This window comes from Pseudomonas sp. 382 (genome assembly GCF_002759075.1).
Lineage (GTDB): Bacteria > Pseudomonadota > Gammaproteobacteria > Pseudomonadales > Pseudomonadaceae > Aquipseudomonas > Aquipseudomonas vlassakiae.
In genome coordinates this window covers 56,467-279,278 of record NZ_PEMX01000002.1, presented here as the reverse complement: position 1 = coordinate 279,278, position 222,812 = coordinate 56,467, and the positions used below count along the sequence as shown (strand labels likewise).

Annotated in this window: 213 protein-coding genes, 3 tRNA genes and 2 pseudogenes (2 of these 218 only partly in view); 80 read left to right on the top strand and 138 right to left on the bottom strand. The window is 62.8% G+C overall.

Features of this window, described 5'->3' with window-relative positions; all coding sequences use genetic code 11:
• From CQW31_RS04325 to tcyJ, 5 genes are all read right to left on the bottom strand, one after another.
• Positions 1 to 338, bottom strand: the 5' portion of a protein-coding gene (locus CQW31_RS04325; RefSeq protein WP_099813859.1) for an SfnB family sulfur acquisition oxidoreductase. 844 nt of this gene lie to the left of the window's left edge; the window shows 338 of its 1,182 coding nt (coding positions 1–338); its start codon is at positions 336 to 338; its stop codon lies beyond the left edge, outside the window.
• A gap of 142 nt (positions 339 to 480) precedes the next feature.
• A complete protein-coding gene (locus tag CQW31_RS04320) occupies positions 481 to 1,722 on the bottom strand; it encodes an SfnB family sulfur acquisition oxidoreductase (protein WP_099813858.1) in 1,242 nt (413 codons plus the stop codon).
• A 252-nt stretch (positions 1,723 to 1,974) separates the two neighbouring features.
• A complete protein-coding gene (gene tcyN, locus CQW31_RS04315; protein WP_054885932.1) occupies positions 1,975 to 2,736 on the bottom strand; it encodes an L-cystine ABC transporter ATP-binding protein TcyN in 762 nt (253 codons plus the stop codon).
• A 1-nt stretch (position 2,737) separates the two neighbouring features.
• The gene (gene tcyL, locus CQW31_RS04310) at positions 2,738 to 3,406 is read right to left on the bottom strand and encodes a cystine ABC transporter permease (protein ID WP_099813857.1); all 669 of its coding nucleotides are present in this window, start codon (positions 3,404 to 3,406) and stop codon (positions 2,738 to 2,740) included.
• The gene (tcyJ, locus tag CQW31_RS04305) at positions 3,403 to 4,197 is read right to left on the bottom strand and encodes a cystine ABC transporter substrate-binding protein (protein ID WP_099813856.1); all 795 of its coding nucleotides are present in this window, start codon (positions 4,195 to 4,197) and stop codon (positions 3,403 to 3,405) included. Before tcyJ ends, tcyL begins: the two co-directional genes overlap by 4 nt.
• A gap of 273 nt (positions 4,198 to 4,470) precedes the next feature.
• On the opposite strand from tcyJ, the gene epsC reads away from it, so the two are divergent.
• Positions 4,471 to 5,403: a serine O-acetyltransferase EpsC gene (gene epsC, locus CQW31_RS04300; RefSeq protein ID WP_054885929.1), complete on the top strand. Its 933-nt coding sequence runs from the start codon at positions 4,471 to 4,473 to the stop codon at positions 5,401 to 5,403.
• Between the two features lie 331 nt (positions 5,404 to 5,734).
• On the top strand, positions 5,735 to 7,696 hold the full coding sequence (gene betT, locus CQW31_RS04295; protein ID WP_178075555.1) for a choline transporter BetT: 1,962 nt from the start codon (positions 5,735 to 5,737) through the stop codon (positions 7,694 to 7,696).
• A gap of 118 nt (positions 7,697 to 7,814) precedes the next feature.
• On the opposite strand, the gene tauD is transcribed toward betT, so the two are convergent.
• From tauD to tauA, 4 genes are read right to left on the bottom strand one after another with little or no spacing between them, the layout of a single operon-like run.
• A complete protein-coding gene (gene tauD / locus CQW31_RS04290; protein ID WP_099813854.1) occupies positions 7,815 to 8,648 on the bottom strand; it encodes a taurine dioxygenase in 834 nt (277 codons plus the stop codon).
• Positions 8,649 to 8,697: 49 nt separating this feature from the next.
• On the bottom strand, positions 8,698 to 9,537 hold the full coding sequence (gene tauC, locus CQW31_RS04285; RefSeq protein ID WP_099813853.1) for a taurine ABC transporter permease TauC: 840 nt from the start codon (positions 9,535 to 9,537) through the stop codon (positions 8,698 to 8,700).
• Positions 9,534 to 10,322: a taurine ABC transporter ATP-binding subunit gene (gene tauB / locus CQW31_RS04280; protein WP_099813852.1), complete on the bottom strand. Its 789-nt coding sequence runs from the start codon at positions 10,320 to 10,322 to the stop codon at positions 9,534 to 9,536. The genes tauC and tauB overlap by 4 nt, the downstream gene beginning before the upstream one ends.
• A gap of 13 nt (positions 10,323 to 10,335) precedes the next feature.
• Positions 10,336 to 11,307 carry a taurine ABC transporter substrate-binding protein gene (gene tauA, locus CQW31_RS04275; RefSeq protein WP_099813851.1) on the bottom strand — a complete coding sequence of 324 codons (972 nt, stop codon included), beginning with the start codon at positions 11,305 to 11,307 and terminating at the stop codon, positions 10,336 to 10,338.
• 501 nt (positions 11,308 to 11,808) lie between these two features.
• Between tauA and CQW31_RS04270 the strand changes: the two genes are divergently transcribed.
• From CQW31_RS04270 to CQW31_RS04240, 7 genes are all read left to right on the top strand, one after another.
• Entirely contained in the window at positions 11,809 to 13,140 is a 1,332-nt protein-coding gene (locus CQW31_RS04270; RefSeq protein WP_054885923.1) for an OprD family porin, read from the top strand.
• A 164-nt stretch (positions 13,141 to 13,304) separates the two neighbouring features.
• Positions 13,305 to 13,943: a peroxiredoxin gene (locus CQW31_RS04265; protein ID WP_054885922.1), complete on the top strand. Its 639-nt coding sequence runs from the start codon at positions 13,305 to 13,307 to the stop codon at positions 13,941 to 13,943.
• Positions 13,944 to 14,242: 299 nt separating this feature from the next.
• Positions 14,243 to 15,208, top strand: coding sequence for a sulfonate ABC transporter substrate-binding protein (locus CQW31_RS04260; protein ID WP_099813850.1), 966 nt, complete (start codon positions 14,243 to 14,245; stop codon positions 15,206 to 15,208).
• Positions 15,209 to 15,268: 60 nt separating this feature from the next.
• Positions 15,269 to 16,417, top strand: coding sequence for an FMNH2-dependent alkanesulfonate monooxygenase (gene ssuD / locus CQW31_RS04255; RefSeq protein ID WP_054885920.1), 1,149 nt, complete (start codon positions 15,269 to 15,271; stop codon positions 16,415 to 16,417).
• A gap of 10 nt (positions 16,418 to 16,427) precedes the next feature.
• Positions 16,428 to 17,225 (top strand): aliphatic sulfonate ABC transporter permease SsuC, encoded by a 798-nt coding sequence (gene ssuC / locus CQW31_RS04250; RefSeq protein WP_054885919.1) that lies wholly within the window; start codon positions 16,428 to 16,430, stop codon positions 17,223 to 17,225.
• Positions 17,222 to 18,034, top strand: coding sequence for an aliphatic sulfonates ABC transporter ATP-binding protein (gene ssuB, locus CQW31_RS04245; RefSeq protein WP_099813849.1), 813 nt, complete (start codon positions 17,222 to 17,224; stop codon positions 18,032 to 18,034). The genes ssuC and ssuB overlap by 4 nt, the downstream gene beginning before the upstream one ends.
• 23 nt (positions 18,035 to 18,057) lie before the next feature.
• Positions 18,058 to 18,273 (top strand): molybdopterin-binding protein, encoded by a 216-nt coding sequence (locus CQW31_RS04240; RefSeq protein ID WP_008095172.1) that lies wholly within the window; start codon positions 18,058 to 18,060, stop codon positions 18,271 to 18,273.
• A 122-nt stretch (positions 18,274 to 18,395) separates the two neighbouring features.
• Here CQW31_RS04240 and CQW31_RS04235 read toward each other — a convergent pair whose 3' ends face one another.
• The 4 genes from CQW31_RS04235 to CQW31_RS04220 form a co-directional block, all read right to left on the bottom strand.
• On the bottom strand, positions 18,396 to 19,028 hold the full coding sequence (locus CQW31_RS04235) for a TetR/AcrR family transcriptional regulator (RefSeq protein ID WP_099813848.1): 633 nt from the start codon (positions 19,026 to 19,028) through the stop codon (positions 18,396 to 18,398).
• Complete coding sequence (gshA, locus tag CQW31_RS04230) at positions 19,028 to 20,605, bottom strand: glutamate--cysteine ligase (protein WP_177332397.1); 1,578 nt, start codon at positions 20,603 to 20,605, stop codon at positions 19,028 to 19,030. The genes CQW31_RS04235 and gshA overlap by 1 nt, the downstream gene beginning before the upstream one ends.
• Positions 20,606 to 20,759: 154 nt before the next feature.
• Positions 20,760 to 21,143: a PaaI family thioesterase gene (locus tag CQW31_RS04225; RefSeq protein ID WP_054885915.1), complete on the bottom strand. Its 384-nt coding sequence runs from the start codon at positions 21,141 to 21,143 to the stop codon at positions 20,760 to 20,762.
• A complete protein-coding gene (locus CQW31_RS04220) occupies positions 21,143 to 23,467 on the bottom strand; it encodes a Tex family protein (RefSeq protein ID WP_099813847.1) in 2,325 nt (774 codons plus the stop codon). The genes CQW31_RS04225 and CQW31_RS04220 overlap by 1 nt, the downstream gene beginning before the upstream one ends.
• 217 nt (positions 23,468 to 23,684) lie before the next feature.
• Here CQW31_RS04220 and ompR point away from each other — a divergent pair, with 217 nt between their 5' ends.
• Both ompR and CQW31_RS04210 read left to right on the top strand, forming a co-directional pair.
• Positions 23,685 to 24,425 (top strand): two-component system response regulator OmpR, encoded by a 741-nt coding sequence (ompR, locus tag CQW31_RS04215; RefSeq protein ID WP_054885913.1) that lies wholly within the window; start codon positions 23,685 to 23,687, stop codon positions 24,423 to 24,425.
• Positions 24,426 to 24,438: 13 nt separating this feature from the next.
• On the top strand, positions 24,439 to 25,752 hold the full coding sequence (locus CQW31_RS04210; RefSeq protein WP_099813846.1) for an ATP-binding protein: 1,314 nt from the start codon (positions 24,439 to 24,441) through the stop codon (positions 25,750 to 25,752).
• 115 nt (positions 25,753 to 25,867) lie between these two features.
• On the opposite strand, the gene rimK is transcribed toward CQW31_RS04210, so the two are convergent.
• Together rimK and CQW31_RS04200 are read right to left on the bottom strand one after the other, a co-directional pair.
• The gene (gene rimK / locus CQW31_RS04205) at positions 25,868 to 26,773 is read right to left on the bottom strand and encodes a 30S ribosomal protein S6--L-glutamate ligase (protein WP_013970455.1); all 906 of its coding nucleotides are present in this window, start codon (positions 26,771 to 26,773) and stop codon (positions 25,868 to 25,870) included.
• Positions 26,770 to 27,252, bottom strand: a complete 483-nt coding sequence (locus CQW31_RS04200; RefSeq protein ID WP_054885911.1) for an ATP-dependent zinc protease — start codon at positions 27,250 to 27,252, stop codon at positions 26,770 to 26,772. Before CQW31_RS04200 ends, rimK begins: the two co-directional genes overlap by 4 nt.
• A gap of 109 nt (positions 27,253 to 27,361) precedes the next feature.
• On the opposite strand from CQW31_RS04200, the gene CQW31_RS04195 reads away from it, so the two are divergent.
• On the top strand, positions 27,362 to 27,763 hold the full coding sequence (locus CQW31_RS04195) for an RNA-binding S4 domain-containing protein (protein WP_054885910.1): 402 nt from the start codon (positions 27,362 to 27,364) through the stop codon (positions 27,761 to 27,763).
• 27 nt (positions 27,764 to 27,790) lie between these two features.
• On the opposite strand, the gene CQW31_RS04190 is transcribed toward CQW31_RS04195, so the two are convergent.
• Positions 27,791 to 28,585: a phosphatase PAP2 family protein gene (locus CQW31_RS04190; RefSeq protein WP_099813845.1), complete on the bottom strand. Its 795-nt coding sequence runs from the start codon at positions 28,583 to 28,585 to the stop codon at positions 27,791 to 27,793.
• A gap of 120 nt (positions 28,586 to 28,705) precedes the next feature.
• Between CQW31_RS04190 and hslO the strand changes: the two genes are divergently transcribed.
• The 3 genes from hslO to CQW31_RS04175 all read left to right on the top strand — a co-directional run bounded on the left by hslO (position 28,706) and on the right by CQW31_RS04175 (position 32,025).
• Positions 28,706 to 29,605 carry an Hsp33 family molecular chaperone HslO gene (gene hslO, locus CQW31_RS04185; protein WP_054885908.1) on the top strand — a complete coding sequence of 300 codons (900 nt, stop codon included), beginning with the start codon at positions 28,706 to 28,708 and terminating at the stop codon, positions 29,603 to 29,605.
• Positions 29,606 to 29,784: 179 nt separating this feature from the next.
• Positions 29,785 to 31,326, top strand: a complete 1,542-nt coding sequence (locus tag CQW31_RS04180; protein WP_054885907.1) for a phosphoenolpyruvate carboxykinase — start codon at positions 29,785 to 29,787, stop codon at positions 31,324 to 31,326.
• 258 nt (positions 31,327 to 31,584) lie between these two features.
• Complete coding sequence (locus CQW31_RS04175; protein ID WP_099813844.1) at positions 31,585 to 32,025, top strand: thioesterase family protein; 441 nt, start codon at positions 31,585 to 31,587, stop codon at positions 32,023 to 32,025.
• Positions 32,026 to 32,081: 56 nt separating this feature from the next.
• Here the strand turns inward: CQW31_RS04175 and CQW31_RS04170 are convergent, their stop codons facing one another.
• From CQW31_RS04170 to fdhD, 3 genes are all read right to left on the bottom strand, one after another.
• The gene (locus CQW31_RS04170; protein WP_054885905.1) at positions 32,082 to 32,561 is read right to left on the bottom strand and encodes a glycine zipper domain-containing protein; all 480 of its coding nucleotides are present in this window, start codon (positions 32,559 to 32,561) and stop codon (positions 32,082 to 32,084) included.
• A 205-nt stretch (positions 32,562 to 32,766) separates the two neighbouring features.
• Entirely contained in the window at positions 32,767 to 35,112 is a 2,346-nt protein-coding gene (locus tag CQW31_RS04165) for an FdhF/YdeP family oxidoreductase (RefSeq protein ID WP_099813843.1), read from the bottom strand.
• A gap of 5 nt (positions 35,113 to 35,117) precedes the next feature.
• Positions 35,118 to 35,948, bottom strand: a complete 831-nt coding sequence (gene fdhD / locus CQW31_RS04160; protein ID WP_054885903.1) for a formate dehydrogenase accessory sulfurtransferase FdhD — start codon at positions 35,946 to 35,948, stop codon at positions 35,118 to 35,120.
• A 177-nt stretch (positions 35,949 to 36,125) separates the two neighbouring features.
• On the opposite strand from fdhD, the gene lysM reads away from it, so the two are divergent.
• Positions 36,126 to 36,563 (top strand): peptidoglycan-binding protein LysM, encoded by a 438-nt coding sequence (gene lysM, locus CQW31_RS04155; RefSeq protein WP_099813842.1) that lies wholly within the window; start codon positions 36,126 to 36,128, stop codon positions 36,561 to 36,563.
• 131 nt (positions 36,564 to 36,694) lie between these two features.
• Here lysM and yrfG read toward each other — a convergent pair whose 3' ends face one another.
• Complete coding sequence (yrfG, locus tag CQW31_RS04150; protein ID WP_054885901.1) at positions 36,695 to 37,357, bottom strand: GMP/IMP nucleotidase; 663 nt, start codon at positions 37,355 to 37,357, stop codon at positions 36,695 to 36,697.
• 64 nt (positions 37,358 to 37,421) lie between these two features.
• Here yrfG and nudE point away from each other — a divergent pair, with 64 nt between their 5' ends.
• Positions 37,422 to 37,988, top strand: a complete 567-nt coding sequence (gene nudE, locus CQW31_RS04145; protein WP_015268611.1) for an ADP compounds hydrolase NudE — start codon at positions 37,422 to 37,424, stop codon at positions 37,986 to 37,988.
• Positions 37,985 to 38,803: a 3'(2'),5'-bisphosphate nucleotidase CysQ gene (gene cysQ / locus CQW31_RS04140; protein ID WP_099813841.1), complete on the top strand. Its 819-nt coding sequence runs from the start codon at positions 37,985 to 37,987 to the stop codon at positions 38,801 to 38,803. Before nudE ends, cysQ begins: the two co-directional genes overlap by 4 nt.
• Before the next feature lie 181 nt (positions 38,804 to 38,984).
• Here cysQ and CQW31_RS04130 read toward each other — a convergent pair whose 3' ends face one another.
• Genes CQW31_RS04130 through rfbC form a run of 5 tightly spaced genes read right to left on the bottom strand, consistent with a single transcriptional unit; the run spans position 38,985 to position 44,095 of the window.
• Positions 38,985 to 39,440: a YiiD C-terminal domain-containing protein gene (locus CQW31_RS04130; RefSeq protein WP_099813840.1), complete on the bottom strand. Its 456-nt coding sequence runs from the start codon at positions 39,438 to 39,440 to the stop codon at positions 38,985 to 38,987.
• Positions 39,437 to 40,846 (bottom strand): sigma-54 dependent transcriptional regulator, encoded by a 1,410-nt coding sequence (locus CQW31_RS04125; RefSeq protein ID WP_099813839.1) that lies wholly within the window; start codon positions 40,844 to 40,846, stop codon positions 39,437 to 39,439. The genes CQW31_RS04130 and CQW31_RS04125 overlap by 4 nt, the downstream gene beginning before the upstream one ends.
• Entirely contained in the window at positions 40,843 to 42,657 is a 1,815-nt protein-coding gene (locus CQW31_RS04120) for an ATP-binding protein (protein ID WP_099813838.1), read from the bottom strand. Before CQW31_RS04120 ends, CQW31_RS04125 begins: the two co-directional genes overlap by 4 nt.
• 38 nt (positions 42,658 to 42,695) lie before the next feature.
• On the bottom strand, positions 42,696 to 43,556 hold the full coding sequence (gene rfbD, locus CQW31_RS04115) for a dTDP-4-dehydrorhamnose reductase (RefSeq protein ID WP_099813837.1): 861 nt from the start codon (positions 43,554 to 43,556) through the stop codon (positions 42,696 to 42,698).
• The gene (gene rfbC, locus CQW31_RS04110) at positions 43,553 to 44,095 is read right to left on the bottom strand and encodes a dTDP-4-dehydrorhamnose 3,5-epimerase (protein ID WP_054885895.1); all 543 of its coding nucleotides are present in this window, start codon (positions 44,093 to 44,095) and stop codon (positions 43,553 to 43,555) included. The genes rfbD and rfbC overlap by 4 nt, the downstream gene beginning before the upstream one ends.
• A gap of 444 nt (positions 44,096 to 44,539) precedes the next feature.
• Here rfbC and aguA point away from each other — a divergent pair, with 444 nt between their 5' ends.
• The 3 genes from aguA (at position 44,540) to CQW31_RS04095 (ending at position 47,736) form a co-directional block, all read left to right on the top strand.
• A complete protein-coding gene (aguA, locus tag CQW31_RS04105; protein ID WP_099813836.1) occupies positions 44,540 to 45,646 on the top strand; it encodes an agmatine deiminase in 1,107 nt (368 codons plus the stop codon).
• Between the two features lie 401 nt (positions 45,647 to 46,047).
• A complete protein-coding gene (locus CQW31_RS31125; RefSeq protein ID WP_158238174.1) occupies positions 46,048 to 46,191 on the top strand; it encodes a hypothetical protein in 144 nt (47 codons plus the stop codon).
• Between the two features lie 255 nt (positions 46,192 to 46,446).
• Entirely contained in the window at positions 46,447 to 47,736 is a 1,290-nt protein-coding gene (locus CQW31_RS04095) for an OprD family porin (RefSeq protein ID WP_099813835.1), read from the top strand.
• 30 nt (positions 47,737 to 47,766) lie between these two features.
• Here the strand turns inward: CQW31_RS04095 and CQW31_RS04090 are convergent, their stop codons facing one another.
• The 3 genes from CQW31_RS04090 to CQW31_RS04080 form a co-directional block, all read right to left on the bottom strand.
• Entirely contained in the window at positions 47,767 to 49,437 is a 1,671-nt protein-coding gene (locus tag CQW31_RS04090) for an FMN-binding glutamate synthase family protein (RefSeq protein ID WP_054885891.1), read from the bottom strand.
• A gap of 104 nt (positions 49,438 to 49,541) precedes the next feature.
• Complete coding sequence (locus CQW31_RS04085) at positions 49,542 to 50,909, bottom strand: ATP-binding protein (protein WP_099813834.1); 1,368 nt, start codon at positions 50,907 to 50,909, stop codon at positions 49,542 to 49,544.
• Position 50,910: 1 nt separating this feature from the next.
• Entirely contained in the window at positions 50,911 to 51,630 is a 720-nt protein-coding gene (locus CQW31_RS04080; protein ID WP_099813833.1) for a response regulator, read from the bottom strand.
• A 156-nt stretch (positions 51,631 to 51,786) separates the two neighbouring features.
• On the opposite strand from CQW31_RS04080, the gene CQW31_RS04075 reads away from it, so the two are divergent.
• Positions 51,787 to 54,066, top strand: coding sequence for a TonB-dependent siderophore receptor (locus CQW31_RS04075; protein ID WP_371858357.1), 2,280 nt, complete (start codon positions 51,787 to 51,789; stop codon positions 54,064 to 54,066).
• Between the two features lie 175 nt (positions 54,067 to 54,241).
• Here CQW31_RS04075 and CQW31_RS04070 read toward each other — a convergent pair whose 3' ends face one another.
• Together CQW31_RS04070 and CQW31_RS31580 are read right to left on the bottom strand one after the other, a co-directional pair.
• Entirely contained in the window at positions 54,242 to 54,433 is a 192-nt protein-coding gene (locus tag CQW31_RS04070; protein ID WP_054885888.1) for a hypothetical protein, read from the bottom strand.
• 29 nt (positions 54,434 to 54,462) lie between these two features.
• Positions 54,463 to 54,714, bottom strand: a complete 252-nt coding sequence (locus CQW31_RS31580; protein WP_249342212.1) for a DUF3079 domain-containing protein — start codon at positions 54,712 to 54,714, stop codon at positions 54,463 to 54,465.
• A 135-nt stretch (positions 54,715 to 54,849) separates the two neighbouring features.
• Here CQW31_RS31580 and CQW31_RS04060 point away from each other — a divergent pair, with 135 nt between their 5' ends.
• Positions 54,850 to 55,293 (top strand): DUF2442 domain-containing protein, encoded by a 444-nt coding sequence (locus CQW31_RS04060; protein ID WP_099813916.1) that lies wholly within the window; start codon positions 54,850 to 54,852, stop codon positions 55,291 to 55,293.
• A 315-nt stretch (positions 55,294 to 55,608) separates the two neighbouring features.
• On the opposite strand, the gene xerC is transcribed toward CQW31_RS04060, so the two are convergent.
• The 12 genes from xerC to CQW31_RS04000 all read right to left on the bottom strand — a co-directional run bounded on the left by xerC (position 55,609) and on the right by CQW31_RS04000 (position 63,632).
• Positions 55,609 to 56,784, bottom strand: coding sequence for a tyrosine recombinase XerC (xerC, locus tag CQW31_RS04055; RefSeq protein WP_099813831.1), 1,176 nt, complete (start codon positions 56,782 to 56,784; stop codon positions 55,609 to 55,611).
• On the bottom strand, positions 56,781 to 56,993 hold the full coding sequence (locus CQW31_RS31575; RefSeq protein WP_099813830.1) for a DUF4224 domain-containing protein: 213 nt from the start codon (positions 56,991 to 56,993) through the stop codon (positions 56,781 to 56,783). The genes xerC and CQW31_RS31575 overlap by 4 nt, the downstream gene beginning before the upstream one ends.
• 213 nt (positions 56,994 to 57,206) lie before the next feature.
• On the bottom strand, positions 57,207 to 57,689 hold the full coding sequence (locus CQW31_RS31290; RefSeq protein ID WP_178075551.1) for a hypothetical protein: 483 nt from the start codon (positions 57,687 to 57,689) through the stop codon (positions 57,207 to 57,209).
• A 202-nt stretch (positions 57,690 to 57,891) separates the two neighbouring features.
• Complete coding sequence (locus CQW31_RS04040) at positions 57,892 to 58,305, bottom strand: DUF2528 family protein (protein WP_099813829.1); 414 nt, start codon at positions 58,303 to 58,305, stop codon at positions 57,892 to 57,894.
• The gene (locus CQW31_RS04035; protein WP_099813828.1) at positions 58,302 to 58,754 is read right to left on the bottom strand and encodes a hypothetical protein; all 453 of its coding nucleotides are present in this window, start codon (positions 58,752 to 58,754) and stop codon (positions 58,302 to 58,304) included. The genes CQW31_RS04040 and CQW31_RS04035 overlap by 4 nt, the downstream gene beginning before the upstream one ends.
• A 62-nt stretch (positions 58,755 to 58,816) precedes the next feature.
• Complete coding sequence (locus tag CQW31_RS04030; protein WP_099813827.1) at positions 58,817 to 59,110, bottom strand: hypothetical protein; 294 nt, start codon at positions 59,108 to 59,110, stop codon at positions 58,817 to 58,819.
• Between the two features lie 13 nt (positions 59,111 to 59,123).
• The gene (locus tag CQW31_RS04025; RefSeq protein WP_178075554.1) at positions 59,124 to 61,922 is read right to left on the bottom strand and encodes a toprim domain-containing protein; all 2,799 of its coding nucleotides are present in this window, start codon (positions 61,920 to 61,922) and stop codon (positions 59,124 to 59,126) included.
• A gap of 11 nt (positions 61,923 to 61,933) precedes the next feature.
• Positions 61,934 to 62,179, bottom strand: a complete 246-nt coding sequence (locus CQW31_RS04020; protein ID WP_054888407.1) for a hypothetical protein — start codon at positions 62,177 to 62,179, stop codon at positions 61,934 to 61,936.
• 76 nt (positions 62,180 to 62,255) lie between these two features.
• On the bottom strand, positions 62,256 to 62,624 hold the full coding sequence (locus CQW31_RS04015; protein ID WP_099813825.1) for a hypothetical protein: 369 nt from the start codon (positions 62,622 to 62,624) through the stop codon (positions 62,256 to 62,258).
• Positions 62,621 to 62,923, bottom strand: a complete 303-nt coding sequence (locus CQW31_RS04010; protein WP_082423650.1) for an ogr/Delta-like zinc finger family protein — start codon at positions 62,921 to 62,923, stop codon at positions 62,621 to 62,623. Before CQW31_RS04010 ends, CQW31_RS04015 begins: the two co-directional genes overlap by 4 nt.
• On the bottom strand, positions 62,920 to 63,402 hold the full coding sequence (locus CQW31_RS04005; RefSeq protein ID WP_099813824.1) for a YmfL family putative regulatory protein: 483 nt from the start codon (positions 63,400 to 63,402) through the stop codon (positions 62,920 to 62,922). Before CQW31_RS04005 ends, CQW31_RS04010 begins: the two co-directional genes overlap by 4 nt.
• A 29-nt stretch (positions 63,403 to 63,431) precedes the next feature.
• Positions 63,432 to 63,632, bottom strand: coding sequence for a DNA-binding protein (locus CQW31_RS04000; RefSeq protein WP_054888410.1), 201 nt, complete (start codon positions 63,630 to 63,632; stop codon positions 63,432 to 63,434).
• Positions 63,633 to 63,717: 85 nt separating this feature from the next.
• Between CQW31_RS04000 and CQW31_RS03995 the strand changes: the two genes are divergently transcribed.
• Both CQW31_RS03995 and CQW31_RS03990 read left to right on the top strand, forming a co-directional pair.
• A complete protein-coding gene (locus tag CQW31_RS03995) occupies positions 63,718 to 64,041 on the top strand; it encodes a helix-turn-helix domain-containing protein (protein ID WP_099813823.1) in 324 nt (107 codons plus the stop codon).
• A gap of 80 nt (positions 64,042 to 64,121) precedes the next feature.
• Positions 64,122 to 64,586 carry a hypothetical protein gene (locus tag CQW31_RS03990; protein WP_099813822.1) on the top strand — a complete coding sequence of 155 codons (465 nt, stop codon included), beginning with the start codon at positions 64,122 to 64,124 and terminating at the stop codon, positions 64,584 to 64,586.
• 285 nt (positions 64,587 to 64,871) lie between these two features.
• Here CQW31_RS03990 and CQW31_RS03985 read toward each other — a convergent pair whose 3' ends face one another.
• The 24 genes and pseudogenes from CQW31_RS03985 to CQW31_RS03875 form a co-directional block, all read right to left on the bottom strand.
• A complete protein-coding gene (locus tag CQW31_RS03985) occupies positions 64,872 to 66,107 on the bottom strand; it encodes a phage late control D family protein (protein WP_099813915.1) in 1,236 nt (411 codons plus the stop codon).
• 29 nt (positions 66,108 to 66,136) lie between these two features.
• Positions 66,137 to 66,577 (bottom strand): phage tail protein, encoded by a 441-nt coding sequence (locus CQW31_RS03980; RefSeq protein WP_099813821.1) that lies wholly within the window; start codon positions 66,575 to 66,577, stop codon positions 66,137 to 66,139.
• A 5-nt stretch (positions 66,578 to 66,582) separates the two neighbouring features.
• A complete protein-coding gene (locus tag CQW31_RS03975; RefSeq protein ID WP_099813820.1) occupies positions 66,583 to 69,492 on the bottom strand; it encodes a phage tail tape measure protein in 2,910 nt (969 codons plus the stop codon).
• The gene (locus CQW31_RS03970) at positions 69,482 to 69,601 is read right to left on the bottom strand and encodes a GpE family phage tail protein (RefSeq protein WP_099813819.1); all 120 of its coding nucleotides are present in this window, start codon (positions 69,599 to 69,601) and stop codon (positions 69,482 to 69,484) included. The genes CQW31_RS03975 and CQW31_RS03970 overlap by 11 nt, the downstream gene beginning before the upstream one ends.
• 8 nt (positions 69,602 to 69,609) lie before the next feature.
• Entirely contained in the window at positions 69,610 to 69,945 is a 336-nt protein-coding gene (locus CQW31_RS03965) for a phage tail assembly protein (RefSeq protein ID WP_099813818.1), read from the bottom strand.
• Positions 69,946 to 69,972: 27 nt separating this feature from the next.
• Positions 69,973 to 70,488, bottom strand: a complete 516-nt coding sequence (locus tag CQW31_RS03960) for a phage major tail tube protein (RefSeq protein WP_099813817.1) — start codon at positions 70,486 to 70,488, stop codon at positions 69,973 to 69,975.
• A 14-nt stretch (positions 70,489 to 70,502) separates the two neighbouring features.
• Positions 70,503 to 71,675: a phage tail sheath protein gene (locus CQW31_RS03955; RefSeq protein WP_099813816.1), complete on the bottom strand. Its 1,173-nt coding sequence runs from the start codon at positions 71,673 to 71,675 to the stop codon at positions 70,503 to 70,505.
• A gap of 87 nt (positions 71,676 to 71,762) precedes the next feature.
• Positions 71,763 to 72,194, bottom strand: coding sequence for a phage tail assembly chaperone (locus CQW31_RS03950; RefSeq protein ID WP_099813815.1), 432 nt, complete (start codon positions 72,192 to 72,194; stop codon positions 71,763 to 71,765).
• A 10-nt stretch (positions 72,195 to 72,204) separates the two neighbouring features.
• Positions 72,205 to 74,148 (bottom strand): phage tail protein, encoded by a 1,944-nt coding sequence (locus CQW31_RS03945; protein WP_099813814.1) that lies wholly within the window; start codon positions 74,146 to 74,148, stop codon positions 72,205 to 72,207.
• Positions 74,141 to 74,752: a phage tail protein I gene (locus tag CQW31_RS03940; protein WP_099813813.1), complete on the bottom strand. Its 612-nt coding sequence runs from the start codon at positions 74,750 to 74,752 to the stop codon at positions 74,141 to 74,143. Before CQW31_RS03940 ends, CQW31_RS03945 begins: the two co-directional genes overlap by 8 nt.
• Entirely contained in the window at positions 74,752 to 75,663 is a 912-nt protein-coding gene (locus CQW31_RS03935) for a baseplate assembly protein (RefSeq protein WP_099813812.1), read from the bottom strand. The genes CQW31_RS03940 and CQW31_RS03935 overlap by 1 nt, the downstream gene beginning before the upstream one ends.
• Positions 75,660 to 76,004: a GPW/gp25 family protein gene (locus tag CQW31_RS03930; RefSeq protein WP_099813811.1), complete on the bottom strand. Its 345-nt coding sequence runs from the start codon at positions 76,002 to 76,004 to the stop codon at positions 75,660 to 75,662. Before CQW31_RS03930 ends, CQW31_RS03935 begins: the two co-directional genes overlap by 4 nt.
• Positions 76,001 to 76,576 carry a phage baseplate assembly protein V gene (locus CQW31_RS03925; RefSeq protein ID WP_099813810.1) on the bottom strand — a complete coding sequence of 192 codons (576 nt, stop codon included), beginning with the start codon at positions 76,574 to 76,576 and terminating at the stop codon, positions 76,001 to 76,003. Before CQW31_RS03925 ends, CQW31_RS03930 begins: the two co-directional genes overlap by 4 nt.
• A gap of 61 nt (positions 76,577 to 76,637) precedes the next feature.
• Entirely contained in the window at positions 76,638 to 77,093 is a 456-nt protein-coding gene (locus tag CQW31_RS03920) for a phage virion morphogenesis protein (protein WP_099813809.1), read from the bottom strand.
• Complete coding sequence (locus CQW31_RS03915) at positions 77,086 to 77,619, bottom strand: phage tail protein (RefSeq protein WP_099813808.1); 534 nt, start codon at positions 77,617 to 77,619, stop codon at positions 77,086 to 77,088. Before CQW31_RS03915 ends, CQW31_RS03920 begins: the two co-directional genes overlap by 8 nt.
• The gene (gene lysC / locus CQW31_RS31430) at positions 77,603 to 77,869 is read right to left on the bottom strand and encodes an Rz1-like lysis system protein LysC (RefSeq protein ID WP_218254718.1); all 267 of its coding nucleotides are present in this window, start codon (positions 77,867 to 77,869) and stop codon (positions 77,603 to 77,605) included. The genes CQW31_RS03915 and lysC overlap by 17 nt, the downstream gene beginning before the upstream one ends.
• Positions 77,793 to 78,152 (bottom strand): annotated as a pseudogene (locus CQW31_RS31570) (LysB family phage lysis regulatory protein); the annotation flags it as partial. The gene lysC and the pseudogene CQW31_RS31570, both read right to left, overlap by 77 nt.
• A complete protein-coding gene (locus tag CQW31_RS03905; protein ID WP_099813806.1) occupies positions 78,152 to 78,985 on the bottom strand; it encodes an N-acetylmuramidase family protein in 834 nt (277 codons plus the stop codon). The pseudogene CQW31_RS31570 and the gene CQW31_RS03905, both read right to left, overlap by 1 nt.
• Positions 78,982 to 79,296: a phage holin, lambda family gene (locus tag CQW31_RS03900; protein ID WP_099813805.1), complete on the bottom strand. Its 315-nt coding sequence runs from the start codon at positions 79,294 to 79,296 to the stop codon at positions 78,982 to 78,984. The genes CQW31_RS03905 and CQW31_RS03900 overlap by 4 nt, the downstream gene beginning before the upstream one ends.
• Positions 79,297 to 79,332: 36 nt before the next feature.
• The gene (locus CQW31_RS03895; protein WP_099813804.1) at positions 79,333 to 79,545 is read right to left on the bottom strand and encodes a tail protein X; all 213 of its coding nucleotides are present in this window, start codon (positions 79,543 to 79,545) and stop codon (positions 79,333 to 79,335) included.
• Complete coding sequence (locus CQW31_RS03890; RefSeq protein ID WP_099813803.1) at positions 79,545 to 80,021, bottom strand: head completion/stabilization protein; 477 nt, start codon at positions 80,019 to 80,021, stop codon at positions 79,545 to 79,547. The genes CQW31_RS03895 and CQW31_RS03890 overlap by 1 nt, the downstream gene beginning before the upstream one ends.
• Before the next feature lie 97 nt (positions 80,022 to 80,118).
• Entirely contained in the window at positions 80,119 to 80,820 is a 702-nt protein-coding gene (gene gpM / locus CQW31_RS03885; RefSeq protein ID WP_099813802.1) for a phage terminase small subunit, read from the bottom strand.
• A 3-nt stretch (positions 80,821 to 80,823) separates the two neighbouring features.
• Positions 80,824 to 81,834, bottom strand: a complete 1,011-nt coding sequence (locus CQW31_RS03880) for a phage major capsid protein, P2 family (protein WP_099813801.1) — start codon at positions 81,832 to 81,834, stop codon at positions 80,824 to 80,826.
• A 39-nt stretch (positions 81,835 to 81,873) separates the two neighbouring features.
• A complete protein-coding gene (locus CQW31_RS03875; protein ID WP_099813800.1) occupies positions 81,874 to 82,728 on the bottom strand; it encodes a GPO family capsid scaffolding protein in 855 nt (284 codons plus the stop codon).
• 152 nt (positions 82,729 to 82,880) lie between these two features.
• On the opposite strand from CQW31_RS03875, the gene CQW31_RS03870 reads away from it, so the two are divergent.
• The gene (locus tag CQW31_RS03870; RefSeq protein WP_099813799.1) at positions 82,881 to 84,632 is read left to right on the top strand and encodes a terminase ATPase subunit family protein; all 1,752 of its coding nucleotides are present in this window, start codon (positions 82,881 to 82,883) and stop codon (positions 84,630 to 84,632) included.
• On the top strand, positions 84,632 to 85,675 hold the full coding sequence (locus tag CQW31_RS03865; protein WP_099813798.1) for a phage portal protein: 1,044 nt from the start codon (positions 84,632 to 84,634) through the stop codon (positions 85,673 to 85,675). The genes CQW31_RS03870 and CQW31_RS03865 overlap by 1 nt, the downstream gene beginning before the upstream one ends.
• Positions 85,676 to 85,834: 159 nt before the next feature.
• On the opposite strand, the gene CQW31_RS03860 is transcribed toward CQW31_RS03865, so the two are convergent.
• The 11 genes from CQW31_RS03860 to CQW31_RS03810 all read right to left on the bottom strand — a co-directional run bounded on the left by CQW31_RS03860 (position 85,835) and on the right by CQW31_RS03810 (position 93,696).
• Complete coding sequence (locus CQW31_RS03860) at positions 85,835 to 86,155, bottom strand: hypothetical protein (RefSeq protein ID WP_178075550.1); 321 nt, start codon at positions 86,153 to 86,155, stop codon at positions 85,835 to 85,837.
• A 725-nt stretch (positions 86,156 to 86,880) separates the two neighbouring features.
• Positions 86,881 to 86,956: transfer RNA gene (locus tag CQW31_RS03855), tRNA-Thr, on the bottom strand.
• Between the two features lie 97 nt (positions 86,957 to 87,053).
• Positions 87,054 to 87,275 (bottom strand): hypothetical protein, encoded by a 222-nt coding sequence (locus tag CQW31_RS03850; RefSeq protein WP_371858361.1) that lies wholly within the window; start codon positions 87,273 to 87,275, stop codon positions 87,054 to 87,056.
• Positions 87,276 to 87,385: 110 nt separating this feature from the next.
• Positions 87,386 to 87,592, bottom strand: coding sequence for a helix-turn-helix transcriptional regulator (locus tag CQW31_RS03845; protein ID WP_054886720.1), 207 nt, complete (start codon positions 87,590 to 87,592; stop codon positions 87,386 to 87,388).
• A gap of 395 nt (positions 87,593 to 87,987) precedes the next feature.
• Positions 87,988 to 88,413: a hypothetical protein gene (locus tag CQW31_RS03840; RefSeq protein ID WP_099813796.1), complete on the bottom strand. Its 426-nt coding sequence runs from the start codon at positions 88,411 to 88,413 to the stop codon at positions 87,988 to 87,990.
• The gene (locus tag CQW31_RS03835) at positions 88,406 to 88,849 is read right to left on the bottom strand and encodes a DUF2975 domain-containing protein (protein WP_099813795.1); all 444 of its coding nucleotides are present in this window, start codon (positions 88,847 to 88,849) and stop codon (positions 88,406 to 88,408) included. Before CQW31_RS03835 ends, CQW31_RS03840 begins: the two co-directional genes overlap by 8 nt.
• 531 nt (positions 88,850 to 89,380) lie before the next feature.
• Positions 89,381 to 90,586: a methyltransferase gene (locus CQW31_RS03830; RefSeq protein WP_099813794.1), complete on the bottom strand. Its 1,206-nt coding sequence runs from the start codon at positions 90,584 to 90,586 to the stop codon at positions 89,381 to 89,383.
• Between the two features lie 137 nt (positions 90,587 to 90,723).
• Positions 90,724 to 91,413 carry an ABC transporter permease gene (locus tag CQW31_RS03825; RefSeq protein WP_015268628.1) on the bottom strand — a complete coding sequence of 230 codons (690 nt, stop codon included), beginning with the start codon at positions 91,411 to 91,413 and terminating at the stop codon, positions 90,724 to 90,726.
• The gene (locus CQW31_RS03820; protein ID WP_054886715.1) at positions 91,413 to 92,105 is read right to left on the bottom strand and encodes an ABC transporter permease; all 693 of its coding nucleotides are present in this window, start codon (positions 92,103 to 92,105) and stop codon (positions 91,413 to 91,415) included. The genes CQW31_RS03825 and CQW31_RS03820 overlap by 1 nt, the downstream gene beginning before the upstream one ends.
• A 53-nt stretch (positions 92,106 to 92,158) precedes the next feature.
• On the bottom strand, positions 92,159 to 92,911 hold the full coding sequence (locus tag CQW31_RS03815; protein ID WP_099813793.1) for an ABC transporter substrate-binding protein: 753 nt from the start codon (positions 92,909 to 92,911) through the stop codon (positions 92,159 to 92,161).
• A gap of 11 nt (positions 92,912 to 92,922) precedes the next feature.
• On the bottom strand, positions 92,923 to 93,696 hold the full coding sequence (locus CQW31_RS03810; protein WP_054886713.1) for an ABC transporter ATP-binding protein: 774 nt from the start codon (positions 93,694 to 93,696) through the stop codon (positions 92,923 to 92,925).
• A 632-nt stretch (positions 93,697 to 94,328) separates the two neighbouring features.
• On the opposite strand from CQW31_RS03810, the gene gabP reads away from it, so the two are divergent.
• The gene (gene gabP / locus CQW31_RS03800; protein ID WP_099813792.1) at positions 94,329 to 95,714 is read left to right on the top strand and encodes a GABA permease; all 1,386 of its coding nucleotides are present in this window, start codon (positions 94,329 to 94,331) and stop codon (positions 95,712 to 95,714) included.
• Between the two features lie 181 nt (positions 95,715 to 95,895).
• On the opposite strand, the gene CQW31_RS03790 is transcribed toward gabP, so the two are convergent.
• The 9 genes from CQW31_RS03790 to CQW31_RS03760 all read right to left on the bottom strand — a co-directional run bounded on the left by CQW31_RS03790 (position 95,896) and on the right by CQW31_RS03760 (position 102,457).
• Positions 95,896 to 96,339, bottom strand: a complete 444-nt coding sequence (locus CQW31_RS03790) for a hypothetical protein (RefSeq protein ID WP_054886711.1) — start codon at positions 96,337 to 96,339, stop codon at positions 95,896 to 95,898.
• 58 nt (positions 96,340 to 96,397) lie between these two features.
• Positions 96,398 to 97,387, bottom strand: coding sequence for a polyphosphate kinase 2 (gene ppk2 / locus CQW31_RS03785; protein ID WP_054886710.1), 990 nt, complete (start codon positions 97,385 to 97,387; stop codon positions 96,398 to 96,400).
• Positions 97,388 to 97,615: 228 nt separating this feature from the next.
• The gene (locus tag CQW31_RS31285; protein ID WP_177332426.1) at positions 97,616 to 97,780 is read right to left on the bottom strand and encodes a hypothetical protein; all 165 of its coding nucleotides are present in this window, start codon (positions 97,778 to 97,780) and stop codon (positions 97,616 to 97,618) included.
• The gene (locus tag CQW31_RS32020) at positions 97,777 to 98,163 is read right to left on the bottom strand and encodes a zeta toxin family protein (protein WP_349306190.1); all 387 of its coding nucleotides are present in this window, start codon (positions 98,161 to 98,163) and stop codon (positions 97,777 to 97,779) included. The genes CQW31_RS31285 and CQW31_RS32020 overlap by 4 nt, the downstream gene beginning before the upstream one ends.
• A 41-nt stretch (positions 98,164 to 98,204) precedes the next feature.
• A complete protein-coding gene (locus CQW31_RS32015; protein WP_349681614.1) occupies positions 98,205 to 98,579 on the bottom strand; it encodes a zeta toxin family protein in 375 nt (124 codons plus the stop codon).
• 141 nt (positions 98,580 to 98,720) lie between these two features.
• Positions 98,721 to 98,796: transfer RNA gene (locus CQW31_RS03775), tRNA-Phe, on the bottom strand.
• 90 nt (positions 98,797 to 98,886) lie between these two features.
• The gene (locus CQW31_RS03770; protein WP_027917574.1) at positions 98,887 to 99,159 is read right to left on the bottom strand and encodes an oxidative damage protection protein; all 273 of its coding nucleotides are present in this window, start codon (positions 99,157 to 99,159) and stop codon (positions 98,887 to 98,889) included.
• A complete protein-coding gene (gene mutY / locus CQW31_RS03765; protein WP_099813791.1) occupies positions 99,156 to 100,223 on the bottom strand; it encodes an A/G-specific adenine glycosylase in 1,068 nt (355 codons plus the stop codon). Before mutY ends, CQW31_RS03770 begins: the two co-directional genes overlap by 4 nt.
• The gene (locus CQW31_RS03760) at positions 100,220 to 102,457 is read right to left on the bottom strand and encodes an AsmA family protein (RefSeq protein ID WP_054886707.1); all 2,238 of its coding nucleotides are present in this window, start codon (positions 102,455 to 102,457) and stop codon (positions 100,220 to 100,222) included. Before CQW31_RS03760 ends, mutY begins: the two co-directional genes overlap by 4 nt.
• A 464-nt stretch (positions 102,458 to 102,921) precedes the next feature.
• Between CQW31_RS03760 and CQW31_RS03750 the strand changes: the two genes are divergently transcribed.
• The 6 genes from CQW31_RS03750 (at position 102,922) to hisF (ending at position 107,862) form a co-directional block, all read left to right on the top strand.
• Positions 102,922 to 104,583: an OFA family MFS transporter gene (locus tag CQW31_RS03750; RefSeq protein ID WP_054886706.1), complete on the top strand. Its 1,662-nt coding sequence runs from the start codon at positions 102,922 to 102,924 to the stop codon at positions 104,581 to 104,583.
• Between the two features lie 239 nt (positions 104,584 to 104,822).
• Positions 104,823 to 105,416, top strand: coding sequence for an imidazoleglycerol-phosphate dehydratase HisB (gene hisB / locus CQW31_RS03745; protein ID WP_027917570.1), 594 nt, complete (start codon positions 104,823 to 104,825; stop codon positions 105,414 to 105,416).
• On the top strand, positions 105,417 to 106,055 hold the full coding sequence (hisH, locus tag CQW31_RS03740; RefSeq protein ID WP_054886705.1) for an imidazole glycerol phosphate synthase subunit HisH: 639 nt from the start codon (positions 105,417 to 105,419) through the stop codon (positions 106,053 to 106,055).
• Positions 106,056 to 106,316 (top strand): DUF2164 domain-containing protein, encoded by a 261-nt coding sequence (locus CQW31_RS03735; protein WP_099813790.1) that lies wholly within the window; start codon positions 106,056 to 106,058, stop codon positions 106,314 to 106,316.
• A 27-nt stretch (positions 106,317 to 106,343) separates the two neighbouring features.
• Entirely contained in the window at positions 106,344 to 107,081 is a 738-nt protein-coding gene (gene hisA, locus CQW31_RS03730) for a 1-(5-phosphoribosyl)-5-[(5-phosphoribosylamino)methylideneamino]imidazole-4-carboxamide isomerase (protein WP_023382794.1), read from the top strand.
• Between the two features lie 10 nt (positions 107,082 to 107,091).
• Positions 107,092 to 107,862 carry an imidazole glycerol phosphate synthase subunit HisF gene (gene hisF / locus CQW31_RS03725; protein WP_011536177.1) on the top strand — a complete coding sequence of 257 codons (771 nt, stop codon included), beginning with the start codon at positions 107,092 to 107,094 and terminating at the stop codon, positions 107,860 to 107,862.
• A 120-nt stretch (positions 107,863 to 107,982) separates the two neighbouring features.
• Here hisF and choV read toward each other — a convergent pair whose 3' ends face one another.
• The 3 genes from choV to CQW31_RS03710 all read right to left on the bottom strand — a co-directional run bounded on the left by choV (position 107,983) and on the right by CQW31_RS03710 (position 111,035).
• The gene (gene choV / locus CQW31_RS03720) at positions 107,983 to 109,161 is read right to left on the bottom strand and encodes a choline ABC transporter ATP-binding protein (RefSeq protein WP_054886704.1); all 1,179 of its coding nucleotides are present in this window, start codon (positions 109,159 to 109,161) and stop codon (positions 107,983 to 107,985) included.
• Entirely contained in the window at positions 109,158 to 110,006 is an 849-nt protein-coding gene (gene choW, locus CQW31_RS03715) for a choline ABC transporter permease subunit (protein ID WP_176509202.1), read from the bottom strand. The genes choV and choW overlap by 4 nt, the downstream gene beginning before the upstream one ends.
• An 81-nt stretch (positions 110,007 to 110,087) precedes the next feature.
• Entirely contained in the window at positions 110,088 to 111,035 is a 948-nt protein-coding gene (locus tag CQW31_RS03710) for a choline ABC transporter substrate-binding protein (RefSeq protein WP_099813789.1), read from the bottom strand.
• Between the two features lie 442 nt (positions 111,036 to 111,477).
• Between CQW31_RS03710 and CQW31_RS03705 the strand changes: the two genes are divergently transcribed.
• Together CQW31_RS03705 and CQW31_RS03700 are read left to right on the top strand one after the other, a co-directional pair.
• Entirely contained in the window at positions 111,478 to 112,854 is a 1,377-nt protein-coding gene (locus CQW31_RS03705) for an L-serine ammonia-lyase (protein ID WP_099813788.1), read from the top strand.
• Between the two features lie 467 nt (positions 112,855 to 113,321).
• Entirely contained in the window at positions 113,322 to 114,428 is a 1,107-nt protein-coding gene (locus CQW31_RS03700) for a GlxA family transcriptional regulator (protein WP_054886700.1), read from the top strand.
• 120 nt (positions 114,429 to 114,548) lie between these two features.
• Here CQW31_RS03700 and CQW31_RS03690 read toward each other — a convergent pair whose 3' ends face one another.
• The 5 genes from CQW31_RS03690 to choX all read right to left on the bottom strand — a co-directional run bounded on the left by CQW31_RS03690 (position 114,549) and on the right by choX (position 118,640).
• Positions 114,549 to 114,806 carry a hypothetical protein gene (locus tag CQW31_RS03690; protein WP_003255717.1) on the bottom strand — a complete coding sequence of 86 codons (258 nt, stop codon included), beginning with the start codon at positions 114,804 to 114,806 and terminating at the stop codon, positions 114,549 to 114,551.
• A gap of 270 nt (positions 114,807 to 115,076) precedes the next feature.
• A complete protein-coding gene (locus CQW31_RS03685) occupies positions 115,077 to 115,547 on the bottom strand; it encodes a thioesterase family protein (RefSeq protein ID WP_099813787.1) in 471 nt (156 codons plus the stop codon).
• 10 nt (positions 115,548 to 115,557) lie between these two features.
• The gene (locus CQW31_RS03680) at positions 115,558 to 116,523 is read right to left on the bottom strand and encodes an L-carnitine dehydrogenase (protein ID WP_099813786.1); all 966 of its coding nucleotides are present in this window, start codon (positions 116,521 to 116,523) and stop codon (positions 115,558 to 115,560) included.
• Between the two features lie 166 nt (positions 116,524 to 116,689).
• A complete protein-coding gene (locus tag CQW31_RS03675) occupies positions 116,690 to 117,574 on the bottom strand; it encodes a 3-keto-5-aminohexanoate cleavage protein (protein ID WP_054886697.1) in 885 nt (294 codons plus the stop codon).
• Positions 117,575 to 117,695: 121 nt separating this feature from the next.
• Positions 117,696 to 118,640 carry a choline ABC transporter substrate-binding protein gene (gene choX / locus CQW31_RS03670; protein ID WP_099813785.1) on the bottom strand — a complete coding sequence of 315 codons (945 nt, stop codon included), beginning with the start codon at positions 118,638 to 118,640 and terminating at the stop codon, positions 117,696 to 117,698.
• Between the two features lie 146 nt (positions 118,641 to 118,786).
• Here choX and CQW31_RS03665 point away from each other — a divergent pair, with 146 nt between their 5' ends.
• Positions 118,787 to 119,731 (top strand): GlxA family transcriptional regulator, encoded by a 945-nt coding sequence (locus CQW31_RS03665; RefSeq protein ID WP_054886695.1) that lies wholly within the window; start codon positions 118,787 to 118,789, stop codon positions 119,729 to 119,731.
• Between the two features lie 181 nt (positions 119,732 to 119,912).
• Here the strand turns inward: CQW31_RS03665 and CQW31_RS03660 are convergent, their stop codons facing one another.
• A complete protein-coding gene (locus CQW31_RS03660; protein ID WP_054886694.1) occupies positions 119,913 to 120,314 on the bottom strand; it encodes a lysozyme inhibitor LprI family protein in 402 nt (133 codons plus the stop codon).
• A gap of 284 nt (positions 120,315 to 120,598) precedes the next feature.
• On the opposite strand from CQW31_RS03660, the gene CQW31_RS03655 reads away from it, so the two are divergent.
• From CQW31_RS03655 to CQW31_RS03630, 6 genes are all read left to right on the top strand, one after another.
• On the top strand, positions 120,599 to 121,576 hold the full coding sequence (locus CQW31_RS03655) for a dipeptidase (protein WP_016392223.1): 978 nt from the start codon (positions 120,599 to 120,601) through the stop codon (positions 121,574 to 121,576).
• A 76-nt stretch (positions 121,577 to 121,652) separates the two neighbouring features.
• A complete protein-coding gene (locus tag CQW31_RS03650) occupies positions 121,653 to 122,183 on the top strand; it encodes a DUF5943 domain-containing protein (RefSeq protein WP_054886693.1) in 531 nt (176 codons plus the stop codon).
• Positions 122,184 to 122,198: 15 nt separating this feature from the next.
• Entirely contained in the window at positions 122,199 to 124,259 is a 2,061-nt protein-coding gene (gene dgcA, locus CQW31_RS03645) for a dimethylglycine demethylation protein DgcA (protein WP_054886692.1), read from the top strand.
• A gap of 173 nt (positions 124,260 to 124,432) precedes the next feature.
• Complete coding sequence (dgcB, locus tag CQW31_RS03640) at positions 124,433 to 126,385, top strand: dimethylglycine demethylation protein DgcB (protein ID WP_054886045.1); 1,953 nt, start codon at positions 124,433 to 124,435, stop codon at positions 126,383 to 126,385.
• Positions 126,385 to 127,617, top strand: coding sequence for an electron transfer flavoprotein subunit alpha/FixB family protein (locus CQW31_RS03635; protein WP_054886044.1), 1,233 nt, complete (start codon positions 126,385 to 126,387; stop codon positions 127,615 to 127,617). Before dgcB ends, CQW31_RS03635 begins: the two co-directional genes overlap by 1 nt.
• A gap of 10 nt (positions 127,618 to 127,627) precedes the next feature.
• Positions 127,628 to 128,398: an electron transfer flavoprotein subunit beta gene (locus CQW31_RS03630; protein ID WP_099813784.1), complete on the top strand. Its 771-nt coding sequence runs from the start codon at positions 127,628 to 127,630 to the stop codon at positions 128,396 to 128,398.
• A gap of 144 nt (positions 128,399 to 128,542) precedes the next feature.
• On the opposite strand, the gene CQW31_RS03625 is transcribed toward CQW31_RS03630, so the two are convergent.
• Positions 128,543 to 128,746: a hypothetical protein gene (locus CQW31_RS03625; protein ID WP_054886042.1), complete on the bottom strand. Its 204-nt coding sequence runs from the start codon at positions 128,744 to 128,746 to the stop codon at positions 128,543 to 128,545.
• Between the two features lie 454 nt (positions 128,747 to 129,200).
• On the opposite strand from CQW31_RS03625, the gene CQW31_RS03620 reads away from it, so the two are divergent.
• Positions 129,201 to 130,067: an RHS repeat-associated core domain-containing protein gene (locus CQW31_RS03620; RefSeq protein ID WP_099813783.1), complete on the top strand. Its 867-nt coding sequence runs from the start codon at positions 129,201 to 129,203 to the stop codon at positions 130,065 to 130,067.
• Positions 130,068 to 130,073: 6 nt separating this feature from the next.
• The gene (locus CQW31_RS03615; protein ID WP_082433618.1) at positions 130,074 to 130,793 is read left to right on the top strand and encodes an RHS repeat-associated core domain-containing protein; all 720 of its coding nucleotides are present in this window, start codon (positions 130,074 to 130,076) and stop codon (positions 130,791 to 130,793) included.
• A 47-nt stretch (positions 130,794 to 130,840) separates the two neighbouring features.
• On the opposite strand, the gene gbcA is transcribed toward CQW31_RS03615, so the two are convergent.
• Entirely contained in the window at positions 130,841 to 132,133 is a 1,293-nt protein-coding gene (gbcA, locus tag CQW31_RS03610; protein ID WP_099813782.1) for a glycine-betaine demethylase subunit GbcA, read from the bottom strand.
• 298 nt (positions 132,134 to 132,431) lie between these two features.
• On the opposite strand from gbcA, the gene gbcB reads away from it, so the two are divergent.
• Complete coding sequence (gbcB, locus tag CQW31_RS03605; RefSeq protein WP_054886038.1) at positions 132,432 to 133,532, top strand: glycine-betaine demethylase subunit GbcB; 1,101 nt, start codon at positions 132,432 to 132,434, stop codon at positions 133,530 to 133,532.
• A gap of 145 nt (positions 133,533 to 133,677) precedes the next feature.
• On the opposite strand, the gene CQW31_RS32010 is transcribed toward gbcB, so the two are convergent.
• Positions 133,678 to 134,541 (bottom strand): methyl-accepting chemotaxis protein, encoded by an 864-nt coding sequence (locus CQW31_RS32010; RefSeq protein ID WP_371263254.1) that lies wholly within the window; start codon positions 134,539 to 134,541, stop codon positions 133,678 to 133,680.
• Positions 134,533 to 135,288 (bottom strand): annotated as a pseudogene (locus CQW31_RS32005) (MCP four helix bundle domain-containing protein); the annotation flags it as partial. The pseudogene CQW31_RS32005 and the gene CQW31_RS32010, both read right to left, overlap by 9 nt.
• A gap of 289 nt (positions 135,289 to 135,577) precedes the next feature.
• On the opposite strand from CQW31_RS32005, the gene CQW31_RS03595 reads away from it, so the two are divergent.
• From CQW31_RS03595 to CQW31_RS03585, 3 genes are all read left to right on the top strand, one after another.
• Entirely contained in the window at positions 135,578 to 135,808 is a 231-nt protein-coding gene (locus CQW31_RS03595; RefSeq protein WP_054886036.1) for a hypothetical protein, read from the top strand.
• The gene (locus tag CQW31_RS03590; RefSeq protein ID WP_054886035.1) at positions 135,805 to 136,107 is read left to right on the top strand and encodes a cell division protein ZapA; all 303 of its coding nucleotides are present in this window, start codon (positions 135,805 to 135,807) and stop codon (positions 136,105 to 136,107) included. Before CQW31_RS03595 ends, CQW31_RS03590 begins: the two co-directional genes overlap by 4 nt.
• A gap of 209 nt (positions 136,108 to 136,316) precedes the next feature.
• Positions 136,317 to 138,254, top strand: a complete 1,938-nt coding sequence (locus CQW31_RS03585) for a methyl-accepting chemotaxis protein (RefSeq protein ID WP_099813781.1) — start codon at positions 136,317 to 136,319, stop codon at positions 138,252 to 138,254.
• A gap of 118 nt (positions 138,255 to 138,372) precedes the next feature.
• Here the strand turns inward: CQW31_RS03585 and CQW31_RS03580 are convergent, their stop codons facing one another.
• Entirely contained in the window at positions 138,373 to 139,413 is a 1,041-nt protein-coding gene (locus tag CQW31_RS03580) for a low specificity L-threonine aldolase (RefSeq protein WP_099813780.1), read from the bottom strand.
• A 324-nt stretch (positions 139,414 to 139,737) separates the two neighbouring features.
• Between CQW31_RS03580 and CQW31_RS03575 the strand changes: the two genes are divergently transcribed.
• The 7 genes from CQW31_RS03575 (at position 139,738) to fdhA (ending at position 148,765) form a co-directional block, all read left to right on the top strand.
• Positions 139,738 to 140,991 (top strand): serine hydroxymethyltransferase, encoded by a 1,254-nt coding sequence (locus tag CQW31_RS03575; RefSeq protein ID WP_054886032.1) that lies wholly within the window; start codon positions 139,738 to 139,740, stop codon positions 140,989 to 140,991.
• Positions 140,992 to 141,006: 15 nt separating this feature from the next.
• Positions 141,007 to 142,257 (top strand): sarcosine oxidase subunit beta family protein, encoded by a 1,251-nt coding sequence (locus CQW31_RS03570; protein WP_003255680.1) that lies wholly within the window; start codon positions 141,007 to 141,009, stop codon positions 142,255 to 142,257.
• Between the two features lie 14 nt (positions 142,258 to 142,271).
• On the top strand, positions 142,272 to 142,607 hold the full coding sequence (locus CQW31_RS03565) for a sarcosine oxidase subunit delta (protein ID WP_054886031.1): 336 nt from the start codon (positions 142,272 to 142,274) through the stop codon (positions 142,605 to 142,607).
• On the top strand, positions 142,604 to 145,621 hold the full coding sequence (locus CQW31_RS03560) for a sarcosine oxidase subunit alpha (RefSeq protein ID WP_099813779.1): 3,018 nt from the start codon (positions 142,604 to 142,606) through the stop codon (positions 145,619 to 145,621). Before CQW31_RS03565 ends, CQW31_RS03560 begins: the two co-directional genes overlap by 4 nt.
• A gap of 170 nt (positions 145,622 to 145,791) precedes the next feature.
• A complete protein-coding gene (locus tag CQW31_RS03555; RefSeq protein WP_099813778.1) occupies positions 145,792 to 146,424 on the top strand; it encodes a sarcosine oxidase subunit gamma in 633 nt (210 codons plus the stop codon).
• 11 nt (positions 146,425 to 146,435) lie between these two features.
• Positions 146,436 to 147,293, top strand: coding sequence for a formyltetrahydrofolate deformylase (purU, locus tag CQW31_RS03550; protein ID WP_099813777.1), 858 nt, complete (start codon positions 146,436 to 146,438; stop codon positions 147,291 to 147,293).
• 272 nt (positions 147,294 to 147,565) lie between these two features.
• A complete protein-coding gene (gene fdhA, locus CQW31_RS03545; RefSeq protein ID WP_051095434.1) occupies positions 147,566 to 148,765 on the top strand; it encodes a formaldehyde dehydrogenase, glutathione-independent in 1,200 nt (399 codons plus the stop codon).
• A gap of 42 nt (positions 148,766 to 148,807) precedes the next feature.
• On the opposite strand, the gene CQW31_RS03540 is transcribed toward fdhA, so the two are convergent.
• From CQW31_RS03540 to CQW31_RS03520, 5 genes are all read right to left on the bottom strand, one after another.
• Positions 148,808 to 149,017 carry a hypothetical protein gene (locus CQW31_RS03540; RefSeq protein WP_099813776.1) on the bottom strand — a complete coding sequence of 70 codons (210 nt, stop codon included), beginning with the start codon at positions 149,015 to 149,017 and terminating at the stop codon, positions 148,808 to 148,810.
• 161 nt (positions 149,018 to 149,178) lie between these two features.
• Positions 149,179 to 149,442 carry a DUF3077 domain-containing protein gene (locus tag CQW31_RS03535; RefSeq protein WP_099813775.1) on the bottom strand — a complete coding sequence of 88 codons (264 nt, stop codon included), beginning with the start codon at positions 149,440 to 149,442 and terminating at the stop codon, positions 149,179 to 149,181.
• 140 nt (positions 149,443 to 149,582) lie between these two features.
• The gene (locus CQW31_RS03530; protein WP_099813774.1) at positions 149,583 to 149,825 is read right to left on the bottom strand and encodes a hypothetical protein; all 243 of its coding nucleotides are present in this window, start codon (positions 149,823 to 149,825) and stop codon (positions 149,583 to 149,585) included.
• Between the two features lie 356 nt (positions 149,826 to 150,181).
• Positions 150,182 to 151,054 (bottom strand): RHS repeat-associated core domain-containing protein, encoded by an 873-nt coding sequence (locus CQW31_RS03525; RefSeq protein WP_099813773.1) that lies wholly within the window; start codon positions 151,052 to 151,054, stop codon positions 150,182 to 150,184.
• Positions 151,055 to 151,189: 135 nt separating this feature from the next.
• Positions 151,190 to 152,101 carry an RHS repeat-associated core domain-containing protein gene (locus CQW31_RS03520; RefSeq protein WP_099813772.1) on the bottom strand — a complete coding sequence of 304 codons (912 nt, stop codon included), beginning with the start codon at positions 152,099 to 152,101 and terminating at the stop codon, positions 151,190 to 151,192.
• 321 nt (positions 152,102 to 152,422) lie between these two features.
• Here CQW31_RS03520 and CQW31_RS03515 point away from each other — a divergent pair, with 321 nt between their 5' ends.
• Positions 152,423 to 152,998, top strand: coding sequence for a DUF2780 domain-containing protein (locus tag CQW31_RS03515; protein ID WP_099813771.1), 576 nt, complete (start codon positions 152,423 to 152,425; stop codon positions 152,996 to 152,998).
• A gap of 199 nt (positions 152,999 to 153,197) precedes the next feature.
• Here the strand turns inward: CQW31_RS03515 and CQW31_RS03505 are convergent, their stop codons facing one another.
• The gene (locus tag CQW31_RS03505) at positions 153,198 to 154,547 is read right to left on the bottom strand and encodes an APC family permease (protein ID WP_099813769.1); all 1,350 of its coding nucleotides are present in this window, start codon (positions 154,545 to 154,547) and stop codon (positions 153,198 to 153,200) included.
• 242 nt (positions 154,548 to 154,789) lie between these two features.
• Positions 154,790 to 155,677: an acyltransferase gene (locus CQW31_RS03500; RefSeq protein ID WP_099813768.1), complete on the bottom strand. Its 888-nt coding sequence runs from the start codon at positions 155,675 to 155,677 to the stop codon at positions 154,790 to 154,792.
• Between the two features lie 182 nt (positions 155,678 to 155,859).
• Here CQW31_RS03500 and CQW31_RS03495 point away from each other — a divergent pair, with 182 nt between their 5' ends.
• A complete protein-coding gene (locus CQW31_RS03495; protein ID WP_099813767.1) occupies positions 155,860 to 156,360 on the top strand; it encodes an ATP-dependent zinc protease in 501 nt (166 codons plus the stop codon).
• Positions 156,361 to 156,473: 113 nt separating this feature from the next.
• Here the strand turns inward: CQW31_RS03495 and CQW31_RS03485 are convergent, their stop codons facing one another.
• The 5 genes from CQW31_RS03485 to aceE all read right to left on the bottom strand — a co-directional run bounded on the left by CQW31_RS03485 (position 156,474) and on the right by aceE (position 165,188).
• Positions 156,474 to 157,097 carry a glutathione S-transferase gene (locus tag CQW31_RS03485; RefSeq protein ID WP_099813765.1) on the bottom strand — a complete coding sequence of 208 codons (624 nt, stop codon included), beginning with the start codon at positions 157,095 to 157,097 and terminating at the stop codon, positions 156,474 to 156,476.
• Between the two features lie 3 nt (positions 157,098 to 157,100).
• Positions 157,101 to 157,769: a peptide-methionine (S)-S-oxide reductase MsrA gene (gene msrA / locus CQW31_RS03480; RefSeq protein ID WP_099813764.1), complete on the bottom strand. Its 669-nt coding sequence runs from the start codon at positions 157,767 to 157,769 to the stop codon at positions 157,101 to 157,103.
• Between the two features lie 165 nt (positions 157,770 to 157,934).
• Complete coding sequence (locus CQW31_RS03470) at positions 157,935 to 160,616, bottom strand: bifunctional diguanylate cyclase/phosphodiesterase (protein ID WP_099813763.1); 2,682 nt, start codon at positions 160,614 to 160,616, stop codon at positions 157,935 to 157,937.
• Between the two features lie 275 nt (positions 160,617 to 160,891).
• On the bottom strand, positions 160,892 to 162,529 hold the full coding sequence (aceF, locus tag CQW31_RS03465) for a dihydrolipoyllysine-residue acetyltransferase (RefSeq protein WP_099813762.1): 1,638 nt from the start codon (positions 162,527 to 162,529) through the stop codon (positions 160,892 to 160,894).
• A 13-nt stretch (positions 162,530 to 162,542) separates the two neighbouring features.
• On the bottom strand, positions 162,543 to 165,188 hold the full coding sequence (aceE, locus tag CQW31_RS03460) for a pyruvate dehydrogenase (acetyl-transferring), homodimeric type (RefSeq protein WP_054886018.1): 2,646 nt from the start codon (positions 165,186 to 165,188) through the stop codon (positions 162,543 to 162,545).
• A 383-nt stretch (positions 165,189 to 165,571) separates the two neighbouring features.
• Between aceE and glnE the strand changes: the two genes are divergently transcribed.
• The 8 genes from glnE (at position 165,572) to CQW31_RS03420 (ending at position 175,681) form a co-directional block, all read left to right on the top strand.
• Positions 165,572 to 168,505 (top strand): bifunctional [glutamate--ammonia ligase]-adenylyl-L-tyrosine phosphorylase/[glutamate--ammonia-ligase] adenylyltransferase, encoded by a 2,934-nt coding sequence (gene glnE / locus CQW31_RS03455; protein WP_099813761.1) that lies wholly within the window; start codon positions 165,572 to 165,574, stop codon positions 168,503 to 168,505.
• Positions 168,506 to 168,720: 215 nt separating this feature from the next.
• Positions 168,721 to 169,770 (top strand): lipopolysaccharide heptosyltransferase II, encoded by a 1,050-nt coding sequence (gene waaF / locus CQW31_RS03450; protein WP_099813760.1) that lies wholly within the window; start codon positions 168,721 to 168,723, stop codon positions 169,768 to 169,770.
• A complete protein-coding gene (gene waaC / locus CQW31_RS03445) occupies positions 169,771 to 170,829 on the top strand; it encodes a lipopolysaccharide heptosyltransferase I (protein ID WP_099813759.1) in 1,059 nt (352 codons plus the stop codon). It begins immediately after the preceding gene.
• Positions 170,829 to 171,953: a glycosyltransferase family 4 protein gene (locus CQW31_RS03440; RefSeq protein ID WP_054886014.1), complete on the top strand. Its 1,125-nt coding sequence runs from the start codon at positions 170,829 to 170,831 to the stop codon at positions 171,951 to 171,953. Before waaC ends, CQW31_RS03440 begins: the two co-directional genes overlap by 1 nt.
• Positions 171,950 to 172,756 carry a lipopolysaccharide core heptose(I) kinase RfaP gene (gene rfaP, locus CQW31_RS03435; protein ID WP_099813758.1) on the top strand — a complete coding sequence of 269 codons (807 nt, stop codon included), beginning with the start codon at positions 171,950 to 171,952 and terminating at the stop codon, positions 172,754 to 172,756. Before CQW31_RS03440 ends, rfaP begins: the two co-directional genes overlap by 4 nt.
• Positions 172,756 to 173,490, top strand: coding sequence for a lipopolysaccharide kinase InaA family protein (locus tag CQW31_RS03430; protein WP_054886012.1), 735 nt, complete (start codon positions 172,756 to 172,758; stop codon positions 173,488 to 173,490). Before rfaP ends, CQW31_RS03430 begins: the two co-directional genes overlap by 1 nt.
• On the top strand, positions 173,487 to 174,239 hold the full coding sequence (locus CQW31_RS03425) for a lipopolysaccharide kinase InaA family protein (protein ID WP_099813757.1): 753 nt from the start codon (positions 173,487 to 173,489) through the stop codon (positions 174,237 to 174,239). The genes CQW31_RS03430 and CQW31_RS03425 overlap by 4 nt, the downstream gene beginning before the upstream one ends.
• A complete protein-coding gene (locus CQW31_RS03420) occupies positions 174,239 to 175,681 on the top strand; it encodes a lipopolysaccharide kinase InaA family protein (protein WP_099813756.1) in 1,443 nt (480 codons plus the stop codon). Before CQW31_RS03425 ends, CQW31_RS03420 begins: the two co-directional genes overlap by 1 nt.
• On the opposite strand, the gene CQW31_RS03415 is transcribed toward CQW31_RS03420, so the two are convergent.
• From CQW31_RS03415 to CQW31_RS03385, 8 genes are all read right to left on the bottom strand, one after another.
• Positions 175,642 to 178,440, bottom strand: a complete 2,799-nt coding sequence (locus tag CQW31_RS03415; protein ID WP_099813755.1) for a dermonecrotic toxin domain-containing protein — start codon at positions 178,438 to 178,440, stop codon at positions 175,642 to 175,644. The genes CQW31_RS03420 and CQW31_RS03415 overlap by 40 nt on opposite strands.
• A gap of 66 nt (positions 178,441 to 178,506) precedes the next feature.
• Positions 178,507 to 178,683, bottom strand: a complete 177-nt coding sequence (locus tag CQW31_RS31280) for a hypothetical protein (RefSeq protein ID WP_177332403.1) — start codon at positions 178,681 to 178,683, stop codon at positions 178,507 to 178,509.
• A complete protein-coding gene (locus CQW31_RS03410) occupies positions 178,680 to 179,792 on the bottom strand; it encodes a PepSY domain-containing protein (RefSeq protein ID WP_099813754.1) in 1,113 nt (370 codons plus the stop codon). The genes CQW31_RS31280 and CQW31_RS03410 overlap by 4 nt, the downstream gene beginning before the upstream one ends.
• Before the next feature lie 142 nt (positions 179,793 to 179,934).
• Positions 179,935 to 182,364, bottom strand: coding sequence for a TonB-dependent siderophore receptor (locus tag CQW31_RS03405; protein ID WP_099813753.1), 2,430 nt, complete (start codon positions 182,362 to 182,364; stop codon positions 179,935 to 179,937).
• A 214-nt stretch (positions 182,365 to 182,578) separates the two neighbouring features.
• The gene (locus CQW31_RS03400; RefSeq protein ID WP_099813752.1) at positions 182,579 to 183,535 is read right to left on the bottom strand and encodes a FecR domain-containing protein; all 957 of its coding nucleotides are present in this window, start codon (positions 183,533 to 183,535) and stop codon (positions 182,579 to 182,581) included.
• Positions 183,532 to 184,050, bottom strand: coding sequence for an RNA polymerase sigma factor (locus CQW31_RS03395; protein ID WP_054886005.1), 519 nt, complete (start codon positions 184,048 to 184,050; stop codon positions 183,532 to 183,534). Before CQW31_RS03395 ends, CQW31_RS03400 begins: the two co-directional genes overlap by 4 nt.
• A 235-nt stretch (positions 184,051 to 184,285) precedes the next feature.
• A complete protein-coding gene (locus CQW31_RS03390) occupies positions 184,286 to 184,996 on the bottom strand; it encodes a PolC-type DNA polymerase III (RefSeq protein ID WP_054886004.1) in 711 nt (236 codons plus the stop codon).
• On the bottom strand, positions 184,993 to 186,930 hold the full coding sequence (locus tag CQW31_RS03385; RefSeq protein WP_099813751.1) for a putative nucleotidyltransferase substrate binding domain-containing protein: 1,938 nt from the start codon (positions 186,928 to 186,930) through the stop codon (positions 184,993 to 184,995). Before CQW31_RS03385 ends, CQW31_RS03390 begins: the two co-directional genes overlap by 4 nt.
• A gap of 214 nt (positions 186,931 to 187,144) precedes the next feature.
• On the opposite strand from CQW31_RS03385, the gene CQW31_RS03380 reads away from it, so the two are divergent.
• The gene (locus CQW31_RS03380) at positions 187,145 to 187,588 is read left to right on the top strand and encodes a response regulator (RefSeq protein ID WP_249342210.1); all 444 of its coding nucleotides are present in this window, start codon (positions 187,145 to 187,147) and stop codon (positions 187,586 to 187,588) included.
• 148 nt (positions 187,589 to 187,736) lie between these two features.
• On the opposite strand, the gene CQW31_RS03375 is transcribed toward CQW31_RS03380, so the two are convergent.
• Entirely contained in the window at positions 187,737 to 189,914 is a 2,178-nt protein-coding gene (locus CQW31_RS03375; protein WP_099813749.1) for a malate synthase G, read from the bottom strand.
• A 451-nt stretch (positions 189,915 to 190,365) separates the two neighbouring features.
• Here CQW31_RS03375 and CQW31_RS03370 point away from each other — a divergent pair, with 451 nt between their 5' ends.
• On the top strand, positions 190,366 to 190,884 hold the full coding sequence (locus CQW31_RS03370) for a glycine cleavage system protein R (protein WP_054885257.1): 519 nt from the start codon (positions 190,366 to 190,368) through the stop codon (positions 190,882 to 190,884).
• 216 nt (positions 190,885 to 191,100) lie between these two features.
• On the opposite strand, the gene rarD is transcribed toward CQW31_RS03370, so the two are convergent.
• The 4 genes from rarD to CQW31_RS03350 all read right to left on the bottom strand — a co-directional run bounded on the left by rarD (position 191,101) and on the right by CQW31_RS03350 (position 194,724).
• Positions 191,101 to 191,988 (bottom strand): EamA family transporter RarD, encoded by an 888-nt coding sequence (gene rarD / locus CQW31_RS03365; protein ID WP_099813748.1) that lies wholly within the window; start codon positions 191,986 to 191,988, stop codon positions 191,101 to 191,103.
• Between the two features lie 55 nt (positions 191,989 to 192,043).
• Complete coding sequence (locus CQW31_RS03360; protein ID WP_099813747.1) at positions 192,044 to 193,018, bottom strand: serine/threonine protein kinase; 975 nt, start codon at positions 193,016 to 193,018, stop codon at positions 192,044 to 192,046.
• A 177-nt stretch (positions 193,019 to 193,195) separates the two neighbouring features.
• Positions 193,196 to 193,960: a TOBE domain-containing protein gene (locus tag CQW31_RS03355; RefSeq protein ID WP_054885254.1), complete on the bottom strand. Its 765-nt coding sequence runs from the start codon at positions 193,958 to 193,960 to the stop codon at positions 193,196 to 193,198.
• Between the two features lie 26 nt (positions 193,961 to 193,986).
• Positions 193,987 to 194,724 carry a ComF family protein gene (locus CQW31_RS03350; RefSeq protein ID WP_099813746.1) on the bottom strand — a complete coding sequence of 246 codons (738 nt, stop codon included), beginning with the start codon at positions 194,722 to 194,724 and terminating at the stop codon, positions 193,987 to 193,989.
• Positions 194,725 to 194,813: 89 nt separating this feature from the next.
• Here CQW31_RS03350 and bioB point away from each other — a divergent pair, with 89 nt between their 5' ends.
• The 10 genes from bioB (at position 194,814) to CQW31_RS03300 (ending at position 207,880) form a co-directional block, all read left to right on the top strand.
• Complete coding sequence (gene bioB, locus CQW31_RS03345; protein WP_054885252.1) at positions 194,814 to 195,872, top strand: biotin synthase BioB; 1,059 nt, start codon at positions 194,814 to 194,816, stop codon at positions 195,870 to 195,872.
• A 1-nt stretch (position 195,873) separates the two neighbouring features.
• Positions 195,874 to 197,046, top strand: a complete 1,173-nt coding sequence (bioF, locus tag CQW31_RS03340) for an 8-amino-7-oxononanoate synthase (protein WP_099813745.1) — start codon at positions 195,874 to 195,876, stop codon at positions 197,044 to 197,046.
• Positions 197,039 to 197,770, top strand: a complete 732-nt coding sequence (locus tag CQW31_RS03335) for an alpha/beta fold hydrolase (RefSeq protein WP_099813744.1) — start codon at positions 197,039 to 197,041, stop codon at positions 197,768 to 197,770. The genes bioF and CQW31_RS03335 overlap by 8 nt, the downstream gene beginning before the upstream one ends.
• Positions 197,763 to 198,581: a malonyl-ACP O-methyltransferase BioC gene (bioC, locus tag CQW31_RS03330; protein WP_099813743.1), complete on the top strand. Its 819-nt coding sequence runs from the start codon at positions 197,763 to 197,765 to the stop codon at positions 198,579 to 198,581. The genes CQW31_RS03335 and bioC overlap by 8 nt, the downstream gene beginning before the upstream one ends.
• A gap of 10 nt (positions 198,582 to 198,591) precedes the next feature.
• Complete coding sequence (gene bioD, locus CQW31_RS03325) at positions 198,592 to 199,272, top strand: dethiobiotin synthase (RefSeq protein ID WP_099813742.1); 681 nt, start codon at positions 198,592 to 198,594, stop codon at positions 199,270 to 199,272.
• A 124-nt stretch (positions 199,273 to 199,396) separates the two neighbouring features.
• On the top strand, positions 199,397 to 199,693 hold the full coding sequence (locus CQW31_RS03320; protein ID WP_099813741.1) for a pyrroloquinoline quinone biosynthesis protein PqqE: 297 nt from the start codon (positions 199,397 to 199,399) through the stop codon (positions 199,691 to 199,693).
• A gap of 302 nt (positions 199,694 to 199,995) precedes the next feature.
• Complete coding sequence (locus tag CQW31_RS03315; protein WP_099813740.1) at positions 199,996 to 201,801, top strand: phenylacyl-CoA dehydrogenase; 1,806 nt, start codon at positions 199,996 to 199,998, stop codon at positions 201,799 to 201,801.
• Between the two features lie 529 nt (positions 201,802 to 202,330).
• Positions 202,331 to 204,469, top strand: coding sequence for a cytochrome-c peroxidase (locus CQW31_RS03310; protein ID WP_099813739.1), 2,139 nt, complete (start codon positions 202,331 to 202,333; stop codon positions 204,467 to 204,469).
• Positions 204,470 to 204,672: 203 nt separating this feature from the next.
• A complete protein-coding gene (locus CQW31_RS03305; RefSeq protein ID WP_054885244.1) occupies positions 204,673 to 205,956 on the top strand; it encodes a diguanylate cyclase in 1,284 nt (427 codons plus the stop codon).
• 145 nt (positions 205,957 to 206,101) lie between these two features.
• The gene (locus CQW31_RS03300) at positions 206,102 to 207,880 is read left to right on the top strand and encodes an acyl-CoA dehydrogenase C-terminal domain-containing protein (protein WP_099813738.1); all 1,779 of its coding nucleotides are present in this window, start codon (positions 206,102 to 206,104) and stop codon (positions 207,878 to 207,880) included.
• A gap of 246 nt (positions 207,881 to 208,126) precedes the next feature.
• On the opposite strand, the gene CQW31_RS03295 is transcribed toward CQW31_RS03300, so the two are convergent.
• Positions 208,127 to 209,050 carry a LysR family transcriptional regulator gene (locus CQW31_RS03295; RefSeq protein WP_099813737.1) on the bottom strand — a complete coding sequence of 308 codons (924 nt, stop codon included), beginning with the start codon at positions 209,048 to 209,050 and terminating at the stop codon, positions 208,127 to 208,129.
• Positions 209,051 to 209,260: 210 nt separating this feature from the next.
• Here CQW31_RS03295 and CQW31_RS03290 point away from each other — a divergent pair, with 210 nt between their 5' ends.
• A complete protein-coding gene (locus CQW31_RS03290) occupies positions 209,261 to 210,538 on the top strand; it encodes an aspartate aminotransferase family protein (RefSeq protein ID WP_054885241.1) in 1,278 nt (425 codons plus the stop codon).
• Between the two features lie 140 nt (positions 210,539 to 210,678).
• Positions 210,679 to 210,837, top strand: a complete 159-nt coding sequence (locus tag CQW31_RS03285; RefSeq protein ID WP_009681539.1) for a YqaE/Pmp3 family membrane protein — start codon at positions 210,679 to 210,681, stop codon at positions 210,835 to 210,837.
• A gap of 32 nt (positions 210,838 to 210,869) precedes the next feature.
• Here the strand turns inward: CQW31_RS03285 and CQW31_RS03280 are convergent, their stop codons facing one another.
• The 12 genes from CQW31_RS03280 to CQW31_RS03225 all read right to left on the bottom strand — a co-directional run.
• The gene (locus CQW31_RS03280) at positions 210,870 to 212,693 is read right to left on the bottom strand and encodes a S9 family peptidase (protein WP_099813736.1); all 1,824 of its coding nucleotides are present in this window, start codon (positions 212,691 to 212,693) and stop codon (positions 210,870 to 210,872) included.
• A complete protein-coding gene (gene pqqE, locus CQW31_RS03275) occupies positions 212,659 to 213,807 on the bottom strand; it encodes a pyrroloquinoline quinone biosynthesis protein PqqE (RefSeq protein ID WP_099813735.1) in 1,149 nt (382 codons plus the stop codon). The genes CQW31_RS03280 and pqqE overlap by 35 nt, the downstream gene beginning before the upstream one ends.
• A complete protein-coding gene (gene pqqD / locus CQW31_RS03270) occupies positions 213,779 to 214,054 on the bottom strand; it encodes a pyrroloquinoline quinone biosynthesis peptide chaperone PqqD (RefSeq protein WP_054885238.1) in 276 nt (91 codons plus the stop codon). The genes pqqE and pqqD overlap by 29 nt, the downstream gene beginning before the upstream one ends.
• Complete coding sequence (pqqC, locus tag CQW31_RS03265; RefSeq protein WP_178075553.1) at positions 214,051 to 214,788, bottom strand: pyrroloquinoline-quinone synthase PqqC; 738 nt, start codon at positions 214,786 to 214,788, stop codon at positions 214,051 to 214,053. Before pqqC ends, pqqD begins: the two co-directional genes overlap by 4 nt.
• A 27-nt stretch (positions 214,789 to 214,815) precedes the next feature.
• A complete protein-coding gene (gene pqqB / locus CQW31_RS03260; RefSeq protein ID WP_099813733.1) occupies positions 214,816 to 215,727 on the bottom strand; it encodes a pyrroloquinoline quinone biosynthesis protein PqqB in 912 nt (303 codons plus the stop codon).
• A gap of 80 nt (positions 215,728 to 215,807) precedes the next feature.
• A complete protein-coding gene (pqqA, locus tag CQW31_RS03255; RefSeq protein WP_003243383.1) occupies positions 215,808 to 215,879 on the bottom strand; it encodes a pyrroloquinoline quinone precursor peptide PqqA in 72 nt (23 codons plus the stop codon).
• 169 nt (positions 215,880 to 216,048) lie between these two features.
• Positions 216,049 to 218,328 carry a pyrroloquinoline quinone biosynthesis protein PqqF gene (gene pqqF / locus CQW31_RS03250; RefSeq protein WP_099813732.1) on the bottom strand — a complete coding sequence of 760 codons (2,280 nt, stop codon included), beginning with the start codon at positions 218,326 to 218,328 and terminating at the stop codon, positions 216,049 to 216,051.
• A 157-nt stretch (positions 218,329 to 218,485) separates the two neighbouring features.
• Positions 218,486 to 219,280 carry a carbon-nitrogen hydrolase family protein gene (locus CQW31_RS03245; protein WP_099813731.1) on the bottom strand — a complete coding sequence of 265 codons (795 nt, stop codon included), beginning with the start codon at positions 219,278 to 219,280 and terminating at the stop codon, positions 218,486 to 218,488.
• 15 nt (positions 219,281 to 219,295) lie between these two features.
• Positions 219,296 to 220,978: an NAD(P)/FAD-dependent oxidoreductase gene (locus CQW31_RS03240; RefSeq protein ID WP_099813730.1), complete on the bottom strand. Its 1,683-nt coding sequence runs from the start codon at positions 220,976 to 220,978 to the stop codon at positions 219,296 to 219,298.
• A 187-nt stretch (positions 220,979 to 221,165) separates the two neighbouring features.
• A complete protein-coding gene (locus tag CQW31_RS03235) occupies positions 221,166 to 221,627 on the bottom strand; it encodes an Lrp/AsnC family transcriptional regulator (protein WP_099813729.1) in 462 nt (153 codons plus the stop codon).
• Positions 221,628 to 221,745: 118 nt separating this feature from the next.
• Positions 221,746 to 221,822 (bottom strand) — tRNA-Ile (locus CQW31_RS03230).
• Positions 221,823 to 221,838: 16 nt separating this feature from the next.
• Positions 221,839 to 222,812, bottom strand: the 3' portion of a protein-coding gene (locus CQW31_RS03225; RefSeq protein ID WP_054885231.1) for a bifunctional diguanylate cyclase/phosphodiesterase. It continues 2,770 nt past the right edge of the window; the window shows 974 of its 3,744 coding nt (coding positions 2,771–3,744); its start codon lies beyond the right edge, outside the window; it ends in the stop codon at positions 221,839 to 221,841.

Here is a 222,812-nt window from a genome sequence, read left to right as displayed (position 1 = left end):
AGTACTTCGGCGTACAGGCGCTGCTGCTGCTCGGGGCTGCCATTGACCCGCAGCACTTCGAGGGCATAGAAGTGGTTCTGCGGAATCTGGCCAAGGGAGGCATCAGCCTGGGCGATGCGGGCGATGACCTGGGCCAGGGTGACATTGGACACGCCTGCGCCGCCGAAGGCTTTGGGGACGCTGATGGCCCACAGGCCGGAGCGGGTGAACAGCTCCAGTTCGGCGTGGGGCAGGCGGCGTTCGCGGTCGCGCAGGGCGCTGTCGCGTTTGAGTTGCTGGGCGATATGTTCGGCGGCGGCCAGGGCTTGGCTGTCGCTGGTAATAAGCGATGTTGTCATGGTGTTCTCCGGGGGCCGCAGTGCGGCCCTTCGCGGGCATGCCCGCTCCCACAGGTACAGTGTTGATCTCAGGTTCTATGCAGTTCTTGTGGGAGCGGGCGTGCCCGCGAAGGGCTGCGCAGCGGCCCCAATGGCCACAAATTCAGATCCAGGAATGCCGGGCGGGCAGGGTGCCGTTGAGGTGATAAGCGCCGACTGCGTGGTACTTCCAGCGCACCGGGTCGTGCAGGGTGTGCACCCGTGCATTGCGCCAGTGCCGGTCGAGGTTGAACTCGGCCAGGGTGGCGCGGCTGCCGGCCAGTTCGAACAGCTTCTCGCTGGCCTGCAGCGAGATTTCTGTGGTCAGTACCTTGGCCTCGGCCACGGCAATCGATGCCCGCGCTGCGGCAGCAGCATCGATCGGCCCGGCATTGACCTCGTCGAGCACCCGTGCGGCCTTGCGCAGCAGCGCCTCGGCGGCATGCAGTTCAAGTTTCAGGCGGCCGATGTCGGCGATTACATAGGGGTCGTCGCTGGCACGCTCGACCTTGGCCTCGATCCATGGCCGGGATTTTTCGCGGACGAAGGTGATGGCGTCGTCGATGGCTGCCTCGGCGATGCCGGCATCGATGGCGGCCTGAATCAGCTGCGAGGCCGCGCCCTGGATATTGGGGATATCGCGCTGGCGCCAGTTGTCGATGACCAGTTCGGCATCGACCGGGACCTGATCGAGCAGCACGGTACCGCTGGCGGTGGTGCGCTGGCCGAAGCCGGACCAGTCGTCGACGATGCGCAGCCCCGGGCTGCCACGGCGGACAAAGGCCAGGCGCTGGCGGCCTTCGTCGTCCAGTGCCTTGACCGCCACCCAGTGGGCGAACAGCGCGCCGGTGGAGTAGAACTTCTCACCACTGATGCGATAGCCGTCACCGCTGCGGGTGATCCTCGCCTTGAGCGTCAGGGTGTCCTTGGTGCCGCGCTCGGGGCCGGCGTTGCCGATGCGCCAGCCGTCCAGAACGCTGCGGAAGATCAGCGCCTGCTGGGCCTCGGTAGCGGTCAGGCGTAGCAGTTGCAGCATGCCGAACTGGTTCTGCGGGATCTGCCCGAGGGCCGGGTCGGCGGCGCTGATCAGGCGGAACACTTCTGCCACCGTCTCGAACGAGACGTCGGGGCCGCCATAGGCCTTGGGCACGCTGATGCTGCCCAGGCCGCTACGGGTGAACTGTTCGATTTCTGCCCAGGGCAGCTTGCGTTGCTGGTCGCGGCGGGCGGCCTGCTCGCGGGCGCTCTCGGCCAGCTCACGGGCGGCTTGCAGGGCTTCGGCGTCGTTACGCAGTACCTTGGCCGGCAGCAGCAGGGGCGAGCTGTCGAGATCACTGTGGAATGGGGTATTTGGCTGGGTGGTCATCAGAACCGAACCTCACAAAGTGGATGCGTCGCTTCAGCTGATGGCGACAGACTTTTGCTGGTCCGGTGGTCCGGTTCATATACCCTAATGGCTTATTAATGGTTTATGAACTAACTCTTTGGAATATACATAGAAGAGTGGATTTGCTGTGGATGTGCCGGCCTCTTCGCGGGCTCGCCCGCTCCCACAGGGAGCTGCGTACACCGATCAATGTGGGAGCGGGCGTGCCCGCGAAGAATACAACCGAGGTTTTCAGTCGTGCGCAGCAGTAGTCCCGAGGAACTTGCGCAGGAATTGCCGGGTACGCTCTTCCTTGGGATTGGCAAACAGCGCCTTGGCCTCACCTTGTTCCACGATCACGCCCTTGTCGAAGAAGATCACCCGGTTCGCCACATCCCGGGCAAAGCTCATCTCGTGGGTGACGATGATCATTGTGCGCTTCTCCTCGGCCAGGCCGCGGATGGTCGCCAGCACCTCGCCGACCAGTTCCGGGTCGAGGGCCGAGGTGGGCTCGTCGAACAGGATCACTTCAGGCTCCATGGCCAGCGCGCGAGCAATTGCCACGCGCTGCTGCTGGCCACCGGAAAGGCGCCTTGGATAGGCGTCTTCCTTGCCCGCCAGGCCGACCTTGGCCAGCAGCCGTCGACCCAGGTCGATGGCCTGTTGGCGAGGGGTCTTCTTGACGATCACCGGGCCTTCGATGACGTTCTCCAGCGCGGTACGGTGGGGGAACAGGTTGAAGTTCTGGAAGACGAAGCCAGCTTGCTGGCGCAGGCGGCGGATCGCACTCTGCTGGCCGCCGAGTGGGCGGTTGGCATCGATGCTGATGTCACCGATCTGAATCTGCCCGGCATCCGGGGTTTCCAGCAGGTTGAGGCAACGCAGGAAGGTGGTCTTGCCCGAGCCGCTGGGGCCGATGATGGCCACTACTTCACCGGGTTGCACGGTCAGGTCGATACCGTTGAGCACGGTCTGGCCCTTGAACTGCTTGGTCAGGCCTTTGGCGACGATCATCTCATTGCTCCTGGTCGTGCTGGTTGGCCCGCGCTTCCATGCGGTTCTGGAAGTGCGCGAGGATGCTGCAGAGGACCCAGTAGATCACTGCAACGGCCAGGTACATGGTGAATACTTCGAAGGTGCGCGCGGTAATCAGCTGGGCCTGGCGGAACAGCTCGGGCACCTGGATGGTCGCGGCCAGCGCGGTGTCCTTGACCAGCGAGATGAAGCTGTTGCCCAGTGGTGGCAGCGCGGTGCGCAGTGCCTGAGGCAGGATCGCCCGGCGCATGGCCTGGGTGCGGGTCATGCCGATGCTGGCCGCAGCTTCCCACTGGCCACGGTCGATCGAGGAGATCGCCGCCCGCAGGATTTCGCAGATGTAAGCCGCCATGTTCAGTGACAAGCCGATCAGCGAGGCCGGGATCGGGTCGAGCTCGATGCCGATCTGTGGCATGCCGAAGTAGATCACGAACAGCTGCACCAGCAGCGGCGTGCCACGGAAGAACGACACGTAGATGCGTGCCAGCCAGTTCAGCGGCAATATCTTCGACAGCCGCATCAGCGCAAGGGCAAAGCCCAGCACCAGGCCGAAGAACATGCCGCCCACACTGAGCAGCACCGTGTAACCCGCGCCCTTCAGCAGGAAGGGCGTGGAGTCGGCGACGAGTTGCAGGCTTTCAGCGATCATTTGGTGACATCGGCACCGAAGTATTTCTCGGACAGCTTGGCCAGCGTGCCGTCGGCCTTGAGTTTTTCGATGGCCTTGTTGATCGCCTCCAGCAGCTCAGGCTCGCCCTTGCGCAGCGCTACGCCGCTTTCCAGACGCGAGAAGGCGTCGCCAGCCAGTTCGGTGTCCTTGGCCTTCTGGGCGTACTCCAGCGCTGCCAGGCGGTCGATGAGGATGGCGTCGATGCGGCCGTTGCGCAGGTCGGCGAATTTGCTCGGGTCGTCTTCATAGGTGCGCACGTCTGCCTTTGGCACGTCCTGCTTCACCCATTGCTCGTAGTTGGTACCCAGGCCGACACCGACTTTCTTGCCGGCCAGGTCCTGCGCGCTCTTGATGTTCAGCTGCTCGGCCTTCTTCTTCAGCACCAGCGCCTGGATGCCGGAGATGGTGTAGGGCTCGGAGAAGTCGTATTTCTTCTTGCGCTCCTCGGAAATGGTCACCTGGTTGACCACCACGTCCAGGCGCTTGGATTCCAGCGCGGCGAGGATGCCGTCCCACTTGGTCGGCTGGATCTTGGCCTTGACCCCCAGCTCCTTGGCCAGCAGCTCGGACAGCTCGACCTCGAAGCCGGTCAGCTTGCCGTTTTCATCCTGGAAGCTGAACGGTGGATAGGTACCTTCGAGACCGACGTTGATCACGCCCTTGTCCTTGATGGTCTTCAATTGCTCGCCGGCGAAGGCATGGCTGAGCAGGCCGGCGCCCAGCAGGATGGCCAGGCTGGCGTTGAGAAGCGGTTTGGCAAATTTAGACATGGCATGGCCCCGCGCTTGTTGTGGAAGTAGTGGGTGGCGACTATAGAGTTGGCTTTATAGGTCAGGAAATAATAAAAACTTATTTTGTTATATCGATTTTGAGCCGTTCCGGGTTTTGGCTGCTTTGAGGGTAGGCCAGGATGCTGGCAACGTCATCGCGGCTTATGCCTGACTTAGCGCAGGATGGAATAAAGCGTTGTTTTTTCCAAGAGGCGGATTGCCGTAGAGTGGATTGCATAACGACAGATTGGCCACCCTGGGCAGGAGAACACCGTGAGCGAACAACCATCATCTGGGCAATGGCAACTGCACAGCATCGTCAGTGGCTTGCGCGGCGCCCGCGAACAATGGCGCAGCCGCAACGGCCGCAGCAGCGGCGAGCAGGGCGGGCGCGAGCTGCCGTCGCGCGAGGCCATGCGGCAGATTCTGGAACAGCTGTGCGGGGCGCTGTTCCCGATGCGCCTGGGCCCGGTCGACCTGCGCGAAGAGAGCGAGGATTTCTATGTTGGCCATACCCTCGACGCGGCGCTGACCGCGTTGCTGGCCCAGGCGCGGCTGGAACTGCGTTACGCCGCCCGCCAGAGCAAGACGGAACTGGAGGGCGTCGATGCCCGGGCCCTGCGCCTGATCCAGGATTTCGCGGCGGCCTTGCCGGGGCTGCGCGTGCTGCTCGATACCGATGTGCTGGCGGCTTATCACGGCGACCCGGCCGCGCGTAGTGTGGACGAGGTACTGCTGTGCTATCCGGGGATCCTGGCGATCATCCATCACCGTCTGGCCCACCACCTTTACCAGGCCGGTTTGCCGCTGCTGGCGCGGATCAGTTCGGAACTGGCGCATTCGGCCACCGGCATCGACATTCACCCCGGTGCGCAGATCGGCCAGAGCTTCTTCATCGACCACGGTACCGGTGTGGTGATTGGCGAGACCGCGATCATTGGTGAGCGGGTGCGCATCTATCAGGCGGTAACCCTGGGTGCCAAGCGTTTCCCCAGCGATGAATCGGGGACGCTGCACAAGGGGCTGGCTCGCCATCCGATCGTCGAGGACGATGTGGTGATCTATGCCGGGGCGACGATCCTGGGGCGCATCACCATCGGCAAGGGCTCGACCATTGGCGGCAACGTCTGGCTGACGCGCAGCGTGCCGGCCGAAAGCAACATTACCCAGGCTAACTTGCAGCTGGATTGCCAGGACAAGAACTGATCCGGGAAATTCATGGCTGTGCCGGCCCTTTCGCGGCTGAAGCCGCTCCCACAGAGATCGCGTAACGCTTAGTGTGGTGCGGTCCCTGTGGGAGCGGCTTCAGCCGCGAAAGGGCCATGACAGGAGGGCACCAATCGGCGCCCCGGTTCGCATTGAAATCCGATCCATGTTTAACTTGAACGCTTGTTCAATGAAAAAACGCTGGTCCGCTGCCGGTGTTCAACAGGAGGATTCCTTTGCTGAACCCGTTCATTCCGAACCTCACGTCGATCGACGAGGTGCCTGTCTCATGAGTGCACCGTCCCCATCCCTTGCCTCTGGCAAGATCCGCATGAACCCGCCGGTGTTCTACTTCGCGGCAACATTCATTCTCCTCTTCGGGCTGGTGGTCATCGCCTTCCCGCAGGCGGCCGGCGAGTGGTTGCTGGCGGCGCAGAACTGGGCGGCCAACACGGTCGGCTGGTACTACATGCTGGCCATGACCCTGTACCTGGTGTTCGTGGTGGTCACCGCCTTGTCTGGCTACGGCAAGATCAAGCTCGGTGCCGACCATGACGAACCCGAGTTCAGTTACCTGTCCTGGGCCGGCATGCTGTTCGCCGCCGGCATCAGCATCACGCTGTTCTTCTTCTGCGTATCCGAACCGCTGACCCACATGCTCACCCCGCCCCAGGGCGAAGGCGGCACGGCCGAGGCCGGGCGTCAGGCGATGGAAATCCTGTTCCTGCACTGGGGCCTGCATGGCTGGGGCGTGTTCGCCTTCGTCGGCATGGCGCTGGCCTACTTCGCCTACCGGCACAACCTGCCACTGGCGTTGCGTTCGGCCCTGTATCCGTTGATCGGCAAGCGCATCAACGGCCCGATCGGCTATGCCGTGGATGGGTTTGGCATCATCGCCACGGTATTCGGCCTGGGCGCCGACATGGGGTTTGGTGTGCTGCACCTGAACGCCGGCCTCGACTACCTGTTCGGCATCAGCCATAGCCAATGGGTGCAGGTGATCCTCATCGCGCTGATGATGGGCGCGGCAGTCGCGGTCGCCGTGGCGGGGGTGGAAAAGGGCGTGCGGGTGATGAGCGACATCAACCTGTTCCTGGCCTGCGCGCTGCTGCTGTTCGTGCTGTTCGCCGGGCCTACCCAGCACCTGTTCAATACCCTGATCCAGAACCTGGGCGATTACCTCGGCGCCTTGCCGCGCAAGAGCTTCGATGTGTATGCCTACGGTGAGCAACGTGACTGGCTGGGTGGCTGGACGGTGTTCTACTGGGCCTGGTGGATTGCCTGGGCACCGTTCGTGGGCTTGTTCATTGCGCGCATCTCGCGTGGCCGCACCATCCGTGAATTCGTCTTCGGCGTGTTGCTGATTCCGCTGGGCTTCACCCTGGCGTGGATGTCGATCTTCGGCAACAGCGCGCTGGACCAAGTGATCAACCATGGCATGACCGCGCTCGGCCAGTCGGCATTGGACAACCCGTCGATGAGCCTGTACCTGCTCCTGGAAACCTACCCGTGGAGCAAGGTAGTCATCGCCGTGACGGTGTTCATCAGTTTCGTGTTCTTCGTCACCTCGGCTGATTCCGGCACGGTGGTGCTGTCGACCCTGTCGGCCAAGGGCGGCGGTGCTGACGAAGACGGGCCGAACTGGCTGCGTATCTTCTGGGGCGCGATGACGGCGCTGATCACCAGCGGCCTGCTGTTCGCCGGCAGCATCGATTCGCTGAAGTCGGCAGTGGTGCTGACCTCGCTGCCGTTCTCGCTGATCCTGCTGTGCATGATGTGGGGGCTGCACAAGGCCTTCTACCTGGAGGGCCAGCGGCAGATCGCACAGATGCATTCGCTGGCACCCTTCGCCCAGTCACGCCGTGGCCGCGGTGGCTGGCGCCAACGCCTGAGCCAGGCCGTGCACTTCCCGTCGCGCGACGAGGTGTATCGCTTCATGGACGACGTGGTGCGTCCGGCGATTGCCGATGTGCGTGAGGTGTTCGAGCAGAAGGGCCTGGTGCTGGTGACCCAGGACGACCCGAGCCATGACAACGTCAGCCTGAAGGTAGGCCATGGCGAGGAGCAGCCGTTCATCTACCAGGTGCAGATGCGTGGCTACTTCACACCGTCGTTCGCGCTGGGTGGGCTGGGCACGCAGGAGTTGAAGAACCGCCGTTACTACCGGGCCGAAGTGCACCTGAGCGAAGGTAGCCAGAACTACGACCTGGTTGGCTACAGCAAGGAGCAGATCATCAACGACATCCTCGACCAGTACGAACGGCACATGCAGTTCCTGCATCTGGTTCGTTGATACCTGTACCGGCCTCTTCGCGGGCTTGCCCGCTCCCACAGGTTCAGCACAGTTTCTGAGATCTGTGCCGGACCTGTGGGAGCGGGCAAGCCCGCGAAGAGGCCGGTACAGGCAACAACTAGAAGGGTGCATCTCCAAGGATGGTCGCCCGATGCATCACCCGCCGGTTCGGCCGGTAATCATCAACCGCAAAATGCTGGGTCACGCGGTTGTCCCAGAACGCCACGTCATTTTCCTGCCAACGCCAGCGAATGCTGAACTCCGGCCGCGTGGCATGGGCGAACAGCAGCTTGAGCAGCGCCTCGCTTTCCAGCTCGCTCAGCTCATTGATGCGTGTGGTGAAGCCTTCATTGACGAACAATGCCTTGCGACCGCTTACCGGATGCGTGCGCACCACCGGGTGCGACAGCGGCGGGTTGTTGCGCCGGGTCGCCTCCCAGCGCGCCAGGTCGTCGGCCGTGGTGCCAAAGCGCTCCAGGGGGAACGACTTGGTGAAGTCATGGGTGGCGGTCAGGCCATCGAGCATTTCGCGCAGCGGCGCCGACAAGGCATCGAAGGCCGCGATACCGCTGGCCCACAAGGTGTCGCCGCCATAGGCCGGCAACTGCTTGGCGCTGAGCACCGCGCCCAGCGCCGGGGTCGGCAGGAAGGTCACGTCGGTGTGCCACACGGCGTTGTCACGCACGTCGGTGACGGCCGTGTCGAGGATCAGCACCTGCGGCGTCTCTGGCACATTGGGGTAGATCGGGTGGATATGCAGGTCGCCGAAGCGGGCGGCGAAACGCGCCTGTTGCTCCGGGTTGAGCGGCTGGTTGCGGAAGAACAGCACCTGATGCTGGAGCAGCGCCTGCTCGATGGCATCGCGTTGTTCGGCGCTGATGTCGCGGCTGATGTCCACGCCGCTGATCTGTGCGCCGAGCGCCGGGCTGAGGGGGGTAATGGTCAGGCTCATGTCGGTCTCTTCAATCGGGCGCCAGGGTGCTGGCGTGGTCAACAGGAATTCAGTGGCTCTGCCCGTGCCAGGGCACCAGCTTGCGTTGCAGGGCGCGCAGGCCCATCTCCAGGGCGAAGGCGATCAGGGCGATGAGCAGGATGCCCAGCACTACCACGTCGGTGACCAGGAACTGCGCCGCCGACTGCACCATGAAACCCAGGCCGCTGGTGGCGGCGATCAGTTCAGCGGCGACCAGGGTCGACCAGCCAACCCCTAAACCGATGCGGATCCCGGTCAGGATGTCGGGCAGGGCGCTGGGCAGGATCACGTGGCGGATCAGCTGCGCCCGGCTCGCGCCCAGCGACTGCGCCGCCCGCAGCTTGGCCGGGTCGACGGTACGCACCCCAGTGGCGGTGGCGATGGCGATCGGGGCGAAGATCGCCAGGTAGATCAGCAGCACCTTGGACAGCTCACCGATGCCGCACCAGATGACGATCAGCGGCAGGTAGGCCAGCGGCGGGATTGGCCGGTAGAACTCGATCAGCGGGTCGAGGACGCCACGGGCCACACGGTTGTAGCCGATGGCAATGCCGACCGGGATCGCGGTCAGGGTCGCGGCGATCAGGGCCAGGCCGATACGGCCCAGGCTGGCGCCCAGGTGCTGCCACAGGCTGGCGTCCATGTAACCTTGGGTGAGCAGGAGCCAGGCCTTGGCCAGGATGTCGCCGGGCGAGGGCAGGAACAGCGGCTCGATCCAGCCAGCGGCCGTCACCAGCCACCAGGCGAACAGCAAGCTGACCAGGGTCAGGGTGCTGATCCAGCGAGTGGACAATGGGCGGCGCGCCTGGCGGGCGGGCCGGGTTTGAGTGTCGCGTTTGCCGGCGACCGGCAGATCCAGGCTGCTCATGCGCGCTCCTGCAGGCTTTGGCGTTGGGAGAACACGCGGGCCAGGACATGCTCGCGGGTTTCGATGAAGCGTGGGTCGGACTTGATCGTCCGGGCCGACTCGCCAGCTGCGTAGCGCTGGCCAAAGTCCAGTTGCAGGCGCTCGACCACGCGGCCGGGGTTGGGCGCCAGCAGCACCAGTTCGCTGGCCAGGAACACCGCTTCCTCGATGTCATGGGTGATCAGGAACACCGGTTTGGCGGTGCGCTGCCAGACTTGCAGCAGCAGTTCCTGCATCTGTTCGCGGGTGAAGGCGTCGAGGGCGCCGAACGGTTCGTCCATCAGCAGTACCCGCGGGTCGGCGGCCAGCGCCCGGGCCAGGCCCACGCGCTGTTTCTGGCCACCGGACAGCTGCCAGATGCGCCGTTCGCCGAAGCCGTCGAGGTCGACCAACGCCAGCATCTCGCGGGCCTTGGCCTCACGCTGGGCGCGCGGCACACCGGCCAGTTCCAGGCCGAAAGCGACGTTGCCCAGCACGTTCTGCCATGGCAGCAGGGCATCATCCTGGAACACCACGCCACGCTCGGCCCCCGGGCCTTGCACGGGCACGCCGTCGAGGCTGATGCGCCCGCCGCTCGGGGCAACGAAGCCGGCGATCAGGTTGAGCAGCGAGGTCTTGCCACTGCCGGATGGCCCCAGGGCCACCAGCAGCTGGCGTGGCCCAAGGCTCAGGTTGATGTCGGCCAGCACCGGGGCGGTGGTGCCGGGGTACTGTGCGCTGATGCGCTCCAGTTCGAGCAAGGCCATGGCAGGCTCCGGATCAGTTTGGAAGGAATTTGTCGCTGACGTACGGCGAATAGTCCGGCAACACGGCTTCGACTTTGCCTTGTTGCTTGAGGAAGGTGGCGGTATCGGTCAGTGCCTTGGTGGTCGGCGCACCCAGGGCGCTGGCCTGGTCAGCGGCCAATGGGTAGACGTTGCCTTGCAGCAGCACCGGAATGTCGCTGGGCTTGGCACCGGACAGCTTGGCCAGCTTGTCGATGTTGCCCTTGTCGGCCAGCCAGGCTTTCGGGTCCTTGCGGTAGTCGGCGTAGGCGTCGAGGGTGACCTTGGCGAACGCCTTGACCACGTCAGGGTGCTTGTCGGCAAAGTCCTTGCGCACGATCCAGGCATCGAAGGTCGGTGCGCCTTTTTCGGCCAGTTCGCCCGAGGTGATCAGCACCTTGCCGTTTTCCTTGGCTACACCGAGTGCCGGGTCCCAGACGTAGGTAGCGTCGATGTCGCCGCGCTTCCAGGCGGCGATGATCGCCGGTGGCGCAAGGTTGAGGATCTGCACCTTGGACGGGTCGATGTTCCAGCTTTTCAGCGCGGCCAGCAGGCTGTAGTGGCCGGTAGAAACGAACGGCACGACGACTTTCTTGCCGATCAGGTCTTGTGGGGTCTTGATGCTGTCACGGGCGACGAGGGCCTCGCCGGCACCGATCTGGGTGGCAATGAGGAAGGTCTCGACCGGTAGCTTGCGAGTGGCGGCGGCAGCCAGAGGGCTTGAGCCGAGGTAGCCGATCTGGACGTCGCCACTGGCCACGGCGGTAATCACGTCCGCGCCGTTATCAAACTTGCGCCAGTCGATGCTGGCCTTGCTGGCTTTTTCATAATTGCCATCGACCTGGGCCACTTTGGCCGGGTCGACGGTGGTCTGGTAGGCAACGGTGAGGTCGGCGGCCTGGGCCAACCAGCTGGTGCTGGCGAGGGTCAGGGCGGCGAACAGGCGCAGCGGAGCGTGCGGGATCATGGTGAACCTCTCGTCAGGCAATGGATGTATTGGATGGCGAGAAGACTAGATGATCTAAGAAATCAAAAATAAATAACTTTTTAGAATTAGCTTAGGAGCCAAACGCTTTAACACTGGCCACAGCTGAGAAAGGGAGGCTGGCGAAACAGTGATCCGCTGCTAACCTCTGTTCCCTTCGTGAGGGTGAGGAATTGGCTACTGGTCGGCAAACGTTTGCAAATAACCTAAAGGTATGATTGACATCGCCGATACAACTTTTCGTAGTAAAGGTTCCTACGATATTCCTTAAAAATCTTACAAATTCATAAAACGGTCATTTTGGATTTATAGGATTGTCATTATCCTGTAGCGCAGGGGGCGTCTTAGACCAAAGTCGAGAAATGTTTAGAAACGATTGACTAAATGGTCACGCTTTGGGGCTAATCGCCCATCCACGGTAGAGCAGGGCAACAGATCCTGCCGCCAGAGATACACAAGAATTAGAACGTAGAGGAGCAAAACATGTACAAGTCCAGCCTGGCTCTGGCCGTGGCAGTGGGGGTTTTCGCCCAAGCAGCAGGTGCCGCCGGTTTCGTCGAAGACAGCAAACTGTCGCTCAGCTCGCGCACCATGTACTTCAACAACGACAACCGTGATGGCGGCGCTGACAACCGTGAGTCGGGTCAGGGCTTCAAGCTCGACTACATCTCCGGCTTCACGCCAGGCACCGTTGGTTTCGGTGTAGACGCCCAGGCCCTGTGGGGTATTCACCTGGATGGCGGCAAAGGCCACCACCCTGACGTCGGCACTTTCTTCCCAAGCGATAGCGACGGTTCGGCCGTAGACCAGTGGGCACGATTCGGCGCCAATGCCAAGGCCCGCTTCTCGAAGACCGAGGTTCACTTCGGTAGCGCCCTGGCGCCAAACCTGCCGATCCTGGTCTCCAACGACGGTCGCCTGCTGCCGCAGACCTTCGAGGGTGGCACCATCCAGTCGAAGGAAATCGACAACCTGACCGTCAACGCCGGCCAGCTGACCCACGCCATGGGCCGTGCTTCGAGCAACCGCACCGGCCTGTCGGTTGCGGGCGCTACTGCCGACAGCAACAAGTTCCGCTTCGGTGGCCTGGACTACAAACTCACTCCAGACCTGACCCTGCAGTACTACTACTCGAACCTGGAAGACTTCTACAAGCAGCACTTCCTGGGCGCGACTCACGTCTTCAAGATTGCTGACGACCAGTCGTTCAAGACCGACCTGCGCTACTTCGACAGCAGCAGCGACGGCAACAACGGTCACGGCGGAGGCTACAACTTCAACAACAACGGCGGCTACGCCAAGAACACTGGCAAGATCGACAACAAGACCTGGTCTGCCATGTTCACCTACACCCTCGGTGGCCACGCGCTCATGCTGGGTCGTCAGCAAGTCAGCGACGACGGCGGTTTCGTCTGGCTGAACCAGGGCAACGTGGTCGATGGCAACAACCGTCCTGAAGGTGCCGGTGGTTCCAGCTTCTACCTGTTCACCGACAGCATGATCAACCAGTTCGCCCGTGCTGGTGAGAACACCAACTTCGGCCAGTACTCCTACGACTTCGCCTCGCTGGGCGTTCCGGGCCTGAAGGCTTCGATTGCCTATCTGCGCGGTGATGACATTCGTTACAAGAGCGGCCATGGCACCTACAACGAGTGGGAACGTGACGCACGCGTCGACTACACCATTCAGCAAGGTACCCTCAAAGGCCTGGGCTTCAGCCTGCGTCAGGGCGTCTACCGTGGCGGTAGCAACGAAGCCAGCGCCGACCAGGATCAGACTCGCTTCATCGTGAACTACACTTACAGCTTCCTGTAAGCCGTAGCCACACAGAAAGCCTCGCCTAGTGCGAGGCTTTTTTATGTCCGCGCGTTCATGTGTCCAAAAGTTATAAATAAATCATTATTTATTCTTTTTATTTCTCATCGAATGCAGGCACATTGAACCCACAACGCCAGAACACAGCACAGGAGCCGCACCCCATGAGCCTCAAACTCGGCGACATCGCCCCGGACTTCGAGCAGGAGTCCAGTGAAGGCAAGATCCGCTTCCACGAATGGCTGGGCAACAGCTGGGGTGTGCTGTTCTCCCACCCGGCGGACTTCACCCCGGTGTGCACCACCGAGCTGGGCCTGACCGCCAAGCTCAAGGACGACTTCGCCAAGCGCGGCGTGAAGGCCATCGCCCTGTCGGTCGACCCGGTCGAGTCGCACCACAAGTGGATCGAGGATATCAACGAGACCCAGAACACCGTGGTCAATTTCCCGATCATCGCTGACGCCGACCGCAAGGTCTCCGACCTGTACGACCTGATCCACCCCAACGCCAGCGACACCCTCACCGTGCGCTCGCTGTTCGTCATCGACCCGAACAAGAAGGTGCGCCTGACCATTACCTATCCGGCCAGTACCGGGCGCAACTTCAACGAAATCCTGCGGGTGATCGACTCGCTGCAGCTCACCGACAACCACAAGGTCGCCACGCCAGGTAACTGGCAGGACGGCGACGAGGTGGTGATCGTGCCCTCGCTGAAGGACGAAGACGAAATCAAGCAGCGCTTCCCGAAAGGTTATCGGGCGGTGAAACCCTATCTGCGGCTGACCCCGCAACCCAATCGCTGATGAATTCCTCGTTGCATTGCTCTTAGCCATAGCAGGGATTTTCGGGCCGTTTCGACGGCCCTTTTTTATGCCTGTGAGAAAAGTACTGGCTTCTTCGCGGTTAAACCCGCTCCCACAGGTAAAGCGCTGGCTCTTGGGTCAAAGGGTCAAAATGGAATAAACAAATGAAAAAATATGATTTCTAGATATATAAACTGACTGGTAATGTCACCTCAACAGCACACAAGCTCCACCACCTTACTCGCCCGCCAACGAGGCAAGCAGGTGCAACCCGAACCCAACTCGCACAGGAGAGCGCCATGCGCACAGTCTTCTTGCGTCGTGGTCTGGTCGCCCTGTTTGCGGCGGCTGTGTCCTTCGGCGCCATCACCCAAGCCCAGGCCGAGAGCCTGCGCATCGGTTACCAGAAATACGGCACCCTGGTGCTGCTCAAGGCCAAGGGCACGCTGGAGAAGCGCCTGGCCGAGCAGGGCGTACAAGTGCAGTGGACCGAGTTCCCCGGTGGCCCGCAGCTGCTCGAAGGGCTGAACGTCGGTTCCATCGACTTCGGCGTCACTGGCGAGACGCCGCCGGTATTCGCTCAGGCCGCTGGCGCCGATCTGCTCTACGTGGCCTACGAGCCACCAGCGCCGCACAGCGAAGCCATCCTCGTGCCGAAGGGCTCGCCGATCCAGTCGGTGAAGGACCTCAAAGGCAAGAAAGTCGCCCTCAACAAAGGCTCCAACGTTCACTACCTGTTGGTCCGTGCCCTGCAGGATGCAGGCCTCACTTACAGCGACATCCAGCCCGTCTACCTGCCGCCTGCCGATGCCCGCGCCGCTTTCGAACGCGGCAGCGTCGATGCCTGGGTGATCTGGGACCCCTACCAGGCGGCCGCCGAGCAACAGTTGCAGGCCCGTACCCTGCGTGACGGCAAGGGCCTGGTCGACAACCACCAGTTCTACCTGGCTACCCGCACCTACGCCACCCAGCACCCGGCGGTGATCAGCACCCTGATCGACGAGGTACGCGCAGTGGGCCAATGGTCCCAGGCCAACCCGCAGGAAGTCACCGATCAAGTCGCGCCGCTGCTTGGCCTGCCCGCCGATATTACCCTGACCTCGGTTAAACGCCAGGGCTACGGTGCTCAGCCGCTCACCCCGCAAGTGGTGGCCGCACAACAGAAGATTGCCGACACCTTCCAGGCGCTCAAGCTGATTCCCAAGCCGCTGAGCATCAAGGACGTGATCTGGACACCCCCGGCCAAGGTCGCCACCGCGCCTTGATTGATCCGCCTGCGCCGGGGCGCCGCCCTGGCCTGCGCCACCCTTGAGGAGACAACTCCAATGAGCCTTAACATTTTCTGGTTCCTCCCTACCCACGGTGACGGCAAGTACCTGGGCACCTCCGACGGCGCCCGCGCAGTCGATCACGGCTACCTGCAACAGATCGCCCAAGCCGCCGACCGCCTCGGTTTTGGTGGGGTGCTGATCCCTACCGGGCGGTCCTGCGAGGACTCCTGGCTGGTGGCAGCGTCGCTGATTCCGGTGACCCAGCGCCTGAAGTTTCTCGTGGCCCTGCGCCCAGGCATCATTTCGCCGACCGTGGCCGCACGCCAGGCCGCTACCCTCGATCGGCTTTCCAACGGCCGTGCGCTGTTCAACCTGGTGACCGGCGGCGACCCTGATGAACTGGCCGGCGATGGCCTGCACCTGAACCACCAGGAGCGCTACGAAGCCTCGGTCGAGTTCACCCGCATCTGGCGCAAGGTGCTGGAAGGCGAAACCGTCGACTACGACGGCAAGCACATCCAGGTGAAGGGCGCCAAACTGCTCTATCCGCCGATTCAGCAGCCGCGCCCGCCACTGTACTTCGGCGGCTCTTCGGAGGCTGCCCAGGACCTCGCCGCCGAGCAGGTCGAGCTGTACCTGACCTGGGGCGAGCCGCCAAGCGCCGTTGCCGAGAAAATCGCCCAGGTGCGTGAGAAGGCCGCTGCGCAGGGCCGCGAAGTCCGCTTCGGCATTCGCCTGCATGTGATCGTGCGTGAAACCAACGAAGAAGCCTGGGCTGCCGCAGACAAGCTGATCTCGCACCTGGACGACGATACCATCGCCCGTGCCCAGGCCTCGCTGGCCCGTTTCGACTCGGTCGGCCAGCAGCGCATGGCGGCCTTGCACAAGGGCAACCGCGACAATCTCGAGGTCAGCCCCAACCTCTGGGCCGGTGTCGGCCTGGTGCGTGGCGGTGCCGGTACAGCGCTGGTCGGTGATGGCCCGACCGTGGCGGCACGGGTCAAGGAGTACGCCGAGCTGGGTATCGATACCTTCATCTTCTCCGGCTACCCCCACCTGGAAGAGTCGTATCGGGTTGCCGAACTGCTGTTCCCGCACCTCGATGTGCAACGCCCGGAACAGGCCAAGGCGGGCGGTTACGTGAGCCCGTTCGGTGAAATGGTCGCCAACGACATCCTGCCCAAGTCCGTCGCGCAGAGCTGAGGGCCGGGCCATGAGTCGCAAAACTTCCACCACCCTGAGCCAGCGCCTGGCCCCGTGGGCACTGCCGGTGCTGCTGCTGGCAGCCTGGCAGCTGGCGGTCAGCGCCGGCTGGCTGTCGACCCGTATCCTGCCTGCGCCGAGCGCGGTGGTCAGTGCGGGTGTCGAGCTGGTGCGCAGCGGTGAAATCTGGACCCACCTGGCGATCAGCGGCTGGCGGGCCGGGCTGGGCTTCTTGATTGGCGGCAGCATCGGGCTGGTGCTGGGCTTCATCACCGGCCTGTCGAACTGGGGCGAACGCCTGCTCGACAGCTCGGTGCAGATGATCCGCAACGTGCCGCACCTGGCGCTGATCCCCTTGGTGATCCTGTGGTTCGGTATCGATGAGTCGGCGAAGATCTTCCTGGTCGCGCTGGGCACGCTGTTCCCGATCTACCTGAACACCTACCACGGCATCCGCAATGTCGACCCGGCACTGGTGGAAATGGCCCGCAGCTATGGCTTGTCCGGCTTCGGCCTGTTCCGCCAGGTGATCCTGCCCGGTGCGCTGCCCTCGATCCTGGTCGGTGTGCGCTTCGCCCTGGGCTTCATGTGGCTGACGCTGATCGTCGCCGAGACCATTTCGGCCAGCTCCGGCATCGGTTACCTGGCCATGAATGCCCGTGAATTCCTGCAGACCGACGTGGTGGTGCTGGCCATCGTCCTGTACGCCGTGCTCGGCAAGCTCGCCGACCTTGCTGCCCGCGGCCTGGAGCGGGTGTGGCTGCGCTGGCACCCGGCTTACCAGGTGGCGAAGAAGGAGGGCGCATGACCGTGCTCAAGGAACAGCCGCCACGCCTGCTGCGTGGTATCCCGCTGGCCGCCAACGGCCTGCGCAAGGCCTTCGGCCAGCGGGAAGTATTGAAAGGTATCGACCTGCATATCCCGGCCGGGCAGTTCGTGGCCATCGTCGGTCGCAGCGGTTGCGGCAAGAGCACCTTGCTGCGCTTGTTGGCCGGTCTCGACCAGCCGACTTCCGGACAGTTGCTGGCCGGAGCCGCCCAGCTGAGCGAAGCCCGCGAGGAAACCCGGCTGATGTTCCAGGAGGCGCGCCTGCTGCCTTGGAAAAAGGTGATCGACAACGTCGGCCTGGGGCTCAGCGGCAACTGGCGCCAGCGCGCTCTGGATGCGCTGGAGGCGGTCGGCCTGGCTGATCGTGCCAACGAATGGCCGGCGGCGTTGTCCGGTGGCCAGAAGCAGCGTGTGGCCCTGGCCCGGGCCTTGATCCACCAACCGCGCCTGCTGCTGCTGGATGAGCCGCTGGGCGCGCTGGATGCCCTGACCCGCATCGAGATGCAGCAACTGATCGAACGCCTGTGGCGTCAGCACGGCTTTACCGTGCTGCTGGTGACCCACGACGTCAATGAGGCGGTGGCTGTCGCGGATCGGGTAATCCTGATCGAAGACGGCGAAGTCGGCCTCGACCTTACCGTTGACCTGGCCAGGCCAAGGGCGCGTGGTTCGCACCGCCTGGCCGCGCTGGAAAGCGAAGTGCTCAACCGTGTTCTGTCGGCTCCGGGTACTCCGCCCGAGCCGGACCCTGTAGCCCCTTTGCCCACGCAACTGCGTTGGGCGCACTGAAGCCAAAGAGAAGGAATCAAGCCATGACCATCAAAGCGATCAACGTCCGTAACCAGTTCAAAGGCACCGTGAAAGAAATCCTCGAAGGCCCGGTACTGTCTGAAATCGACGTGCAGACTGCCTCGGGAATCGTCACTTCGGTGATTACAACCCGCTCGGTGAAAGAGCTGGAACTGCAAGTGGGCAGCGAAGTGATCGCCTTCGTGAAATCGACTGAAGTGTCCATTGCCAAACTGTGATGTTGGCATTTGGGACTGCTTTGCAGTCCTTTCGCGACACAAGGCCGCTCCTACAGAAATCACTCGATCCCTGTAGGAGCGGCCTTGTGTCGCGAAAGGGCCGCACAGCGGCCCCAATAATGTCAGCCCTGACGCTTGGCCAGGAAAGGTGGCAGGTAAAGGCCCAGATACGCCTCGAACACCCGCTTGCCTTCTTCGGCCATGCGCGGCGTGATCGCCTCATGCAACTGCACTGACCGCGCATACACCCGGTCACTCAATTCCATCGCCAAGGCAAACACATCCACATCCGTCGGCACCCTCGGCAAGTGGAAGTGCTGGTCGAACAGTTTGTGCATCAGGTCGCCCAGCTCCATGTCGTGCTGCCGGTCGGCCTGCACCACTTCACTGAGCCCATGCTGGGCCAGAATCAACTGCCGTGCCGCCGCATCTTCGTTGTAGATGTCGAGCATGCGCTGCTCGATCAGCCGTGAAAGCTCATGCCAGGTGGTGAACGCGCCGCTGTCGATTGGTGCGCGCAAGGCCTCGCGAAACGCCCGATGCACATCAGCGGTCAGCGCCTCCAGCAAGGCCGGGACGCTGGCGAAGAAGTGGTACACCGACGACGGCGGAATCTGCGCCCGCTCGGCCACGCTGTAGATCGAAAGCGCCGCCACCCCTTGTTCGGCCAACAGCTCACGTGCACAGGCCAGGATCGCTTCGATCCTGGCCTGGCTGCTGGCGCGTGGCTTGCGTGGGGTGGCGGTGCGGTTCATCAGTTGCTGATTGCCAGGATGCTGGCCTGGTAGGCGCCGACGAACAGGTCGAAGTCACCGACTTCTTCCTGCTCCAGCTCGGACTGCTTGGCGAGCGACTCGCGGGCCAAGGTCTCGAAGGCCTGTTGCTGCTCGACCGACAGCGGTTGCTCGCGGAAGGTCTCGGCATGCAGGCGGCTCTGGCGCAGGGAGAACTGGACGAAGGATTCGTCGTGCTCGGTCATGCGCGCCAGCACCTGGGCCGACGGGGTCAGCGAGGCGTCATCGACCTTGGCCTGCTGGGCAGCCAGGGCCCTGGCGTGTTCGTCGCCACCCTGGGCGCTGTCGAGCAACGCCGCCAGCTGGCCGATGCGGCTGATCAGCTCGGTAGCCCATTCGCGCAGCGCGACTGGCTGGCCGTTGCGCTGCAGTTTCAGCTCCGGGCGACGGCCTTCCTTGACCACGGTAAGGAAGTTGCTGGTGCACTGGCCGCACTCGCCGTTGTCCAGCTGCGGGCTTTCTTCAAGGGCGCAGAACAACAGGAAGGCGTCGAGGAAGCGCGCTTCGGTCAGGTCGATGCCCACCGGCAGGAACGGGTTGATGTCCAGGCAGCGCACTTCGACGTACTGCACGCCGCGCGAGGTCAGCGCCTGGATCGGCCGCTCGCCGGTGTAGGTGACGCGTTTCGGGCGGATGTTCGAGTAGTACTCGTTCTCGATCTGCAGGATGTTGGTGTTCAACTGCACCCATTCGCCATTCACATGCGTACCGACCTCGACATAAGGCGGGTAGGGCGTGCCCACCGCCTTGCGCAGGCTGTCGGTATAGCTGGCGAGGTTGTTGTAGCAGGGCGTGAGGCCGGCCTGGGCGTTGCTCTGGTAGCCCAGGTCACTCATGCGCAGGCTGGTGGCATAAGGCAGGTACAGGGTTTCGGCGTCGAGTTCTTCGAGCTGGTGCGGGCGGCCGCGCAGGAAGCCCTTGTCCAGTGCTGGCGAGGCGCCGAACAGGTACATCAGCAGCCAACTGTAGCGGCGGAAGTTGCGGATCAGCGCAATGTACGCCGAGGACTGGTAGTCGCGATCGCTTTCCTCGCCACCTTCGGCATCGCGCAGCAGCGGCCACAGCGCTTCCGGCAGAGAGAAATTGTAATGAATGCCGGCGATGCACTGCATGGTGCGGCCGTAGCGCAAGGCCAGGCCCTTGCGGTAGACGTGCTTGAGCTTGCCGATGTTCGAAGTGCCGTACTCGGCGATCGGGATATCTTCCTCGGCCGGCAACGTGCAAGGCATCGACGGACTCCACAAATACTCGTCGCGAAGCTTGCTGTAGACGAAGCGGTGGGTCTGTTCGAGGCTTTCGAGCACCTCGGCCGGGTCGGCCAGCGCCGGCGTGATGAACTCCAGCAGCGACTCGGAATAGTCTGTGGTGATCTGCTCGTTGGTCAGCGCCGAGCCCAGTGCCTCGGGGTGCGGGGTCTGGGCCAGGCGACCTTCGTCGGTCACGCGCAGGCATTCGCGCTCAATACCGTGCAGGCACTGCTTGAGCAGGGGGAGATTGGCGCCGAGCAAGCTCAGGCGGCGGTTGAGGAGGTCGCTCAAGATGTATTCCTTCACGCGTCAGTCGCCCCAATATGGGGGTAGAGCTGACGGTCTACAAGGGTAGGAAGAAAGGAACTGGCGTTGTCGCCTGGTTTACGCGGTTCCGGCAGTGCCAGCGCACTGCCGAAAAATACCGCAGATACCCCTTGGTGAGCTAGAGAACCGCGAAGGTTCCTTGCGCTTTCGCCACCAGTTTGTCGCCTTGAACTACGTCGGCGTCGACCACCAGGGTACGGCGCCCGGCGTGCAGCACACGGGCGGTGCACAGCACTTCACCATCGCTGACCGCGCGCAGGTAGTTGATCTTGCATTCGATGGTCACACTCTGCTGGTCGAAACCGTGGCTGGCCGAGCAGGCCAGGCCCATGGCGATGTCAACCAGGCTGAAGATCGCCCCGCCGTGCAGCTTCTGGCCACGGTTGCGCAGGTGCGGCTCGAGCGCCAGGGCCACCTCGGCAACGCCTGTCTCCAGACGTTGCACGCGGCAGCCAAGGAGCTGGCTGTAAGCGCTTTGGACCACTTCCTTGGGGATGTCCATCACTTCTTCTTCAGTTGCTTGGCGTTGGCGAACAGGGCGGCCATGGCGTTGTTGGCCGGGGCTGCGGTGGCGGTTTCACGCTGGCGTGGCGCCTGCTGCTGGCGGTTGCCGCCATTGCCCCGGTTGCCGCCACGGTTGCCGTCGACTTTCTCGCCCGGGGTGTCGCTCATGCGCATGGACAGGCCGACGCGCTTGCGCGGGATGTCGACCTCCATGACCTTGACCTTGACCACGTCACCGGCCTTGACCGCTTCACGCGGGTCCTTGACGAACTTCTCCGACAGCGCCGAGATATGCACCAGGCCGTCCTGGTGCACGCCGATGTCGACGAAGGCACCGAAGTTGGTGACGTTGGTCACCACGCCTTCGAGGATCATGCCCGGCTCCAGGTCCTTGAGCTCCTCGACACCGTCCTGGAAGGTGGCGGTCTTGAACTCTGGGCGTGGGTCGCGGCCGGGTTTGTCCAGTTCCTGGAGGATGTCGGTGACGGTCGGCAGGCCGAAGGTCTCGTCGGTGAATTGCTTTGGGTCCAGGCGCTTGAGGAAGGCGCTGTCGCCAATCAGCGAGCGGATGTCACGGTCGGTGCCGGCGGCGATGCGCTGCACCAGCGGGTAGGCCTCAGGGTGCACGGCGGAGGCGTCGAGCGGGTTGTCGCCGTTCATCACGCGCAGGAAGCCTGCGGCCTGTTCGAAGGTCTTCTCGCCCAGGCGGCTGACCTTTTTCAGTGCCGCTCGGGTGGCGAACGGGCCGTTGGCGTCGCGGTGGGCGACGATATTCTGGGCCAGGGTCGCGTTCAGGCCCGAAATCCGGGTAAGCAGCGCGACCGAAGCGGTGTTGACGTCGACGCCCACGGCGTTCACGCAGTCCTCGACCACAGCGTCCAGGCCGCGGGCCAGTTTGATTTGCGAGACGTCGTGCTGGTACTGGCCGACACCGATGGATTTCGGGTCGATCTTTACCAATTCGGCCAGCGGGTCCTGCAGGCGGCGGGCGATCGACACGGCGCCACGGATCGACACGTCCAGGTCCGGGAATTCGCGGGCGGCCAGTTCAGACGCCGAATACACCGAAGCACCCGCTTCAGAGACCATGACCTTGGTGATTTTCAGGGCTGGGTACTTCTTGACCAGTTCGGCCACCAGCTTGTCGCTCTCGCGGCTGGCGGTGCCGTTGCCGATGGCGATCAGCTCCACCGAGTGCTTGGCGCACAAGGCGGCCATGATGGCAATGGTGCGGTCCCAGTCGTTCTTCGGTGCATGCGGGTAGACCGTGGTGTGGTCGAGCAATTTGCCTGTGGCATCGACCACCGCGATCTTGCAGCCGGTGCGCAGGCCCGGGTCGAAGCCCAGGGTGGCGCGCGGGCCGGCCGGGGCGGCCAGCAGCAGGTCGTGCAGGTTGTGGGCGAAGACGTTGATCGCCTCGCTCTCGGCATTGTCGCGCAGCTCGCCGAACAGGTCGGTTTCCAGGTGAGTGTAGAGCTTGACCTTCCAGGTCCAGCGGACCACTTCGGCCAACCATTTGTCGGCCGGGCGGTTGCGGTTTTCGATGCCGACGTGGTTGCCGATCATCAGTTCGCACGGGTGCAAGGTCCCGGGCAATTCTTCGCCGACCTTGAGCGAGGCGCTCAGCACGCCTTCGTTGCGCCCGCGGAAAATCGCCAGGGCGCGGTGCGAAGGGGCGGTGCGCAGCAGCTCGTCATGGGCGAAGTAGTCGCGGAACTTCGCGCCCTCTTCTTCCTTGCCCGCCACCACGCGGGCGCTGAGCACCGCTTCCTGCTTGAGGAAATTGCGCAGCTTGTCGAGCAGGGCAGCGTCTTCGGCGAAACGCTCCATGAGGATGTACTTGGCGCCTTCCAGCGCGGCCTTGGCATCGGCCACGCCTTTTTCGGCGTCGACGAAGCGCGCGGCTTCGCTTTCCGGCGCCAGGCCGGGGTCGTTGAACAGGCCGTCGGCCAGCTCGCCGAGGCCGGCTTCCAGGGCGATCTGGCCCTTGGTGCGGCGCTTCTGCTTGTACGGCAGGTAGAGGTCTTCAAGACGCGTCTTGGTGTCGGCCAGCTTGATCTCGCGGGCCAGTTCCGGAGTCAGCTTGCCCTGTTCCTCGATGCTGGACAGGATGCTGGCACGGCGCTCGTCGAGCTCGCGCAGATAGCGCAGGCGCTCTTCCAGATGGCGCAGCTGGGTGTCGTCGAGGCTACCGGTCACTTCCTTGCGGTAACGGGCGATGAAAGGCACGGTCGAGCCTTCGTCCAACAGGCCCACGGCCGCCTCGACCTGCTGGGGGCGTACGCCCAGTTCCTCGGCGATACGGCTGTTGATGCTGTCCATGTAAACCACCTGACATTTGTGAATACGGGGGTCGCCGGTGGGCCTTGGGCCCGGTGGCGCTGGATGAAAGCCGCGCATTATACCCATCGCAAACGGCTTGCGGTGATGGCGCCCGGCCAGCCGGAACTGGCGCCCGGGGAAAAATCTGCTAACAATGCTCACGCAACGTGCAGCAGTGGCTACGCCATAATGCGCGGCGATATCAGAGGAGTTATTCATGACCGGCACCGCAAACACCGCTGAAGGTGACAAGATTCTCATCGTCGACGACGACCCGGGGCTCAGCAGCCTGCTGGAACGTTTCTTCACCAGCAAGGGCTACCGCGCCCGTGCGGTGCCCAACACCGAACAGATGGACCGCCTGTTGGCGCGCGAGGTGTTCAACCTGGTGGTGCTCGACCTGATGCTGCCAGGCGAAGACGGCCTGTCCGCCTGCAAGCGCCTGCGCCAGTCGAACAACCAGATTCCGATCATCATGCTCACCGCCAAAGGTGACGAGCTCAGCCGCATCAAGGGCCTTGAACTCGGTGCAGACGACTACCTGGGAAAGCCGTTCAACCCGGACGAGCTGATGGCACGGGTCAAGGCCGTGTTGCGCCGCCAGGCGCCGAGCGTGCCGGGCGCCCCGGGCACCGAGGACGAGTCGGTCACCTTCGGCGACTACGAGCTGTCGCTGGCTACCCGCGAGCTCAAGCGTGGCGACGAAGTGCACATGCTCACCACCGGCGAATTCGCCGTGCTCAAGGCGCTGGTGATGCATGCGCGCGAGCCGCTGACCCGTGACAAGCTGATGAACCTGGCCCGTGGCCGCGAGTGGGATGCCCTCGAGCGCTCCATCGACGTGCAGATCTCGCGCCTGCGCCGCATGATCGAGCCGGATCCGTCCAAACCGCGCTACATCCAGACGGTCTGGGGCGTCGGCTATGTGTTCGTGCCAGACGGAAACGCTGGCAAATGATGCTTCGCCGTCGATGAAAACGCCGCTCTGGTTCCCGCAAAGCTTCTTTGCCCGCACCCTGTGGCTGGTGTTGATCGTTGTCCTGTTCTCCAAGGCACTGACGCTGGTCTATCTGCTGATGAACGAGGACGTACTGGTCGATCGGCAGTACAGCCATGGCGTTGCGCTGACCCTTCGCGCCTATTGGGCGGCTGATGAAGAAAACCGCGACAAGATCGCCGAAGCCGCCGGGCTGATCCGGGTTACCGGTTCCGGTGTGCCGGAGGGTGAACAGCACTGGCCTTACAGCGAGATCTACCAGCGGCAGATGCAGGCCGAGCTGGGCGAAGATACCGAAGTGCGCCTGCGCATCCATGCGCCGCCCGCCTTGTGGGTGAACGCACCGAGCCTGGGCCCGGGCTGGCTGAAGGTGCCCTTGTACCCGCATCCACTGCGTGGGCAGAAGATCTGGAACGTGCTGGGCTGGTTCCTGGCCATTGGCCTGTTGTCCACTGCCTCGGCGTGGATCTTCGTGCGCCAGCTCAACCAGCCGTTGAAACGCCTGGTGTTCGCCGCCCGGCAGCTAGGTCAGGGGCGCAGCGTGCGCCTGCCGATCAGCGACACGCCCAGCGAGATGACCGAGGTCTACCGGGCCTTCAACCAAATGGCTGAAGATGTCGAGCAGGCGGGTCGTGAGCGGGAACTCATGCTGGCGGGGGTTTCACATGACTTGCGGACCCCGCTCACGCGCCTGCGCCTGTCGTTGTCGTTGTTGAACAGTGACAACGAGCTGAGTGACGACATGGTCCGCGATATCGAGGACATGGACGCGATTCTGGATCAGTTCCTCGCGTTCATCCGCGATGGTCGGGACGAGCCGGTGGAGGAGGTCGACCTGGCCGACCTGGTGCGCGAGGTGGTGGCGCCCTATAACCAGCCTGAGGAGCGCGTGCGCCTGTGTCTGGAGCCTATTCCCCCATTCCCGCTGCGTCGGGTTTCGCTCAAGCGCATGCTTGGCAACCTGATCGGCAATGCCCTGCATCACGCTGGCAAGGGCGTCGAGGTGGCGGCCTATGTGTCGGGGGACGAGAGCGCACCGTATGTGGTGCTCAGCGTGCTGGACCGGGGTACCGGGATCGACGAATCCGAGCTGGAAACCATCTTCAACCCGTTCATTCGTGGGGACCGTGCCCGCGGCGGCAAGGGGACCGGGCTGGGCTTGGCCATCGTCAAGCGGATCGCTGCGCAGCATGGCGGGAATGTCGAGTTGCGCAACCGCTCCGGTGGCGGTATCGAGGCACGGGTGCGACTGCCTCTAGGCTTGCTGCTGCCGCGTAACGCGGTGTGAGCTTGACTGGCCTCTTCGCGGCTAAAGCCGCTCCCACCGGTCCGGCACAGGCCCGAAGGCTGCGGTGATTCTGTGGGAGCGGCTTTAGCCACGAAGGGGCCGGTGCAGGCCTGAGTCAGCCTTTACCTTTGGTCCGGGTCTGGTTCGGCCCGCCATTCTTCTCCAGGTGCTCGATGATCATCGCGGCCACATTCTTGCCGGTGGTCACTTCGATCCCTTCCAGCCCAGGCGACGAGTTCACTTCCATCACCAGTGGCCCATGGTTCGAGCGCAGGATATCCACACCCGCCACGCTCAGCCCCATCACCTTGGCGGCACGAATGGCGGTCATACGCTCTTCAGGGGTGATCTTGATCAGGCTGGCCACCCCGCCGCGGTGCAGGTTGGAGCGGAACTCCCCCGGCTTGGCCTGGCGCTTCATCGAGGCGATCACCTTGTCGCCCACCACGAAGCAGCGGATATCCGCACCACCAGCCTCCTTGATGTACTCCTGAACCATGATGTTCTGCTTCAGCCCCATGAATGCCTCAATCACCGACTCGGCTGCCTTGGTGGTCTCGCACAGCACTACGCCGATGCCTTGGGTGCCTTCCAGCACCTTGATCACCAGCGGTGCGCCATTGACCATCTGGATCAGGTCGGGGATGTCATCCGGCGAGTGGGCGAAACCGGTGATCGGCAGGCCGATACCCCGGCGCGACAGCAGCTGCAGCGAGCGCAGCTTGTCACGCGAGCGGGCGATGGCCACCGATTCGTTGAGCGGGTATACGCCCATCATCTCGAACTGGCGCAGCACCGCGCAGCCGTAGAAGGTCACTGAGGCGCCGATGCGCGGGATCACTGCATCGAAGCCTTCCAGCGGTTTGCCGCGGTAGTGGATCTGCGGCTTGTGGCTGGCGATGTTCATGTAGGCCCTCAGGGTGTCGATCACCACCATTTCATGGCCCCGCTGGGTACCGGCTTCGACCAGACGGCGGGTGGAATACAGACGCGGATTGCGCGACAGCACAGCGATCTTCATGCAGCACCTGTGACAGGGGAGAGGGTGGCCGGATAGGCCGGTTTGTCTTGTACATACTTCAAGCCGGGGTTGACCACCAGCTGGCCATGTATCAGCGCCTTGGAGCCCAGCAGCAGGCGATAGCGCATGTTCTTGCGGCAGGCCAGGGTGAATTCGACTTCCCAGACCGCATCGCCCAGTGCCAGCGTGGTGCGGATCACGTAACGGGTCTGTGCCTGGCCGTTGGAGCTCTTGATGGTCTTCATGGTTACCAGCGGAGCCTCACAGCGGCGGTGGCGCAGTTGCACCACCGAACCAAGGTGGGCGGTGAAGCGTACCCAGCGCTGGCCGTCACGCTCGAACGGTTCGACCTCGGTGGCATGCAGGCTGGAGGTGCTGGCACCGGTGTCGATCTTGGCGCGCAGGCCTGCCACGCCAAGGTCGGGCAGGGCCACCCACTCGCGCAGGCCGATGACTGTCAGATGGTCAAATTTCTTCACGAAGCACACCCTGCGGATAAGGTGGTGAACTGTAAGCACGGCGGGGACTTTTTGCATCCGTCAGTTACGGTAGTACAGTTCGATGAAAGACAGAATTCGAGGAAATGAGATGGCACAAAAAGCCGAGGATGACGACAAGGTCCGCCTGGACAAGTGGCTGTGGGCGGCGCGCTTCTACAAGACCCGTGCACTGGCCAAGGCGGCCATCGAAAGCGGCAAGGTGCACTGCCGGGGTGAGCGCTGCAAACCGGGCAAGGAGCCGCGGGTAGGCGATGAGTTCGTACTGCGTACCGGGTTCGACGAGCGCACGGTCGTGGTCAAGGCGTTGTCGGTGGTGCGGCGTGGGGCGCCAGAAGCGCAGACGTTGTATGAAGAGACCGAGGACAGCGTGCGCCGCCGCGAGCAGGCGGCCGAAATGCGCAAGGCGGGGGCGATGGGCGTTACTTCGGATGGCCGCCCGAACAAGAAGCAGCGGCGGCAGATTCACCAGTTACACGGGAGCTTTGAATAGCTGGGGCTGCAAGGCAGCCCCAGTGGCCTAGCGGATTACTGCCAATCGCCCGACCAACGGTAACTTTCTGGCAAGGGCAAACAGCGGAGCGGTCCAGCGCAGCAGCAAGGCACTGCCCTTGGCTGCCAACGGCGTATGGCAGCTCCAGCCCAGCGCCAGCACTGCCATCAGCAGGCCACCGATGTAGTCGTCCTGTCCCCAATGTGCTCCGGCCACCAGCCGCGGCATCATGAACAGGAACGCCAGGCCCCAGACCACCAGATGCTGCACGAGCCGGCGGCTGAACAGGCTCATGAACAAGGCCCAGATCAACAGCACCGAGGCATGATCGCCTGGGAAGCTGTTGCTCGAACGGTCTTTCAGCTCCCAGGCTTTTTCCAGGTTCGGGTAGTAGCTGCTGAGGTGTACCACGTTGTCGAACACCATCGATGGGCTGTCGTGTTGCCAACCCATTGCATCCACCCACTTGGAAAACAGCGCGCGAATCACCACTAATAGGAGCAGCGTGACCATAAAGCCAAAGAAGGCTTCGCGAACCTGGCTGGCCTTGAACACCCAGTTGCCGCGGATCAGCACGGCCAGAAGGATCAGGCCGACGACGATGTCGAAGGGGCGCAGGCTGCCGACGGTCCAGATGTAGCGCCAGGCCGTGTGGTCGGCCAGTGGTGCGTTCAGGCTGTGGAACAGCCACTCGTCGAAAGTCAGGCACAGGATCTGGCCAATAGGCCATAACCAGAAACACAGTAGAGCGATGGGAAGCAGCGTACAGGCTGCCAATGGCCCCCAGGACCACCTTGCTTGGAACAGTGGTCGATTGTCCATAAAATACCTCTATTGCCAACGGGAATCAGAGCGCCTTGTGAGCGTTCTACCACGGGATTGCGCAGTAGTTCGAAATCCCGTGTAACCATTTTGTCATCATTTTTCAGATAGCCAAAACCTATGAGCGATTTGCCTGATACCGATTTCACCCAACGTTTCATCTTCGACGAGCGCGATGTGCGCGGCGAGTGGGTGTCTCTCGATGACAGCTACGCCGCGGTGCTGGCGCGTCATGATTACCCACAGCCGGTGCAGGCACTGCTTGGCGAACTGATGGCCGCCACCGCCTTGCTGGTGGGCGCGCTGAAGTTCGACGGCCTGCTGATTCTGCAGGCGCGCTCCGAAGGGCCGATCCCGCTGCTGATGGTCGAATGCTCGGGCGAGCGCGACATCCGTGGCATGGCCCGCTACGAAGCGGAGCAGATCCCGGCCGACGCTACCCTTGAGCAGTTGATGCCCGGTGGCCACCTGACCCTGACCATCGACCCGATCAAAGGCCAGCGCTACCAGGGCACCGTCGACCTGGACGGTGCCAACCTGTCGGAATGCTTCACCAACTACTTCGTGCAGTCGCAGCAGCTCAACACCCGCTTCTGGCTCAATGCCGAAGGCGGCAAGGCCCGTGGCCTGCTGCTGCAGCAGCTGCCACGCGATCGCCAGCCGGACGATGAGGAACGTGAAGACAGCTGGCAGCATGTAATTGCCCTGGCCAAGACGCTCAAGCCCGAGGAATGGTCGGAAGACAACGAAACCCTGCTGCACCGTCTTTACCACGAGGACGCGGTACGCCTGTTCGACATCCAGCCGCTGCGCTTCAAGTGCAGTTGCTCGCGCGAACGTTCCGGCAATGCGCTGGTCAGTTTGGGCGAACAGGATGCCAAGGCGCTGGTCGAGGAGTGCGGCGGAACGGTAGAGATCGATTGCCAGTTCTGTAACGAGCGCTATTTCTTCGATGCCAGCGATGTTGCGCAACTGTTTGCCGGTGGCGGCACGGAAGCGGCGTCAGAAACTCGCCACTGAAACGTTTAATTTCAGGGAAATCTCCTGTCGAATTGCGCAAAAGAGCGGTTCTGACAGGAGGGGCCTACTTTTTTTGGGCGTTTCTGGCATAATCCGGCCACTTTTTTCGCTGTAGTAGTTTTTTCGAGACAACTACAAAACGTTTGGAGCACTCGGCCTCGGGCCGGATGGGGTATCTTATGACGCAAGCCAACAACACCGTGTACACCGACCTGAGCGTCGATGAGCTGGTTAAAGAAGCGCTGTCCCGCGGTGAAGGCGTGCTGGCCGATACTGGCGCACTGGTAGTCGAAACTGGCCACCGTACTGGTCGCTCGCCGGCTGACCGTTTCATCGTCGAAGAACCTTCCACCCAGGCCGCCATCGCCTGGGGCCCGATCAACCGCAAGTTCCCGGCCGACAAGTTCGATGCCCTGTGGGACCGCGTCGAGGCGTTCAACAACGCCCAGGATCACTTCGTTTCCTACGTCCACGTAGGCGCTGCTGCCGAGCACTACCTGCCGGTGAAAATGACCACCCAGACTGCCTGGCAGAACCTGTTCGGTCGTTGCCTGTTCATCAACCCGGAGCAGTTCAACCCGGCTGGTCGCGACCAGTGGCAGATCCTCAACGTCGCCAACTTCGTTTGCGAACCTGAGCGTGACGGTACCAACTCCGACGGTTGCGTGATCATCAACTTCGCCCAGAAGAAAGTGCTGATCGCTGGCATGCGCTACGCCGGCGAAATGAAGAAAGCCATGTTCTCGGTGCAGAACTTCCTGCTGCCGGCCGCTGACGTGCTGCCGATGCACTGCGCTGCCAACATTGGCGAGGAAGGTGATGTCACCCTGTTCTTCGGCCTGTCCGGCACTGGCAAGACCACCCTGTCGGCCGACGAAAGCCGTTACCTGATCGGTGACGACGAGCACGGTTGGGGCGAAGGCGTTGTCTTCAACATGGAAGGTGGCTGCTACGCCAAGTGCATCGACCTGTCCGAGAAGAACGAGCCAGTCATCTGGAAAGCCATCAAGCATGGCGCCGTGCTGGAAAACGTCGTTCTCGACGCCAACAAGCACGCCGATTACGCTGACGTCAGCCTGACCCAGAACAGCCGCGCTGCCTACCCGCTGGAGCACGTCGCCAAGCGCGCCGAAGCCAACCTGGGTGGCGAGCCGAACGCAGTCATCTTCCTGACCTGCGACCTGACCGGTGTTCTGCCTCCGGTTTCGATCCTGAACAACGAGCAGGCGGCCTACCACTTCCTGTCCGGCTACACCGCGCTGGTCGGTTCGACCGAAATGGGTTCGGGCGGCGGCATCAAGTCGACCTTCTCCACCTGCTTCGGCGCGCCGTTCTTCCCGCGCCCGGCGGGTGAATACGCCGAGCTGCTGATCAAGCGTATCAACGCTTTCGGCTCCAAGGTCTACCTGGTCAACACCGGCTGGACCGGTGGTGGCTACGGCGTTGGCAAGCGCTTCAGCATCCCGACCACCCGTGGCGTGATCGCCGCTATCCAGAGCGGTGCTCTGGTCGGCGCCGAAACCGAGCACCTGGACATCATCAACCTGGACGTGCCAAAGGCCGTGCCGGGTGTGGAAACCGAGCTGCTCAACCCACGCAACACCTGGGCTGACAAAGCTGCCTACGACGAGGCCGCCAAAGGCCTGGCCAAACTGTTCATCGAGAACTTCAAGAAATTCGAAGTTTCCGATGCAATCAAGGCAGCTGGTCCAAAGCTGTAAGCTGAACCCCAGTCGTAACAAGAAAGCCGCCCTCCGGGGCGGCTTTTTTGTTTTTTGTAGGAGCGGCCTTGTGTCGCGAAAGGGCCGCAAAGCGGCCCCCTTGGCTAGCAGCGGCGCTGCTGAAACTGCTGAAACTGCTGGGGCTGCTTCGCAGCCCTTTCGCGACACAAGGCCGCTCCTAGCTGGGATCGCGGGCACCCAAGGTCTGGAATTTCTGTTTCACTGTCAGCATCCACAGCCAAGATACGAGCCAGCCAGATGACCGAATCCCCCAACCGCACGGCCTTCTCCCACTTCCACCCAGTCCTCACCCGCCCCCAGGACAACGATGTCAACGGCCACATCGCTGGCGCCACTGTGCATGGCTTCTTCGAAACCTCCATCCAGGCCTTCCTTGTCGAACAGGCCGACCTGGACTTGCGCGATGGCGAGTTGGCGGCCTTCGTGGTGAGTTCAGCGGCAGACTTCTTCGCCTTGCCGGGCTTCCCGGATGTGCTGGAGGTGGGGCTGGGGGTGACGCGGCTGGTGGGCAGTACCGTGGAGTACCGCCTGGCGCTCTATCGCCCTGGGGAGACCGATGCGTGCGCGGCGGGGACGGTGGTGCAGGTATTTATCGAGCGTGCCAGCGGCCGTCCGGTGCCGCTGCCCGAGCCGCTGCAGGTGATACTGGCCGGCCTGCAACTCGGCTCGCAGGCATGAAAAAGCCCTGCCGGTGAGGGCAGGGCTCTTTTTACCCGCAGGCTGAGCCTCAGGTATCAGTCGCGCCAGTGGCGCTTGTGCTTGCGGTGGCCGTAGTGGTGGCCACGGTCGTAATGACGACGGTCGTCGTAGTCACGACGGTAGCGACGCTCGTCATGGCGCTCGTCTTCATCGGCCTTGTTGCCCATGTAGTTACCCAGCGCACCACCAGCACCGCCGCCCGCGGCCGCACCGATGTAACTACCGGTGGTGCCGCCCATCGAGCGACCTACCACGTTACCGCCTGCAGCGCCCAGGGCGCCGCCGATGGCGGCCTCGCCACGCTGGCGCTTGTCGGCACCAAGGGCACCGCCGGCCGCACCGCCCAGGCCGGCACCAATTGCACCGCCCGTGCTACCACCGATGGAGTTGCCCACTACGGAGCCGAGTACCCCACCCAATGCGCCGCCAATGCCAGCCTCGGTATTGCCGCCTGCCATGGCAACGCCGCTGAGCAAGCTGAAAGACAACAACAGAATCGAGGAGTACTTCTTCATCGAGAAAGCCTCATAGGGATGACGATGGCGAATTTGAGGCTAAGGCGAGCGGCTGGCAACGAAAATCCGACGGAGTTGTACACAATTCTCTAAGTTACTGTATTTGCTGTGAAACTTTATCGTTTTTCGCTTGTCAGAGGTATTTGTGACAAAGCCCTGGACCTCGCGGTTCAGGGCTTTTTTGGTTTTTGCCGAGGCGCTTGCGTTACAGGATACGGCCGTCGTCCCGCGCGTGTTCCAGTTTGATGGCAACGAATTTGGAGGTCGGCGTATGGCTGCCGTCGCCGATGCTCTCCAGCGGAATCAGCGGGTTCACCTCCGGATAGTACGCCGCCGCCTGCCCGGCCGGGATGTCGAAGGCCAGCAATGTGAAGCCGTGCACACGGCGCACATGTTCATCACCCCACAACGAGACAATGTCAACCTTCTGCCCAGGCTGGAAGCCCAGGCGGATGATGTCGGCCTCGTTGGCAAAAAGTACCTCGCGCTGCCCGTGCACGCCCCGGTAGCGGTCGTCCAGGCCGTAGATGGTGGTGTTGTACTGATCGTGGGAACGCATCGATTGCATGATCAGGTCCGGCACCTGGCCGCTGGCACGAACGCGCTCGTCGATCAGGGTGTCGGGCAGCAGGTTGGCCTTGAAGTTGGCGCGGCCAGTGCTGGTCTTCCACTGACGGCTGCCGGCGCTGTTGCCGAGGTAAAAGCCGCCCGGGTGGGCAAGGCGCTGATTGAAACCGGCAAATCCGGCAATGGTGTCGCCAATCAGGTCGCGAATGCGCGCGTAGTCGGCCACCAGCCAGTGCCAGTCCACCGGGTGTTTGCCAAGGGTGGCGGCCGCGATACCGGCGACCACGGCAGGCTCGGAGCGCATCTGGTGTGAAAGCGGCTTGAGCTGGCCATTCGAGGCGTGAACCATGCTGAACGAGTCTTCCACGGTGACAGCCTGAGGCCCGTCGGCCTGCAGGTCGATGTCAGTGCGGCCCAGGCACGGCAGGATCAGTGCTTGCTTGCCGTGGATCAGGTGGCTGCGGTTGAGCTTGGTGCTGATCTGCACGGTGAGTTCGCAGTTGCGCAGTGCCTTGGCGGTACGCTCGGTGTCTGGGGTGGCCTGGGCGAAGTTGCCGCCAAGGCCGATGAACACTTTCGAACGGCCATCGAGCATGGCGTGGATCGCCTCCACGGTGTTGTGGCCGTGATGTCGCGGCACCGGGAAGTTGAAGCGTTTTTCGATGGCATCGAGCAGCGCCACTGGCGGCCGCTCGTTGATACCCATGGTGCGATCGCCTTGCACGTTGCTGTGCCCACGTACCGGGCACAGGCCGGCACCCGGCACGCCGATGTTGCCGCGCAGCATCTGCAGGTTGACGATTTCCTGGATGGTCGGCACCGAGTGGCGGTGCTGGGTGATACCCATCGCCCAGCACATGATCACGCGCTTGCCACGGCAATACATGCGTGCAGCCAGCTCGATGTCGGTCAGCGTCAGGCCGGATTGTGCCTGGATGTGCTCCCAGGAGGTGGCGTCCACCGCTGCCAGGTATTCGTCCACGCCATGGCCGTGTTCGGCGATGAACACATGGTCGAAGATGGCGGGCTCGCCGTTGGCCTGGGCTTCGCGCTCCCACTGCAAGACAAACTTGGCCATGCCGCGCAGCAAGGCCATGTCACCGCCCAGTGCCGGGCGGAAGAAAGCGGTGTTGGTCGGCCGGTCGCTGTTGGTCAGCATCTCCAGCGGGTTCTGCGGGTGCTGGAAGCGCTCCAGCCCACGCTCCTTGAGCGGGTTGACGCAGACCACCTGGGCACCACGTTTCACCGCATCGCGCAGTGGGTCGAGCATGCGTGGGTGGTTGGTGCCCGGGTTCTGGCCCCAGACGAAGATCGCATCGGCGTGCTCGAAATCGTCGTAGGTGACTGTGCCCTTGCCGACCCCGACGCTCTGGCTCAGGGCCACGCCGCTGGCCTCGTGGCACATGTTCGAGCAATCGGGGAAGTTGTTGGTGCCATAGGCCCGCACGAACAGCTGATACAGATAAGCCGCTTCGTTGCTGGCCCGGCCGGAGGTGTAGAACTCGGCCTGGTCGGGCGTGGCCAGCTTGTTCAGTTCCCGGGCGATCAGGGCGTAGGCGGCATCCCAGCTGATCGGCTGGTAGCGATCGGTTTGTGCGTCGTAGACCATTGGCTCGGTCAGGCGGCCCTGGTACTCAAGCCAGTAGTCACTTTGCTGAAGCAATGCGCTGACGCTGTAGCGAGCGAAAAACGCCGCGTCGACACGGCGTTTGGTCGCTTCCCAGTTGACCGCCTTGGCACCGTTCTCGCAGAACTTGACCATGCCGCTCTCGGGCGAGTCGCCCCACGCGCAGCCGGGGCAGTCGAAGCCGCCGTTCTGGTTGGTCTTGAGCAGGGCGCGAATGTTCTTCAGCGCGTTGTCGCTGCCGACCCAGGCCTTGGCTACGCTGCGCAGCGCGCCCCAACCACCGGCGGGGCCGTGGTAGGGCTGGTAACGAGGGGTGGAGGCAGGGGCGTTATCAGGGAGTTGCTGGTACGAGGTCACGACTGTTACGACTCCGCCGCAGGGCTGTAGACCCGCGGTGCACTGTGTTTGGGCAGATGAATAAGGTTGAGGTTGTGCTTGCGCGCCCATTGCAGGGCCAGGCCAGTGGGCGCCGAGAGGCTGACCAGGGTCTGGATGCCGGCGCGCAGCACTTTCTGGATCAGCTCCAGGCTGCAGCGGCTGGTGACGATGGCCAGGCCGCCGGCAGTGCTGATGCCTTGGCGCAGCAGGGCGCCGATCAGCTTGTCGAGGGCGTTGTGCCGGCCAATGTCTTCGCGGCCCATCAGCAGTTCGCCCTGAGCGTTCATGAACAGCGCAGCGTGCACGGCACCGCAGTGCTGGCCCAGCGGCGTGAACCCATCGATCCGCTCGCGCAGGCCTGCCAGCCATTGCGCCGGCGGCAACGGCGCGCCAGGCAGAGCGGTCAGCTCTGGCAGCGCCTGTTCCAGGGCTTCCACCCCGCACAGGCCGCAGCCGCTGGTACCGGCCAGCTGGCGGCGCTGGTTCTTCAGGTTCCAGAACGCACGGCTGGAAATCTCCAGGTCGGCATACATCGCCGAGCCGCTGCCGGAAAGCTTCAGGTCATAGATTTCTGCAGTGCCTTCGACGATGCCGCTGCCAACGCTGAAACCGACCGCAAAGTCTTCCAGGTCGGTGGGACTGACCAGCATGACCGCCTGGTTCAGGCCGTTGTAGGCAATGGCCAGGGCGACTTCTTCGGCCAGTGGCGTGCAGGCGCGTTCGCCGTCGCTGAGCTGGACATAGTCGTAGGTGTTGCTGGCGGCGGGCAGGGCCAGAGGCATGGAGGCTGCGCAGACCGGAGGTTTGCTTTGCATCGGGAAACTGACTGTTGGCGGCTGTTTGATAGCACCAGCCTAGGCCGCTGTGTCGAGCGCGTCTAATCGCTAGGGTCTATGCCTTGATAGACCGCGTCGATTGGTCGCAGTGGGGCGGGCAGGGCAATCCTGGCCTAGACTCCTGGCTCCGAGGTTTACGTCAACAAGGAGCGCGTCATGAGCCTGTTCAGTTTCGTGAAGGAAGCCGGCGAGAAGTTGATCGACCTGCTGACTCCCGGCAATGCCAATGCCGAGCAACAGCTGAAGAAACACGTGGAAAGTGTCGGCCTGGGCAACCCGAACATCTCGGCCACTGTAGAGGGTGACAAGGTCATTCTCAAGGGCGAGGTGGCCAGCCAGGAGGAGAAAGAGAAGATCATTCTTGCTGCCGGCAACATCGCCGGGGTGGCCAGCGTCGATGATCAGATCACCGTGACCGGGCCGGTCGTGGCGGCGGCAAGGTTCGTTACCGTGAAAAAGGGTGACACGCTGTCAGCGATTGCAGTGGTGGCGTATGGCAAGGCCGATTACAACAAGATTTTCGAGGCCAACAAGCCGATGCTCAAGCACCCGGACAAGATCTACCCAGGGCAGGTGCTGCGCATTCCTGACTGATCTGTGTGGCAGTTTCGCGGGCACGCCCGCTCCCACAGGAATGGCGCCAGCTTTTAACATGTGGGCAAGACAGTTGCTCCCACAGGATTTCCACTGGTCCTGTGGGGGCGGGCGTGCCCGCGAAGAGGCCCTTACAGGCCAACCAGCAAATCCCGGTAATCTTCGACCGCCGCGAATTCCTCGGTATCGCGCGGCTGCGCCTTGCTGTCCGGCTGGCGCACCGCCAACAGGTGCCCCACGCCAAACCGCCGCGCACTGCGCAGGATGGCCAAGGTGTCATCGATGAACAGGCTGCGCTGCGGATCAAAGCCGATATCCGCCTTCAAGGCGTCCCAGAACTGCGGGTTTTCCTTCGGATAGCCGTAATCGTGCGAACTGATCAGCCGCTCGAAGTACGGCGCCAACTCCACCCGCTCGAGCTTCAGCGACAGTGAATCGCGGTGGGCATTGGTGATCATCACCACGCGTTTGCCGGCCTTGCGGATAGCAGCCAGGAAGGTATCGGCATCGGGCCGCAGGGCGATCAGGTCGGCGATTTCGCGTTTGAGCTCGCGAATCGGCAAATTCAGCTCGCGGCTCCAGAAGTCCAGGCAGTACCAGTTGAGCGTGCCGGCATTGCGTTCGAACAGCGGTTGCAGCTCCATTTCCGCCATGGCCCGGCTGACCCCGTGCAGCTCGGCGTAGCGCTGGGGCAGGTGGTCGAGCCAGAAGCGGTTGTCGTAGTGCAAGTCGAGCAGGGTGCCGTCCATGTCCAGCAGGACGGTATCGATGGCAGACCAGGGAAGAACAGGCATGGGAAACTCTCGATCAGTCGGCAAGCCACGGTATAGTAACGCGTTCATGCCAAGGAGCTGCCCCATGCGCCAGAAACCCACCGTCCTCAGTCGCGAGATCGTCGCCAGCAGTCGCCTGTTCAGGGTCGAGGCCGTGCAGCTGCGCTTCAGCAATGGCAACGAGCGTACCTATGAGCGCCTGGTTGGCCGAGGCAACGGCTATGGCGCGGTGATGATCGTCGCCATGCTCGATGCCGAGCACGCGGTGCTGGTGGAGGAATACTGCGGCGGCACCGACGAATATGAGCTGTCGCTGCCCAAAGGCCTGATCGAGCCGGGTGAGGACGTGCTGGCCGCAGCTGACCGTGAGCTCAAGGAAGAAGCCGGCTTTGGCGCTCGCCAGCTGGAGCATCTGACCGAGCTGTCGCTGTCCCCAGGCTACATGAGCCAGAAGATCCAGGTGGTGCTGGCCAGTGACCTCTACGAGGAGCGCCTGGAGGGCGACGAGCCGGAGCCGATGCGGGTCGACAAGGTCAACCTGCGCGAACTCTCGGCCCTGGCCATGCACCCGCAGTTCACCGAAGGACGGGCGTTGGCGGCGCTGTACCTGGCCCGTGACCTGCTGATCCAGCGGGGGCTGCTCGAAGCATGAACGACCTGCAACTGATGCACGAAGTGGTCAAGCTCGCCCAGCAGGCCGGCGAGGCCATCCTGCCGTTCTGGCGCGCCGACGTGGCAGTGACCAACAAGGCCGACGACTCGCCGGTGACGGCTGCCGACCTCGCGGCGCATCGGGTCATCGCCGATGGCTTGCTGGCGCTGGCGCCGCAGATTCCGGTGCTGTCCGAAGAGGACTGTAATATCCCGCTGGCCGAGCGCCAGGGCTGGAGCCGCTGGTGGCTGGTCGATCCGCTCGACGGCACCAAGGAGTTCATCGCCGGCAGTGAGGAATTCACCGTCAACATCGCGCTGGTCGAGACCGGCGAGGTGGTGTTTGGCGTGGTGGCCATGCCGACCAACGGTCGCTGCTATTTCGGTGGCCGCAGCTTCGGTGCCTGGCGCTGCGAAGGGGCTGCCCAGGCGCAGCCGGTTCAAGTGCGCAATGCGCCGCCTGCCGGTGGCCGCTTCACCGTGGTGGCCAGCCGTCGTCATTCCAGCCCGCAGCAGGAAGCGCTGCTGGCTGGCCTGAGTGCTGCTGTGGGTGAACTGGAACTGGCGAATATCGGCAGTTCGCTGAAATTCTGCCTGCTGGCTGAAGGCAGCGCCGATTGCTACCCACGCCTGGCGCCGACCTCGCAATGGGACACGGCGGCGGCGCAGGGTGTGCTGGAAGGCGCCGGGGGCGAGGTGATCGAGGTCGATGGCCAGCCATTCCGCTACCCGGCGCGTGAGTCCCTGCTCAATCCGTTCTTCCTGGCGCTGCCTGCCAACGCTAGCTGGCGCCAGGCGTTCCTGAGCCTGATCTGACGCTCCATTGTGTGGGGTTCACCCGCGAACACCGGCGAAGCCGGTGCCATGCACCACGTTGGATTCTTCGCGGCTAAAGCCGCTCCCACAGGGTATGCGGACCGCTTGCGAACTCATTTCTCTGCGCGACAGCGCAGCCTGAAGGGCTGGGTGATCTCCCACTGGGATCGCGCCAGCCTTGTCAGCGGTGCAGGACGTACTGGCCGCTGAAGGTGACGGCCGGCTCGTCGCTGCCAGCGTTGCTGACCGTGGTCGCCAGCGTCAGCCGCGCCCGGCCACGGCGCTGGTACATCGTCAGGAACCGCTCCCAGATCTTTTCGTCTGGTGCCGCGCAACGCGCCTGCGCCGTACCGGTCACTGGCAACGGATAGCTGATCTGGCCCTCCTGGATGACGATATGCCCGTCATCGATGCCCAGTTCGCGCAGGCGCATGTGCAGCCAGCCCCAACCCACCAGTACCGCGGCGCAGTACAGGCTGCCGCCGAACATGGTGCTCTTGTGGTTGACGTTGGCGGCCAGCGGCAGTTGCAGGCGCAGGGTCTGGGCTTGCCAATCGATGACTTCCAGGCCCATCTCCCGGGTCAGGGGAATGTCGCCGTGCAGCACGGACTGCAGGTATTGGCTATCGGCACTCATGAACGGTTTTCCTCGTGGTCGTCGCTGCCGCTGCTACCGCCTTCGAAATGCAGGCCGTGCTTGCGTAGCTTGTCGTGCAGGGTCTTGCGCGGAATGCCGAGGGCTTCGGCGAGGCTGCGCATGGAGCTGTGGGGTTGGGCCAGTTCGGCGGCGATCAGCGAGCGTTCGAACTGCTCGACCTGTTCGCTGAGGTTGCCCAGCAGGATTGGCGCCGCCGTCGGGGCAGTAGCAGGTGCCTGGCCATCCAGGGCCAGCTCCAGGCCCAGGGCAAAGCGTTCGGCGGCGTTCTGCAGTTCGCGCACGTTGCCTGGCCAGTCATGGCGCAGCAGCATGGCCCGCTGGGCCGGTTGCAGGCTGTGGGGCGGCAGGCCATGCCGCTGGCTGGCGGCATCGGCGAAGTGCTGGAACAGCACCAGGATGTCGTCCCCACGCTCGCGCAACGGGGGGATGCGCAGTGGCGCCACGTTGAGGCGATAGTAGAGGTCGGCGCGGAAGCGGCCCTGGTCGGCGGAGGTGCGCAGGTCCTCCTTGGTGGCCGCGATGATACGGATGTCCAGCGGGATGAGTTGGTTGCCACCGAGCCTCTCGACCACTCGCTCCTGTAGCAGGCGCAGCAGCTTTACCTGCACGTCCAGGCTCATGCTCTCGATTTCATCGAGGAACAGCGTGCCGCCATTGGCGAACTCGAACTTGCCGATGCGGCGCTTCTGAGCACCGGTGAAGGCGCCCGGCTCGTGGCCGAACAGCTCGCTTTCGACCACCGACTCGGCCAGTGCGCCGGCGTTGATGGCCACGAACGGACCTTCGCGGCGGCTTGACAGGTCGTGCAGGGCGCGGGCGACCACCTCTTTGCCGGCACCGGTCTCACCAAGAATCAGGACATCGGCACGGGTACCCGCCAGGGCGCCGATCTGTTCACGCAGGCGTTGCATCGACGGTGAATGGCCGACCAGGCGCGTGGCCAGTTGCTGGCGGTCGCTCAGGGCCAGGCGCAGGCTGCGGTTGTCCAGCACCAGGCGGCGCACGGCCAGGGCGCGGCGGACGCTGTCGAGCAGGGCGTCGCTGGCGAAGGGTTTTTCCAGAAAGTCGTAGGCGCCCGCGCGCATGGCCTGCACCGCCAGCGGCACATCGCCATGGCCGGTAATCAGCAACACCGGTAGTTCGCTGTCGCCGCCGTGCAGCTGCTCCAGCAACTGCAGGCCGTCGATGCCTGGCATGCGAATATCGCTGACCACCACGCCTGGCCAATCAGGCTCGATGCGCTCGGCCAGGCCTTGGGCGTCAGCCAGCGTGACAACCTTGAGCCCGGCCAGGTCGAGGGTCTGGCTCAGGGCCTGGCGCAGGTGCGGGTCGTCATCCACCAGGATCACCTGGGCCTGGCTGTCGATGTTAGGCTCGGTCGTCATGCCGAGGAGTCCTCCGAAGTGGGCAAGGTAGCGCCGGGTGCGGCCACGCGCAGTTGCAGGGTGAGCAGGGCACCACCTTCAGGGTGATTGGCCAGCAGCAGTTCACCGCCCAACGTGCGCATCAGGCTTTCGCAGATGGCCAGGCCCAGGCCCAGGCCCTGGGTGCGGGTCTTGGTGGTGAAGAACGGCTCCTTGGCGTGCTCCAGGGCCTGGCGGCTGAAGCCTGGGCCGTTGTCGCGAATGTACAGGTAGACGCAGTCCTCGTGCTTCTCGGCACTCAGCCACAGGCGGCGCGGGTTGGCCTTTTCGGTCAGGGCATCGAGGGCGTTGGCCAGCAGATTGCCCAGCACCTGGCGCAGGCGGGTTTCGCCGGCCTGCACCCACAGGGTGGCCTCGGGCAGGTCGCGGATCAGCTCCACGGCCATCGCCCGGCGGCGCTTGGCCAGCAGCGCCAAGGCATCATCCAGTGCCGGTTGCAGGGCCACGCTTTCCGGGGCGTGGCGGTCGCGACGGGCAAAGGCGCGCAGGTGGGCGATGATCGAGGCCATGCGCCCGGTCAGCTCGCCAATCAGCTTGAGATTGCCGCGGGCGTCCTCGGTGCGCTGATGGTCGAGCAGGATCTCGGCGTTTTCGGCGTAGCTGCGGATTGCCGCCAGGGGTTGGTTAAGCTCGTGGCTGATGCTCGCCGACATGGTACCGAGTACCGACAGCTTGCCGGCCTGGACCAGTTCATCCTGGGCGCGCACCAGCTCCTGCTGGGCGTTTTCGCGCTCCAGCACCGCGCTTTTGAGCCGGGCATTGAGGCCTTCGAGGGCCGCAGTACGCTCGGCCACGCGTGACTCCAGCTCTTGGCGGCCACGGGCTTCAAAGTCGATACGGTCGATGTAGTGGCGCCGCCGCTGCATCACCAGGCCGGTAAACAGCATCAGTACCAGCAGAGCGCCAGCGCCAATCGCCATCACTGTCTGCACCGAGCGATCAACCAACTGGCGCGGGGCGAGGATGCTCACCTGCCAGCCGGTTTCCTTGATGTCGCGGGTCTGGATGAGCCAGGCGTCATGGTTGAGCACCAGCGGCTGCGGGGCCTGGGTCGGGTAGGGCTGGATAGCGATGATCGCCTGGCGCTCGGCGTCGGTCAGCTCACGGGTGGCGCGAAAACGCCATTCGGGGCGTGAGGTGAGGATCACCACGCCGTTGTGGTCGGTCAGCAACAGCTGTTCGGGGGTACGGCCCCAGAGGGTTTCGGTGTGGTCCAGATCGACCTTGACCACCAGCACACCCACGATACGCTCGCGGTCGCGCACGGCGGCAGCGAAGAAGTAGCCGCGTTTGGCCGAGGTCGTGCCTTGGCCGAAAAAGCGCCCCAAATGGCCGGCCATGGCTTCGATGAAGTACGGACGGAAAGAGAAGTTACGGCCGACGAAGCTGTCCGGTTTGTCCCAATTGGAGGCGGCCAGGGTATTGCCACTGACGTCCATCAGGTACATCACTTCGGCGCCGGTCTGGTGGACGATGTCCTTGAGCAGGCGGTTGGCATTGGTGACGGCTTCGAGGCGGAACGGGTCGGCCAGCACGCCGCGCAGCGCCGGGAGGTCGCCGAGGATCTGCGGCAGGGTTTCGTAGCGGTGCAGGGTGCCGAGCAGGTTGGCGACGTACAGGTCGAGGGTCTGGCGGTTCTGTGAAGCCAGCTCATCCTGGTAGTAGCGCTCGGCCAGATGGTGCAGTGGCCACAACAGGGGCGCCAGGCACAGGGCCAGCAGGGCTAGGCTGCGCCAGCGGGGTCGGCGTGGGGGCGTGGGTTTTGCAATCATCGGGTCAATGCGCCAGAAGGGTCTGGCGCAATTATGCGCTACTTGAGGCAGTCGATCAGTGCCTGCTGCCAGTGCGGCAGGTGTACATCCCACTCACCGGCCAGGCGCGAGCAGTCCAGGCGTGAGTTGGTCGGGCGACGCGCTGGGGTCGGGTATTCGCTGGAAGCGATCGGCACCAGCTCGGCGCAGGGCAGGCCGCGTGCCCTGAGCTGTTCGCCGATAGCCTGGGCGAAGCCGAACCAGGACGTCTCGCCTTGTGCGGTCAGGTGATAGGTGCCCCAGGCGCCGCGTTGCCCGGCTTGCCAACGGGCGATCAGTTGCCGGGTGGCGACGGCGATGGTCGTGGCCCAGGTGGGGGCGCCGATCTGGTCGTCGACCACGCGCAGTTGCGGTTTTTCCTGCAGCAGGCGTTGCATGGTCAGCAGGAAATTGCGCCCGTGCAGCGAATAGACCCAGCTGGTGCGCAAAATCAGGTGTTCGCCATCCACAGCGGTGATGGCTTGCTCCCCGGCCAGTTTGCTGCGGCCGTAGACGCCTAGCGGGTTGGGGCGGTCGAGCTCGGTGTAGGGCAGGGCCTTTTCACCATCGAAGACATAGTCGGTGGAGTAGTGAATCAGCGGCGCACCCAGGCGTACCGCTTCTTCGGCCAAGACCCGCGGGCCTTCTGCGTTGATTGCGAAGGCCAGGTCCGGTTCGCTTTCGGCCTGGTCCACTGCGGTGTGGGCGGCGGCGTTGATGATCAGTTGCGGGGCCAAGCGCCGCAGTGGTTCGCGCAGGGACTCGGGCCTGGCCATGTCCAATTGGTCGCGGCCAAGCAGGTGCACCTCGCCGAGCCCGCGCAACTGCACTTGCAGGGCCTGGGCGACCTGGCCATGGTGGCCACAGACGAGCATTCTCATGGGAACAGGTCCGCGTCTTTCAAAAACACTGCCGCCTGGTCCTTGGCCGACAGGGTCGGCTGCTGCACGCCCCAGTCGATGGCCAGATCAGGGTCGTCCCAGCGGATCGAGCGCTCGGCGGCGGGATTGTAGTAGTCGGTGGTCTTGTACAGGAAGTCGGCGGTTTCGCTCAGCACCAGGAAGCCATGGGCGAACCCTGGTGGAATCCAGAACTGCAGGTGGTCAGTGGCCGTGAGGCGCCGCGCCACCCAACGGCCAAAGGTCGGTGAACTCCGGCGGATGTCCACGGCAACGTCCAGCACCTCGCCCTGGACCACGCGCACCAGTTTCCCCTGAGGGTTGTCGATCTGGTAATGCAGGCCCCGCAGCACACCGCGCTGTGAGCGCGAATGGTTGTCCTGCACAAAATGGCCGTCGAACCCGGTCTGTAACTTGAATTCGCGCGCGTTGAAGCTTTCGAAGAAGAAGCCACGGCTGTCGCCGAAGATCTTCGGTTCGATGATGACTACGTCAGGTATCTCGGTCGCTATGATGTTCATGGAGGTTTCTTCGGTCAGTGTGCTGATGGTCCGACCTTGAAAGGTCCGCTCTAGGTCCGCCGCCCTGCAACCTGAGCCTAGATCGGCTGGCGGCGAGCCAGCATGAGACTACCTGCGGATTTCATCTTTACATTGGGTTATCGGCCACAAGCCCGGCTTCCCGAGCAGAAAGATGAAACAGATTTCATCTTGAGGCCTTTTGGCATCCTGGTGCAGCCTGCGCCAAGCGATTATATCGAAGGTAAGAGCCTCAACGGCTCTGGCGAGCCTTTTATCGATCTATATCGGTAAAATTTGCGTTTCTATCGGGGCAAAATGAATTTTGAGGCTTCTAAAGTCGATATGTATCGGTTATAAATTAGCCAGTCGCGGCGAGCATCCTGCACCGTCGGAAATGCCACATTCATTTGCCATCCATCGCCCAGTGCCTTGCAGAGGTCAACCATGAAAACCCTCAACTCCACCCCCCGCGCCGACGGCTTCCACATGCCCGCCGAATGGGCGCCGCAAAGCCAGGTCTGGATGGTCTGGCCGGAGCGCTCGGACAACTGGCGCCTGGGCGGTAAGCCAGCCCAGGCGGCCCATGTCACCCTGGCCAAGGCCATTGCCCGCTTCGAGCCGGTAACCGTGGCCGTTTCCGCCGGGCAGTACGAAAACGCCCGTCGTCAGCTCGACCTGCCGAACATTCGCGTGGTGGAAATCAGCAACGACGACGCCTGGGTGCGCGACACCGGCCCGACCTTCGTCATCAATGACCACGGTGAAGTGCGTGGTGTGGATTGGGGCTTCAACGCCTGGGGCGGCTTCGACGGTGGCCTCTATGCGCCGTGGAACCGCGATGAGGAACTGGCGGCCAAGGTGCTGGAAATGGAGCGGTGCCAGCGCTACCACACCGAAGGCTTCGTGCTGGAAGGCGGCTCGATCCATGTCGATGGCGAAGGCACCCTGATCACCACCGAAGAGTGCCTGCTCAACCGCAACCGCAACCCGCACCTGAGCCGCGAGCAGATCGAAGAGATCCTGCGCGAGCACTTGGCAGTGGAAACCATCGTGTGGCTGCCTGATGGCCTTTACAACGACGAAACCGACGGCCACGTCGACAATTTCTGCTGTTACGTAAGCCCAGGCGAAGTGTTACTGGCCTGGACCGATGATTCCAACGACCCCAACTACGCCCGTTGCCACGCCGCCTACGAGGTGCTGAAAAACACCCGTGACGCCAAGGGCCGCGAGTTTGTGGTGCACAAAATGCCAATCCCTGGCCCGCTGTTCGCCACGGAGGAAGAATGCGCCGGTGTCGACCAGGTGGCCGGTAGCCAGGAGCGTGACCCGTCGGTGCGCCTGGCGGGTTCGTACGTGAACTTCCTGATCGTCAACGGCGGCATCATTGCGCCGAGCTTCAACGATCCGGCAGATGCTCAGGCCAGAGCGATTCTTGCCAAGGTCTTCCCGGATCATGAGGTGGTGATGATCCCAGGCCGCGAACTGTTGCTCGGCGGTGGCAACATTCATTGCCTGACCCAGCAACAGCCGGCACCGCTCAAGCGCTGATCGACTGCCACACGAAAAAGCCCGTCAGATGACGGGTTTTTTTTGCCCTGCCGATATGCGGAGGGTCCGGTGGCATACGTTTTGTATTGTTTTTCAGGGGGTTACCCACGCAGACCGGGCACACCGTTCTGTAACAATCAAGACGTAAATTAGCCGCTCACGGGCCAGGGAGTACGTGTGGACATGAACGCAGCAAGTGAGACGGCTTTGCGCCCATCGGCAGTCAATCACCAATCGCTCAGGGTTGTGGCGCAGTGGTTGAAACACCATGGAGGCAAACGGGTCAGGACGACCGACCCACGACGTCTGCTTGACGGCCGCTACCCTCAAGGGCTGATAAGCGACGCTGAGCTGGAAGCGCTGCTGGGGGTCTGGCACTGACCAGGGCAGGAGCCCGACCCATGAATAACGCCACCGCAATTGCGGTGGCGTTTTCGTTTGCGGGCTCGCAAAGGCGGGACCCAATGGTTCGGACTTACCTGATCGGTCAATCCGGCAAATCATACAAAGGCGAAATTGCCTTTCGTCTTGCTAAACAGGCATGAAAATGCACCAGGCAAGCGCTCGATTTTGGTTATAACAACCTGCAATTCACGACTTTTTGACATTTGTAATCGCCCACGGCTAGGATTCGGCCAACGCTTGCTGGCCACCCATGGCCATGCTGCTGCGAAAGGCCCGCCACACCATTGTCGGCGGGCCTTTCAGTTCGGATCCGCATAGCGTCGAACCTACGAAGGGGCGTTGGTTCCTGGCGTAATAGTGCAAAGCGTTTTTGATTTAGAAATAAGGAAAACAACATGTTGAAAACCAGGATCAGCCTGGTCGCCCTGGCGATGATCGCCGCGACCCAGGCCCAGGCCAACGATCAGGCCGACAGCAAGGGCTTCCTCGAGGACAGCCACGCCAACATTCTGCTGCGCAACGCCTATATCAACCGCGACAAGAAGCACGGCAAGAACGACCAGAGCGAATGGGGCCAGGCCTTCATCGGCAAGTTCTCCTCCGGTTTCACCCAGGGCACCGTGGGCGTGGGCGTTGACGCCTTCGGCCTGTACGCACTGCGCCTGGATGGTGGCAAGGGCCGTAATGGCGGGGCCGGCGTCGACTTCTTCAAGCCCAGCGACACCGCGCCGACCAATTCGCCGCACAACCTGGCCCGTGGTGGCGCTGCCATCAAGTTCCGCGTCTCCAACACCGTGCTCAAGTACGGTGACATGATGCCTGAGCTGCCAGTGCTGCAGTACGACGACAGCCGCCTGCTGCCCGAGAGCTACACCGGTACATTCATCACCTCCAAGGAAATCGAAGGCCTGGAGCTGAATGCCGGTCACTTCACCGAGGAAGCTCGCAAGAGCGCCGAAGGGCGTGACAGCGGCCACCTGAAGTCGATCGATGTGTTCGGTGGCAGCTACAAGTTCACCAACAACTTCACCGCTTCCGCCTACACGTCGAACATCGAAGACGTGATGAAGAAGCACTACCTGGGCATGAACTACGTCTTCCCGATCGCGGTTGACCAGTCCCTGACCCTGGACTTCAACGGCTACAAGTCGGACATCAACAGCAAGTACGTCCAGAAAGCCGAGCTGACCGGTGACGAAAACACCATCTGGAGCCTGGCGGCCACCTACGCCTTTGGCCCGCACTCGGTGACCCTGGCGCACCAGCGCAGCACCGGCAGCACTGGCTACAACTACGGCTGGTACCAGAACCGCGGTGGCGTGGGTGACGGTGGTTCGACCATCTACCTGGCCAACTCCTACTGGTCCGACTTCAACGCCGAAGACGAGCGCTCCTGGCAGCTCGCCTACGGCCTGGACTTCGGCGCCTTCGGCATGCCGGGCCTGACCTACAAGATCGCCTACGTGGCGGGTGACAACATCAACACCCACGGCTTCGGCGAAGGTAAAGAGCGCGAAATCTTCAACCAGCTGCGCTACGTGGTTCAGGACGGCCCGGCCAAGGACCTGTCGGTCAAGCTGCGCGGTTCCTGGGTGCGCACCAACAACGCGGTACAACAGAACGGCTACTTCGACGACGGCAACGAAGTCCGCGTATTCGTCGAGTACCCGATCAGCATCTTCTGATCCTGACCACGCGTCACGAGCAGCCCCGGCCTATGCCGGGGCTGTTTCTTTGCGGCGTACGCTGGCGGCAGCCGGCGCGGCCGGTACATCGCCTGTCTCCGGCGCAAAGCTGTCACTGCGCGCCATCCGCCACATCCGTGCATAGAACTCGCTTTCGATCGAGCCACTGAGCAATTCGCCAGGCCTGAGGAACTGGTGCAGGTCGGAAAACAGGCTGATCTCGCTGGTGCTGATACGCCGCGCCAGGTGCTTGGGCTTGAGTTCCGAAGGGTGTTCAAGGCCTGCGGCAGCGAGCATCTCGGCCAGGGCATGCAACGTGTTGCGATGGAAGCTGGCCACGCGCTCGGCCTTGTCGGGCACCACCAGCGCACGCTGGCGCAAAGCATCCTGGGTGGCGACACCGGTTGGGCACTTGTTGGTGTGGCAGCTCTGCGACTGGATACAACCGATGGCGAACATGAAGCCACGGGCCGAGTTGACCCAGTCGGCGCCGATGGCCAGCACGCTGGCGATATCGAAGGCGCTGACGATCTTGCCCGCCGCGCCGATGCGGATACTCGAGCGCAAGTTCAGGCCGACCAGGGTGTTGTGCACGAACATCAGGCCTTCACGCATCGGCACGCCCATGTTGTCGCTGAACTCCCGAGGCGCCGCGCCAGTGCCGCCTTCCTTGCCGTCGACGACGATGAAGTCCGGGGTGATGCCGGTAACCAGCATGGCCTTGGCGATGCCCATGAACTCCCACGGGTGGCCCAGGCAGAACTTGAAGCCCACCGGCTTGCCGCCCGACAGCTCGCGCAGGCTGGCGATGAAGTGCAGCAGCTCTGTCGGGGTGCGGAACGCACTGTGCGCGGCGGGCGAGATGCAGTCTTCGCCTACGCGCACACCGCGGGTGGCTGCGATTTCCGGGCTGACCTTGTGTGCCGGCAGAATCCCGCCATGGCCGGGCTTGGCGCCCTGGCTGAGCTTCAGTTCGATCATCTTCACCTGCGGGCTGCGCGCCTGTTCGGCGAAGCGTTGCGCGTCGAAGTGGCCGTCTTCGGTGCGGCAACCGAAGTAGCCGCTGCCGATCTCCCAGATCAGGTCGCCGCCATGCTCGCGGTGGTAAGGGCTGATGCTGCCCTCGCCCGTATCATGGGCAAAGCGGCCAAGGCGTGCGCCCTGGTTGAGTGCGGCAATCGCGTTGGCACTGAGCGCGCCAAAGCTCATGGCCGAAATGTTGAAGATCGACGCGCAGTAGGGCTGGCGGCATTGCGGCCCGCCAATGGCAATGCGGAACGATGCCGGGTCGGGTGTGGCGACCGGCAGCATCGAGTGGCTGATGAATTCGAAGCCGGGCTTGTAGGCATCGTTGAGCGTGCCGAAGGCTTTCTCGGCGCTCTCGTTCTTGGCCCGGGCATACACCAGCGAGCGCTGCGAACGGGAGAACGGCAGCTTGTCGTCGTCACCTTCGATCAGGTACTGGCGGATCTCGGGGCGGATGGTCTCGATGAGGTAGCGGATGTTGCCCAGGATCGGGTAGTTGCGCCGCACCGCGTGGTGGCTCTGGCGCAGGTCGTTGAGGCCGACCAGGCTGAGCAGGGCGGTCACCACCGTCAGCGGCCAGAGCCAACTGTGCTGGGCAAGAAACGGAATGCTGGCGAAGGTGAACAGCAGGCACAGGGCCAGGCAGGCATAACGGCTGGGGAGCGAATCTTTCATGGGTCCATCGCAGGCTGGATGACGCGGCCTAGGATAGGCAAACCCCAGGTCGGGAAAACCTGGGGTTTTGGTAAAAGACTATTACCTGGGCGTGAGGGGCTGGATCATCGGGGCAGCAAGACACTGACGCGCAAACCGCCGCCTTCGCGATTGTGCAGCAGCAATTCGCCGCCATGGCTGCTGGCGATGCGCTGGGCGATGCTCAGCCCCAGCCCATAGCCCCCGGAAGCCTGATTGCGTGACCCTTCGCCACGCACGAACGGATCGGTGATGGTGGTTAGCAGGCCGGGCGCGATGCCGGGGCCGCGGTCGTCGATGTGGATGTAAACGCCAGTGATGGTGGTTTCCAGCGTCACCGAAACCTGCCTGGCGTAACGCAGGGCATTGACCACCAGATTCTGCAGGCAGCGTTGTAACAACAGGGCATCGACCCGCAGGCTACCAGCCTTGCCATCTACAGGTAGTGGTTCCGCGCTGCTGGCAAGGTCCGCGCACAGCCGCGCCACCAGGCGGTCGAGGTCGACCTGCTGAAGGTTTTGCTGCTCGCCAGCGCGTAGGTAATCCAGCACCTGGCCGATCATGTTGTCCATCTGGGTGATATTCTGCCGCAGGCGTTCGCGCTGCTCATCGTCCGGCAAGCGCTCCAGGCGCAGGCGCATGCGCGTCAGCGGGGTGCGCAGGTCGTGGGACACGGCGGCCAGGAAATGGGCCTTGTCTTTGACCATGGCGATCAGCCGTTGCTGCATGGCGTTGAAGGCCAGCGCGGCCTGGCGCACTTCCTCGGGGCCGTCCAGGGCCAGCGCTGGCTGTTCCAGGTTGCTGCCCAGCCCACGCGCCGCGTCGGCCAGGCGCCGCAACGGGCGCAGGCACAGGCGCACTGCGATCAGGCAGACCAGCAGCACGGCGACGATGCGCAGCGCATAGACCCGTAGCAGGTAGTCACTGATCAGTACCCACGCCGACTCGCCGCTCCAGCCCTGCAGCTCCTGCCCGTCGATGCTCAACCAATGGCCATCGGGCAACGGCACGGCGAACTGGATATGCGCCTGGGCGGTGCGCAGGCCGAACAGGCTGCGCCAGACGATCGGCTGACCCTGTTCGTCGGTCAGTTGCACCTTCAGCAGGCGCACTGCCTGGGCATGGCCCAGTTCGTACGTGAGCGCCTGTTGCAGCAACAGTTCGACGCGCCGGCGCCCGCGCGGCTGATCCTCCTGCTGCACAGGTTGGTTCTCGGCGCAACGCAACTGGTAGTGCGCGGGCACCTGCAGGTCTTGCGTGTGGCAATTGGCCTGGGCAATCAGTGGAGCACTGCGTGCGGCCATGAGCCGGATCGGTGCCTCGAGCACCTGGGCGAAACGCACATCGAACCAGATGCTGCTCGACATCAACTGGACCACCAGCGTGCCGCTGACCATGATCAGCAGTAGCTGGCCAAACAGCGTGCGCGGCCACAGGCGACGGAGCCAAGGCATTTCAGCCCCCGGCCTCGGCACGGCCGAGGCTTAGCAGGTAGCCTTCGTTGCGGATCGTCAGGATCTGGATATCGCCGGCCGGTGCACGGCGCAGTTGCTGGCGCAGGCGGCTGATACACATGTCCACCGAGCGATCATCGGGGTGGTGGTCGCGACCAAACGCACTGCGTGTCAGCTGATCACGCGAGACCACCCGGTTGTTGGCCTCCAGCAGTTCACGCAGCACGCGGTAATCGGAGCGGGGCAGGGTGAGGGTTTCGCCGTCGGGGCGGGTCAGCAGGCGTTTGACGTGGTCGATGCTGAAGCCTGCGAAATGCTGGGCTTCGGCCGCTGGCTCTTCGGCTGGAGTATCCAGGCGTTGCGGGCGGCGCAGCACCGCCTTGATGCGGGCGACCAGCTCGCGCGGTTCGAAAGGCTTGGCCAGGTAGTCGTCGGCACCCACTTCCAGGCCGATGATGCGGTCCAGCGTGCTGCCCTTGGCCGACAGCATGATCACTGCCAGGCCCGCCGTCGCCTGCAACTGGCGGCACAGGCTCAAGCCATCCTCGCCAGGCAGCATCAGGTCGAGCACCACCAGGTCGACCTTGCTCGCGGCCAGCTGCTCGCGCATGCCTTCACCGTCCGCTGCCGCCAGTACGGTGTAGCCGGCATCGGTAAGGTAATCGCAAAGAAGTTCGCGGATCTCGTCGTCATCGTCGACAACCAGCAAGGTCGTGCTCATCGGAAAAACACCTGTTCGGGAGGGCCGGCAGCGCTCGTTACGTTCAATTACATCCCGGTACAAGCCGGGTATGGAGCCCAAAGGGCGGATCCCTAGAATCGTAACAAAAAATCATCTGCGAATACGAAACCTTCCCAAATGAGCCTCAAGAGCGCCATGAACGACTTCACTCCTGTTGTCCGGGGCGGTAGCCGCCTGCACCCGCTTGCCTTCTTCATTGCCGTCGCCATCAGTGGCAGCGCCCTGCCTGCCGAAAGCCAGCCGCTGGAACTGGAGGCCACGCAGATCGAGGACAGTGCGCTGGTATCGGCAGACGAAACCGGCCAGCTCGGCTACACGGTGGAAAGCACCCGCAGTTCCACCGGCCTGCAGCTGACCCCACGGCAGACGCCGCAATCGGTCACCACCATCACCCGCCAGCAGATGGACGACCGCGATGTGCACTCCATCGAGCAGGCGCTGGACACCACGCCAGGCGTGAGCGCCACCAAGTCCGAAGTGGGTGGGCGCACTGACTTCCGTGCCCGTGGCTACTCGATCAGCAACTGGAAGGTCGATGGCCTGCAGTTCCAGGGTGGCTCCGACTTCAGCGGTGGTGGTAATGCGCTGAACATGGACCTGTACGAACGCATCGACATCGTACGCGGCGCCAACGGCCTGCTCGGTGGCACTGGCGACCCGTCGGCCACCGTCAACCTGATCCGCAAGGCCCCGACTAAAACCTTCGGCGGCACCGCCTACGCCACCTACGGCAGTTGGGACAAACGCCGCCTGGGTGCGGACCTCAACCTGCCGCTGTCCGAAGATGGCCGCCTGCGTTCACGTTTCGTGATGACCCAGGGCGACGCCAACTCGTTCCGCGACAACCAGTCCGAGCGTTCGCGTGCGGCGCTGGCAAACTTCGAATTCGACATCGACGATGCCACCACGATTGGCGCCGGTTACCAGTACGAATACAACAAGGTGGTCGGTGGCGGCTGGGGCGCCAACATCCCGATCTGGTACAAGGACGGCAGCAAGACCGACTTGCCACGCAGCACCAACGTGGTGCCGAGCTGGAGCTTCGGCGAATACACCACTCGCACCGCCTTTGGCTCGCTGGAGCACCGCTTCGACAACGACTGGACCCTCGACCTCAAGGCGGCCCAGAGCACGGCCGAAGTGCTCAACCACCGCGGCCTGGCCAAGGTCAATTCGGCCGGGCGTGGCAGTTACGGCGGCTACTGGGACCAGGATGGCAGCGGCGCGGTGCTCAACGGCCTGCACAGCTCCAGTGACACCACCCAGCAGTCCGCGCAGATCGACCTGTCCGGCCCGTTCCAGCTGTTTGGCCGCACCCATCAGGCGATGGTTGGCTACAACGACAGCCGTACCGTGGCCTGGTCGCCGGAATACAGCTGCAACATGGTCAGCGACGACCGCGTCAGCGCACCCTCGGTGGGCTGCCAGTTCCGCGCCAACAACGGCTTCCCGTTGACCGACTGGCACAACGGCGTGGACAGCGACTACGACATGATCGCCTCGCGCACCGGTCGCCACAGCAAGACCACCACCCGTTTGCAGGGCATGTACGCCGCCACCCGGTTGAGCATTACCGACCCGCTGTCAGTGATCGTCGGCGTGCGCACCACCGATTATTCGGCGACCACCAACAGTGTCGCCGGCGTGCGCAGTAACCAGCAGAACAACGGCATCGTCACCCCCTACCTGGGTGCGGTGTACGACCTCAACGACACTTACTCGCTGTATGCCAGCTACACCGACATCTTCAACCCGCAGACGGCCGAGACCGAAAGCGGCACCAAGGTCGAGCCGATTCGGGGCCAGAGCTACGAGACCGGCATCAAGGGCGAGTGGCTGGACGGGCGCCTGAACGCCTCGGCGGCATACTTCCGCACCAAGCAACAGAACAAGGCGGTACTCGACGACGGCTTGACCACGCCGACCGGTGGTGACGCCTACAAGGCCGGTACCGGGCAGGAAACCGACGGTATCGACCTGGAGATCGCTGGTGTGCTGACCCCGAACTGGAACGTGTATGCCGGCTATACCTACCTGCATTTCCGCCGCGTCGACAGCGACGGGCGCAGCGACCCGTCGCACCTGTTCAAGGCCTCGACCACCTATCGTCTGTCTGGCTCGCTGGATCGCCTGACCCTGGGGGCTGGGGTGAAGGCGCAGACCAACATCCGCGCCATTTCCAGCCCGGCAGGGCAGCCGGTGAACGGCGTGAGTGCCGGGGCGACCGACGTGAACTGGTCTGGTTATGCGATCTGGAATGCCATGGCCAAGTACCAGCTGACGGATGACACCACGGTGAGCCTCAATGTCGACAACGTCTTCGACAAGCACTACTACACCCAGTACGGCTTCTATGCCGGGGCGATCTACGGTGACCCGCGCAACATGTCGCTGACGGTCAGCACCGCGTTCTGATCAGTTGGGGCCACCAAGCGGCCCCACTTTGTCGGGGGCAACTGTGATGTACAGACCTTGAAGTCGACGCGATCCCTGTGGGAGCGGGCTTGCCCGCGAACACGGGCGAAGCCCGTGCCATCCACCGCAGTGCCTGCTTCGCGGCTGAAGCCGCTCCCACAAGCCATGCGCAAGGCTACTCGTCCTCTGGCATTTCATCAGTGACCATGACGCGTACATGCGAGCCGCACGGGTCTTCCATGTGCAAGCCAAAATAGCGGGAGTCGTTGGCATCCCAGAACGCCTCGACCTGCGCCATGGAGGCATTGGCAAGCAGCACTTCGGCGTTGTGTTCCAGGATGATCGAGTAACGGATTTCGGCATTCATTGCACAGGGGCTCACAACGGCGGATTGGATTAATTGCTGGCGATGCCATTATGCCAACCTGCTGATTTTCGATCTTCGCCACTCGTCGCACGGTGCCGCCCATCGTCGGCAAGCCCCAGTGTTCTGTCGAAGCTTTTCCAATCCTCGCCAAACAGCTCCGCAGGATGCATCGTCCGCTCCGCTCCATTGCCGCAGGCGAGGGCCTTGGCCGGGCAATACAGGTCACACCCCCAGCAGATTCGCTCGGGGTGGCTTGGGTTCTGTGGAAATTTCCTGGCCATGGCACGCCTCCAGCGCTAGCCGTTCGACCCCAGCCTATGCCCGCCACCCCTACCCGGTTTGATCGAGATCAACCTTTTGCTGCATCTACGAGGTCATGGATTCGCTTCTTGTTGTACCGCCAATTTGGCGATTCGATGAAACGTCCCCGCTTGCGGGCGGTTGAGCCTCGATCAGGCTCCCGTCTAGAGCTTACTTTTACCAATGGTCAACACTTCATCCTGGATATGAGCGAGGCGCTCAAGGCGTATCCGGGGCTGGCACCACTGGCCAAGCGAAAAGCGTTCGATGGGGTGGTTTTGGGTGACGGTGGATGGTCGGTGGAGTGGCCGGAGTTGGATATTCAGATCGGTGCCGACACCCTGTTGCTGGATGCGCTCGCGCAAACTGCTCCTGATGAGAACACCCGGTTATTCATTCGCTGGCGCCTACGGCATCGGATGACGCTCGACCAGGCTGCCGAAGCGCTGGGCGTGAGTGCACGTAGCATCAGCCGCTACAGTAGTGGTCGGGAAGCGGTGCCACTTACTTTGGCGCTCGCTTGTTTGGATTGGGAAACGTTGGAACAGCGAGCGGCCTGATTGGGTGTGCTGGGTCAGTTCAAGGTGTAGGTTTTAGTCAAGATTGCCGGGGCCGCGTTGCTGCCCTTCGCGACATGAGGCCGCTCACAGGGACTGCACTGACTCACGTGGGCTTTCGGGGACTGAAAACAAAAAAGGCCCACCTTTCGGTGAGCCTTTTGAGTATTGCGTATGGTGCCGGCACCAGGAATCGAACCCGGGACCTACTGATTACAAGGCACCTGCACACAACAAGGAAATCAATGAGTTACGTCACTTCCTTGTTACGCGCAGGCGCTTGAAACGCCAATGTTTTCAGGGGGATATGAGAGCTTGTTACGCGAGGGGGCGAGGCGTTTTTGGTGTATCGGAGGGGTCTACAAGCGGCAGGCTGAGGTCATAGATGTCGAGCATGGCTTCGTCGCGGTGGCCACTGGCTTCCTGCTTCTCTGCTCGGGTACCTGGTGTGTCGGTGATGCCACGGCGCTTGAGGTCGTGCAGGCCGTAACGCTCTTCCTCCTGGAGCACGCCGGCCTCGATCGCTTTCGTCATGAAGCGTTGCCAGGCGGTGTCCAGGCCAGACTTGCTCAGAGCCATGCCTTGGCTGCCAACTATCAGCGGCCGGCGCTCCGGCCGTAGGGGAGTGGGAAAACTGCGGCTGGTCCATATTTTCAGGCGGTAGGCCTTGGCCTCGTCCCATACCGCACGCAGGCGAGGTGTCCAGCGGACAATGTTGTCCCGGCTGCCTTTGCGGCGGTTGGTTTGGACACCTTCCTCCAGCTCGTTCGCATCGGTCAGGGTGACGACCTCGATGCCGCGGAGCCGGCACAGGTAAGCCAGCTCCATCGCGATGCTCAGATATACAGGGCAGCTGCCTGGCTCATTGCGGTGCAGCCGGCCGAGCGCCTTGGCCCGGTCGATCATATCTTCCATCACCGCCACGGATGGCAGGCGACGCTGCTTGCGCTCAGCCGGAGCTTCGACTCCCTGGGCAGGATTGCTGTCCACGTAGCCACGGTTCCGCCCCCATTGCAGGACGCGGCGCAGGTAGCGCAGAACATGGGCGGCTTTTGACGGAGTGCCCTCGGCGGCGATCTTGTCTACCAGCCGCTGTACAAGGGCGGGAGAGAAGCGGCGCACCGCCAGATCGCCCAGCGGCTTGCCCATCCTCGTGTCCTGGTTAACCAGGACATCGCGGCAATAGACATAGTCTTCCTTGGTGCGGGGCGAGAGCTCATCTTTGAACTTGGGGCTTTCGTGGAACTGCTGGCACAGGTAGCGCAGGGTGTCGCGATCGGTGTTGCCGAACTCGTCCATGATCCGGTGCAGCTCGGCCAAGGTGGCGTCTGCCGGTGCCACATTTCGCCGGCACTGCTTGCCGTTTTCGTCACGGTGAGAGGTGTACCAGATCCCGGAACCACGATGGTCAAAGTAGATAGCCGCGGGGAGCGCGGCTTGGTCGATGTGGCTTGGAATATGCGGATTGTGCTTCCGCTTGCGGGCCTTCTTCATAGGATGTCGGCGTCGTATCGCTCCGGTTGGCCGGGGCTCACGCCTCCGGCACGGTTGATGAGGTCAATGGTAGTCCAGGGCCCGGACTTGCCGCGAAACATGCGTATACCCTGCTGGATCAGGGTTCGCTCAACGTCCGATCGACGCTGGTAGCCGGTGATGCGTTGGAGGTCCTCAAAGCTGAGAACGTCGCCGATTCCATTCCCCATACTATGTCTCGCAAAAGCGCCCGCCGGCATTATCGTTTAGTGCCGGCGGGGTGATTATTAGAAGTGGTAAGCAGAGTTTCTAGAAACTACTCAGTCAGCCATAACAAAAACCCATCAACCCCGTAATCCACCATGTCAAGCGCTGAGCCACCTCAAACGCGAGGCCTGCGCAGAATCCCGTGAGCAGCGCTACTTTGATGATCGTCGTGCTGGTCATCGTTCACGCTCCAATTGCGAGACGCTGCCCTGGTCCTCGCCGAGGTCGATCAAGGCCGTTTTGTAGCAGGGGTACCCCATTCGTTGCGCGCTGAGCTCCAGTGCTTGGGCATGGATGACCCCGCGCTCTCGCTTGATCTTTTTCGCCAGTCGTTTCAATCCCTTCAGCGTCTGGGGCGGAGTCCAATCTGCCGCCAGCTCGTTCCCGGGTTCAGCTTCAGCCTCAGCGATCTGCTGCTGGACGGGCCGTGCCGCAAACTGAATTACCCCGTTTTCCTCACGGCGATCGCCGGCGAACAGATCCAGCTGGGCCAGCTCAAGTCCGAGCTTGGTTGCCAGCGCTTGGGCAGCCATCTCTGCACTGATCGTGCTGCTCGCGGTAGTTCTCACGCCTCGAGCGCGAGCTGTGTAAGTGCCAGCACCCAGGCGCACGGTGATGACCTGGTCTTCAGAAATGTGTGTGGTTACGTTTTTGGTCATTTGCGGTGCTTCCTACGGATTGGGGCTTGTTTATCGCGGTGCGATGCACAGTGATTGGTTTGGCGGTACTCGGTGCAGATCACGACGACATCGGCGCCGTCACGGCGATGCACAGGCATCGAGCTGAACGGCAGACCGGTGCAGTCGCCGTCTCGCTTGGCACACCCATCGCACCGCACACGCCGTGGGTAGAACTGAGGGCTCATGACGGCACCTCCGACAAGGCCACTTCCTCAAACATGGGCATTTGAACGTCGGCCGCAACGACCCGGATCCCGCACCAACCAAAGTTGTCCCAGGGGACCTCGCCTCCCCAGCCTTCGCTGTTGTGCAGCTCTTTGCTCACACTGTTGCTGAGCCACTCGTTCCCTTCGCTGAAATCCGCACCGCCATCGTTCAGCATCTGGCAGATCATTTCCTGGCCAGCCAGGCGAATTACTGTGCGGACAACGTCTTCGTGTTCCTCATCAAGACGGTCCTCGTGCCCGGTCCAGAAGCGGTTAATCAGCTGGGCGCGCTCAGCGGTCAGCCGGTTGAGATCCACTTCGAGAGTTACCTCGTAGTCCTTCCAGGTGTCCTTGACCTTGAATTTCTTGATGTTGAGAGAAAGGGTCATTGAGCATCCCCCTGTGCAGAGGTGCGGGCCGGCTCAAATGCCAGAAGCAACCCGGCCATGTAATCAATGGCTTGCATGGCGTTATCGTCTTCCTCGCCGAATACCTCGCGGGCCATCGCTTCGGCGCGGGAAACAGCCGATTGCCAGTCTGCTGGTGGTTCTTCCGCAACAACGTCGGCGTCCCAGCCTGTGGCTCGGCGCCGGCGCATCAGGTTAAGGGCATCGGCCGCGCCCTGTGCCAGTCCGTGATAGCTGCCGTCAGCCAGGTCATCTACGAACGTCTCCAGCGCATCCATGGCCGCAAGGCCGTGTCCCATGCTCCAGGCTACGACCTCGCCGCCGTCCACTTCCCGCGGGACGGTCTTGCCAGAGGCGCCGCGAATCACCAGGGTGTCGTAACGCATTGTGTTAGCCTTCTGTGCGCCGACTTCGGGGTTTTCTACTTGCATGTGGTTCTCCTTGGGTTTGGCTGGTGCCGCGGAGCTGCAACTCCTTGGCACCACTTTCGAATTCAGTTGCGGCGGGCGAGGTGGACGACCAGGTCGTCGAACCTGTCGTCGTCTTCCACACAGCTCTGCCAGGCCAGAACCTCAAGGATCTGCGCCCTGGTGCAGTCGTCGACCAGAATCTCCCGCTGCCCAGCTTGGAACCGGACTTCCAAGATCGAGAGCAGACCGTCGCCTGCATAGGCACCTGCGTTGACGATCGAGTGGTCCTTGCCGGCCTGGGCCAGGCGGTCTCGCTCCTGCTGCAGCTGGCTTTGCCCGCAGCCGCCGGCATTGCCCATCAAAACGTGAATCAGCATGGTGGCTCCTTGTTCAGGCCTGGAAGATCCAGCACTTGACGATGGGTTGTTTGGTGATCGTGTAGTTGCTGCTCTTGGCCTGGTGGGAACGCACGGCGCTGTCAACGGCCTTGTTGACCTCGATGAGCTTGTGGGAGCGGGAATCCTTGAGCCGATCGCGCAGCTCGTTGATGTCAGCCAGCTTCTGGCGATGCTCGGCCGCACATTTGACGAAGTCGTTGAGGTTGATGGCGATCACGTGGTCTTTTTTGCTGTGGTTCACCACCGGGCCGTCGGCGTCGAGGCCCTGCAGGTATTCGTAGACCTCCCAGAATTCCGCTACCACCGGGTGGTCCGAGCTGATCGAGGCTTGGCGCTCGATCGCCATCCGGACAAGCTGGGCACGGGTGTGAATTACCTGGTTCTCGCTGAGGTCAATCACCAGGCCCAGGCAGTCCAGCAGGGCCAACATCTGCGCATGGTTGTAGATGATTCGCTCAACGCGGATGTACCCGCTGAGCTTGTTGCCGCAGTGCTGGCAGTGGTTTTCCTCGCCCTGGAACGGGGTCTGGCAGACGAAGCAGTGCGAGTGCAAGGCGCGGAGCTTGGCCTCATACACCGGCAGGCGCTGGGCGAACAGCTCCAGGACCTCAGCCTCCTTGCGCACAGCTCGCAGCAGGAAGTTGCTCAGCAAGGCGCCGTCCAGGCTGTTCAGCCGATCGGCGGCGGCGCGGCTCTCGACGGTCACCTGTGGGCGCACGAAGTGCAGCTTCACGATCCTGGTCATGATCGCTTCTGACGCCACTACTGGGGCGTTCTGGCTGATCGCGATCGTCCCGCGGAACGGCGGCTCATAGGTTTCGTTGCCGGCGGTCTTCACGCCCTTGGTCGCCAGTGTGCCGCCACCGAAGTAGTCCTTCAGTTCGTCCCACTCGAAAGTTTTGGCGTGGGTTTTGTCGTCGCCGCTGCGGTCGGATTCGAGCAGCACCACCGGCATGCCGGATACCTGCCCCATCAAACGGCTACGGCCCGCTTTGGTGGACTTGGCCGGGTCGAAGCCTTCATACCCTTCGCGGCCGAACAGCTTCCACAGCAGGGTGAGCAGGGTGGTCTTGCCCGCGCCGGCCTCGCCGGTCGCCTCCAGGAAGGGGAACGACTGATATTTGTGCCGGATCTGCTCGGCGAAGAGCGAGCCGAACCAGAAGTTCAGCGCGACGATTCCCTGGGCGCCAAAGCAGGTCCACAGAAGGTCCAGCCACTCCGGGCTGTAGCGCTTGTCGTCGCGCTGCAGGGCCATTTTCACGCCCTTCTGCAAGCTCTTGAGCTTGAGCTTGCCCATCTCGAAGAACTCTTCCTCATTCACGGCGACCACCTGGCCGTCGCGTACAGCCACCTCGTTGAACACGTAGCAGCCGTATTCCCGGCTGTAGCCGATATAGTCGATCGTCTGGACGGTTTTGATGCCGAAAAGCTGGTCTTTCATGATCTTGTCCAATTGCTGTCCACTACCGGTGAACACGGCTCCGGCACCCATGCCGAGAAGTCTTTTCTTGAATTCGCTTGCGGTGGCCACCTGGCTGCCGGTGAAGGTGTTCTTCACGGCTGCACCGTCGTGCGGGAAGTCGACGCGGAAGAAGTACCAGGACTCGTCGGTGATTTCGTTTCGCTGGTAGTACAGGGCCTTCGGGTAGCAGTTCGCGATCTCGACCACGCAGCCGGACATGCGCAGAGCCTTGGCCCGGCGCGCCTTGTCGTTCAGTTGCTGGTCTTCTTGGCTCTCGCTTGAGTCCAATGCCTGCATGGCGCTGTTGAACTTGGAAATGTCGAGCCGCCACCAGTAGAGGCGGGAGTCGAAGCCGAAGTGGAATTCCTCGCGCTCTCGCCACTGGTACATCAGCAGCGCCTTCTCCACCGCGCTCTCGGCAATCAGCAGCGCGCCGTGGTGCTTGGCCTCGTCCAGCTCGCTCTTGATGCGATCAGCACGGGCTTCGTCGTCATCCATGAATGCCCAGCGCTGGTGCAGATCGTTCCAGTCCACCTTGCGGGCGTCTGGCTGCGGGATCTGGGCAGCCTCACAGGTAAAGCCGAGGGCGCGTGCCTGCTTGACCCAGGCCTTGGTGTACTTGTGCGCACCTGGTTCGTTGTCGAGCGCCCAGATCAACTTGGGCGTCTTGCCTTCGCAGGTGGTGATAAGTGCCTTGAGTGATTCCTCGGGGTAGGCATTGGAAGACAGTGCGGCTACAGCGGCGATGCCGTTATGCAGCAAAGCAATGGCGTCGAAGATGCCCTCAACGATCCACAGTTCCTTGACCTCCTGCAGGTCGAGGCATGGCGGGCACCACCAGTAGCCCTTGTAGCTCTGGCCAGGCTGGAAACGCGCCTTCTTCTTGCCGAAGCGTGCCGGCTGGTCGATGAGGCGTTCCCAGTAGCCGCCGTGATCGAGTGGAAAGCGTACCGTCGCCGATCCGATGCCCAGCTCCCGATCGAAATAGTTCTCTTGGGTGTACCAGCCCTGGATCAGGCCAGTGTTGAAGCCGCGGGCAAATGACAGGTAGGCCATGGCGCTGGCCGCTGGAGCCTTGTCGGTTGCCGGGGCGCGCTTGCTCCAGTCGTCGAACAGGTCAGGGTAGATTTCCTTGACCGGCGCCATGTATCGGCACTTTTCCTCGCGGCCGCACCGGATGAACCAGGGGTTGTCGTGACGCGAGAACAGCCGGCGTTGGTTGCACTGAGGGCAGGTGCCCTTTCGCATGTACTCGGTACCGGCCATGTGCTGCAGGCCGTAGTCACTCTCAAGGCGCTGCAGTACATCGGCGCGCAGCTGGTGTTCCATTGGCTGTCGAATCACCGCGCACGCTCCGTCGCTGCAGCATTCAACTGTGCTTCCAGGGCCTTGTGAGTGCGGCTGATGCCGCGCAGGTGGGGCAGGTCCTCCAGCACTTTGCGGCCGCGTTTGCCGCTCGGGACGTTGCGATAACGATCGGAGTACCAGACCTCCGACATGGCATGGGTGTACTGGCCGGCAAGCCACTGCAGGTATTGCTTAGCCTGCTGCTCGTCCAGGGTGAGTTGGATGGTGATGTTGCTCATTTCGGCCACCAGTAGGATGCAGTTTCCCCTTACCCACGCGGTACGGGGCATCGGGAAGGGGTTTATTCGGGGTGTGTCAGGCGTTGCAGTTGTGAAGCATGCGGCGCGGTAGATAGCGTGCCGGCACCTGGTAGCGGTGCTGTGTAACCGTGTCCAACAAGATCAGGCTCGGCCTGAAGATCCCGCTGGATGCACAGACGCCGACCATCTGCAGGCGCTTGGTGGTCTTGCTTTCGAACTCAGCGACGGCCAGCTCGGCAATCCGCTGCACTAGGTGCGCCGGCACTTCCAGTGAGTGCGACAGGTATTGGCTGCAGCTCTGCAGCACCTGGTGATCGCCTGACAAGTGCAGACCTTCGCGACGGAACAGGTAGGCCACTGCGGCCTGCTGCATAGCGGCCCGGTAGTCGGTTTCGTGGTTGGTGGTCAGGGCAACGGCGTTCATGCGAGTGCTTCCTCCATGTCCAACTGGTCCAGCAGGTCGGGTTGATCATCAGTTGCAGCAGATTTCATGGCTTGGCGCCGGAGGGCCACAGGGGCTACAGGCAGGCGAACAGAAGGGTTCGGCATGCCGCTCGGGCTCATCTCATGGGTCATTTCGAACTGGGCACGGACGGACCAGCCACAGGCCTCGTTCACGCACTGCAGGTAGGCAATGCGCAGGAAAATGTGGGTGCCTTCACTGGTGCGGATGCGCATCTTGCTGCTGCAGTGGGGGCATACGAGCTTGTAGGCGCTGCTCACTTCGCACCCCTTACATTGGCCGCGCTGTAAAGCTGGATGGTTGCCGCGACCTCGGCGGTACGAGCCGCGAAATAACGGGTAAGGGCTTGGATGATGGCCAGCGCCTCGCAAGCTTCAATGACGCCATCCTCGATCGATGCTGCGATTAATTGATCGATTTGCCCCAGCTTCGCGTCGGTCTTCAACGAGCGCCGGAACAGCTCCACGTTGTCCAGGTCTTCGGTTTTGGTCAGCGGCACGAACATGCCGCCGTAGAGTCGAGCGATGAACTCGGGCAGGTGTGTGGTGTTGGCTACCTGCTCAAGCTGATGAATCTGGTCATAAGTCAGCGGGCGGCTGCCGGCATTCTCGTAGACACGGTTATCGAACTGCTTCAACTGAAAGCCGAGGTGTGCAGCTGCACATTCACGACCGCCTGGGTAGGCGCAAACAACCGCGCTTACGACCTGGCGCAGGGTTTCTAGAACGGGGGTCTTCATGTTCTGGTTTCTTCCTTGGGCCAGGGGGGCTACTTTTCGATATCGCCGAGTTTGATACCGAGCAGCACTGCTGCCCGATGAGCTTCGCCATATCGGCCTTTCTTGCGACCGTTGAGCAGATCACTGACGAGGTTTTTGTTTAGGTTGTGCGTGCGACTGAACTCGGCGATGGAGATGCCGGCTCGATCGAGCTTTTCGCGTGCTTGATCCAGCGTTAGGGGGGCGGGCATAGTGTTCATCTGTGTTCAAACGTGTTCATGTAGCGGTGATGATGGTTCAATAAATTGGACCAGTCAATGCCTAAGGTTTAAAAAAATGGCCATCGGCGATCGGCTGAAGGAAGAAAGGTCGCGTCTCGGCTTTAGTCAGACGGACCTGGCAGGGGTTGGTGGCGTGGGAAAAACCACGCAGATCAACTACGAGAAGGGCGAAAGGAGCCCGGATGCGAGCTACCTGGCTGCGGTGGCCGGGAAAGGGGTGGACGTTCTCTATGTCGTCACCGGTGAGCGCAAGCCGCAAGAGCCGGGCAGCCTATCCGCTGAAGAGGCGCAGTTGATTGAGCGGTACCGCCTCATGTCTACCGAGGGACGCAACACCATCAATTCGGTCAGCGAGGCGCTGGCGACCTTCAACAAGTAATTGAGCAGGATCGGCGGGCGCCGGCCCTCGCTCTTCAGGCGTTCGCGGTCCGGCGGCTGCGACGGTATGGAATCCAAGGAATGAATGGTTTCGGACGTGCTGTAGTGCGCGGCGCTGGTGCGCTGCTGGTTGCGCTGTCGATAGGGAATGCGTGTGCTAGTGAGTTCAGCGATAAAGCCGAGCGGGCTTTTTCGTCGATCGATTCGGTAAGCGAAACGGGGTCAACTGGTAAGGTTTCGCTCAAGGTACCGGAGCGCAGCCCAACGTTTTACGAAAGTGGTGATAAAGCGAACAAGGTGTTTGCGATCGACTCTGTTCGGGTCTTCCGCGATGTACCAAAGCTTGAGCGACTCGTGCTCACCATTCCGAGAGAAGGCAAGTTGCAGACCCTGGACGTTACAAGGGCTCAAGTCGAGCAGTACTACGGCATCAGCCTGACCGAGATGGCTGCCACCCCTTCTAGCTGGCGTGAGAGCTTCATTCAGTCACACGACAACAAGCAGTCGCGTGCTGACTTCGTCAAGAAGTTTGTTACAGAAAAATAATGCCACTTTGATATCAAGTGGGCTGGTGGCACGCGGCGTCATGCAGAAAATAGGTGACTCCCGAGCGTTTAGTACGGTGCCATGGTGGTGCCGAGCGCTTGAAATGGAGTTTCTATGCTGGATCGCAAGTTCCCAAGTTTGAAGGACCTTATTCGTGTGGTGTGGCTGTTCTGTCGTAGGAGTGACGCCCAGCGCCGGCAAATCACGATGATTCTTGAAGCCTTCGAAGTGCAGGACCACTCATAGAGCATTGCCAGCCCCGGTCATAGAACCGGGGCTTTTTCATTATCCTTTGGCTTGCTGCAGTTTCTTCCACTCCCGATCAGCTGCCTTTTGTGCGGCCTCCTTGCTGTCGTACACCCGCTTGATACGCTTGGGTTTCGTTGCGTCGCCGGCTACGACAGAGGTTTCCTTGCCTGTCGCCTTGTCCCTGTAGAACGCCACCACCCCGGTGTAGGCGCCATCTTTTGGCTCTTCGTACAGCCCATCCACGGAATCCTCTGGCAGTTTGCTTTCCAGCTCCAGGCTGGTGGTGAATCCGCCGTCGGCTGTGAGGCTGTGCTGGACGTTGCCGCCGTACCAGACAATCGCATCGATCTCGCCTTTGATGCCGCGCAGGCTGTAGGTCAGTTCTGGAATCAGGTCTGCTCGGCCTTTCGCCAGGTTGTAGCTCAACGTGGCACTACCGCGCTGCAGGCGGTTCAGCTCCGATCGGGCGGCACGTAGTGCGGAATCGCGATCGCTGTAGGTGTGCCGCAAGTCCTTGACCTTGTCGCCGCCACCGGCAATCGCCTCCTGTTTTTTGGTGCTGCCCACGTCGTAGTAATAGGCCTTCACTCCGTCGTAACTGTCCCGATCGGCCTGCAGGAACCGATGACCATCACCGTCGCGCCTGGTTAGGGTGATGTGGGGTAGAGCGCTGCCGCCTGCAGTCTTGCCCCCGCCTGCGGCCAGACATACCAGGCAGCCGGCTTTCACCGAGATAACCGCGTCGTGCATCTCGCCAAGCCGGGTGAGGATGTTGGCATCGGACTCGTTGGCCTGGTCCAGGTGCGCAACAGCACGCGCAGCAACTGCAGCCGCGATGTTGGTTTTGAGGTCGTTCGCGCTGGCGATGTCGCTAAGGATCTGGCCGAGGGTAGTGGTGTTCCAGCTGCGCTCGCGCTTGGTCTTCAGGCCGTTGCGCAGATCTGCCGATCGAGCGCGGATGTTGAGCATGTCGGGCGCGCCGCTGTGCTCGGTTTCGTCAACGGTGAATGAGCCCTTGTAGACCAGGCCTGTGTCGCTCCAGCCCAGCCACAGCTTCACCACGGCGCCCCGGGGCGGTATCTCCAGCAAGCCGTCGTCGTCCGTGAGACTGAGGCTCAACTGATCAGCCTCAAGGCCACGGTTGTCGGTGAGCTGGAGGCTGGACAGCCGCGGGCTGATGCTCTTGGCGATGTCCTTGCCGTTGACGGTCAGGCGGAAGGCCGGCACTGAGTTACTGTTGTCCCGCTGCATCTCGTTCTGAACATCCCGCATGTACGCTACGACGCGCAGTTCCTCGTCAGTCACACCAGTGTCCTCAGCAGACTGATGCCGCTGCTGGCCACACTGCCGAGCAGATCGATGCGGCCGGCATCGATACGGGCCAGAGCCAGATTGAATTCAATGCGCCGGGCTTTGCCATCGGCAAAGAACAACGTCTGTGTCTCGCTCAGGCTTTCGATGACGTACAGCCCGAGCATGCGCCCGGTACCGTCGACCAATGACCAGGCGCGGCCGGTATTGGCCATGCTTCGCAGCTCATCCAGGCAGACCGGGGCGCCGGCCAGCTCGGGCAGGATGACGCCGGGCAGAGTGATCTTGTCATCGCCGCGGCCGACGAACTGCCGTGCTGGCGGTGCGCCCACCCTGTTGCTGCTGGCGTATCGCCAATCGGTCTGGCGTTGCAGTTCTTGGTAGGCGAGGGTGTGCATGCTGAAAACGAACATGCCCAGAGCGAGCATCATGTCGGTTACTCCTGATCAGAAAGGCGGCTGCGCTGGCGAGCGGATTTCTCCCGGTTGCGGCGATCCAGTTCGGCGCTGACGGCACGGGCAATGGCTTGTGGGTCCATTCCTGGTGCTGGGTGAATGTTGATGTTGATGATGTCGTGGCTGTCGCTCACGCTCGGCGCCGCTGCAGCGACCGGTGACCGATTATCCAGGCTGATGCCGGGGGCCGTGTCGGTGGCCAGCGCCTTGCCCGTGCTGAGCTGGGGCGCTACAGCTTTGATATCTGGCTGACCTACTCGGGCCTGCGCCACCTGCTGGCTCACGCTCATCGCTTTGGCCGGTACAGCTTTGGCTTCGGCGACTCCGGGTGCGACTGTCTTCAGGTCGATCCGCCCGGACTTGGCCAACTGCTGGTTGAGGGTGGCTATCTCAGCAGTGCCGATTCGGTCAGCCTCTGGCGCTGCGAGATCGGCTTGGCTCAATTGCGTGCTCAGGCTGCTGGAGCTGCTCGCGAGCGCCTTGCCAGCCTCAACTTCAGGTGCGGTCGCCACGAGGTCGAATTGTCCGGCCTTGGTCAGGTCCTGGCCCATGCGAGCCACAGCGTTCAGCGGGGCTTTAGCTCCGGCGTCGACCCCCATGGCCAGGCCTTCAGTGGTGAAACCGCCCAGCTCAGCAAACACCCGTGACGGGCTGTGGATGCCGAGCTTTTCCTTGAACCATCCGATAGTGGACTCGCCAAGGCTGGTGATGGTGTCTTTCACAAGGCCGAGGCCCGCTGTCAGGCCGCTGATCAGCCCGCTGATGATCATTCCGCCGAACTCGGTGAAGCGTGCCGGCATCTCGACGCCCAGGTAGTTGAGGACTGTAGAGAACGCCTGATACACCAGGCCGATCGGGCTGAAGTTGGCCAACACCGTGAGGATGCCGGTGATGCCCCCGCTGAATCCGGCCTTGATCTCAGCCCAGGCACTGGTGAAGTAGGCCTTCACCTGGTCCCAGTTTTGGTAGATCAGGTAAGCCGCACCGGCAATCACTGCGATCGCCGCCGCGATGGCCAAGACCACTGGGTTGGCAGCCAAGCCCCACAGAGCGATCGATACTGCGCGTATTGCCCCGAGCAGACCGCCGGATAGCACACCGATCAGCTTGCCGATCATCGGGAGCACTGTGGCGCCCTTGAGCGCGAACAGCGACATGCCGTACTGGGCCAAGGCAAACGGGCCTAGCACGCTGGCCAGGGCAATGGTCAGGGCACCCATACCTGCCACCAGTACAGCGACAGCGGCGGCGCCTTTCGCGATGCCGGCAGCCAGTTCGGGGTTGGCACTGATCCAGGTCTTTGCGGAACCGACGATTTCAGTGACGGTTTGCACCAGCTCGCGCAGTGGCCCGCTCTCGCCATCTACAAGTGCGCCGACCAACGCGCCCCAGGTGCCGGTGAGCTTGTCCAGGTCGCCGCCCAGGTTGTCGCGGAAGGTCTTGCCCATCTTATCCGCCGCCCCGGTGATGTCGCCCAGGCTGGCGGTACCGCCGGCCAAGGCTTTCAGGAATTCGGGGATCTGGTCGACAGCGAGGTCCTCAACGGGCGTACCGAACAGCGCAATGGCTGCGTTGGCTCGCTCTGCCGGATTTTTGATGCGCAGCAGGGCGTTGGCTGTCTTTGTGAGGGCCTGGCGGGCATCGGTACCACCTTTGGCGATGGCAGCCGACATCTTCCCTGCGTTCAACCCGATTGAGGCGTAGGCCTCTTTGCTCGACTTGGACATGTCCGAGCCACGGATGGAGAACTCCTTGATGGCGTCCCCGGTCTTGTCCAGGGCGAATTTGCCCTGCTTGGCCATGTTGACCAGGAGGCTCATGGCTTCTTCGCCGCTGAAGCCCATCCCGCGGAAGTGTGTCGAGTACTCATGGAGGATTTCAGGGATTTCGCCGCGCATCTGCGTCGAAACTTTCTGCAGGCCTGCGGCGACCAGGTCAAAGGCTTGCTCACTGCTGCCAGCCAGGCCGTTCTTCATCAGGATGCCGACCATCTGGATGCTTTCGGCTACGTCGATACCCATGATCTTCGAGAGATCCAAGGCGCGTCGCGCTGCAGCGTCCAGTTCCTTGTCGCCCACGTCACCCAAAGCGCCCAGCGTGCTCTTGGCTGCGGCCACGGCTTCGCCGATCTCAGCCACGTCGGTGCTTTGCCCGTCCGTGCGAATGTTGCGGATGATTTCTACGTACTGGGTGGCGCGCTCTGGCGATTCGCCGGACTGGGCCGCGATCATCGAGGCCTGATGCGTGACCTCAAGTTGAGGGGCTACCAGCGCGGCACCTGCCATCCCGGCGCCGACGCCGCCCGCGATGCCAGCAGCGCCTGCACCAGCCATCTTGCCGGCCCTGTCCTGGACCTTCTCCAGCCGCGCTTTGGCCTGAGCAGCCTTGCGCTGGGCGGCAGCCAACTGCTTGAGCCTGGCTTCCTGCTGTTCGATGGTGTGATTGGTCTGCGCCATCTCCTGGCGCAGCGTTGCGTTGTGCTGGTTGAGCTTTCGGGTGTCGATACCGGCTTCGCTGAGCCGGCGCTGGAGGCCCCGCAGCGCCTCCTGTTCATCCTTAGTCTGTTGCTTGAGCGCGTTGGTGGCGCGAATGGCCGCCTGAAACTCAGCCGTCATCTGCTTGGTCGGGGCGTCCACCGTGGACATCGCCCGGCCCATTTCCTTGACCTTGGCCCGCGCCTCATCCAGCGCCTTGGCTGTTTCCCGTGCCTGGGCATGCTGTTGTCGCCAGGCGCTCACGTCCTTTTGCTGGGCGTTCAGTTCCTTGAGGCGCTCGCGGGTTTCCTTGAGCGAGCGGGCGGTATCCTGTCCGCCCTGGTTGATTTGGCGCAGCGGCGCGGTGGCTTTGTCCACGGCGTCCAGCAGCACCCTCAGCCGTAGATCATTTGCCATCACCGCTACTCCTCACACGCGCTCGCTCGCGCCATTCCATCAGTTCTCGGATCCCCAGCCGGTCCATGTCGGCCGGGGTCCAGTGGAAAACCACGGCCAGATCGGCCATGGCATCGTCTACGCAACGAGGGATGCGTCCGTCTTCGTCCGCTTCTGCAGCAAAAAACCGGTGACCTTCACGCCGATCGCGACCAGGTCGGCCGGGTCCATGGCGCGAACCTCGCCCTCGGTCAGCTGGCTGATGCGCGGTACCAACTTGATCAGCGCGCCGACATCCATCTGCAGCAGGTCCGAAAGCTGGATGCCGCGCAGCTCACCGGACGAAGGTTTGCGCAGAGTGACGACAGACAGAGTCGATTCGCCGCGTTTTACCGGGGTGTCCAGCTCTACAGCGTTGTCATCCTGGGGCAGTGCGGTTGCTTCAACGGTGACGGTGGATTTTTCAGTGCTCATGGGTGTTCAGTCCTTACAGTTGTGGGGTTAGAGGCCGATGGCCCGGCGCTGGGCGGCCAGCATGTCGACACCGTTGACGTTCTCGACGAAGTTCAACAGGTCGATTTCGACCAGGACGGAACCGTCCATGGTCAGCTTGTAGTAGCTGCAGGTGGTGGTGATGGTGTGCTCGGTGTCTTCCCCGGCAACGGCCTCGCCCATGTCGAGGGTCTCGTGACGGCCACGGACCACGACTTCCACGGCGCTCACTGCTGTGGTGTCGTCACGCTGATAGGAGCCGGCGAAGCGGATCATCAGGCCCGAGGCGCTCTGGTTGGCGAACTGCTTGATGACCAGGTCATCGATGCCGCCGATCTTCCACTCCAGCTGCAGGCCGTCGTCGGAGAAGCCCAGGTCGGCCTTCACCGGACCGTTCATGCCGCCGCCGCGGTATGCCTCCATCTTCCGGGCGAGCACGGGCAGGGTGACGGACTTGGAGATCCCCACGTAGCTCACGCCGTCGTGGAAGGTGTTCATGTTCTTGAGTTTGCGTGGCAGTGCCATTGTGCTGGCCTCCGTCAGCTATTGATGCGGCTGGCGAAGTCCGCCAGGTAACGGTCGGTGATGCGCTGGCGGAAGTTCAGGTCCTCCAGCGGCGGTACCGGGGTGTAGTCGTAGTCGATGAAGAGTTTGCCGGCCTTGAGGGTGGCTTCGGTGTTGGCTTCCTCGTCGTACCAGGCCTCGCCGCCGATCAGGTAGCCCCCGGAGATCAGCTCGCGGAACTTGGCGTTGATGCCTTCGATCATGTCCCGGACCAGCGAGGGGTGCATGGGCTTGTCCATGGCCCACATGTGCGCTTCCGCCATGGTGTCGGCGAGCACCTGGGCGGTACGGGTGTAGTTTTCGAACGCGAACAGCGGGTCATCGGTGCAGGTCCGGCTGCCCCAGAAGCGGTACCCATCGGCATTGATGAGGGTGGTCACCTCATTGCCGTTCAGGTAGTTGGCATCGGTGGCGGGGTTCTGCAGGTCCCAGAACACGTCGGCGCTGATGCCGGTTACGCCATTGACTGGCACGTTGGACAGGGTTTTGTGCCAGCCGGTGTCCTGGTCGATCTTGGCGCGCAGGCCCAGCGCACGCGCTACAGCAGGGGCGGTGTCGGTTGCATCCGACTCGGTGTTCCAGTACTCGAAGTCAGGCCAGATGACCATGACCTCGCGGGCGCCGAAGTTTTCGCGGTAGGCGGTGGCCTCTTCCTTGGTCTTGCAGCCCGCTGCACTGACGTAGGCGAAAGCGCGCAGCTGCTGCGCGATGGCGACCAGGGCGGTGGCCACCGGTTGCGAATCCAGGCCAGGAACGCCCAGGATGCGCGGGGTGACCTTGAGACGGCCTTTCGAAGCCAGCAAGGCTTTCATGCCGGTGTACTTACCGTTCTCGTCGGTGCCGCCGATGATGTTGCTGTTGGTTTCGGCATCGGTCTCGCCGGCCGCAACCCGCACCACAACGGTGACTGGCTGAGTCTGGTCGGCAATCGCCTGCAGGCTGGCCGCCAAGGTGCCGGTCTTGCCAGCTTTGGCGATCGCACTCTGCACGCTGGTGAGCAGGACAGGGGTATTGAGCGGGAACGCGACCGGATCGGCGTCGTCTGCGGTGCAGACCATGCCGACGATCGCGGTGGAAACGGTGCGGATAGGGCGGGTGCCCTCGTTGATTTCGACGACGCGCACGCCGTGATGGTATTCGTCGGCCATGTTGGATGCCTGTGCAGTGGAATGACACTGCACAGGCTGCCGCGCGCGCGGGGGATGGGCGAGGAGATGGCCCTGTAGCAGGCCGTCCTACAGTTGCTGTTCGGTCAGCCAGGTTGGTGCCACGGGTCGCTGCGCCGTATCAGGGAAGGCGGCGGACTGCGGCCAGTCGCGCAGCTTCTGAATGTAGCCCAGCAGCTCCACGAAGCGTTCCGGGGTCAGGGTGGTCGGCCGGAACAGCTCTTGTTCGTCGCGGTGACGGTCGCGCACTCCACCGGCCCGCACCATCTCGCTGTCGCGCCAGGCGCGCTCATTCACCGGATCGGCCACCACGGCACGCACCTTCAGCGACGGCGGCACAGTGCTGAAATCAACTGCAGCGCCCTTTGCCGCCCCCTCGCACAGCGCTTGGTACAGCTCGTGGTACAGCTCCTGGCTGACCTCAATAGCGTCTGCCGGAATGTGCTCATGCACGCCCTCGAAGAAAAACGCCTGTTCACTACAACTCGCAAAAATGATCATCACACCCCCGTCAGTTGCCAATCGCTTGCCAGTACACAACGCGAACACTGTTCAAGTTGTTATCCATAAACGCTTGCATGTCGACGCCAGCCTTCACTGGGTAGCCGACGCTCAATTCCTGGCGGCAAGTTCGGTAGACGCCTTGAGCGTCATAGTCGGAGTTCCAGACGCCGATAGACGCCACCACGTTGAAACAGTTGTTGGGGAACGGCGTCGGGAAGGCTACGTCGATGTTGGCGGTAGCTACCCCGGCCGGGGTCAAGATGTAACCCCACTGCTTCATGAAGCCGCCCGGTAGCTTTTGCCAGCCATAGTTTCCCTGCAGGGAGGCGAAGCTAGCGGCGTACTGGTTGGCGGCAGTGCCACCGACGATGAACCACAGGTTGGAGCCCGCAATCAGCAGCATGTTGTCGCCTGGCTGCATGACCATCGACGTCAAACCGGCCGACGCGCCATAGCCGATCTGGTCTCCGCCCTGCCGGGCAATGGTGACCGGCACCGGCCCCCAGTTGAACAGCAAGATGGCGTCCGCCGTGCGCACGTCCGATGACAGCGGCAGCGTCAATGTCTGCCCCGCCGCCGTCCCGTAGAACTCCACCGCCGAGCCCACGACGGTCGCGGCTAGCGTTGTGCTGACGGTGTAGGCGTTGAACCGGGAAACCGACAAGCCGGACTTTTTCACAAACTCGGTAGTGGCCACCGATTTATCGTTGTCCAGTTGCGCTGGCGTGGGGGCCGTTGGGTCACCAGTGAATACCGGGCTCGCCAGTGGCGCCTTGAGCGCCAAGGCGTTGGTCACGGTGGTGGCAAAGTTCGGGTCATTGCCCATCGCCGCTGCCAGCTCGTTGAGTGTATCCAGCGCGCCAGGGGCCGAAGCGATCAGCGCCGAGATAGCTGCCTGCACAAAAGCCGTGTTAGCCAGTAGCGTCGAGTTGTTGCCCGCTGCCGGTGTCGGCGCCGTTGGCGTGCCGGTAAAGGCCGGGCTGGCCAGGTTCGCCTTGAGTGCCAGGGACGTGTCGATCTGGGTCTTGGTGTACACGTCAGTCAGGCCATAGCCCGCCACAGTGGTCGGGTTGGTTGCAGCAGTTACCCGACCGTAGGCGTCCACCGTCACGCTGCGGTAAGTGCCTGCGGCCACGCCTGTGCGCCCGAAGGCCATTTCATAAGCCAGAGCGGTGACGCCCAGGGTAATTGGCGCATCGGTCACCAGTTGCCAGGCGCTGTCGGCGTTGACCGTGCCTCGCTCTACCAACACCAGCATGCCCGGCGTTACTTCGGCACTGATGTCCGCGTCGGTGCTGCGCACCCATGCAGCAGTAGCAGCAACATAGATCCCGTTGTCCTTGGCGGCGGCCTGGTTCTTTACCAGGACGCGGGCACCGGCGGCCAGTGCAACGCCGTCCACGGTCTGCAGGCCGCTTAAAGTGATGGCCCCGGTGGTCGCGGCGACGACCGAATGCTTGAAGTCCTGCTTTGCCAGCTCCGAGGTAACCCACTCCCGGGTGGCCAGCACCACGGCAGGATCGATCTTCAGTTCCACGTTGCTGGAGCTGCTGACGATCAGGTTCAAACGAACGACCTGGGTACGCCCTGAGCCCTGGCTCAGCAGCGGTTTGAAGGTCGGCGGGCAGTTGGCCACGGCGACCAGGTTGCCATCGATGTCATAGAGCCCGACCTCGCGAATCCATTTTCCGCCCTCGTCGGCGGGGATGACCTGCTCGGCAACGATGATCGAGCTGTTGTTGTCGTCGACCTTCAGTTGGTTGAGCGGCGCACGGCGCCACTCAGCAATAAGGCTGGTCTGCGAGGCATTGGGTGTTGGCTCGGTGCCATTGGCATCGCCCACGCCCATATGAGTGATCTTCCAGGGGATGCCCAAGGCATCCGCGTTAGCCTGCTTTGCGGCCCCCACGTTGGTGAGGATCGCGTAGAACTGCGAGTTCTGGTCAGCCATGTGCAATGTCCAGTGTGTCGATGGTGTGTTCGCGGCCCCCGCGGCCGATAGACCCGGTCATCTCGATGTCACGGAGGGCTGGCGGGTAAATGTCCAGGTCGTCGCCGTCATACAGCCCGCCGGCAACGGACAGGGAACCGGTTGTTTCGAGGCTGATCGCCAAGCCGGTCAGGTGCCGGCTGACGGGCCTGGCGTCATCGATCAGCCATGTGAGTTCCTGGTAGGTTTCCTCGCTGATGCCTTCGTCGGAGACGCCAACCTTGATCGCAAACGTTCCTGGAACGCCCTCTGGCACCGTCTGAAACCACTCGATCACCTCGATTAGGTAGCCGAGCGGCTCCACCACTCGGCGCAGGGCGCCAATGGTCCCTTTGCGGGAGTGGATGTAGTACGACGACCGGATAGCGCCCCGCTTGGCCGATTCGCTCCAGCGGCTGTCCCACCGATCGACGGAAACGGCCCAGGCCAAGAAGGGCAGCAGCGCCACCGGGCAGCGATCGGGGTTAATCAGGTCACGGATGGGCACTGGTACACGCTCGATCTGAGCGAGCGCCTGGGCTGCTTGGCGTTCCAGGTCCGTGGCATTGCCGGGCAGCAGCCTCATCATTCAGCCCCCTGTGTCAGGCTGATGCCGGTGCAGTAGGGCGCCTGGCTGTCCGTGGCGTTGATGTCAGCCCAGCCGGCAAGAACCACCTTGCGCACCCCTTCGACGTGCAGGGCGGCGTGCACAGCTGATTCAGACACCTGCATACCCAGTCGGCGGCGTTGTGTTACGAAGGCCTGCAGTTTCTGCGTTGCGGCATCAAGGATCGGCTCGGCCTCTGGCCCCAGCGTGTTCAGGTAAAGCGTTGCAGTAACCTGGTACGGCAGAACCTCAGCGCCCTGCACGATGAGGCGGTCAGCGACAGGCCGGCGGTCCTCATCGTTCAGGTACGCGGAGACGATGTTGATCAGCGCCTGGTCGGCGGTGCCATTGCCCAGAGCAGATTGGATAGTCACCACGGCCACGGCGGGCGACGGGCTTTGAGCTGTGGCGTCTGCGACCCTGCCATCCGCCGCCCTGGCGTGGAAGATGTAGGAGTTGCGCGGGCCAGCAGTGCTCAACCCTTCAAACGCCATCTGCGCCCGCTCTCGCAGAGCCTCATCACCCTCAAGTACCTGCGGGATTGGCGGAATCGCTTGCGGCTGGGCGGCCTGGATCACCAGGCGCTTGACGTTGACGTTGGCGGCGACCTGGTCCAGATCGCTGCCAGTGGCCGAGCTGAGCAGCACCGCGAGGGCGGACTCGTTCACGCGCTGCCGCCAGATCATTTCCCGGTAGGCATTCTCCTGCAGCAGCTTGGTGATCGGCTCGGACTCGAGTTCTAGCCGACCGGCGATCTCGGCCTGCTCATCGGCTGGCCAGAGGCTGATGGCGTAGGCCTTGCGGTCGGCCAGGATCTGCTCATAGTCGATCTGCTCGACCACCTGGGGTGCCGGCAACTGGCTGAGGTCGATCGGTAGAAAGGTGTTCATGCGGTGCTCCCCAGCTGCAGCGGCATGCGGACGTTGAACTCTTCGTTGCTGTCGACCAGGACGGCGGTCATGTCCAGCTCAGCCCGCCCGGTCAGGTCGGGGATGTTCAGTTGCACGCGGGTTAGGTTGATGCGCGGCTCCCAGCGGAGCAGGGCCATCGCGGTAGCTGCGTACAGGCGCAGGCAGGTGGTTTCGTTAAGGGGTTGATCGATCAGCTCCGGCAGCAGGCTGCCGTACTCCCGGCGCGCAATCCGGGTGCCGATGCGGGTAGTGAGGATGTCCTCGACAGACTGGGCGATGTGCTCACGGGTGGTCAGGGTCGAGCCGTTCCGGCGGTTCATTTGGCAGGCACTCCTGTTTTGCTGCCGCCGACCTGCACGCCGCCGTGCGTATGCGTTACCAGACTGATTCCCGCGGCGATGACGTCTTGCGTAACTGTCACAAGTCCGGTCACGGTCTGGTTTCCGGTCTGGACATAGTTACCTTCGTGGGTGATGTCGCCCTTGATGTGGATACCGCCCGTGCTGATCAGCTCGGTGGTACCGCCGTCCGGCAGGGTGGCGACCAGGTGATGCGCCACGCTGTCGTACTCGACCACGGCGCCATCGGCGTAAGTGCGGCGATGCAGGCCGGCGCGATCGCCATTGGCTGGAATCAGGTCACTGAAAAGGCCGGTTACCGCCACACCGTTGGCCAGCTGACCGCTGGGCGACAGCAGCAAAACTTGCTCGTTGACGGTGGGCGGGTCCCATTCACGGTTCTCGCCCGCTCGCCAAGCGAGCCACGGCAACCAGGTTGTCAGCATTCCGCCGGTCTGGACCTTCACACGGGGCGGCACGTGTTGCACCTCGGCGACGGTGCCGAAGCGGATCAGGTTTTCCAGCAGACGGTTGAGTTCGGCAAGGGAGTTCATGCCGGCGATGGTCGCGCCACGCGTGCGCGAGCGCAGCCGGTGGCGGTTGTAGCGGGCGCGGCTACAGGCCCAGGTGGGCGAGCACCAAGTCTTTCAGCGCTTCCTGATCCTCGACAGTGAACCCGAGCAGCTCCCGGGCCTCGTACTGCGCCGTCGGCCCGCGGGCGGCGATGCGATCCCGCAAGCCGTACTGGTGGACGCGGGCAATCCTTGCGATCCGACCGGTAAACCCGACTGCCAGGCCCTTGGCATCCCCTTGCGCCTTGAGGTAGCTGGCTGTGCGCAGTTTCTGGAACATCTTCGCCTTGGCCTTCACCCGACCTTTTTTCTCGCGCAGCTTGTGCGGCCTTCGCGCCGTGTACTGGGTGCCATCGGCATTGCGCTGGGCTTTGATCCGTTGCTGTTGGCCCCGGCGCAGCTGCTGCGCCAGGGTACGGGCCAGTTTCGCCCGGCCGGCGGGCTCGATCTGGCGAAGCAGTGGGCCCGCCCAGTCTTCCAGGGCGTCGAGGTCAGCCACGGGCAGGGCGCTTCGGGTGAGGCATGACCAAGGCCATGCCGTCCGGGGCGGCAGGCGGCTGCCAGGACACGAGCGGTTCGCCATCGGCATACACGGTCACAGGCCCTTGCTCCTGGTACTCCTCGTATTGCGGTTCGGGGGCGTGGGAAGCATCTAGGCTGCCATCCGCCTTGCGGGTGACGATCACGCGCTCGGTCAGGGGCAGGGTGAGGCTGAGATCTACCTTGCTGCGGTCCAGCATATCGGCTTCGAATTTCAGCCCCTCGGCGGACTTGTCCAGGTTGACCAGCAATTCAGACTGGTTGACCCGCAACCACCCAAGGATCGGGAGCATCACGCTATCAGGATGCCCGGCGAAGTCCGTCAGGATGATCTGCAGGGTGTAGCTGTACTCGAACGAAAGGCTGGCAGCCGCGGTGCAGCGCACTTTGCCCTGGTCGATGAACATCAGCAGGCGTTCAGGGTTGTTCTTTAGGCCTGGCACGGCCTCCAGCAGCAGGTCGCGCAGGCTATCGGGCTTGTTCATGCTTCACCTGGTGCTGGTAGACGGCGTCGACCTGGGCGGCGCACTCGGCCCAGGCCAGCTCGGTGCGCTCCTGGTCAGTGAGCAACTGGCCGTTCTTTGCCGGGCTTGTCGCTGGCAGTTGGCAGGGCACCACCACTGGACAGCCACTGACGGTAAGCGTCGGCGCCGGTGATGGCGGGACGCTCCCGCAGCCGGCGAGCAGCGTCAGGGAGAGGCTGATCAGCCCATTGCCGTAGTTCATCATTCTCATGCTTGAGGTCCTCGATCAGGCGCTCGCGGTTAGCCAGGCCGGTGCGCAGCTCGCTCTGGAGCTTGAGCAACTTGGCCTGGTCTTCGCGCTCGCGCTCCAGGGTGGCTTTCAGTGCGTTGGCGGTGGCCAGGTTGTCACGGGCATCGGCCTTGGCGGTGTCGAGCTGCTCCGCCAAGCCTTCGGAAGTTTTCTTCTCGCTATCCAGCAGCGATTTCTGCGACCAACCCCACGCGCCCAAGCTGGCCAGCAGCACAGCGGTGAGCAATCCGGTGCGAAGGTCCATCAGGCGGCTACCAATCCACGGTCCTGGTGCCGCTCGAAGGCGCGCTCCAGCTTCACGTCGTACAGGTTTCGCTGATAGTTCGGGCCGTTGTAGAGCTTGGCCACCGTTGCCCACTTCTGTGCCTTCAAGGCCTTGAGCAGGTTGGCGTCGGCTTCGATGAAGCGGACGAACACCTCCAGGTGGTCCGCCTCGCTGCGATTCATCGATGCCACAAAGTCATGCACGCTGGAGTAACCCAGGCGCTGCCAGTGGTAGCCCATGACTTGGAAGCCGCCCCAGCTTGCCGACTCCAGTGCTGATACTTCGTCCAGCTGTCGGGCCTGGGCGAGGCGCTGATGCTCGGCGCTCCCGCCGATGTAGCCGCCGGCTTTCGGGTTGACCAGGTTGGGTGCCTGCTTGGCCAGCTGCTCAGCGCGCTGGTGCAGCTGCTCCTGGTCATCGTCGGATGAGCGAACCAGCTGCAAGCGGTCAAACATGACGTGGCGCTCGTAGAGGATCACCGGCTTGCCGTTGTCGAGGAAGCCGCGGCCTTTGGATTCGACCTCGTTCAGCGCATACACAGCCGCGACCGGCACGCCGAGGCGGGCGGCGGCCTGGACCAGGTCGGAATGCTTGAGGAGCTTGCCGGTGTCCAGGCCTTTAAGGCTGGCCATGGTCTTCGGCCCGGCGGCGCCGTCGGAAACAAGCCCGACCTTCTCCTGGTAGGCCCGGACTGCCGCCTCGGTGGCATCGCCAAAAGCGCCGTCTGTATCCAACTTGGCGCCTTTGGCGTTGAGCAGGCGTTGCAGCTCGCGAACCGCCTGGGAGCGGTCGCCATGTCGAAGTGTGGTCATGCTGTTCCCTCTTTGCGGGTGAAGAACTTCTTCGCGGTTGCACGGGTGAACTCGACGCCCAGCAGGCCAATGACGCCCCCGAAGAACGGGGCCGCGCTGATTGGGATGCCGATCAGCGACAGGCCGTGGCTGGCCGACAGCGCCAATGCACCGCAGAGCGGGGCTTCGACGGCCATGCGGCGGATTCCGCCGCCACCGTAGATCACCCGTAGGGCGGCAATAACGATGGCCAGACCGCCGGCATACAGGCCGGGCCAGTTGTGTTCGAGCCAGGTGGCGAGCCAGGCCCAGGTTTCAGGGCGGTCAGGCATGGGTGTCCTTCCTTGGTTGTGGGTTGGGGAGGCCGGTCAGTCCCATAGGTTCACCATCTGGCGTTCGGGGGCTGCCGCTTGCAGTTCGGGGAGGGTGACGAGCAGGCCAGAAGGAAGCACAGGCCCCTTGTCCGCCAAGCCCGGATTGGCATCGAGCACGGCTTCGACCACGCCGGCAGTGCGGCCGTAGTGACGCCAACACAGGGCGTCTACGGTGTCGTTTTGCTGGGTGCGCTTCTGCTCGGCCATCACAGCAGCTCCACAGTGGTGCGCGAGGTGCCCAGGAAATCGCGGACTGCCCAGCGCTGGTCGCGCCTGTAGTCTTCGATGGTCGGGGCGGTTTCGTCGGCCTTCTTGGCGCCACTGGCGGTGCTGTCGTAGTTGCGGTAGCGCTCGCAAACCTCGGCGCCGGCCGCACATTCGACGGCGCGCACGTACAGGTGCACCAATTGCGACTTGTCCAGGATCTGCTCACTCGGTACGTCATCCAGGACGGTGAAGCCTTCGGCCTGTTTGGCTACTCGCCACTTGGCCAGATCTCGGTTGACGCTGAGGATCGCCGCGACAACGGCTGTTTCGAGGCGGGCGGGGGTTACGCTGGAGTCGATGCGCAGGGTTTCCCGCAGCGAGTCCAGATCGATCGACGGCCAGAAGGGGTCGCTGTTTATATGGCTGCCCGGTACCGAATCGCTTGGTACCAAGCCGCCGGCAATGAATCCGCTCATGGTCGTGCTCTGAATAGGTCGGCGGTGGTCGGGGCTTCACAGCTAAGCCAATGGCCGCTGATCCGCCCCGAGCCGCCGGGTTGCGTGGGACGCTCGGTTAGCTGGCAGGGCCAGCGAGTTTCTTGAGGAGACGCTCGGCCTTCTCCAGGTCTTTCTTTCCGCCACAGGCATTGTCGAGCTTGATGGCTTCTTGCAGCAGCTCGACGCCCGCTTCTACTTGGCCAGGCGCGCCCGGATTGCTCTCGTCGAGGCCTTGCAGCGTTGCGCGTGCCAAAGCCAGCTTGAGCTTGGCCCTGGCTTCATCCGGCATGTCTTGCTCTTCCGTGAGCAGGGCGGTGCGGAGCAGGTCGTCAACTGGGAACGTATCGCCAGCCTTCTGAGCGTTGAGCGCGGCCGTGGCGACTTCTTCAGCGATCAGGCAGCCGGTGGTGCGGGCGAAGCGGTTCGGGGTTGGCAGGTTGTGCTTCAGCACATACTCAGCAATGTCCAGGCCGCCCGGGAAATCACCGGCATCGAAGCGCCAGATCATCACGGTGGTGAGTACGTCGTCATGAGCACCTTGGCCAGCCTCAAGGATGCCGACGACATAGGGGACGTACTCCGGCAACAGGATGCTTTTCAGCCTGGCCTTGGCCTGCTTCGACTGAACCTGCTTGAGGCGCAGTTGGTCTTGCTGGAGTTTGGCCAGCATCAGCTCATAGCTGGTCAGGCCTTCCATCATGGCGGCCGGGGCGGTGGTGGCCGCGTCCTTGGCGGCCAGCTTGCGCAGTCGGGTACGTTGGGCAAGGGTCAGGGTCATGGCTTAGACCTTCTCGATGTTCTCGACCAGGGCGCAGGCACCGAAGTCTTCCACGACATACGCCTCGTTCGACGACTGATAGTCGGCGATCTGGTCGGCGTCCGGCTCGTCGCGAACATGGCGACGGCGCTTTTCGTTTTGGTAGTAAATCGACAGGTTGGACAGAGGGCCTACCCAGACACCACCTTCGATGAAGAACGGGGCGTCATATTCGATCGGCAGGCCACCCAGGCGGGTTTTGGCGATGATGTCGTCGGCGGCGTTGGCTTCCTGGTTGGAAGCAGCCCCGTTTTCCAGTGCCTTGAGCTGCTTTTCGTGCAGCAGGGCATGGTCAACGATTACGACCAGGTCGGAACGCTTGCGATGCCACGGGTCCAGCAGCTGGATGGCGTCGAACACCAGGGCGTCGAGGGTCTTGTAGTCGCCAGTAGCGCCGATGGTTACTTTTCCGGCTACCTTGCCTTCATCAATGACGCGTTCCGGGGCGCGCTCGCGCATCTTCTGCAGCCAACCGATGTTGACATCCTGCAGCAACGGGTTGGCGGTCAGGTCGGTGTCAGCGGCAGCACTGGTACCGTTGAAACCGATCATGATGCGGTCCAGGCCTTGTTGCTGAGCGATAGAACCAGCCAAGCGGGTCTGGAAGTCTTTGAACTTCGCCCAGGCGTCGAGCCGTGCGTAGGGGGTGGCGGTATCGAAGTTGGTTTTCTTGCAGGCGTAGGTGTCAGCAGTGAGCGCGGCAACGTCGCGAGGCTGACGGCGTTTGCCGGAACCAGTGGCGGTGCGGCCAGCAGTCGGGCCGTTTACCCCGAGCAGGATGGCTTCGCCTTCCGCTTCGTCCACGCCGATGATGTTGATCTTTTTCAGGAACGCGCTGGATTCCTGGATGGCGGTTTCCAGCTTCTGCGCCGGGTTTGGCGCCACGGTGTAAGTCTCGGTAACCGAGCTGACATCGTTGATTTTGGCCTGGTTGGCCAGGTAGCCGTTGAAGGCGATCCGGGTTGCTTTCTGCATGGTGAGTCTCCGAACTGGTGGTGTGTGGGGCTGCGGGGATCAGTAGTCGGCCTGGATCTGCCCGTCGCCACCGGTCACTGGTGGGCGTTGCGTCTGGGAGTGGTCTTCGGTTTCGCCCAGGCGCTTGACCAGCTCGTTGAAGTCCTTGGAAAGCTTGTCGTGGTCGGCCTGGAGCTTCTCGCGGGCGTTTTTCTCCGCGGTGAAGGCTTCGGCCTGCTCGGCGCCATGGGTGACGATCTGCTCGATCATCTCGCCCAAAGCGGCGAAGCTGGCGGCGTCCTTGCCTTCCTTGTCCTTGCTCTTACCGAGAAGATCAGTGACCCGCTTGCTCAGCGACGCGAACATGCTGGGGGTCTCGGTGATCTCTTCGAATTCGAAGGCAGTCTCTTCCGCTGCCGAGAAGAGGTTGTCCTTGTTGGTTTTGCGGCTGGCCAGCGAGCCGTGCTGAGCGCTGAATGACAGTGCTTCGGTGCCGAGGCTGGCCGGGGTGTCAGTTACCGCGAGGCCAACCAGGTAGGCTTTGCCGGTGTCGGCAAACTTCGGATCAACCTCGATCGAGGTGTAAACCTTCTGGCCCGCCTTGTTGAGGGCGATCAGCGCGTCGTTCGGCTCCAGCTGGGCGAAGAGGGCCAGCTTTTTCACCTTGTTGATTTCGACTTCTTCTGCTTTCAGCGAGAAGACATCGCCATACGCGCCGAACTCGCCACCTGGCCAGGCCCACTTGATGTGCTCGCAGTTGATGCGGGCACCGTAAGTATTTGGGCTGTAGGTGCTTGCCATGTCCTCGATCCAGCTGCGCTCGATTTTGCGGCCATCGGTGGTCGCGCCTTCGACGGCGATGCGAGTCCATTTGGAGCGGAATTTCTTGGCTGGGGCTTTGGTGCTGTCGGACATGCCGGGAATCCTCATGGCGGTGGCGTTGTGCCTTGCAATGAGGGGCATGGTCCGCAGCCGGCTGATTTACGGCAACGCGCTGCACTTGTAGGCTTAACGGCTACAGTGGGCGCCTGTGGGGGAATACGCGCGCGAGCGGCAGCATCGGCGCCATGAACACTACAGCCCAACCCACACTCGATCCGCGCCGCCAAGCCAAGTTCATGTACTGGACGGGTTGGCGCGTTACCGATATCGCCGATTACCTGGGCGAGAAAGAGAAGACCGTCCACAGCTGGAAGGCCCGAGACGAATGGGATCGGGCCGACAACGTCGAGCGCATCGGCGGCGCCCTTGAGGCGCGACTGGTGCAGCTGATCCTCAAGGACGGCAAGACCAGCGGTGACTTCAAGGAAATCGATCTGCTCCATCGCCAGCTGGAGCGGCAATCACGCATTCAGCGGTACCAGGCCGGCGGTACCGAGACCGATCTCAACCCTAACATTGCCAAGCGTAATGAAGGGCCCAAGAAGCAGCCCAAGCGCAACGAACTGGACGAGGACCAGATCGAGCAGCTGGTCGACGCCTTCCGAGACAGCTGCTTCGACTATCAGCTCGACTGGTACCGCGCCGGTAACCAGCGCACCCGGATGATCCTCAAAAGCCGGCAGATCGGTGCCACCTTCTACTTTGCCCGGGAAGCGCTGATCGACGCCATCACTACCGGCCGCAACCAGATCTTCCTGTCGGCCAGTAAGGCCCAGGCGCACCAGTTCAAGACCTACATGCAGGCGTTTCTCAATGAGGTGCTGGGGGTCAAGCTCACTGGCGACCCCATCGTGCTCTGGAATAACGCCGAGTTGCATTTCCTGGGCACCAACTTCCGTACCGCCCAGGGCCGGTCCGGCAACTTCTACTTCGACGAATTCTTCTGGGTGCACGGTTTCACCGAGATCAACAAGGTCGCCTCGGGCATGGCGTTGCACAAGAAGTGGCGCAAGACCTACTTCTCGACGCCGAGCAGCATGGCGCACCCGGCCTACACCTGGTGGACCGGTGAGCGGATCAATAAGGGCAAGCCTTCTGCTCAGCACATCCAGCTGGATGTGACCCATGAGGCTCTGCAGCAGGGCCGGCTGTGCGAGGACAAGATCTGGCGGCAAATCGTCACGATCATGGACGCTGAATCAAGGGGCTGCGACCTGTTCGACCTCGATGAGCTTCGGCTGGAGTACGACGGGCCAGCGTTCCAAAACCTCCTCATGTGCCAGTTCGTGGACGATGGGCAGAGCATATTCCCCCTGAGCATGCTGCAGCCCTGCATGGTGGAAAGCTGGGACTGGCCGGGCTACAGCCCATTTGCTGCCCGGCCATACGGTGAGCGGCCGGTGTGGGTTGGCTACGATCCGGCGGAAAGCGGCGACTCGGCCGGTCTTGTCGTGGTTGCGCCGCCGCTGGTACCGGGCGGGAAGTTCTTCGTCCTGGAGAAGCACCAGTTCCGCGGGATGGACTTCAACACCCAGGCCGAGACTATTCGACAAATCACCAAGCGCTACAACGTGGCCTACATCGGAATCGACACCACGGGCATGGGCAGCGCCGTCGCGCAGCTGGTGCGCCAGTTCTTCCCGGCGCTGCGCACCTTCACCTACAACCCCGAGGTCAAGACACGACTGGTCATGAAGGCCTGGGACGTGATCAGCAAGGGGCGACTGCAGTTTGATGCCGGCGCAACCGACATTGCCCAATCGCTCATGGCCATCCGCAAGACCGTCACCCCAGGCGGTCGCCAATTCACATACACCGCGGGCCGCAACGAGGCCACCGGCCATGCCGACCTGGCCTGGGCGCTCTTCCACGCGCTGCATAACGAGCCGCTCGAAGGCCAGACCGCAGCCAACACACGCATCATGGAGATCTTCTGATGGGCAACAATGACCAGGTCAGCGCCTTGCCGGCGCCCGCAGGTGAGCTGCTGGCCAACCCCAGCGCCCGAGCCGAGGCATTCACCTTTGGCGACCCGGTACCGGTCCTGGACGGGCGGGAGATCCTGGATTACCTGGAGTGCTACGACAATGGCCGCTGGTATGAGCCGCCGGTCTCGCTGGACGGCCTGGCCCGCTCCTCCAAGGCAAGCGTCTACCTGCAGTCGGGCCTGATCTTCAAGCGCAACGCCTTGGCCCGCACCTTCATTCCGCACAGGTTACTGGGCCGGCAAGCCTTCGAGCAGATCGTCATGGACCTGGGTTGGTCGGGCAACCTGTACCTGGAGAAGCGCGACAGCATGCTGCGCGACACCCTCGGGCTTCGGCCATGCTTGGCCAAGTACATGCGACGCGGCTCCGATCTGCAGACTTATTACCAGGTGAGGGGCTGGCGGGATGAATTCGAGTTCCGCGCCGGGAGTATCTGCCACCTGCGCGTGGCCGATATCAACCAGGAGGTTTACGGCCTACCGGAGTGGTTGCCGGCGCTCCAAGCCGCGCTGCTCAACGAGTCGGCCACACTGTTCCGGCGCAAGTACTACCAAAACGGCAGTCACGCGGGGTTCATCCTCTACATGACCGATGCCGCCCAGAACGAAGACTTTGTCGACGACCTGCGCAAAGCGATGAAGAGCAGCAAGGGGCCTGGCAACTTCCGCAACCTGTTCATGTACGCCCCCAACGGCAAGAAGGACGGTATCCAGCTCATCCCGATCAGCGAGGTGGCGGCCAAGGATGACTTCGGCGCAATCAAGAACATCAGCCGCGATGACCAGCTGGCCATGCTGCGGATCCCGCCGCAGCTGATGGGCGTTGTACCGCAGAACTCTGGTGGCTTCGGTTCGGTGCGAGAGGCTACCCAGGTGTGGGCGGTGAATGAGCTGGAGCCCGAGCAGGCCAGGCTGCTGCAGATCAACGAATGGCTGGGGGAGGAGGTGATCCGCTTCAACCCCTATGAGGTGCCGGCCAGCAACGGCAACTAAAGCCGCAGAGACAGAAAAGCCGCCCATCGAGGCGGCTTTTTCGTGTCCCAATGACCTTAAAACGTGCGGGGTTACAGCATAAAAAACCCCAGTAAATCCTACCACTTCAGGCCCGCTCAAGCCAGCCGTTTTACCCGTTTGGCCCAATGATTACGGGGGTTAAAGCGGAGGGTAGAGCAGTGGCTCGCGGCGATCTTGATTTGCCATCTGGCCGCCCCAGGTGGGTATGCCGCTCCCCCGCTGCCGGTTCGTCTCCATACATGCATGAGCCCTGGCCACCCTGAGTTCATGACGAAGTGTGCTGATTTCCTGGTTGAGCGCCCAGTTGATGTCCACCAGCTTCTGCATGTCTTCGTGCGCCTTCGCGAGTTGGTGGCGCGCCTGTTCGCTTTCGTGCCTGAGCAGCACGACCTGGTGCGCGGCCATCTCCTCGTGGCTGGGCATCCCCAGCTCGAACCCTTCGTCATCGATGAGCACCATGGCCACCCTCATTCAATAGCACTGTATGCGCATACAGTACCATCAAGTCAACGGCCTGCCGAGCCCTGCTGGGCTGGGTGGTGCTGACCCCGGCGCGCGCCCTCGTCCCCCCGCCACGCCTGCGGGCTAAACGTGTCGGAATTTCCGCGCCCCTGCAGCCAGGGTTAAGCCGCCCCGGGTCTGGGCTTGGGCAGGTTATGAGGTGTCTGGGTGTTCTGCGGATCCCTGCGGCGAGGTGCTTTTTGTGGCGAAGGGGGAGTTGTGCCGTCTCGATCTGGGGGGAGCCGTGGGAAAAAGGTAAGTTTTCGTGGAAGGGGCTTTCTGTGGGCTGAGGTGCTCGGATTTGTTGGGCTTGGTGGCTAACTTTTGATGGTTAGGAATGGTTAGGTTTGAGGTTAGGAGTTCTCAAGTGCCTGATTTTAAAGGGTTTTGTTTTTGAGAAACTGACTATAGGTAAAGGTTAGGAAATTACCAATATTTAACCAAAACCTAACTTTTAGAGGTCTTCTGGAAGCCAGAGCTGGAGAGGGATGCAGCCTGTTCGCAAGAAAACTAACCGACCTAACCTTTTCCCGATGGGTCAACATCAAACGGTGGTCGCCCCTAGGGGGAGGCTGGTCGAGGGTGACACGCAGATCTGCGCTTGTGCACGCCTCTTGTTACGTCGGTTGTTACGCGCATTGCCGAAACGACATGAAGAAACGCACGTAACACCTTGATAAATATGGTGCCGGCACCAGGAATCGAACCCGGGACCTACTGATTACAAGTCAGTTGCTCTACCATCTGAGCTATACCGGCAATGGGGCGTCATTATAACGATCGGTTGGCGCCTGTAAACCACTTCCTTGCGAAAGCGTAAAAATAGCCTAAGTCACCGGCCGTGAAGGATATTTTCTTACCAGCCGCGGTGGAGGGTGGTGACGCTTGGCTCGGTCTTGCCCGGGTTGAAGAACAGCTTGTCGTTGTCGCAACCACGCTTGCGGCAGGGGCTCTCGGCGCGCAAGGGCAGGCCGTTATCACCGCCTAGCTGCATGCCGGGGGTGTTCCAGTCCAGGCCATTGTGCTCCGCAGGCTGGTGGCCACTCATGCAGCCGGTAAGCGTCACCGTCAAACCCATAAGGGCGAAGAGGGAGGTGGTGATGTGGGACACGTTTGAGGAATCCATTCTTGATTTCATAAAGCAGTTTTAAAAGGGATGAGCGCCACGCAACGACGCGCTCATCCGTGTCAGGTATCGTTGTGTTCCAACAAATCGCCCGGTTGGCAGGCGAGCGCTCGACAGAGCCTGTCCAAGGTTTCCAGCTTGATGCCTTTGACCTTGCCGTTCTTCAGCAGCGACAGGTTAGCCTCGGTAATGCCAATGATTTCCGCCAGATCTTTGGAACGGATCTTGTTCCTGGCCATGACAACATCCAGGCGGATAACTATTGGCATATGCAGTGATTCATGTGGGGGCGTCCAGTGCTCACTATCCGGTACAGGGCACTTGTGAGGGTGCTCTGGTTTGGGGGTCAGATTTTTCGCAGGCGGATGCGGATGATACACCTATCCACGGGTGATGGACGCGTCGGTCGTCAAGCTTGCTTTGCTTACCAGTCACGATGCATGGCACGGCCGTCGGGTTCGGGCCGGCCAGGGTCGAAGATCAGCCGGTGGTTGTCACATCCCCTTCGTTTGCACGGCCCCCGATGCGCTGCCGGTTTTTGCCTGACCACTTCCACCCAGGGTTCCTCCCTTTCGGGATAGGACGGTGGCGTCGAGCAGGCACTGAGGGTAACGAGAAAAACGCAGCCGGCGAATTCCTTGCATTTCATGGTGGTTCCCCCGGATCAATAGGCGTTCGTTACGCGTTCGACTTGACCGCCACAGCCAACGTAGCAGTCGTTGAAACCCTGTTTGCAGCTGGAGCCTTCGCTCATGAATGCGTCGCCCCCCCAAAACTGTGTGGGGGCCGGGCAGTAAAAGCGCGCGTCTTTCTTGGTTCTGCCTGCCCGGCAGTATTGATAGGCGCGATGCTCCGACTCATAGCGGGCTCGCTCGCTGCGCGCCTGCTCGGCAGACAGCTGTTTGCAGTGCTTGAGTTCGGTCGAGCATGCCCGCACGCAGGCCAGCCCGGCTTCGCTGGCGGGTGCAACGTAGCGGTACGAGTACCCAGGGCCACAGCCTGCGATCAAGACAAAAAAAAGCATGACCGTGCTGAGCCGGCCGGCAAGACGTGTCGGCTTTGCCCAGACTTGGCGCAGGGTTTCAGACATAACACTTGTTCTCGTCATGGATGGACTTGGCATTGCGCATTACCGATGCGAAGGCGCACAACAGCAGCCCCATGGCGATCTGCGACAAAGCTGCGGAAGAGAGGTCCAGGCCCAGGTTGGCCCCGCCGTTACCGGATGGCAGGTCCCAGCTCAAGGCCAGACTCTGCAGCAAACCAGCCAGCGATTTGATCAGCGGCATGCACAGGCAGAGGATGCCGATGCTCCGCAGCCAGCGGATGTTCAGGTCGGTCCAGGCGTGGGAGGGCTGCAGGTTTTTGAACAGCAGGCCGGTGAAGAACAGTGGCGCTGCAGCAGTCAGGGCGATCAGGCAATCGAGCCCGACTACTGTAACCATGACCAGTTTTGATGGCATGTAGTGGGTGACGCCAAGCATTGGCATGCTTGCAGCGTTATCGGCGAGAAGGGCGTCCAGCATGGCAGGGTACTCAAGGCCCCAAAGCAGCCCTGGGGTGGCAAGTTCGATAGCAGCTACCACCCAGGCAAGGGATATAGCGCAGATTGCTATCAAGGGGCGGGGAGTTTCGGATGGTTGAATGGTCGAAGTCATGTGGCGCGCGTCCGTGATTAGGTAGAGCGCGCATTTAACATCATTATCGTAATTAGATAATAAATTTCTGTGTTTCGGTTTTTTTCATGGGGCTCGTTTTTTGCTGTGCTTTATCCACTGCCGATGGGGCATCACGTCAGCCAGCAGGCTACACGCACCCATCGGCGCGGCAGACCCAGGGGCCGCTCATGCCTAGTCGAATTTTTGTTTATGCACAACAGGCATTTTTTCCTTGCGCGAAAGGCATGCCGCTTCCCCATACCGCCGGTCTTTGCGCAAACACCTGTTTTTGCTGGGCTTGAGGCAGATGCCGGAATAAGCCAGGCGCTTGAAATAGCGCCTGGCTGCATCCATTCATCACAAGCTTGTTCACAGACTTATCCACAGGTTGTGCTGCGGTTAAGGGGCGCGCTCGGCCAGCAGCAGCAGGTTGCGTGGGGTGAGCGGGTAATCGCAGAAAGTGCCCAAACGCACGTCGTAGCCCTGTTCTTCGAGGAACAGGGCGCGATCGAGCACCAGCCACAGTTCCAGCGGGCGGCGGAACAGGTTGCGCAGGCGTTCGAGGTTGCGCACCTCGGCCAGGCGCTGCCAGCCGGCGGCCTCCAGCGCGGCCCAGTCCGGCTTACCGCGTAACGCCACACCGCGCAGCTCGGCCAGCTCACGGCAATACTCCTCGAAAGGCTTGTCCAGCCAGGCGACTGGCAGGGAAGGGGTGGGCAGGTATTCATCGCACTGGCGCTGTTCGCGCTGCAGCAGGTCGAAGCCCAGGCGCCGGGCCATGGAGCAGTCGCGTTGATGGCGCACGCGGGCGCTGGCGGTTACGGCTTCGTTCAGCGGCAGGCCCAGGTCGATCATGCTCAGCTGTAGTGGGGATTTCTGCGCGGCTGTGGATAACGGCTGATAGTGCTCGCCGGGGATGCGGTTGTAGCAGCAAGGGGCAACGGCCAGGTGGCGGCAGCCGTACTGGCTGGCCTGGCGCAGCAGGTGCACGTGCAGTTCGCCACAGGCGTGCAGGGCGACCACGCTTTTCTCGTGGTTCAGGTGCTGGGTGCTGCTGGCAGCCATCACATCCTGGTGGACGTGGGTCGCGGGCAGGTGATGGTGGTCGCTCAGGGCCTGGCCGGCGGCCACCAGCTCGGGATTGTATTCCAGGCATGTCAGCTGCTGGCCGGGTTGCAGCAGGCGGCGGCCGAGGTGGCCTTTGCCGGAGCACCAGTCGAGCCAGTGACGGGTGTGTTCGCGAAAGCCCAAGCGGCGGCTGAAGGCTTCGATCTGCTGCCATTTACGGCCGGGGACGTTGACGTCCAGGCGGTGGCCGGCGGTGGGCAGGCCGGTGTCGGGGAGCTCGCCTAGGGCCGACAGTTGCTCGGCTTGCGCCGCCAGTTGCGGGAATGGGGCGGGCAGGCCTTGTGGGTTGGTGTCGGCTTCGGCGTCGGCCAGGGTGCACTGGCGCAGGTGGGCGGCGAGTTCGGGGTATTTGCTTTCCCAGTCCAGGTGCAGGGCGGTGAAGGGCCGGGGTTTCCACAGCGGTTGGTGCTCGGTCAGGAACTGGTCGAGGGCCTGGAAGCGGTCGTTCAGGTGGTGGCTGTGGAGGTAGGTGGACATGGGGCGGGGCTTGAGGTGTGTGGTGGTTTTGAGGGCCTCTTCGCGGGCACGCCCGCTCCCACAGGTATAGCGCCAACCTCAAGAATGGCGCAGTACCTGTGGGAGCGGGCGTGCCCGCGAAGACGGCAGTGAGAGTTTCAACGACCCTGGCAGGCGTCCACGCGCAGCCAGCGCTCCAGCAGTTTGAAGCCTTGCACCAGCACGAACGAGATCACCAGGTAGAACACCCCGGCAGCGAAGAAGATCTCTACCGGCAGGTAGGTCCGGGCAATGATGGTACGGGCCATGCCGGTCAGTTCCAGCAGGGTCACGGTACTGGCCAGGGCACTGGCCTTGAGCATCAGGATCACTTCGTTGCTGTAGGCCGGCAGGCCGATGCGGGCGGCCCGTGGCAGCATGATGTAGAACAGCGTCTTGCCCCGCGACATGCCCAGCGCCCGCGCTGCCTCGATCTCGCCCTTGGGGATCGACTGCAGCGCACCGCGCAGAATCTCGGCGATGTAGGCGGCGGTGTGCAGGGTCATGGTCAGCACCGTGCACCAGAACGGATCGCGCAGGTACGGCCACAGGCTGCTCGAGCGCACTGCGTCGAACTGCGCCAGGCCGTAGTACACCAGGAACAGCTGCACCAGCAGCGGCGTGCCGCGGAAGAAGAAAATGTAGCTGAACGGCACGGCGCGCACGTACCAGTGGCGCGAGGAGCGGGCGATGCCCAGCGGGATGGCCAGGATCAGCCCGGCAACCACGGCGATGGCCACCAGCTCCAGGGTCAGGGTCGCGCCCTGGGCCAGGCGCGGCAGCCACTTGATGATGACTTCCCAATTCATTATTCAGCCCTCGCAAAGCCGCGAGCGGCGCGTTTTTCCATGAAGTGCATGCCGGTCATGGCGATGATCGTGAGGCTCAGATAGATACAGGCGGCGACCATGTAGAAGGTGAACGGCTCCTTGGTCACGGTCACGCCGATCTGCGCGTGGCGCATGATTTCTTCCAGGCCGATCACCGACACCAGCGCGGTGTCCTTCATCAGGATCATGAACAGGTTGCCCAGGCCCGGCAGGGCGATGCGCCACATCTGTGGCAGGATGATCCGCGACAGGATACGGCCCTTGGACAGGCCCAGTGCCAGGCCGGCCTCACGGTGGCCCTTGGGAATCGCCAGGATCGCGCCGCGAAACACTTCGGTGGCATAGGCGCCGAAGCACAGGCCCAGGGCGATGACACCGGCGGCGAACGCGCTCAGCTCGAGGCCTGGCATGTTCAGGGCTTCGCCGAGGCTGTTCATCAGGCCGACGGTGCCGAAGTAGATGAGCAGAACCCAGAGCAACTCGGGCACGCCGCGCACCAGGGTCGAGTAGAAACCGCCAAGCCATTGCAGCGGCTTGATCGTGGAAGTCTTGGCCAGGGCGCCGAGCAGGCCCAGGACCAGCCCCAGCAACAGGGCGCAGAGCGCCAGTTTTACGGTCATCAGGGTGCCAGCCATCATGGCCGGACCGAATCCGTGCAGGTCGATATTCATGGGCAGATCATTCTAGGGACCTGCGCGCCCCGGGGCGCGCAGGTCGGAGCGGATCATTCGATGCTGAATGGGAAGTACTTGTCGTTGATCTTCTTGTACGTACCGTCAGCCTTGATTTCCGCCAAGGCCTTGTTCAGCTTCTCACGCAGCGGGTCACCTTTACGCACGGCGATGCCGATCTTGTCGCTGTCGACCACTGGCTCGCCCTTGAACTCGAAGTTCATGCCGTCCTTGCTCTTGAGCCACTCGTACTGCACGTACTTGTCGGCCAGGATGCCGTCGATACGGCCGGACACCAGGTCCAGGTAGGCGTTTTCCTGGGTGTCGTACAGCTTGATATCTACGTCGTTGCCGTAGTTGTCTTCCAGCCAGGTGCCCGCCAGGGTAGCGCGCTGGGTGCCGATCACCTTGCCTTTGAGCGACGCCTTGTCGGTCTTGAAGTCGACGTTCTTCGGCGCGATGAACTGCAGCTTGTTGGAGTAGTACGGGTCGGTGAAGTCGACGGCCTGCTTGCGCTCGTCGGTGATCGACAGCGACGACACCAGGAAGTCGAACTTCTTGGCATTCAGGGCCGGGATGATGCCATCCCAGTCGGAGGTGACCACGTCGCACTCGACCTTCATCTTGGCGCACAGGGCGTCGCCGATGTCCTTGTCGAAGCCGACGACGTTACCGCTGGCATCCTTGTTGTTGAACGGTGGGTAGGCGGCTTCGATACCCATGCGCAGTTTTTCCGCGGCCATGGCGTTTGCCGACATCACCAGGGTGGCAGCGGCTGCCAGGAGGAACTTCTTGTAAATGTGCATGTATTGCTCCGTTAGCGGTGGCTGGACATGAATTGCTTGCAACGCGCCGAGGTCGGGTTCTCGAAGACCTGCTGCGGCGATCCTTGCTCTTCAACCAGGCCCTGGTGCAGGAAGACGACTTCACTGGACACCTGGCGGGCAAAGTTCATCTCGTGCGTCACCAGCAGCATGGTACGGCCTTCTTCGGCCAGTGCGCGGATAACGTTAAGCACTTCCTGGACCATTTCCGGATCGAGCGCCGAGGTCGGCTCGTCGAACAGGATGACCTTGGGCTTCATGGCCAGGGTGCGGGCGATGGCAGCACGCTGTTGCTGGCCACCGGAAAGCTGGGCGGGGTAGCTGTGGCGCTTGTCGTGGATGCCGACCTTGTTCAACAGCGCTTCGGCGGCTTCGATGGCTTCGGCCTTGCTCTGGCCGAGCACGCGACGCGGCGCTTCGATGATGTTGTCGAGGATCGACATGTGCGGCCACAGGTTGAAGTTCTGGAAGACGAAGCCGATCTCGCTGCGCAGGCGGTTGATCTGGCGATTGTCGGCGGCGATCAGGTCACCGTTCTTTGCGGCCTTGAGCTTGAGGCTCTCGCCGGCGACGAGGATTTCACCCTGGTGGGGGTTTTCCAACAGGTTGATGCAGCGCAGCAGGGTGGACTTGCCGGAGCCGGACGACCCCAGGATGGAGATCACGTCACCATCGCGCGCGGTCAGCGAAATGCCCTTGAGAATTTCCTGCTCGCCGTAGCGTTTGTGCAGATTGCGGATTTCCAGCGCGGGCGTGGCCTGGGCCATGTGCGGTCCTCATGTGATCGGGTGCGTTCCCAGCTGTTGGCGGCCTTCCTGGCGAGCGCCACGCTAGCATAGCGGCAATAGACGGCCAACAGGGTCGCAGGGGGCTCAAGGCATTGCCGGGGCAGTTTGTCGCATCGTTGCAGTGCAACGTCGCGCAGATGTCCGCAAAGGGTCTCGCCCAGCGCCGTAGCCTTGATGAAAAAAGGCGCGATGGTGCCAGTTTTGGCCGGCACTGGGAAGCGCTTTTAGACCATTCGCGGGTCTGGCCCGTTGCTGCGGGTGTGACCGTAGCCTGTTGAAGTTGGCGGGGAGGGTTGTACCTTCTGGTTGCACTTTTGTGCATTGCACTGGTGCAAAGGTGTTACCGGGGAGCACCTTTGGTGCGATTGTAAGTGGGTATTTCCGTAATCCAGACTTGGCATGGAGATTTGGCGTCCTTTCGGTCAAAGATTGGCCGAATGCCCTGCAAGCCGCGTATTTGATAGGCTGGCACTTCCACCTGACGAACGTTTTGCGCACATGGCGCGGTTATTGCCAGTAGGAAACCGCCGATTGCAGCGATGCCTAGGTCAACCCCAGGTACGCTCTGTTAACGCAATCGGAGTGGTCCACTCCTTACAAAGGTAGTTTCAATGAGCGGTAACAATTCCAATGACCTCGCTCAGGGGCTCAAACAACGGCATGTCACCATGCTGTCCATTGCTGGCGTTATCGGCGCCGGTCTGTTCGTGGGTTCCGGCCACGCTATCGCAGCGGCCGGCCCGGCCGTACTGCTGGCCTATGCCGCCGCGGGTACCTTGGTCGTACTGGTAATGCGCATGCTCGGTGAAATGGCGATTGCCTCGCCGGATACCGGTTCGTTCTCTACTTATGCCGACCGCGCCATTGGCCGCTGGGCCGGTTTCACCATCGGCTGGTTGTACTGGTGGTTCTGGGTGCTGGTCATCCCGCTGGAAGCCAACGCCGCCGCAGCCATTCTCCACGCCTGGTTCCCGGCCGTGGACCTGTGGGCCTTCTCTCTTCTTATTACCCTGGCGCTGACCCTGACCAACCTGTGCAGCGTCAAGAACTACGGTGAGTTCGAGTTCTGGTTCGCCCTGCTCAAGGTGCTGGCGATCATCGGCTTCATCGTCGTTGGCTGCATCGCCATGTTTGGCTTCGTGCCAAGCAGCCAGGTGAGCGGCGCTTCGCACCTGTTCGATACCCAGGGCTTCATGCCTAACGGCCTGGGCGCGGTGCTGGCGGCCATGCTGACCACCATGTTCTCGTTCATGGGGACCGAAATCGTCACCATTGCCGCTGCCGAATCGAAAGACCCGGGCAAGCAGATCAGCCGCGCTACCAACTCGGTGATCTGGCGTATCTGCCTGTTCTACCTGGTGTCGATCTTCCTCGTTGTTGCGCTGGTACCGTGGAACGACCCGGCCCTGGCAGAAGTCGGTTCCTACCAGACCGTGCTGAGCCGCATCGGTGTGCCGAACGCCAAGCTGATCGTCGACATCGTCGTACTGGTCGCCGTGACCAGCTGCCTGAACTCGGCGCTGTACACCTCGTCGCGCATGCTGTTCTCGCTGAGCAAGCGTGGCGACGCCCCGGCCATCGCCCAACGCACCACCAAAGCGGCTACCCCGCATGTGGCCGTGCTGTTGTCGACCGCTGCCGCGTTCCTCTGCGTGTTCGCCAACTACGTGGCCCCCGCCCAGGTGTTCGAGTTCCTGCTGGCCAGCTCTGGCGCCATCGCGCTGCTGGTGTACCTGGTGATTGCCGTGTCGCAACTGCGCATGCGTAGCCAGCGTGAAGCGCGCGGCGAGAAGATCGACTTCAAGATGTGGTTGTTCCCTGGCCTGACCTGGGCAACCATCGCCTTCATCGTTGCCGTGCTGGCGGTGATGGCGCTGCGTGAGGACCACCGTGCCGAGATCATCGCGACTGCGCTGTTGAGCATTGGCGTGGTGGCGGCGGGCTTGCTGGTGCACCGCAAGCGTGAAGCTGCCGGGCGGGTGGCGCTGGATAACTGATCCGCGCTGCTTGAAATGAAAAGGCCGCATCCTCTGCAGGGTGCGGCCTTTTTTATTGTCTGTACCGGCCCTTTCGCGGGCACGCCCGCTCCCACAGGTACTGCACCGCTTTCGAAACCTTTGGTGCTCCTGTGGGAGGGGGCTTGCCCGCGAAGAGGGGGGAACAGGTTACCAAGCCCGATCAGCCAAACTGCTTCTGTTGTTGCTGCTGCTTGGCCACCAGTTCGGAAGCGGCGATATAGGCTTCCTGGAACTCGTCACTCTCCAGCCAGGCCATGGTGGTGTCTTCGTCGGCGCCGTCGAGCCAGGTGCGGTAGGCGTTGAACACCAGCACGATGTAGTCGGTGGCGTGCTCTTCCTTGTGGCCCTTGAGTACCAGGGCCAGCAGCGGGTCGACCAGGAACACCGAGATCATCGCTACCAGGCTGGTTTCCTGGGCGGCTTTCATCTTCGCGAACAGCTCTTTGTAGCTGTCGGTCTCCATGGCCTTGTTGAACACCTGCTCGATGCTCGCGCTGTCACCGGCACTGGCCTTGACCGCCTGGCCGCTGCGCACCATGCGGTTCTGCTTGGCTTTGCTGGCGGCGCGCTTGGCGCGTTTCTGTTGCTTGGTTGGGGTGGCCATGGGTGAATCCTTGGGTGTCCGGAAATTGCGCGTATTGAAGCGCAGCGGCCGGGGTGATTCAACTGGTGGGCGCTGTCGGCTCGTCTCCCTCGAAACCGCGCGATGCGCGGCCGACCAACAGCTCATCGGGCGCATGAGCCACGCGGTGATCCTTCCCCGGATAATCCAGCGAATGCAGGAAGTGCCGGATACAGTTGATCCGTGCGCGTTTCTTGTCGTCCGACTTGATCACCGTCCACGGTGCATCGGCGGTATCGGTATGGAAGAACATCGCCTCCTTGGCTGCGGTGTAGTCTTCCCACTTGTCCAGCGACTTGATGTCGATGGGCGACAGCTTCCAGTGCTTGAGCGGGTCGTCCCGGCGCGAGATGAAGCGACGCAGCTGCTCTTCGCGGTTCACCGAGAACCAGTACTTGAACAGCAGGATGCCGCTGTTGCACAGCATTCGCTCCAGGTCCGGCGCCTGGCGCATGAACTCCAGATACTGCACCGGCGAGCAGAAGCCCATTACCTTCTCGACCCCGGCGCGGTTGTACCAGGAGCGGTCGAAGAAGACCATTTCACCCGCCGTGGGCAGGTGCTGGATGTAACGCTGGAAGTACCACTGCCCCAGTTCCTGCTCGGAAGGCTTCTCCAGCGCGACGATCCGGGCGCCTCGCGGGTTGAGGTGCTCCATGAAGCGTTTGATCGTGCCACCTTTGCCCGCTGCGTCACGCCCCTCGAACAGAATGACCACGCGCTGGCCGGTTTCCTTGACCCAGCTCTGGACCTTCAGTAGTTCGATCTGCAGCGCATGCTTGGCCTTCTCGTATTCCTGGCGGCGCAGGCGGGTGCGGTACGGATAGCTGGCTGGCAGCCGCACCGAGGTGCTGTCTTCATCGCTGCCCTTCGGTGCGCTGGCCACTTCCAGCGCGGCCGGGGCCTGGCTGACCTTCGTTATGGAGGGTTCAGGTTTACGTTGGCGAGGGCGGCGCGTGCGAGGTGCGGCAGGGGCGGGGGAAGAGGATTCGCCGGGGGCGGGGAGCAGGTGGGTAGCTTCTTCGCTCATGGAGGTCCTTGCGAGGTCGGGTCGAATGTCCGCCTGACATGCTAAGGGGGAGCGATGGATTGTCTTTTGATACTGGTCAAATGAGGTGGTCAGAATGAGCTGTGGGGGAGTGAAGGCGGATGAGGGGGAGGATAAGGAGGAATTGCCAAAGACAGTTAAGGTGTGCGGCTGCCCAGATTTTGAAGTGGCCGCGTGGTTCAAGCACACCAGCGGCCAGGAGTGGGGATCTCACGCAGATTTGGAGGCAGCCTCGAGCATCACTGCTTTCTGGCGTTTTGTAGCCTCGACGAGCACGGTGTTATACACGCGTTTCTTCTCGTCGGACTTGGCATTGCGAATGAATTCCGCGAAGGGGCTTTTTACCTTCTCGGGTGTGGACTTCAAGAGGCTCATGCTTCACTCCTTTGGGGGTTTTCAAGCGTCGCCTTCAGTTGCTCGCGGGTGTAACGCTCGGGAATGTGATAGTCAATTTTGTCAACGCCTGCCTTGTAAAGGCGGTTTGAGTTATCGATATGCTTCAACAGTAAGTCAACGTGGACGTCTTTGCCATGCTCTAGCTTAAGGGTATTCACTACGTCACGAGCAGCGAAATACTGTTCGACGAAATGGTCGACCAAAATCCGTCGCCCTTCGGCTTGCTCTCGCGCTCTCACGAACTCCCACGCAAGCTGGGGGTTCTGGTAGACATATAGGATCTGAACGTAGCGCCCTTTCTGAAGTGAGCGATCAATGTTGCGCCGCGCTACGTCGAGGTTGGCCAGCGTCCCATCAAGCAAGAACGACTGATGCTGTTTCAGGGCGAAATCAAGGATCTTGTCTACGAGATGGACACCGCACCCTGAAACAGATAGGCGTTTCCTCCTTGGTAGTCGGCAAACTCATTACGTAGCTCGTCAGGATCAATCCGCAGGATTGGCTGATCCGAGAAAAGGTTAAGAAGCTCAATGGATGCTTCCGTCTTGCCTGCGCCGGCGGAGCCAGACATGAAAACCGATACAGGCTCCTGCTCTGCTGGGTAGCGATCTTTGCAGGTCAGCCTTCTGGCTATCGCTTTCTTGTTGGCTTTGGCAAACCCTATCGCACTGTCCCTTATGGCCAGCTCTTCTGCTGTGAAAACCATTTGGCTCTCCATCCCGAGCAATCCGCTTGGGTGAGAAGTCTTGGCCTGAGCAGTGGTGGAGTCCAGCGCCATGTCATAACGACATGTTGCGGCTTGGTCGTGCTCGGGTGGATAGGTATGGTGGGGTGAAAAATTTCAGGCAACAAAAAACCCGCACTAGGCGGGTTTCTTGTGTCGCTTCGGGTAACTTTGCAACCACCAGAAGCTTGAAGGTGGTGCCCAGAGACGGAGTCGAACCGCCGACACGAGGATTTTCAATCCTCTGCTCTACCGACTGAGCTATCTGGGCGACGAGGTGAATTAAATAGATTTTCTGACGGCCCGTCAACGACTTTTTGAAAAAATTTTAAATTAATTCCGTCGCTTACGTTTCATGGGGTCATTCGGAGGGTGGAACGTAGCCTTCCGCCTGGGCGTATTCCTCGCCGGCGAAGAACTTGTCCATCTCGCCCTGGAGGAACTTGCGGTCCTCGCCGTTCATCATGTTCAGGCGCTTTTCGTTGATCAGCATGGTCTGGTGTTTCTTCCAGTCTTCCCAGGCTTTCTCCGAGATGTGGTCGAAGATGTCCTGGCCCTTGGCACCGGGGTAGGGCGGGCGGGCCAGGCCTGGGAGTTCTTCTTTGTACTTGCGGCACATCACGGTGCGGGTCATCGGGCTTCTCCTGCTATCAGTTCGTCGGCCGCGCGTTTGAGCAGCTTCTTGACCGGGGCGGCGAGGCCCAGGCGCGGCGGGGTGGCGAGGTTATACCAGAGCCAGTCGGCCTCGGCCACGTGCTGGCCGACCGGGTCGACACGTACCAGCCACGGCTCGATCGCCAGCTGGAAGTGGCTGAAGGTATGGGTCAGGCCGTCCAATGCGCGGCTTTCGGCCAGGCGCAGACCGTGCTGGTAGGCAAGGTCGTCGAGCTGGGCGAGATCGTCCAGCTCCGGCAGGCTCCACAAGCCACCCCACAGGCCGCTGGATGGGCGGCGGTAAAGCAGAATGGCGCCTTCGTGGTTGGCCAGCAGCGGCATCAGCGTGCGCCGTTGCGGCAGTGCCTTGCGTGGCTTGGGCTCGGGGTAGCGGGTTTCTTCACCGTGCAGGTGCGCTTCGCAGCCGCGCTGCAACGGGCAGATCAGGCAGCTGGGCTTGCTGCGCGTGCACAGCGTCGCGCCCATGTCCATCATCGCCTGGGTGTAGTGGTTGGCGCGCTGCTGCGGCGTGAAGCGCTCGGCTGTGGCCCACAGCTGGTTGGCCACCTTGGGCTCGCCGGGGTAGCCGGCCTGGGCGGTGTAGCGGGCCAGCACACGCTTGACGTTGCCATCGAGAATCGGCGCGCGAATGCCCATGCTGATGCTGGCGATGGCACCGGCAGTGGAGCGGCCGATGCCGGGCAGCGCGGTAAGCTGCTCGACGCTACGCGGAAATTCGCCGCCATGCTGTTCGACGACGATCTTCGCGGCCTTCTGCAGGTTGCGCGCGCGCGTGTAGTAGCCAAGGCCGGTCCACAGGTGCAGCACTTCGTCCTCGGGCGCTGCAGCCAGGGCCTGCACGGTTGGCAGGGCCTGCATGAAGCGGTCGAAATAGTTGAGCACGGTGCTCACCTGGGTCTGCTGCAGCATGATTTCCGACACCCACACGCGGTATGGGTTGATGCCCTGTTGCCAGGGCAGGTCGTGGCGACCGTGCTGGTCGTACCAGTCCAGCACGGCGTTGGAGAACTGCGTGGGGGTCATCGCTTGAACAGCCCCTTGAGCGCGTCTTTCAGTTCTGGGCTCACTTTATCTCCGAGTTTTTCATCGATCTTGTCTTGCAGGCGGTTGCCGGCCAGCTTGGCCGCGACCTTGCCCAGGCCGTCCTGGTCCAGGCGGCAAGCCTTGGCGCCGATTTCCAGCGGGCCGCGGCAGCGCAGCGGCACTTCCACGCCCACGAAGCGTTCGTTGACCTGGCAGGCCGGGTCGGGCATGGCGCGCTGATCGCCTTCGACGATCACCCCGACGTTGTAGTCCATGCCCAGCACGCGCAGGTCGAGGTCGCCATGGCCGTTGACGGTCAGGCCAGGGATGCGTGCCTTGAGGTCCGGGTTGCTGGCCACGCCATTGCGAATCACCAGGCTGCCGCGTAGCTCTTCGAACGGAGTGTCCTTGCCACGTGGTTCGCCGCTCAACGTCTTGCGGTTAAGGGTGGCGATGGCCTGGCATAGTTGCTGTTCAAGGTTGGCATTGACCAGCACGCCATCGTTGATGGTGAAGTTTGCGCTGCCATTGAGGGTGTCGACCAGTGCCTTCTGGCTGTTACCGGTGGCCGTCAGATCACTGGTCAGGGTCAGCAGGCCTTTGACCGGCGGCGTCTGTTCCTTGCCTTCAGCTTTGATGAAGTGCTCGACCGGCACCCGGTTGATCCTGGTGTTGATGCCGAGCTGCGGCACGGCAGGGCGCACGTCGACGTTGCCCTTGGCTTCGAAGCTGCCGTTGTAGAGGCCGCCTCGCAGGGTTTGCAAGGTCAGCAGCCCGCCCTGGGCGGTGGCCTGCAACTGAGCGTCGCTGATTGGCAGCTTGTCCAGGGTCAGCGCACCGAAGGCCAGGTCAGCTTGCAGGTCGAGCACGCGCAGGCGGTCTACCGGCAACAGCTTGTCGTCGCTCCAGGCTACCTGGGTCGGGGCATTGGGCAGTGGCGAGCTGCCGGCACCGGCGACTGCGCTGGCTTCCTGCTGCTGGACCTCCGCCTGGCGTGCTGCAGTGGCGCCTTTGGCTTGCTCGCTCTTGGCCAGCAGGTAGCGATCGGCATCGAACCTATCGCCTTTGAGCTGCAGGCGCAGGGCCTGCTTGGCGAAGTCGTCGATGGCCACGCGGCCAGTGAAGGTGGTGTCGTCCAGCTTCACAGCCAGGTCGGCCAGGGTCAGGCTGGACGGCGTGCCTTGCAGGCGGGTCACCAGCTCCAGCTTGCCGAAGGCTGCCGGGTCGTTGGTGGCCGGCAGCGGATGGCCGATGCCGTCGAGGAAGGTGCGCAGGTTGAACTGGGCGATGGACAGACCGCCGCTCAGTTGCGGGGCCTTGTCCAGGTCGCGCAGGTTCAGTTCGCCGAGGGCGCGCAGCTGGTTCGCCGAGACTTTCAGGCCGCTCCAGGAGGCCACGTTGGCACCCATGTCGACCAGCAGCTGGCCCTGGGCGCCAAAGGTGACGGTCTTGCCAGCGGTAGGTTCGCCGGAGGTTTCGCCGGTCAGGCGCAGGTCTTCGAAGTTGTAGCGCTTGAGCTTGCGATCGAAGCGCAGCTCGCCGGCAAGCTCGGTGCGGGCCTTGATGGCCGGCTGGCTGGCGCCGAGGAAGGCGCTGGCTTTGAGGGCGATATTGGTGCCCTCGTGGACCGGGCCGGTGCTCAGCTGGATGCTTTCGGCGCTGTAGCTCTGGCCGCTCTTGGCATCGGTGTAGTAAACCCGGGCGTTGTTCACGGTCAGGCTGTCGATGTCGAGCTTCACCGCGCGCTCACTGCTGCTTTCAGCAGGCTTCGCCGGTTGCTCGGCAGGTGCCGGGGCCGGCGCACTGGCAGTGCCATCGGTGGTGGCCGGTAGCGGCTTGCCGATGTCCTCCCAGTTGCCGTGGCCGTTTTCGTCGCGTACCAAGGTCAGGTTGAGACCCTCGACGCGTACATCGCTCATCTGCACTTCGCGGCGCAGCAGTGGCAGCACACGCACGGAGAGGCCGAGCATCTGCAGGTCGGCGAACGGCTCCTTGGGGTTGGCCAGCGTCGCGATACTGGCTTCGTGCAGCTCCAGGCCCAGCCAGGGGAACAGGCTCCAGCCGATGTCGCCGTTGAGGGTCAGCTCGACGTGCGCCTTGTCCCGCGCCAGTTGGCGGATCTCGTCTTTGTAGTCGTTGGGATCGAAGAGGTGGGTCAGGGCGAAGCCCAGCGCCACGATGATCAGCAGCAACCCGAGAAGCCCCAGTCCCAGGATTTTGCCGAACGCTTTCATGGGCGAGTCCTTGTAGTCCGTAGTGTGAATTCCGAACGGCTGAGTATAGCGCCGCAGGGGTGGGCCCTGCGTATTCGACTAGCGATGCAGGGCGAATCTGATGATTTTGGGGTTCGACAGTTATGGTTTCGGCAGTTCCTTCTGTGCTGGATTCTTCGCGGGTTTGCCCGCTCCCACAGGTTCATCACAGGTTTTGAGACCTGTGCAGTACCTGTGGGAGCGGGCGAGCCCGCGAAGAGGCCGGTGCAGATAGCGCCGAAATACCGATTCAGCCGCGAGAAAAATAACGATATCAGATTGCTTTCATGTCATCTGCGAACTGGTACCCTTGTGCCGCTTCGCGGAACGGCCGCGACCCATTGTCGCGGGCCGTTACCCCCGGAAAGGCCAGTTCGCCCTGCGTGCGAGAACAAGAGCTTGGGCAGCATCCGCCAGCACTGTCTACCTACAAAAGGATCGAATCCATGAGCAGTACCATCACGGCAGAGGGGCTGGCCAGCGCGCCGAGCTTCCTGTCGAAGGAGCGCATCATCGCCCGCCCGGGCTTCAACCGCTGGCTGGTCCCGCCAGCTGCCTTGGCTATCCATCTGTGCATCGGCATGGCCTACGGCTTCTCGGTGTTCTGGCTGCCGCTGTCGCAAGCCATCGGCATCACCGCGCCTGTTGCCTGTTCGGCGGACATGGGCTTCATCGCCCGCATGTTCAGCGCTGAATGCGACTGGCCGATCTCGATGCTGAGCTGGATCTACACTCTGTTCTTCGTCTTCCTCGGCTGTTCGGCAGCGGTGCTGGGCGGCTGGCTGGAACATGCCGGTCCGCGCAAGGCTGGCCTGGTATCGGCCCTGTGCTGGTGTGGCGGCATGCTGATCTCGGCGATCGGCGTAAAGACCCACCAGCTGTGGCTGATGTGGTTGGGGTCCGGTGTGATCGGTGGGATTGGCTTGGGGCTGGGCTACATTTCACCGGTCTCGACCCTGATCAAGTGGTTCCCGGATAAACGCGGCATGGCCACCGGCATGGCGATCATGGGCTTCGGTGGTGGCGCCATGGTGGGTGCACCGCTGGCTACCGCGCTGATGGGCCATTTTGGCAATGCGCATGAGGTGGGCGTATGGCAGAGCTTCGTCGCCATGGCTGCAATCTACTTCGTGTTCATGACGGCTGGCGCCCTGGCGTACCGCGTTCCGCCAACCGGCTGGAAGCCTGAAGGCTGGAGCGCACCGGCGAAGAAGGCCGGCAATGGCATGGTCACCGACCGCCACGTGCACGTCAGCGTCGCCTGGAAAACCCCGCAGTTCGCCCTGGTGTGGCTGGTGCTGTGCCTGAACGTTTCGGCCGGTATCGGCATCCTCGGCATGGCTTCGCCGCTGCTGCAGGAAGTGTTTGCCGGCAAATTGCTGGGCAACGAGCTGAGCTTCAGCGAGCTGAATGCCGCGCAGCTGGCGCAGATCGCCGCCATTGCCGCCGGCTTCACCGGTCTGCTGAGCCTGTTCAACATCGGTGGTCGCTTCTTCTGGGCATCGTTCTCCGACTACATCGGCCGCAAGAACACCTACTTCGCCTTCTTCGCCCTGGGCGTCGGCCTCTACAGCCTGGTGCCGAACATGGGCCACCTGGGCAACGTGGCGCTGTTCGTGGCGGCGTTCTGCATCATTCTGTCGATGTACGGCGGTGGTTTCTCCACCGTGCCGGCCTACCTGGCCGACCTGTTCGGCACGCAGATGGTGGGGGCCATTCATGGTCGCCTGCTGACTGCCTGGGCGGCAGCAGGCGTGCTGGGCCCGGTGCTGATCACCTATCTGCGCGAATACCAGTTGGCGGCGGGCGTAGAGCGTGCAGCGGCCTACGACATGACCCTGTACATCCTCGCCGGCCTTCTGGTGCTGGGCTTTATCTGCAACATGCTGATCCGCCCGGTGGCCGACAAATACTTCATGACCGATGCCGAACTGGCCGCCGAGCGTGCGCTGAGCCACGACAAAGGTGCTGATGGTGCGCGTTCGCTGGAGTGGCATGCCTCGCCGGGTAGCTTGCCGCTGGTGCTGCTGGCCTGGGCTGTGGTGGTCGTGCCTTTGGCCTGGGGTGTGTGGATTACCCTGCAGAAGACCGCTGTACTGTTCCATTGATGTAACTGCCTGGGGGCGCTTTGCGCCCCTTTCGCGACACAAGGGTTTGCTGTCCCCTATAGGAGTGGCCTTGTGTCGCGATGGGCTGCAAAGCAGCCCCAGTTACCCGGTTGTATAGACCTGTAGGGCCGTCCGGCCCCGTAATTGCTTGCCATGCCATATGTCATCCGCGTTTCAAGCGGGCGCGTTCTGGGCCTATAATGGAGCCCTTTTCGCCCAATGATTTTGCGGAGCTGGTGATGGTCGAACGTAAGGCTTCCGTCGAGCGCAATACCCTGGAAACCCAGGTCAAGTGCTCGATCAACCTCGATGGCAGTGGCAAGGCCCGATTCGATATCGGTGTGCCTTTCCTTGAACACATGCTGGACCAGATCGCCCGCCATGGGCTGATCGATCTGGATATCGAGTGCAAGGGTGACCTGCATATCGACGATCACCATACCGTCGAAGACGTCGGTATCACCCTGGGCATGGCATTCGCCCAGGCCATTGGCGACAAGAAAGGCATCTTCCGCTACGGCCATGCCTACGTGCCGCTGGACGAAGCGCTGTCGCGCGTGGTCATCGACTTCTCCGGCCGCCCAGGCCTGCAGATGCATGTGCCTTACACCCGTGCCACCGTTGGCGGCTTCGATGTCGACCTGTTCCAGGAGTTCTTCCAGGGCTTCGTCAACCACGCCCTGGTGACCCTGCACATCGACAACCTGCGGGGCCACAACACCCACCACCAGATCGAAACCGTATTCAAGGCTTTCGGCCGCGCCTTGCGCATGGCCGTGACCCTCGACGAGCGCATGGCTGGGCAGATGCCGTCCACCAAAGGGTGCCTGTAAATGCAGACGGTAGCCGTAATCGACTATGGCATGGGCAACCTGCACTCGGTGGCCAAGGCGCTTGAACACGTCGGCGCCGGCAAGGTGCTGGTCACCAGCGACGCTGCGGTGATCCGCGAGGCTGACCGCGTGGTGTTCCCGGGCGTGGGCGCGATCCGTGACTGCATGGCCGAAATCCGCCGCCTGGGCTTCGACAGCCTGGTCCGCGAAGTCAGCCAGGACCGCCCGTTCCTCGGCATCTGCGTCGGCATGCAGGCGCTGCTCGAGCATAGCGAAGAGAACGACGGTGTCGACTGCATCGGCCTGTTCCCTGGCCAGGTGCGCTTCTTTGGCAAGGATCTCAAAGAAGACGGCGAGCACCTGAAGGTGCCGCACATGGGTTGGAACGAAGTCAGCCAGTCGATCGACCACCCGCTGTGGCACGACATTCCCGACCGTGCGCGTTTCTACTTCGTGCACAGCTACTACATCAATGCCGGCAAGCCGGGCCAGGTGGTCGGCCGCGGCCACTATGGCGTCGACTTCGCCGCCGCGCTGGCAGACGGCTCGCGCTTTGCCGTGCAGTTCCACCCGGAAAAAAGCCATACCCATGGCCTGCAGCTGCTGCAGAACTTCGTCGCCTGGGACGGGCGCTGGTAAATGAGCCGTTCGAAGACCAAGGCCCCGATCATCACCCTGGCCCCCGAAGAGGAACGCGAGGCGCTCGACACGCTCAAGCGCTTTCTCGACGACCGCTTCGAGCTGCAGCTCGGGTCGTTCGAGGTGGCCGAGGTCCTCGAGCTGTTCAGCAAAGAAATTGCACCCCATTACTACAACAGGGCGATTGCCGATGTTCAGCTGCACCTCAAGGAGCGGTTCGAGAGTATCGAAAGCGATCTGTGGGCACTCGAAAAGCCCTGAAACCCTAAGAACAGACAGGTTCCCAAGATGCTGATTATCCCCGCTATCGATCTGAAGGACGGTGCCTGCGTGCGCCTGCGCCAGGGCCGCATGGAAGATTCCACGGTATTTTCCGACGACCCGGTGAGCATGGCTGCCAAGTGGGTCGAAGGTGGCTGCCGCCGCCTGCACCTGGTCGACCTCAACGGTGCCTTCGAAGGCCAGCCGGTCAACGGTGAAGTGGTCACCGCCATTGCCAAACGCTACCCGAACCTGCCGATCCAGATCGGCGGCGGCATCCGCTCGCTGGAAACCATCGAGCACTACGTCAAGGCCGGCGTCAGCTACGTCATCATCGGCACCAAGGCGGTCAAGCAGCCTGAGTTCGTCGCCGAAGCGTGCAAGGCCTTCCCGGGCAAGGTCATCGTTGGCCTGGATGCAAAGGACGGCTTCGTTGCCACCGACGGCTGGGCGGAAGTCAGCTCGGTACAGGTCATCGACCTGGCCAAGCGTTTCGAGGCCGATGGCGTCTCGGCGATCGTCTACACCGACATCGCCAAGGACGGCATGATGCAGGGCTGCAACGTGCCGTTCACCAAGGCACTGGCCGAAGCCACTTCGATCCCGGTGATCGCCTCGGGCGGTATCCACAACCTGGGTGACATCAAGGCCCTGCTGGACGCCAAGGCCCCGGGCATCATCGGCGCCATCACCGGCCGTGCCATCTACGAAGGCACCCTCGATGTCGCCGAGGCCCAGGCTTTTTGCGACAACTACCAAGGCTGAGGACTGAACCATGGCACTGGCCAAGCGCATCATCCCTTGCCTGGACGTGGACAACGGCCGGGTGGTCAAGGGCGTCAAGTTCGAGAACATCCGTGATGCCGGCGACCCGGTGGAAATCGCCCGCCGCTACAACGAGCAGGGTGCCGATGAAATCACCTTCCTCGACATCACGGCCAGCGTTGATGGCCGCGACACCACCCTGCATACCGTCGAGCGCATGGCCAGCCAGGTGTTCATCCCGCTGACCGTAGGCGGTGGCGTGCGTACCGTGCAGGACATCCGCAACCTGCTCAATGCCGGCGCCGACAAGGTTTCGATCAACACCGCCGCGGTGTTCAACCCGGAGTTCGTCGGCGAGGCAGCGGACCGTTTTGGTTCGCAGTGCATCGTCGTCGCCATCGACGCCAAGAAGGTGTCCGGGCCAGGTGAAGCGCCACGCTGGGAGATCTTTACCCACGGCGGGCGCAAGCCAACCGGGCTGGACGCGGTTGAATGGGCAAAGAAAATGGAAGGTCTGGGGGCCGGCGAGATCCTGCTGACCAGCATGGACCAGGACGGCATGAAGAATGGTTTCGACCTGGGTGTAACCCGCGCCATAAGCGATGCGCTGGGGATTCCGGTGATTGCTTCGGGTGGTGTGGGTAACCTGCAGCACCTGGCCGACGGGATTCTGGAAGGGCACGCCAGCGCGGTGCTGGCGGCCAGCATCTTCCACTTTGGCGAGTACACGGTGCCAGAGGCCAAGGCCTACATGGCTTCGCGCGGGATTGTCGTTCGCTGACAGTATGCTGGGAGGGCTTTGCCCTCCTTTCGCGACACAAGGCCGCTCCTACAGGGATACGCGTTCCCGTGTAGGAGCGGCCTTGTGTCGCGAAAGGGCCGCAACGCGGCCCCAATTGCTTCAACCGTGATTCTTGCCAAGCAAGGCGTGATAGAGCTCGGTATCCCCAAGAATCCCCACCACCTTGTCATTCTCCTGCAGCACCAGCTTGTTCCCGGTCTGGTAACGAATCTGCAGCGCCTCACGCATCCCGATATCGGCATGCACCAAGGTCGGCTTGCGGCCCAGCCCTTCCACAGCCTGCCCCGGCACCCAGTTCTGCATGTCCAGCCCGTTCTGCCCCTGGCGTGCACGCTTGATCGAGTTCCCTTCGCCCAGGTCCAGCCACGAATCGCCACCCGGGTCCAGGCACACCGAGCCGTTGACCCGCTTGCAGTTGTCCAGGCTGCGCATCAGGCTGCGGCCGCACAGTACATTCAGCGGGTTGGTGTGGGCGACGAAGGTACGCACGTATTCGTCGGCCGGGTTCAGCACGATCTCTTCCGGCTTGCTGTACTGGATGATTCGCCCGTCCTTCATGATGGCGATGCGGCTGCCCAGCTTCAGCGCCTCGTCGAGGTCGTGGCTGACGAACACGATGGTCTTGCTCAGCTTGGCCTGCAGGCCCAGCAATTCGTCTTGCAGGCCTTGGCGGATCAGCGGGTCGAGGGCCGAGAACGGTTCGTCCATCAACAGGATGTCGGCATCCATCGCCAGCGCCCGGGCCAGGCCCACACGCTGCTGCATGCCGCCGGAGAGTTCGTCTGGCTTCTTGTTGCGCCACTGGGTCAGGCCGACCAGTTCGAGTTTCTCGTCGACCAGCTTGCGCCGTTCCTTTTCCGGGCGGCCCTGCATTTCCAGGCCGAAGCTGATGTTCTCGCGCACCGTCAGCCATGGCATCAGGGCGAATTTCTGGAACACCATGGCGATGCGCTTGGTGCGCATCATCTTCAGCTCTGCCGGGGTGCAGTGGGCAATATCGATGTGCTTGCCTTCATGTTCGACGAACAGCTTGCCGCGGCTCACGGTGTTGAGGCCGTTGATGCACCGCAGCAGGCTCGACTTGCCTGAGCCGGACAGGCCCATCAGCACGCAGATCTCGCCTTTGTTGATATCGAGGTTGGCCTTTTCCACACCGACCACCAGCCCGGTCTGCTTGAGGATCTGCTCGCGGGTCTGGCCTTTGTCCAGCAGCGCCAGCGCTTCGCGCGGCTTGTTGGAGAAGATGACGTCTACGTCTTCGAATCGAATGATGCTCATGCCTCACCCCTTACCGGCAGTTCCGGTTGCTTGCAGATACGGTCGAGCATGATCGCCAGCAGCACGATCGCCAGGCCTGCCTCGAAGCCCAGGGAGATATCGGCGGTGTTCAGTGCGTTGACCACAGGTTTGCCCAGGCCATCGGCACCCACCAGGGCGGCGATCACCACCATCGACAGTGACAGCATGATGCACTGGGTGACGCCAGCGGCGATGCTCGGCATCGCGTGCGGCAGTTCGATACGGGTGAGTAGCTGGCGGCGCGAACAGCCAAAAGCCTTGCCAGCGTCCATCAGCTCCTGAGGCACGTCGCAGATGCCCAGGTAGGTCAGGCGGATCGGTGCGGCGATGGCGAACACCACTGTCGAGATCAGCCCCGGCACCACGCCCAGGCCGAACAGGGTCAGGGTCGGGATCAGGTAGACGAAGGTTGGCACGGTCTGCATCAGGTCGAGCACCGGGCGCATTGCGGTGTAGAACATCGGCTTGTGCGCGGCGACGATGCCCAGCGGCACGCCAATGGCCACGCAGACCACGGTGGCGAAGGTCACCTGGGCCAGGGTTTCCATGGTTTCCTGCCAGTACCCCAGGTTGAGGATCAGCAGGAAGGAAAGGGCGACGAATGCGGTGAGCGCCCACTTGCGCTGGATGAAATGCGCCAGGGCGGCGAACAGGGCGATGAGCACGAACGGGTTGAAGAAAGTCAGGGTACTGGTGACGCCATGGATCATGAACTCCAGGCCTCGGGCAATGGCATCGAAATAGTTCGCGCCATTCTGGGTCAGCCATTCGACGAACGCCGCGATGTACTGACCCAAGGGTATTTTCTGATCGATAAGCATGATAGCGAGCTTCCACCTGCGAAGATTGAAAACAGTCCGGGGCGGGCACGGTCCCGCCCCGAGGTAGCGCTACGACGTATTGCGTTATTGAGTAAGTTTCGCCTTGGCCGCCTCAAGGCCGGGTTTGCCATCCACGGTGGTGACGCCCGCCAGCCAGTTGTCCAGCTTGCCGGGGTTGTCCTTGAGCCACTTCCTGGCGGCCGCCTCGGGCTTCATCTTGTCGTCCAGGACGTAGCCCATCATGGTGCTTTCATCCTTGAGTTCGAACGACAGGTTCTTCAGCAGTTGGCCGACGTTGCTGCATTCCTGCACATAGCCCTTGCGGGTGTTGGTCAGCACGGTGGCCTTGCCGAATTCGGGGCCGAAGAAATCGTCACCGCCGGTGAGGTACTGCATCTTGAAGCGGGTGTTCATGGGGTGTGGTTCCCAGCCCAGGAACACCACCGCTTCGCCACGCTTCTGTGCGCGATCGACCTGCGACAGCATGCCGGCCTCGCTCGACTGCACGATCTTGAAACCGGCGTCCTTCAGGCCGAAGGCGTTCTTGTCGATCATGCTCTGGATGGTGCGGTTGCCATCGTTGCCCGGCTCGATGCCGTAGATCTTGCCGTCCAGCTCCTTCTTGAACTTGGGAATGTCGCTGAAGTCCTTCAGCCCCTTGTCATACAGTGCCTGGGGCACGGCCAGGGTGTACTTGGCGTTTTCCAGGTTGGCGCGCACGGTTTCTACAGTGCCGGCATCGCGGTACTGCTTGATGTCGTTCTCCATGGTCGGCATCCAGTTGCCGAGAAACACGTCCAGGTCCTTGCCGGTGGCCAGCGACTTGTAGGTCACCGGTACCGAGATCATGGTGGTGTGGGTCTTGTAACCCAGTGCTTCGAGCACAACGCTGGTGGTCGCAGTGGTGACGGTGATGTCGGTCCAGCCGACATCGGAGAAGCGTACCGTCTGGCACTGCTCGGGCTCGGCGGCCTGGGCCAGCAGAGGCGCGGACAGCATCGCAACCAGCAACAGCGAGGGTGAACCTTTCATGGATGGACTCCTGTGATTTTGTCTTCGGGTTCGCGTGGGTCGCCGGGCTTTCTCAGGGTCCGGTCGACCAGGCCTGCAGAGGGCAGGATGCGTGGCCGTGCTTTACGAGTCGCTTTCGATAATCCTCCAGCGCCGGGCAATCGCCTACTGGTGGCGTCGTAACCAGTACGGAACGGGTCGCATCCAGTACGGGCGATGTCGTTTATGAGTTTTTCCACCCCTGTAGCCGCATTTTTGCGTCACCCGGTCGCTTGAAAGCGGCGACAAGGTGGCCGAAAAGGCTACGGCGCTGCTGGACAAAATTACGTCGGTTGCAGACGGCGAGGGGGTAGGCAAAAGCCCGATGATGCGTGCATTCGTGGCGGCTCGCAGCTTCAGCCTAGCAGTTGCCCCGCCCTGCGCATGGCGCGCAGAGACAAGCCCAGCAAGAGGTGATTCGACAATGGCCATCAGCGTGTTCGACCTGTTCAAGATTGGTGTCGGGCCCTCAAGCTCCCACACCGTCGGCCCCATGCGTGCCGGTGCCCTGTTCGTCCAGGGCCTGCGTGAACGCGGCGAGCTGGAACAGGTGCGCAGGATCGAAGTGCGGCTGTACGGTTCGCTGTCGGCCACTGGCATCGGCCATGGCACCGACAACGCCACCATCATGGGCCTGATGGGCGAGTGGCCGGACGCCATCGACCCGACCCAGATCGTCCCGCGGATCGCCGACCTGCGCGAAACCAACACCCTGAAACTGGATAACCGCCTGCCCATCGAGTTCGTCTGGCCCCGCGACATGCTGCTGCTGGACGAGAACCTGCCGTACCACCCCAACGCCATGACCCTGATCGCCGAAGGTGCCCAGGGCGAGCTGCATCGCGACACCTATTACTCGGTCGGTGGCGGCTTCGTGGTCGACGCCGCCCAGGCCGCCAGCGGCGTGCTGGATGCCGACCAGACGGTGCTACCGTACGATTTCAACAGCGCCGCCGAGCTGCTGCGCCTGTGCAAGCAAAACGACCTTAGCGTGTCGCAATTGATGATGGCCAATGAGAAGGTCTGGCGCAGCGAGGAAGAAATCCGCGCCGGCCTGCACAAGCTCTGGGAAGCCATGCAGGAATGCGTCAACAACGGCCTGAAGTACGAAGGCACGCTGCCCGGCGGGCTCAATGTGCGCAGGCGCGCCGCCAAGCTGCACCGCAGCCTGCAGGAAATCGGCAAGCCCAACGTGATCGGCTCGACCATGAGCGCCATGGAGTGGGTCAACTTGTTCGCCCTGGCCGTCAACGAAGAAAACGCCGCTGGCGGGCGCATGGTCACTGCGCCTACCAACGGCGCGGCCGGTATCATCCCGGCGGTGCTGCACTACTACATGCGCTTCAGTGATGCGGTAGACGAGTCGAGCGTGGTCGACTTCTTCCTCGGCGCCGCCGCCGTGGGCATCCTGTGCAAGAAGAACGCGTCGATTTCCGGTGCAGAAGTTGGCTGCCAGGGCGAGGTCGGTTCGGCCTGTGCCATGGCTGCTGCCGGCCTCGCCGAAGTGCTGGGGGCGACCCCGGCGCAGGTAGAGAACGCTGCCGAAATCGCTCTGGAACACAACCTCGGCCTGACCTGCGACCCGGTCGGCGGCCTGGTGCAGGTGCCGTGCATCGAGCGCAACGCGATAGCCGCAGTGAAGGCGATCAATGCCGTGCAGATGGCGTTGCGCGGCGATGGCGAGCACTTCATCTCCCTCGACCAGGTGATCCGCACCATGCGCGACACCGGGGCCGACATGCACGACAAATATAAAGAGACCTCGCGCGGTGGCCTGGCGGTCAGCGCCATTGAATGCTGAGATTTTAGGCAGGCCTCAGGGGCCTCTTCGCGGGCACGCCCGCTCCCACAGGGGCGCAATCCTGTGGGAGCGGGCGTGCCCGCGAAGGGGCCCTTGAATGTTTGTGGTGCACCGCGCCCCATTGCAGTGCGTACCGATCGTCGGCTGTCGCTATCAGTGCGGGCATTGTCGGTGACACTCAAGAGTGTCGTTTCTGGGCAACCAAGGCTGCGCGTGTCACCAAATTGCTCAGTTGTTACACGCAAGGCGCTAGCACGGCGCTTTGCGAAGAATTGCCAACTCGATCGAAGTCCCTGAATTGCCGAATGAAGGCGTCGTTTTCAGGTTTTTTCGGATGGTCGTTCAATTTCAGGCACGACCCTTGCGTTTAGATTGGCAGCAAGCCCCTGCACATGAACCTGGGGCCATAACAAGAAAATCAGTGCCCGCCTGAGGCACACCCTGCATTTGTGTGAGGAGAAATCGCGATGACGTCGTACACCTCCGGGAACCCAACCCAGAACCGCACAGCCCCCCAGTCCATCGGGTTTCTCCTTCTGGACAATTTCACCCTGATATCCCTGGCATCGGCCGTGGAGCCGCTGCGCATGGCCAACCAGCTTTCTGGTCGCGAGCTGTACCGCTGGCACACCCTGACCGTCGATGGCGGCCAGGTATGGGCCAGTGATGGCCTGCAGATCACTCCCGATGCCGCCATGCACAGCGCACCGCCGATCGACACCGTGATCGTCTGCGGCGGTGTTGGCATCCAGCGCACGGTCACCCGTGAGCATGTCACGTGGCTGCAGGCCCAGGCTCGCCAGTCGCGCCGCCTCGGTGCGGTGTGCACCGGCAGCTGGGCGCTGGCCTGTGCCGGCCTGCTCGATGGTTTCGATTGCAGCGTGCATTGGGAATGCCTGGCGGCCATGCAGGAGGCCTTCCCGCGGGTCAACATGAGCACCCGCCTGTTCACCCTCGACCGCAACCGCTTCACCAGCTCCGGCGGCACCGCGCCGCTGGACATGATGCTGCACCTGATCAGCCGCGATCACGGCCGTGAGCTGTCGGCGGCGATCTCCGAGATGTTCGTCTACGAGCGCATCCGCAACGAGCAGGACCACCAGCGCGTGCCGCTCAAGCACATGCTCGGCACCAACCAGCCGAAGTTGCAGGAGATCGTTGCGCTGATGGAGGCCAACCTCGAAGAGCCGATCGACCTGGATGAACTGGCCGTGTACGTGTCGGTGTCGCGCCGTCAGCTCGAACGGCTGTTCCAGAAGTACCTGCATTGCTCGCCGTCGCGCTACTACCTCAAGCTGCGCCTGATCCGCGCCCGGCAGTTGCTCAAGCAGACACCGATGTCGATCATCGAAGTGGCCTCGGTGTGCGGCTTCGTCTCTACCCCGCACTTCTCCAAGTGCTACCGCGAGTACTTCGGCATTCCGCCGCGTGACGAGCGCGTGGGCTCCAACACCGCGCAGCAGGTGGCAATGATGCCGATTCCGCAGGCCATGACCCTGTCGCCGCACAGCGGGCCGATGGCGGCCTTGAGCCAGGCGCGCAACGAGTCGACCTTTGCCAGCGTAAGGCTCTGAAACGGCACCGGCCCCTTCGCGGGCCAGCCCGCTCCCCCAGGTGTTGCACCGAGTTCAAAAACGGTGCCGTCCCTGTGGGAGCGGGCTGGCCCGCGAAGAGGCCGGGGCAGGAAAAGCCAGTCAGGCGCGTTTGTTGAACTGGGCCAGCGCGGGCAACAGCTGCTTGTCGATGGCCTGGCGCACCGCCGGCAGAATGGTTGCGCTACCGGTATACATCTGCTCGACCATCCCTTTCAGCGCCCGCGCATTCGGCTCGGTCAGCCCGCGCACCACCGCTTCGCAGGCCTGTTCGGCACTGGCTCCGGCGGGAATGTCGAACCCGCGCGCGCGCAGGTGGCCTGCCAGGTCGTCCTGGTCTATCAAATCCGCATGCATCATGGCTGTTGTCCCTTTTATCGCGAAGAGAGTGCTGCTGTGATTTACGACCGATTCTGTGTCTGCTGCGACAGGCCCGCAAGGGCAGAATGTCGCAATGGCTGGTTTGGCTAAGAACAGGTCGCTCCCGGCTAATTGCAGGGGCCGGGAAGCCAGCAGACTGCATGCATTCACGGCTCCCGAGGGTTTGGTCACCCTCACTCATGCACAGTGGATGTTGCTCGCTCTTGGCCCCGGATGCTCACGGCTTTCCGGGGTTATTTTTTTGAGCGCTCAGCGGGGTAGTTGCAGGACGCGGCCGACGAATTGCGCAGCAGGCAGGTCGCGTTGGCTATCCACCAGGCTTTGCAGCAAGGCCGCACTTTGCTCACTGAAAGGCGCCGACTTCGGCCCAGCCAGGTCCACATGCAACAGCATCTGCTCGCTCGCAGCCAGCACCTCGTCGAACCCGGCCCGGTGCAGGCTGTGGTAGACGTGCAGGCGCTTGTGATCGAAGCCGATGATCTGCGTTTGCACCCATACCTCGGTCCCTAGCTTCACCTCGTGCAGGTAGTTGATGTGCGCTTCCAGGGTGAACAGTGAGTTCCCACTCTGCCCGCGGCTGTCAGCGTCCAGGCCGATGCGCTCCATCAGCCTATCGGTGGCGTAGCTGAAGATCAGCAGGTAAAAGGCATCGCGCAGGTGCCCGTTGTAGTCGACCCAGTCCTCCTGGACTGGGGTGCGGTAGGTGATCAGTACGGGCATTGTCTGCTCCTCAATCGCCAAAGGCCATGCCGTGGCTGGCTTTGCTGGTCTTCACCGCTTCCAGTACGGCCAGCAGCGTGTCATCACGATAGCGCTCCAGCGCGGCGATGCTGCGCTCGCCCAGTTGTTCCGAGGTGCCTTCGACCACATCGTCGATCAGCTTGTCGGTCAGCTCCGGTGCTGGCAGGTAGGTCCAGGGCAGCTTCAGCGCCGGGCCGAACTGGGCCATGAAGTGGCGCATGCCGGCATCACCGCCTGCCAGGGTGTAGGTGAGGAAGGTACCCATGAACGACCAGCGCAGGCCGGCGCCGAAGCGGATCGCATCGTCGATTTCGCCAGTGCTGGCCACGCCATCGTTGACCAGGTGCAGGGCCTCGCGCCACAGCGCTTCGAGCAGGCGGTCGGCGATGAAACCGGGGACTTCCTTGCGTACATGCAGCGGGCGCATGCCGAGGGCGGTGTAGATGGTCTTGGCGGCTTCGATGGCTTCAGGTGCCGTGCGACTACCGCCGACGATCTCCACCAGCGGCAGGAGATACACCGGGTTGAACGGGTGGCCGACCACGCAACGCTCAGGGTGCGTGGACGACTCGTAGAACTCGCTGGGCAGCAGCCCCGACGTGCTGGAGCCGATGATTGCATTGGGCTTGGCAGCAGCGCTGATCTTCGCGTGCAGGTCGAGCTTGAGGTCCAGACGCTCGGGTGCGCTTTCCTGGATGAAATCGGCGTCGCGTACGCATTGCTCGATGGTGGCCACGAATTTCAGCCGGTCCTGCGATGCACCCTCTGCCAGGCCTTGTTTCTCCAGTGCCGGCCAGGCGTTGGCGATGCGCTTGCGCAGGGCTTGCTCGGCGCCGGGGGCCGGGTCCCAGGCGACCACGTCCAGGCCATGGGCCAGGGCGCGGGCGACCCAGCCGCTGCCGATCACGCCGCTACCCAGGGCAGCGAAGGTCTTGATCTCGGTGATGAAGGGCATATCGGGTCCTCAGGATGAACAGAACTATTGGGATGAGCGCCGAACCTTGTGGGAGCGGGCTTGCCCGCGAACACCGGCGCAGCCGGTGCCATCCACCGTGTTGTCTGTTTCGCGGGCAAGCCCGCTCCCACAGGGTTTTGCGGCGTGATTGCAATCGTTGAAGGAATCAGCGGCGCTTGAGGTTCATTTTTTCCCGGCCTTCTGCCGGGCTGAGCACGCGGCCACCCATGCGGGTGATGATTTCAGCGGCGCGTTCCACCAGCTGGCCGTTGCTGGCCAGTACGCCACGGTCCAGGTACAGGTTGTCTTCCAGGCCCACCCGCACGTTGCCACCCAGAAGCACGGCCTGGGCCGCCATCGGCATCTGCATGCGGCCGATGCCGAAGCCTGCCCAGGTAACATTGGCCGGCAGGTTGTCGACCATGGCCTTCATGGTGGTGGTGTCGGCCGGTGCGCCCCACGGGATGCCCAGGCACAGCTGGAACAGCGGGTCCTCGAGCAGGCCTTCTTTCATCATCTGTTTGGCGAACCACAGGTGGCCGGTGTCGAAGATTTCCAGCTCGGCCTTCACCCCCAGTTCGGTGATGCGCTTGGCCCCGGCGCGCAGCTGCGCGGGGGTGGAGACGTAGATGGCGTTGCCGTCGCCGAAGTTGAGGGTGCCGCAGTCGAGGGTGCAGATTTCCGGCAGCAGCGCTTCGACGTGGGCCAGGCGCTCCAGCGGGCCGATCAGGTCGGTGCCGGGGCCGAACTCCATGGGCGATTCGCCCGGGCCGATTTCCAGGTCACCGCCCATCCCGGCGGTGAGGTTGACGATGATGTCGACGTCGGCCTCGCGAATGCGCTCCATGACTTCGCGGTACAGCGCCACGTCGCGGCTGAAACGGCCGGTTTGCGGGTCACGGACGTGGCAGTGGACCACGGTGGCGCCGGCCTTGGCGGCTTCCACGGCGGATTCGGCGATCTGTTTGGGGGTGACGGGGACCAGGTGGCTCTTGGCGACCGTGTCGCCAGCGCCGGTGAGGGCACAGGTGATGATGACGTCGTGGTTCATGGCGGTTCCTTGTGGTGTCTGTGCTGGCCTATTCGCGGGCACGCCCGCTCCCACAGGATCAATGTGACCCTGAGCTTTGCGCTGTACCTGTGGGAGCGGGCGAGCCCGCGAAAGGGCCCTGTCAGTTGGCGGTGAGCTTGAGGTTGTCCGCAGCCGGCTTGCCATCGAAGGTGGTCACCCCCTCAAGCCAGCGGGCCTTGTCCCCGGGGTGATCCTTGAGCCACTGACGGGCCGATTCCAGCGCGTCCTTGTGGTCGAGCAGCGGCTGCATCATGCGGCTCTCGTCCTCGGCGCTGAAGTTCAGGTTGGCCAGCAGGCGGTGGGCGTTGGGGCAGCGTTCGGCGTAGTCCGGCGCGGTCACCGTCCACACCGTGGCACGGCCTTCGTCCGGGCCCAGGGCGTCCTGGCTGTCGCCGAGGTAGGCCATGTCGATATTCACGTTCATCGGGTGTGGCGCCCAGCCGAAGAACACTACCGCTTCCTTGCGCCGCACGGCGCGGTCGACGGCGGCGAGCATGCCGGCTTCGCTGGACTCGACCAGCTGGAACTTGCCCAGCTCGAACTGGTTCTTGCTGATCATGGCCTTGATCTGGGTGTTGGCACCGGAGCCGGGTTCTATACCGTAGATCTTGCCGCCCAGCTCTTTCTCGAACTTGTGAATGTCGGCGAAGGTTTTCAGGCCCTTGTCATACAGGTATTTCGGCACGGCGAGGGTGGCCCGGGCGTCTTCCAGGCTGGGTTTTTCAAGGACCTTGACCTGGTTGGCGTCGACGAACGGGGTGATGGTCTGGGTCATGATCGGGTTCCAGTAACCCAGGAACATGTCCAGGCGCTTGTCGCGGATGCCGGCGAAGATGATCTGCTGCGAGGCGCTGGTCTGCTTGGTCTGGTAACCCAGGCCGTCGAGCAGCACCTGGGCCATGGCGCTGGTGGCGATGACGTCGGTCCAGTTGACCACGCCAAGGCGCACGTTCTTGCAGGCCGCGGGCTCGGCGGCGTAAAGCGGGGCGGCGGCGATGCTGCTCAGGGCAAGGGACAACAGGCTGCGGCGGATCAAGCGATGCATGGTGGCTCTCCATCGGCAGGACATTTTTTATAGGGGCCGGCCTCTCTGGGCCGTGTGAACACGCTACGCTGCTGCCAGGGGCGAAAATCGCACCCTGGCGACCAAGATTTGCACGGAGGCGACCACCTTCAGCCGTGGAGCATGCAATGCCGCAACTGATTCATTTCCTGTTGTTGCCGGGGTTCTCGGCGATGGGCTTCATCAGCGCACTGGAACCCCTGCGCGTGGCCAACCGCTTCAAGGGGCCGTCGTACCGCTGGCGCGTGCTGAGCCTGGATGGCGGGGCGGTGCAGGCGAGCAACGGCATGTCGGTGAATGCCGATGGCGCGTTGGGGGAGGGTGAGGCGGGCGGCGTGCTGCTGATCGTCGCCGGCTTCGAGCCGCTGGCTTGTTATGGTCCGAAGCTGCAGCAGGCGCTGCGTCGGCTCGATCATGATGGGGTGATCCTTGGCGGAATCGACACCGGCCCGGTGGTGCTGGCCGAGGCCGGCTTGCTCGATGGCTACCGTGCAACCTTGCACTGGGAGGCGCTGGACGCGTTCAAGGAACGCTATCCACGTTTGCAGGTGACCCAGGAGCTGTTCGAGATCGACCGGCGTCGTATCACCTGTGCCGGAGGCACCGCATCGATCGACCTGATGCTGGACCTGATCGCCCAGGCCCATGGCAGCGAGCTGGCGGTGCAGGTGTCCGAACAGTTCGTGCTCGGGCGCATCCGCCCGCGCCAGGACCACCAGCGCATGCAGATCGCCAGCCGCTACGGCATCAACAACAAGAAGCTGGTCAAGGTGATCGGCGAGATGGAGCGCAATATCGAGCAGCCGCTCAATACCCAGGTGCTGGCCGATGCGGTGCAGGTGACCCGGCGGCAGCTGGAGCGGCTGTTCCGCTTGCACCTGGACGACACGCCCAGCGGCTTCTATCTGCGCTTGCGGCTGGACAAGGCACGGCAGCTGTTGCGCCAGACCGACATGAGCGTGCTGGAAGTGGCGGTGGCGTGCGGGTTCGAGTCGGCTTCCTACTTTACCCGCTGCTACCGGGGGCGGTTCGAGCAGTGTCCGCGGGAGGACCGGTTGGCCCGGGTAGTCTGATGCTCTCCTGTGCCGGCCCTTTCGCGGGTAAACCCGCTCCCACAGGTGCACCATTGTCCTTGAGACTTGCGCAGTCAGGGTGGGAGCGGGTTTACCCGCGAAGAGGCAGGTGCACCATTGTCCTTGAGACGTGCGCAGTCAATGTGGGAGCGGGTTTACCCGCGAAGAGGCCGGAGCAGGATTATTGCTGGCCGATGGACTGCAGGTACTCCGAGCGGTCATCGCTGCGCTGCGCCACGCAGGTATCCCAGGCCGCCTGGAACGCCTTACTGCCGGGTTTCTCGGCATAGGTCTCGACCTTGCAGTCGGCATCCCGCAGCTGCGCCCACAGTTTCTCGGCGGCGTCCATGCGCCCGACCAGGGCGGTCGCCTTGTCGCCTTCGTCGGCATACTGGTCGCGAATGCGCTGGATCAGGTCGTCATAGGCCGCTTTCAGTTCGCGCTCGGCGGTCTGCTTGTTGAATGTCGCGCAAGCAAAGGTCTGCTGGTCGCTTTCGACGTTGTCGCACGGGGTGCTTTCTTCCTCGCCGGCGTGGGCGCCCGAGACGACCGCCAGCAGTACCAGCCATGCCATTGATTTCATCCGTTTTCTCCTTAACAGGCTGACGAATCGGCTGGATTCTCGCTCAGCCGCAGACAAGACGATAGCTCCCTGACGAAATGTTCATGAAGTGGCGTGAGATGTCGTTATCGAGACTGTCTCTCATCGCCAGGCGGCGCGCCAGAGGGCGCGATGTCGCGCATTGACGCTTTCGGCAAACCCCCTGTCGTTTTTGCACCGGGGCGTCGCAGGGCACAGGCATATGCTGGCCCCAAAGCGCCGACAGAAGATTTGGCGCGGCCCATATCAACAAAGGGGACAGCCTGATGAGCCCAGCCGAACTTCACGCCGACAGCATCGTCATTGACGGCCTGATCATTGCCAAATGGAACCGCGAGCTGTTCGAGGACATGCGCAAGGGCGGGCTGACTGCGGCCAACTGCACGGTGTCGGTCTGGGAAGGCTTCAAGGCGACTGTGGACAACATCGCCGCCAGCCAGAAGCTGATCCGCGACAACAGCGACCTGGTGATGCCGGTGCGCACCACCGCCGACATCCGCAAGGCCAAGGAACTGGGCAAGACCGGCATCCTTTTCGGCTTCCAGAACGCCCATGCGTTCGAAGACCAGATCGCCTACGTCGACGTGTTCAAGCAGCTGGGCGTGGGTATCGTGCAGATGTGCTACAACACCCAGAACCTGGTCGGCACCGGTTGCTACGAGCGTGACGGCGGCCTGTCGGGCTTCGGTCGCGAGATCGTCGCCGAGATGAACCGCGTCGGCATCATGTGCGACCTGTCCCACGTCGGTTCCAAGACCTCCGAGGAAGTGATTCTCGAATCGAAGAAGCCGGTCTGCTACTCCCACTGCCTGCCTTCGGGCCTGAAGGAACACCCGCGCAACAAGTCTGACGCCGAGCTGAAGTTCATCGCCGACCACGGCGGCTTCGTTGGCGTGACCATGTTCGCGCCGTTCCTGGCCAAGGGCATCGACTCGACCATCGACGACTACGCCGAGGCCATCGAGTACACCATGAACATCGTCGGTGAAGACGCCATCGGTATCGGTACCGACTTCACCCAGGGCCACGGCCAGGACTTCTTCGAGTACCTGACCCACGACAAGGGCTACGCCCGTCGCCTGACCAACTTCGGCAAGATCATCAACCCGCTGGGCATTCGCACTGTCGGCGAATTCCCCAACCTCACCGAGACCTTGCTCAAGCGCGGCCATTCCGAGCGCGTGGTGCGCAAGATCATGGGCGAGAACTGGGTCAACGTCCTCAAGGACGTCTGGGGCGAGTAAGCCGCTCTCCAAGCCTGATAGCCCCTGCCAGCAACGCCGGGGCACCCACATAAAAATTTTATGGAGTTGAGTTTCCATGGCCAAGATCGCCCCGCAATTGCCAATCGAAGTCGACAGCGAGACCGGTGTCTGGACCAGCGACGCCCTGCCGATGCTGTATGTGCCGCGCCATTTCTTCGTCAACAACCACATGGGCATCGAGGAAGTGCTGGGCGCTGACGCCTACGCCGAGATCCTCTACAAGGCCGGCTACAAGTCGGCCTGGCACTGGTGCGAGAAAGAGGCCGAATGCCATGGCCTGGAAGGCGTGGCGGTGTTCGAGCACTACATGAAGCGCCTGAGCCAGCGTGGCTGGGGCCTGTTCGAGATCCAGGACATCGACCTGGACAAGGGCACCTGCAGCGTCAAGCTCAAGCATTCCGCATTCGTGTACGTCTATGGCAAGTGCGGCCGCAAGGTCGACTACATGTTCACCGGCTGGTTCGCCGGCGCCATGGACCAGATTCTCGCTGCCCGCGGCAGCTCGATCCGCACCGTGGCCGAGCAGGTCTACGGCGGTTCGGAAGAAGGCCACGAAGATGGCCTGTTCGTCGTCAAGCCGTTGTAAGCCGGAGAAAGCGTCATGGCATTCGAAGCAATGTTCCAGCCGATCCAGATCGGCAAACTGACCATCCGCAACCGCGTGCTCAGCACCGCGCATGCCGAGGTCTACGCCACTGACGGCGGCATGACCACCGACCGCTACGTGAAGTACTACGAAGAGAAGGCCAAGGGCGGCATCGGCCTGGCGATCTGCGGCGGCTCGTCCGTGGTGGCCATCGACAGCCCGCAGGAATGGTGGTCGTCGGTCAACCTGTCGACCGACCGCATCATCCCGCACTTCCAGAACCTCGCTGACGCCATGCACAAGCATGGCGCCAAGATCATGATCCAGATTACCCACATGGGCCGTCGCTCGCGCTGGGACGGCTTCAACTGGCCTACCCTGATGTCGCCATCGGGCATCCGTGAACCCGTGCACCGCGCCACCTGCAAAACCATCGAGGTGGAAGAGATCTGGCGGGTCATCGGCAACTATGCGCAGGCTGCGCGTCGTGCCAAAGAGGGCGGCCTGGATGGCGTGGAACTGTCGGCCGTGCACCAGCACATGATCGACCAGTTCTGGAGCCCGCGGGTCAACAAGCGTACCGACGAATGGGGCGGTACCTTCGAAGGCCGCATGAAGTTCGGCCTGGAAGTGCTCAAGGCGGTGCGGGCCGAAGTCGGCGACGACTTCTGCGTGGGCATGCGTATCTGCGGTGACGAGTTCCACCCCGATGGCCTCAGCCACGAGGACATGAAGCAGATCGCCGCCTACTACGATGCCACCGGCATGATCGACTTCATCGGCGTGGTCGGTTCGGGTTGCGATACCCACAACACCCTGGCCAACGTCATCCCCAACATGAGCTACCCGCCAGAGCCGTTCCTGCACCTGGCCGCCGGCATCAAGGAAGTGGTCAAGGTTCCGGTGCTGCACGCGCAGAACATCAAGGACCCGAACCAGGCCACACGTATCCTCGAAGGCGGCTACGTCGACATGGTCGGCATGACCCGCGCGCACATTGCCGACCCGCATCTGATCGCCAAGATCAAGATGGGCCAGATCGACCAGATCAAGCAGTGCGTCGGTGCCAACTACTGCATCGACCGCCAGTACCAGGGCCTGGATGTGCTGTGCATCCAGAACGCCGCGACCTCCCGTGAATACATGGGCGTGCCGCACATCATCGAGAAGACCACCGGGCCGAAACGCAAGGTGGTCATCGTCGGCGCCGGCCCTGCCGGCATGGAGGCGGCCCGCGTGGCGGCCGAGCGCGGCCACGACGTCACCGTGTTCGAGAAGAAGGACCAGATCGGCGGGCAGATCACCATCGCCGCCAAGGCACCGCAGCGCGACCAGATCGCAGGCATCACCCGCTGGTACCAGCTGGAGTTCGCCCGCCTGAAGATCGACCTGCGCCTGGGTACCGCCGCTGACGTGGCGACCATCCAGGACCTGCGCCCGGATATCATCGTGCTCGCGGTTGGCGGCCATTCGTTCCTTGAGCAGAACGAACACTGGGGCGCTGCCGAAGGGCTGGTGGTCAGTAGCTGGGACGTGCTCGACGGCAAGGTTGCGCCGGGCAAGAACGTGCTGGTGTACGACACCATCTGCGAATTCACCGGCATGTCGGTGGCCGACTTCATCGCCGACAAGGGCAGCCAGGTCGAGATCGTCACCGACGACATCAAACCGGGCGTGGCCATGGGCGGTACGACCTTCCCGACCTACTACCGCAGCATGTACCCGAAAGAAGTGATCATGACCGGCGACATGATGCTGGAAAAGGTCTACCGCGAAGGCGACAAGCTGGTGGCGGTGCTGGAGAACGAATACACCGGTGCCAAGGAAGAACGTGTCGTCGACCAGGTGGTAGTGGAAAACGGCGTGCGTCCTGACGAGCAGCTGTACTACGCGCTGAAGGAAGGGTCGCGCAACAAGGGCCAGATCGACGTGGAGGCGCTGTTCGCCATCAAGCCGCAGCCGATCCTCAGCCAGCCGGGCGAGGGCTACCTGCTGTACCGCATCGGCGACTGCGTGGCCCAGCGCAACGTGCATGCGGCGATCTACGACGCCTTGCGCCTGTGCAAGGACTTCTGATCGCACTGTCGGCACACACCGGCCCCTGTGGGAGCGGGCGAGCCCGCGAAAGCGTCAGCATGAACAACAGAGTTGTCTGATCTGACGCATTCGCGGGCACGCCCGCTCCCACAGGGCCTGTGCAGGATTCCAGGGGCCTGAACCCCTTGCAACCGCTGTTGTGGGAGCCTCCCATGTTGAACACCCTTCTACCCATCCTGCTGTTCGCTGCCCTTGGCCTGGCAGTGCTCGGCGCCCTGCGCCGGGTGCGCATGTGGCGCCGTGGCCGGCCGAGCAAGGTCAACCTGATCGGCGGCCTGCTGGCCATGCCGCGGCGTTACCTGGTCGACCTGCACCACGTGGTCGAGCGCGACAAGTACATGTCCAAGACCCACGTGGCCACTGCCGGTGGCTTCGTGCTGTCGGCTGCGCTGGCGATCCTGGTGCACGGCTTCGGCCTGCAGAGCAAGATCCTCGGCTACGCGCTGCTGGTGGCCACCGTGATCATGTTCACCGGCGCCATCTTCGTCTTCAAGCGCCGCCTGAACCCGCCTGCGCGCCTGTCCAAGGGCCCTTGGATGCGCCTGCCCAAGAGCCTGTTGGTATTCGCTGCCAGCTTCTTCATCGCCACCTTGCCGGTCGCCGGCATCCTGCCGGCCAATACCGGCGGCTGGGTGATGGTCGGCATTCTCGGCCTGGGTGTGCTGTGGGGCGTGTCGGAGCTGTTCTTCGGCATGACCTGGGGCGGCCCGATGAAACACGCCTTCGCCGGTGCCTTGCACCTGGCCTGGCACCGCCGTGCCGAGCGCTTCGGCGGCGGCCGCTCCACCGGCCTCAAGCCGCTCGACCTGGAAGACCCGAACGCGCCGCTGGGTGTGGAAAAGCCGGTGGATTTCACCTGGAACCAGCTGCTCGGCTTCGATGCCTGCGTGCAGTGCGGCAAATGTGAAGCCATGTGCCCGGCGTTCGCCGCCGGCCAGCCGCTGAACCCGAAAAAACTCATCCAGGACATGGTCATCGGCCTGGCCGGTGGCAGTGACGCCAACTTTGCCGGCAGCCCTTACCCAGGCAAGCCACTGGGTGAACACAGCGGCAACCCGCACCAGCCGATCGTCAACGGCTTGGTCGATGCCGAGACGCTGTGGTCGTGCACCACCTGCCGGGCCTGCGTCGAGGAATGCCCGATGATGATCGAGCACGTCGATGCCATCGTCGACATGCGCCGCCACCTGACTCTGGAAAAGGGCGCGACCCCGAACAAGGGCGCCGAGGTGCTGGAAAACCTGATCGCCACCGACAACCCTGGCGGCTTCGCCCCCGGCGGGCGAATGAACTGGGCGGCCGACCTCAACCTGCAGCTGCTGTCGGAGGTGAAGTCCACCGAGGTGCTGTTCTGGGTCGGTGACGGTGCCTTCGACATGCGTAACCAGCGCACCCTGCGTTCGTTCGTCAAGGTACTCAAGGCTTCCGGTGTGGACTTCGCCGTGCTCGGCCTGGAAGAGCGCGACAGCGGCGACGTGGCGCGCCGCCTGGGCGATGAAGCGACCTTCCAGCAACTGGCCAGGCGCAATATCCAGACCTTGGCCAAGTACAAGTTCCAGCGCATCGTCACCTGCGACCCGCACAGCTTCCACGTGCTGAAGAACGAGTACGGCGCGCTGGGCGGTGACTACCAGGTGCTGCACCACAGCACCTACATCGCCGAACTGATCGCGGCCAGGAAGTTGAACCTCGGCCAACACAAAGGTGGCAGCGTCACCTACCACGACCCGTGCTACCTGGGCCGTTACAACGGTGAATACGAAGCCCCGCGTGAAGTGCTCAAGGCGCTGGGTATCGAAGTGCGCGAAATGGCGCGTTCGGGCTTCCGTTCCCGGTGCTGCGGTGGTGGCGGCGGTGCGCCGATCACCGACATCCCTGGCAAACAGCGGATTCCGGACATGCGCATGGACGATATCCGCGAGACCGAGGCCGAGCTGGTGGCTGTGGGTTGCCCACAATGCACCGCGATGCTCGAAGGTGTGGTTGAACCGCGTCCCCAGATCAAAGACCTCGCCGAGCTGGTGGCGGATGTGCTGATCGAAGAGGAAGCTGCCGCGGCCCCAAAGTCGCCAACGGTTAAACGCGAACCTGCGGAGGTGCACTGATGAGCGAGATTATCCGCCGCGACCCACGCGCCGAGTGGATCGCCCGTAACCGTCTGCATCCGCTGCATGCGGCGATGCAGACGCAACAGACCCGCTGGATGGGGCCCAACGGCCTGATCCGCAAGAATCCCCATGCGCTTGCCGCAGGTTTCATCGGTCCGGCCGGGCTCAAGCGCATCGACCGCAGCGGTGCCCAGCAGGGCACTGGTGTCGGCGGGCGGCGTACGGCGGCAGCCGAAGTACAGCTACCGCTGCACCAGGTTCCGGCGCCGGCGTTCTACATCGCCGTGGTACCGGACATGGTCGGTGGCCGCCTGAGCAGCCACGACCGCGACCTGCTGGGCCTGGCCCATGGCCTGGCCGGCAGCGACGGCGCAGTGCTGGCGGTGGTGTTTGGTGAACACAAGGAAAGCAACTTTTCCACAGCCGGTGTCGATCGCCTGCTGGTGCTCGATGGCGAGGCATTCGAAGGTTATGCACCAGAGCAACGGGTGCAGGGGCTGCGGGCTGTGGATAACCAGTTCGCTCCGCGTCACTGGCTGCTGCCCGATAGCCGCAGCGGCGGCGGCGAGCTGGGCCGGCGCCTCGGTGCGTCGCTCGGCGAGCGCCCGGCGACGCGTGTCTGGCAGGTCAAGGACGGCCAGTGCATCGGCCGCGCCGGCGCCGGCCAGCAAGACCTGCAACGTGCTGTGCCCCGCCTGATCCTGGGGGCGGCGGAGTGTGCCGAGCCGGTCAGCGAAACCCGTCACGAAGCGCTGCCGGTGGAGTTGTCCACAAGCGTGGTGCGTAGCCTGTCGCGCATCGAGGACCTGGGTGCGGTGGCGGTCGACCCGGCGACCATCGCCATGGCCGAGGCCGAATTCATCGTCTCGGGCGGCAACGGCGTCAAGGACTGGGACCTGTACCACAAGGCCACTGCGGCCCTCGGCGCCACCGAAGGCGCCTCGCGGGTGGCGGTGGACGACGGCTTCATGCCGCGCAACCGCCAGGTCGGTGCCACCGGCACCTGGGTGACTGCGCGGGTCTATGTGGCTGTGGGTATCTCTGGCGCGATCCAGCACCTGCAGGGCATCGGCGCCTGCGACAAGGTGGTGGCGATCAACATGGACCCGGGTTGCGACATGATCAAACGGGCCGACCTGTCGGTGATTGGCGACAGTTCGGCGATTCTCAAGGCACTGATCGAGGCTGTGGACAACTTCCGCAGCGGCGGCCAGCGCGACGCGGCTTAAGGGCACGAGCATGAGTACGAAAGTGATCAGCCTGGTTTCCATCGGTGCCCACCCCAGCTCCGGGCGAGCTCGCCGCGCCGAGCAGGACGCCCGCGCCGTGGAGCTGGGCCTGCAGCTGGCTGGGGATAACTTGCAGGTGGTGCATGCCGGCGACCCTCGGGAAGAGGCACTGCGCGCCTACCTGGGCATGGGCCTGGGCCATCTGGACGTGCTGGAACAGCCGGCAGGGGCCGATGTGCTGGGCGTGCTGGGTGATTACCTGCGCGATGCTGGCGCTCAGCTGGTGCTGACCGGCAGCCAGGCCGAGACCGGTGAAGGGTCGGGCATGCTGCCGTTCCTGCTGGCCGAGAAGCTCGGCTGGCCGCTGGTGGTAGGGCTGGCTGAAGTGGAGTCGATCGACAACGGCACTGCTCAGGTATTGCAGGCCTTGCCGCGCGGTCAGCGGCGTCGGCTTAAGGTGCGCCTGCCGTTGCTGGCGACTGTGGATAACGCAGCGCCCAAGCCACGCCAGAGCGCCTTCGGCCCGGCGCGCCGGGGTGTGCTGGCGGCGCGCAATGTGGCGATCGTCGAGGATGAACTGCTGGCTGACGCCGAGCTGCAACCGGCGCGGCCAAGGCCCAAGCGGCTCAAGGTGATCAAGGCCAAGAGCGGTGCGGACCGGATGAAGGCAGCCACGGCCAAGGCCAGTGGTGGCGGTGGCAAGGTGCTGAAGGATGTTTCTCCACAGGAAGGCGCCGAAGCCATTCTCAAGCTGCTGGTGGAGGAGGGTGTCTTGCGCTGAGCCTGACCGCACTTTTTTGTAGGAGCGGCCTTGTGTCGCGAAAGGGCTGCGCAGCGGCCCCAGGATGTCAGCGCAATTGCACATATTGCTGGGGCTGCTTTGCAGCCCTTTCGCGACACGAGGCCGCTCCTATAAAAACAGCGGTTATTGCCGGACCACGTTGAACGCCCATTTCGCCAGCCTTTCGGTCACCGGCAGGAACGACACCCGCTCCCCCGCCGACAATCCCCCGTTCACCGCTGCACAACGCAACACCAGGTAGTTCCACGCTTGCCCCTCGGCGCGGATTACCCCCAATCCGTTGCCTTCATCGAACCATTTCACCGTCCCATTCAGGCGCCTGTGCATAAGTTATTCCTGAGTAGTGCCAAAATAGTGGCACCCACTGAAGCACAAGGGGCGATCTGGCGAAACTGGCAAAAATGTCAGGTGCAACGGAATTTTGCCCACGGAATCTGTTCGCCAAGGTGTGGATAAAGTGTTTGTGCTTCGCTGCAGGCCCTGAAGCCAAAGGGATTCAGGGTGTTGATCAAAGAACGTCCAACTCACTCGAAAATTGCTAAATCCATGATGAATTGCTGTTTTTTGTATTTATCCACAGGTCAGTTGCAGAGTTGTTCAGGAATTCTGTTTATCGACCTGTGGACAAGGTGTTCGATAATCTCTGTGGCCCTTTAAAACAAAGGGATTCAGGGCTTTGATCAATATTTGACCAGGTCGACCTGTCAGTTTTACCAGTACCCAAATGTGATCGTCGGCGTCATTGTCGACGTTACGAAATTCAGGGGCCGAGCGCTGAGCAATGAGACGATCCTGCTTGTTGGTGGCAGATATGCAGCGTGCGGCTCAGGGCGCTGTAGGTAACCAATGCTCGTATGAAAGGGCTTTCACTCCTTATGGATACGCGCCAATTGCACCTGGTCCGCTGACCGCGTTTGCTGGCCAACGTCTTGACCCTCTGACAGCGTGTTATCACCTTGGCAACGGCCACCGGCTATATGGGCCCGGCCTGATGCGTTTTCTCAGTCCCGATAATCTGAGTCCCTTTGGCCAGGGTGGACTCAATTCCTACGCCTATTGCGCTGGAAACCCCATCAACTACATCGACCCCTCTGGCAAGTTCTGGACTGTTCTGGGGTCAATCGAAATGACCAGATCCACATCAGTTGCAGCTTATGTCGGCCTCAACCTTGCTGCGTTGACGAGCAGAATCCAGAGCCGCTCGGCGCTTTGGGCCAGTCGACAGCTCATGGTCGAGTCTGCGTTGGTACTGACCGGAGTGGGCATGCTGTTCAGCGGCTCGCAAAGGTTGGAGCCAGTCGCCTTGGGCATGATAAGTCTTGGCAATGCGTCGTCGATCATCAAGTCCGGAGTCACCATCGCAAGAAATTTGGCGGGTGGCTTGAGGCAGGTTGCGAGCGTGGCCGGGCAGAATCTCAGGTATGTATCCGGTTTTGAGGTTTTGCCTGTTAAGGCCCGGTCAGCGCCCACTTCACCACCTCCCCAAGTGCAACTGGCTCAGCAACCTGCCGGGCATGTCGTGATCAATGTCAACCCGAAGGTCGTGAACATTGATATGTCTCGACAGCCTTCTCCAGCGGAATCCGCCAGCAGCATCAGGAGCGAGAGACGGCACTCCACAGAAACACACGAAAATACCCGACTGTGATTTTCCATGGACGCGCGTACCTTCACTGTCTACGGTACTTTTCATGGCATGCCCAACTCGCGCCTGGCATTCTGCGGCGAATATCGAGACCCTTTGACTGGCCATTATCATCTTGGCCGCGGCCATCGTACCTACGACCCATTACTGATGAGATTCCATAGCGCTGATGCCCTGAGCCCCTTCGGTATAGGCGGCATCAATGCGTACAGCTATTGCTCCGGCGATCCTGTCAATCGAGTCGATCGCAATGGCGCATTCTCCTTACCGAACTCACTTTTCCTGACAGCCTTGGCAGAGGGTGCCCTCAACGTCATCGATGGGGTCTTGTCAGCGCTCAAGGTAGTCGTACAGGGGCGTTTGCAAAATGCCGCGCCTTCACTTACCCAGCAACTTCAGGTACTCGCCAAGACACACAAGGGTACTTTGAAAGTGACTGCATCGGCTTTGGTCTGGTCCGAACTAGGCAGTCCAAGCGTTCCATTGATAAAGGACAGTATCGTGGTGGGGGCTGCGGCCACCAGCCTCGGTGTCACGGAGCGCTTGCTGAATATCCAGCAGCATGCGGCTGTGGTGGTGCCCTATCTGTGGCAGTCACCAGCCCAGTTGCCCAGTGTAGCCGTTGAAGCACTGGGGATCCTGACAGGGGTAACCCCGGTGCTGACGGCAGGCAAAAATGTCATGCAGAGGATTCGTGGGAACGCGGTAGATCTGCCTGCTCGTGGATGAGCCAAGCACCAGGCAGCCAATCGCTTGCCTGCCTGGTTCGACCCTGGCTATTGCGCCTGCACTTCCTTCAGATACGGCGCCGGCTCCGCCCCGAGGTTGTTCAACATCCGCTGGCTGTACCAGTCAATGAAGTTGACCACACCAAACTCGTAAGTCTTCGAGTACGGCCCAGGCTGGTACGCAGTGGAGTTGATCCCGCGCTGGTTCTCTTCGGCCAGGCGGCGGTCCTGGTCGTTGGTGGCGTCCCACACCTTGCGCATGTGCTCCGGGTCGTAGTCCACGCCTTCCACGGCATCCTTGTGCACCAGCCACTTGGTGGTGACCATGGTTTCCTGGGCGCTGATCGGCCACACGGTGAAGACGATCATGTGGTCGCCCATGCAGTGGTTCCACGAGTGCGGCAGGTGCAGGATGCGCATCGAGCCCAGGTCCGGGTTCTTGATGCGGCCCATCAGCTTCTGGCAGGCCTGCTTGCCGTCCATGGTCATCGACACGGTGCCCTTGAGCAGCGGCATGCGCACGATGCGGTTACGCAGGCCGTGGCTCTTGTGCAGGTACGGGATCTTCTCGGCTTCCCAGGCAGCGGCGGAGGCGGCCACGTGGTCCTTGAAGGCCTGGTCGGCGCGAGGGTCGTTGGTGTCGTCCCACTCCAGCAGGGTTTGCAGCAGTTCTGGGTGGGAACCGGAGCAGTGGTAGCACTCGCGGTTGTTTTCCAGCACCAGCTTCCAGTTGGCCTTTTCCATCAAGGTGGTCTGCACCGCCACCTTGGTGTTCTCCATGTCGTACGGTTCCATGTAGTGGTCCAGGGTGGCCAGGAACTCGTCGATAGCCGGTGGGTTTTCCGCCAGGCTGATGAAGATATAGCCGCCGGCCACCTTCACGTGCACAGGCTTGAGGCCGTATTGCTTCATGTCGAAATCGGCGCCCATTTCGGTGCCCGCGAACAGCAGGCGACCGTCCAGCTCATAGGTCCACTGGTGGTAGTGGCAGACCAGCTTGGCCACCTTGCCTTTGTCGCTCACGCACAAACGCGAACCGCGGTGGCGGCAGACGTTATGGAAGGCGTGTACCTTGCCTTCGGCACCCCGCACCACGAGGATCGGGTTCTTGCCGATCTGCAGCGTGATGTAGTTGCCCTTGGCCGGGATCTCGCAGGTCATGCTGGCGATCAGCCATTCCTTCTGGAAGATCTCCTGCATGTCGATCTGGAACAGACGCTCGTCGGTGTAGAACGGCTGGGGCAGCGAGTAGGTGCGCTCGCGGGTCTGCAGCATCTCGGCGGTGGCCTTGCGTGCAGGTTCCAGTGGATCGCCCAGGCTCAGGGTTGCGGTGACGTCCATCGTGTATTCCTCGGGGCCGTGCGCGGCCGGCTAAAGGTGGCTAATCGTTGTTGTGGTGCCGCAAGGCTGCTTTTCGCAAACAAACAGCTGGTTGTTTTGCCGTGGAGTGTGCGTCCGAAGGCGCCATGAACCGTATCCATGGGCGACATGGCCGATTTGAATTACGACGCGCCAGCCCTTGTAGCGCGGGGCTGGTCGCGATAAGCACGCCGATGTCGCTGGCAGGAATGTACGTCGCTCACGGCTTGCGCATTATCGGAGCCATAAAAAGGGCCATAGTCGGCCGCTGGAGATGAACATGTCCGATACCTTCCTCAATCCGGTCACCACCCAGACCTGGGCCAACGGCCGCCACATCGTGCGCTGCGTCAAGGTCATCCAGGAGACCTGGGACGTGCGCACCTTCTGCTTCATGGCCGACCAGCCGATCATGTTCTTCTTCAAGCCCGGGCAGTTCGTCACCCTGGAGCTTGAGATCGAAGGCAAGCCGGTGATGCGTTCGTACACCATTTCCAGTTCGCCGTCGGTGCCCTACAGCTTCTCGATCACGGTCAAGCGCGTACCGGGCGGGCTGGTGTCCAACTTCCTCCACGACACCATGCACGAAGGCGCCGAGCTGCCGGTGCATGGCCCGGTGGGGTTGTTCAACGCCATCGATTTCCCGGCGGGCAAGGTGCTGTACCTCTCCGGTGGCGTAGGCATCACCCCGGTGATGTCGATGGCGCGCTGGTTTTACGACACCAACGCCAACGTCGACATGGTGTTCGTGCACAGCGCCCGTTCGCCGAAGGACATCATCTACCACCGCGAGCTGGAACAGATGGCGTCGCGCATTCCCAACTTCAGCCTGCACATCATCTGCGAGAAGCATGGGCTGGGTGAGCCTTGGGCGGGCTACCGCGGTTACCTCAACCAGCGCCTGATGGAGCTGATCGCGCCGGACTACATGGAGCGCGTGGTGTTCTGCTGCGGCCCGACGCCGTACATGACTGCGGTCAAGCGCATGCTCGAAGCGGTCGGCTTCGACATGAAGAACTACCACGAGGAGTCGTTCGGCGCGACGCCCCCTGAGGCCAAGGCCGATGCCGTGGAACATGCCGAGCAGGCGGCCGACGCACCGGAAGTGGATGCATCGGACCTCAACCTGGTGGAGTTCATCGGCAGCGAGAAGAGCATTCGCGTCGCCCCGGGCGAGACCGTGCATGCAGCGGCAGCGAAGGTTGGCCTGATGATCCCGAAAGCCTGCGGCATGGGCATCTGCGGGACCTGCAAGGTGCTCAAGCTGGGCGGCGAGGTGGAGATGGAGCACAACGGCGGGATTACCGAGGACGACGAAGCCGAGGGCTACATCCTGTCGTGCTGCAGTGTGCCGAAGGGGGATGTGCGGATCGATTACTGATCCGAGATTGCCGGGGCTGCTTCGCAGCCCTTTCGCGACACAAGGCCGCTCCCACAGGTACTGCGCAGATTGAAGGCCTGCGCGGTACCTGTGGGAGCGGCCTTGTGTCGCGAAAGGGCCGCAAAGCGGCCCCGGCATTTTGAAGTCAGGTGCGGAACCGAGCCACCAGGCCATTGAGGTCCACCGCCAAACGCGACAGCTCGGCACTCGCTGCGCTGGTCTGATGCGCCCCGGTAGCACTCTGCACCGACAGGTCATTGATGTTCACCAGGTTGCGGTCTACTTCCCGCGCCACCTGCGCCTGCTCTTCCGCCGCGCTGGCGATCACCAGGTTGCGCTCGTTGATCTGCGCCACAGCCCCGGCAATGGTATCCAGAGCCATGCCCGCACCCTTGGCGATATTCAGCGTCGATTCGGCGCGCTCGGTGCTGGTGCGCATCGATTCCACCGCCTCTTCGGTACCGCCCTGAATGCTGCCGATCATGCGCTCGATCTCGCTGGTCGACTGCTGGGTGCGGTGCGCCAGTGCCCGCACTTCATCCGCCACCACGGCAAACCCCCGCCCGGCCTCACCGGCACGCGCCGCTTCGATCGCCGCGTTCAGCGCCAGCAGGTTGGTCTGGTCGGCCAGGCCGCGGATCACGTCGAGGACCTTGCCGATATCACGCGACTGTTCGGCCAGGTGGGTGATCAGCCTGGCGGTGGCCTGCACGTCGCCGCTCATGCGCTCGATGGCACCCACGGTTTCCATGACCAGGTCACGTCCGTCGCCGGCCGAGCGGCTGGCTTCGCTTGAAGCTTCCGAAGTGCTGACCGCGTTGCGCGCCACTTCTTCCACGGCGCTGGTCATCTCGGTAACGGCGGTGGCCGCCTGTTCGATTTCATTGTTCTGCTGCTGCAGGCCGCGGGCGCTTTCGTCGGTGACGCAGTTCAGTTCCTCGGCTGCGGAGGCCAGCTGGGTGGCGGAACCGGCGATCAGTTGCAGAGTGTCGCGCAGCTTGTCCTGCATGCGCGCCATGGCGCGCTGCAGACGGGCTGCTTCGTCGGTACCTTCGGCGCGGATGACTTTTGTCAGGTCGCCGTCGGCCACCTGCTCGGCGGCCTGCAGCGCTTCTTCGATCGGCTTGACGATGCTGCGGGTCAGCAGGAAGGCGCAGAGGAAGGTCAGCGCCGTGGCGGCAATCAACAGGCCGATCACCAGGGCGAACGCAGTGTCGTACTGCTGGGCGGCGGTTGCGTTGGTGGCGCGGGTCTGCTCGGTGTTGATCTGGACCAGGGTCTCCATGACCTTGTTGATCTGCTCGGAATTGGCCAGCAGGTCGCGGTTGAGCAAGTCACGCAATTCGTCGAGGCGGTCGGCCTGGCTCAGGCTGCGCATGCGCGACTCGAGCTGGCGGTACTGGTTGAGCAGCTGGGTGTACTGCTCGAAGGCGGCACGCTCGTCGGCTGCCGTGATCATTGGCAGGTAGGCCTGGCGGGCACGGTCGATCTGGGCGTTGCGCTGGTCCAGCAGGTTGAGGGTGTCGCGCTGGGTTTCTGCTTCGCGGTTGAGCAGCAGCCGGTAGGACAATGAGCGCAGGCGCAGGTTGAGCGCAGCCAGTTCGTCGAGCGTCTTGATGCTGGGCACGCTATTGACTTCAATGGTTACGCCGGCCTGTCGGATGTTGCCCATCTGCATGAGCGAGAAGATACCGAGGCCGAGCATGAGCGCGCCGATCAGAGCGAACCCGAGCAACGCGCGCGGTGCAATGTTCATGTTGCGTAGTGACATGGAGAGAGTCCAGGCTGGGTGGGGTGGCGCGGTCCATGCGACGGAATATGACCTACCTGTCTATCGGTCGTGACTGAACAGTCTTGAGGATGACCACATGAAACTTTTCAGCTCGCTGGCCCATTACCTGACCGGCGGTTGATCCAGGTCGGAACAAGGGGCCAGATACCCTGTCAATCTGCGGGTTAGAAACCTTGAGAATCCGATATTTAATGGCGGGGGCTCACGCTTTTCTTTATCGTGTGCGCCCTTTGCAACAACCCGAGATAGACCCATGCTGGAAGCCTCCCTGAATCAACTCGAGCAACTGGTCAGCGACCTGATGCAGAAAAACGCTCAACTCACCGAGCAGAACACCGCCCTCGACCAGGCACTGGCCCAGGCCAAGGAAGAAAACGAAACCCTGCAACTGTCGCTGATGGAGCAGGAAGAGAAGCACGGCGCCACCGCCGCGCGCATCCAAGCGCTGGTTGAACGCGCCAGCGCTGGCGTCGTCGGCGCATGAGACTGCAAGCGCAGCCGATCAATGTCGTGTCGATTCTTGGCAGCGACTATTCGATCAAGGCGCCCGCAGGCCAGGAAGAAACCTTGGCCCAGGCCGTGCGGATGCTCAACACCGCGCTGAGCGAGACCAAACGCCAGTACCCGACCCTGATCGGCGACAAGTTGCTGGTGCTGGCCGCGCTGAACCTGTGTTCCAAGCAGGTCGAACTGCAAAAGGAACATCAGCAGACCCTCGAGCGTACCCAGGCGCAGATCGACGCCACGGTGGACGCCATCGTCAAGACTATTGCTGAGTCCTGATCGAATGCTGGGGGGGCGCGTTGCGCCCCTTTCCGACCCGTCCGGCGCCCCGGCAAGGCCGCACCTGCAACGCAAACGCGATCTCCTGTAGGAGCGGCCTTGTGTCGCGAAAGGACTGCAAAGCAGTCCCATTGTTCCAGATCACTGGATTAACTGAATACGCAAGTGTATACACTTCCCGCAAAACAATAATGAGCGGGGAACAGGGCATGCGTATCTGGCGTAAAAGCATCCAGTGGCAATTGATTGCAAGCATGGGTGCCGCCCTGCTGGCGAGCATCCTGGTGGTGGTGATCATCTTCACGGTGGCACTCAACCGCCTGACCGAACGTTACCTGGTCGACACCGCATTGCCGGCCAGCATCGAAGCCATCCGCAACGACATCGAGCGCATGCTCGGCCAGCCTCTGGTGGCTGCAGCCGACATTGCCGGTAATACGCTGCTGCGCGATTGGCTTGCCGCTGGCGAAAACCCCGCTCAAACCCCGCAATTCCTCGAATACCTGCAGGCTGCCAAGCAACGCAACCATGCGTTCACCACGCTGTTCGCCTCGACCGAAACGGGCAACTACTACAACGAGAATGGCCTGGACCGCATCCTCAGTCGCGCCAACCCCAATGACAAATGGTTCTACGGCTACATCGACAGCGGCGCCGAACGCCTGGTGAATATCGACATCGATCACGCCACGGGTGAGCTGGCGTTGTTCATCGACTACCGCGTGGAAAAGGCCGGCAAGCTGGTCGGCGTAGCCGGCATGGGCCTGCGCATGACCGAACTGTCGAAACTCATTCACGACTTCAGTTTCGGCGAGCACGGCAAAGTCTTCCTGGTGCGCAATGACGGCCTGATCCAGGTGCATCCGGACGCGGCCTTCAGCGGCAAGCGTCAGCTCGCCGAACAACTCGGCGCAGAAGCTGCCAAGGCGGTGATGACCGGTGGTGAAGGCCTGCGCAGTAGCCGCTTCAACCGCGACGGTGAAAGCTACCTGGCGCTCGGCCTGCCTCTGCGCGACCTCAACTGGACCCTGGTGGCCGAGGTACCGGAGCAGGAAATTTACGCGCAGATGCACCAGACGGTGGGGCTGACCAGCCTGATCGGCGGCAGCGTGGCCCTTGTGTCGCTGCTGCTGGTGGTGCTGCTGGCGCGTGGCCTGGTGCGGCCGATCCGCCGCGTCACCGCCGCGCTGGTACAGATCGGCAGTGGCGGTGGCGACCTCAGCCACCGGCTGGACGATGCCCGTCAGGATGAGCTGGGCGATCTTGCCCGTGGCTTCAATCGCTTCCTCGACAGCCAGCGTGGCCTGATCGGTGAAGTGTTGCGCACCAGCGAGCGCCTGCACCAGTCAGTAGAGCAAGTGACCCAGGTGGTGAATAACACTGCCGAGCGCTCCGGCCGGCAGCAGGAAATGACCGAGATGGTCGCCACCGCCGTGCACGAGATGGGCCTGACTGTACAGGACATCGCCCGCAATGCTGGCGATGCGGCGCAGGCATCGCAATCGGCGCGGGATGAGGCGCTGCAGGCGCGCGAAGTGGTGCGCCGCTCGATCCAGGGCATCGAGGGCATGTCCGGGGATATCGGCAAGGCTGCCGATGCGGTCAGCCAGTTGGCCGATGAGGTCGCCTCGATCGATCAGGTGTTGGCGGTGATTCGCAGTATTTCCGAACAGACCAACCTGTTGGCGCTGAACGCTGCCATCGAGGCGGCCAGGGCAGGGGAGATGGGCCGCGGGTTTGCCGTGGTGGCTGACGAAGTGCGGACGTTGGCCCGGCGTACACAGCTGTCCACCGATGAAGTGCAGCAGATGATCCAGCGCCTCAAGCAGGGCGCGGGTTCTGCCGTGAGTTCGATGCAGGCGGGGCAGCAGGCGACTGGCAGTGGTGTGGCATCCAGCCAGCGTACTGGCGCGTCTTTGGGCGCGATTACCGACCAGGTCGAGCACATCAGCGACATGAACCACCAGGTGGCCACGGCGACCGAAGAGCAGTCGGCGGTGACCGAAGAGATCAACCGCACGGTGCAGGGGATTTCTGATTTGGCCCGGGAGACGGCGGCCGAGGTGCAAGGGTGTCGGGAGGAGTGCCAGGCGCTGCGTGGCCTGGCTGATGACCTGGCGCGGCAGATGGGTGGGTTCAAGCTCTAGATTGCCGGGGCCGCTTCGCGGCCCTTTCGCGACACAAGGCCGCTCTTACAGGTAATGCGTTCCCCTGTAGGAGCGGCCTTGTGTCGCGAAAGGAGGGCGAAGCCCTCCCGGCAATCTGTCAGGCGGTGATGATGCTGCGGATATCCGCCGCCAGTTCACGCACACGCTCTTGCTCGGTATCCCACGAGCACATGAACCGCGCCCCACCGCTACCAATGAAGGTATAGAACCGCCAGCCCTTGCTGCGCAGCGCTTCAATGGCAGGCTCCGGCATCTGCAGGAACACCCCGTTCGCCTCCACCGGGAACATCAGCTCGACCCCCGGCAGGTCACTCACCAGCGAGGCCAGCAACTGCGCGCAATGGTTGGCGTGATTGCCATGGCGCAGCCAGGCGCCATTTTCCAGCAAACCGACCCACGGCGCCGACAAGAAGCGCATCTTCGATGCCAGCTGCCCGGCCTGCTTGCAGCGGTAGTCGAAGTCCTCGGCCAGCTGGCGGTTGAAGAACAGGATCGCCTCGCCCACCGCCATGCCGTTCTTGGTGCCGCCAAAGCACAGCACATCGACGCCAGCCTTCCAGGTCAGCTCGGCCGGGCTGCAGCCAAGGAATGCGCAGGCATTGGTGAAGCGCGCGCCGTCCATGTGCAGGTTCAGGCCAAGCTCCTTGCAGGTGGCGCTGATCGCCCTGAGCTCGTCGGGGCGGTAGACGGTGCCGACTTCGGTGGCTTGGGTGATGGTGACCACGCGTGGCTTGGGGTAGTGGATGTCCTGGCGCTTGAGCGCCACTTCGCGGATCGACTCGGGCGTCAGCTTGCCATTGACGCTGGGCGCGGTCAGCAGCTTGGAGCCGTTGGAAAAGAACTCTGGCGCGCCGCATTCGTCGGTTTCGACGTGGGCGGTCTCGGAGCAGATCACGCTGTGGTAGCTCTGGCACAGCGAGGCCAGGGCCAGGGAGTTGGCGGCGGTGCCGTTGAAGGCGAAGAACACCTCGCAGTCGGTTTCGAACAGGTTGCGGAAGTACTCCGATGCACGCTCGGTCCACTGGTCGTCGCCGTAGGCGCGGTCGTGGCCCTGATTGGCCTTTTCCATTGCGGCCCAAGCTTCGGGGCAGATGCCGGAATAGTTGTCGCTGGCGAATTGTTGGCTCTTGTCTGTCATGGCACTGTCCTGTGAACGACGCAGACCAGCACTCTAAACCATCGATTCAGCAGTTGCCTATACAAGCTGTGCGCGACCTGATTTTGCCTGTCCCGGCCCTTTCGCGGGCACGCCCGCTCCCACAGGGTTTCCATTGGCCTGCAAGCTTGCGCAAGGCCTGTGGGAGCGGGCGAGCCCGCGAACAAGCCAACACCACAACGAATGTCGTAAACGCGCCATTGCAAGGCGTGCGCAGGCATCTGACCCGCCCCGCCCAGTCATAACATCGCCACAAAGGGCCACAGTGCCCCACGACAAAAAACGATCGCTGCCGGGAGATACACGATGTTCAGCAAGCAAGACCAGATCCAGGGTTATGACGATGCACTGCTGGCGGCGATGAATGCCGAAGAACAGCGCCAGGAGGACCACATCGAGCTGATCGCCTCGGAAAACTACACCTCCAAGCGCGTGATGCAGGCCCAAGGCAGCGGCCTGACCAACAAGTACGCCGAAGGCTACCCGGGCAAGCGCTACTACGGCGGCTGCGAGCACGTCGACAAGGTGGAGGCCCTGGCCATCGAGCGCGCCAAGCAGCTGTTCGGCGCCGACTACGCCAACGTCCAGCCGCACTCCGGTTCTTCGGCCAACGGCGCGGTCTACCTGGCCCTGCTGCAGGCCGGCGACACTATCCTCGGCATGAGCCTGGCCCACGGCGGCCACCTGACCCACGGCGCCAAGGTGTCGTCCTCGGGCAAGCTGTACAACGCTGTGCAGTACGGCATCGACACCACTACCGGCCTGATCGACTACGACGAAGTCGAGCGCCTGGCTGTCGAGCACAAGCCGAAGATGATCGTTGCCGGCTTCTCGGCCTACTCCAAGACCCTCGACTTCCCACGCTTCCGCGCCATTGCCGACAAGGTGGGTGCCTACCTGTTCGTCGACATGGCCCACGTTGCAGGCCTGGTTGCTGCAGGCCTGTACCCGAACCCGATCCCGTTCGCCGATGTGGTCACCACCACCACCCACAAGACCCTGCGCGGTCCACGTGGCGGCCTGATCCTGGCCAAGTCCAACGAAGAGATCGAGAAGAAACTCAACGCTGCCGTATTCCCGGGCGCCCAGGGCGGCCCGCTGATGCACGTGATCGCTGCCAAGGCCGTGTGCTTCAAGGAAGCGCTGGAACCTGAGTTCAAGAGCTACCAGAAACAAGTGATCGAGAACGCCCAGGCCATGGCCCAGGTATTCGTCGATCGCGGCTACGACGTGGTCTCCGGTGGCACCGACAACCACCTGTTCCTGGTCAGCCTGATCCGCCAGGGCCTGACCGGCAAAGATGCCGACGCCGCCCTGGGCCGCGCGCACATCACCGTCAACAAGAACGCCGTGCCGAACGACCCGCAGTCGCCATTCGTCACCTCCGGCCTGCGCATCGGTACCCCGGCTGTGACCACCCGCGGCTTCAAGGTTGCGCAATGTGTCGCCCTGGCCGGCTGGATCTGCGACATCCTCGACAACCTCGGTGACGCCGACGTCGAAGCCGATGTGGCGAAGAACGTCGCGGCGCTGTGCGCTGACTTCCCTGTTTACCGCTGAGTGGAGTAAACGAACATGCAACGCTACTCGGGCTTCGGCCTTTTCAAACACTCCCTCAGCCACCACGAAAACTGGCAGCGCATGTGGCGCACGCCGACCCCTAAAAAGGTCTACGACGTGGTCATCGTCGGCGGTGGCGGCCATGGCCTGGCCACGGCCTACTACCTGGCCAAGGAACACGGCATCACCAACGTTGCGGTGATCGAAAAGGGTTACCTGGGTGGCGGCAACACCGCCCGTAACACCACCATCGTGCGTTCCAACTACCTGTGGGACGAGTCGGCGCACCTGTACGAGCACGCCATGAAGCTGTGGGAGGGCCTGTCCCAGGACCTCAACTACAACGTGATGTTCTCCCAGCGCGGCGTCTACAACCTGTGCCACACCCTGCAGGACATGCGTGACTCCGAGCGCCGCGTCTCTGCCAACCGCCTCAACGGCGTCGATGGCGAGCTGCTCAACACCGCTCAGGTCGCGGCCGAAATCCCGTACCTGGACTGCTCGAAGAACACCCGCTACCCGATCCTCGGCGCCACCGTTCAGCGCCGTGGCGGTGTAGCCCGTCACGATGCCGTGGCCTGGGGCTTCGCCCGTGCCGCCGACGCCCTGGGCGTGGACCTGATCCAGCAGACCGAAGTGATCGGCTTCCGCAAGGAAAACGGCGCGGTCATCGGCGTGGAAACCAACAAAGGCTTCATCGGCGCCAAGCGCGTCGGCGTGGTCACCGCCGGTAACTCCGGGCATATGGCCAAGCTGGCCGGCTTCCGCCTGCCGCTGGAATCGCACCCACTGCAGGCGCTGGTTTCCGAGCCGATCAAGCCGATCATCGACAGCGTGATCATGTCCAACGCCGTACACGGCTACATCAGCCAGTCCGACAAGGGCGACCTGGTGATCGGCGCCGGTATCGACGGCTGGGTCGGCTACGGCCAGCGCGGTTCGTACCCGGTGATCGAGCACACCCTGCAGGCCATCGTCGAGATGTTCCCCAACCTCTCGCGTGTTCGCATGAACCGCCAGTGGGGCGGCATCGTCGATACCTCGCCAGACGCCTGCCCGATCATCACCAAGACCCCGGTCAAGAACATGTTCTTCAACTGCGGTTGGGGGACTGGCGGCTTCAAGGCGACCCCGGGTTCGGGCAACGTCTTCGCCGCGAGCCTGGCCAAAGGCGAAATGCACCCATTGGCCGCGCCGTTCTCCATGGACCGCTTCTACAACGGCGCACTGATCGACGAACACGGCGCCGCCGCCGTCGCCCACTAACCGGAGCCACCGTCATGTTGCATATTTTCTGTCCCCACTGTGGCGAGCTGCGCTCCGAAGAAGAGTTCCACGCCTCTGGCCAGGCGCACATCGCCCGCCCGCTGGACCCCAACGCCTGTTCCGACGAGGAATGGGGTACCTACATGTTCTACCGTGACAACCCACGCGGTATTCACCACGAACTGTGGGACCACGTTGCCGGTTGCCGCCAGTACTTCAACGTTACCCGCAACACCGTGACCTACGAGATTCTGGAAACCTACAAGATTGGCCAGAAGCCGCAAGTGACCGCTGATGGCAAAGCTGCGATCGCACCGTCCGCCGTCAAAGGCCAAGGGGAAAAAGTATGAGCCAGACCTATCGCCTCGCCAGCGGCGGCCGTATCGACCGCAGCAAGGTCCTGAACTTCACCTTCAACGGCAAGACCTACCAGGGTTATGCCGGTGACAGCCTGGCCGCCGCGTTGCTGGCCAACGGCGTCGACATCGTTGGCCGCAGCTTCAAGTACTCGCGCCCACGCGGCATCATCGCCGCCGGTAGCGAAGAGCCGAACGCGATCCTGCAGATCGGCTCCAGCGAAGCCACCCAGATCCCCAACGTGCGAGCCACCCAACAGGCGCTGTACGCAGGCCTGGTCGCTACCAGCACCAATGGCTGGCCGAACGTCAACAACGACGTCATGGGCATCCTCGGCAAGGTCGGCGGCAACATGATGCCGCCGGGCTTCTACTACAAAACCTTCATGTACCCGAAATCGTTCTGGATGACTTATGAGAAGTACATCCGCAAGGCAGCCGGCCTGGGCCGTGCGCCGCTGCAGAACGACCCGGACAGCTACGACTACATGAACCAGCACTGTGACGTGCTGATCGTCGGTGCCGGCCCTGCTGGCCTGGCCGCCGCGCTGGCCGCGGGCCGCAGCGGTGCCCGCGTGATCCTGGCTGACGAGCAGGAAGAGTTCGGCGGCAGCCTGCTCGACACCCGCGAAACCCTCGACGGCAAACCAGCCGCCGACTGGGTCAACGCCGTGGTCAAAGAGCTGCAAAGCCTGCCGGAAGTGACCCTGCTGCCACGCGCCACGGTCAACGGCTACCACGACCATAACTTCCTGACCATCCACGAGCGCCTCACCGACCACCTCGGCGACCGCGCCCCGATCGGCCAGGTGCGTCACCGCGTGCACCGTGTCCGCGCCAAGCGCGTGGTCCTGGCTGCCGGCGCTCACGAGCGCCCACTGGTGTACGGCAACAACGACCTGCCGGGCAACATGCTGGCTGGCGCAGTTTCCACTTACGTTCGCCGTTACGGCGTGGCCCCAGGGCGCAAGCTGGTGCTGTCGACCAACAACGACCACGCCTACCGCGCCGCGCTGGACTGGCACGACGCCGGCCTGCAAGTGGTCGCCATTGCCGACGCTCGCCACAACCCGCGTGGTTCGCTGGTTGAAGAAGCGCGTGCCAAGGGCATCCGCATCCTCACCTCCAGCGCCGTGATCGAGGCCAAGGGCACCAAGCACGTCAGCGGCGCCCGTGTGGCGGCCATCGATGTGCAGGCGCACAAGGTCACCAGCCCCGGTGAAACCCTCGAATGCGACCTGATCGCCACCTCCGGCGGTTACAGCCCGATCGTGCACCTGGCTTCGCACCTGGGCGGTCGCCCGGTCTGGCGTGAAGACATTCTCGGCTTCGTGCCGGGCGATGCCCCGCAGAAGCGCGAATGCGTGGGTGGCATCAATGGCGTCTACGCCCTGGGCGATGTGCTTGCCGATGGTTTCGAAGGCGGTGCCCGCGCCGCCACTGAAGCGGGCTTCAAGGCCACCGTTGGCAGCCTGCCGAAAACCGTGGCGCGCAAGGAAGAGGCCACCGTGGCGCTGTTCCAGGTGCCGCACGACAAGGGCACTGCCCGTGCACCCAAGCAGTTCGTCGACCAGCAGAACGACGTCACCGCCGCCGCCATCGAACTGGCCACCCGCGAAGGCTTCGAGTCGGTCGAGCACGTCAAGCGCTACACCGCGCTGGGCTTCGGCACCGACCAGGGCAAGCTGGGCAACATCAACGGCCTGGCCATCGCCGCCCGTTCCATCGGCATCACCATCCCGGAAATGGGCACCACCATGTTCCGCCCGAACTACACGCCGGTGACCTTTGGCGCGGTAGCCGGTCGTCACTGTGGCCACCTGTTCGAGCCGGTGCGCTTTACCGCCCTGCATGCCTGGCACGTGAAGAACGGCGCCGAGTTCGAAGACGTCGGCCAGTGGAAGCGCCCTTGGTATTTCCCGAAAGCCGGTGAAGACATCCATGCCGCGGTTGCCCGTGAATGCAAGGCCGTGCGCGACAGCGTGGGCCTGCTGGACGCGTCGACCCTGGGCAAGATCGACATCCAGGGGCCGGATGCGCGCGAGTTCCTCAACCGCATCTACACCAACGCCTGGACCAAGCTCGACGTGGGCAAGGCCCGCTACGGCCTGATGTGCAAGGAAGACGGCATGGTCTTCGACGACGGCGTGACCGCCTGCGTCGGCGACAACCACTTCATCATGACCACCACCACCGGCGGCGCTGCCCGCGTATTGCAGTGGATGGAGCTGTACCACCAGACCGAATGGCCAGAGCTGAAGGTGTACTTCACCTCGGTCACCGACCACTGGGCCACCATGACCCTGTCCGGCCCGAACAGCCGCAAGCTGCTCAGCGAGCTGACCGACATCGACATGGACAAGGACGCCTTCCCGTTCATGACCTGGAAGGAAGGCAACGTCGGCGGCGTACCGGCCCGCGTGTTCCGTATCTCGTTCACCGGCGAGCTGTCGTACGAAGTCAACGTGCAGGCCAACTACGCCATGGGCGTGCTGGAGCAGATCATCGAGGCCGGCAAGAAGTACAACCTGACCCCGTACGGCACCGAGACCATGCACGTACTGCGCGCCGAGAAGGGCTTCATCATCGTTGGCCAGGACACCGACGGCTCGATGACCCCCGACGACCTCAACATGAGCTGGTGCGTGGGCCGCAACAAGCCGTTCTCGTGGATCGGCCTGCGTGGCATGAACCGCGAAGACTGTGTGCGCGAGAACCGCAAGCAACTGGTAGGCCTGAAGCCGATCGACCCGACCAAGTGGCTGCCGGAAGGCGCCCAGCTGGTGTTCGATCCCAAGCAGCCAATTCCGATGGACATGGTTGGCCACGTGACCTCCAGCTACGCCTCCAACTCCCTGGGCTATTCGTTCGCCATGGGTGTGGTCAAGGGCGGCCTCAAGCGCATGGGCGAGCGCGTTTACTCGCCGCAGGCCGATGGCAGCGTGATCGAGGCGGAGATCGTGTCTTCGGTGTTCTTCGATCCGAAGGGTGAGCGGCAGAACGTCTAAGGCCCCGGTACCAACCGATGTCCAGTTTGGAATGAGGTCTCTGTGGGAGCGGGCGTGCCCGCGAAGAGGGCGGTGAATCCACCCTCGCATTCGCGGGCATGCCTGCTCCCACAGGATGACCGTCTCCGGCAGGCATCGTGGTCGAATCCAGAATTCAAGGCAGGTAAGAAATGAGCGCTATCAACGTCTTCCAGCAAAACCCCGGCGCCGAGGCCAAGGCCCAGTCGCCACTGCACCACGCCGACCTGGCCAGCCTGGTTGGCAAAGGCCGCAAGAACGCAGGCGTGACCCTGCGTGAACGCAAGTTCCTCGGCCACCTGACGATCCGTGGCGATGGCCACGACCCGGAATTCGCCGCTGGCGTGCACAAGGCCCTGGGCCTGGAGCTGCCGGTTGCCCTGACCGTGGTCGCCAACAACGAGATGTCGCTGCAATGGGTCGGCCCTGACGAGTGGCTGCTGATCGTCCCGGGCGGCCAGGAACTGGCGGTCGAGCAGAAGCTGCGCGCGGCCCTCGAAGGCCAGCACATCCAGGTGGTCAACGTCAGCGGCGGGCAGAGCCTGCTGGAACTGCGTGGCCCGAACGTGCGCGAAGTGCTGATGAAATCCACCAGCTATGACGTGCACCCGAACAACTTCCCGGTCGGCAAGGCCGTCGGCACCGTGTTCGCCAAGTCGCAACTGGTGATCCGCCGCACCGCCGAAGACACCTGGGAGCTGGTGATCCGCCGCAGCTTCGCCGACTACTGGTGGCTATGGCTGCAGGACGCTTCGGCCGAATACGGCTTGAGCATCGAAGCTTAAGGAGAGCGAACATGAGTCGGGCACCGGATACCTGGATTCTCACCGCCGACTGCCCGAGCATGCTCGGCACCGTCGACGTGGTGACGCGTTACCTCTACGAGCAGCGCTGCTACGTCACTGAGCACCACTCCTTCGATGACCGGCTGTCGGGGCGTTTCTTCATTCGCGTGGAGTTCCGCCAGCCAGACGATTTCGACGAGGCGGGCTTCCGAGCCGGCCTCGCCGAGCGCAGCGAAGCGTTCGGCATGGCCTTCGAGCTGACCGCACCCAATCACCGCCCCAAGGTGGTGATCATGGTGTCCAAGGCCGACCATTGCCTGAACGACTTGCTGTATCGCCAGCGCATCGGCCAACTGGCCATGGACGTGGTTGCGGTGGTGTCCAACCACCCAGACCTCGAACCCCTGGCGCACTGGCACAAGATTCCTTACTACCACTTCGCCCTCGACCCGAACGACAAGCCGGCGCAAGAGCGCAAGGTGATCCAGGTGATCGAAGAAACCGGCGCGGAGCTGGTGGTGCTTGCCCGCTACATGCAAGTGCTGTCGCCGGAGCTGTGCCGGCGCCTGGATGGCTGGGCGATCAACATTCACCACTCGCTGTTGCCCGGGTTCAAGGGCGCCAAGCCTTATCACCAGGCTTACAACAAGGGCGTGAAGATGGTCGGCGCCACGGCGCACTACATCAACAACGACCTCGACGAAGGGCCGATCATTGCCCAGGGCGTCGAGGTGGTGGACCACAGCCATTACCCCGAAGACCTGATCGCCAAGGGGCGCGACATCGAATGCCTGACCCTGGCGCGGGCGGTGGGGTATCACATCGAGCGGCGGGTGTTCCTCAACGCTAACCGGACAGTCGTTCTCTGAACATTTCTGGGGCTGCTTTGCAGCCCTTTCGCGACACAAGGCCGCTCCTACAGGTATCGCATTCGCCTGTAGGAGCGGCCTTGTGTCGCGAAAGGGCCGCACAGCGGCCCCGACTTTTCCCCTGCCGTTTAAAGGCATCTCCCTGTCGTTTCCAGTCAGTGCAAATCGCCGATTCAGGCCCACAATTCCTGCATTCCAGTAACACAAGCCGCCCATGGATGGCGGCGCTTTCCACCACCGCTGCATAAATAAAAATCAAGCGAGGTAAGAGCATGTCTGGCAATCGTGGAGTGGTGTATCTCGGCGCGGGCAAGGTCGAGGTGCAGAAAATCGACTACCCGAAAATGCAAGACCCACGCGGCAACAAGATCGAGCACGGCGTGATCCTCAAGGTGGTTTCCACCAACATCTGCGGCTCCGACCAGCACATGGTCCGCGGCCGCACCACTGCCCAGGTCGGCCTGGTCCTGGGCCACGAAATCACCGGTGAAATCGTCGAGATGGGGCGTGATGTTGAGCGCCTGAAGATCGGCGACCTGGTGTCGGTACCGTTCAACGTCGCCTGCGGCCGCTGCCGCTCGTGCAAAGAGATGCACACCGGTGTCTGCCTCACAGTCAACCCAGCCCGCGCCGGCGGCGCCTACGGCTACGTCGACATGGGCGACTGGACCGGTGGCCAGGCCGAATACGTGCTGGTGCCATACGCCGACTTCAACCTGCTGAAACTGCCGGACCGCGACAAGGCCATGGAGAAGATCCGTGACCTGACGTGCCTGTCCGACATCCTGCCGACCGGCTACCACGGCGCTGTCACTGCCGGTGTAGGCCCTGGCAGCACCGTCTACGTCGCTGGCGCCGGCCCGGTCGGCCTGGCTGCCGCAGCCTCGGCGCGCCTGCTGGGCGCCGCCTGCGTCATCGTCGGTGACCTGAACCCGGCCCGCCTGGCCCACGCCAAGTCCCAGGGCTTCGAAGTGGTCGACCTGTCCAAGGACACTCCGCTGCACGAGCAGATCGTCGACATTCTCGGCGAGCCGGAAGTGGACTGTGCTGTCGACGCGGTTGGCTTCGAGGCCCGTGGCCATGGCCACGAAGGCGCCAAGCATGAAGCCCCGGCCACCGTGCTGAACTCGCTGATGCAGGTGACCCGCGTGGCCGGCAACATCGGTATCCCGGGCCTGTACGTGACCGAAGACCCAGGCGCGGTGGATGCCGCCGCCAAGATCGGCGCACTGAGCATCCGCTTCGGCCTGGGCTGGGCCAAGTCGCACAGCTTCCACACCGGCCAGACCCCGACCATGAAATACAACCGCCAGCTGATGCAGGCGATCATGTGGGACCGCATCAACATTGCTGAAGTGGTCGGCGTGCAGGTGATCAACCTCGACCAGGCGCCGGAAGGCTATGGCGAGTTCGATGCAGGCGTGCCGAAGAAGTTCGTGATCGACCCACACAAGATGTGGGGCGCGGCTTGATCGCGTGATGTAACAAAAAGCCCCTCGACATGAGGGGCTTTTTTATGGCTGCTCGTTGGCGCCTTGCACGGCAAGGACAGAGCCTTTGTCATCGGTGGCCAACAAGCCGCCGGTGTGGGTTCCGTCTGAACTCAGCTCTGCCAGCGGTTGTTCCGCGTTGCGAAGGATGGCGCGATACTGATCGCCTTGCTTCACGGTGATCAGCTTGTCGCCCTGATAGAAGAAAAGCGTACCGTTCGATGCTTTGCTCATGATTCAAGTCCCTGAGGTGCTGGATGAATGGAGGCTGCTTAAGCCCATTCTGAACGGCCGCAGGGATTTTGATACTGGCAGAAATACTAGTTTTATGGCCTGACACGGAACCTGTGGGAGCGGGCGTGCCCGCGAAGAGGCCAGCCCTGCCAACCCATCACTCAGCGCATCATTCCCAACTCAGCATCGTCCATCAGCGCCTTGGCCAACGCGCTCAGATAATGTGACGCCCAAAGCAACTGCGGCTTGTTGTCCATCAGGCCGTCAATGGTCAAATCCCGCACATAGCCCATCAGTTCCGAAGCCTGTTCCCGCGCACTCTGGCAGGGAATGCCCGGGGCAATGCAGAACAACGGGTGGGTCTGGCCTTCGCCTTGGTAGAAAAAAGTTTTGCCTACAGTGGTCTTGGTGTCGTCGCTGGTCATTTTTCTCTCCCCCTGAAGTTTCTCGACTGCCAGGCCCGGCCCTATCGCGGCTAAAGCCGCTCCTACAGGCCTTGCGCAATCCTTGTAGGAGCGGATTTATCCGCGAAGGGCCAGCCCAGCAAAAACACAAGCCTCAATTTCTAGTGCAATGTCCGCGGCTCCGCCGGCATCTGCACCTGGATCAACGCCGTCTCAAGCAGCACCCGCAGCGTTTCGAGCTCATGCATCGTGGCTATCATCAATATCGAAACCGGCGACTTGGGCTGCAGCAGAAGCGCCTGATGTGCGACGGTTTGGGCGCACAGCGCGTAGTCCGTGGCCTGGATGAGGGTATCTTCGAGGGAATGGGAGGTGTGGGGTGGATCGGGGACAATCTTAAGCATGATGGATGACCTCTAAGTGATGCCACCACCGGCCTGCTGTCAAACAAGAAGGCGGCAACTGTACATGGGTTGACAGACCGGTAGGTCAACCAAAACCCGGCGCACGTGAGTGCCCCATGCACAGCTGCCATAGAGGCAAAGCCATGTGGTTGACGAAGTCGGCCTGTCAAAGCCGGTCGCTGATTTCGCAACGACCGCCCGAGACTAGAGCCCGGCCCAGATCATCGCAATGGCTCAAGCGGCTTGGGACTGTAATTCAGAAACGTCCTACAGGTAAGCGTAAAAATCTGAAAGTCTTGGCGAGATTGGCGCGCTGAACATCCGCTTCGGCCTGAGTTAGATGTTTTTACTCAGTTTCATTCCCCCAGTAGACTGTCGAAGCTGTTGCTGCGCAAACGATTTGCGCGTGCATTCTGCTCCCTGTCGTATCTTATAAGTCTGGCAATATTTCGAATGCCGCCAAGCGTTTCTATATTGACGTCTCTTAAGGAATTTATGTCATGCAGATAGGGGTTCAACTCCAGGCCCAGGCTTTGTCCAAATATCCTAGGTACTCCGGGGAGTACGCCAGCTCGGGCGGCACCCATGGAAGCATCATTGTCTAAAATTTTTGATATGTAACGTTCAATGATCGGAACGGTGTGGCTTTTATTAGATTTAGATGTCTTTGCAAAATTGACGGCATCATTGTATGCAAGGTTGCTGATGATGGATTCAAAAGTGTCAGGTTCCCCGATCCTCTTGAAATAATCTTCTCGAGGGCGTGCGTATTTTGGTGAATTTGGTTTCAATGCACTGGCATAAGAAGTGGTACGTTTCAGTGTGGAAGGTTTGAATCTGTGAGGAAGTGCCACGGCTGAATTCGTGCTCACCATGGTCTGACCATTTTTAAGGTGGACAAGTACGTGGCCTGTCGGGTCCGTATAATTAACTGGATCCCCAGCGCAGTACACATAGCAGTTTATTCCACCCCTTCCAAAGGGGCTGAGGCTATCTGGTGATTGAAAGCGCATCAGGCTAGGTGAGTATGTTCGATATCCCTGCCCCAGTTGATAGCTTTTCAACGGTGGGTTTATGTATTCGCCGCTGAAGCCAAGAATGGCCCGTTCGGAGGGGAGTTTTACTGAAAATCCGAATGGAGAGTACGCATGACATTCATTGGCCCTGCCACTACTGGCATAAGTGGTGGGGTTATCTGAGTGGCTTGATGATATGTGTGGTGTTTTCATTCTTGTCACTTATGTGCTCGGTGAGTTTATGGTCAGTAGTCTGAGAGGACTTCGGCACTGAGTGTGTTGTAGATATTTAAATATTCCCCTGTTTGATAGCGGAGAAAGATAGGAGCGCCGTTACCCGCTGAGTGATCACTGGTTGTATGAATGTGCGGAAGGTTCAAATCCTAGGGTTCTAAGCTTAGTAATTGCGGGTGCGAGATGTTCCATGGTTGGTCGATAATGTCCTGATCGATTGTATAGGAAGACATCTCCCAGACTTCCGATGATCATTGTTCCGGAACTGATGATCTTGGTATTGGGAAGTATGTTGGCAATGGAAGGGTGTGAGGTGTAGCTGCTGGAGCCTTTCCCTCCAGAGATGGAGACTGCCATTTCGTTGTTCTTGTTAATAACAAACTTGACTTCGACACCTATGCCAACTGATGTAAGGTCTGTGCCGGTTTTTACAATGCGCCTTGGATCGCCAGTCGTTTTGGTGTGGGCTTTCACAAGCGAAATTTCTTTTTTCAACAGTTCTGGGTAATGGTTTTTTAAGTATGCACTATGCTTCGATTTTGACGGCTTGAATAAGCGGCTAAGCCACGAGTGCCCAGTAGGATCACTTCGGTTAATAGGGTCGCCAGCGCAATAGGAATAGGCATTCATCCCGCCCAGGCCAAAAGGACTCAAGTTATCAGGTGAAAGGAATCTAAATCTATTGCTGCTGTATCCGCGATAGCCGAGACCCAACAAGTAAATCTTGGCTGCGTTGTCCATGTGGTTGCCGTTGAACCCTATGTTAATTAGGTTCGAGGGTTGTGATGCTGAGAAACCATAAGCTGAATAGGTATGCTCTTCTCTATTGCCAAAGCCTTCTACTGTGAGCACAGAGTTAGCTAGGTCTGTCGCAAGTAAGGCGGATTCGCTATTGTTAAGATTGTTGAGTTCCGCTAGTATGTGATTAGTGTCATGGAAGATTGTGCGCTTGGATGCTTTCGCTGTCAGCGTGTTGAGCTTATCTTTTCGGTAGAAAGCTAGCGTGATGTTTTCGCTTAGAGTCATCAGTCTTCTCCTGGTTTAATTGCGCTAATTACGGCTCCGTTGGAGTAAGCCAGTATTCGTGAATACTTAATTTATGGCTACTGGCAAAAATATCAGGTGTGTGTAGGCCTCAGGGGCGGCTGAAAGCATTATTTATAGTGCGTGGCTGAGCATAACTATGAGTATTTAAGAGAGTTTTCGCTATTGCCGTGATTAGCTATGTCCTTACCTGAGTCACGCTCAGGTGCTTGTTTGCTCCGATGTCCGTCTCGGAACAATCTATCAATTCCCGAGTCAAACCCGTCGTTTCCCAAGCCATCCCGGCCGACGAGGTCCCTCCCGATGAAAGCATTCACCCTGGCAACCCTGATGACCCTGGCCGCAAGCCCGGTGTTCGCCTTCAACCTCAGCGACGCCGCCAACGCCGTCTCCGCCATGCAGAACCAGAAGCAGCAAGGCCAGGTACAGGCACCCGCAGCACAGGCCAACCTGCTCAACACCCTGGGCAGCCAGTTGAACATCACCCCGGAACAGGCCGTGGGCGGGGCAGGGGCCATGCTGGGGCTGGCGCGCAACAATCTGAGCAGCGACGACTATGGCCAGCTGACCAAGGCCGTGCCGGGCCTGGACCTGCTGTCGGGCGCCAATGCCCTGGGCGGGTTGAGTGGGTTGGGTGAGTTGCTGGGCAGCAACAAGGGCAGCCAGTCGGCGCTGGACAAGGCGCTGGGCAACGATGTGGAGAACCGTGGCGACCTGGACAATGCGTTCAAGGCGCTGGGGATGGATACCGGGATGATCGGGCAGTTTGCACCGTTGATTCTGCAGTACCTGGGGCAGCAGGGGATTGCTGGATCGTTGTTGCAGAATCTGGGGAGTTTGTGGACGACTCCTGCGCCGTTGGCTCAGCCTTCGGTTTGATGGTTTCGTAGGGCAGCGCTGACATCCCAGCCTTTGAGGACTTGCGCTGTCCCTGTAGGAGCGGCCTTGTGTCGCGAAAGGGGCGCGTAGCGGCCCCAGGATTTCAGCTTCGCGTCGAAGATTGCCGGGGCCGCTGCGCGGCCCTTTCGCGACACAAGGCCGCTCCTACAAGGGATCGCGCAAGCCCGGGTAAGTGGAGTTAGGCGGTTTCTGTGAAGTCCACCAGGCGCACTGGGCGGCGGAAGCCGGCGGTCAGTACCGCCAGGTAAGCCAGGCCGAAGGCAAACCAGCACAGGCCGATCACCAAGGTCAGGGCCGACAGGCTGGTCCACAGCCATAGGGTCAGCGCCAACCCCACCAGCGGCACCAGGCCGTAGCACAGCAGCCCTTTGAGGTTACGCTGGGCGCCATCGTCCATCAGGTGCGTCTTCACCACCGCCAGGTTCACCGCCGAGAACGCTACCAACGCACCGAAGCTGATCAGCGAGGCGAGGGTCGCCAAGTCGATCACCAACGCCAGCAGCGAGAACGCCGACACCAGCGCAATGGCGAATACCGGCGTGCCGAAGCGTGGCGATAGGTAGCCAAAGCTGCGCCGCGGCAGCACGTTGTCACGCCCCATGGTGAACAGAATGCGCGACACCGCCGCCTGCGAGGCCAGCGCAGAGCCCAGGCTGCCAGCGACGTACGCGGCGGTGAAGAAGTTGGCCAGGAACTGGCCGCCCGCCTTGAACATCACCTCGTTGGCCGCCGCATCGGCATTGGCGAAGGTGGTGCCCGGCAGCACCAACTGGCTGACGTAGGCCAGCACGGTGAACAGCACACCGGCGAACAGGGTGGTGAGGATGATCGCCCGTGGCACGTCGCGGCGCGCGTCGCGGCACTCTTCGGCCAGGGTCGAAACGGCGTCGAAGCCGAGGAACGACAGGCACAGCACCGCAGCACCGGCCATGATCGCGCCGAAACCAGGCTTGGAGCCATCGCCCATCAGCGGCGACAGCAGGTCCAGCGGCTGGCCGGCCAGCGACTGGCACGACAGCGCGACGAACACCACGATGAAGACGATCTGCGCGCCAACGATCAGGTTGCTGGTCTTTGCCACCGAGTGAATGCCAACCACGTTCAGCACCGTTACCAGCACAATCGAGGCCAGGGCGATGGACCATGCCGGGATGGCCGGGAAGGCGATGTTGAGGAACAGGCCGATCAACAGGTAGTTGATCATCGGCAGGAACAGGTAGTCCAACAGCAGCGACCAGCCGGCGAGGAAGCCGACGTTGGGGCCGAAGGCCATGTTGGTGTAGGAGTACGCCGAGCCCGCGACCGGGAAGCGCTTGACCATGAAGCTGTAGGACGCGGCGGTGAACAGCATGGCCACCAGGGTGACGATGTAGGCGCCGGCAGTGCGGCCACCGGTGAGTTCGGTGACGATTCCGTAGGTGGTGAAGATGGTCAGCGGGACCATGTACACCAGGCCGAAGAACACCAGGGCGGGGAGGCCGAGGACACGGCGCAGTTGGGCGGAGTTGGAGCTGGGTGGGTTGGCCATCGATCGATCCAGGCATTTTTGTAGTTGTGCTTTGGTCGATTTTTATCCACTTGGGTGGGTAATGACAAAAAAGTATTACTTATTCTTATTATTAGCCTGGGTTTTAATCGGGGTTATTTGCATTTCTGTGCCGGCCTCTTCGCGGGCACGCCCGCTCCCACAGGGATGCCACAAGTCTTGAGCGCTGCGCTGTACCTGTGGGAGCGGGCGTGCCCGCGAAGAGGCCAGTACAGGCAATAAATTCAGTTCATCTCAGCGCGCAATTGCTCGATCCGCTGGTCCTTTTCCAGCCACAGCTGGTTCACCCAGGCCTGCACGGTCTGGCGGAAGGCCGGGTCATTCTCGTAGTCCCCATCCCACAAGGCCGGGTCCAGCTCACGCACCTGAATGTCGATAATCACCCGGCTAATGCTGCCATTGAGCAGGTCCCAGAACCCGGGCGCCTGCTTGCCGGGATAGACGATGGTCACGTCCAGCAGCGCGTCCAGCTGCTCGCCCAGCGCTGCCAGCACGAACGCCACACCGCCCGCCTTGGGCTTGAGCAGGTAACGGTAAGGCGATTGCTGTTCGCGGTGCTTGGCCTCGGTGAAGCGGGTGCCCTCGAGGTAGTTGACCACGGTGACCGGCTGGCGCTTGAACAGCTCGCAGGCAGCCTTGGTGATCTCCAGGTCCTTGCCCTTGAGCTCCGGGTGTTTTTCCAGAAACGCTTTGCTGTAGCGCTTCATGAACGGGTAATCGAGGCCCCACCAGGCCAGGCCCAGCAGCGGCACCCAGATCAGCTCCTTTTTGAGAAAGAACTTGAAGAACGGCGTGCGGCGGTTGAGGCTTTCGATCAGCGCCGGGATATCGACCCAGGTCTGGTGGTTGCTGACCGCCAGGTACGAGGTGTCCTTGCGCAGGTTCTCGACGCCGCGAATGTCCCACTGGGTCGGGATGCACAGGGCGAAGATGGCCTTGTCGATTTCCGACCAGGTTTCGGCCACCCACATCACCGCCCACGAGGCATAGTCACGCCCACGCCCCGGCAGCACCAGCTTGAGCAGGGCGAAGACCAGCAGCGGGCAGATCAACACCAAGGTGTTGAGCAGCAGCAGGATGGTCGTGAAAAGGCCGGTAAGCAGGCGACGCATAAGGAAACTCTTGTTGTGGGAAATTAGCAGGGCGCAATGATAAGCAGCGCTGCGGCCTACGCCAAATGTCCAATGCCCGACGGCAGGGACAAATGTTTCACAACATGTTGGTTAGGCTTGTGACAGCGAACCTATCCTGCCAGTGCAGTCTAAGCACTGACCCTTCTCAAGGAAGCCTGCCTGTGAAATCTCTGCTTGCCCTGTTATCGCTGTTGGCGTTGCCGGTGATGGCCGCCGAACCCACGGTCTATGGCCGTTACGAGAACATCAAGTTGCCCGAGCTTGGCCAGACCCTGAAAGCCAAGATGGACACCGGTGCCTGGACGGCGTCGCTGTCGGCCAAGGACATCGAGCTGTTCACCCGCGATGGCGAGGAGTGGGTGCGTTTCCGCCTGGCTACCAAGGACTCCGACGGCAAGGTCTATGAGCACCAGGTCTCGCGGATCAGCAAGATCAAGGGGCGTGCCGAGGAAGAGGACGAGGGCGATGCGCCGGAAATCTCCAAGCGGCCGGTGATCGACCTGGAGATGTGCCTGGGTGGCCAGAAGCGCACCATGGAGGTCAACCTGGTGGACCGCAGCCACTTCAACTACCCGTTGCTGATCGGTTCCAAGGCGTTGCGCCAGTTCAAGGCGGCGGTGAACCCGGCCAAGAAGTTTACGGCGGGCACGCCTGACTGCTGATTGTTGCTGCCTGTACCGGCCTCTTCGCGGGCACGCCCGCTCCCACAATTACTGCACAAGCCTTGAATCCTGTGCAGTACCTGTGGGAGCGGGCGTGCCCGCGAAGAGGCCCTTCAGGCCACAGGTGCTGTTGCCACCATCGACGGCCGCTTGGCCACCTCGGCATACCACGCCGCCAGGCCAGGCTGGCGCTCACGCCAGCCGAACTGCGGCTGGCGCAGGTCCAGATAGCCTAGCGCACAGGCCACGCCAATCGCCGCAATATCGAACCCGGACGCCAGCTCCGCCAGGTGCTCCTGCTCAAGATTCGCCAGGCTGCGGCGAATCTTCTCGGCCTGCGCTTCGAGCCAGCCATCCCAGCGCTTTGCTTCAGGCCGCAGGAAGCTCTCGTAGCGGCTCAGCACCGCCGCATCCATGATCGCGTCAGCCTGCGAAGCCAAGGTCATGCGCCGCCAGCGCGCCGAGCCCTCGCGTGGCAGCAGCGGCTGGCCGACATGCTGCAGGTCGAGGTACTCGCAGATCACCCGGCTGTCGTGCAGCACGGTGCCGTCCTCCAGGCGCAGGGCAGGGATCTTGCCGATCGGGTTGCCCTGGTTGAGCTGCTCGTCGCCGTTCACCGGGCTGATGTTCACCGGCTGCAGCGCGACACGGTCAAGCTGGCCGGTCTCGTGCAGCACCACCATGACCTTGCGCACGAAAGGTGACAGCGGCGAGTGGAACAGGGTCATCGTGCTCATGGTTCAGTTGCCCTGCAGGCTCGGAGGCAGGCACACGCCGGTGCCGCCGATACCGCAGTAGCCGTCCGGGTTCTTGGCCAGGTATTGCTGGTGGTAGGCCTCGGCGAAGTACACCGTCGGCGCCTGGTCGATTTCGGTGGTGATTTCGCCGAAGCCGGCCTTGCTCAGTTCGGCCTGGAAGGCGTCGCGGCTGGCCTTGGCTTGCGCCAGCTGTTCCGGGCTGGTGCAGTAGATAGCCGAGCGGTACTGGGTGCCGATGTCGTTGCCCTGGCGCATGCCCTGGGTCGGGTTGTGCAGCTCCCAGAACATCGCCAGCAGCTCGCGGTAGCTGACCTTGTCCTTGTCGAACACCACCAGCACCACCTCGGTGTGGCCGGTCAGGCCCGAGCAGACTTCTTCGTAGGTCGGGTGCGGGGTGAAGCCACCGGCGTAGCCGACCACCGTGCTGACCACGCCTTCTCGCTGCCAGAAGCGGCGCTCGGCGCCCCAGAAGCAGCCCAGGCCGAAGATGGCGAAATCGATGGCGCCGTCGAAGAACGGGCCGAGCAGTGGGGTGTCTTTGAAGACGTAGTGGAATTCGGGCAGCTGCATGGGCGTTTCGCGGCCAGGCAGGGCTTGCTCCGCGGTTGGCATGACGTTTTTGTTCACCAGGATTTCCGAACGCAGGACCATGGCCGTTCCTCTGTATGTCAGGTAGATAGGGGCTGGGGCATTCGCGGGCACGCCCGCTCCCACAGGTACAGCACAGGTTTCGAAGGTTGTGGTGTCCCTGTGGGAGCGGGCGTGCCGGCGAAAGGGCCCGAATGGGTTCTATAGTGCCCGAGCTTTGCGCAGCTGTCAGGCCATTGGACCGCGCGGGTAGCGCTTGAGTTTTTCTTCAAGCTCGCGGCCGGGGATTGGCCGGTCGAACAGGTAGCCCTGGCCGACATCGCATCGGTGCCGACGCAGGAACGCCAGCTGCGCCGGCGTCTCGATCCCTTCGGCCACCACCTTGAGCTTGAGGTTGTGGGCCATGGCCACCACCGCCGAGGTGATTTCCATGTCGTCCTGGTTGTCGGGGATCTCGTTGATGAAGCTGCGGTCGATCTTGATGATGTCGATCGGGAATTTCTTCAAATAGCTCAACGACGAATAACCGGTGCCGAAGTCGTCCATGGCCAGGGTCAGGCCCAGGGCCTTGAGCTCGTCGAGCTGGCGGTGGGTGTCTTCGGTCGCTTCCAGCAGCAGGCCCTCGGTGAGTTCCAGCTCCAGCAGGTGCGGGGGCAGGCCTTCTTCCTTGAGGATCAAACCGATCGAGGCCACCAGGTCGGGGTCGGAGAACTGCTTGGGCGAAAGGTTGATGGCCACGTGCAGGCAGCCCATGCCGGCTTGCTGCAACTGCTGGCTCATGCGGCACGACTGGCGCACCACCCACTTGCCAATCGGGATGATCAGGCCGGTTTCCTCGGCAACGCTGATGAACTGGTCCGGGCGGATCATGCCGCGCTCGGGATGGTTCCAGCGTAGCAAGGCCTCAAGGCCAAGCAGGCGGCCGCTGCGCAGGCACAGCTTGGGCTGGTAGAACACCTCCAGCTCGTTCTGGGTCAGGGCGCGGCGCAGGTTGTTCTCGACGAACAGCTTGTAGCTGGCTTCGGCATTGAGCACTTCGGTGAACACCTGCACCTGGTGCTTGCCGTTGGCCTTGGCCTTGTGCAGGGCGAGCCCGGCGTTCTTCATCAGGGTGGTCGGGTCGCTGCCGTGCAGCGGCGCGCACGCCAGGCCCACCGAGGCGGTGACGTTGATCAGCTGGTTGTCGACGAACATCGGTTTGTCGAGGGTACGCAGCAATTGCAGGGCTACGCCCTGGCCGTCTTCCAGGCCGGTGTCGTCGAGCAGCACGGCGAACTCGTTGCTGGCGAAACGGGCGAGCACGCCGTTGACGCTCAGGCTGTTACGCAGGCGCCGGGCCAGGCTGATCAGCAGTTTGTCGCCGGTCTGGTGGCCGAGGCTGTCGTTGATCCGCTTGAAGTTGTCGATGTCCACCAGCAGCAGGCAGATCGGGTTCTCGCTGTCGCGGGCGAAGCGCTCGTCGAGCTTGCGGATGAATGCCGGGCGGTTGCCCAGGTTGGTCAGGTTGTCGGTGTAGGCCAGGCGCTCGATGCGTTGTTGGGCCAGCTTGGTCTGGGTGACGTCTTCGTAGATGCCGATGTAGTGCGTCAGCTCTCGGTTGTCGCCATACACCTTGGAGATCGACAGCTGGCCCCAGTAAGGTTCGAGGTTCTTGCGCCGGCTCTTGAATTCGCCTTGCCAGCTGTTGCCCATGGCCAGGCTCGACGGCGAGTCGAACAGCAGCTCGCTGAGGTTTTCCAGGGCGGGCAGCTCGGCCAGGTGGTGGCCCTGGACTTCCTCGGTGCTGTACTGGGTGATGGCGGTGAAGCTTGGGTTGACGTACTCCACCACGCCGTCGCGGTTGACCAGCAGGAAGGCGCTGGCGCTTTGTTCCACGGCCCGCTGGAACAAGTGCAGGGCGCTGGCGGCGGTGCGCCGGTTGTGGTTGGTGATGACCTGGGCGAACTGGTCGGCGAGCTCACCGGCAAAGGCGATTTCATCGGACTGCCAGGCGCGCGGCTGGCCGGTCTGCTCCAGGCACAACACGCCGACTACCTGGCCATCGACGCGGATGCTGGCGTCGAGCATGGCGTTGTTGTCGGCATACAGGCTCTCGGCCAGGTCACGGGTGCGCGGGTCGTGGTTGGCGTTGTGCGCGTCGATGGCACGGCTGGCGTGCAGGGCGTCCAGGTAGTCGGGGAAGCGGCTGGCATCGATCGGTTCGGGCAGGCGGTGCGCCTGCTCGTCGCGCAGCCAGGCGCTGATCGGCTCCAGACGCTGCTCTTCCAGGTGCCAGATGCTGGCGCTGTCAACCTTGTAGATCTCGCAGGCGCTGCGGGTGATCAGCTGGGCGGCTTCGAGCAGCGAGTTTTCGGAGCTGTAGCGCTGGCGGGCCAGGCGCAGGATGAGGTCTTGCTGGGCACGCACGCGTTCCAGGTGCTCAAGCTGCTCCTGCTGGGCACGCTGGTTGACCTGCAGGGCCAGTTGCAGGCGGTTGTTGCGCGATTCCAGGTCGTCGGTGTCGAGGTCACTGTCGTCGTCATCCAGCACCGTGAGGAAGCCGCGCAGCAGCTGGCGGTTGTGCTGCTTGAATGTCTCGCCGGCTTCCAGCAGGCGCAGCGCGCGGGCCTGGGTGTGCAGGGTGTAGCGCACACGGTAGTAGCCGCGGTTGCTCAGTTGCAGCTGGATTTCATCGTGCAGCCGGTAACGGGCCTCGGGCTCCATGAGGCTGGCATAGGGCGCATCGATCAGCGCACACAACTCGGCAGCGGGCAAGCCGAACTGGCGTTCGCAAGCAGGATCGAGGTAAAGCATCGCCCAGTTGGCTTCGTTCAGCCTTTCGAAACGCAGCATGCCGAGCCGCGAGGGCACGGGGAGCTGCGTCACGACCTCGGCCGCCACACGGCTGGCGGCATCGGGTTGGCTTTTCATCGAAGACTCGCTTGAAGGGGACGCGGCCTGGACGGCGGCGTATCTGGCAAGGTTGCATCATGTCCCTGAGGCTGGCAAGCGGCCATGAGGGCTGTCATGTATATGTTTTCGGCCGCCTGGCTGAAATCCTTAATTTGCCTTGAGAATTTGGCGCCGCTTTGCCCTCCCGGCTTTTCCACAGGCAAAAAAAAAGCCCCGCCATTTGGCGGGGTTGAGGTACGAGCGTGGCAGCTCGAAAAGGGTGCTGCCCCTCCGCGGAGGGGCAGTGTGCCGCCTTACAGCAGCATGGTGCGGATATCGCCCAGCACGTCGCCCAGGCGCTTGGTGAAGCGCGCGGCGGCAGCGCCGTTGATCACACGGTGATCGTAGGACAGCGACAGCGGCAGCATCAGCTTCGGCTGGAAGGCCTTGCCATCCCAGACCGGCTGCATGGTCGCCTTGGAGACGCCCAGGATCGCCACTTCCGGCGCGTTGACGATCGGCGTGAAGCCGGTGCCGCCAATGTGGCCGAGGCTGGAGATGGTGAAGCAGGCACCTTGCATGTCGTCGGCCGACAGCTTCTTGGTGCGCGCCTTCTCCGCCAGTGCAGCGGCTTCGGCAGCCAGTTGCAGCAGGCTCTTCTGGTCGACGTTCTTGATCACAGGGACCAGCAGGCCGTCCGGGGTGTCCACGGCGAAGCCGATGTGCACGTACTTCTTGCGGATGATGGCCTTGCCGCTTGGCGCCAGCGAGCTGTTGAAGTCCGGCAGTTCCTTGAGCAGGAAGGCGCAGGCCTTGAGCAGCAGTGGCAGCACGGTCAGCTTGACGCCAGCCTTCTCGGCCACGGCCTTCTGCGCAACGCGGAAGGCTTCCAGCTCGGTGATGTCGGCGGAGTCGAACTGGGTCACGTGCGGCACGTTCAGCCAGCTGCGGTGCAGGTTGGCGGCACCGACCTGCATCAGGCGGGTCAGGGCCACTTCTTCCACTTCACCGAACTTGCTGAAGTCCACGGCCGGGATCGGCGGGATGCCAGCGCCGCCGGTAGCGCCAGCGGCTGCCGGGGCTTCCTTGGCCTTTTGCATCATCGCCTTGACGTAGACCTGCACGTCTTCTTTGAGGATGCGGCCGTGCGGACCGGTGGCGGCCACTGCGCCCAGGTCGACACCGAATTCACGGGCCAGCTGACGAACAGCCGGGCCTGCGTGAACCTTGGCGTTGCTGCCGGCAGCCGGTGCGGTAGCGACCGGCGCCGGAGCTGCGGCCGGAGCAGCAGCCGGAGCGGTCGCGGCAGGCGCGGCAGCCGGGGCAGGTGCAGCGGCGGCTGGAGCCGGGGCAGCAGCAGGCGCTGCGCCAGCCACCTTGAGCTTGAAGATCAGGTCGCCAGTGCCGACTTCGTCTTCCAGCTTGCACAGGACTTCTTCGACCACGCCGGCAGCCGGCGACGGGATTTCCATGGAGGCCTTGTCGGACTCCAGGGTAATCAGCGACTGGTCGGCTTCGACGGTGTCGCCGACCTTGACCAGCACTTCGATGATCTTGGCCTTGCCCGACGAGCCGATGTCTGGCACGTGGATGTCCTGCACGCTGGCGGCAGCCGGGGCTGCGGCCGGAGCAGGGGCGGCTTCGGCGGCCGGAGCCGGCGCAGCAGCCTGGGCTGGATCAGCGGCAGCAGCCGGAGCCTCAGGGGCCGCAGCAGCGGCGCCCTCGGCTTCCAGGACCAGCAGCTCGTCGCCTTCTTTCAGGCGGTCGCCCAGCTTGACCTTCAGTTCCTTGATCACGCCGGCCTTGGGCGCCGGGATCTCCATGGAGGCCTTGTCGGACTCCAGGGTCAGCAGGCTCTGGTCAGCCTCGATACGGTCACCGACCTTGACGAACAGCTCGATGATTTCACCTTCACCGCTGCCGATGTCAGGTACGCGAATGAGTTCGCTCACTTAAAAATACTCCTCAGCAGTCCAGTGGGTTGCGCTTGTCCGGGTCGATGCCGAACTTGACGATGGCGTCAGCCACAACCTTGGGTTCGATCTCGCCGCGGTCAGCCAGGGCTTCCAGGGCAGCCAGCACCACGAAGTGGCGGTCGACTTCGAAGAAGTGACGCAGCTTCTTGCGGCTGTCGCTGCGACCGTAACCGTCGGTACCCAGGACCTTGAACTCTTTGCTCGGCACCCACTGGCGGATCTGCTCGGCGAACAGCTTCATGTAGTCGGTGGACGCGATGACCGGGCCCTTGCGACCGTTCAGGCACTGCTCGACGTAGGTCTGCTGTGGCTTCTGGCCAGGCTTCAGGCGGTTGGCGCGCTCCACGGCCAGGCCGTCGCGACGCAGTTCGTTGAAGCTGGTGACGCTCCACACGTCGGCACCGACGTTGAACTCTTCACGCAGGATCTTCGCGGCTTCGCGGACTTCGCGCAGGATGGTGCCGGAGCCCATCAGCTGTACGTGGTGCGCGGCTTCGCGGGTGTCTTCTTCGAGCAGGTACATACCCTTGATGATGCCTTCCTCGACACCGGCCGGCATGGCTGGCTGCTGGTAGGACTCGTTCATCACGGTGATGTAGTAGAAGATGTCCTGCTGCTCTTCGGTCATCTTCTTCATGCCGTCCTGGATGATCACCGCCAGCTCGTAGCCGTAGGTCGGATCGTAGGTGCGGCAGTTCGGGATGGTGCCCGCCATCATGTGGCTGTGACCGTCTTCGTGCTGCAGGCCTTCACCGTTGAGGGTGGTACGGCCGGCGGTACCGCCGATCAGGAAGCCACGGGTGCGGCTGTCGCCGGCAGCCCAGGCCAGGTCGCCGATGCGCTGGAAGCCGAACATCGAGTAGAAGATGTAGAACGGCAGCATCGGCTGGTTGTGGCAGCTGTACGAGGTACCGGCAGCGATGAACGACGACATGGCGCCGGCTTCGTTGATGCCTTCCTCGAGGATCTGGCCCTTCTTGTCTTCGCGGTAGAACATCACCTGGTCTTTGTCGACTGGCTCGTAGAGCTGGCCGACCGACGAGTAGATGCCCAGCTGGCGGAACATGCCTTCCATACCGAAGGTACGGGCTTCGTCCGGGATGATCGGGACGATGCGCTGGCCGATGTCCTTGTCCTTGACCAGTTGCGCCAGGATGCGCACGAAGGCCATGGTGGTGGAGATTTCGCGGTCGCCCGAACCGTCCAGGATCGCTTTCAGCGTTTCCAGCGGCGGGGTCGGTACGCTGAAGCTCTTCGCACGGCGCTGTGGCACGAAACCGCCGAGGGCAGCACGGCGCTCGGCCAGGTACTTGGCTTCGGCAGAACCTTCTTCAGGCTTGAAGAACGGCAGGTTCTCGAGGTCCGCATCCTTGACCGGGATGTCGAAGCGGTCACGGAAGTGACGCAGGCTGTCGACGTCGACCTTCTTGGTGTTGTGCGCGGTGTTCTTGGCTTCGCCGGCACCGGTACCGTAACCCTTGATGGTCTTGGCCAGGATGACGGTTGGCTGGTCCTTGTGGTTGACCGCCTGGTGGTAGGCCGCGTAGACCTTGTACGGGTCGTGGCCGCCACGGTTGAGCTTCCAGATCTCGTCGTCGGACAGGTCTTCGACCATGGCCTTGAGCTCTGGGGTGTTGAAGAAGTTCTCACGAACGTACGCGCCGTCTTTGGCTTTGTAGTTCTGGTACTCGCCGTCGATGACTTCGTCCATGCGGCGCTGCAGGGCACCGTTGGTGTCCTTGGCGAACAGTGGGTCCCAGAAGCGGCCCCAGACCACCTTGTTGACGTTCCAGCCACCGCCACGGAACACGCCTTCGAGTTCCTGGATGATCTTGCCGTTGCCGCGAACCGGGCCGTCGAGGCGCTGCAGGTTGCAGTTGATGACGAAGATCAGGTTGTCCAGCTTCTCGCGGCCGGCCAGGGCGATTGCGCCCAGGGATTCCGGCTCGTCGCACTCGCCGTCGCCCATGAAGCACCAGACCTTCTGCTTGCCGGCCGGGATGAAACCACGGGCTTCCAGGTACTTCATGAAGCGTGCCTGGTAGATAGCCTGGATCGGGCCCAGACCCATGGATACGGTCGGGAACTGCCAGAAGTCAGGCATCAGCCATGGGTGCGGGTACGAAGACAGGCCGTTGCCGTCCACTTCCTGACGGAAGTTGTTCATCTGCTCTTCGTTGATGCGGCCTTCCATGAAGGCACGGGCGTAGACGCCTGGCGAGGCGTGGCCCTGGAAGAAGATCAGGTCGCCGCCATGCTCTTCAGTCGGCGCCTGGAAGAAGTAGTTGAAGCCGATGTCGTACAGGGTGGCACTGGAAGCGAAGCTGGAGATGTGGCCGCCCAGGTCCGAATCCTTCAGGTTGGTGCGCATCACCATGGCCAGCGCGTTCCAACGCACCATCGAGCGAATGCGGCGTTCCATGAACAGGTCGCCAGGCATGCGTGCTTCGTGGGTGACAGGGATGGTGTTGCGGTATGGCGTGGTGATCGCGTACGGCAGCTGGGAGCCACTGCGGGTGGCCAGCTCGCCCATGCGGGTCATCAGGTAATGAGCGCGGTCTTCGCCTTCTTTGTCGAGGACCGACTCCAGGGCATCCAGCCATTCCTGGGTTTCGATTGGATCGAGGTCTTGCATGGCTTGCTCCAGGGCGGAAAGGCCACCAGAATCGGGGGCCTGAGTTTGCGACTGGCCTTATGGGCAGACGTCGTGAATTCTTGGATTACCGGGGTGTCTCCCGGCGCCGTGTAGTTTTACTACATTTGCTTCGGCATTTCATGCTTTTGCACGTCACGGGTAGTAGTAAAACTACACAAATGCGACGTTTGGTCGCACCTCGGCTTGTGAGGAAAAACGTTCATGTTGGTTGGCGGTGTGTCGCGAACAGGTGGATCTTGATGTTTCTTGCCAATGTTTCGTTTTTTTCAGCTATTTCCAACTTTTGTATGACAGTCCAACCGAGGTCTGGCTCCCTCTTGGCCGCTTTTTCCCCTCCATTTCACGCCGATCAAGGATAGACCATGCGCCTACCTTTGCCGCTCGAACTGCCTGCATCCTTGCAACCGCTGGTCGTTCGCAACCAGCAGTTCCTGCGCGATGCCGTGGCAGGCCACGCTGACCTCGACCTGAACACCTGGACGCCGTGGCACCGGCAACAGTTCGATCAGGTCGCCGCCGCCAGTGATTTTGTCCTCGGCGTTGCCCAGCGCGAGCCGGCCATGCTGTTCGCTTTGATCGCCAGCGGTGAACTGGACCGCCGTTACGCACCGGGCGAGCTTCGCGGGCAGATCGCCGCTGCAGCCCAGGCCGCGCAGAGCGAGGACGAGCTGGCGCGCAACCTGCGTCGCCAGCGCAATCGCCATCAGCTGCGCATCATCTGGCGTGACATTACCCGCCAGGCCGAGCTGGGCGAGACCTGCCGCGACCTGTCCGACCTCGCCGATGCGGCCATCGACGAAGCCTACCAGTGGCTGTACCCGCGCCACTGCCAGCAGTTCGGCACGCCGATCGGCAACCGTAGCGGCCAGCCGCAGCACATGGTGGTGCTGGGCATGGGCAAGTTGGGCGCGGTGGAGCTGAACCTGTCGTCGGACATCGACCTGATCTTCGCCTTCCCCGAAGGCGGTGAAACCGAAGGGGTCAAGCGCTCGCTGGAAAACCAGGAATTCTTCACCCGCCTGGGCCAGCGCCTGATCAAGGCGCTCGACCCGGTGACCGTCGACGGCTTTGTATTCCGTGTCGACATGCGCCTGCGCCCCTACGGCTCGGCCGGCGCCCTGGTGCTCAGCTTCAATGCGTTGGAGCAGTACTACCAGGACCAGGGCCGCGACTGGGAACGCTACGCGATGATCAAGGCGCGGGTGGTGGCCGGTGACCAGGCCGCTGGCGCGCAACTGCAGGAAATGCTGAAACCGTTCGTGTATCGGCGTTATCTGGACTTTTCTGCGATCGAAGCACTGCGCACCATGAAGCAGCTGATCCAGCAGGAAGTTCGGCGCAAGGGCATGGCCGACAACATCAAGCTGGGCGCTGGTGGCATCCGCGAAGTCGAGTTCATCGCCCAGGCCTTCCAGCTGATTCACGGTGGCCGTGACCTGAGCCTGCAACTGCGGCCATTGCTCAAGGTGCTGGCAATCCTGGAGGGCCAGGGTTACCTGCCGCCCGCCGTGGTGGCAGAACTGCGCGAAGGCTATGAATTCCTGCGCTACACCGAACACGCCATCCAGGCCATCGCCGACCGCCAGACACAGATGCTGCCCGATAGCGAACTCGACCGTGCGCGTGTCGCCTATATGCTTGGTTTTGCCGACTGGCAGAGCTTCCACGATCAGTTGATGTACTGGCGCGGCCGGGTCGACTGGCACTTCCGTCAGGTCATTGCCGACCCGGATGAGGACGAAGGTGAAGGCGAGCTGGTGGTCGGTGGCGAGTGGTCACCGCTGTGGGAACAGGCCCAGGATGAAGAAGCCGCAGGTCGCCAGCTGGAAGAGGCCGGTTTCAAGCAACCGACCGAAGCCTTGCGCCGCCTGGCAGCGCTGCGCGCCAGCCCGCAGCTGCGTTCGATGCAGCGCATCGGCCGCGAGCGCCTGGATGCCTTCATCCCGCGCCTGCTGGCCCAGGCTGTGGAACACGACAACCCGGACCTGGTACTGGAGCGGGTGTTGCCGCTGGTCGAGGCCGTGGCACGGCGCTCGGCCTACCTGGTGCTGCTCACCGAAAACCCGGGTGCCTTGCGGCGCTTGCTGACCCTGTGTGCGGCCAGCCCGTGGATCGCCGAGCAGATTGCTCGCTACCCGTTGCTGCTCGATGAACTGCTCAACGAAGGCCGCCTGTTCAGCCCACCACTGGCGCCGGAGCTGGCTGCCGAGCTGCGCGAGCGGCTGACGCGCATCCCCGAGGACGACCTGGAACAGCAGATGGAAGCGCTGCGCCACTTCAAGCTGGCCCATAGCCTGCGTGTGGCAGCGTCGGAAATCAGCGGCAACCTGCCGTTGATGAAAGTCAGCGACTACCTGACCTGGCTGGCCGAAGCCATACTCGATCAGGTGCTGGCCCTGGCCTGGCGCCAGACCGTGGCCCGCCATGGTCAGCCCCGGCGCAGCGACGGTAGCCTGTGTGACCCAGGCTTCATCATCATCGGCTACGGCAAGGTCGGTGGCCTGGAGCTGGGCCATGGCTCGGACCTGGACCTGGTGTTCATTCACGATGGCGACCCGCAGGCGGAAACCGACGGCGCCAAACCGATCGACAGTGCGCAGTTCTTCACCCGCCTGGGTCAGCGCATCATCCACTTGCTGACTACCCAGACCAACTCCGGCCAGCTGTACGACGTCGACATGCGCCTGCGCCCGTCTGGCGCGGCGGGGTTGCTGGTCAGTTCGCTGGGGGCGTTCGAGCGCTACCAGCAGAGCGAGGCCTGGACCTGGGAGCACCAGGCCCTGGTGCGCGCCCGTGTGCTGGTGGGCTGCAAGCAGGTGGCGACGGCATTCGAGGGCGTGCGCGCCAAGGTCCTGGGCCAGCCCCGTGACCTGGGCAAGTTGCGCAGCGAAGTGAGCGAGATGCGTGCCAAGATGCGCGACAACCTCGGCACCAAGGCCACCCTTGCCGGCACTGCGGCCAATGCCTTCGATGCCGGTGTGGCGTTCGATATCAAGCAGGATGCCGGCGGTATCGTCGATATCGAATTTATGGTGCAATACGCCGCTTTGGCCTGGTCTCACGAGCACCCGGCCATACTCCGATGGACCGATAACATCCGCATTCTGGAAGAACTGGAGCAGGCAAGGTTGATGCCGGCCAGTGACGCGGTGCTGTTGCGTGAGGTGTACAAGGCGTTCCGCTCGGCGTCGCATCGCCAGGCCCTGCAGAAGCAGGCCGGGGTGATCGATGCGGCGCAATTTGCCGATGAGCGTCGCGAAGTGCGGCGGATCTGGGGCGAATTGGGACTGACTTGAGATCGTCGGGGCCGCTTTGCGGCCCTTTCGCGACACAAGGCCGCTCCTACAGGCGATCGCATTCCCTTGTAGGAGCGGCCCTGTGTGGCGAAAGGGGCGCGAAGCGGCCCCAGCGGTTCCCCAGTGGTACACTGTCCGCCACATAGCCTGAATATAAAGAGGGGAGGCCAGGCTGTATGCAGCCTGTAGCCTCCCCGAGCGTTTCTGGACTAAGCATGAGAATACTGATCATTGGCCCCAGCTGGGTCGGCGACATGGTGATGGCGCAGACCCTGTTCCAGTGCCTGAAACAGCAGCACCCCGACTGCGTGATCGACGTGCTGGCGCCCGAGTGGAGCCGGCCGATCCTTGAGCGCATGCCCGAAGTGCGTCAGGCCTTGAGCTTCCCGCTCGGCCACGGCGCGCTGGAACTGGCTACGCGTCGGCGCATCGGTAAGTCCCTGGCCGGCCAGTACGACCAGGCCATCCTGCTGCCCAACTCGTTGAAGTCGGCACTGGTGCCGTTCTTTGCCGGCATTCCCAAGCGCACCGGGTGGCGCGGTGAAATGCGTTTCGGCCTGCTCAACGACGTGCGCAAGCTGGACAAGGCCCGCTACCCGTTGATGATCGAACGTTTCATGGCCCTGGCCTACGCACCCGGTGCCGAGCTGCCGCAGCCGTATCCGCGGCCAAGCCTGCAGATCGAAGCGCAGAGCCGCGAAGCCGCCCTGGCCAAGTTCGGCCTGGCGTTGGACCGCCCGGTGCTGGCGCTGTGCCCGGGCGCCGAGTTCGGTGAGGCCAAGCGCTGGCCGAGCGAGCACTACGCCGCTGTGGCCGATGCGATGACCCGCCAGGGCTGGCAGGTGTGGCTGTTCGGCTCGAAGAACGACCACCCGGTCGGCGAGCAGATCCGCGACCGCCTGATACCGGGCCTGCGTGAAGAGTCGTACAACCTGGCGGGCGAAACCTCGCTGGCCGAGGCCATCGACCTGATGTCCTGCGCCGATGCCGTGGTGTCCAACGACTCTGGCCTGATGCACGTGGCGGCGGCGTTGAACCGCCCGCTGGTCGCGGTGTACGGTTCCACTTCGCCTGGCTTCACGCCGCCGCTGGCCGAACAGGTGGAAGTGGTGCGCACCGGCATCGAGTGCAGCCCGTGCTTTGACCGCACCTGCCGCTTCGGCCACTACAACTGCCTGCGCCTGCTGGAGCCGGGCAGAGTGATCTCCGCCCTGCACAGCCTGGGTGGTCCGAACCTGATCGATACCGTGGCCGAGGTCGACTAAGTGCGGGTACTGATCATCAAGACTTCGTCGCTGGGTGATGTGATCCACACCCTGCCGGCGCTGACCGACGCCGCCCATGCCATCCCGGGCATCCGTTTCGACTGGGTGGTGGAAGAAGGCTTTGCCGAGATACCCAGCTGGCACCCGGCAGTCGACCAAGTCATCCCGGTGGCGATCCGCCGCTGGCGCAAGAATCTCTGGCAGACCCTCAAGAGCGGCGAATGGAAGGCGTTCAAGCAGCGCGTTCGCGAGCGCCAGTACGACCTGGTGATCGATGCCCAGGGCCTGGTCAAGTCGGCTTGGCTGACCCGCTACGTCAAGGCCCCGGTCGCCGGGCTGGACCGCTATTCGGCCCGTGAAGGCTGGGCCAGCCGGTTCTATGACCGGCCGCTGTCGGTCGCCGTTGGCCAGCATGCCGTGGAGCGAGTACGACAATTGTTCGCCATGGCCCTGGCCTATGACCTGCCGGAAGGCATCGGCCAGTACGGTCTCGACCTCGACCGCCTGCAATTGCCGCCGGCTGCGCCTTACGTGGTGTTTCTGCATGGCACCACCTGGGCGACCAAGCACTGGCCTGAAGCCTACTGGCGTGAACTGGCCGAGCGCATGGGCCGGCGCAAGCTGCAGGTACGCCTGCCTTGGGGCAACCCCGCCGAAAAGGCCCGTGCCGAGCGCATTGCCCAGGGCTTGAACAACTGCCAGGTGCTCCCCAGATTGAACCTTGCCGGCGTCGCCCGTGTGCTGGCGGCGGCCAAGGCCTGTGTGGCGGTGGATACCGGCCTCGGCCACCTGGCTGCAGCGCTGGACGTACCGACCATTTCGCTGTTCGGCCCGACCAACCCAGGCCTGACCGGCGCCTACGGACGGACTCAGATTCACCAGGCCAGTGACTGGCCTTGCGCCCCCTGCCTGCAAAAGAAATGCACCTACAAACCGAGCGCCGACGACCTGCGCCGGTTCGATCTGAAACGCGAGTGGCCGCTGTGCTTCACTCGCCTGAATCCCGAGCATGTAGCGAGCCGCCTGAGCGCGCTGCTGCTGGCTGAGGATGTTCGTTGATGCAACTGGCTTTCGTGCTTTACAAATATTTCCCCTTCGGCGGGCTGCAGCGCGATTTCATGCGCATTGCCCTGGAATGCCAGAAGCGGGGCCACCAGATCCGCGTGTACACGCTGATCTGGGAGGGTGACATTCCGCCGGGCTTCGAGGTGTTGGTGGCGCCGGTCAAGGCGATCTTCAACCATCGCCGCAACGAGAAGCTCAGCGCCTGGATGGCCGCGGACCTGGCCAAGCGCCCGGTCGACCGCCTGATCGGTTTCAACAAGATGCCGGGGCTGGACGTTTACTACGCCGCCGACGGCTGCTTCGAGGACAAGGCGCAGACCCTGCGCGGCGGCCTGTACCGCCGCTGGGGCCGCTACCGGCATTTTGCCGAGTACGAACGTGCCGTGTTCGCCAAGGACGCGCGCACCGAAGTGCTGATGATTTCCGAAGTGCAGCAGCCGCTGTTCATCAAGCACTACGGCACCCCGGTGGAACGCTTCCACCTGCTGCCGCCAGGCATCTCCCAGGACCGCCGCGCGCCGGCCAACGCCGCCGAGATCCGCGCCGAGTTCCGCAAGGAATTCAACCTCGGCGATGACGACCTGCTGCTGGTGCAGATCGGCTCCGGCTTCAAGACCAAGGGCGTCGATCGGAGCCTCAAAGCCCTGGCCGCGCTGCCCTCGGCGCTGCGCAAACGCACCAGGCTGATGGTCATCGGCCAGGACGACCCCAAGGTGTTCCAGTTGCAGAGCGCCGCCTTGGGCTTGGGGGAGCAGGTGCAGTTCCTCAAGGGCCGCAGCGACATCCCGCGCTTCCTGCTGGGTGCCGACCTGCTGATCCACCCGGCCTACAACGAGAACACCGGCACGGTGCTGCTCGAAGCGCTGGTGGCCGGCTTGCCGGTGCTGGTGTCCAAGGTCTGCGGTTACGCTCACTACATCGCCGAGGCCGACAGCGGCCTGGTGCTGGACGAGCCGTTCGAGCAGGAGCAGCTCAATGCTTGCCTGCAGCGCATGCTTGAAGACGGGCAGGCCCGCGCCGGCTGGTCGCGCAACGGCCTGGCCTTTGCCGACAGTGCCGACCTGTACAGCATGCCGCAGCATGCTGCCGATGTGATTCTGGGGCAGGAGAACGCATGAAGCTGATTTTGGCCGAACCCTTCAAGCATCTGTGGGCCGGGCGGGACGCCTTCGAGGCCGTGGAAGCGCTGCAAGGCGAGGTCTATCGCGAGCTGGAAGGCCGTCGCACGCTGCGTACCGAGGTCGATGGCGAGGGCTTCTTCGTCAAGATCCACCGTGGCATCGGCTGGGGCGAGATCTTCAAGAACCTGCTCACTGCCAAGTTGCCGGTACTCGGTGCCGGCCAGGAATGGCAGGCCATCCAGCGCCTGCATGAAGTGGGCGTGCCGACCATGACCGCGGTGGCCTATGGCGAGCGTGGCAGCAACCCGGCCAGCCAGCATTCGTTCATCGTCACCGAAGAGCTGGCGCCTACCATCAGCCTGGAAGATTTCAGCATCGACTGGGTCAGGCAGCCGCCCGAACCACGCCTGAAGCGTGCGCTGATCGCTGAAGTGGCAAAGATGACTGGCGGCATGCACCGCGCCGGGGTCAACCACCGAGACTGTTACATCTGCCACTTCCTGCTGCACACCGACCGGCCGGTGACGCCGGAAGACTTCAAACTGTCGGTCATCGACCTGCATCGCGCCCAGACCCGGGCGAAAATCAGCCGCCGCTGGCGCGACAAGGACCTGGCCGCGCTGTACTTCTCGGCGCTGGACATCGGCCTTACCCGGCGTGACAAGCTGCGTTTCCTGCGCGGTTACTTCAAGCGCCCGTTGCGGCAGATTCTGGCCGAGGAGGCCGCGCTGCTCGCCTGGCTCGAGCGCAAGGCGCAGAAACTCTACGATCGCAAGCAACGCTATGGGGATGCACTCTGATGGCGAGTTGGACACTGGCGCCAGGCTACGAACATCTGGCGTCGGACTTCGGCAGCCTCGATGCGGTCTTTGCCCTCAAGGGCGAACACCTCACGCGTGACCCGCTCAGCGAGGTTATCCGCGTCGAGCGTGACGGGGTCAACTACTACGTCAAGCGTTACACCGGCGCTGGCAAGCACATGCGCCGCTACCTGGGCCGGCCACGCATCAAGGCCGAATGGCAGAACCTCAAGCAGTTCGCCAAGTGGGAAATTCCCACTGCCGAGGTGGTGGCCTGGGGCCTGGAACGCAAGGGCCTGGCTTTTGGCCGGGGGGCGATGATCACCCGCGAGCTGCCGCGTACCGAAGACCTTTCGGCGCTGGCCGAGCGCAACGACCCACGCCTGGCCGACCGGGTCTGGGTCGACAAGCTGAGCCGTCAGCTGGCGCGCCACACCCGGGTGATGCATGAACACCGTTTTGCCCACAACGACCTGAAGTGGCGCAACCTGCTGGTCGACGACCTCGGTACGCTGTTCTTCATCGACTGCCCGACCGGCGACTTCTGGCGCGGCTTCATGTGGCGCCACCGCATGATCAAAGACCTGGCGTGCCTGGACAAGGTGGCTAAATATCATCTGTCGGCGACCCAGCGCCTGCGTTTCTATCTGCAGTACCGTGGGCGTCAGCGCCTGAATGTGCGCGACAAGCGGCGCATTCGCCAGGTGCTGAGCTTCTTCGAGGGAAGGGAATGACCGATTACCTGGCCAGCGCGGACCTCGCGTTGCTCAAACGCCATGGCTTGAACGATTTCGAAGCGCTGTGGGCGCTGCAGCTCGACGCCGTGGACGAACCCAACACCGGCCGCGGCGGCTGGAGCAGCGTCTATCGCCTGGAGCTGGAGGGCAAAGGCTATTACCTCAAGCGCCAGAGCGATTACCTGACCCGCACCTTGCACCGGCCGTTTGGCGAACCGACCTTCGCTCGCGAGTTCCGTAACATCAGCCGTTACCACAAACTGCACATCCCGGCCTTGCAGGCCGTGTTCTACGGCGAGCGCAAGCAGAACGGCAAGCACCGGGCAATCCTGATGACCCGTGCGCTGGACGAGTGGAGCGACCTCGAAGGTTTGCTGGCTCAGTGGCCACAGCTTGCCGATGACGCCCGGGCAGGGATCCTCAAGGCCTGCGGCCAGCTGGCGCGCACCCTGCACGGTGCAGGCCTGGTGCACGGCTGCTTCTATCCCAAGCACATCTTCCTGCGCCAACGGCGCCAAGGCTGGGAAGCGCAACTGATCGACCTGGAAAAGACCCGGCCGCTGCTGTTCGGCATGCGTGACCGCCTGCGCGACCTGGAGCCGCTGCTGCGACGTGCCGGGGCCTGGAGCGAGGCGGACGTGCGCCAGTTGTTGGCGGCCTACCTGCAGCAGCCTGGCGACAGCGCCCTGGTCGGCACCTGGCTGCAACGCCTGACGCAACGCCGTCGTGAAAAAGAGGCCCGCTGATGCGTTTGTCCGAACTCAAAGACGCCGGGCGCAGCCCGGCGCTGCCGTTGAGCATCACGCTGGCCGATGCCGCTGGCCCGGCTGACCTGCAATTGCTCAGCCTGCTGCGGGTGCTGCCCGGCCAGCGCTATGTCGGCGCTGGCATCTGGCGTGGCACCCCGGTGCTGGCCAAGCTGCTGGTCGGTGGCAATGCCGCGCGGCATTTCCAGCGCGAACTGGATGGCGTGAAGCTGTTGGCCAAAGAGGGCCTGACCACGCCGCAACTGCTGGCCGACGGCCTCAAGGAAGGCGAGGGTGGCTGGCTGCTGTTCGAATTCCTCGATGGCGCTGAAAGCCTGGCCGATGCCTGGGCGGCGGTGGAAAGCCTGCCGGTGCTGGCTGACGAGCAGCACCTGGTACTGGGCGAAGCCCTGACTGCCGTGGCGCACATGCATGCCCAGGGCCTGTGGCAAGAAGACCTGCACCTGGACAACCTGCTGCGCCACGGCGGCAAGCTGTACCTGATCGACGGCGCCGGCATCAAGGCCGAGACACCCGGCCAGCAGTTGTCGCGCCCGCGTGTGCTGGAAAATCTCGGGGTGTTCTTCGCCCAGTTGCCCAAGCGCCTGGAGCCGTTCATCGAAGAGCTGCTGGTGCACTACCTGCTGGCCAACGCCGAGCACGCGCTGCCGCTGGAAGCGCTGTTGAAGCAGGTGGACAAGGTGCGCAGCTGGCGGCAGAAGGATTACCTGGAGAAGGCTGGCCGCGAGTGCAGCCTGTTCAGTGTCGAGCGCAGCCTGTCAGGCCTGCGCGTGATCCGCCGCAACGAGGTGGAGGCCATGCTGCCGGTGCTCGAGCAGGCGGATGCACTGATCGACCAGGGCCACCTGTACAAGACCGGTGGTGCGGCCAGTGTGGCGCGTATCGAAGTGAACGGCCGCAAGCTAGTGCTCAAGCGCTACAACATCAAGAACACCGCCCATTGGTTCAAGCGCTTCTGGCGCCCGAGCCGGGCCTGGCATTCGTGGATAGAAGGGCATCGCCTGGAATTCCTCGACATCGCCACGCCGCGCCCGCTGGCGGTGCTGGAACAGCGGGTGATGGGCCTGCGCAGCCGCGCCTACCTGGTCACCGAATACATCGATGGCCCGGACCTCACCGCCTGCTTCGCGCCCTATGTGGACAACGGCGATGCCCCTGAAGAGCAGGTCGATGCGCTGGTACACGTGATGCAGCAGCTGATGCGCGAGCGCATAAGCCATGGCGATTTCAAAGGTCACAACCTGTTCTGGGACAAGGGCCAGTGGTCGCTGATCGACCTCGACGCCATGTGCCAGCACGCCACCCAGCTCAGTTTTGCCCCGGCCTACGCCCGTGACCGGGCGCGGCTGTTGCGTAACTGGCCGAGTGGCAGCGCGCTGCATCAACGACTGGACCGCCTGCTGCCGAGGCTGACCGAGTAAGACTCGGGCAGGGCCAGCCAGTCGCTGCTGCGTCCTGCCTGACGCACACGAATTCGCCACTGCCCGTCGCGCCAGCGCAGGATCGCCCAGGGTACTACTCCCGCTGTCTCGGCCTGGGCGATCGGTAGGTGGTAGCGGTCGGCAAGCAGGTGCCGGCGCAGGGGAAGCTGCCCTCCTTGGGTCTGCAGATACAGTTGCTCGTCGGCCTGGTGCAGGCCATCGATGGCTTCGAACGCTTCACCTTCAAGGGTTTCCGGCAGCCGGCACTCGGCGAGTAGCTGGGCCAGGTCGGGCACACCGTCGTACCACAGCACCGGCGAGTCAATGACCCAGTTGCCACTGGCCAGGCGTTTTACCGGCTGCTGCAGGTAGGCGTCTGGCTGTACCGGGTCGATTACCCGCCAGCGCTGGCCGTCGAAGGCCACCTTGTAGTAGCGCTGCTGGGCATCTTGGATGTAGTACTGGCTGAGCCCTTCGAACTCGGAGGCCTTTTCATAGACCCCTTCGGCGTAGATGCCGTCGATCCGGAAGCGCAGGTTATCCACCGTGGGCGTCACGCTGTAGCGCGAGGGCAATGGCAGCGGCGGTTGTGACGGCACGCCGCGCAGCACGCGCCGCATCAGGCCGGTGGCGGCCAGGCTGGTACCCGCATCGTTGGCATGGCTAAGGGCGTTGTAGGTGTGCTGCAGCACGCCATCAATGTCCTCTTGGCGATAGGCCTGCGCGCCACCCCAGATCTCGATCACCATTCGCCCCAGCGAGAGGGGGATGAACGCGCGGGCGGGCAGTGCCAGGCTGACCAGATCGAGCAGGCGCCAGGCCAGATCGATTCCTTGTTGCACATCGGCCTCTGCGGTGGTGCGGCTATTGGCGTCTGCGACGGCAATCAACCCGCGTGCCATGGACAGGTAATAGGCATGGAACAGGTCATCGTCAACGGCTGGCATGTGTAGCGCTGTACCGAGGCCACCCCTGATGAACAGGCGCCGGGCCTCTTCCCTGGGTAACTGTGGCAGGCGATCCAGCGTGTAATCCATAAGGCTGGTTTTCTGGCGCAGCAGGCGCAGCAGCGCGCGTGCGCTGGCCAGGCTGCGCCAGGCGCGTCGGTCAGGGGCATCGGGGGTATACAGGACGAACGAGCGTACGCCGGCCGTTTGGCTGTCGAGCAGCAGCACGCCCTGCACGGTATGGTTGTTGATCGTCAGTTGGTGCACGGTGACACGCACCCCGTCGACAGGTGGGCGCAGGGCATTGTGCGGGTAATCCAGCACCTTTCGCACCCAGCGGTAGTCGCGTTCCGAGTGGTCGCTGGCAAGGTGCCTGGCGTAACGTGCCTTGGCCAACTCGGCCTCCATGCGGGCACGGTTGACCTTGGCATGGGCGTTCAGCCGCCAGGCCCCCAGGGGAGCGTCGATCAGCTGTTTTTGCAGAAATTCGGTATAGCTGCCACCGACGCTGAGGCTTCTCACCAGGGCCTTCAGGTAGCTCGCAGTCAGTGCCGCTGGCAGCGGCTTGCCATGGCGGTGGGCGGCCCGTGCTGTCAGCCAGTAGTCATAGTCGAACCAGCTCACGTTACGCAGCGCCAGCTCATCCAGTGGGTAGCTTTCCTTGATGGTTTCGATCAGTTCGCCACCGACTTTCTGTACGCCGCGCCAGGTGATGAAGCTGGAGGGGTGGAAGGGGTTGATATGTGGCCCGACCTGCCGGGTATGGACCACATGCACCAGGATGTCGCTGGCCGGGTAGGTCAGGCCGAGGTCGCTGCGCAAGCGTTCCTCGACTCTGTCCTTGGCCCAGTTGCGCAGGGTGTGCTTCTGGCGGAACTGGGCAAAGGTGAGTATGCCGGCAGTGGCGACGCTATCGGCGGCTGCCACCAGCAGCTGCATGGTTTGCATGATATGGGTGAGCCCTTGCTCGCTGGCCGAGCGCAGCCAGTTGGGCAGGTTTTTTTCCAGTAGCAGTGAATAGCGGGTGTCGAGTAATGCTTGCTTGCCAGCCTCGTCTGTCAGGGCCATGGCCTTGCGCAACGCCTCGGCCGTGATCGGCAGGGTGGGCGTGTTCGTCCAGCTTTGCTGAAGGCGTTGACGCTGTGCCTCCAGCAGGCTGTCGACCTGCGCCTGGACCGGGTCGTCGGCGTACCATTCATAACGCAGGCGGTCGGCCAGGCAGGCGTTGCGCTCGCGCTGCGGGTCGACCAGCAGGCGCAGAAGGGGCCTGCTCTGGATGGGATCATCAAGGCGCTCGCAGAGCTCCTGGTGCAACGCGGTGAGTGACGGGTAGGCCTCGATCCCTTGAGCGGTGCCGCACAGCAGTGCCGGCCCGGTTGCCTGTTGGCCGTCTAGCTGCTCGCCTTCCGGGCGGCCGGCCAGCACCACGAACATGCCGGGCAGCGCTGACCGCCAGTGGGGGCGGTTGCGGCTGAGCACCGGGCGATAGACCTGGGCACGGCGTGCGAGTGGCTGGTGGTGGCGTTGCCAGGGCGCAGGCAGGTCCAGGCAACCGCGCAGCAGGTCGGCCTGCTCGGCAGCCAGTGTCTGGTCGCCCAGGCGCAGGTCAAGTTCGGCATGCATCAAAGCCCGGCGCAGGTCGGTGAGGCGCATGCGCCGTGAGCGGCCCTGACTATCGGCATCGGCCCAGAATTGCGCCAGTTCGGCATGCAGTTGCTGGCGGGTCTGGGTGAGCGGGTCGGGGTTCGGCAAGGCGCTTAGCAGCGCCACGACTTGTTGGTCGAGAAACTCGATACGTTCCAGTGCCAGCATGGTGTACTCCATAAAAGTAGGCGCACACAAGCTGGCCATTGGCGCAGTGCAATGGGCGGTAACCGGTTATCGACCGCACAGTGCCCGCAGGCTGAGCACGGCCGGGATACCCAGGCCCAGCCAGGCCAGGGCATCCCACGCGCCGTCACCGAGCAAGGCGGCGAACAGGCCGGCGGCGCCGAGCACGGCAATGCTGGCCGGCCAGGCGAAGACGCGCCGGGTGGCTTGCGACCTGTGGCTCATGCGCGCGTCTCCCGGGTCTTGCGCTGCTTGCCCCACCACAGGTACAGGCCGCTGCCGAGCACGATGAGGGTTAGCACATCGAGCACTGCCCAGAGGATCTGCATCGGTCGACCGCCGTAGTCGCCAAAGTGCAGCGGCTGCGACAACCCCATGGCGTCCATGTACCAGGGCCGCTCACCGACCGCCGTCAGCTCGAGGGTGCGGGCGTCGATCAGCACCGGCGTGAAGAGGTGTGAGCTCAGGTGCGTGGCGCCATTCATGAACACTGCGTAATGGTGTTCGCTGGAGAAGCGCGTGCCGGGGAAGGCAATGAAGTCGGGGCGCATACCGGGTGCGGCCTGTTCGGCAATGTTCAGCAGGCGGGTGGCCGGTGCGCGATCAGTGAGTGCCGGGGCATCACGATAGGGTGCGACCATCGCGGCCAGGCTGTCGTTGCGCCAGGCAGCAATGACCAGGTCGGACAGGGCGCTGATCACGCCGGTCACGCCGACGGTGAGCGCCCAGGCCAGGGTGACCACGCCAATCAGGTTGTGCAGGTCGAGCCAGCGCAGGCGGCGGGACTTGTCGTGGCGCACGGTGGCGAAATCGAGACGGCGCATGAACGGCGCGTAGAGCACGGTGCCGGAGACGATCGCGACGACGAAAAGCACACCCATGAACGCCAGCAGCAGCTTGCCGGGGAGCCCGGCGAACATGTCCACGTGCAGGCGCAGCATGAGCATCATGAAGCCACCGTTGGCGGCGGGCATGGCCACGGCTTCGCCGGTGCGGGCGTCGAGCATGAAGGTGTGCGACGAGTTGGGTTCGGTGCCGGCAGTTGCGGCGGTGATCGCGAGTACGCCGTCGGGTTCGTCCTCGTCGAAGCCGAAGTACTGCACGACCTCGCCGGGGCGGTGCTGTTCGGCTTTGACGACCAGCTGTTGCAGGTCCAGATGCGGGGTGCCTGCCGGCATCTCGCGCAGTTGCGCAGCATCGCCGAGCAGTTGTTCGAGTTCGTGGTGGAAGATCAGCGGCAGGCCGGTGAGCGACAGCAACATCAGGAACAGGGTGCAGACCAGGCTGCTCCAGGTATGGATCACCGACCAGCGGCGGATGGTTGGGCTTTTCATCACGGTACCGATTTCTGTCTGTTGGACCGTGGGGCTGCTGCGCAGCCCTTTCGCGACACAAGGCCGCTCCCACAAGGAATAGATGATTTCCTGTGGGAGCGGCCTTGTGTCGCGAAAGGGGCGCAAAGCGCCCCCAGCTCACTCAGAACTTGTAGGAAGCACTGACCACGACGCTGCGCTCGTCGCCGTAGTAGCAGTAGAAGCTGTCGCAGGTAGAGATGTAGTCCTTGTTGAACAGGTTGGTGGCGTTGACCGCCACCGACGCGCCCTTGAGGCTGGTGCTCAGGCGACCGAGGTCGTAGTGCACGGAGGCGTCGAACACGGTGTAGGCGTTGGCCTTGCCCAGGTAGGTGTTGGCCTGGTCGCCGTAGGTGTTGCCGGTGTAGCGCGCACCGCCGCCGATACCGAAGCCATCGAGCACGCCGCTGTGCCAGGTGTAGTCGGCCCACAGCGAGGCTTGCTGGTTGGGCATCAGCTGCAGGCGGTTGCCCTGGTACTGGCCATCCTGCACTTGCGACTTGGCCAGGGTGTAGGCGGCGGTCAGCTTGAGGTTTTCGGTGACATCGGAAACCGCTTCCAGCTCCAGGCCGTGGACTTTGACTTCGCCGGTCTGGCTAGTGATGGTTACCCCGCCGACGTTGTCGGTTACCGAGACGTTTTTCTGCGTCAGGTCATACACGGCTGCCGAGAGCAGGGTGCTGGAACCCGGTGGCTGGTACTTGACGCCCAGCTCCCATTGCTTGCCTTCGGTCGGTTTGAACGACTCGGAAGCGGACACTGCAGCGTTGCTGGACGGCTGGAACGACTCGGCATACGACAGGTACGGCACGAAGCCCGAGTCGAACACGTAGCTGATCGCCGCGTTGCCGCTGAATTTCTTGTCGCGCTGGGTGTTGGTGGCATCGCCTTTGTTGAGGAACTTGGTGCTGGTGTGCACCCAGTCTTCGCGACCGCCCAACGTCAGGCGCCAGTTGCCAAGGGCCATCTGGTCCTGGATGTAGACGCCGGTCTGATAGGTTTTCTGGTCGTAGTCGTAGAACGCCGTGGAGCGGTCCGGGCGAGTGATTGGCACTCCATAGACCGGGTTGTTTACGTTGCTGTCCGGCACGGAGCCGAAGATCGATAAGTAGTTGGTATTGACGCGCTGGTGGTCCAGGCCCAGCAGCAGGGTGTGGGTCACGTCGCCGGTGGCGAAGTCGGCCTGGAAGTTGTTGTCCACTGCAAACTGGCTGATGTCTTCATCGGTGTTGGTGGACATGCGGCTGACAGTACCATCGTCCTGCACCGGTGGTGTGGTCGGGTTATAGCTGCCGGGCGTGATGGTCTGGAACGCCAGGTCGGTCTTGGTGTAGCGCAGGTTCTGACGGAACTGCCAGACATCGTTGATGCGATGCTCGAAGGCGTAGCCCAGCGCGTAATAGGTACGGTCGTAGAACTCGTAGTCCGGGTCACCGAGGTTCTTGTGGTGGGAGACCTTGCCGAACGGCATATCGATCTTGGTGCCCTGGATCGGCCGGAACTGGCTGGTGGCGCCGGTATCGTCGCGGGTGAACTGGGTCAGCAGTGTCAGCGAAGTATCTTCGTCGATGTTCCAGGTCAAGCTCGGGGCAATGTTGTAGCGCTTGTCGTCGATATGGTCGATCTGCGTGCCGCCATCGCGAACAACACCACTTACGCCGTAAAGGAATCGGCCCTCGTCATCAACCTTGCCGGTGCTGGCAAAGTTGATCTGGCGATGGTTGTCGCTGCCGTACTGAAGTTCGATCTCGTGAGCGCTTTCAGCCTGGGGGCGGCGGCTGACCATGTCCAGCAGGCCGCCGGGCGGGGTCTGGCCATACAGCGAGGAAGCCGGGCCACGCAACAGCGCCAGGCGGTCGAGATTCCAGGTTTCGGCTTTCGGGTTGGCGTACACGCCGCGTGGCAGCGGCAGGCCGTCAAGGAACTGGGTTGGTTCGAAGCCGCGCACCCGCATCCAGTCGTAACGGGTGTCGCTGCCGAAGCTGGCGGAGACGATGCCCGGCATGTATTTCACGGCATCGTCGAGGCTGTGCACGCCACGGTCATTCATCTGCTGACGGGTGGCCACGGAGATCGACCGCGGCACTTCGACCAGCGCGGTGTCGGTCTTGGTTCCCGCTGCAGTGCGCTTGGCCAGGTAACCGTCGACCGGGCCCCAGGCGCTCTCGGACGCGCTGGCGGCATTCACGGTGGTCTCCGGCAGGGCCAGGGCGCCATCCGGCACGGCGACCAGGCTGTAGCTGCCCACGCTGCTTTGCTGCAATTGCAGGCCGGTGCCCTGCAGTGCGGCTTGCAGGGCGCCGAGGCCATTGTATTGGCCGTTGACCGGGGCCGAGGTCCGGCCGCTGACCAGCGCCGGGTCTATGGCCAGGGCGATGCCCGACTGGCTGGCGATCTGGTTCAGCGTAGTGGCCAGCGGCGCAGCGGGCAGGTTGTAGGCGCGTGGTGCCGACTGCTCGGCGGCGAACAGGGCGGTGCTGGACAAGGGCGCGGCCACGGCGATGGCCAGGGCCATCAGGCTGGGGCGCAGGATACGATCAACGGCACGGGACATGCAGCGGTTCCTCGACGGATAAGTGCTTACTGCTTCCTTGCCGAGCGAGATTGCGCAAGTGACAGGGGGAATCGGAAAAAAAGTGAGAATTATTTGAATCTGGCTTTCGCCTGCACTAACCCTTTCGCGGGCTCGCCCCACAGCGGGATCACAGTTTTCGAAGCTGTGATATCCCTGTGGGAGCGGGCGAGCCCGCGAAGGTATAGAAACTCATCTACTTGGGAACGACGGTCACCCACCACGGCGTATGCCGCTCGATCTTCACCGGCAGCGCCGGCACCAGCGAAGCCAGGGCCAGGTCGGTGTTGGTCAGCGGGAAGCTGCCGGTCACGCGCAGGTCGGCCACTTCATCGGCCACGCCCAGGTGACCGCTGCGGTAGCGGCCCAGCTGCTTCAGCAGGTCGGCCAGGCGCATGTTGTCGACCACCAGCATGCCGCGGGTCCAGGCATCGGCCTCGGCTGGCACCGGGCCTATCTGGCCGAGGCCGTTGGTGTTCATCAGTACTTGCTGGCCTTCGTGCAGGACCAGTTCGTCGCCGCTGTTGTGCGGCATGGCGGCTACTGACGACTGCAAGACTTCAAGGCGCGTGCCGTGGTCTTCGCGGCGCACCTGGAAGCGCGTGCCCAGCGGGCGCAGGCGGCCATCGTCGGTACGTACCAGTAACGGCCGAGGATCGTCGTGGCCGGTTTCCACCGAAATTTCGCCTTGGTGCAGCACCAGCACGCGCTGGTCGCCGTCGTAGTCGATATCCACGGCGGTGTGGCTATTGAGGCTCAGCAACGTGCCGTCGGTCAGGCGCAGGGTCCGCAGTTCACCGGTGGCGGTGCGCTGATCAGCGAGCCAGTAACTGGGTGCCAGCGACGGTGTGCCGACGCCGGCCAGCAGGGCACCTAGCAGGAACAGACCGGCCAGCCCCCCGCCGGCCTTGCCTATCCGGCGGCGCAGGCTGGCGCGCGATTGCAGCAGGGCCTGGCGAGCCGGGCCGGCAGCGGCGCTGACGCGCTGGTCGAGAGCGCCGAGCTGGCGCCAGGCACGGGCATGTTCTTCGCTGGCGGCATGCCAGCGGATGAACTCGTTGCGCTGGTCAGGCGTGCCGCTGCCATCGTCCAGGCTCATTTTCCAGGCGATGGCGGCCTCCAGCACGCGCGACGAAACCGGTGTGTTGTTCACCTGGGTTCCCCATACAGGGCCACGTAGCACTGGCGCATGCCCTGGGCGATGTACTGGCGCACGCGCGACACCGAAACGCCCAGGCGTTCGGCGATTTCGGCGTGGCCCATGCCATCCAGGCGGTTGTGCAGGAAGGCTGCACGGGCCTTGCTCGACAACTTGCCGAGCAGGCGGTCGATGGCCTTGAGGTCTTCGAGGATCAGCTGCTGGGTTTCCGGGGACGGGTGTTGTGCTTCGGGCATCGACGCAAGCTCCGCGAGGTAGGCCTGCTCCAGCGCCGCACGGCGGAAGTGGTCGAACATCAGGCCCTTGGCCACGGCGGCAAGGAAGGCGCGCGGTTCGCGCGGGGTGTCCAGCTGGTCGCGGCCGAGCAGGCGCACGAAAGTGTCCTGGCTCAGGTCTTCGGCGCGCTGGCGGCAGGCCATGTTGCGCTGCAGCCAGGCAAGCAGCCAGCCGCGATGGTCGCGGTACAGCGAGCCGACCAGTTCTGCGTGTGGGCGGTGGGCAGCAGACATGCAGCGTCCCCCGGAACGAATGCATTAACTAACGATAATTATTCGCGATTGTTACAGAGGCGGGGGGTGGGGTGCAATGGACGCTTATCGGATTGCCATCATTCAAGTCATGTTGCCTGTGCCGGCCCTTACGCGGGTAAACCCGCTCCCACAGGGGAGCGCATAGGTCTGAAACTGATGCGATCCCTGTGGGAGCGGGTTTACCCGCGAAAGGGTCGGCAAAGCCACTGCATGATCAAAGACCGTGATGATGCGCTTTGCGCCGGCGCCAGCTGGCCAGCCGCTGTTCCAGTTGCAACGGGCTGTCGAGCTGCTGGCGGCGGGCCTGGCTGAACAGGATCAGCGCCAGCTCCGCCGTGACCTGCGCATCGGCGCTGGCATGGTGACGCTCATCCACCTGCAGGCCGAAGCGCGCCACCCAGTCGTCCAGCCCGGCTTCGCGCAATACGGTGTCGGGGTTGAGCATCGGCGCCAGTTCCGCAACGTCGAGGAAAGGCAACTGCAAGCGATAACCGAGGCTTTCTTTCAAGGCCCTGGCAAGCATGCGCTGGTCGAACGGCGCATGGAACGCCAGCACCGGGCTGTCGCCCACGAACTCGAGCAGGTCGAGCAATGCCTCGGCCGGGTCGCAACCAGCCGCCAGGGCGCTCGGCCCGAGGCCGTGGATCAGCACGCTGGCGTTGGTTTTCTGCTCAGGGCGGTGCAGGGTGCGTTCGAATTGCTGGGCGAAATCGATGGCCCCGTCTTCGATGGCCACCGCGCCGATCGACAGCACAAGGTCGCGATGGGGGTTCAGGCCGCTGGTTTCCAGGTCAAGCACGACCCAGCGCTGCTCGCGCAACGAGCACACCCCCAACGGCCGTGCCTTGGGCAGCCGGGCCAAGCGCTGGCGCAAGGCGTCGTCCACCAGTGGGGCCGCGGGGCGCAGCCAGGCGAACAGGCTCACAACTGATACCGCAGCGCCAGGCTGCTCTGCAGGCGCTGGGCCTGGCGCAGGGATTCGCGCAGGATGCGCCGGTCCAGATGGTTGAGGCTGTCTGGATCGAGGCGGTTGGAGTAGGGCAGGTTGTCGCGAGTCTGGCGCTGGTGCTGCTGCATGCGGGTTTGCTGGATGAAGTGGTAGGCCTCTTCATAAGCTGCGCCGTCGAGCGCTTCGATGACCCCTTTGTCGACCAGCTGACGCAGGCGCTCGAGGGTGTTGCAAGCACCAATGCCATTGGCCAGGGCCAGCAGACGGGCACCGTCGACGAAGGGGGTCAGGCCCTGGACCTTGAGGTCGAGGGTGGCGGCCTTGTCGTTGCCCTGGCGGGTCAGCACGAATTCGCGCAGGCGGCCCACTGGTGGACGCTGGCGCAGCGCGTTTTCGGCAAGCATGCGCTGGAAGATGCGGTTGTCCGCCACCTGCTCGAGCAGCTGCCGACGCAGCTGTTCACAGCCCTGTTCATCGCCCCAGACCACGCGCAGGTCGAAGTAGATGCTCGAACCCAGCAGGTTCTCTGGGCTGGCTTCGCGCACAAAACCGGCAAAGCGCCGCGCCCACTGGGCACGTGACAGGCACAACTCGGGGTTGCCGGCCATGACGTTGCCCTTGCACAGGGTGAAACCGCACTGGGCCAGGCACTGGTTGATGTACTGCGCCAAGGGCAGCAAGCGTGCTCGAATGGTTTCGGCTTGGGCGTCGTCGGCGGCCTCGAAGAGGATGCCATTGTCCTGGTCGGTATGCAGGGTCTGCTCGCGGCGCCCTTCGCTGCCGAAGCACAGCCAGCTGAACGGCACGCCGGGGTCGCCGCGTTCGGCTATGGCCAGCTCGATCACCCGGCATACCGTGTGGTCGTTGAGCAGCGTGATGATCTGGGTGATCTGGGTCGAGGAGGCGCCATGAGCGAGCATGCGCTCGACCAGCTGGCCGATCTCACCGCGCATTTGTACCAGTGAATCAAGGCGTGGCGCGTGGCGGATGGTACGCGCCAGGTGTACCAGGTCGACCCGCTGCAACGAAAACAGGTCACGCTCGGAAACCACGCCACACAGCCGCTGGTTATCCACCAGGCAGACATGGGCGATGTGCCGTTCGGTCATCGCCATGGCGGCATCGAAGGCGCTGGCCTGGGGGCTGAGGTAAAAGGGCCTCGCTGTCATGTGCTGTTCGATCGGTGCAGCGAGCTCGGCATCGGCGGCGGCCACCACCTGGCGCAAGTCGCGAAGGGTGAAGATGCCGATCGGGTAGCGCTGCGGGTCGACCACGACGATGCTGCCCACCTGCTGTTCGTGCATCAGCCGTACCGCCTCGCGCAGCGGTGTATCCGGCGCGCAGACCACCGGGTGTCGCATGGCCAGTTCGCCCAGCGGGGTATTCAACGAGTACTGGGTGCCGAGGGTTTCCACCGCACGTTGGCGTACTTGCTGGTTGACTTGGTCGAGCAGGCTGCTGACACCGCGCAGTGCAAAGTCTCGAAACACGTCCGACATCGAGAACACGCGGATGAACGCGGCCTTGTTCAACTGCAGGCAGAAGGTGTCTTCACCCGCCAGGTGTTCGGTGCGCGTGGCACGCTCGCCAAGCAGCGCCGCCAGCGGGAAGCATTCGCCGCCAGTGATCTCGAAGGTGGTTTCCACCCCGGGCTTGACCAGGTGCTGGCGCTCGCCGACCACACGGCCTTGCTTGACGATGTAAAAGTGCTCGACGGGGCCATCCGTGGGTTTGATGATGCTTTCGCCGCTGGCATAGAAGCGCAACTGGCATTGTTCCACCAGAAAGGCCAGGTGGCTCTGCTCCATCTGGTTGAACGGCGGGAAACGCTGCAGGAACTGCAGGGTGCCCTGGATGTTCTGCAGTACTGCCGTTCTACCCGCCTGACTGTAGACGTCCTTTTTGCTCATGACACTGACCGTATCGCTACGCCGAACTATATATATCTATATATAGGTGCCGGCCTTGTTGTTCTCGGCCCCCATGGTCGGCTGGCAGCGGGGTGGTGCCCATTGGACGTAAGTCTAGTGAAGCATGACTGTCAAAGCGCCGACGAAAGGTGAGCCGATTTACGTAGCTTTCGTGGTCATAACCCTTGAGCGGGATTTTTTTGACGAGATGAACATGGCTGAGCATGACGACATCCTGAGTGACGCCGAACGCGAGGCCCTGGCCGTGCTCAGTGCGCCCCTTGCGCACAGCCCGGTGGTGTTGATCGTCGATGACGACCCGGTCAACAGCGATGCGCTGAAGTGGTACCTGAAAAGCTGGGGTATCGAATGCATGACCGCTGACGGCGTTGAGGAAGCGATGTTCAAGCTGCATTACGAGCCGCGCATTGCGCTGTTGATCACCGATCTGCGGATGCAGCCCTGCAATGGCCTGGACCTGATACGGCAGATCCGCGAATCGGAACGGGCAGCATTGTCGATCATCGTGGTGTCGGGCGACACCGATGTGGAGGAGGCGGTGGACGTGATGCACCTGGGGGTGGTGGATTTTCTGCTGAAGCCGGTGGATCTGGAGAAACTGCTGGGGTTGGTGAAGAAAGAACTGAAGATCGAGTAGTGCAGGGCTGGGGCTGCTTTGCAGCCCTTTCCGACCGGTCCGGCGCCCCGGCAAGGCCGCTCCTACAGGGAAACGCGATTCCTTGTAGGAGCGGCCTTGCCGGGGCGCCGGACCGGTCGGAAAGGGCCGCAAAGCGGCCCCATGCGGTTTACAGCCCGTTACGCGCCTTGAACTCGCGACGGCGGCGGTGCAGCACTGGCTCGGTGTAGCCGTTCGGCTGCTTGGCACCTTCGATGACCAGCTCGATCGCCGCCTGGAACGCGATGTTGTCGTCGAAATTCGGCGCCATCGGGCGGTACAGGGCGTCGCCAGCGTTTTGCTTGTCGACCACTGCAGCCATGCGCTTGAGGCTTTCCAGCACCTGCTCCTGGCTGACCACGCCATGGCGCAGCCAGTTAGCCAGCAGCTGGGCCGAGATGCGCAGGGTGGCGCGGTCTTCCATCAGGCCGACATCGTTGATGTCCGGTACCTTCGAGCAACCTACGCCCTGATCGATCCAGCGCACGACATAGCCGAGGATGCCCTGGGCGTTGTTGTCCAGCTCGTTGCGGATCTCTTCAGCCGACCAGTTGGTGTCGGCCGCCAGCGGGATGGTCAGGATGTCGTCGACCGAAGCCGGGGTGCGCGAAGCCAGCTCGCGCTGACGCGCCTGCACGTCGACCTTGTGGTAATGCAGGGCGTGCAGGGTGGCGGCGGTTGGCGACGGTACCCAAGCGGTGTTGGCACCGGCCAGTGGGTGAGCGATCTTCTGCTCGAGCATGGCGGCCATCAGGTCAGGCATCGCCCACATGCCCTTGCCGATCTGCGCACGGCCTTGCAGGCCAGTGGCCAGGCCGACGTCGACGTTGTTGTTCTCGTAGGCGCCGATCCACTTCTCGTTCTTCATGGCGCCCTTGCGCACCACTGCGCCGGCTTCCATCGAGGTGTGGATTTCATCACCGGTACGGTCGAGGAAGCCGGTGTTGATGAACACCACGCGCTCGGCGGCCGCCTTGATGCAGGACTTCAGGTTGACCGTGGTACGGCGTTCCTCGTCCATGATGCCGACCTTCACGGTATTGCGCTTCATGCCCAGCAGGTCTTCTACACGGCTGAAGATCTCGGCGGCGAAGGCGACTTCTTCCGGGCCGTGCATCTTCGGCTTGACGATGTACACGCTGCCGGTGCGGGTGTTCTTGCGGCTGGTGTTGCCGTTGAGGTTGTGCAGGGCGATCAGGTTGGTGAACAGGCCGTCCTGGATGCCTTCAGGGATTTCGTTGCCCTGAGCATCGAGGATCGCCGGGTTGGTCATCAGGTGACCGACGTTGCGCACGAACAGCAGCGAACGGCCGTGCAGGGTTACGCTGCCGCCATTGGGCGCGGCGTATTCGCGGTCCGGGTTCATGGTACGGGTGAAGGTCTTGCCGCCTTTGCTCACGCTTTCGGCCAGGTCGCCCTTCATCAGGCCCAGCCAGTTGCGGTAGACGATGACTTTGTCATCGGCATCGACGGCGGCGACCGAGTCTTCGCAGTCCATGATGGTGGTCAGTGCCGATTCCATCAGGATGTCTTTGACGCCGGCGGCATCGGTGCTGCCGACTGGCGTGCTGGCGTCGACCTGGATTTCGAAGTGCAGGCCGTTGTGCTTGAGCAGCACAGCGGTCGGTGCCTTGGCATCGCCATGGAAGCCGATCAGCTGGGCGTCGTCACGCAGGCCGCTGTTGCTGCCGCCTTTCAGGGCAACGACAAGCTTGCCGCCTTCGATGCGGTAGCCGGTGGAGTCGACGTGCGAACCGGCAGCCAGTGGCGCGGCTTCGTCGAGGAAGGCGCGGGCAAAGGCGATGACCTTGTCGCCACGCAGCTTGTTGTAACCCTGGCCCTTCTCGGCGCCGCCTTCATCGCTGATGGCGTCGGTGCCGTACAGGGCATCGTACAGCGAACCCCAACGGGCGTTGGCTGCGTTCAGGGCGAAGCGGGCGTTCATCACCGGAACCACCAACTGCGGGCCGGCCATGTGAGCGATCTCTTCGTCCACGTTCTGGGTGGTGGCCTGGAAATCGTCGGCTTGTGGCAGCAGGTAGCCGATTTCCTGGAGGAATGCTTTGTAGGCTACGGCGTCGTGCGCCTGGCCTTGGCGTGCCTGGTGCCAGGCGTCGATCTTGGCTTGCAGCTCGTCGCGCTTGGCGAGCAGGGCTTTGTTCTTTGGAGCGAGGTCATTGATGATCTTCTCTGCACCGGCCCAGAACTGCTCGGCGACGATGCCGGTCCCCGGAATGGCTTCGTTGTTGACGAAGTCGTACAGGACCTTGGCGACCTGAAGGCCACCGACTTGAACGTATCCAGTCATTGCTTGCCTCACTCTGCTCAGCTATTTCGCTCTTCTGTATTAAGCCTGTAGCGCTTCTCTAAACACGTTCCAGTGCTTGCCCTCGTCGGATGGCACGAGCGCGGCTGGGTGCGGCCTGCCAGACGGGCTGGCAGACAGTGTGCGTATTTTCACAGGCGCCTTGGCAGACATCCAAACGACGTTTTGTAGTCCGCGCCACGGGATACTACATGATGCAGTAGACGAGGCAAAATCAGACTAAAAGCGCCGTTATGCGACCAGTTGGTCGCGTATGGTCACGCTGGGAGAACGTATGTTCGCAAAAAACGGGTGGATTGTTCCAGATAAATCTTGAAACAGTACACGATTTGTTATCCGGATTGCCCTGCGGCAGGTTGCCGCGCCTTGCCTATACTGAGTCGATCCCCCGTATTTACGCCGCCTCGGGCGGCCCGACACCGAGGAAGGGCCTGTGGATCATCTTGTACTCACCGTGATTGCCCCGGACAAGGCCGGCCAGGTCGAGCGCATTGCCCAGTGCATCGCCGATCATAATGGCAACTGGCTGGAGAGCCGCATGTCGCGGATGGCCGGACAGTTTGCCGGGATCCTGCGGGTGGCGGTGCCAGCGGAAAACTACGACGAACTGGTCAAGTCGCTGCAGGCGCTGGGGCAATACGATATTCGCGTGCTCATCGCCGAGAGCGGCATCGAACCGTCCTGCACCTGGAAACCGATTGCCATGGAGCTGGTGGGCAATGACCGCCCGGGTATCGTGCGCGATATCACCCGCCTGCTGGCGGACCAGGGGGTGAACCTTGAGCGCTTCACCACCGAAGTGCGGCCGGCGCCGATGAGCAGTGAGCCGCTGTTCCATGCCGATGCGCTACTGGCGCTGCCATTGACCTTGTCGCTGGATGACCTGCAACAGAAGCTGGAGAGCCTGGCGGATGACTTGATGGTGGAGTTGAAGTTGCGGCCGGAGGACTGATCGGGTTATCCCGATTTGACGGGGACTGCCCTGTGGATAAGCTGGGGGCGCCCCTCGCCAGCCCAGGAACGGCAAGCCTTCCCGAGGTTTGAGCAAAAAACGTACAGAAATCAGCAGCTTGTGCACAAAGCACGGGGACGAGGGTGTGGATAACCTTTGGAGATGTTTCTGCAGGCCACGAATCACGTGGCCTGCACGGTTTTGATCGTTTTTTGATCAGGCGCGCTTGCGCAGGGTCAGCCAGGCATCGACGCTGTAGATTGCCAAGCCCGCCCAGATGAAGATAAACGCGATCAAGCTGCTCGAGGACAGCTGCTCATCGAACAGCAGCACTGCCTGCAGCAGCACCAGGGTCGGCGCCAGGTACTGCAGGAAGCCCAGGGTGGTATAAGGCAGGTGCCGCGCTGCTGCGTTGAAGCACACCAGCGGCACCAGCGTCACCGGCCCCGCTGCCATCAGCCACAGGGCCTCGCTGCTGGTGTAGAAGTCAGCTTGTGCGCTCATTGCCGTCGGATGCAGCAGCAACCAGCCCAGCGCCAGCGGCACCAGCATCCAGGTTTCCACCACCAGGCCGGGCAACGCCGCTACCGGTGCCTGTTTGCGAATCAGGCCGTAGAAGCCAAAGCTCAGCGCCAGCGCCAGCGACACCCACGGCAGGCTGCCCACTTGCCATACCTGCTGGGCAACGCCCACCGCCGCCATGGCCACTGCCAGCCATTGCAGGCGGCGCAAGCGCTCGCCGAGCAGCAGCATGCCCAGCAGCACGTTGATCAGGGGGTTGATGTAGTAGCCCAGGCTGGCCTCGAGCATGCGGCCGTTGTTCACCGACCAGACATAGGTCAGCCAGTTGGCGGCGATCAGCGTACCGCTCAGTGCCAGAATTGCCAGCCGGCGCGGGTTTTCACGCAGTTCACGCCACCAGCCGGGGTGCTTCCACACCAGCAGCAACAGTGAGCCGAACAGGGCCGACCAGAGCACCCGGTGGACGATGATCTCGACCGCCGGAACGCTCTGGATAGCTTTGAAGTACAGCGGGAACAAGCCCCAGATGATGTAGGCACCAAGGCCCAGGAGGTACCCGCGGCGCGGGTTTGCAGCTTGCATGGAGAGTCCTTGCTCAGTAAAGCGACGCCTATTGTAGACAGAGGCGCGCTTGCTTCTAGAACAATTTCAGCGGTTGTTCATCCAGCGCTGCCAGTTGCTCGCGCAAGGCGAGGATCTGGTCACCCCAGTAACGCGGCTGGCCGAACCACGGGAAGCTCGGCGGGAACGCCGGGTCGTCCCAGCGCCGCGCCAGCCAGGCGCTGTAATGGAGTTGGCGCAGGGCGCGCAGCGGTTCGATCAGGGCCAGTTCACGTGGGTCGAAATCGTGGAACTCGTTGTAGCCATCCACCAGTTCGGCCAGTTGCCCCAGGCGTTCCTCGCGGCTGCCAGCGAGCATCATCCACAGGTCCTGCACCGCAGGGCCCATGCGGCAGTCATCGAGGTCGACGACGTGATACACCTCGTCGCGGTGCATCAGGTTGCCGGGGTGCAGGTCGCCATGCAGGCGGATGACCTGATGCGGGGTGCGGGCATAGACATCCTCGACACGCTTGAGCAGATCCCGGGCCACGGACTCGAAAGCCGGCAGCAAGTCCCTGGGGACGAAACCACCGTCGAGCAGGGTGTTCAGCGAGGCATGGCCGAAGTTGTCCACAGCCAGCGCTTCGCGGTGTGCGAACGGGCGCGCAGCCCCTACCGCGTGCAGGCGGCCAAGCAGTTGGCCGAGGCGGTAGAGCTGGTCGAGGTTGCCGGGTTCCGGTGCATGGCCGCCTCGGCGCGGGAATAGGGTGAAGCGAAAGCCTTTGTGCTCGAACAGGGTCTGGCCGTGGTGTTGCAACGGCGCGACCACGGGCACTTCGCAGTCGGCCAGTTCGGCGGTGAACTGGTGCTCTTCGAGGATCGCCGCATCGCTCCAGCGCCCCGGTCGGTAGAACTTGGCGATCAACGGCTGCGAATCTTCGATGCCCACCTGATAGACGCGGTTCTCGTAGCTGTTCAGCGCCAGGACCCTGGCATCGCTGAGAAAGCCCAGGCTTTCCACGGCGTCCAGGACCAGGTCGGGGGTGAGGGTATCGAAGGGGTGAGACATGCGGGCTCCGGGGGTGGGCGGCGTGCTGGCATGGTAACTCATTCCATGGCTTTCCCTCAGATTGCCTGTTCTGGCCCTTTCGCGGGTGAACCTGCTCCCACAGGATATGTACAACACCTGAACAGGGTGCAGTACCTGTAGGAGCGGGTTCACCCGCGAAGAAGAGGCCGGCACAGGTTAAACCGGTACCCCGAGCAATACATAGGAAGGATGGAACTGCACCTTCACTTTGCTCCCTGCTTTGATCGACTGCTCAACCAACCAACCTGCCTCGGCAAATGCACACAACGTCTGCCCATTGCCCAGCGCCAACCGCACCTCGCTGTCCCCTTGCGCATCCGCCAGCACCGCTTCGACGGTGGCGTTCAGCACATTGCTACCCGCATCCGCCTCATCCCCTGCTGCCAGCAACTGCACCCACCCGGCCTTGAGCAGCGCCACCACCGTGGTCCCCAATGTCAGCTCCAGCCGCGCCGTGCTGTCAGGGGTAATCAGCGCATCGATCTCCAGCCCGCCGCCCAATGCCAGGCTCACCCGATCATGCCGGCCCTCCCTGCGCAGCCCGCTGACCTGCCCCTGCAGCTGGTTGCGTGCGCTGGTGCGCAACATCAGGCGCCCGAGCAGGTCCAGGTCGCTGGACTCTTCGGCGGCGTCGAGGATCTGTGCCTGCAGTGCCTGCACCTTCTGATACAGGCGCAGGACCCGCTCGCCTTCCATGGACAGCCTTGCGCCGCCGCCGCCTCGGCCACCCGTGCTGCGCTCGACCAAGGGCTTGCTGGCCAGGTTGTTGAGTTCATCGATCGCATCCCAGGCAGCCTTGTAGCTGATGCCGGCAGCCTTGGCCGCGCGGGTGATCGAGCCTTGTTCGGCGATGTGCTGGAGCAGGTTGATGCGCTGCGGACGGCGCGCAATATGCTGGGTGAGCAGGGCGGGCAGGGACATGGGGCGGCCTATCGGGTGATGACCCGTCAAGCTTGCCCCGGTTTTGCCGTGCGTGCCAGGCAATACACATCGATCCTGCGCGCACCTGCCTGGTGCAACAGCTGCGCAATGGCCTGCGCGGTGGCCCCGGTGGTCATCACATCATCGATCACGGCAACGTGGCGGCCCTTGAGTGCTGCCTCGCTGGACAGCGCGAACGCCTGGCGCAAATTACGCCGGCGAGCACGGGCGTCCAGGCTCTGCTGTGCCGGTGTTTCACGCGTGCGCAGCAACAAACGTTCATCACATTCGATCACCAGTGCCTTGGACAGCCAGCGCCCGAGCATGCCGGCCTGGTTGAAGCCGCGCTCGCGCAGCCGGCGCCGGGCCAGCGGTACTGGCAACAACAGGTCTGGCCTGGGCAGGCCTTCCTGATAGCGATGGTGCATGTGCAAGCCCAGCAGTTCGGCCATCAGGCGCCCCAGCGGCCATTGGCTGTTGTGCTTGAAGCGGCTGATCAGCGTGTCCAGCGGGAACCCGTAGTGCCAGGGCGCCATGGCCTGGTGAAAAGCTGGCGGGCGGCGACTGCACTGGGCGCAGATCAGGCCGGCCATCGGCAATGGCAGGGCACAGCGCAGGCAATACTCGTCGAGCCAGGGCAATTCCTGCTCGCAGGCGGCGCACAGGGGGTAATGCTGTTCGGCAGGTTCGCCGCATAGCAGACAGATATGGTTAATATTTGTACAGTTGTAAACCAGTGCTTTTAACCAAGGTTGACAGTTCATAGGCCATCCATGAGTATGCGAGCTATCCGTGATGCGCTGGCGGGCACTTGTACCTCGGCGCCCGTTACAGCCTAAACAAGGAAACGCCGATGAGCGCCAGCACAACTGCAACAACACGTCACGATTGGTCCCTGCCTGAGGTCAAGGCGCTGTTCCAGCAGCCATTCAATGACCTGCTGTTCCAGGCGCAAACCGTGCACCGCGCGCATTTCGACCCCAACCGCGTACAGGTTTCGACGCTGCTGTCGATCAAGACCGGCGCCTGTCCGGAGGATTGCAAATATTGTCCGCAGTCCGGCCACTACAACACCGGGCTGGAAAAACAAAAGCTGATGGAAGTGCAGAAGGTGCTCGAGGAAGCGGCTCGCGCCAAAGCCATCGGCTCCACCCGCTTCTGCATGGGCGCGGCCTGGAAGCACCCGTCGGCCAAAGACATGCCCTACGTGCTGGAGATGGTCAAAGGCGTGAAGGCCATGGGCCTGGAAACCTGCATGACCCTCGGCAAGCTCGACCAGGATCAGACCCTGGCCCTGGCCCAGGCCGGCCTGGACTACTACAACCACAACCTCGACACCTCGCCTGAGTTCTACGGCAGCATCATCACTACCCGTACCTACAGCGAGCGCCTGCAGACCCTGGCCTACGTGCGCGATGCCGGGATGAAGATCTGCTCTGGCGGCATCCTCGGTATGGGCGAGTCGCTGGACGACCGCGCCGGCCTGCTGATCCAGCTGGCCAACCTGCCCGAGCACCCGGAATCGGTGCCGATCAATATGCTGGTAAAGGTCGCCGGTACCCCGCTGGCCGATGAAGAGGACGTAGACCCGTTCGACTTCATCCGCATGCTGGCAGTGGCTCGGATTCTCATGCCGAAGTCGCACGTGCGCCTGTCCGCCGGCCGCGAGCAGATGAACGAGCAGATGCAGGCCCTGGCCTTCATGGCGGGCGCCAACTCGATCTTCTACGGCGAGAAATTGCTGACCACCGCCAACCCGCAGGCCGACAAGGACATGCAGCTGTTCGCTCGCCTGGGTATCCAGCCTGAAGCCCGCGAAGAGCATGCCGACGAAGTGCACCAGGCGGCCATCGAGCAGGCCTTGGTCGAGCAACGCAGCAGTGAGCTGTTCTACGACGCCGCGTCTGCCTGAGATGGCTTTCGACCTGGCGGCGCGCCTGGCCGAACGGCGTGCCGCAGACCTGTATCGGCAGCGGCCATTGCTGGAAAGCCCGCAGGGGCCGCAAGTGGTGGTCGACGGCCAACGCCTGCTGGCCTTCTGCAGCAATGACTACCTGGGGCTGGCCAACCACCCTGAAGTGATCGCCGCCTGGCAAGCTGGCGCCGAGCGCTGGGGTGTCGGCGGTGGCGCCTCGCACCTGGTGATCGGCCATAGTTCGCCGCACCATGCTGTCGAAGAGGCGCTGGCCGAACTGACCGGTCGCCCACGGGCGCTGCTGTTCTCTACGGGCTACATGGCCAACCTGGGCGCCATCACCGCGCTGGTGGGGCAGGGCGACAGCGTATTGCAGGACCGCCTGAACCACGCGTCGCTGCTCGACGGTGGATTGCTCAGTGGCGCCCGGTTCAGCCGCTACCTGCACAACGACGCTGCCAGCCTGGCCAACCGCCTGGCCAGGGCAACTGGAAACACGTTGGTGGTCACCGACGGTGTTTTCAGCATGGATGGCGACCTCGCCGATCTGCCGGCCCTGGCCACTGTGGCCCGCGCCCACGGCGCCTGGCTGATGGTCGACGACGCCCATGGCCTGGGTACGTTGGGTGAGCAGGGCGGCGGAATCGTCGAGCACTTTGGTCTAGGCATCGATGACGTACCTGTGCTGATCGGCACGCTGGGCAAGGCCTGCGGCACGGCTGGCGCTTTCGTCGCAGGCAGTGAAGAGCTGATCGAAGCCTTGGTGCAGTTCGCCCGGCCCTACATCTACACCACCAGTCAGCCGCCAGCGCTGGCCTGCGCCACGCTCAAGAGCCTGGAACTGCTGCGCCGTGAAACCTGGCGCCGCGAGCACCTGGCTGCGCTGATCCGCCAGTTCCGCCAGGGGGCTTCGCAAATCGGCCTGCAATTGGTGGACAGCCCGACGCCGATCCAGCCGATCCTGATCGGTGACAGTGCCCAGGCTCTCAAGCTGTCGCGCATGCTGCGTGACCGCGGCCTGCTGGTGACCGCCATTCGCCCGCCAACGGTGCCTACTGGCAGCGCCCGCCTGCGCGTTACCCTGAGCGCGGCGCACAGCGAGGCGCAGGTGCAGCTATTGTTGAATGCATTGGCCGAGTGTTATCCACAGCTGGAGGCCGCCGATGCGTAACCGTTTGATCCTTTTACCCGGTTGGGGGCTGGGCACTGCTGCCCTCGAGCCGCTCGCCGCCAGCCTGCGGGCCCAGGACGCACGCCTGCAGGTCGAATTGATGCCCCTGCCGGAACTGCCTGATGCCGACGTGCAAGCCTGGGTGGACTACCTTGATCGCAAGGTGCCCAGCGACACCTGGCTGGGTGGCTGGTCGCTCGGCGGCATGCTCGCCAGCGAACTGGCGCGCAAGCGTGGCGACCATTGCTGCGGCCTGCTGACGTTGGGCAGCAACCCCAGTTTCGTGGCCCGCGCCGATTGGCCCCATGGCATGGCCGAGGATACCTTCGGCACCTTTCTCGATGGTTGCCGCAGCCACACGTCGGTGACCCTCAAGCGTTTCCGCACCCTGTGCAGCGACGGAGCCTTGCAACCTCGCACGCTGCTGCGCCAACTGGGTGTCGGTGTGCCGGATACCGATCCGCTGTACCTGGCCACCGGCCTTGAAGTGCTGGCCAAACTCGATACCCGTGAGGCCCTGCAGGCCTATGGCGGCCCGCAATTGCACCTGTTCGCCGGCAGCGATGGGCTGGTGCCGGCCGAGGTGGCCAAAGCGCTGAGCGAGCTGCTGCCCGATGTGGAAGTCGGCCTGGTCGAAGACAGTTCCCACGCCTTCCTGCTGGAGTATCCACAGGAGCTGGCGGCGGGCATCAAGAGTTTCCTGCATGAGAGTGGCGATGACTGACCTTTCCCGTCCAACCCTGCCCGGCGCGCTGCCGGACAAGCGCCAGGTGGCCGCCTCGTTCTCTCGGGCGGCAGCCAGCTACGACAGTGTTGCGGCCTTGCAGCGTGCGGTGGGCATGAGCCTGCTGGAGCAGTTGCCGGATGACGTGGCACCGACGCGCTGGCTGGACCTTGGCAGTGGCACGGGGCATTTCAGCCGGGTACTGGGCGCGCGTTTTGCCCAGGCCAACGGCGTAGCTGTGGATATTGCCGAAGGCATGCTGTGCCACGCGCGTGGCGAACAGGGCGGGGCGCATTACCATGTGGCCGGCGATGCCGAGCGCCTGCCGCTGCGTGACGCCTGTGTCGACCTGGTGTTCAGCAGCCTCGCGGTACAGTGGTGCGGTCAGTTCGCCAGTGTGCTGGATGAGGCTCGGCGAGTATTGCGCCCGGGCGGGGTGCTGGCGTTCAGCAGCCTGTGCGTCGGCACGCTCGATGAATTGCGCGCCAGCTGGCAGGCCGTGGATGGCATGGTGCATGTCAATCGCTTCAGACGGTTTGAAGACTACCAGCGCCTGTGCGCAGCCAGTGGCCTCTCCGAGGTCAGCTTGCGGCGCCAGGCCCATGTGCTGCACTACCCCGATGTGCGCAGCCTGACCCATGAACTCAAGGCGCTCGGTGCGCACAACCTCAACCCCGGGCGGCCTTCTGGCCTGACCGGCCGAGCACGTATGCAAGGCCTGTTGCAGGCTTACGAAGCGTTTCGCCAGCCTCAGGGGCTGCCCGCCACCTATCAGGTGGTCTATGGTGTGTTGCGCAAGCCACAGGCATGAGAGGAGCAGCATGAGCCAGGCCTATTTCATTGCCGGGACCGACACCGATGTCGGCAAGACCACCATCGCCGCCGGGCTGCTGCATGCGGCCCGCTTGCAGGGGTTGAGCACCTTGGGCGCGAAGCCGGTGGCTTCGGGTTGCTCGATGACGGCCAAAGGCCTGCGCAACAGTGACGCCCAGGCGTTGATCGACGAGAGCTCGATCAAGCTTGCCTACGAGGAGGTCAACCCGTTTGCCTTCGAACCGGCCATTGCGCCGCATGTGGCGGCCCGGGAGGCGAGTGTCGCGCTGGAAGTCACGGTGCTGGCAAAGGCCATGCGCCATGTTCTGGAGCAGGGCGCAGACTTCACGCTGATCGAAGGCGCTGGCGGCTGGCGCGTGCCATTGTCCAACCATGCCAACCTCTCTGACCTGGCGATTGCCTTGAAACTGCCGGTGATTCTGGTGGTTGGGGTGCGCCTGGGCTGTATCAACCACGCACTGCTCAGTGCCGAGGCAATTGCCCGCGACGGGCTGCAACTGGCAGGCTGGGTGGCGAATGTCATCGAACCACGGACCTCGCGGCTGGAAGAAAACCTCGCCAGCCTGGCGGAGCGACTACCTGCCCCGTGCCTGGGGCGGGTGCCGAAGCTCAAGCAGGCTACTGCGGATGCGGTGGCAGAGCATTTGCAGCTCGACTTGCTGGAGTGAATGAAGCCGGATATGCCTTTGGCCTATCAAGTGGCACTGAGCCATTAGGGATTTAAACGGGCCTTTTCGCGCCTGGCCTGCTTTAATTGCCCTTGTTCATATCCAGCGTCATTGGAGTTCTGACATGGAAATCACCGGCAGCACCGCGTATTACGCGGGCCTCAATGCCATCTACAACGGCCAGAACCGGGTCGGTCAGGCCGCCGGCGAGATCGCCAATGCCTCGGTTGAGCGTGCCGCCACCAGCCAGTCCAGCGACTTTCAGGCCGAGCGCCTGCGTGGGGTCGACCGCAGCCAGCAAATGGACCTGGCAACCAGCACCGTGCAATTGGCCCTGGGCAAGACCGAGGTCGAACTAGGCGCCAAGGTGGCCAAGGCTTCCGACGAAATGCTCGGGCGGTTCATCGATACCTACGCCTGATCGGCCACTTTTCTCCGAGTTTTACACAGCCCCTGTGGGGGCGGGCGTGCCCGCGAAAGCGTCAGATCATGCAGCTCCGTTGCCTGCTCTGGCCCTTTCGCGGGCGCCCCGCTCCCACAGGGGCATTGTTTTTGGAGGGAGTGGCATAAACGCCATCTTTCGTGGCGTAAATGGCACCATAGTCCCTTCTTGACATCGGGCTGTCCTAAACGTAAGTTTCAAACAACTGTTTGACCGAAAGCCGCCAAGAGCTGGTCGGTATCAGCGGTCCCCTACCGAACTCATCACAGAGGTTCATCGCAATGCCTGATTACAAAGCCCCCTTGCGTGATATTCGTTTCGTCCGCGACGAGCTGCTCGGCTACGAGGCGCACTATCAGAGCCTGCCGGGTTGCCAGGACGCAACGCCTGACATGGTCAACGCGATCCTGGAAGAAGGCGCGAAGTTCTGTGAGCAGGTGCTGTCGCCACTGAACCGTATCGGTGATCAGGAAGGCTGCACCTGGAGCGAGTCGGGCGTGAAGACGCCGACCGGTTTCAAGGAAGCCTACCAGCAGTTCGTCGAAGGTGGCTGGCCGAGCCTGGCGCATGACGTCGAACACGGTGGCCAGGGCCTGCCGGAGTCGCTGGGCCTGGCCCTGAGCGAAATGGTCGGGGGTTCGAACTGGTCCTGGGGCATGTATCCAGGCCTGTCCCACGGCGCGATGAACACTATCTCCGCCCACGGCACCGCTGAGCAGCAGCACACCTACCTGACCAAGCTGGTGTCCGGCGAATGGACCGGCACCATGTGCCTGACCGAGCCACACTGCGGTACCGACCTGGGCATGCTGCGCACCAAGGCTGAGCCACAGGCTGATGGCAGCTACAAGGTCTCCGGCACCAAGATCTTCATTTCGGCCGGTGAACACGACATGGCCGACAACATCGTCCACATCGTGCTGGCTCGTCTGCCAGATGCTCCGGCGGGTACCAAAGGCATTTCGCTGTTCATCGTGCCGAAGTTCCTGCCCAACGCCGAAGGCGGCGTGGGTGAGCGCAACGGCGTGAGCTGTGGCTCTATCGAACACAAGATGGGTATCCACGGCAACGCTACCTGCGTGATGAACTTCGACGGTGCCACTGGCTACCTGATCGGCCCGGCCAACAAAGGCCTGAATTGCATGTTCACCTTCATGAACACCGCACGCCTGGGTACCGCACTGCAAGGTCTGGCGCATGCCGAGGTGGCGTTCCAGGGTGGCCTGAAATACGCCCGTGAGCGCCTGCAGATGCGCTCCCTGACCGGCCCGAAAGCGCCGGACAAGGCCGCTGACCCGATCATCGTCCACCCCGACGTGCGTCGCATGCTGCTGACCATGAAGGCCTTCGCTGAAGGCAACCGTGCGATGGTGTACTTCACTGCCAAGCAGGTGGACATCGTCAAGTACAGCCAGGATGAGGAAGAGCGCAAGAAGGCCGATGCCCTGCTGGCCTTCCTGACCCCGATCGCCAAGGCGTTCATGACCGAAGTCGGCTTCGAGGCCGCCAACCATGGCGTGCAGATCTACGGCGGCCACGGCTTCATCGCCGAGTGGGGCATGGAGCAGAACGTGCGCGACAGCCGCATCTCCATGCTGTACGAGGGCACCACCGGTATCCAGGCCCTTGACCTGCTGGGCCGCAAGGTGCTGATGACCCAGGGCGAAGCGCTCAAGGGCTTCACCAAGATCGTGCACAAGTTCTGCCAGGCGCAGGAAGGTAATGACGCGATCAAGGAGTTCGTCGGGCCATTGGCTGCGTTGAACAAGGAGTGGGGCGAGCTGACCATGAAAGTGGGCATGGCTGCGATGAAGGACCGCGAGGAAGTCGGCGCCGCGTCGGTGGATTACCTGATGTACTCCGGTTATGCGTGCCTGGCCTACTTCTGGGCTGACATTGCTCGCCTGGCGGCGGAAAAGCTGGCAGCCGGCACCAGCGAAGAAGCCTTCTACACTGCCAAGCTGCAGACTGCGCGCTTCTACTTCCAGCGCATCCTGCCGCGTACCCGTACTCACGTCGCCACCATGCTGTCGGGCGCCAACAACCTGATGGACATGAAAGAAGAAGACTTCTCTCTGGGTTACTAAACTCGGGTGAGTTACCGAAGAGAACGCCGCTCCTGATGAGCGGCGTTTTTTTTTGCTTTATTTTATCTTCACGTGTTCGAGCTGGTCTTTAATTTCGCAAATTACAATAGCTGGCGCAGCGCAACTTTCCGACATGCGCAGGCTAATTGTTTGGTGACTTTTGGTTGGGTCGAGTTCAGCCAATTTATTAATTTCATCTCTTGTTCACTATAGCTAGCAAATACATTGCCAGATGCTATCTGGTCGCCTTTATAACGTCATGCTCCTTGTGTGCTGGGGCTTTCGTCGTTTCTGTGAACGGTTCGTGAATACGATTTGGGGGATTCCACCCATTAATGGGGTTGTTTTACCCCGGAACTGAGGAAGTTTGAATTTCAGTATTTCCTGGTATTGCCGACAAAATAAACTGGTCTAAAAAAATCATTGAATGTTTCGTGTCGAAATACTTTGTTACAGCTATGGTGGCATTAAGCGCACTTCGTTGCGCGAACCAACAGCCTGAAAAACCTGAGCCGTCGGGAAGTCCATCATGGTCGACTATCTGAGTAACGTGCGAGTCCCCCGCCTGGCCTGTGCAATAGCGATGACATTCGCCGCCAGCCTTCCTTTCACCAGCGTTCGGGCTGCGGACCCGGCCGGGACCGTTCCGGTCGTCCCGGATGTGCCCAGCCTGCAGTCACTGCGGGGCATGACGCCGCCGGATCCCTCCGGTACCGAAGGTGGCCGCAAAGTCGACCTGATGTCCGATTACGTGATCAATCGCGGGGCGGTAGTGCTTTTGGGCAAGGCGCTGTTCTGGGACATGGCGATCGGCAGTGACGGCGCCACCGCCTGCGCTTCATGCCACTACCACGCTGGTGTCGATCACCGGATCACCAACCAGATCAACCCCGGCCAGGCCAATACCAATGCCAACGTCGCGTCGATCTTCAACAAGCCGTTCACGGCAGGTGACATTCCGGGTGACGTGCCGAGTTACACCACCCGCTCCGGTGGCAAGGGCGGCCCGAACTACACGTTGAAAAAGGGCGACTTCCCGAGCCACGTACTGGCCAATCCTCTGGACCGTAACTCGGCGATTGTCTATTCGAGCGATGACGTCGTCGGCTCGCAAGGTGTGTTCGATGCCAACTTTGTCAAACCCCGCCAGTCGCGCTTCGACAAGTGCACCCAGCAGCCGGATGGCATTTTCCAGGTGGGTGGCATCAACGTGCGGCGCGCCACCGGGCGCAATGCACCGTCGGTGATCAACGCGGCATTCAACGTGCGCAACTTCTGGGATGGCCGGGCCAACAACGTATTCAACGGCTTCTCGCCGTTCGGTAACCGCGACCCTGACGCTGGGATCTTCGTGACCAAGGATGCCAGTGGCGCCGCGGTCAAGGTACGCCTGGCTCTGAAGGATGCCTCGGCCGCTTCGCAAGCCGTCGGGCCTCCCGGCAGCGCGGTGGAAATGTCTTGTGGTGGGCGTACTTTCGCCGACATTGGCCGGCGCATGCTCGACACCATGATGCTCAAGGGGCAAAAGATTTCGCCCACCGACTCTGTACTCGGCCCCGTCTCCAGTGCCCGTCGGCCAACCTATCGCGAACTGATCAAGAACGCCTTTCAGCCTCGCCTGTGGAACGCCACGCAGCCGGTCTTGCTGGGCAGCGAGCCCTATACCCAGATGGAGGCGAACTTCCCGCTGTTCTTCGGGCTGGCGATCCAGATGTACGAATCCACACTGATCTCTGACCAGGCGCCACTGGATGCCTATCTGCAGGGCGACCACACCGCCATGAATGCCCAGCAGGTGCAAGGCATGAACCTGTTCCTGGGCAAGGGAAAGTGCGTCAGCTGCCATGGTGGTGCGGAGTTGACCAACGCGGGCAGCAGGCTGCTGTTCCAGCCGCATGAGCGCGTCGAGCGCATGGTCATGGCTGACGGCCTGACCACACTCTATGACAATGGGTTCTACAACACCGGTGTGCGCCCCACCTCCGAGGACCTGGCTCTGGGGGGCTCGGACGCCTGGGGTAATCCTTTGTCCTTCACCCGTGAGTACAACAGCCAACTGCAAGGCGGGAATGTTCCCGACCCACTGGAGGTCGATGTGTGCACCTTCGAAGTGCCACTGAGCGCAGCAGTCCCCTGCGACCCGACGCTCAAGCCCAGTGTCGGTTTCCGCGACGCGGTCGATGGCGCCTTCAAGACCCCGACCCTGCGCAACATCGCCTTGACCGGGCCCTATTTCCACAACGGCAGCCGGGCAACGCTGCAGCAGGTGATGGAATTCTACAACCGCGGCGGTGACCGGCGCGGCGAAGACGCCAGCAACACCAGCGGCTTCGAGCACCCGGCAGTCAACCAGCACAACGGCTCCAACCTTGATCCGGACATGACCCCGCTGAACCTGACGGCGGATGAGGTGGATGCACTGGTCAAGTTCATGGAAGTCGGCTTGACCGATCCGCGCGTGGCTTGGGAGCGGGCGCCGTTCGATCATCCGTCCCTTGTCCTGCCGCAGGGTGAGAAGGGCGATGAGAACTCGGTCGGGCAAAAACCGGCCAGCGCACAGATCACCTCTCGGCAAGCACAAGACGCCGAGTTCCAGCTCAATGCCGTCGGTGCCGCAGGTCGCTCCACTGCGCAGGGGCCGCTGCTGCCATTCAACAACGACCTGTAACGTGGTCGCCCTGTAGGAGCGGCCTTGCCGGCGCCCCGGCAAGGCCGCTCCTACAGGGATCGCGGTCGCTTTCAGTTACAAGAAAAGCTCAAGCACTCCACCCCCGCTGCCGTTAACCCACCGGTGTATTCATCTATTCACGTGTGCTGCCGATGAACTAGAGGCACAATGCTATTATTGATCTGCCGGGTCGGAGATTGCCCTTGTTTCGTCTAAACGCTGTTCGCGCGAGCCATTTCCTGCCTTCGCTGTTTTTGCTGCTGGCCGGGCTCGCGGCGGCTTATGTAAGAGACCTCAGCGTCTTCTTCACATCCCTGTTCAATGTTCTTCCCACCTTGGTCCTGCTGCTGGGTGGCGCCTACTGCGCCGTGTATCGCCGCCAGCGTGAACTGTTCCTGATGGTGACGGTGTACATCGCATATTTCCTGCTCGACACGCAGACCGATTTCTACCGTGACAATGGCCGCGTGCGCGAGGACGCAGCCGTGATCTTCCACCTTGTGTGCCTGTTGCTGCCTGCCCTGTACGGCCTGTTCGGCGCCTGGCAGGAACGCACTCACCTGGCCCAGGACCTGCTGGCCCGCTTCGCCGTGCTGTTCGCCGTCGGCAGCGTGGCCGTGGCATTGGAGCAGAGCTTCCCGCAGGCGCTGCTGGCCTGGTTGGCGGAGATCCGCTGGCCCTCGCTGCACGGCCAGTGGATGAGCCTGATCCAGATGGTCTACCCGGTGTTCCTGGTGGTGTTCATCCTGCTGGTTGTGCAATACCTGCGCGAGCCCCGGCCGTTGCATGCTGCACAGCTGATCGGCCTGGTCGGTATCTTCTGGATGCTGCCCAAGACCTTCATCCTGCCGTTCACCCTGAACATCATGTGCAGCCAGGTGATGCTCATGATTGCCGCTGCGGTATCGCACGAGGCCTACCAGATGGCCTTCCGTGACGAGCTTACCGGGTTGCCGGGGCGCCGTGCGCTGAACGAACGCATGCAACGCCTGGGTCGCAACTACGTGATCGCGATGACCGACGTCGACCACTTCAAGAAATTCAACGACACCCACGGCCACGATGTCGGTGACCAAGTGCTGCGGCTGGTCGCCAGCCGGTTGTCCAAGGTGACCGGTGGGGGCCGCGCCTATCGCTACGGGGGTGAAGAGTTTGCCCTGGTGTTCGCCGGCAAGACGGCAGAAGAGTGCGTGCCGCACGTCGAAGCAGTGCGCGAGATGATCGCCAACTACACCATGCACCTGCGTGATCAGAACAGCCGCCCCCAGGACGATTCCACAGGGCGTCAGCGCCGCAGTGGTAGCGCGGGCGGCACGGTTTCGGTAACCATCAGCATCGGTGTCGCCGAACGGTTGGTCGATCATCGCAACCCGGAGGAAGTGCTCAAGTCCGCCGACCAGGCGCTCTACAGTGCCAAGGGTGCGGGCCGTAACTGCGTCATGGTCTATGGTCAACAATCCCAGCGTGGTGCCGTGCGAATGGCGTGACCGAAATTGACTATATGGTCGCGTTATGACCCTATGTCTCGCAAAAGTTGTTCGGTTACACTGGATTCAACCCCGGGTTGTTTGTTTCAAGAACCCCGTGCCGCGGTCCGTGTGGCCGCCCCGACCCGACCAGCGAGAGGTTGTCATGGCTGACTATAAAGCGCCCCTGCGCGACATGCGCTTCGTTCTGAATGAAGTCTTCAATGTGGCCGAGTTGTGGGCGCAGCTGCCCGAACTGGCCGAGGCGGTCGATGCGGACACCGCCATGGCTGTGCTTGAAGAAGCCGGCAAGGTCACCAGCAAGAGCATCGCCCCCCTCAGCCGTGCCGCCGACGAAGAAGGCTGTCACTGGGACAACGGTGCCGTGCGTACCCCAGCCGGTTTCATCGAGGCCTACAACACCTACGCCGAAGGCGGTTGGGTGGGCGTGGGCGGTGACCCGCAGTTCGGCGGCATGGGCATGCCCAAGGCGATCTCGGCCCAGGTCGAGGAAATGGTCAACGCCTCGAGCCTGGCATTCGGCCTGTACCCGATGCTGACCGCCGGCGCCTGCCTGTCGATCAATGCCCACGCCAGTGAGGCGCTGAAGGAAAAGTACCTGCCCAACATGTACGCCGGTGTCTGGGCAGGCTCCATGTGCCTGACCGAACCGCATGCCGGTACCGACCTGGGCATCATCCGCACCAAGGCCGAGCCCCAGGCCGACGGTAGCTACAAGGTCAGCGGCACCAAGATCTTCATCACCGGCGGCGAGCATGACCTGACCGAGAACATCATCCACCTGGTGCTGGCCAAGCTGCCGGATGCACCGGCGGGGCCCAAAGGCATCTCGCTGTTCCTGGTGCCGAAGTTCCTGGTCAACGAAGACGGCAGCCTCGGCGCGCGCAACCCGGCCACCTGCGGCTCGATCGAGCACAAGATGGGCATCCAGGCCTCGGCGACCTGCGTGATGAACTTCGACGAGGCGGTCGGCTACATCGTCGGCGAGCCGAACAAGGGCTTGGCGGCGATGTTCACCATGATGAACTACGAGCGCCTGGGCGTGGGTATCCAAGGCCTGGCGTCGGCCGAGCGTTCCTACCAGAACGCCGTGGAATACGCCCGTGATCGCCTGCAGAGCCGTGCCCCGACCGGGCCGCAAGCCAAGGACAAGGCCGCCGACCCGATCATCGTCCACCCCGATGTGCGGCGCATGCTGCTGACCATGAAGGCGTTGATCGAGGGCGGTCGTGCCTTCTCCACCTACGTGGCGATGCAGCTCGACAGCGCCAAGTACAGCCAGGACCCGGCAACGCGCAAACGCAGCGAAGAGCTGGTGGCCCTGCTGACCCCGGTGGCCAAGGCCTTCCTCACCGACCTTGGCCTCGAGTGCACGGTGCATGGCCAGCAGGTATTCGGTGGCCATGGCTACATTCGCGAGTGGGGCCAGGAGCAACTGGTGCGCGATGTGCGTATCACCCAGATTTACGAAGGCACCAACGGTATCCAGGCACTGGACCTCATGGGGCGCAAGGTGGTGGCCAGCGGTGGGGCCTACTACACGCTGTTCTCTGACGAGATTCGCCAGTTCATTGCCAGCGCGGATGGCCAGCTGGACGAGTTTACCCAGCCGCTGGGCGCCTGCCTGGATCAGCTCGATGGGCTGACCGAATGGGTGCTGGAGCAGGCCAAGGGCAACCCGAATGAAATCGGTGCCGCGTCGGTCGAGTACCTGCATGCCTTTGGTTATGTGGCCTATGCCTACATGTGGGCGCTGATGGCCCGGGCGGCCAAGGCGGCTGAGGGCGACGAGGCGTTCTATTCGGCCAAGCTGGGCACGGCGCGGTTCTACTTCGCACGACTGCTGCCGCGGGTGGGCTCGCTGGTGGCTTCGGTGAAGGCTGGCAGCGAGTCGTTGTACCTGCTGGATGCCGAGCAGTTCTGATTGACTGATATGTTTGCGAAAGACTACTTCTTGTAAGCCTTTTTCTACATAACGTGGTGACTTTTCGCCACTGGTGCCAGATTGGATCCACGGTTAATCTTTGTACATGGACGTTGCGCAGGAAGCGCAAAGGACAGAACAGGGACAACGAAGGATTTCCTGCCAGGATGGCGGGGCGATACGGATGTCACAGGGAAACAGTCTAGAGAACCCCGCTTCGGCGGGGTTTTCTTCGTCCGCATGTTTTCAGCCAAGCACATCCAGCGGCGGGGCGCCCAGCTGTCGGGCATCGGTCTCCTCTTCCAGCAGCGTGCGCAGCAGCTCCACCGAGGCCTGCTGGCGCTGGGCATCGCGAAACACCAAGCCGACCTTGAGCGGCACGCGTGGCTCGCTGAGTGGTTTCCATAGCAAGCCCTGATCATCTTCGGCAGCATCCTTGGCCCGCCCTGGCAAAATGGTCGCCAGCGAGGTGTGCGCCAGGCTGTCGAGAATCCCGGCCATGTTGTTCATTTCGGCTTGCACCTGCGGTCGGCGGCCCTGTGCGGCCAGTTGTTCCTTCCAGATCTGGCGGATCTGGAATTCCTCACCGAGCATCAGCATGGGCAGTTCGGCGGCCTGCTTGATCGAGACTTTCTTGAAGTCCTTCAAAGGGTGGGCGTCCGGGATGACCACTTGCAACTCATCTTCGTACAGCAGCGAACCGTGCAACCCAGGCTGGCGCGGTGGCAGGTAGCTGATGCCGATGTCGAGGTTGCCATTGAGCAGCCGCCGTTCGATCTCCAGCCCTGACAGCTCATAGATTTGCACCACCAGATGCGGCTGTGCCTTGCGCACACGCTCCAGCAGCTGTGGCACCAGGCTTGGCCGCACGGTCTGCAGCACACCAATGGCCAAGGTGCGCAAGGACTGGCCCTTGAAGTTGCGCATGGCCTCATGGGCCCGCTGCAGGCCATCCAGTAGCGGCAGGGCATGGTTGTACAGGGTGTGTGCGGCCAGGGTCGGCAGCAGGCGTTTGTTGCTGCGTTCGAACAGGCTGAGATCGAGGCTGTGCTCAAGCTGGCGAATCTGCTGTGACAGTGCCGGTTGCGACAGCGACAGGCGTTCGGCGGCGCGGCCGACATGGCCCTCTTCATACACCGCGACGAAATAACGCAGTTGGCGAAAATCCATAAGTATCACTTATCGAAAAAGCTGGGAAAACGAAATGGCCGCAAGCGCCGCTGATGCCTAGTCTATCGCTGTATTCCAATGGCTTACAGCGATCGCTGAGCGCATTGTTACCGCATTTGAAAAACACTTTTGATAGGCAAGGCAAAATTATCCAGCGTCGCAACACGACCGGATCCCTGGCCGCCTCTTTCATGATTGGGTGGAGCCCCGATGAACCTGTTCAACCTGCGCCGTTCGGCTCCCGCAGTTGCCGAGCCCAAGCGTGCGCCGGCGATTGTGGCGGATGCGCCGCAGTTGTCGCGTGAGCATCTGATGCCGAGCACCGAGCGTGCTGCGCAAGTGTTCGTGCGTGGCCAGGGCTCCTGGTTGTGGGACAGCGAAGGGCATGCCTACCTGGATTTCACCCAGGGCGGGGCAGTCAACAGCCTTGGGCACAGCCCGACGGCGCTGGTCAAAGCCTTGGGCAACCAGGCCCAGGCGCTGATCAACCCAGGTGCTGGTTACCACAGCCGTGGCCTGTTGGCGCTGGTCAACCGCCTGTGCCAGAGCACTGGCAGCGACCAGGCCTACCTGCTCAACAGCGGCGCCGAGGCCTGTGAGGGGGCGATCAAGCTGGCGCGCAAGTGGGGCCAGCTGAACCGTAATGGCGCCTATCACATCATCACTGCCAGTCAGGCCTGCCATGGCCGTAGCCTGGGTGCGCTGTCAGCTTCCGACCCGCTGCCGTGCAACCGCTGCGAACCGGGCCTGCCGGGGTTCAGCAAGGTGCCGTTCAACGATCTGGCGGCGCTGCATGCCGAGGTCGATTCGCGCACCGTGGCAATCATGCTCGAGCCGATCCAGGGCGAGGCGGGGGTGATCCCGGCAACGCGCGAGTACCTGCAAGGCGTGGAAAAGCTCTGCCGGGAACTGGGCATTCTGCTGATTCTCGATGAAGTGCAGACGGGTATCGGCCGCTGCGGGGCGTTGCTGGCAGAACAGACCTACGGTGTGCGTGCCGACATCATCACGCTGGGCAAGGGCTTGGGTGGTGGCGTGCCGCTGGCGGCCTTGCTGGCCCGCGGGACCGCCTGTTGCGCCGAGCCGGGCGAACTGGAGGGTAGCCATCACGGCAATTCACTGATGAGCGCCGCCGGCCTGGCCGTGCTGGAAACCGTGCTGGAACCTGGCTTCTTCGAGCAGGTGCAAGACAGCGGCCGCCATTTGCGCGACGGCCTTAGCCGCCTGGCTGGCCGCTATGGCCAGGGCCAGGTGCGTGGCCAAGGGCTGTTGTGGGCGTTGCAGTTGCAGGAAAGCCTCGCCAAGGAACTGGTCGAGGCTGCCTTGCACGAAGGCTTGCTGCTGAATGCACCGCAGGCGGATGTGGTGCGTTTCTCGCCAGCGTTGACCGTCAGCAAGGGCAATATCGATGAAATGCTCCTGCGCCTGGCCCGAGCCTTTGCCCGCTTGCATGCGCAACTACAGGCCCGCCGCGAAATGCCGGCCTGATCAAGAACTCAACGAACCGTCTGGCGTTTCTGCGCATCGCCCCGTGCCTGTTTCATTTGGCCCGGGGCGTTTTTTTTTGCCTGTGGAACCTCCAGCAAGCGCAACGGGTCTTCCTTGTAACCCCTTCAGGAGAGACCCGCATGGACTTCATTCGCATCATCATCGCCATCATCCTGCCGCCGCTGGGTGTATTTCTGCAGGTGGGGTTTGGCGGGGCGTTCTGGCTGAACATTCTTTTGACCCTGCTGGGTTACATTCCCGGGATCGTGCATGCGGTCTACATTATCGCCAAGCGCTGAGGATGCCGGGGCCGCAGAGCGGCCCCAGGCTGTCAGCCCTCCAACACCCTGCAATAGAACTTCCACTCTTCTTCCAGCGCATGCGCCAGGTTCTCGGCCTTGCGCAACCCGTGCCGTTCCCCTGCATAGAAATGCCCTTCAGCCTCGATGCCATTGGCTTGCAACGCGGTCAGCATCGAGCGCGTCTGCTCCGGCACCACCACAGCATCCAGTTCGCCCTGGAAGAAGATCACCGGCACCCTGATTTGCGAGGCATGTAGCAGCGGCGTGCGTTGGCGATAACGTTCGGCGTCTTGCTGCGGGTCACCGATCAGCCAGTTCAGGTAATCACCTTCGAACTTGTGCGTGGCCTGGCCCAGGGCAATCGGATCACTGACTCCGTAAAGGCTGGCTCCAGCGCGGAACACGTCGTGGAATGCCAGGGCGCACAGCGTGGTGTAGCCACCAGCACTGCCGCCGCGAATGAAGGCCTTGCCGGGGTCGATCAGCCCTTGCCCAGCCAGGTACTCGACGGCGGCACAGGCATCCTGCACATCGCTTTCGCCCCACCGCAGGTGCAGGGCCTTGCGGTATTCCCGGCCATAGCCCGTGCTGCCCCGGTAATTCAGGTCGGCAACGGCGAAACCGCGTTGCGTCCAGTACTGGATGCGTGGGTCGAGCACCGGATAGCAGGCCGAAGTCGGACCGCCGTGGATAAATACCAGCAAAGGTGCAGGGCCCTTGGTGGCCGTTGCCGGATAGAAGAAGCCATGGGCAAACGCGTCGCCGCTCTTGTAATGGATCGATTGCGGCAGGCTGATGTGCGCTGCAGGTAGCACTTCAGCGCCACCGGCCAGCACGCTGACCTCATGGTTGATGCGGGCAATGGCAATAACTGCTGGCGGGCTGATCGGTGAGGCTGCGACGGCATAGAGGTATTCGGCATCCATTGCCAGGTTGCGGAAGCGGGTATAGGCACTGGCGAAGCGCTCCATGCGGCCATTTTCATCGTGCAGGCCCAGTTGCCCGATACCCCCTTCGAACCAGGTGGCCAGGTAGTGTTGCGGGCTTAGTGGCAGCCAGGTGCTGGCGCCCAGTTGCCAGGGCGCGGCTGCGTGGTCGGCGGGCTCGGCCGGCACCGCCTGCCAGAGGCCGTCGACCTCGCCCCAAGGCTGCCAGAAGCCATTGCGATCAGACAGACAGTACAAGCGGCCTTCGGTGTCGAAACGCGGCTGTTGCAGTGATTCATCTTCGGCGGCGATACAGCGTGGGGCTCCCCAGAAGCCGTTGGCGTCACGCTCGCGGCATAACAGTCGGGTAACGGTCCAGGGTTGTGCCGGACGGTCCCATTCGACCCAGGCCAGGCGTTGGCCATCAGCGCTGACCGTGGGCGAAGCATAGAAGTCAGCCCCTTCGGCGAGCACCTCGCGGTAGCTCTCGGCCAATGCCACCAGGCGATGCTCGACGCTTTCGCCATGGCGCTCTTCGACTGCCAGTACCTTGCCGTCGTGCCACTGCACATCGCCATAACGGCAGTCGGCTTCGGCGGTCAGGGCGCGGGGGGCACCGCCTTCAAGGCGCTGGGTATAGACCTGCTGATCCTTTTCGTTGACGAACAGCAGCCCGTCACCGCCCAGGCAGAAGCTGCCGCCGCCGTATTCATAGACCCGGCTGCGCGCGCTGAAGCCATCGGGCGTGAGGCAACGTGCCTGGTGGTCACGCCACTGCCAGATGCGGCAAACGCCATCGGCGGGGCGGAACTCGTTCCAGAACAGGCCTGCGTCGCCGAGCTTGAGTTCGGCAAAGTCGGTGCCGGCGGCGACGGCCTGGGCGGCGCTGAAGTCAGCCGCGGACGATGACACGGGAGTTGCGCTCATTGCGGAAGGTCAGCTCTTCGATGGCAAGTTGGGCACTTTCCGCCTCTTCACGGGCCTTGAGGATAATGCCGTGGTCAGCAGACTTGGCGCATACCGGGTCGGCCTTGCTGGCATCACCGGTCAGCATGAAGGCCTGGCATCGGCAGCCGCCGAAGTCTTTTTCCTTCTCATCGCACGAGCGGCAAGGCTCGGGCATCCAGTCGTAACCGCGGAAGCGGTTGAAGCCGAACGAGTCGTACCAGATGTGGTGCAGGTCATGGTCGCGCACGTTGGGGAACTGCACCGGCAATTGCCGGGCGCCGTGGCAGGGCAAGGCAGTGCCGTCCGGCGTGATGGTCAGGAACAGGCTGCCCCAACCGTTCATGCAGGCCTTGGGGCGTTCTTCGTAGTAATCCGGGGTGACGAAGATCAGCTTGCACGGGCTGCCCTCGGCCTTGAGCTTCTGCCGGTACTCATTGGTGATGCGTTCGGCACGTTCGAGCTGTGCGCGGGTCGGTAGCAGGCCCAGGCGGTTGAGGTGCGCCCAGCCGTAGAACTGGCAGGTGGCAAGCTCGACGAAGTCGGCCTCAAGGGCGATGCACAACTCGATGATGCGGTCGATCTTGTCGATGTTGTGCCGGTGGGTGACGAAGTTGAGCACCATCGGATAACCGTGGGCCTTTACCGCGCGGGCCATTTCCAGCTTCTGCGCGAAGGCCTTCTTCGAACCGGCCAGCAGGTTGTTGACCTGTTCGTCACTGGCCTGGAAGCTGATCTGGATATGGTCCAGCCCGGCTTCCTTGAAGGCGGCGATGCGCGCTTCGGTCAGGCCGATGCCGGAGGTGATCAGGTTGGTGTAGTAGCCCAGCCGACGGGCCTCGCCGATCAGCTCGGCGAGGTCCTGGCGCACCAGCGGCTCACCACCGGAAAAGCCGATCTGCGCGGCACCCATCTCGCGGGCTTCGGCCATCACCTTGAACCACTGCGCAGTGCTCAGCTCCTGGCCTTGGGCTGCGAAGTCCAGTGGGTTGGAGCAGTACGGACATTGCAGCGGGCAGCGGTAGGTCAGCTCGGCCAGCAGCCATAGCGGCAGGCCGACCGGTACCTCAGGCGAGGACGATCCAGTGTTCGGCACGGGCCACCTCCATGAATTGCTCGATATCGTCTGCGACTTCGGGCACACCAGGGAATTGTTGTTCGAGGTCTCTGATGATCGCCGCCACGTCACGCTTGCCGTCGATCAGCCCGCCGATCAGGCCGGCGCTGTCGTTGAGCTTGATCATGCCTTCGGGGTACAGCAGCACATGACCTTTTTGCGCCGGCTCGTACTGGAAGCGGTAGCCGGGGCGCCAGCTCGGCACTTGCTTGCGGTCGAAACTCATGGGGCAATCCCCTTGTGCCAGACCCGTTGCGGGGTGACGGTGTGGTAAGGCGGGCGGTTCAGCTCGTAGGCCATGCTCATGGCATCCAGCATGCTCCAGAGGATATCCAGCTTGAACTGCAGGATTTCCAGCATACGCTCCTGGCCCGCACGGGTGGTGTAGTGCTGCAAAGTGATCGCCAGGCCGTGCTCGACATCACGCCGGGCCTGGCCCAGGCGAGTACGGAAGTACTCGTAGCCAGCCGGGTCGATCCACGGGTAGTGCTGTGGCCAGCTGTCCAGGCGGGACTGGTGGATCTGCGGGGCGAACAGTTCGGTCAGCGAACTGCTGGCCGCTTCTTGCCAGCTGGCCCTGCGAGCGAAGTTGACGTAGGCGTCGACCGCGAAACGCACGCCGGGCAGCACCAGTTCCTGGGAACGTAGCTGGTCAGGGTCGAGGCCGACCGCCTGGCCCAGTCGCAGCCAGGCTTCGATACCGCCGTCCTCGCCTGGCGCGCCATCATGATCGAGCAGGCGCTGGATCCACTCACGGCGTACCTCGCGGTCCGGGCAGTTGGCCAGGATCGCGGCGTCCTTCATCGGGATGTTGACCTGGTAGTAGAAGCGGTTGGCTACCCAGCCCTGAATCTGCTCGCGGGTGGCGCGGCCTTGGTACATCGCCACGTGATAGGGATGGTGGATGTGGTAGTAGGCGCCCTTGGCGCGCAGGGCCTGCTCGAATTCGGCAGGTGACATTGGCAGTGCGTCGCTCACGGGGCCTCCTTACAGCTCGATGCTCATGCCATCGAAGGCGACTTCGACGCCGCGGCGCTGGACTTCGGCGCGTTCGGGGGAGTCTTCATCGAGGATCGGGTTGGTGTTGTTGATGTGGATGAGCACCTTGCGCTGGCGCGCGAAGCCGTCGAGCACTTCGAGCATGCCACCCGGGCCATTCTGCGCCAGGTGGCCCATCTCGCGGCCGGTACGGGTGCCGACACCACGGCGCTGCATTTCATCATCCTCCCACAGCGTGCCGTCGACCAGCAGGCAGTCGGCGCCATGCATCATCTGCAGCAGCTTGGCATCGACCTGGCCGAGGCCGGGAGCGTAGAACAGCTTGCCGCCAGTGCGCGTGTCTTCGACCAACAGGCCGAGGTTGTCGCCCGGGTGGGGGTCGAAGCGGTGCGGCGAATAGGGCGGCGCGGCGCTGCGCAGGGGGAAGGGGGTGAACGTGAGGTCAGGGCAGGCGTCGATGACGAAACTGCCTTCGAGCTCGATGCGGTTCCACTGCAGCCCACCGTTCCAGTGGCTGAGCATGTTGAACAGCGGGAAGCCGCTGGTCAGGTCCTGATGGACCATGTCGGTGCACCAGACCTGATGCGGGCAGCCTTCGCGCAGGCTGAGCAGGCCGGTGGTATGGTCGATCTGGCTGTCGAGCAGGACGATGGCGTTGATCCCGGTATCGCGCAGGGCACGCGCCGGCTGCATCGGTGCGAAGGCCTGGAGCTGGGCGCGGATGTCGGGCGAGGCATTGCACAGGATCCAGTGCTCACCGTCGTCTGACAGGGCGATGGACGACTGGGTGCGTGCCGTGGCGCGCAGGCTGCCGTCGCGATAGCCCTTGCAATTGACGCAGTTGCAGTTCCACTGCGGGAAACCACCACCGGCGGCGGAACCGAGAATCTGGATGTACATGGCCACTCCTTCTGCGAAAAGCCGTATCCGGAAAACAACGACGCCCCGGCGGGCCGAGGCGTCGATCCGCAAAGCAGGGCTTAGCGGTTGGCGAAGTACATGGTCACTTCGAAGCCGATACGCAGGTCAGTGTATGCAGGTTTGGTCCACATGGGCGTTCTCCTTCCGGATGGGGTTGGGTTACTTCAGCTATTCGTTGGGTGCCGCCTGGAGCAGGAGGTTCCGTTGGCTGAGATAGCGTTATCTTACAAGAAAAATTTGTACCGAAAGGTTAATTCTTTGATAAGCGCCCTTGCAGCAAACGTAACAATCCCCGCGAGATCAGTGCCAGGACGCCTCTGGCGCAGCACTGTTGGCCAGGCAAAGCCACGGCCAATCGGTACCGAGCAGGTCGCGTAGCAGGCCGTCCAGATCTGCCTGTTGCGTGTTCAGAATAGACCGCCGCAGCGCAAGCAGGTCGCCAGGCTCTTTGGCCAGGTGTGTCTGCCATGCCCATTCAGTGACGTCGGCGTTGGCCATGGCGTTTTCGTCGAACTGCTCGGCCAGTGCTTGTCGGGCGACCGCATCGAGGGTGACGCCGCGGCCCAGCAGCTCGCGCAGGTGATCGAGGATCTCGGCCTGGCTGGCATGCGGCGATTGCACCCCGAACAGCAGGCCACCGATGCCCTCGATCTGACGAAAGGTACTGAAAACCGCGTAGCCCAGCTGCAATTCGACGCGCAGGCGTTGATATACCGGGCCTTGTAGCAGCTGCGCCAGCAGGCGACCGCTGCCTTGCCGTGCGGCTGGCAGTGGGCAGAACAGCAGCAGGGCATGTTCACTGCCTGGCACCTCGGCATGGTGCCAGCGGCGACCAGCCCAGCCGGCAGCCGGCGTGGGCGCCCCGCCTTGCCCGGGGCAACCCTGCAGCACGGCGCCGAGGGCCTGCACAGCACTGGGCTCGAAGCCGACGGCCAGGCCGTGCCAATGGCTGTGTTGCCAGACGCCATCGAGCAGCGCCTGGTCGAGGGTGGCAGACGGCATTGTGGCCGGGCGAGTGCCAAGCACGGCGTCAGGTAGCTGACTGATCAACGCCCTGATCGGGATCAGCGCGGGCGCCTCAGGTGGCGACGTCTGCCAGTTGGAGGGCACTTGCATCAGGGCCAGGGCCTGGCCTGCGGCGCGTACCACGGCTACCGGATGGCCAGCGCAGCACAACTGCCAATTGTCGCCCGACGCGCTGAATTGCAGTTGCACGCAAGCTTGCTCGCAACGACTTTGCAGGGGGCGCAGGGCACGTTGCAGTACGCTGTACAGACGCTGGCGCAATGCCGATGGCACCTGCCAACGCAAATACAGTGCTGCGTATTGCCTGGAGGGTGGCAGCAAGTCGCTGATGCACAATGCAGCTGGCAACTCAGCAGCTGGGGCAGAGGGCAGTTCATCCGAAAACAAGGGCTCGGGCGCAGGCAGCTGCCATTGCCCGTATGTGCATCGCGGCAGCTGCTCAAGCAGCGCTTCGAGCGCCCTCAGAGCTTGGGCATCCAGTGCTGCAAACGGCTGCCCGGCGCTGTCGCGTCGGGCCAGCTCCAGTGCGCTGGCGCTGCGTTGACGACGTTGTTGCAAACAGCCAAACGTGCGGTTGAGTGGGCCGGGGTCTGTCTTGCCGATGAACTCGAACCAGCCGTGCAGCAGCTTCAGAGCCTCATCGCTGTTGGCATCCGGGGCAAGCTCCAGGTCGAGGTGCCAGAGCAGTTGCCCGGCAAACGCATGCAGCTTCTCGGCCTTGAACACTTTGAGCCAGCCACGTTGCTCCAGTGCATGCAGCCAACTGCCGGGGCGGTTGTCGCCGAGGTGGGCGATCAGCAGTTCCAGTGCCTGTTCTGCCCCTGCTGGCAGGCCGTCGTGTGCGAACAGCAGTGGCTGGTTGGCGGCCAAGGCGGGTGGCAAGGCTTGTAACACAGCGGGGCTCGGCTTGAAGACGCCGGCGTAGTGGCTGCCAAGCTGTTGCAGTTCATCCAGCGGTTGCGGGCCGCACAGGCTCAGGGTGATCTGGCCGCCCTGGTAAAAGCGCTGGTGGAAGCCTGCGAGGGCTTGCTGGAAAGCACTATCGCCCAGTACGAGGGAATAGCGGTTGCCGGCATGAAAGCCGCTCAAGGGGTGATCGCCACCCACAGATTGCAACAAAGCGAATTGCTGTTGCGCCTGCTGGTTGCGTGACCAGGCGATGAATTCGGCGTGGATGACTTCCCGCTCGCGACGCTGCCGTTCGATGCCCAGATCCGGCTCGGCAAGCATCTGGCACAGGCGCTCCAGGCCACCGGCCAATGCCGCGGGTGGTACTTCAAAGAAGAAATCGGTGCTGCGCTCGCGGGTGCTGGCGTTGACCTGGCCGCCCAAGGCCTGGACATAGCGCATCAGGCCGTCTTCCAGCGGGAAGCGTGCTGTGCCCAGGAAAAACAGGTGTTCGAGGAAATGGGCCAGGCCTGGCCATGCGGTTGGCGCGTCATGGCTGCCCGCATGGACCCTCAACGCGGCCGCAGAGCGCTTCAGGCGCGGCGCATGGCGCAGAGCCAACTGCAGACCGTTGGCGAGGGTGAGGTGGCGGGTGGTGTCAGGCATGGGAACTCCAGGGCAGGTGTCCATGCTAACCCATTTGCAAGAAAGGTCCGGCCCATTCGCGGGCCCGCCGCTCCCACAGGAATGGCATGCGACCGCACGATCACGCGGTCTCTGTGGGAGCGGGCGTGCCCGCGAATGGGCTGCTAAGCGGCCTCTGTCAGCCTTGACGCAAATGCAGTTCCTGGCGCAAATCGGTCAGGTAAGGAAACGCCTCACGCCCCTGCATCACTCGCTCATGCTCAAGCTCTGCCAGCAACTGGCATTCATCTCGCTCCGCCATGGCCAGCAGACTGCCATCGGGCCCGATGATGCTGCTCTGCCCGCAGTACTGGATCTCGCCCTCGGCCCCGCAGTAATTGGCATATACCAGGTAGCACTGGTTTTCCTGCGCCCGCGAGCGCACGGTCACCTGGCAGACGAAATCGTACGGCGTCATGTTCGCCGTCGGCACCACGATCAGCTCGGCACCTGCCAGCGCCAGGCGCCGGGCGTTTTCCGGGAACTCGATGTCGTAGCAGATCAGCATGCCGACTTTCCAGCCGTTCAGCTCGACCACCGGAAAATGGTCGGCGCCAGGGCTGAACATCGCCCGGTCCAGTTCACCGAACAGGTGGGTCTTGCGGTAATTGCACAGGCTGCGGCCATGGGCATCGATCAGCTGCACGCTGTTGTAGATCGCTCCGTCATCGGCGCGCTCCGGGTAGCCGTAAACAATGGCGATGCGGTGTGACTGGGCAATCTCCACCACCCCCATGGCCGCAGGACCATCGTCGGCTTCGGCCAGCCGTTCGACCTGCGCCAGGCCGATGTTGTAGCCGCTCAGGAACATCTCCGGGCACACCAGCAATTGCGCGCCACGCTCGGCCGCCAGCTGCGCCTGGTGGCGCAGCCGTTGCAGGTTGCCGGGCACGTCCAGCGGGTTGGGTGCGCCCTGGAACAGAGCGATGCGCATGCTGCCTCCTTGGTTTCAGTCGGCCAGGGCGATGGGCCCGATCTCATCGAACACATCACCCGGGCCTGGGTTGTCTGGGTGCGTGTGGCCACCGAAGTGGTTCATGATACCCCACACCGCATTCAGCGATGTCTGCACCGCACCTTCGACCCAGGCCGGGGTCCACGACACGTCGTCGCCGGCGATGAACATGCCGCGTTGCTCGGTGGGCATATCCTGCTGCATGAAGTGTGCGTACATGCGTTGGTTGTAGCGGTAATGGCCTGGCAGCGCGCCCTTGAATGCGCCGAGGAAGTGCGGGTCGGCTTCCCAGGAAACGGTGATCGGGTCGCCGATGATGTGCCCGGCGATATCGGTCTTGGGGTAGATCTTCTTCAGTGCGTCCAGGGCCAGCTGCACGCGCTTTTCCACCGGATGCGGGAGCATCTTCAGGGCGTCGCTCATCCAGGCGTAGGACAGGCAGATCACCCCCGGCTTGTCGTCACCGTTGTCGAACAGGTAGGTGCCGCGGGTGAGGCGATCAGTCAGGGTCATGCTCATCAGGTCGCGGCCGGTCTGCGGATCCTTGTCCTTCCAGAACGGCCGGTCGACCATGACGAAGGTCTTTGATGATTGCATGTAGCGGGTGCGGTCCAGGGCCATCCACATCTTTTGCGAGAACAGCGATTCTTCGCAGTCGATCTGGGTGGTCAGCAGCCAGCTCTGGCAGGTCGCGAGCACTGCACCGTAGTGGCGGGTGTCACCCCAGTTGTCGGTGACCGCCAGGCGCCCATCGGCAGCACGGGCGATGCGCTTGACGCCGCTGCGCGGTGCGCCGCCATGCAACGAACTGAGGCTGGTGCCCTCTGGCCAATGGACGCAACGCTCCGGCACATGGCGCCAGATACCCTGAGGCACCTGTTCCACGCCACCGACGATCAAGTGCTGATGATCGTCGCAGTTGGTCATGACCACGCGGAAGATTTCCAGCATCGAGTTGGGGAAGTCCGAGTCCCAACCGCCGGTGCCGAAACCGACCTGACCGAACACTTCACGATGCTGGAAGCTCAACTGGGCGAACGAGCGCGAGGTGGCGACGAAGTCGTAGAAGGTGCGGTCGTCCCACAGGGGGACCAGCTTGTTCCACAACGCTTTCAGCCGAGGTACATCACGGTCACGGATCGCCTGCTGGATATCGGCGAACTGCGCACCGTTTTCCAGCGCGTCTGCCCAGGCGTCGGCCACTTCGTGGAACAGTTTTGGCAGGTCACTGGGCTTTTCTGCATAGTAGGTCTGGCCTTCGAGGTCGATCACCGTGCTGCCCGAGGCGGAGGTCAGCGGGTTGGGGAAGGGCTTGGTTTCCAGCCCCAGCTTGTCGACGTAGTGGTAGAAGGCGGTCGAGGACACCGGGAAACGCATGCCGCCGAGCTCGGCGATGATGCCGTCGGTACCGTTGAAGGCCTGCGAACGCAGTCGGCCACCGAGCTTCGAGGCCTCATACACCACGGGCTTGAGGCCCAGCTTCATCAATTCGTAGGCCGCAACCAGCCCGGCGATACCTGCACCCACGATGGCGACTTCTTCGCCATGACGTTCGGCCGGGATACTGCCCAGGCCAGCGGGGTGTTCCAGCCAGTCGTCGAAGGCGAAGGGGAAATCCGGGCCGAAGATGGTAATAGGTTGCTTGCCGTCGGCGGGGTGGCGGTTTTTCTTGTTCATGAAGTGACCTTGCCAGAGCGGCTGCGCAGGGGGCGAAGCCTGATTATAGGAGATGGCTGACGGTCATTTTATGAAGCGGCGCTATCGTAATTAAGATGCAGAGTGATGGCGAAATGTATTATTCATCGTCATTGTGATGGCACTAGCATCATTTTTTACGATCAGCGCAGCCAAGTGCTGCGACGTTTCAAACGGGCTGCCCTCGATCGACCTTGCTGCTGAGGATGATCGACGTGGTGGTCTTCTCCACCCCCTCGACGCTGCCAATCTGGTCTAGCAGTTGGTCGAGTTGCTCCGGTGAGTCGCTGCGTAGCCAGGCCACGTAGTCGAACTCGCCACTCACCGCACACAGCTGCTGCACCTGCCCCATGGCACTCAGGCGCCTTACCACTTCCTTGCCGGAGCGTGGCTGCACCTTGATCCCGACATAAGCCTGCAGCCCACCGCCGATCAGGCGCTGGCCGAGACGCACTCCATAGCCGGTGATGACCTTGTGCTTTTCCAGCCGTTCCAGGCGCGAGTTCACCGTGGTACGGGCGATGCCAAGCTGGCGGGCGAGGGTAGCGACGCTCTCACGGGCGTTGATCTGCAGCAGAGCGATCAGCTGATGGTCGATTTCGTCGAGGGCGATGGGGCGAGAGTCCGACATGGTAAGTCTCTACGAAGGGGCCCCTAGCCTAGCCAGCCGCAGCCGAGCGGGGCAAGGCCTTGAACGGTCAACATTCGGGCACAAAAAAGCCGCGCATTGGCGCGGCTTCCGTCATATCTGGTGGGCCCACACGGACTCGAACCGTGGACCAAAGGATTATGAGTCCTCTGCTCTAACCGACTGAGCTATAGGCCCTCAGTAAGTGCCCGGATTATAACGAGGGTTTTGAAAGCGTGCCATCCGAAAGATCAGATAGTGCTATGCGAAGAAACGTCGCTGCGAACTCGTCCGGTGGCAACGGCAGGCTGACGATGTAACCCTGGATCTGCTCGCAGCCCTCTGCTGCCAAGAAGCGCTGCTGTGCCTGGTTCTCCACGCCTTCGGCAATGATCGTCAGTTGCATGCTGCGCCCGAGCGCGATGATGGCGCGGGCGATGGCGGCGTCATGGGGGTCGTCTGGCAGCCCGCGAATGAACGACTTGTCGATCTTGAGGATATCCAGCGGCAGGCGCTTGAGGTAACTCAGCGATGAGTACCCGGTACCGAAATCGTCGATCGCCAGCTGCACGCCCAGCTGTTTGAGCTGATGCAAAATGGCCAAGGCCTCTTCGGCCTGGCTCATGATGAAGTTCTCGGTAATCTCCAGCTGCAGGTCGCCCGCTTTCAGCTGATACACCTTCAACAGGTGCTCGATGCGCTTGGCGAGGTTGGGGTGGCGCAGCTGCGCGCCAGCCAGGTTGATCGACAATGGCCCGAAGGCTTGATAAGCCTTTTTCCAGCGATGCATCTGCTGGCAAGCCTGCTCCAGCACCCAGTCGCCCAGCTGCAGGATGGTGCCGTTCTCTTCGGCCAGATGAATGAAATGCTCGGGCGGCACTTCGCCGAATGTCGGGTGGCTCCAGCGAACCAATGCTTCGGCCCCGACCAGGGTCTGGGTCTTGAGGCTCAGCTTGGGCTGGAAGCTCAGGCTCATCTCGTTGCGCTCGATGGCGCGGCGCAGTTCGTGCTCCATGGCGATGCGTTCGCTGGCCTGTACGGTCAGGTCACGGGTGTAGGCTTCCACGCGGTTGCGACCTTTGGCCTTGGAGCGGTACATGGCGGCGTCGGCGTTGCGGATCAGCGTGGCGACGTCGGTGCCATCCTGCGGGTAAAGGCTGATGCCGATGCTGGCGCTGGTAAAGAACT

Excerpts from the sequence above, each read along its gene's own strand:
- gbcB (WP_054886038.1), top strand. The coding sequence starts at position 132,432 with ATGTCCGATACCTTCCTCAATCCGGTCACCACCCAGACCTGGGCCAAC.
- CQW31_RS31290 (WP_178075551.1), bottom strand. The coding sequence starts at position 57,689 with ATGACCAAAAACGTAACCACACACATTTCTGAAGACCAGGTCATCACC.
- CQW31_RS03875 (WP_099813800.1), bottom strand. The coding sequence starts at position 82,728 with ATGTCCGACAGCACCAAAGCCCCAGCCAAGAAATTCCGCTCCAAATGG.
- CQW31_RS03650 (WP_054886693.1), top strand. The coding sequence starts at position 121,653 with ATGGCCAAGATCGCCCCGCAATTGCCAATCGAAGTCGACAGCGAGACC.
- CQW31_RS03865 (WP_099813798.1), top strand. The coding sequence starts at position 84,632 with ATGGGCAACAATGACCAGGTCAGCGCCTTGCCGGCGCCCGCAGGTGAG.
- CQW31_RS03705 (WP_099813788.1), top strand. The coding sequence starts at position 111,478 with ATGGCCATCAGCGTGTTCGACCTGTTCAAGATTGGTGTCGGGCCCTCA.
- CQW31_RS04035 (WP_099813828.1), bottom strand. The coding sequence starts at position 58,754 with ATGCAAGTAGAAAACCCCGAAGTCGGCGCACAGAAGGCTAACACAATG.
- pqqC (WP_178075553.1), bottom strand. The coding sequence starts at position 214,788 with ATGTCACCTGCCGAATTCGAGCAGGCCCTGCGCGCCAAGGGCGCCTAC.
- CQW31_RS04220 (WP_099813847.1), bottom strand. The coding sequence starts at position 23,467 with ATGGACAGCATCAACAGCCGTATCGCCGAGGAACTGGGCGTACGCCCC.
- CQW31_RS04075 (WP_371858357.1), top strand. The coding sequence starts at position 51,787 with ATGAACGACTTCACTCCTGTTGTCCGGGGCGGTAGCCGCCTGCACCCG.
- aceE (WP_054886018.1), bottom strand. The coding sequence starts at position 165,188 with ATGCAAGACCTCGATCCAATCGAAACCCAGGAATGGCTGGATGCCCTG.
- CQW31_RS03660 (WP_054886694.1), bottom strand. The coding sequence starts at position 120,314 with ATGAAATCAATGGCATGGCTGGTACTGCTGGCGGTCGTCTCGGGCGCC.
- CQW31_RS03425 (WP_099813757.1), top strand. The coding sequence starts at position 173,487 with ATGACCGATTACCTGGCCAGCGCGGACCTCGCGTTGCTCAAACGCCAT.
- CQW31_RS03750 (WP_054886706.1), top strand. The coding sequence starts at position 102,922 with ATGAGCAGTACCATCACGGCAGAGGGGCTGGCCAGCGCGCCGAGCTTC.
- pqqD (WP_054885238.1), bottom strand. The coding sequence starts at position 214,054 with ATGAGTTTCGACCGCAAGCAAGTGCCGAGCTGGCGCCCCGGCTACCGC.
- xerC (WP_099813831.1), bottom strand. The coding sequence starts at position 56,784 with ATGAAGAAGGCCCGCAAGCGGAAGCACAATCCGCATATTCCAAGCCAC.
- pqqF (WP_099813732.1), bottom strand. The coding sequence starts at position 218,328 with ATGCCTGACACCACCCGCCACCTCACCCTCGCCAACGGTCTGCAGTTG.
- CQW31_RS03565 (WP_054886031.1), top strand. The coding sequence starts at position 142,272 with ATGTTGCATATTTTCTGTCCCCACTGTGGCGAGCTGCGCTCCGAAGAA.
- ssuB (WP_099813849.1), top strand. The coding sequence starts at position 17,222 with ATGACCGTGCTCAAGGAACAGCCGCCACGCCTGCTGCGTGGTATCCCG.
- CQW31_RS03315 (WP_099813740.1), top strand. The coding sequence starts at position 199,996 with ATGCCTGATTACAAAGCCCCCTTGCGTGATATTCGTTTCGTCCGCGAC.
- CQW31_RS03360 (WP_099813747.1), bottom strand. The coding sequence starts at position 193,018 with ATGTCTCACCCCTTCGATACCCTCACCCCCGACCTGGTCCTGGACGCC.
- CQW31_RS04225 (WP_054885915.1), bottom strand. The coding sequence starts at position 21,143 with ATGGACATCCCCAAGGAAGTGGTCCAAAGCGCTTACAGCCAGCTCCTT.
- ompR (WP_054885913.1), top strand. The coding sequence starts at position 23,685 with ATGACCGGCACCGCAAACACCGCTGAAGGTGACAAGATTCTCATCGTC.
- CQW31_RS03530 (WP_099813774.1), bottom strand. The coding sequence starts at position 149,825 with ATGCTTAAGATTGTCCCCGATCCACCCCACACCTCCCATTCCCTCGAA.
- CQW31_RS31285 (WP_177332426.1), bottom strand. The coding sequence starts at position 97,780 with ATGAGCCTCTTGAAGTCCACACCCGAGAAGGTAAAAAGCCCCTTCGCG.
- CQW31_RS03815 (WP_099813793.1), bottom strand. The coding sequence starts at position 92,911 with ATGCACATTTACAAGAAGTTCCTCCTGGCAGCCGCTGCCACCCTGGTG.
- CQW31_RS03320 (WP_099813741.1), top strand. The coding sequence starts at position 199,397 with ATGGAAATCACCGGCAGCACCGCGTATTACGCGGGCCTCAATGCCATC.
- bioD (WP_099813742.1), top strand. The coding sequence starts at position 198,592 with ATGAGCCAGGCCTATTTCATTGCCGGGACCGACACCGATGTCGGCAAG.
- fdhD (WP_054885903.1), bottom strand. The coding sequence starts at position 35,948 with ATGCAAAGCAAACCTCCGGTCTGCGCAGCCTCCATGCCTCTGGCCCTG.
- cysQ (WP_099813841.1), top strand. The coding sequence starts at position 37,985 with ATGAACGACCTGCAACTGATGCACGAAGTGGTCAAGCTCGCCCAGCAG.
- CQW31_RS03980 (WP_099813821.1), bottom strand. The coding sequence starts at position 66,577 with ATGATGCTCGCTCTGGGCATGTTCGTTTTCAGCATGCACACCCTCGCC.
- CQW31_RS03540 (WP_099813776.1), bottom strand. The coding sequence starts at position 149,017 with ATGAGCAAAGCATCGAACGGTACGCTTTTCTTCTATCAGGGCGACAAG.
- CQW31_RS03595 (WP_054886036.1), top strand. The coding sequence starts at position 135,578 with ATGCTGGAAGCCTCCCTGAATCAACTCGAGCAACTGGTCAGCGACCTG.
- CQW31_RS03975 (WP_099813820.1), bottom strand. The coding sequence starts at position 69,492 with ATGGCAAATGATCTACGGCTGAGGGTGCTGCTGGACGCCGTGGACAAA.
- ssuC (WP_054885919.1), top strand. The coding sequence starts at position 16,428 with ATGAGTCGCAAAACTTCCACCACCCTGAGCCAGCGCCTGGCCCCGTGG.
- hisA (WP_023382794.1), top strand. The coding sequence starts at position 106,344 with ATGCTGATTATCCCCGCTATCGATCTGAAGGACGGTGCCTGCGTGCGC.
- CQW31_RS04260 (WP_099813850.1), top strand. The coding sequence starts at position 14,243 with ATGCGCACAGTCTTCTTGCGTCGTGGTCTGGTCGCCCTGTTTGCGGCG.
- hisB (WP_027917570.1), top strand. The coding sequence starts at position 104,823 with ATGGTCGAACGTAAGGCTTCCGTCGAGCGCAATACCCTGGAAACCCAG.
- gbcA (WP_099813782.1), bottom strand. The coding sequence starts at position 132,133 with ATGGACGTCACCGCAACCCTGAGCCTGGGCGATCCACTGGAACCTGCA.
- CQW31_RS03840 (WP_099813796.1), bottom strand. The coding sequence starts at position 88,413 with ATGTCTGAAACCCTGCGCCAAGTCTGGGCAAAGCCGACACGTCTTGCC.
- CQW31_RS03380 (WP_249342210.1), top strand. The coding sequence starts at position 187,145 with ATGGCTGAGCATGACGACATCCTGAGTGACGCCGAACGCGAGGCCCTG.
- CQW31_RS03415 (WP_099813755.1), bottom strand. The coding sequence starts at position 178,440 with ATGCTGGCACTGGAACGTATCGAGTTTCTCGACCAACAAGTCGTGGCG.
- rimK (WP_013970455.1), bottom strand. The coding sequence starts at position 26,773 with ATGAAGATCGCTGTGCTGTCGCGCAATCCGCGTCTGTATTCCACCCGC.
- CQW31_RS03615 (WP_082433618.1), top strand. The coding sequence starts at position 130,074 with ATGGACGCGCGTACCTTCACTGTCTACGGTACTTTTCATGGCATGCCC.
- CQW31_RS04180 (WP_054885907.1), top strand. The coding sequence starts at position 29,785 with ATGACGCAAGCCAACAACACCGTGTACACCGACCTGAGCGTCGATGAG.
- CQW31_RS03850 (WP_371858361.1), bottom strand. The coding sequence starts at position 87,275 with ATGGGTTTGACGGTGACGCTTACCGGCTGCATGAGTGGCCACCAGCCT.
- CQW31_RS03310 (WP_099813739.1), top strand. The coding sequence starts at position 202,331 with ATGGTCGACTATCTGAGTAACGTGCGAGTCCCCCGCCTGGCCTGTGCA.
- tauA (WP_099813851.1), bottom strand. The coding sequence starts at position 11,307 with ATGATCCCGCACGCTCCGCTGCGCCTGTTCGCCGCCCTGACCCTCGCC.
- aguA (WP_099813836.1), top strand. The coding sequence starts at position 44,540 with ATGAAAACCCTCAACTCCACCCCCCGCGCCGACGGCTTCCACATGCCC.
- CQW31_RS03895 (WP_099813804.1), bottom strand. The coding sequence starts at position 79,545 with ATGGCCGAGCAGAAGCGCACCCAGCAAAACGACACCGTAGACGCCCTG.
- CQW31_RS04190 (WP_099813845.1), bottom strand. The coding sequence starts at position 28,585 with ATGGACAATCGACCACTGTTCCAAGCAAGGTGGTCCTGGGGGCCATTG.
- lysM (WP_099813842.1), top strand. The coding sequence starts at position 36,126 with ATGAGCCTGTTCAGTTTCGTGAAGGAAGCCGGCGAGAAGTTGATCGAC.
- CQW31_RS03930 (WP_099813811.1), bottom strand. The coding sequence starts at position 76,004 with ATGAACCGCCGGAACGGCTCGACCCTGACCACCCGTGAGCACATCGCC.
- CQW31_RS03240 (WP_099813730.1), bottom strand. The coding sequence starts at position 220,978 with ATGAACAAGAAAAACCGCCACCCCGCCGACGGCAAGCAACCTATTACC.
- CQW31_RS31280 (WP_177332403.1), bottom strand. The coding sequence starts at position 178,683 with ATGAGCCACAGGTCGCAAGCCACCCGGCGCGTCTTCGCCTGGCCGGCC.
- CQW31_RS03620 (WP_099813783.1), top strand. The coding sequence starts at position 129,201 with ATGAGACGATCCTGCTTGTTGGTGGCAGATATGCAGCGTGCGGCTCAG.
- lysC (WP_218254718.1), bottom strand. The coding sequence starts at position 77,869 with ATGAGAATGATGAACTACGGCAATGGGCTGATCAGCCTCTCCCTGACG.
- CQW31_RS03685 (WP_099813787.1), bottom strand. The coding sequence starts at position 115,547 with ATGCCCGTACTGATCACCTACCGCACCCCAGTCCAGGAGGACTGGGTC.
- pqqB (WP_099813733.1), bottom strand. The coding sequence starts at position 215,727 with ATGTACATCCAGATTCTCGGTTCCGCCGCCGGTGGTGGTTTCCCGCAG.
- CQW31_RS03940 (WP_099813813.1), bottom strand. The coding sequence starts at position 74,752 with ATGAGGCTGCTGCCCGGCAATGCCACGGACCTGGAACGCCAAGCAGCC.
- CQW31_RS03735 (WP_099813790.1), top strand. The coding sequence starts at position 106,056 with ATGAGCCGTTCGAAGACCAAGGCCCCGATCATCACCCTGGCCCCCGAA.
- CQW31_RS03960 (WP_099813817.1), bottom strand. The coding sequence starts at position 70,488 with ATGGCACTGCCACGCAAACTCAAGAACATGAACACCTTCCACGACGGC.
- CQW31_RS04095 (WP_099813835.1), top strand. The coding sequence starts at position 46,447 with ATGTTGAAAACCAGGATCAGCCTGGTCGCCCTGGCGATGATCGCCGCG.
- CQW31_RS04005 (WP_099813824.1), bottom strand. The coding sequence starts at position 63,402 with ATGAAGACCCCCGTTCTAGAAACCCTGCGCCAGGTCGTAAGCGCGGTT.
- CQW31_RS03760 (WP_054886707.1), bottom strand. The coding sequence starts at position 102,457 with ATGAAAGCGTTCGGCAAAATCCTGGGACTGGGGCTTCTCGGGTTGCTG.
- CQW31_RS03585 (WP_099813781.1), top strand. The coding sequence starts at position 136,317 with ATGCGTATCTGGCGTAAAAGCATCCAGTGGCAATTGATTGCAAGCATG.
- CQW31_RS03355 (WP_054885254.1), bottom strand. The coding sequence starts at position 193,960 with ATGTCCCTGCCCGCCCTGCTCACCCAGCATATTGCGCGCCGTCCGCAG.
- CQW31_RS03665 (WP_054886695.1), top strand. The coding sequence starts at position 118,787 with ATGCCGCAACTGATTCATTTCCTGTTGTTGCCGGGGTTCTCGGCGATG.
- CQW31_RS04015 (WP_099813825.1), bottom strand. The coding sequence starts at position 62,624 with ATGAACGCCGTTGCCCTGACCACCAACCACGAAACCGACTACCGGGCC.
- CQW31_RS03290 (WP_054885241.1), top strand. The coding sequence starts at position 209,261 with ATGAACCTGTTCAACCTGCGCCGTTCGGCTCCCGCAGTTGCCGAGCCC.
- CQW31_RS04265 (WP_054885922.1), top strand. The coding sequence starts at position 13,305 with ATGAGCCTCAAACTCGGCGACATCGCCCCGGACTTCGAGCAGGAGTCC.
- CQW31_RS03825 (WP_015268628.1), bottom strand. The coding sequence starts at position 91,413 with ATGAATTGGGAAGTCATCATCAAGTGGCTGCCGCGCCTGGCCCAGGGC.
- CQW31_RS03520 (WP_099813772.1), bottom strand. The coding sequence starts at position 152,101 with ATGACTCTAAGCGAAAACATCACGCTAGCTTTCTACCGAAAAGATAAG.
- CQW31_RS04175 (WP_099813844.1), top strand. The coding sequence starts at position 31,585 with ATGACCGAATCCCCCAACCGCACGGCCTTCTCCCACTTCCACCCAGTC.
- CQW31_RS04080 (WP_099813833.1), bottom strand. The coding sequence starts at position 51,630 with ATGAGCACGACCTTGCTGGTTGTCGACGATGACGACGAGATCCGCGAA.
- CQW31_RS03945 (WP_099813814.1), bottom strand. The coding sequence starts at position 74,148 with ATGGCTGACCAGAACTCGCAGTTCTACGCGATCCTCACCAACGTGGGG.
- CQW31_RS03970 (WP_099813819.1), bottom strand. The coding sequence starts at position 69,601 with ATGGCCGATCTGGCCGTGGTTTTCCACTGGACCCCGGCCGACATGGAC.
- CQW31_RS03430 (WP_054886012.1), top strand. The coding sequence starts at position 172,756 with ATGGCGAGTTGGACACTGGCGCCAGGCTACGAACATCTGGCGTCGGAC.
- hisH (WP_054886705.1), top strand. The coding sequence starts at position 105,417 with ATGCAGACGGTAGCCGTAATCGACTATGGCATGGGCAACCTGCACTCG.
- CQW31_RS03280 (WP_099813736.1), bottom strand. The coding sequence starts at position 212,693 with ATGAGCGCAACTCCCGTGTCATCGTCCGCGGCTGACTTCAGCGCCGCC.
- CQW31_RS03630 (WP_099813784.1), top strand. The coding sequence starts at position 127,628 with ATGAGTACGAAAGTGATCAGCCTGGTTTCCATCGGTGCCCACCCCAGC.
- CQW31_RS04195 (WP_054885910.1), top strand. The coding sequence starts at position 27,362 with ATGGCACAAAAAGCCGAGGATGACGACAAGGTCCGCCTGGACAAGTGG.
- CQW31_RS31125 (WP_158238174.1), top strand. The coding sequence starts at position 46,048 with ATGAATAACGCCACCGCAATTGCGGTGGCGTTTTCGTTTGCGGGCTCG.
- tcyL (WP_099813857.1), bottom strand. The coding sequence starts at position 3,406 with ATGATCGCTGAAAGCCTGCAACTCGTCGCCGACTCCACGCCCTTCCTG.
- CQW31_RS03570 (WP_003255680.1), top strand. The coding sequence starts at position 141,007 with ATGCAACGCTACTCGGGCTTCGGCCTTTTCAAACACTCCCTCAGCCAC.
- CQW31_RS03350 (WP_099813746.1), bottom strand. The coding sequence starts at position 194,724 with ATGAACTGTCAACCTTGGTTAAAAGCACTGGTTTACAACTGTACAAAT.
- CQW31_RS03295 (WP_099813737.1), bottom strand. The coding sequence starts at position 209,050 with ATGGATTTTCGCCAACTGCGTTATTTCGTCGCGGTGTATGAAGAGGGC.
- betT (WP_178075555.1), top strand. The coding sequence starts at position 5,735 with ATGAACCCGCCGGTGTTCTACTTCGCGGCAACATTCATTCTCCTCTTC.
- CQW31_RS03900 (WP_099813805.1), bottom strand. The coding sequence starts at position 79,296 with ATGCCTGACCGCCCTGAAACCTGGGCCTGGCTCGCCACCTGGCTCGAA.
- CQW31_RS04030 (WP_099813827.1), bottom strand. The coding sequence starts at position 59,110 with ATGCTGATTCACGTTTTGATGGGCAATGCCGGCGGCTGCGGGCAAAGC.
- CQW31_RS04000 (WP_054888410.1), bottom strand. The coding sequence starts at position 63,632 with ATGCCCGCCCCCCTAACGCTGGATCAAGCACGCGAAAAGCTCGATCGA.
- CQW31_RS04025 (WP_178075554.1), bottom strand. The coding sequence starts at position 61,922 with ATGGAACACCAGCTGCGCGCCGATGTACTGCAGCGCCTTGAGAGTGAC.
- CQW31_RS03835 (WP_099813795.1), bottom strand. The coding sequence starts at position 88,849 with ATGCTGGACGCCCTTCTCGCCGATAACGCTGCAAGCATGCCAATGCTT.
- CQW31_RS03575 (WP_054886032.1), top strand. The coding sequence starts at position 139,738 with ATGTTCAGCAAGCAAGACCAGATCCAGGGTTATGACGATGCACTGCTG.
- ppk2 (WP_054886710.1), bottom strand. The coding sequence starts at position 97,387 with ATGAGCGAAGAAGCTACCCACCTGCTCCCCGCCCCCGGCGAATCCTCT.
- CQW31_RS03625 (WP_054886042.1), bottom strand. The coding sequence starts at position 128,746 with ATGCACAGGCGCCTGAATGGGACGGTGAAATGGTTCGATGAAGGCAAC.
- CQW31_RS03995 (WP_099813823.1), top strand. The coding sequence starts at position 63,718 with ATGGCCATCGGCGATCGGCTGAAGGAAGAAAGGTCGCGTCTCGGCTTT.
- CQW31_RS03470 (WP_099813763.1), bottom strand. The coding sequence starts at position 160,616 with ATGAAAAGCCAACCCGATGCCGCCAGCCGTGTGGCGGCCGAGGTCGTG.
- CQW31_RS03235 (WP_099813729.1), bottom strand. The coding sequence starts at position 221,627 with ATGTCGGACTCTCGCCCCATCGCCCTCGACGAAATCGACCATCAGCTG.
- CQW31_RS03410 (WP_099813754.1), bottom strand. The coding sequence starts at position 179,792 with ATGAAAAGCCCAACCATCCGCCGCTGGTCGGTGATCCATACCTGGAGC.
- CQW31_RS03385 (WP_099813751.1), bottom strand. The coding sequence starts at position 186,930 with ATGAGCAAAAAGGACGTCTACAGTCAGGCGGGTAGAACGGCAGTACTG.
- choX (WP_099813785.1), bottom strand. The coding sequence starts at position 118,640 with ATGCATCGCTTGATCCGCCGCAGCCTGTTGTCCCTTGCCCTGAGCAGC.
- CQW31_RS03335 (WP_099813744.1), top strand. The coding sequence starts at position 197,039 with ATGCGTAACCGTTTGATCCTTTTACCCGGTTGGGGGCTGGGCACTGCT.
- fdhA (WP_051095434.1), top strand. The coding sequence starts at position 147,566 with ATGTCTGGCAATCGTGGAGTGGTGTATCTCGGCGCGGGCAAGGTCGAG.
- CQW31_RS03440 (WP_054886014.1), top strand. The coding sequence starts at position 170,829 with ATGCAACTGGCTTTCGTGCTTTACAAATATTTCCCCTTCGGCGGGCTG.
- CQW31_RS03555 (WP_099813778.1), top strand. The coding sequence starts at position 145,792 with ATGAGCGCTATCAACGTCTTCCAGCAAAACCCCGGCGCCGAGGCCAAG.
- tauC (WP_099813853.1), bottom strand. The coding sequence starts at position 9,537 with ATGAGCAGCCTGGATCTGCCGGTCGCCGGCAAACGCGACACTCAAACC.
- tcyJ (WP_099813856.1), bottom strand. The coding sequence starts at position 4,197 with ATGTCTAAATTTGCCAAACCGCTTCTCAACGCCAGCCTGGCCATCCTG.
- gabP (WP_099813792.1), top strand. The coding sequence starts at position 94,329 with ATGAGCGGTAACAATTCCAATGACCTCGCTCAGGGGCTCAAACAACGG.
- CQW31_RS32015 (WP_349681614.1), bottom strand. The coding sequence starts at position 98,579 with ATGGCGCTGGACTCCACCACTGCTCAGGCCAAGACTTCTCACCCAAGC.
- CQW31_RS04060 (WP_099813916.1), top strand. The coding sequence starts at position 54,850 with ATGAAACGTCCCCGCTTGCGGGCGGTTGAGCCTCGATCAGGCTCCCGT.
- bioF (WP_099813745.1), top strand. The coding sequence starts at position 195,874 with ATGGCTTTCGACCTGGCGGCGCGCCTGGCCGAACGGCGTGCCGCAGAC.
- ssuD (WP_054885920.1), top strand. The coding sequence starts at position 15,269 with ATGAGCCTTAACATTTTCTGGTTCCTCCCTACCCACGGTGACGGCAAG.
- CQW31_RS03860 (WP_178075550.1), bottom strand. The coding sequence starts at position 86,155 with ATGGTGCTCATCGATGACGAAGGGTTCGAGCTGGGGATGCCCAGCCAC.
- CQW31_RS03535 (WP_099813775.1), bottom strand. The coding sequence starts at position 149,442 with ATGACCAGCGACGACACCAAGACCACTGTAGGCAAAACTTTTTTCTAC.
- CQW31_RS03485 (WP_099813765.1), bottom strand. The coding sequence starts at position 157,097 with ATGAGCACGATGACCCTGTTCCACTCGCCGCTGTCACCTTTCGTGCGC.
- CQW31_RS04210 (WP_099813846.1), top strand. The coding sequence starts at position 24,439 with ATGAAAACGCCGCTCTGGTTCCCGCAAAGCTTCTTTGCCCGCACCCTG.
- CQW31_RS03560 (WP_099813779.1), top strand. The coding sequence starts at position 142,604 with ATGAGCCAGACCTATCGCCTCGCCAGCGGCGGCCGTATCGACCGCAGC.
- CQW31_RS04090 (WP_054885891.1), bottom strand. The coding sequence starts at position 49,437 with ATGAAAGATTCGCTCCCCAGCCGTTATGCCTGCCTGGCCCTGTGCCTG.
- gpM (WP_099813802.1), bottom strand. The coding sequence starts at position 80,820 with ATGACCCTGACCCTTGCCCAACGTACCCGACTGCGCAAGCTGGCCGCC.
- bioB (WP_054885252.1), top strand. The coding sequence starts at position 194,814 with ATGAGCGCCAGCACAACTGCAACAACACGTCACGATTGGTCCCTGCCT.
- CQW31_RS03985 (WP_099813915.1), bottom strand. The coding sequence starts at position 66,107 with ATGCGGGATGTTCAGAACGAGATGCAGCGGGACAACAGTAACTCAGTG.
- CQW31_RS03990 (WP_099813822.1), top strand. The coding sequence starts at position 64,122 with ATGAATGGTTTCGGACGTGCTGTAGTGCGCGGCGCTGGTGCGCTGCTG.
- CQW31_RS03880 (WP_099813801.1), bottom strand. The coding sequence starts at position 81,834 with ATGCAGAAAGCAACCCGGATCGCCTTCAACGGCTACCTGGCCAACCAG.
- waaF (WP_099813760.1), top strand. The coding sequence starts at position 168,721 with ATGAGAATACTGATCATTGGCCCCAGCTGGGTCGGCGACATGGTGATG.
- CQW31_RS03515 (WP_099813771.1), top strand. The coding sequence starts at position 152,423 with ATGAAAGCATTCACCCTGGCAACCCTGATGACCCTGGCCGCAAGCCCG.
- glnE (WP_099813761.1), top strand. The coding sequence starts at position 165,572 with ATGCGCCTACCTTTGCCGCTCGAACTGCCTGCATCCTTGCAACCGCTG.
- CQW31_RS03700 (WP_054886700.1), top strand. The coding sequence starts at position 113,322 with ATGACGTCGTACACCTCCGGGAACCCAACCCAGAACCGCACAGCCCCC.
- CQW31_RS03375 (WP_099813749.1), bottom strand. The coding sequence starts at position 189,914 with ATGACTGGATACGTTCAAGTCGGTGGCCTTCAGGTCGCCAAGGTCCTG.
- CQW31_RS03710 (WP_099813789.1), bottom strand. The coding sequence starts at position 111,035 with ATGAAAGGTTCACCCTCGCTGTTGCTGGTTGCGATGCTGTCCGCGCCT.
- CQW31_RS04270 (WP_054885923.1), top strand. The coding sequence starts at position 11,809 with ATGTACAAGTCCAGCCTGGCTCTGGCCGTGGCAGTGGGGGTTTTCGCC.
- CQW31_RS04240 (WP_008095172.1), top strand. The coding sequence starts at position 18,058 with ATGACCATCAAAGCGATCAACGTCCGTAACCAGTTCAAAGGCACCGTG.
- CQW31_RS04085 (WP_099813834.1), bottom strand. The coding sequence starts at position 50,909 with ATGCCTTGGCTCCGTCGCCTGTGGCCGCGCACGCTGTTTGGCCAGCTA.
- CQW31_RS03680 (WP_099813786.1), bottom strand. The coding sequence starts at position 116,523 with ATGCCCTTCATCACCGAGATCAAGACCTTCGCTGCCCTGGGTAGCGGC.
- CQW31_RS04170 (WP_054885905.1), bottom strand. The coding sequence starts at position 32,561 with ATGAAGAAGTACTCCTCGATTCTGTTGTTGTCTTTCAGCTTGCTCAGC.
- CQW31_RS03635 (WP_054886044.1), top strand. The coding sequence starts at position 126,385 with ATGAGCGAGATTATCCGCCGCGACCCACGCGCCGAGTGGATCGCCCGT.
- tauD (WP_099813854.1), bottom strand. The coding sequence starts at position 8,648 with ATGAGCCTGACCATTACCCCCCTCAGCCCGGCGCTCGGCGCACAGATC.
- rfbD (WP_099813837.1), bottom strand. The coding sequence starts at position 43,556 with ATGAGAATGCTCGTCTGTGGCCACCATGGCCAGGTCGCCCAGGCCCTG.
- dgcB (WP_054886045.1), top strand. The coding sequence starts at position 124,433 with ATGTTGAACACCCTTCTACCCATCCTGCTGTTCGCTGCCCTTGGCCTG.
- CQW31_RS04320 (WP_099813858.1), bottom strand. The coding sequence starts at position 1,722 with ATGACCACCCAGCCAAATACCCCATTCCACAGTGATCTCGACAGCTCG.
- CQW31_RS04070 (WP_054885888.1), bottom strand. The coding sequence starts at position 54,433 with ATGAATGCCGAAATCCGTTACTCGATCATCCTGGAACACAACGCCGAA.
- choV (WP_054886704.1), bottom strand. The coding sequence starts at position 109,161 with ATGAGCATCATTCGATTCGAAGACGTAGACGTCATCTTCTCCAACAAG.
- CQW31_RS03580 (WP_099813780.1), bottom strand. The coding sequence starts at position 139,413 with ATGACAGACAAGAGCCAACAATTCGCCAGCGACAACTATTCCGGCATC.
- purU (WP_099813777.1), top strand. The coding sequence starts at position 146,436 with ATGAGTCGGGCACCGGATACCTGGATTCTCACCGCCGACTGCCCGAGC.
- CQW31_RS03925 (WP_099813810.1), bottom strand. The coding sequence starts at position 76,576 with ATGAACTCCCTTGCCGAACTCAACCGTCTGCTGGAAAACCTGATCCGC.
- CQW31_RS03500 (WP_099813768.1), bottom strand. The coding sequence starts at position 155,677 with ATGCGTCGCCTGCTTACCGGCCTTTTCACGACCATCCTGCTGCTGCTC.
- CQW31_RS03935 (WP_099813812.1), bottom strand. The coding sequence starts at position 75,663 with ATGAACACCTTTCTACCGATCGACCTCAGCCAGTTGCCGGCACCCCAG.
- CQW31_RS03395 (WP_054886005.1), bottom strand. The coding sequence starts at position 184,050 with ATGTCTGCTGCCCACCGCCCACACGCAGAACTGGTCGGCTCGCTGTAC.
- CQW31_RS03790 (WP_054886711.1), bottom strand. The coding sequence starts at position 96,339 with ATGGCCACCCCAACCAAGCAACAGAAACGCGCCAAGCGCGCCGCCAGC.
- CQW31_RS03845 (WP_054886720.1), bottom strand. The coding sequence starts at position 87,592 with ATGCCAATAGTTATCCGCCTGGATGTTGTCATGGCCAGGAACAAGATC.
- CQW31_RS03245 (WP_099813731.1), bottom strand. The coding sequence starts at position 219,280 with ATGCGCATCGCTCTGTTCCAGGGCGCACCCAACCCGCTGGACGTGCCC.
- CQW31_RS31575 (WP_099813830.1), bottom strand. The coding sequence starts at position 56,993 with ATGGGGAATGGAATCGGCGACGTTCTCAGCTTTGAGGACCTCCAACGC.
- yrfG (WP_054885901.1), bottom strand. The coding sequence starts at position 37,357 with ATGCCTGTTCTTCCCTGGTCTGCCATCGATACCGTCCTGCTGGACATG.
- CQW31_RS04235 (WP_099813848.1), bottom strand. The coding sequence starts at position 19,028 with ATGAACCGCACCGCCACCCCACGCAAGCCACGCGCCAGCAGCCAGGCC.
- CQW31_RS31580 (WP_249342212.1), bottom strand. The coding sequence starts at position 54,714 with ATGGCCAGGAAATTTCCACAGAACCCAAGCCACCCCGAGCGAATCTGC.
- CQW31_RS03675 (WP_054886697.1), bottom strand. The coding sequence starts at position 117,574 with ATGAACCACGACGTCATCATCACCTGTGCCCTCACCGGCGCTGGCGAC.
- hisF (WP_011536177.1), top strand. The coding sequence starts at position 107,092 with ATGGCACTGGCCAAGCGCATCATCCCTTGCCTGGACGTGGACAACGGC.
- CQW31_RS03525 (WP_099813773.1), bottom strand. The coding sequence starts at position 151,054 with ATGAAAACACCACACATATCATCAAGCCACTCAGATAACCCCACCACT.
- CQW31_RS03300 (WP_099813738.1), top strand. The coding sequence starts at position 206,102 with ATGGCTGACTATAAAGCGCCCCTGCGCGACATGCGCTTCGTTCTGAAT.
- CQW31_RS03915 (WP_099813808.1), bottom strand. The coding sequence starts at position 77,619 with ATGAACAAGCCCGATAGCCTGCGCGACCTGCTGCTGGAGGCCGTGCCA.
- CQW31_RS03770 (WP_027917574.1), bottom strand. The coding sequence starts at position 99,159 with ATGACCCGCACCGTGATGTGCCGCAAGTACAAAGAAGAACTCCCAGGC.
- CQW31_RS03820 (WP_054886715.1), bottom strand. The coding sequence starts at position 92,105 with ATGAATATCGACCTGCACGGATTCGGTCCGGCCATGATGGCTGGCACC.
- rfaP (WP_099813758.1), top strand. The coding sequence starts at position 171,950 with ATGAAGCTGATTTTGGCCGAACCCTTCAAGCATCTGTGGGCCGGGCGG.
- CQW31_RS03830 (WP_099813794.1), bottom strand. The coding sequence starts at position 90,586 with ATGTCCACCTACCTCCACAGCCACCACCTGAACGACCGCTTCCAGGCC.
- nudE (WP_015268611.1), top strand. The coding sequence starts at position 37,422 with ATGCGCCAGAAACCCACCGTCCTCAGTCGCGAGATCGTCGCCAGCAGT.
- bioC (WP_099813743.1), top strand. The coding sequence starts at position 197,763 with ATGACTGACCTTTCCCGTCCAACCCTGCCCGGCGCGCTGCCGGACAAG.
- CQW31_RS03955 (WP_099813816.1), bottom strand. The coding sequence starts at position 71,675 with ATGGCCGACGAATACCATCACGGCGTGCGCGTCGTCGAAATCAACGAG.
- CQW31_RS03905 (WP_099813806.1), bottom strand. The coding sequence starts at position 78,985 with ATGACCACACTTCGACATGGCGACCGCTCCCAGGCGGTTCGCGAGCTG.
- rfbC (WP_054885895.1), bottom strand. The coding sequence starts at position 44,095 with ATGAACATCATAGCGACCGAGATACCTGACGTAGTCATCATCGAACCG.
- dgcA (WP_054886692.1), top strand. The coding sequence starts at position 122,199 with ATGGCATTCGAAGCAATGTTCCAGCCGATCCAGATCGGCAAACTGACC.
- CQW31_RS03590 (WP_054886035.1), top strand. The coding sequence starts at position 135,805 with ATGAGACTGCAAGCGCAGCCGATCAATGTCGTGTCGATTCTTGGCAGC.
- CQW31_RS32010 (WP_371263254.1), bottom strand. The coding sequence starts at position 134,541 with ATGCAGGACAAGCTGCGCGACACTCTGCAACTGATCGCCGGTTCCGCC.
- CQW31_RS03810 (WP_054886713.1), bottom strand. The coding sequence starts at position 93,696 with ATGGCCCAGGCCACGCCCGCGCTGGAAATCCGCAATCTGCACAAACGC.
- CQW31_RS04125 (WP_099813839.1), bottom strand. The coding sequence starts at position 40,846 with ATGACGACCGAGCCTAACATCGACAGCCAGGCCCAGGTGATCCTGGTG.
- CQW31_RS03890 (WP_099813803.1), bottom strand. The coding sequence starts at position 80,021 with ATGAGCGGATTCATTGCCGGCGGCTTGGTACCAAGCGATTCGGTACCG.
- CQW31_RS03690 (WP_003255717.1), bottom strand. The coding sequence starts at position 114,806 with ATGATGCATGCGGATTTGATAGACCAGGACGACCTGGCAGGCCACCTG.
- CQW31_RS03405 (WP_099813753.1), bottom strand. The coding sequence starts at position 182,364 with ATGTCCCGTGCCGTTGATCGTATCCTGCGCCCCAGCCTGATGGCCCTG.
- CQW31_RS04130 (WP_099813840.1), bottom strand. The coding sequence starts at position 39,440 with ATGAGTGCCGATAGCCAATACCTGCAGTCCGTGCTGCACGGCGACATT.
- tauB (WP_099813852.1), bottom strand. The coding sequence starts at position 10,322 with ATGGCCTTGCTCGAACTGGAGCGCATCAGCGCACAGTACCCCGGCACC.
- rarD (WP_099813748.1), bottom strand. The coding sequence starts at position 191,988 with ATGCAAGCTGCAAACCCGCGCCGCGGGTACCTCCTGGGCCTTGGTGCC.
- CQW31_RS03965 (WP_099813818.1), bottom strand. The coding sequence starts at position 69,945 with ATGAGCACTGAAAAATCCACCGTCACCGTTGAAGCAACCGCACTGCCC.
- msrA (WP_099813764.1), bottom strand. The coding sequence starts at position 157,769 with ATGGTCCTGCGTTCGGAAATCCTGGTGAACAAAAACGTCATGCCAACC.
- mutY (WP_099813791.1), bottom strand. The coding sequence starts at position 100,223 with ATGACCCCCACGCAGTTCTCCAACGCCGTGCTGGACTGGTACGACCAG.
- CQW31_RS03655 (WP_016392223.1), top strand. The coding sequence starts at position 120,599 with ATGAGCCCAGCCGAACTTCACGCCGACAGCATCGTCATTGACGGCCTG.
- tcyN (WP_054885932.1), bottom strand. The coding sequence starts at position 2,736 with ATGATCGTCGCCAAAGGCCTGACCAAGCAGTTCAAGGGCCAGACCGTG.
- CQW31_RS04120 (WP_099813838.1), bottom strand. The coding sequence starts at position 42,657 with ATGATTGCAAAACCCACGCCCCCACGCCGACCCCGCTGGCGCAGCCTA.
- CQW31_RS03505 (WP_099813769.1), bottom strand. The coding sequence starts at position 154,547 with ATGGCCAACCCACCCAGCTCCAACTCCGCCCAACTGCGCCGTGTCCTC.
- CQW31_RS03870 (WP_099813799.1), top strand. The coding sequence starts at position 82,881 with ATGAACACTACAGCCCAACCCACACTCGATCCGCGCCGCCAAGCCAAG.
- CQW31_RS03950 (WP_099813815.1), bottom strand. The coding sequence starts at position 72,194 with ATGATCATTTTTGCGAGTTGTAGTGAACAGGCGTTTTTCTTCGAGGGC.
- hslO (WP_054885908.1), top strand. The coding sequence starts at position 28,706 with ATGAGCGATTTGCCTGATACCGATTTCACCCAACGTTTCATCTTCGAC.
- CQW31_RS03420 (WP_099813756.1), top strand. The coding sequence starts at position 174,239 with ATGCGTTTGTCCGAACTCAAAGACGCCGGGCGCAGCCCGGCGCTGCCG.
- CQW31_RS04040 (WP_099813829.1), bottom strand. The coding sequence starts at position 58,305 with ATGACCCTTTCTCTCAACATCAAGAAATTCAAGGTCAAGGACACCTGG.
- CQW31_RS03285 (WP_009681539.1), top strand. The coding sequence starts at position 210,679 with ATGGACTTCATTCGCATCATCATCGCCATCATCCTGCCGCCGCTGGGT.
- CQW31_RS04020 (WP_054888407.1), bottom strand. The coding sequence starts at position 62,179 with ATGAGCAACATCACCATCCAACTCACCCTGGACGAGCAGCAGGCTAAG.